At 70.8% G+C, this 222,904-nt stretch carries 218 protein-coding genes, 5 pseudogenes and 1 riboswitch (2 of these 224 running past the window's edge); of the genes and pseudogenes, 102 read left to right on the forward strand and 121 right to left on the reverse strand.

Going from position 1 to position 222,904, the window contains the following annotated elements; translation table 11 throughout:
- The 8 genes in view from ACTMTI_RS27895 to ACTMTI_RS27930 are tightly spaced (at most 12 nt apart) and all read right to left on the reverse strand, a layout consistent with a single transcriptional unit that may run on beyond the window.
- A protein-coding gene (locus ACTMTI_RS27895; RefSeq protein WP_441123502.1) for an SDR family oxidoreductase crosses the window boundary here: on the reverse strand, positions 1–198 show its 5' portion. 558 nt of this gene lie to the left of the window's left edge; only the first 198 of its 756 coding nucleotides appear in the window; the start codon lies at positions 196–198; its stop codon lies beyond the left edge, outside the window.
- Positions 195–1,016 (reverse strand): 5-dehydro-4-deoxy-D-glucuronate isomerase, encoded by an 822-nt coding sequence (gene kduI / locus ACTMTI_RS27900; RefSeq protein WP_441123503.1) that lies wholly within the window; start codon positions 1,014–1,016, stop codon positions 195–197. Before kduI ends, ACTMTI_RS27895 begins: the two co-directional genes overlap by 4 nt.
- Positions 1,013–2,074: a glycoside hydrolase family 88 protein gene (locus tag ACTMTI_RS27905; protein WP_441123504.1), complete on the reverse strand. Its 1,062-nt coding sequence runs from the start codon at positions 2,072–2,074 to the stop codon at positions 1,013–1,015. The genes kduI and ACTMTI_RS27905 overlap by 4 nt, the downstream gene beginning before the upstream one ends.
- On the reverse strand, positions 2,071–4,638 hold the full coding sequence (locus ACTMTI_RS27910) for a hypothetical protein (RefSeq protein WP_441123505.1): 2,568 nt from the start codon (positions 4,636–4,638) through the stop codon (positions 2,071–2,073). Before ACTMTI_RS27910 ends, ACTMTI_RS27905 begins: the two co-directional genes overlap by 4 nt.
- 12 nt (positions 4,639–4,650) lie before the next feature.
- Positions 4,651–5,505: a carbohydrate ABC transporter permease gene (locus ACTMTI_RS27915; protein WP_441123506.1), complete on the reverse strand. Its 855-nt coding sequence runs from the start codon at positions 5,503–5,505 to the stop codon at positions 4,651–4,653.
- The gene (locus ACTMTI_RS27920; protein ID WP_441123507.1) at positions 5,502–6,395 is read right to left on the reverse strand and encodes a carbohydrate ABC transporter permease; all 894 of its coding nucleotides are present in this window, start codon (positions 6,393–6,395) and stop codon (positions 5,502–5,504) included. Before ACTMTI_RS27920 ends, ACTMTI_RS27915 begins: the two co-directional genes overlap by 4 nt.
- Complete coding sequence (locus ACTMTI_RS27925) at positions 6,392–7,660, reverse strand: ABC transporter substrate-binding protein (RefSeq protein ID WP_441123508.1); 1,269 nt, start codon at positions 7,658–7,660, stop codon at positions 6,392–6,394. Before ACTMTI_RS27925 ends, ACTMTI_RS27920 begins: the two co-directional genes overlap by 4 nt.
- Before the next feature lie 7 nt (positions 7,661–7,667).
- The gene (locus ACTMTI_RS27930) at positions 7,668–8,459 is read right to left on the reverse strand and encodes an IclR family transcriptional regulator (RefSeq protein ID WP_441123509.1); all 792 of its coding nucleotides are present in this window, start codon (positions 8,457–8,459) and stop codon (positions 7,668–7,670) included.
- Between the two features lie 436 nt (positions 8,460–8,895).
- Here ACTMTI_RS27930 and ACTMTI_RS27935 point away from each other — a divergent pair, with 436 nt between their 5' ends.
- From ACTMTI_RS27935 to ACTMTI_RS27945, 3 genes are all read left to right on the forward strand, one after another.
- The gene (locus tag ACTMTI_RS27935) at positions 8,896–10,518 is read left to right on the forward strand and encodes an AbfB domain-containing protein (RefSeq protein ID WP_441123510.1); all 1,623 of its coding nucleotides are present in this window, start codon (positions 8,896–8,898) and stop codon (positions 10,516–10,518) included.
- A gap of 193 nt (positions 10,519–10,711) precedes the next feature.
- Complete coding sequence (locus tag ACTMTI_RS27940; protein ID WP_441123511.1) at positions 10,712–11,986, forward strand: MFS transporter; 1,275 nt, start codon at positions 10,712–10,714, stop codon at positions 11,984–11,986.
- A 511-nt stretch (positions 11,987–12,497) separates the two neighbouring features.
- Entirely contained in the window at positions 12,498–13,010 is a 513-nt protein-coding gene (locus ACTMTI_RS27945; protein ID WP_441123512.1) for a hypothetical protein, read from the forward strand.
- Between the two features lie 379 nt (positions 13,011–13,389).
- On the opposite strand, the gene ACTMTI_RS27950 is transcribed toward ACTMTI_RS27945, so the two are convergent.
- From ACTMTI_RS27950 to ACTMTI_RS27960, 3 genes are read right to left on the reverse strand one after another with little or no spacing between them, the layout of a single operon-like run.
- Positions 13,390–14,079, reverse strand: coding sequence for a winged helix-turn-helix transcriptional regulator (locus ACTMTI_RS27950; protein ID WP_441123513.1), 690 nt, complete (start codon positions 14,077–14,079; stop codon positions 13,390–13,392).
- Between the two features lie 9 nt (positions 14,080–14,088).
- The gene (locus tag ACTMTI_RS27955; protein ID WP_441123514.1) at positions 14,089–14,784 is read right to left on the reverse strand and encodes an alpha/beta fold hydrolase; all 696 of its coding nucleotides are present in this window, start codon (positions 14,782–14,784) and stop codon (positions 14,089–14,091) included.
- Positions 14,781–15,725 (reverse strand): LLM class flavin-dependent oxidoreductase, encoded by a 945-nt coding sequence (locus ACTMTI_RS27960; RefSeq protein WP_441123515.1) that lies wholly within the window; start codon positions 15,723–15,725, stop codon positions 14,781–14,783. The genes ACTMTI_RS27955 and ACTMTI_RS27960 overlap by 4 nt, the downstream gene beginning before the upstream one ends.
- A 544-nt stretch (positions 15,726–16,269) precedes the next feature.
- Here ACTMTI_RS27960 and ACTMTI_RS27965 point away from each other — a divergent pair.
- Positions 16,270–16,857, forward strand: coding sequence for a hypothetical protein (locus ACTMTI_RS27965; RefSeq protein WP_441123516.1), 588 nt, complete (start codon positions 16,270–16,272; stop codon positions 16,855–16,857).
- Between the two features lie 872 nt (positions 16,858–17,729).
- Here the strand turns inward: ACTMTI_RS27965 and ACTMTI_RS27970 are convergent.
- A complete protein-coding gene (locus tag ACTMTI_RS27970) occupies positions 17,730–18,389 on the reverse strand; it encodes a hypothetical protein (RefSeq protein ID WP_441123517.1) in 660 nt (219 codons plus the stop codon).
- 388 nt (positions 18,390–18,777) lie between these two features.
- Between ACTMTI_RS27970 and tuf the strand changes: the two genes are divergently transcribed.
- Entirely contained in the window at positions 18,778–19,944 is a 1,167-nt protein-coding gene (tuf, locus tag ACTMTI_RS27975; protein ID WP_441123518.1) for an elongation factor Tu, read from the forward strand.
- Positions 19,945–20,077: 133 nt separating this feature from the next.
- Here the strand turns inward: tuf and ACTMTI_RS27980 are convergent, their stop codons facing one another.
- From ACTMTI_RS27980 to ACTMTI_RS27990, 3 genes are all read right to left on the reverse strand, one after another.
- A complete protein-coding gene (locus tag ACTMTI_RS27980; RefSeq protein ID WP_441123519.1) occupies positions 20,078–21,223 on the reverse strand; it encodes an amidohydrolase family protein in 1,146 nt (381 codons plus the stop codon).
- A 108-nt stretch (positions 21,224–21,331) separates the two neighbouring features.
- Positions 21,332–24,682 (reverse strand): phosphodiester glycosidase family protein, encoded by a 3,351-nt coding sequence (locus ACTMTI_RS27985; RefSeq protein ID WP_441123520.1) that lies wholly within the window; start codon positions 24,680–24,682, stop codon positions 21,332–21,334.
- 126 nt (positions 24,683–24,808) lie between these two features.
- Positions 24,809–27,028, reverse strand: a complete 2,220-nt coding sequence (locus ACTMTI_RS27990; RefSeq protein ID WP_441123521.1) for a hypothetical protein — start codon at positions 27,026–27,028, stop codon at positions 24,809–24,811.
- 208 nt (positions 27,029–27,236) lie between these two features.
- Between ACTMTI_RS27990 and ACTMTI_RS27995 the strand changes: the two genes are divergently transcribed.
- On the forward strand, positions 27,237–27,902 hold the full coding sequence (locus ACTMTI_RS27995; RefSeq protein ID WP_441123522.1) for a hypothetical protein: 666 nt from the start codon (positions 27,237–27,239) through the stop codon (positions 27,900–27,902).
- Between the two features lie 63 nt (positions 27,903–27,965).
- Here ACTMTI_RS27995 and ACTMTI_RS28000 read toward each other — a convergent pair whose 3' ends face one another.
- A complete protein-coding gene (locus tag ACTMTI_RS28000) occupies positions 27,966–28,613 on the reverse strand; it encodes a Uma2 family endonuclease (RefSeq protein ID WP_441123523.1) in 648 nt (215 codons plus the stop codon).
- A 234-nt stretch (positions 28,614–28,847) separates the two neighbouring features.
- On the opposite strand from ACTMTI_RS28000, the gene ACTMTI_RS28005 reads away from it, so the two are divergent.
- The 3 genes from ACTMTI_RS28005 (at position 28,848) to ACTMTI_RS28015 (ending at position 31,659) form a co-directional block, all read left to right on the forward strand.
- Positions 28,848–29,570, forward strand: coding sequence for a VIT1/CCC1 transporter family protein (locus tag ACTMTI_RS28005; RefSeq protein WP_441123524.1), 723 nt, complete (start codon positions 28,848–28,850; stop codon positions 29,568–29,570).
- Between the two features lie 140 nt (positions 29,571–29,710).
- Positions 29,711–30,976, forward strand: a complete 1,266-nt coding sequence (locus ACTMTI_RS28010; protein ID WP_441123750.1) for a histidine kinase — start codon at positions 29,711–29,713, stop codon at positions 30,974–30,976.
- The gene (locus tag ACTMTI_RS28015) at positions 30,940–31,659 is read left to right on the forward strand and encodes a response regulator (RefSeq protein ID WP_441123525.1); all 720 of its coding nucleotides are present in this window, start codon (positions 30,940–30,942) and stop codon (positions 31,657–31,659) included. Before ACTMTI_RS28010 ends, ACTMTI_RS28015 begins: the two co-directional genes overlap by 37 nt.
- Positions 31,660–31,662: 3 nt before the next feature.
- Here the strand turns inward: ACTMTI_RS28015 and ACTMTI_RS28020 are convergent, their stop codons facing one another.
- Positions 31,663–32,268 carry a LysE family translocator gene (locus ACTMTI_RS28020; RefSeq protein WP_441123526.1) on the reverse strand — a complete coding sequence of 202 codons (606 nt, stop codon included), beginning with the start codon at positions 32,266–32,268 and terminating at the stop codon, positions 31,663–31,665.
- A 78-nt stretch (positions 32,269–32,346) separates the two neighbouring features.
- On the reverse strand, positions 32,347–32,700 hold the full coding sequence (locus tag ACTMTI_RS28025) for a GerW family sporulation protein (protein WP_441123527.1): 354 nt from the start codon (positions 32,698–32,700) through the stop codon (positions 32,347–32,349).
- A 335-nt stretch (positions 32,701–33,035) separates the two neighbouring features.
- On the opposite strand from ACTMTI_RS28025, the gene ACTMTI_RS28030 reads away from it, so the two are divergent.
- The 3 genes from ACTMTI_RS28030 (at position 33,036) to ACTMTI_RS28040 (ending at position 35,018) form a co-directional block, all read left to right on the forward strand.
- Positions 33,036–33,206, forward strand: coding sequence for a hypothetical protein (locus ACTMTI_RS28030; protein ID WP_441123528.1), 171 nt, complete (start codon positions 33,036–33,038; stop codon positions 33,204–33,206).
- A 213-nt stretch (positions 33,207–33,419) separates the two neighbouring features.
- Positions 33,420–34,370, forward strand: coding sequence for an NmrA/HSCARG family protein (locus ACTMTI_RS28035; RefSeq protein WP_441123529.1), 951 nt, complete (start codon positions 33,420–33,422; stop codon positions 34,368–34,370).
- Positions 34,371–34,550: 180 nt separating this feature from the next.
- A complete protein-coding gene (locus ACTMTI_RS28040) occupies positions 34,551–35,018 on the forward strand; it encodes a MarR family winged helix-turn-helix transcriptional regulator (RefSeq protein WP_441123530.1) in 468 nt (155 codons plus the stop codon).
- Positions 35,019–35,245: 227 nt separating this feature from the next.
- Here ACTMTI_RS28040 and ACTMTI_RS28045 read toward each other — a convergent pair whose 3' ends face one another.
- A complete protein-coding gene (locus tag ACTMTI_RS28045; protein WP_441123531.1) occupies positions 35,246–36,118 on the reverse strand; it encodes a helix-turn-helix domain-containing protein in 873 nt (290 codons plus the stop codon).
- A gap of 400 nt (positions 36,119–36,518) precedes the next feature.
- On the opposite strand from ACTMTI_RS28045, the gene ACTMTI_RS28050 reads away from it, so the two are divergent.
- Positions 36,519–37,133 (forward strand): dihydrofolate reductase family protein, encoded by a 615-nt coding sequence (locus tag ACTMTI_RS28050; RefSeq protein WP_441123532.1) that lies wholly within the window; start codon positions 36,519–36,521, stop codon positions 37,131–37,133.
- 690 nt (positions 37,134–37,823) lie between these two features.
- Positions 37,824–37,967, forward strand: a pseudogene (locus ACTMTI_RS28055) (LLM class flavin-dependent oxidoreductase); the annotation flags it as partial.
- A 234-nt stretch (positions 37,968–38,201) separates the two neighbouring features.
- Here ACTMTI_RS28055 and pgi read toward each other — a convergent pair.
- Both pgi and ACTMTI_RS28065 read right to left on the reverse strand, forming a co-directional pair.
- Positions 38,202–39,833 carry a glucose-6-phosphate isomerase gene (pgi, locus tag ACTMTI_RS28060; RefSeq protein ID WP_441123533.1) on the reverse strand — a complete coding sequence of 544 codons (1,632 nt, stop codon included), beginning with the start codon at positions 39,831–39,833 and terminating at the stop codon, positions 38,202–38,204.
- 123 nt (positions 39,834–39,956) lie between these two features.
- Positions 39,957–41,663: an IlvD/Edd family dehydratase gene (locus tag ACTMTI_RS28065; protein ID WP_441123534.1), complete on the reverse strand. Its 1,707-nt coding sequence runs from the start codon at positions 41,661–41,663 to the stop codon at positions 39,957–39,959.
- A 61-nt stretch (positions 41,664–41,724) separates the two neighbouring features.
- Here ACTMTI_RS28065 and ACTMTI_RS28070 point away from each other — a divergent pair, with 61 nt between their 5' ends.
- Positions 41,725–44,028, forward strand: a complete 2,304-nt coding sequence (locus ACTMTI_RS28070) for a phosphoketolase family protein (RefSeq protein WP_441123535.1) — start codon at positions 41,725–41,727, stop codon at positions 44,026–44,028.
- On the forward strand, positions 44,004–45,188 hold the full coding sequence (locus ACTMTI_RS28075; protein WP_441123536.1) for an acetate/propionate family kinase: 1,185 nt from the start codon (positions 44,004–44,006) through the stop codon (positions 45,186–45,188). Before ACTMTI_RS28070 ends, ACTMTI_RS28075 begins: the two co-directional genes overlap by 25 nt.
- A gap of 276 nt (positions 45,189–45,464) precedes the next feature.
- On the opposite strand, the gene ACTMTI_RS28080 is transcribed toward ACTMTI_RS28075, so the two are convergent.
- Together ACTMTI_RS28080 and ACTMTI_RS28085 are read right to left on the reverse strand one after the other, a co-directional pair.
- Positions 45,465–46,733, reverse strand: coding sequence for an amidohydrolase/deacetylase family metallohydrolase (locus ACTMTI_RS28080; RefSeq protein WP_441123537.1), 1,269 nt, complete (start codon positions 46,731–46,733; stop codon positions 45,465–45,467).
- Positions 46,734–46,760: 27 nt separating this feature from the next.
- The gene (locus tag ACTMTI_RS28085) at positions 46,761–48,089 is read right to left on the reverse strand and encodes a MarR family transcriptional regulator (protein WP_441123538.1); all 1,329 of its coding nucleotides are present in this window, start codon (positions 48,087–48,089) and stop codon (positions 46,761–46,763) included.
- A gap of 157 nt (positions 48,090–48,246) precedes the next feature.
- Here ACTMTI_RS28085 and ACTMTI_RS28090 point away from each other — a divergent pair, with 157 nt between their 5' ends.
- The 11 genes from ACTMTI_RS28090 to ACTMTI_RS28140 all read left to right on the forward strand — a co-directional run bounded on the left by ACTMTI_RS28090 (position 48,247) and on the right by ACTMTI_RS28140 (position 58,608).
- Positions 48,247–49,311, forward strand: a complete 1,065-nt coding sequence (locus ACTMTI_RS28090) for an ABC transporter substrate-binding protein (RefSeq protein WP_441123539.1) — start codon at positions 48,247–48,249, stop codon at positions 49,309–49,311.
- 15 nt (positions 49,312–49,326) lie between these two features.
- Complete coding sequence (locus ACTMTI_RS28095; RefSeq protein ID WP_441123540.1) at positions 49,327–50,844, forward strand: sugar ABC transporter ATP-binding protein; 1,518 nt, start codon at positions 49,327–49,329, stop codon at positions 50,842–50,844.
- Complete coding sequence (locus ACTMTI_RS28100; protein ID WP_441123541.1) at positions 50,837–51,781, forward strand: ABC transporter permease; 945 nt, start codon at positions 50,837–50,839, stop codon at positions 51,779–51,781. The genes ACTMTI_RS28095 and ACTMTI_RS28100 overlap by 8 nt, the downstream gene beginning before the upstream one ends.
- A complete protein-coding gene (locus ACTMTI_RS28105) occupies positions 51,781–52,710 on the forward strand; it encodes an ABC transporter permease (protein WP_441123542.1) in 930 nt (309 codons plus the stop codon). The genes ACTMTI_RS28100 and ACTMTI_RS28105 overlap by 1 nt, the downstream gene beginning before the upstream one ends.
- Positions 52,707–53,840, forward strand: coding sequence for a M20/M25/M40 family metallo-hydrolase (locus tag ACTMTI_RS28110; RefSeq protein WP_441123543.1), 1,134 nt, complete (start codon positions 52,707–52,709; stop codon positions 53,838–53,840). The genes ACTMTI_RS28105 and ACTMTI_RS28110 overlap by 4 nt, the downstream gene beginning before the upstream one ends.
- Entirely contained in the window at positions 53,831–54,559 is a 729-nt protein-coding gene (locus ACTMTI_RS28115) for an MBL fold metallo-hydrolase (RefSeq protein WP_441123544.1), read from the forward strand. Before ACTMTI_RS28110 ends, ACTMTI_RS28115 begins: the two co-directional genes overlap by 10 nt.
- Positions 54,556–55,797: an alanine racemase gene (locus ACTMTI_RS28120; RefSeq protein ID WP_441123545.1), complete on the forward strand. Its 1,242-nt coding sequence runs from the start codon at positions 54,556–54,558 to the stop codon at positions 55,795–55,797. The genes ACTMTI_RS28115 and ACTMTI_RS28120 overlap by 4 nt, the downstream gene beginning before the upstream one ends.
- A gap of 80 nt (positions 55,798–55,877) precedes the next feature.
- Positions 55,878–56,360, forward strand: a complete 483-nt coding sequence (locus ACTMTI_RS28125) for a cation:proton antiporter regulatory subunit (RefSeq protein WP_441123546.1) — start codon at positions 55,878–55,880, stop codon at positions 56,358–56,360.
- An 8-nt stretch (positions 56,361–56,368) separates the two neighbouring features.
- On the forward strand, positions 56,369–57,529 hold the full coding sequence (locus ACTMTI_RS28130) for a cation:proton antiporter (protein WP_441123547.1): 1,161 nt from the start codon (positions 56,369–56,371) through the stop codon (positions 57,527–57,529).
- Between the two features lie 17 nt (positions 57,530–57,546).
- Positions 57,547–58,155: a pentapeptide repeat-containing protein gene (locus tag ACTMTI_RS28135; RefSeq protein WP_441123548.1), complete on the forward strand. Its 609-nt coding sequence runs from the start codon at positions 57,547–57,549 to the stop codon at positions 58,153–58,155.
- Positions 58,156–58,170: 15 nt separating this feature from the next.
- Entirely contained in the window at positions 58,171–58,608 is a 438-nt protein-coding gene (locus tag ACTMTI_RS28140) for a hypothetical protein (protein ID WP_441123549.1), read from the forward strand.
- Positions 58,609–58,868: 260 nt separating this feature from the next.
- Here ACTMTI_RS28140 and ACTMTI_RS28145 read toward each other — a convergent pair whose 3' ends face one another.
- Positions 58,869–59,726 carry a helix-turn-helix domain-containing protein gene (locus ACTMTI_RS28145; RefSeq protein ID WP_441123550.1) on the reverse strand — a complete coding sequence of 286 codons (858 nt, stop codon included), beginning with the start codon at positions 59,724–59,726 and terminating at the stop codon, positions 58,869–58,871.
- A 137-nt stretch (positions 59,727–59,863) separates the two neighbouring features.
- Between ACTMTI_RS28145 and ACTMTI_RS28150 the strand changes: the two genes are divergently transcribed.
- On the forward strand, positions 59,864–60,850 hold the full coding sequence (locus ACTMTI_RS28150; protein ID WP_441123751.1) for an aldo/keto reductase: 987 nt from the start codon (positions 59,864–59,866) through the stop codon (positions 60,848–60,850).
- A gap of 57 nt (positions 60,851–60,907) precedes the next feature.
- Here ACTMTI_RS28150 and ACTMTI_RS28155 read toward each other — a convergent pair whose 3' ends face one another.
- Together ACTMTI_RS28155 and ACTMTI_RS28160 are read right to left on the reverse strand one after the other, a co-directional pair.
- The gene (locus ACTMTI_RS28155) at positions 60,908–61,501 is read right to left on the reverse strand and encodes a copper resistance CopC family protein (protein ID WP_441123551.1); all 594 of its coding nucleotides are present in this window, start codon (positions 61,499–61,501) and stop codon (positions 60,908–60,910) included.
- A 115-nt stretch (positions 61,502–61,616) separates the two neighbouring features.
- Positions 61,617–62,165: a hypothetical protein gene (locus ACTMTI_RS28160; RefSeq protein WP_441123552.1), complete on the reverse strand. Its 549-nt coding sequence runs from the start codon at positions 62,163–62,165 to the stop codon at positions 61,617–61,619.
- Between the two features lie 70 nt (positions 62,166–62,235).
- Between ACTMTI_RS28160 and ACTMTI_RS28165 the strand changes: the two genes are divergently transcribed.
- Positions 62,236–62,529, forward strand: a complete 294-nt coding sequence (locus ACTMTI_RS28165; RefSeq protein WP_441123553.1) for a hypothetical protein — start codon at positions 62,236–62,238, stop codon at positions 62,527–62,529.
- Here ACTMTI_RS28165 and ACTMTI_RS28170 read toward each other — a convergent pair.
- From ACTMTI_RS28170 to ACTMTI_RS28200, 7 genes are all read right to left on the reverse strand, one after another.
- Positions 62,519–63,553 carry a fatty acid desaturase family protein gene (locus ACTMTI_RS28170; protein ID WP_441123554.1) on the reverse strand — a complete coding sequence of 345 codons (1,035 nt, stop codon included), beginning with the start codon at positions 63,551–63,553 and terminating at the stop codon, positions 62,519–62,521. The two genes, ACTMTI_RS28165 and ACTMTI_RS28170, sit on opposite strands and share 11 nt — an antisense overlap.
- A 223-nt stretch (positions 63,554–63,776) precedes the next feature.
- Complete coding sequence (locus ACTMTI_RS28175) at positions 63,777–64,898, reverse strand: FAD-dependent monooxygenase (RefSeq protein WP_441123555.1); 1,122 nt, start codon at positions 64,896–64,898, stop codon at positions 63,777–63,779.
- Between the two features lie 24 nt (positions 64,899–64,922).
- Entirely contained in the window at positions 64,923–66,497 is a 1,575-nt protein-coding gene (locus ACTMTI_RS28180) for an MFS transporter (protein ID WP_441123556.1), read from the reverse strand.
- 79 nt (positions 66,498–66,576) lie between these two features.
- Complete coding sequence (locus ACTMTI_RS28185; protein WP_441123557.1) at positions 66,577–67,977, reverse strand: FAD-binding oxidoreductase; 1,401 nt, start codon at positions 67,975–67,977, stop codon at positions 66,577–66,579.
- A gap of 15 nt (positions 67,978–67,992) precedes the next feature.
- Positions 67,993–68,280, reverse strand: a complete 288-nt coding sequence (locus tag ACTMTI_RS28190; protein WP_441123558.1) for a hypothetical protein — start codon at positions 68,278–68,280, stop codon at positions 67,993–67,995.
- Between the two features lie 69 nt (positions 68,281–68,349).
- Positions 68,350–69,315 (reverse strand): hypothetical protein, encoded by a 966-nt coding sequence (locus ACTMTI_RS28195; RefSeq protein WP_441123559.1) that lies wholly within the window; start codon positions 69,313–69,315, stop codon positions 68,350–68,352.
- A 428-nt stretch (positions 69,316–69,743) separates the two neighbouring features.
- Entirely contained in the window at positions 69,744–70,274 is a 531-nt protein-coding gene (locus ACTMTI_RS28200; protein WP_441123560.1) for a DUF4142 domain-containing protein, read from the reverse strand.
- A gap of 352 nt (positions 70,275–70,626) precedes the next feature.
- Between ACTMTI_RS28200 and ACTMTI_RS28205 the strand changes: the two genes are divergently transcribed.
- The 5 genes from ACTMTI_RS28205 (at position 70,627) to ACTMTI_RS28225 (ending at position 75,334) form a co-directional block, all read left to right on the forward strand.
- Entirely contained in the window at positions 70,627–71,658 is a 1,032-nt protein-coding gene (locus ACTMTI_RS28205; protein ID WP_441123561.1) for a DUF4331 family protein, read from the forward strand.
- A 168-nt stretch (positions 71,659–71,826) separates the two neighbouring features.
- Positions 71,827–72,834, forward strand: a complete 1,008-nt coding sequence (locus ACTMTI_RS28210; protein ID WP_441123562.1) for an aldo/keto reductase — start codon at positions 71,827–71,829, stop codon at positions 72,832–72,834.
- Between the two features lie 73 nt (positions 72,835–72,907).
- Positions 72,908–73,645, forward strand: coding sequence for an SDR family oxidoreductase (locus ACTMTI_RS28215; RefSeq protein WP_441123563.1), 738 nt, complete (start codon positions 72,908–72,910; stop codon positions 73,643–73,645).
- A gap of 89 nt (positions 73,646–73,734) precedes the next feature.
- Positions 73,735–74,634, forward strand: coding sequence for an SDR family oxidoreductase (locus tag ACTMTI_RS28220; protein ID WP_441123564.1), 900 nt, complete (start codon positions 73,735–73,737; stop codon positions 74,632–74,634).
- A gap of 193 nt (positions 74,635–74,827) precedes the next feature.
- Positions 74,828–75,334, forward strand: coding sequence for an SRPBCC family protein (locus ACTMTI_RS28225; RefSeq protein ID WP_441123565.1), 507 nt, complete (start codon positions 74,828–74,830; stop codon positions 75,332–75,334).
- Here ACTMTI_RS28225 and ACTMTI_RS28230 read toward each other — a convergent pair.
- On the reverse strand, positions 75,331–78,102 hold the full coding sequence (locus tag ACTMTI_RS28230; RefSeq protein WP_441123566.1) for a helix-turn-helix transcriptional regulator: 2,772 nt from the start codon (positions 78,100–78,102) through the stop codon (positions 75,331–75,333). The two genes, ACTMTI_RS28225 and ACTMTI_RS28230, sit on opposite strands and share 4 nt — an antisense overlap.
- Positions 78,103–78,198: 96 nt before the next feature.
- Between ACTMTI_RS28230 and ACTMTI_RS28235 the strand changes: the two genes are divergently transcribed.
- A complete protein-coding gene (locus ACTMTI_RS28235) occupies positions 78,199–78,954 on the forward strand; it encodes a response regulator transcription factor (protein WP_441123567.1) in 756 nt (251 codons plus the stop codon).
- A 106-nt stretch (positions 78,955–79,060) separates the two neighbouring features.
- Here the strand turns inward: ACTMTI_RS28235 and fxlM are convergent, their stop codons facing one another.
- A complete protein-coding gene (gene fxlM, locus ACTMTI_RS28240; RefSeq protein ID WP_441123568.1) occupies positions 79,061–80,200 on the reverse strand; it encodes a methyltransferase, FxLD system in 1,140 nt (379 codons plus the stop codon).
- A gap of 138 nt (positions 80,201–80,338) precedes the next feature.
- On the opposite strand from fxlM, the gene ACTMTI_RS28245 reads away from it, so the two are divergent.
- On the forward strand, positions 80,339–80,626 hold the full coding sequence (locus ACTMTI_RS28245) for a HesB/IscA family protein (RefSeq protein ID WP_441123569.1): 288 nt from the start codon (positions 80,339–80,341) through the stop codon (positions 80,624–80,626).
- A 48-nt stretch (positions 80,627–80,674) separates the two neighbouring features.
- On the opposite strand, the gene ACTMTI_RS28250 is transcribed toward ACTMTI_RS28245, so the two are convergent.
- Positions 80,675–81,655 (reverse strand): acetylxylan esterase, encoded by a 981-nt coding sequence (locus ACTMTI_RS28250; protein WP_441123570.1) that lies wholly within the window; start codon positions 81,653–81,655, stop codon positions 80,675–80,677.
- Between the two features lie 120 nt (positions 81,656–81,775).
- On the opposite strand from ACTMTI_RS28250, the gene ACTMTI_RS28255 reads away from it, so the two are divergent.
- Entirely contained in the window at positions 81,776–82,051 is a 276-nt protein-coding gene (locus ACTMTI_RS28255; RefSeq protein ID WP_441123571.1) for a hypothetical protein, read from the forward strand.
- Between the two features lie 18 nt (positions 82,052–82,069).
- On the opposite strand, the gene ACTMTI_RS28260 is transcribed toward ACTMTI_RS28255, so the two are convergent.
- Complete coding sequence (locus ACTMTI_RS28260) at positions 82,070–86,116, reverse strand: hypothetical protein (protein ID WP_441123572.1); 4,047 nt, start codon at positions 86,114–86,116, stop codon at positions 82,070–82,072.
- Between the two features lie 96 nt (positions 86,117–86,212).
- On the opposite strand from ACTMTI_RS28260, the gene ACTMTI_RS28265 reads away from it, so the two are divergent.
- On the forward strand, positions 86,213–86,473 hold the full coding sequence (locus tag ACTMTI_RS28265) for a hypothetical protein (protein ID WP_441123573.1): 261 nt from the start codon (positions 86,213–86,215) through the stop codon (positions 86,471–86,473).
- On the opposite strand, the gene ACTMTI_RS28270 is transcribed toward ACTMTI_RS28265, so the two are convergent.
- Positions 86,446–86,643, reverse strand: a complete 198-nt coding sequence (locus ACTMTI_RS28270; protein ID WP_441123574.1) for a DUF1918 domain-containing protein — start codon at positions 86,641–86,643, stop codon at positions 86,446–86,448. The genes ACTMTI_RS28265 and ACTMTI_RS28270 overlap by 28 nt on opposite strands.
- Before the next feature lie 80 nt (positions 86,644–86,723).
- A complete protein-coding gene (locus ACTMTI_RS28275; protein ID WP_441123575.1) occupies positions 86,724–87,344 on the reverse strand; it encodes a nucleotidyltransferase domain-containing protein in 621 nt (206 codons plus the stop codon).
- 131 nt (positions 87,345–87,475) lie between these two features.
- Between ACTMTI_RS28275 and ACTMTI_RS28280 the strand changes: the two genes are divergently transcribed.
- From ACTMTI_RS28280 to ACTMTI_RS28290, 3 genes are all read left to right on the forward strand, one after another.
- Positions 87,476–88,021, forward strand: coding sequence for a GNAT family N-acetyltransferase (locus ACTMTI_RS28280; RefSeq protein WP_441123576.1), 546 nt, complete (start codon positions 87,476–87,478; stop codon positions 88,019–88,021).
- A 121-nt stretch (positions 88,022–88,142) separates the two neighbouring features.
- Complete coding sequence (locus tag ACTMTI_RS28285) at positions 88,143–88,904, forward strand: SDR family NAD(P)-dependent oxidoreductase (RefSeq protein WP_441123577.1); 762 nt, start codon at positions 88,143–88,145, stop codon at positions 88,902–88,904.
- A 58-nt stretch (positions 88,905–88,962) separates the two neighbouring features.
- Entirely contained in the window at positions 88,963–89,526 is a 564-nt protein-coding gene (locus tag ACTMTI_RS28290) for a DUF4142 domain-containing protein (RefSeq protein WP_441123578.1), read from the forward strand.
- A gap of 208 nt (positions 89,527–89,734) precedes the next feature.
- Here ACTMTI_RS28290 and ACTMTI_RS28295 read toward each other — a convergent pair.
- From ACTMTI_RS28295 to ACTMTI_RS28320, 6 genes and pseudogenes are all read right to left on the reverse strand, one after another.
- Positions 89,735–90,229 (reverse strand): annotated as a pseudogene (locus ACTMTI_RS28295) (FAD-dependent oxidoreductase); the annotation flags it as partial.
- 567 nt (positions 90,230–90,796) lie between these two features.
- On the reverse strand, positions 90,797–91,204 hold the full coding sequence (locus ACTMTI_RS28300) for a hypothetical protein (protein ID WP_441123579.1): 408 nt from the start codon (positions 91,202–91,204) through the stop codon (positions 90,797–90,799).
- The gene (locus ACTMTI_RS28305) at positions 91,197–91,619 is read right to left on the reverse strand and encodes a hypothetical protein (RefSeq protein WP_441123580.1); all 423 of its coding nucleotides are present in this window, start codon (positions 91,617–91,619) and stop codon (positions 91,197–91,199) included. Before ACTMTI_RS28305 ends, ACTMTI_RS28300 begins: the two co-directional genes overlap by 8 nt.
- Before the next feature lie 233 nt (positions 91,620–91,852).
- Entirely contained in the window at positions 91,853–92,311 is a 459-nt protein-coding gene (locus ACTMTI_RS28310; RefSeq protein ID WP_441123581.1) for a hypothetical protein, read from the reverse strand.
- 29 nt (positions 92,312–92,340) lie between these two features.
- Positions 92,341–92,673: a hypothetical protein gene (locus ACTMTI_RS28315; RefSeq protein WP_441123582.1), complete on the reverse strand. Its 333-nt coding sequence runs from the start codon at positions 92,671–92,673 to the stop codon at positions 92,341–92,343.
- Positions 92,670–93,110, reverse strand: a complete 441-nt coding sequence (locus ACTMTI_RS28320; RefSeq protein WP_441123583.1) for a YbaB/EbfC family nucleoid-associated protein — start codon at positions 93,108–93,110, stop codon at positions 92,670–92,672. Before ACTMTI_RS28320 ends, ACTMTI_RS28315 begins: the two co-directional genes overlap by 4 nt.
- Before the next feature lie 189 nt (positions 93,111–93,299).
- Between ACTMTI_RS28320 and ACTMTI_RS28325 the strand changes: the two genes are divergently transcribed.
- On the forward strand, positions 93,300–93,515 hold the full coding sequence (locus tag ACTMTI_RS28325; protein WP_441123584.1) for a helix-turn-helix domain-containing protein: 216 nt from the start codon (positions 93,300–93,302) through the stop codon (positions 93,513–93,515).
- On the opposite strand, the pseudogene ACTMTI_RS28330 reads toward ACTMTI_RS28325, so the two are convergent.
- A pseudogene (locus tag ACTMTI_RS28330) lies at positions 93,509–93,856 on the reverse strand (Tn3 family transposase); the annotation flags it as partial. The gene ACTMTI_RS28325 and the pseudogene ACTMTI_RS28330 sit on opposite strands and share 7 nt — an antisense overlap.
- Before the next feature lie 37 nt (positions 93,857–93,893).
- On the opposite strand from ACTMTI_RS28330, the pseudogene ACTMTI_RS28335 reads away from it, so the two are divergent.
- Positions 93,894–94,067, forward strand: a pseudogene (locus tag ACTMTI_RS28335) (DUF5131 family protein); the annotation flags it as partial.
- Positions 94,068–94,136: 69 nt separating this feature from the next.
- Here the strand turns inward: ACTMTI_RS28335 and ACTMTI_RS28340 are convergent.
- From ACTMTI_RS28340 to ACTMTI_RS28385, 10 genes are all read right to left on the reverse strand, one after another.
- On the reverse strand, positions 94,137–94,850 hold the full coding sequence (locus ACTMTI_RS28340; protein ID WP_441123753.1) for a hypothetical protein: 714 nt from the start codon (positions 94,848–94,850) through the stop codon (positions 94,137–94,139).
- A gap of 409 nt (positions 94,851–95,259) precedes the next feature.
- Positions 95,260–95,589, reverse strand: coding sequence for a gas vesicle protein K (locus ACTMTI_RS28345; RefSeq protein ID WP_441123585.1), 330 nt, complete (start codon positions 95,587–95,589; stop codon positions 95,260–95,262).
- Positions 95,582–95,809 (reverse strand): gas vesicle protein, encoded by a 228-nt coding sequence (locus ACTMTI_RS28350; protein WP_441123586.1) that lies wholly within the window; start codon positions 95,807–95,809, stop codon positions 95,582–95,584. The genes ACTMTI_RS28345 and ACTMTI_RS28350 overlap by 8 nt, the downstream gene beginning before the upstream one ends.
- Entirely contained in the window at positions 95,796–96,584 is a 789-nt protein-coding gene (locus ACTMTI_RS28355; RefSeq protein WP_441123587.1) for a GvpL/GvpF family gas vesicle protein, read from the reverse strand. Before ACTMTI_RS28355 ends, ACTMTI_RS28350 begins: the two co-directional genes overlap by 14 nt.
- Positions 96,577–96,954: a gas vesicle protein gene (locus tag ACTMTI_RS28360; protein ID WP_441123588.1), complete on the reverse strand. Its 378-nt coding sequence runs from the start codon at positions 96,952–96,954 to the stop codon at positions 96,577–96,579. Before ACTMTI_RS28360 ends, ACTMTI_RS28355 begins: the two co-directional genes overlap by 8 nt.
- A gap of 10 nt (positions 96,955–96,964) precedes the next feature.
- A complete protein-coding gene (gene gvpO / locus ACTMTI_RS28365; RefSeq protein ID WP_441123589.1) occupies positions 96,965–97,294 on the reverse strand; it encodes a gas vesicle protein GvpO in 330 nt (109 codons plus the stop codon).
- 4 nt (positions 97,295–97,298) lie between these two features.
- Positions 97,299–97,571, reverse strand: a complete 273-nt coding sequence (locus ACTMTI_RS28370) for a gas vesicle protein GvpG (protein ID WP_441123590.1) — start codon at positions 97,569–97,571, stop codon at positions 97,299–97,301.
- Positions 97,562–98,341 carry a GvpL/GvpF family gas vesicle protein gene (locus tag ACTMTI_RS28375; protein ID WP_441123591.1) on the reverse strand — a complete coding sequence of 260 codons (780 nt, stop codon included), beginning with the start codon at positions 98,339–98,341 and terminating at the stop codon, positions 97,562–97,564. Before ACTMTI_RS28375 ends, ACTMTI_RS28370 begins: the two co-directional genes overlap by 10 nt.
- A gap of 1 nt (position 98,342) precedes the next feature.
- On the reverse strand, positions 98,343–98,747 hold the full coding sequence (gene gvpJ, locus ACTMTI_RS28380) for a gas vesicle protein GvpJ (RefSeq protein WP_441123592.1): 405 nt from the start codon (positions 98,745–98,747) through the stop codon (positions 98,343–98,345).
- Positions 98,748–98,791: 44 nt separating this feature from the next.
- Entirely contained in the window at positions 98,792–99,310 is a 519-nt protein-coding gene (locus ACTMTI_RS28385) for a hypothetical protein (protein WP_441123593.1), read from the reverse strand.
- Between the two features lie 305 nt (positions 99,311–99,615).
- Between ACTMTI_RS28385 and ACTMTI_RS28390 the strand changes: the two genes are divergently transcribed.
- Positions 99,616–99,789, forward strand: coding sequence for a CsbD family protein (locus ACTMTI_RS28390; protein ID WP_441123594.1), 174 nt, complete (start codon positions 99,616–99,618; stop codon positions 99,787–99,789).
- Between the two features lie 85 nt (positions 99,790–99,874).
- Here ACTMTI_RS28390 and ACTMTI_RS28395 read toward each other — a convergent pair whose 3' ends face one another.
- From ACTMTI_RS28395 to ACTMTI_RS28430, 8 genes are read right to left on the reverse strand one after another with little or no spacing between them, the layout of a single operon-like run.
- On the reverse strand, positions 99,875–101,302 hold the full coding sequence (locus ACTMTI_RS28395; RefSeq protein ID WP_441123595.1) for an aldehyde dehydrogenase family protein: 1,428 nt from the start codon (positions 101,300–101,302) through the stop codon (positions 99,875–99,877).
- Complete coding sequence (locus ACTMTI_RS28400; protein WP_441123596.1) at positions 101,299–102,420, reverse strand: P1 family peptidase; 1,122 nt, start codon at positions 102,418–102,420, stop codon at positions 101,299–101,301. Before ACTMTI_RS28400 ends, ACTMTI_RS28395 begins: the two co-directional genes overlap by 4 nt.
- A complete protein-coding gene (locus ACTMTI_RS28405) occupies positions 102,420–103,592 on the reverse strand; it encodes a M20 family metallopeptidase (RefSeq protein WP_441123597.1) in 1,173 nt (390 codons plus the stop codon). The genes ACTMTI_RS28400 and ACTMTI_RS28405 overlap by 1 nt, the downstream gene beginning before the upstream one ends.
- Complete coding sequence (locus ACTMTI_RS28410) at positions 103,589–104,389, reverse strand: ATP-binding cassette domain-containing protein (RefSeq protein ID WP_441123598.1); 801 nt, start codon at positions 104,387–104,389, stop codon at positions 103,589–103,591. Before ACTMTI_RS28410 ends, ACTMTI_RS28405 begins: the two co-directional genes overlap by 4 nt.
- Positions 104,358–105,272, reverse strand: coding sequence for an ABC transporter ATP-binding protein (locus ACTMTI_RS28415; protein WP_441123599.1), 915 nt, complete (start codon positions 105,270–105,272; stop codon positions 104,358–104,360). Before ACTMTI_RS28415 ends, ACTMTI_RS28410 begins: the two co-directional genes overlap by 32 nt.
- Positions 105,259–106,092, reverse strand: coding sequence for an ABC transporter permease (locus ACTMTI_RS28420; protein ID WP_441123600.1), 834 nt, complete (start codon positions 106,090–106,092; stop codon positions 105,259–105,261). The genes ACTMTI_RS28415 and ACTMTI_RS28420 overlap by 14 nt, the downstream gene beginning before the upstream one ends.
- Positions 106,089–107,027: an ABC transporter permease gene (locus tag ACTMTI_RS28425; RefSeq protein WP_441123601.1), complete on the reverse strand. Its 939-nt coding sequence runs from the start codon at positions 107,025–107,027 to the stop codon at positions 106,089–106,091. The genes ACTMTI_RS28420 and ACTMTI_RS28425 overlap by 4 nt, the downstream gene beginning before the upstream one ends.
- On the reverse strand, positions 107,024–108,514 hold the full coding sequence (locus tag ACTMTI_RS28430; protein WP_441123602.1) for an ABC transporter substrate-binding protein: 1,491 nt from the start codon (positions 108,512–108,514) through the stop codon (positions 107,024–107,026). The genes ACTMTI_RS28425 and ACTMTI_RS28430 overlap by 4 nt, the downstream gene beginning before the upstream one ends.
- Before the next feature lie 88 nt (positions 108,515–108,602).
- Here ACTMTI_RS28430 and ACTMTI_RS28435 point away from each other — a divergent pair, with 88 nt between their 5' ends.
- The 5 genes from ACTMTI_RS28435 to ACTMTI_RS28455 all read left to right on the forward strand — a co-directional run bounded on the left by ACTMTI_RS28435 (position 108,603) and on the right by ACTMTI_RS28455 (position 115,232).
- Positions 108,603–109,355, forward strand: a complete 753-nt coding sequence (locus tag ACTMTI_RS28435) for a FadR/GntR family transcriptional regulator (RefSeq protein WP_441123603.1) — start codon at positions 108,603–108,605, stop codon at positions 109,353–109,355.
- A gap of 34 nt (positions 109,356–109,389) precedes the next feature.
- Positions 109,390–110,346: an adenylate/guanylate cyclase domain-containing protein gene (locus tag ACTMTI_RS28440; RefSeq protein ID WP_441123604.1), complete on the forward strand. Its 957-nt coding sequence runs from the start codon at positions 109,390–109,392 to the stop codon at positions 110,344–110,346.
- Between the two features lie 1,235 nt (positions 110,347–111,581).
- Positions 111,582–111,649: riboswitch (guanidine-III (ykkC-III) riboswitch) on the forward strand.
- 13 nt (positions 111,650–111,662) lie between these two features.
- Entirely contained in the window at positions 111,663–112,541 is an 879-nt protein-coding gene (locus tag ACTMTI_RS28445; RefSeq protein ID WP_441123605.1) for an MBL fold metallo-hydrolase, read from the forward strand.
- Positions 112,542–112,943: 402 nt separating this feature from the next.
- Positions 112,944–114,470 carry an acyl-CoA synthetase gene (locus ACTMTI_RS28450; protein ID WP_441123606.1) on the forward strand — a complete coding sequence of 509 codons (1,527 nt, stop codon included), beginning with the start codon at positions 112,944–112,946 and terminating at the stop codon, positions 114,468–114,470.
- A 120-nt stretch (positions 114,471–114,590) separates the two neighbouring features.
- On the forward strand, positions 114,591–115,232 hold the full coding sequence (locus ACTMTI_RS28455; protein WP_441123607.1) for a class I SAM-dependent methyltransferase: 642 nt from the start codon (positions 114,591–114,593) through the stop codon (positions 115,230–115,232).
- Here ACTMTI_RS28455 and ACTMTI_RS28460 read toward each other — a convergent pair.
- Both ACTMTI_RS28460 and ACTMTI_RS28465 read right to left on the reverse strand, forming a co-directional pair.
- Positions 115,225–116,100 carry an NUDIX hydrolase gene (locus tag ACTMTI_RS28460; RefSeq protein WP_441123608.1) on the reverse strand — a complete coding sequence of 292 codons (876 nt, stop codon included), beginning with the start codon at positions 116,098–116,100 and terminating at the stop codon, positions 115,225–115,227. The genes ACTMTI_RS28455 and ACTMTI_RS28460 overlap by 8 nt on opposite strands.
- Positions 116,101–116,166: 66 nt before the next feature.
- Positions 116,167–117,111, reverse strand: a complete 945-nt coding sequence (locus tag ACTMTI_RS28465; protein WP_441123752.1) for a LysR family transcriptional regulator — start codon at positions 117,109–117,111, stop codon at positions 116,167–116,169.
- 66 nt (positions 117,112–117,177) lie between these two features.
- On the opposite strand from ACTMTI_RS28465, the gene ACTMTI_RS28470 reads away from it, so the two are divergent.
- Positions 117,178–118,506: an MFS transporter gene (locus ACTMTI_RS28470; protein ID WP_441123609.1), complete on the forward strand. Its 1,329-nt coding sequence runs from the start codon at positions 117,178–117,180 to the stop codon at positions 118,504–118,506.
- On the opposite strand, the gene ACTMTI_RS28475 is transcribed toward ACTMTI_RS28470, so the two are convergent.
- The gene (locus ACTMTI_RS28475) at positions 118,454–118,855 is read right to left on the reverse strand and encodes a sensor histidine kinase (RefSeq protein WP_441123610.1); all 402 of its coding nucleotides are present in this window, start codon (positions 118,853–118,855) and stop codon (positions 118,454–118,456) included. The genes ACTMTI_RS28470 and ACTMTI_RS28475 overlap by 53 nt on opposite strands.
- Positions 118,856–119,397: 542 nt before the next feature.
- Here ACTMTI_RS28475 and ACTMTI_RS28480 point away from each other — a divergent pair.
- The 4 genes from ACTMTI_RS28480 (at position 119,398) to ACTMTI_RS28495 (ending at position 121,681) form a co-directional block, all read left to right on the forward strand.
- Positions 119,398–119,688, forward strand: coding sequence for a hypothetical protein (locus ACTMTI_RS28480; RefSeq protein WP_441123611.1), 291 nt, complete (start codon positions 119,398–119,400; stop codon positions 119,686–119,688).
- 8 nt (positions 119,689–119,696) lie between these two features.
- A complete protein-coding gene (locus tag ACTMTI_RS28485; protein WP_441123612.1) occupies positions 119,697–120,275 on the forward strand; it encodes a hypothetical protein in 579 nt (192 codons plus the stop codon).
- A gap of 67 nt (positions 120,276–120,342) precedes the next feature.
- Positions 120,343–120,729 carry a TetR-like C-terminal domain-containing protein gene (locus tag ACTMTI_RS28490; protein WP_441123613.1) on the forward strand — a complete coding sequence of 129 codons (387 nt, stop codon included), beginning with the start codon at positions 120,343–120,345 and terminating at the stop codon, positions 120,727–120,729.
- A gap of 169 nt (positions 120,730–120,898) precedes the next feature.
- Positions 120,899–121,681, forward strand: coding sequence for a DUF899 domain-containing protein (locus ACTMTI_RS28495; protein WP_441123614.1), 783 nt, complete (start codon positions 120,899–120,901; stop codon positions 121,679–121,681).
- A 113-nt stretch (positions 121,682–121,794) separates the two neighbouring features.
- Here ACTMTI_RS28495 and ACTMTI_RS28500 read toward each other — a convergent pair whose 3' ends face one another.
- From ACTMTI_RS28500 to ACTMTI_RS28515, 4 genes are read right to left on the reverse strand one after another with little or no spacing between them, the layout of a single operon-like run.
- The gene (locus tag ACTMTI_RS28500) at positions 121,795–122,580 is read right to left on the reverse strand and encodes a transglutaminase family protein (protein WP_441123615.1); all 786 of its coding nucleotides are present in this window, start codon (positions 122,578–122,580) and stop codon (positions 121,795–121,797) included.
- Positions 122,581–122,591: 11 nt separating this feature from the next.
- Positions 122,592–123,482, reverse strand: coding sequence for an alpha-E domain-containing protein (locus tag ACTMTI_RS28505; RefSeq protein WP_441123616.1), 891 nt, complete (start codon positions 123,480–123,482; stop codon positions 122,592–122,594).
- Between the two features lie 19 nt (positions 123,483–123,501).
- Complete coding sequence (locus ACTMTI_RS28510) at positions 123,502–125,034, reverse strand: circularly permuted type 2 ATP-grasp protein (RefSeq protein ID WP_441123617.1); 1,533 nt, start codon at positions 125,032–125,034, stop codon at positions 123,502–123,504.
- Between the two features lie 55 nt (positions 125,035–125,089).
- Positions 125,090–126,004: a MerR family transcriptional regulator gene (locus ACTMTI_RS28515; protein WP_441123618.1), complete on the reverse strand. Its 915-nt coding sequence runs from the start codon at positions 126,002–126,004 to the stop codon at positions 125,090–125,092.
- Positions 126,005–126,066: 62 nt separating this feature from the next.
- On the opposite strand from ACTMTI_RS28515, the gene ACTMTI_RS28520 reads away from it, so the two are divergent.
- Complete coding sequence (locus ACTMTI_RS28520; protein WP_441123619.1) at positions 126,067–126,819, forward strand: maleylpyruvate isomerase family mycothiol-dependent enzyme; 753 nt, start codon at positions 126,067–126,069, stop codon at positions 126,817–126,819.
- A 66-nt stretch (positions 126,820–126,885) separates the two neighbouring features.
- Here ACTMTI_RS28520 and ACTMTI_RS28525 read toward each other — a convergent pair whose 3' ends face one another.
- Both ACTMTI_RS28525 and ACTMTI_RS28530 read right to left on the reverse strand, forming a co-directional pair.
- A complete protein-coding gene (locus ACTMTI_RS28525; RefSeq protein WP_441123620.1) occupies positions 126,886–127,338 on the reverse strand; it encodes a sigma factor-like helix-turn-helix DNA-binding protein in 453 nt (150 codons plus the stop codon).
- The gene (locus ACTMTI_RS28530; protein WP_441123621.1) at positions 127,245–127,511 is read right to left on the reverse strand and encodes a hypothetical protein; all 267 of its coding nucleotides are present in this window, start codon (positions 127,509–127,511) and stop codon (positions 127,245–127,247) included. Before ACTMTI_RS28530 ends, ACTMTI_RS28525 begins: the two co-directional genes overlap by 94 nt.
- Positions 127,512–127,657: 146 nt before the next feature.
- Between ACTMTI_RS28530 and ACTMTI_RS28535 the strand changes: the two genes are divergently transcribed.
- Positions 127,658–128,365 carry a sulfotransferase family protein gene (locus tag ACTMTI_RS28535; protein WP_441123622.1) on the forward strand — a complete coding sequence of 236 codons (708 nt, stop codon included), beginning with the start codon at positions 127,658–127,660 and terminating at the stop codon, positions 128,363–128,365.
- Here the strand turns inward: ACTMTI_RS28535 and ACTMTI_RS28540 are convergent.
- From ACTMTI_RS28540 to ACTMTI_RS28555, 4 genes are read right to left on the reverse strand one after another with little or no spacing between them, the layout of a single operon-like run.
- The gene (locus ACTMTI_RS28540) at positions 128,350–128,994 is read right to left on the reverse strand and encodes a response regulator (RefSeq protein ID WP_441123623.1); all 645 of its coding nucleotides are present in this window, start codon (positions 128,992–128,994) and stop codon (positions 128,350–128,352) included. The two genes, ACTMTI_RS28535 and ACTMTI_RS28540, sit on opposite strands and share 16 nt — an antisense overlap.
- Complete coding sequence (locus ACTMTI_RS28545) at positions 128,985–130,187, reverse strand: sensor histidine kinase (RefSeq protein ID WP_441123624.1); 1,203 nt, start codon at positions 130,185–130,187, stop codon at positions 128,985–128,987. The genes ACTMTI_RS28540 and ACTMTI_RS28545 overlap by 10 nt, the downstream gene beginning before the upstream one ends.
- A 9-nt stretch (positions 130,188–130,196) precedes the next feature.
- Positions 130,197–131,018 carry an ABC transporter permease gene (locus ACTMTI_RS28550; RefSeq protein WP_441123625.1) on the reverse strand — a complete coding sequence of 274 codons (822 nt, stop codon included), beginning with the start codon at positions 131,016–131,018 and terminating at the stop codon, positions 130,197–130,199.
- Positions 131,015–131,929, reverse strand: a complete 915-nt coding sequence (locus ACTMTI_RS28555; RefSeq protein WP_441123626.1) for an ABC transporter ATP-binding protein — start codon at positions 131,927–131,929, stop codon at positions 131,015–131,017. Before ACTMTI_RS28555 ends, ACTMTI_RS28550 begins: the two co-directional genes overlap by 4 nt.
- A gap of 87 nt (positions 131,930–132,016) precedes the next feature.
- Between ACTMTI_RS28555 and ACTMTI_RS28560 the strand changes: the two genes are divergently transcribed.
- Positions 132,017–133,120: a DUF5685 family protein gene (locus tag ACTMTI_RS28560; RefSeq protein ID WP_441123627.1), complete on the forward strand. Its 1,104-nt coding sequence runs from the start codon at positions 132,017–132,019 to the stop codon at positions 133,118–133,120.
- Between the two features lie 4 nt (positions 133,121–133,124).
- Here the strand turns inward: ACTMTI_RS28560 and ACTMTI_RS28565 are convergent, their stop codons facing one another.
- The 4 genes from ACTMTI_RS28565 to ACTMTI_RS28580 all read right to left on the reverse strand — a co-directional run bounded on the left by ACTMTI_RS28565 (position 133,125) and on the right by ACTMTI_RS28580 (position 138,104).
- Entirely contained in the window at positions 133,125–133,436 is a 312-nt protein-coding gene (locus tag ACTMTI_RS28565; protein ID WP_441123628.1) for a YbaB/EbfC family nucleoid-associated protein, read from the reverse strand.
- Positions 133,437–133,449: 13 nt separating this feature from the next.
- A complete protein-coding gene (locus ACTMTI_RS28570; RefSeq protein WP_441123629.1) occupies positions 133,450–134,328 on the reverse strand; it encodes a hypothetical protein in 879 nt (292 codons plus the stop codon).
- Positions 134,328–134,675: a hypothetical protein gene (locus ACTMTI_RS28575; RefSeq protein WP_441123630.1), complete on the reverse strand. Its 348-nt coding sequence runs from the start codon at positions 134,673–134,675 to the stop codon at positions 134,328–134,330. Before ACTMTI_RS28575 ends, ACTMTI_RS28570 begins: the two co-directional genes overlap by 1 nt.
- A 561-nt stretch (positions 134,676–135,236) precedes the next feature.
- Positions 135,237–138,104, reverse strand: coding sequence for a response regulator (locus ACTMTI_RS28580; protein ID WP_441123631.1), 2,868 nt, complete (start codon positions 138,102–138,104; stop codon positions 135,237–135,239).
- A gap of 159 nt (positions 138,105–138,263) precedes the next feature.
- On the opposite strand from ACTMTI_RS28580, the gene ACTMTI_RS28585 reads away from it, so the two are divergent.
- The 7 genes from ACTMTI_RS28585 to ACTMTI_RS28615 all read left to right on the forward strand — a co-directional run bounded on the left by ACTMTI_RS28585 (position 138,264) and on the right by ACTMTI_RS28615 (position 143,474).
- Positions 138,264–138,950 carry a response regulator gene (locus ACTMTI_RS28585; RefSeq protein WP_441123632.1) on the forward strand — a complete coding sequence of 229 codons (687 nt, stop codon included), beginning with the start codon at positions 138,264–138,266 and terminating at the stop codon, positions 138,948–138,950.
- Positions 138,947–139,774, forward strand: a complete 828-nt coding sequence (locus ACTMTI_RS28590) for a glutamate ABC transporter substrate-binding protein (protein ID WP_441123633.1) — start codon at positions 138,947–138,949, stop codon at positions 139,772–139,774. Before ACTMTI_RS28585 ends, ACTMTI_RS28590 begins: the two co-directional genes overlap by 4 nt.
- A gap of 75 nt (positions 139,775–139,849) precedes the next feature.
- Positions 139,850–140,593: an amino acid ABC transporter ATP-binding protein gene (locus ACTMTI_RS28595; protein ID WP_441123634.1), complete on the forward strand. Its 744-nt coding sequence runs from the start codon at positions 139,850–139,852 to the stop codon at positions 140,591–140,593.
- Positions 140,594–140,603: 10 nt separating this feature from the next.
- Positions 140,604–141,434: a glutamate ABC transporter substrate-binding protein gene (locus tag ACTMTI_RS28600; protein WP_441123635.1), complete on the forward strand. Its 831-nt coding sequence runs from the start codon at positions 140,604–140,606 to the stop codon at positions 141,432–141,434.
- A 4-nt stretch (positions 141,435–141,438) separates the two neighbouring features.
- Positions 141,439–142,107, forward strand: coding sequence for an amino acid ABC transporter permease (locus ACTMTI_RS28605; protein WP_441123636.1), 669 nt, complete (start codon positions 141,439–141,441; stop codon positions 142,105–142,107).
- A complete protein-coding gene (locus ACTMTI_RS28610; RefSeq protein ID WP_441123637.1) occupies positions 142,104–142,910 on the forward strand; it encodes an amino acid ABC transporter permease in 807 nt (268 codons plus the stop codon). The genes ACTMTI_RS28605 and ACTMTI_RS28610 overlap by 4 nt, the downstream gene beginning before the upstream one ends.
- A gap of 27 nt (positions 142,911–142,937) precedes the next feature.
- Positions 142,938–143,474 (forward strand): amidase family protein, encoded by a 537-nt coding sequence (locus tag ACTMTI_RS28615; protein ID WP_441123638.1) that lies wholly within the window; start codon positions 142,938–142,940, stop codon positions 143,472–143,474.
- Positions 143,475–143,560: 86 nt separating this feature from the next.
- Here the strand turns inward: ACTMTI_RS28615 and ACTMTI_RS28620 are convergent, their stop codons facing one another.
- The 3 genes from ACTMTI_RS28620 to ACTMTI_RS28630 form a co-directional block, all read right to left on the reverse strand.
- Complete coding sequence (locus tag ACTMTI_RS28620; RefSeq protein WP_441123639.1) at positions 143,561–143,692, reverse strand: MFS transporter small subunit; 132 nt, start codon at positions 143,690–143,692, stop codon at positions 143,561–143,563.
- Positions 143,689–145,050, reverse strand: a complete 1,362-nt coding sequence (locus ACTMTI_RS28625; protein WP_441123640.1) for an L-lactate MFS transporter — start codon at positions 145,048–145,050, stop codon at positions 143,689–143,691. The genes ACTMTI_RS28620 and ACTMTI_RS28625 overlap by 4 nt, the downstream gene beginning before the upstream one ends.
- A 127-nt stretch (positions 145,051–145,177) precedes the next feature.
- Complete coding sequence (locus ACTMTI_RS28630) at positions 145,178–145,627, reverse strand: hypothetical protein (RefSeq protein ID WP_441123641.1); 450 nt, start codon at positions 145,625–145,627, stop codon at positions 145,178–145,180.
- A 68-nt stretch (positions 145,628–145,695) separates the two neighbouring features.
- On the opposite strand from ACTMTI_RS28630, the gene ACTMTI_RS28635 reads away from it, so the two are divergent.
- The gene (locus tag ACTMTI_RS28635) at positions 145,696–146,211 is read left to right on the forward strand and encodes an XdhC family protein (protein WP_441123642.1); all 516 of its coding nucleotides are present in this window, start codon (positions 145,696–145,698) and stop codon (positions 146,209–146,211) included.
- Positions 146,212–146,306: 95 nt separating this feature from the next.
- On the opposite strand, the gene ACTMTI_RS28640 is transcribed toward ACTMTI_RS28635, so the two are convergent.
- Positions 146,307–147,134, reverse strand: a complete 828-nt coding sequence (locus ACTMTI_RS28640; protein WP_441123643.1) for a PIG-L family deacetylase — start codon at positions 147,132–147,134, stop codon at positions 146,307–146,309.
- A gap of 11 nt (positions 147,135–147,145) precedes the next feature.
- On the reverse strand, positions 147,146–148,564 hold the full coding sequence (locus ACTMTI_RS28645; protein WP_441123644.1) for a tetratricopeptide repeat protein: 1,419 nt from the start codon (positions 148,562–148,564) through the stop codon (positions 147,146–147,148).
- A gap of 110 nt (positions 148,565–148,674) precedes the next feature.
- On the opposite strand from ACTMTI_RS28645, the gene ACTMTI_RS28650 reads away from it, so the two are divergent.
- On the forward strand, positions 148,675–149,493 hold the full coding sequence (locus ACTMTI_RS28650; protein WP_441123645.1) for a DUF1206 domain-containing protein: 819 nt from the start codon (positions 148,675–148,677) through the stop codon (positions 149,491–149,493).
- On the opposite strand, the gene ACTMTI_RS28655 is transcribed toward ACTMTI_RS28650, so the two are convergent.
- From ACTMTI_RS28655 to ACTMTI_RS28670, 4 genes are all read right to left on the reverse strand, one after another.
- Entirely contained in the window at positions 149,494–150,588 is a 1,095-nt protein-coding gene (locus tag ACTMTI_RS28655; RefSeq protein WP_441123646.1) for a glycerophosphodiester phosphodiesterase, read from the reverse strand.
- 100 nt (positions 150,589–150,688) lie between these two features.
- The gene (locus tag ACTMTI_RS28660) at positions 150,689–151,951 is read right to left on the reverse strand and encodes an NAD(P)/FAD-dependent oxidoreductase (RefSeq protein WP_441123647.1); all 1,263 of its coding nucleotides are present in this window, start codon (positions 151,949–151,951) and stop codon (positions 150,689–150,691) included.
- Positions 151,952–153,469 carry an amino acid ABC transporter permease/ATP-binding protein gene (locus ACTMTI_RS28665; RefSeq protein ID WP_441123648.1) on the reverse strand — a complete coding sequence of 506 codons (1,518 nt, stop codon included), beginning with the start codon at positions 153,467–153,469 and terminating at the stop codon, positions 151,952–151,954.
- A 17-nt stretch (positions 153,470–153,486) separates the two neighbouring features.
- Positions 153,487–154,413 (reverse strand): substrate-binding periplasmic protein, encoded by a 927-nt coding sequence (locus tag ACTMTI_RS28670; RefSeq protein WP_441123649.1) that lies wholly within the window; start codon positions 154,411–154,413, stop codon positions 153,487–153,489.
- 221 nt (positions 154,414–154,634) lie between these two features.
- Between ACTMTI_RS28670 and ACTMTI_RS28675 the strand changes: the two genes are divergently transcribed.
- On the forward strand, positions 154,635–155,816 hold the full coding sequence (locus ACTMTI_RS28675) for a CdaR family transcriptional regulator (RefSeq protein ID WP_441123650.1): 1,182 nt from the start codon (positions 154,635–154,637) through the stop codon (positions 155,814–155,816).
- A 12-nt stretch (positions 155,817–155,828) separates the two neighbouring features.
- On the opposite strand, the gene ACTMTI_RS28680 is transcribed toward ACTMTI_RS28675, so the two are convergent.
- The 3 genes from ACTMTI_RS28680 to ACTMTI_RS28690 form a co-directional block, all read right to left on the reverse strand.
- Positions 155,829–158,141, reverse strand: coding sequence for a glycoside hydrolase family 6 protein (locus ACTMTI_RS28680; protein WP_441123651.1), 2,313 nt, complete (start codon positions 158,139–158,141; stop codon positions 155,829–155,831).
- Positions 158,142–158,152: 11 nt separating this feature from the next.
- A complete protein-coding gene (locus ACTMTI_RS28685) occupies positions 158,153–158,503 on the reverse strand; it encodes an MBL fold metallo-hydrolase (RefSeq protein ID WP_441123652.1) in 351 nt (116 codons plus the stop codon).
- Positions 158,504–158,672: 169 nt separating this feature from the next.
- Positions 158,673–159,173 carry a PaaI family thioesterase gene (locus ACTMTI_RS28690; protein ID WP_441123653.1) on the reverse strand — a complete coding sequence of 167 codons (501 nt, stop codon included), beginning with the start codon at positions 159,171–159,173 and terminating at the stop codon, positions 158,673–158,675.
- Positions 159,174–159,277: 104 nt separating this feature from the next.
- On the opposite strand from ACTMTI_RS28690, the gene ACTMTI_RS28695 reads away from it, so the two are divergent.
- Complete coding sequence (locus ACTMTI_RS28695) at positions 159,278–159,745, forward strand: winged helix-turn-helix transcriptional regulator (RefSeq protein ID WP_441123654.1); 468 nt, start codon at positions 159,278–159,280, stop codon at positions 159,743–159,745.
- A gap of 119 nt (positions 159,746–159,864) precedes the next feature.
- Positions 159,865–160,017 (forward strand): hypothetical protein, encoded by a 153-nt coding sequence (locus ACTMTI_RS28700; RefSeq protein ID WP_441123655.1) that lies wholly within the window; start codon positions 159,865–159,867, stop codon positions 160,015–160,017.
- 379 nt (positions 160,018–160,396) lie between these two features.
- On the opposite strand, the gene ACTMTI_RS28705 is transcribed toward ACTMTI_RS28700, so the two are convergent.
- The 4 genes from ACTMTI_RS28705 to ACTMTI_RS28720 all read right to left on the reverse strand — a co-directional run bounded on the left by ACTMTI_RS28705 (position 160,397) and on the right by ACTMTI_RS28720 (position 163,068).
- A complete protein-coding gene (locus ACTMTI_RS28705; protein ID WP_441123656.1) occupies positions 160,397–160,753 on the reverse strand; it encodes a hypothetical protein in 357 nt (118 codons plus the stop codon).
- Positions 160,754–161,048: 295 nt separating this feature from the next.
- On the reverse strand, positions 161,049–161,966 hold the full coding sequence (locus ACTMTI_RS28710) for an alpha/beta hydrolase (RefSeq protein ID WP_441123657.1): 918 nt from the start codon (positions 161,964–161,966) through the stop codon (positions 161,049–161,051).
- A gap of 62 nt (positions 161,967–162,028) precedes the next feature.
- On the reverse strand, positions 162,029–162,208 hold the full coding sequence (locus ACTMTI_RS28715; RefSeq protein WP_441123658.1) for a hypothetical protein: 180 nt from the start codon (positions 162,206–162,208) through the stop codon (positions 162,029–162,031).
- A 68-nt stretch (positions 162,209–162,276) separates the two neighbouring features.
- Entirely contained in the window at positions 162,277–163,068 is a 792-nt protein-coding gene (locus tag ACTMTI_RS28720; RefSeq protein ID WP_441123659.1) for an SDR family NAD(P)-dependent oxidoreductase, read from the reverse strand.
- A gap of 371 nt (positions 163,069–163,439) precedes the next feature.
- Here ACTMTI_RS28720 and ACTMTI_RS28725 point away from each other — a divergent pair, with 371 nt between their 5' ends.
- Positions 163,440–164,006: a TetR/AcrR family transcriptional regulator gene (locus ACTMTI_RS28725; RefSeq protein WP_441123660.1), complete on the forward strand. Its 567-nt coding sequence runs from the start codon at positions 163,440–163,442 to the stop codon at positions 164,004–164,006.
- 113 nt (positions 164,007–164,119) lie between these two features.
- Here the strand turns inward: ACTMTI_RS28725 and ACTMTI_RS28730 are convergent, their stop codons facing one another.
- Positions 164,120–164,629 (reverse strand): winged helix-turn-helix transcriptional regulator, encoded by a 510-nt coding sequence (locus tag ACTMTI_RS28730; protein WP_441123661.1) that lies wholly within the window; start codon positions 164,627–164,629, stop codon positions 164,120–164,122.
- A gap of 97 nt (positions 164,630–164,726) precedes the next feature.
- On the opposite strand from ACTMTI_RS28730, the gene ACTMTI_RS28735 reads away from it, so the two are divergent.
- Entirely contained in the window at positions 164,727–165,740 is a 1,014-nt protein-coding gene (locus ACTMTI_RS28735; RefSeq protein ID WP_441123662.1) for an NADP-dependent oxidoreductase, read from the forward strand.
- A gap of 65 nt (positions 165,741–165,805) precedes the next feature.
- Here ACTMTI_RS28735 and ACTMTI_RS28740 read toward each other — a convergent pair whose 3' ends face one another.
- The 4 genes from ACTMTI_RS28740 to ACTMTI_RS28755 are packed head-to-tail and all read right to left on the reverse strand — an operon-like array spanning position 165,806 to position 169,622.
- A complete protein-coding gene (locus ACTMTI_RS28740; RefSeq protein WP_441123663.1) occupies positions 165,806–166,816 on the reverse strand; it encodes a LacI family DNA-binding transcriptional regulator in 1,011 nt (336 codons plus the stop codon).
- A gap of 31 nt (positions 166,817–166,847) precedes the next feature.
- Positions 166,848–167,660 (reverse strand): ATP-binding cassette domain-containing protein, encoded by an 813-nt coding sequence (locus ACTMTI_RS28745; protein ID WP_441123664.1) that lies wholly within the window; start codon positions 167,658–167,660, stop codon positions 166,848–166,850.
- Positions 167,657–168,619 (reverse strand): ABC transporter permease, encoded by a 963-nt coding sequence (locus tag ACTMTI_RS28750; RefSeq protein WP_441123665.1) that lies wholly within the window; start codon positions 168,617–168,619, stop codon positions 167,657–167,659. Before ACTMTI_RS28750 ends, ACTMTI_RS28745 begins: the two co-directional genes overlap by 4 nt.
- Before the next feature lie 10 nt (positions 168,620–168,629).
- Positions 168,630–169,622, reverse strand: a complete 993-nt coding sequence (locus ACTMTI_RS28755; RefSeq protein ID WP_441123666.1) for a sugar ABC transporter substrate-binding protein — start codon at positions 169,620–169,622, stop codon at positions 168,630–168,632.
- 148 nt (positions 169,623–169,770) lie between these two features.
- Here ACTMTI_RS28755 and ACTMTI_RS28760 point away from each other — a divergent pair, with 148 nt between their 5' ends.
- Positions 169,771–170,742, forward strand: a complete 972-nt coding sequence (locus tag ACTMTI_RS28760; RefSeq protein ID WP_441123667.1) for a carbohydrate kinase family protein — start codon at positions 169,771–169,773, stop codon at positions 170,740–170,742.
- A 172-nt stretch (positions 170,743–170,914) separates the two neighbouring features.
- Positions 170,915–173,494, forward strand: a complete 2,580-nt coding sequence (locus ACTMTI_RS28765) for a DUF7824 domain-containing protein (RefSeq protein WP_441123668.1) — start codon at positions 170,915–170,917, stop codon at positions 173,492–173,494.
- Between the two features lie 38 nt (positions 173,495–173,532).
- Here the strand turns inward: ACTMTI_RS28765 and ACTMTI_RS28770 are convergent, their stop codons facing one another.
- Genes ACTMTI_RS28770 through ACTMTI_RS28785 form a run of 4 tightly spaced genes read right to left on the reverse strand, consistent with a single transcriptional unit; the run spans position 173,533 to position 181,623 of the window.
- Positions 173,533–174,741 (reverse strand): TIGR02679 family protein, encoded by a 1,209-nt coding sequence (locus ACTMTI_RS28770; protein WP_441123669.1) that lies wholly within the window; start codon positions 174,739–174,741, stop codon positions 173,533–173,535.
- Positions 174,738–178,814, reverse strand: coding sequence for a TIGR02680 family protein (locus ACTMTI_RS28775; protein WP_441123670.1), 4,077 nt, complete (start codon positions 178,812–178,814; stop codon positions 174,738–174,740). Before ACTMTI_RS28775 ends, ACTMTI_RS28770 begins: the two co-directional genes overlap by 4 nt.
- A complete protein-coding gene (locus ACTMTI_RS28780; RefSeq protein ID WP_441123671.1) occupies positions 178,811–180,067 on the reverse strand; it encodes a TIGR02678 family protein in 1,257 nt (418 codons plus the stop codon). The genes ACTMTI_RS28775 and ACTMTI_RS28780 overlap by 4 nt, the downstream gene beginning before the upstream one ends.
- Positions 180,064–181,623, reverse strand: coding sequence for a TIGR02677 family protein (locus tag ACTMTI_RS28785; protein WP_441123672.1), 1,560 nt, complete (start codon positions 181,621–181,623; stop codon positions 180,064–180,066). Before ACTMTI_RS28785 ends, ACTMTI_RS28780 begins: the two co-directional genes overlap by 4 nt.
- Before the next feature lie 124 nt (positions 181,624–181,747).
- Between ACTMTI_RS28785 and ACTMTI_RS28790 the strand changes: the two genes are divergently transcribed.
- The 3 genes from ACTMTI_RS28790 to ACTMTI_RS28800 are packed head-to-tail and all read left to right on the forward strand — an operon-like array spanning position 181,748 to position 184,665.
- Complete coding sequence (locus tag ACTMTI_RS28790) at positions 181,748–182,167, forward strand: SRPBCC family protein (RefSeq protein ID WP_441123673.1); 420 nt, start codon at positions 181,748–181,750, stop codon at positions 182,165–182,167.
- A 43-nt stretch (positions 182,168–182,210) separates the two neighbouring features.
- Positions 182,211–183,218 (forward strand): LacI family DNA-binding transcriptional regulator, encoded by a 1,008-nt coding sequence (locus ACTMTI_RS28795; RefSeq protein ID WP_441123674.1) that lies wholly within the window; start codon positions 182,211–182,213, stop codon positions 183,216–183,218.
- 34 nt (positions 183,219–183,252) lie between these two features.
- On the forward strand, positions 183,253–184,665 hold the full coding sequence (locus ACTMTI_RS28800) for a glycoside hydrolase family 32 protein (RefSeq protein WP_441123675.1): 1,413 nt from the start codon (positions 183,253–183,255) through the stop codon (positions 184,663–184,665).
- On the opposite strand, the gene ACTMTI_RS28805 is transcribed toward ACTMTI_RS28800, so the two are convergent.
- From ACTMTI_RS28805 to ACTMTI_RS28815, 3 genes are read right to left on the reverse strand one after another with little or no spacing between them, the layout of a single operon-like run.
- Positions 184,655–185,569: a carbohydrate ABC transporter permease gene (locus ACTMTI_RS28805; RefSeq protein ID WP_441123676.1), complete on the reverse strand. Its 915-nt coding sequence runs from the start codon at positions 185,567–185,569 to the stop codon at positions 184,655–184,657. The genes ACTMTI_RS28800 and ACTMTI_RS28805 overlap by 11 nt on opposite strands.
- Positions 185,566–186,549, reverse strand: coding sequence for a carbohydrate ABC transporter permease (locus ACTMTI_RS28810; RefSeq protein ID WP_441123677.1), 984 nt, complete (start codon positions 186,547–186,549; stop codon positions 185,566–185,568). The genes ACTMTI_RS28805 and ACTMTI_RS28810 overlap by 4 nt, the downstream gene beginning before the upstream one ends.
- Before the next feature lie 13 nt (positions 186,550–186,562).
- Positions 186,563–187,885, reverse strand: a complete 1,323-nt coding sequence (locus tag ACTMTI_RS28815; protein WP_441123678.1) for an ABC transporter substrate-binding protein — start codon at positions 187,883–187,885, stop codon at positions 186,563–186,565.
- A 213-nt stretch (positions 187,886–188,098) separates the two neighbouring features.
- On the opposite strand from ACTMTI_RS28815, the gene ACTMTI_RS28820 reads away from it, so the two are divergent.
- From ACTMTI_RS28820 to ACTMTI_RS28830, 3 genes are all read left to right on the forward strand, one after another.
- Complete coding sequence (locus ACTMTI_RS28820) at positions 188,099–189,112, forward strand: LacI family DNA-binding transcriptional regulator (protein WP_441123679.1); 1,014 nt, start codon at positions 188,099–188,101, stop codon at positions 189,110–189,112.
- A gap of 84 nt (positions 189,113–189,196) precedes the next feature.
- Complete coding sequence (locus ACTMTI_RS28825; RefSeq protein ID WP_441123680.1) at positions 189,197–189,793, forward strand: AAA family ATPase; 597 nt, start codon at positions 189,197–189,199, stop codon at positions 189,791–189,793.
- Between the two features lie 48 nt (positions 189,794–189,841).
- Positions 189,842–191,071, forward strand: coding sequence for an ATP-binding protein (locus tag ACTMTI_RS28830; RefSeq protein ID WP_441123681.1), 1,230 nt, complete (start codon positions 189,842–189,844; stop codon positions 191,069–191,071).
- Positions 191,072–191,278: 207 nt separating this feature from the next.
- Here ACTMTI_RS28830 and ACTMTI_RS28835 read toward each other — a convergent pair whose 3' ends face one another.
- A complete protein-coding gene (locus ACTMTI_RS28835; protein WP_441123682.1) occupies positions 191,279–191,647 on the reverse strand; it encodes a hypothetical protein in 369 nt (122 codons plus the stop codon).
- A 127-nt stretch (positions 191,648–191,774) separates the two neighbouring features.
- Between ACTMTI_RS28835 and ACTMTI_RS28840 the strand changes: the two genes are divergently transcribed.
- Positions 191,775–193,184, forward strand: a complete 1,410-nt coding sequence (locus ACTMTI_RS28840; RefSeq protein WP_441123683.1) for an alpha/beta hydrolase — start codon at positions 191,775–191,777, stop codon at positions 193,182–193,184.
- A gap of 9 nt (positions 193,185–193,193) precedes the next feature.
- Here ACTMTI_RS28840 and ACTMTI_RS28845 read toward each other — a convergent pair whose 3' ends face one another.
- Complete coding sequence (locus ACTMTI_RS28845) at positions 193,194–193,688, reverse strand: DUF6328 family protein (RefSeq protein WP_441123684.1); 495 nt, start codon at positions 193,686–193,688, stop codon at positions 193,194–193,196.
- Positions 193,689–193,845: 157 nt separating this feature from the next.
- Here ACTMTI_RS28845 and ACTMTI_RS28850 point away from each other — a divergent pair, with 157 nt between their 5' ends.
- From ACTMTI_RS28850 to recD2, 3 genes are all read left to right on the forward strand, one after another.
- Entirely contained in the window at positions 193,846–194,991 is a 1,146-nt protein-coding gene (locus ACTMTI_RS28850) for an acetate/propionate family kinase (protein WP_441123685.1), read from the forward strand.
- On the forward strand, positions 194,988–196,247 hold the full coding sequence (locus ACTMTI_RS28855; RefSeq protein ID WP_441123686.1) for an erythromycin esterase family protein: 1,260 nt from the start codon (positions 194,988–194,990) through the stop codon (positions 196,245–196,247). The genes ACTMTI_RS28850 and ACTMTI_RS28855 overlap by 4 nt, the downstream gene beginning before the upstream one ends.
- 84 nt (positions 196,248–196,331) lie before the next feature.
- Positions 196,332–198,464, forward strand: a complete 2,133-nt coding sequence (gene recD2 / locus ACTMTI_RS28860) for an SF1B family DNA helicase RecD2 (RefSeq protein WP_441123687.1) — start codon at positions 196,332–196,334, stop codon at positions 198,462–198,464.
- A gap of 82 nt (positions 198,465–198,546) precedes the next feature.
- Here recD2 and ACTMTI_RS28865 read toward each other — a convergent pair whose 3' ends face one another.
- Positions 198,547–199,086 carry a ferritin-like domain-containing protein gene (locus tag ACTMTI_RS28865; RefSeq protein WP_441123688.1) on the reverse strand — a complete coding sequence of 180 codons (540 nt, stop codon included), beginning with the start codon at positions 199,084–199,086 and terminating at the stop codon, positions 198,547–198,549.
- Between the two features lie 195 nt (positions 199,087–199,281).
- Here ACTMTI_RS28865 and ACTMTI_RS28870 point away from each other — a divergent pair, with 195 nt between their 5' ends.
- A complete protein-coding gene (locus ACTMTI_RS28870; RefSeq protein ID WP_441123689.1) occupies positions 199,282–199,833 on the forward strand; it encodes an RNA 2'-phosphotransferase in 552 nt (183 codons plus the stop codon).
- Here the strand turns inward: ACTMTI_RS28870 and ACTMTI_RS28875 are convergent.
- Together ACTMTI_RS28875 and ACTMTI_RS28880 are read right to left on the reverse strand one after the other, a co-directional pair.
- Positions 199,812–200,399: an NADAR family protein gene (locus ACTMTI_RS28875; RefSeq protein WP_441123690.1), complete on the reverse strand. Its 588-nt coding sequence runs from the start codon at positions 200,397–200,399 to the stop codon at positions 199,812–199,814. The genes ACTMTI_RS28870 and ACTMTI_RS28875 overlap by 22 nt on opposite strands.
- 30 nt (positions 200,400–200,429) lie before the next feature.
- Positions 200,430–201,401, reverse strand: a complete 972-nt coding sequence (locus ACTMTI_RS28880; RefSeq protein ID WP_441123691.1) for a helix-turn-helix transcriptional regulator — start codon at positions 201,399–201,401, stop codon at positions 200,430–200,432.
- Between the two features lie 63 nt (positions 201,402–201,464).
- Between ACTMTI_RS28880 and ACTMTI_RS28885 the strand changes: the two genes are divergently transcribed.
- The 4 genes and pseudogenes from ACTMTI_RS28885 (at position 201,465) to ACTMTI_RS28900 (ending at position 204,421) form a co-directional block, all read left to right on the forward strand.
- Complete coding sequence (locus tag ACTMTI_RS28885) at positions 201,465–202,631, forward strand: epoxide hydrolase family protein (RefSeq protein ID WP_441123692.1); 1,167 nt, start codon at positions 201,465–201,467, stop codon at positions 202,629–202,631.
- A 394-nt stretch (positions 202,632–203,025) separates the two neighbouring features.
- Positions 203,026–203,229: pseudogene (locus ACTMTI_RS28890) on the forward strand (potassium transporter TrkG); the annotation flags it as partial.
- Positions 203,222–203,884 (forward strand): potassium channel family protein, encoded by a 663-nt coding sequence (locus tag ACTMTI_RS28895; protein WP_441123693.1) that lies wholly within the window; start codon positions 203,222–203,224, stop codon positions 203,882–203,884. The pseudogene ACTMTI_RS28890 and the gene ACTMTI_RS28895, both read left to right, overlap by 8 nt.
- Positions 203,885–203,971: 87 nt before the next feature.
- Positions 203,972–204,421 carry a CBS domain-containing protein gene (locus tag ACTMTI_RS28900; RefSeq protein ID WP_441123694.1) on the forward strand — a complete coding sequence of 150 codons (450 nt, stop codon included), beginning with the start codon at positions 203,972–203,974 and terminating at the stop codon, positions 204,419–204,421.
- A 4-nt stretch (positions 204,422–204,425) separates the two neighbouring features.
- Here ACTMTI_RS28900 and ACTMTI_RS28905 read toward each other — a convergent pair whose 3' ends face one another.
- Complete coding sequence (locus tag ACTMTI_RS28905) at positions 204,426–204,563, reverse strand: hypothetical protein (RefSeq protein ID WP_441123695.1); 138 nt, start codon at positions 204,561–204,563, stop codon at positions 204,426–204,428.
- Here ACTMTI_RS28905 and ACTMTI_RS28910 point away from each other — a divergent pair.
- Together ACTMTI_RS28910 and ACTMTI_RS28915 are read left to right on the forward strand one after the other, a co-directional pair.
- Positions 204,562–205,173, forward strand: coding sequence for a TetR/AcrR family transcriptional regulator (locus ACTMTI_RS28910; RefSeq protein ID WP_441123696.1), 612 nt, complete (start codon positions 204,562–204,564; stop codon positions 205,171–205,173). The two genes, ACTMTI_RS28905 and ACTMTI_RS28910, sit on opposite strands and share 2 nt — an antisense overlap.
- A 243-nt stretch (positions 205,174–205,416) precedes the next feature.
- Positions 205,417–206,835, forward strand: a complete 1,419-nt coding sequence (locus ACTMTI_RS28915; protein ID WP_441123697.1) for an MFS transporter — start codon at positions 205,417–205,419, stop codon at positions 206,833–206,835.
- 42 nt (positions 206,836–206,877) lie between these two features.
- Here the strand turns inward: ACTMTI_RS28915 and ACTMTI_RS28920 are convergent, their stop codons facing one another.
- Genes ACTMTI_RS28920 through ACTMTI_RS28940 form a run of 5 tightly spaced genes read right to left on the reverse strand, consistent with a single transcriptional unit; the run spans position 206,878 to position 211,822 of the window.
- On the reverse strand, positions 206,878–207,531 hold the full coding sequence (locus tag ACTMTI_RS28920) for an ABC transporter ATP-binding protein (protein ID WP_441123698.1): 654 nt from the start codon (positions 207,529–207,531) through the stop codon (positions 206,878–206,880).
- A complete protein-coding gene (locus ACTMTI_RS28925; protein ID WP_441123699.1) occupies positions 207,524–208,465 on the reverse strand; it encodes an ABC transporter ATP-binding protein in 942 nt (313 codons plus the stop codon). Before ACTMTI_RS28925 ends, ACTMTI_RS28920 begins: the two co-directional genes overlap by 8 nt.
- Complete coding sequence (locus tag ACTMTI_RS28930; RefSeq protein ID WP_441123700.1) at positions 208,462–209,304, reverse strand: ABC transporter permease; 843 nt, start codon at positions 209,302–209,304, stop codon at positions 208,462–208,464. The genes ACTMTI_RS28925 and ACTMTI_RS28930 overlap by 4 nt, the downstream gene beginning before the upstream one ends.
- Positions 209,304–210,281 carry an ABC transporter permease gene (locus tag ACTMTI_RS28935; protein ID WP_441123701.1) on the reverse strand — a complete coding sequence of 326 codons (978 nt, stop codon included), beginning with the start codon at positions 210,279–210,281 and terminating at the stop codon, positions 209,304–209,306. The genes ACTMTI_RS28930 and ACTMTI_RS28935 overlap by 1 nt, the downstream gene beginning before the upstream one ends.
- Positions 210,278–211,822 carry an ABC transporter substrate-binding protein gene (locus ACTMTI_RS28940; protein ID WP_441123702.1) on the reverse strand — a complete coding sequence of 515 codons (1,545 nt, stop codon included), beginning with the start codon at positions 211,820–211,822 and terminating at the stop codon, positions 210,278–210,280. The genes ACTMTI_RS28935 and ACTMTI_RS28940 overlap by 4 nt, the downstream gene beginning before the upstream one ends.
- A 95-nt stretch (positions 211,823–211,917) precedes the next feature.
- Here ACTMTI_RS28940 and ACTMTI_RS28945 point away from each other — a divergent pair, with 95 nt between their 5' ends.
- The 4 genes from ACTMTI_RS28945 to ACTMTI_RS28960 all read left to right on the forward strand — a co-directional run bounded on the left by ACTMTI_RS28945 (position 211,918) and on the right by ACTMTI_RS28960 (position 213,865).
- Positions 211,918–212,253 carry an ArsR/SmtB family transcription factor gene (locus ACTMTI_RS28945; protein WP_441123703.1) on the forward strand — a complete coding sequence of 112 codons (336 nt, stop codon included), beginning with the start codon at positions 211,918–211,920 and terminating at the stop codon, positions 212,251–212,253.
- A 7-nt stretch (positions 212,254–212,260) separates the two neighbouring features.
- The gene (locus tag ACTMTI_RS28950) at positions 212,261–212,755 is read left to right on the forward strand and encodes an N-acetyltransferase family protein (RefSeq protein ID WP_441123704.1); all 495 of its coding nucleotides are present in this window, start codon (positions 212,261–212,263) and stop codon (positions 212,753–212,755) included.
- A gap of 142 nt (positions 212,756–212,897) precedes the next feature.
- Positions 212,898–213,359 carry a hypothetical protein gene (locus tag ACTMTI_RS28955; RefSeq protein ID WP_441123705.1) on the forward strand — a complete coding sequence of 154 codons (462 nt, stop codon included), beginning with the start codon at positions 212,898–212,900 and terminating at the stop codon, positions 213,357–213,359.
- The gene (locus ACTMTI_RS28960) at positions 213,263–213,865 is read left to right on the forward strand and encodes an NAD(P)-dependent oxidoreductase (protein ID WP_441123706.1); all 603 of its coding nucleotides are present in this window, start codon (positions 213,263–213,265) and stop codon (positions 213,863–213,865) included. The genes ACTMTI_RS28955 and ACTMTI_RS28960 overlap by 97 nt, the downstream gene beginning before the upstream one ends.
- Here the strand turns inward: ACTMTI_RS28960 and ACTMTI_RS28965 are convergent.
- Entirely contained in the window at positions 213,855–214,613 is a 759-nt protein-coding gene (locus ACTMTI_RS28965; RefSeq protein ID WP_441123707.1) for a phytanoyl-CoA dioxygenase family protein, read from the reverse strand. The two genes, ACTMTI_RS28960 and ACTMTI_RS28965, sit on opposite strands and share 11 nt — an antisense overlap.
- A gap of 254 nt (positions 214,614–214,867) precedes the next feature.
- Here ACTMTI_RS28965 and ACTMTI_RS28970 point away from each other — a divergent pair, with 254 nt between their 5' ends.
- From ACTMTI_RS28970 to ACTMTI_RS29005, 8 genes are all read left to right on the forward strand, one after another.
- Positions 214,868–215,908 carry a LacI family DNA-binding transcriptional regulator gene (locus tag ACTMTI_RS28970; RefSeq protein ID WP_441123708.1) on the forward strand — a complete coding sequence of 347 codons (1,041 nt, stop codon included), beginning with the start codon at positions 214,868–214,870 and terminating at the stop codon, positions 215,906–215,908.
- Between the two features lie 304 nt (positions 215,909–216,212).
- Positions 216,213–217,493 (forward strand): SLC13 family permease, encoded by a 1,281-nt coding sequence (locus ACTMTI_RS28975; protein WP_441123709.1) that lies wholly within the window; start codon positions 216,213–216,215, stop codon positions 217,491–217,493.
- Between the two features lie 267 nt (positions 217,494–217,760).
- Complete coding sequence (locus tag ACTMTI_RS28980) at positions 217,761–218,234, forward strand: hypothetical protein (protein ID WP_441123710.1); 474 nt, start codon at positions 217,761–217,763, stop codon at positions 218,232–218,234.
- Between the two features lie 202 nt (positions 218,235–218,436).
- On the forward strand, positions 218,437–218,787 hold the full coding sequence (locus tag ACTMTI_RS28985) for a bifunctional 3-phenylpropionate/cinnamic acid dioxygenase ferredoxin subunit (RefSeq protein WP_441123711.1): 351 nt from the start codon (positions 218,437–218,439) through the stop codon (positions 218,785–218,787).
- Complete coding sequence (locus ACTMTI_RS28990; RefSeq protein ID WP_441123712.1) at positions 218,784–220,100, forward strand: NAD(P)/FAD-dependent oxidoreductase; 1,317 nt, start codon at positions 218,784–218,786, stop codon at positions 220,098–220,100. The genes ACTMTI_RS28985 and ACTMTI_RS28990 overlap by 4 nt, the downstream gene beginning before the upstream one ends.
- Positions 220,101–220,114: 14 nt before the next feature.
- A complete protein-coding gene (locus ACTMTI_RS28995) occupies positions 220,115–221,200 on the forward strand; it encodes an S-(hydroxymethyl)mycothiol dehydrogenase (RefSeq protein WP_441123713.1) in 1,086 nt (361 codons plus the stop codon).
- Positions 221,200–221,823, forward strand: coding sequence for an MBL fold metallo-hydrolase (locus tag ACTMTI_RS29000; RefSeq protein WP_441123714.1), 624 nt, complete (start codon positions 221,200–221,202; stop codon positions 221,821–221,823). Before ACTMTI_RS28995 ends, ACTMTI_RS29000 begins: the two co-directional genes overlap by 1 nt.
- Positions 221,824–221,852: 29 nt before the next feature.
- Positions 221,853–222,904, forward strand: the 5' portion of a protein-coding gene (locus tag ACTMTI_RS29005; protein WP_441123715.1) for an aromatic ring-hydroxylating oxygenase subunit alpha. 67 nt of this gene lie beyond the right edge of the window; the window shows 1,052 of its 1,119 coding nt (coding positions 1–1,052); its start codon is at positions 221,853–221,855; the stop codon falls past the right edge of the window.

Here is a 222,904-nt window from a genome sequence, read left to right on the forward strand (position 1 = left end):
AAGGTCACGAATCCACCGCCGAGCCGAGCGGCCATGAGCCTCGACCGCCGCCTGGGTCTCGTCGAGGTCGTCGCGGTGACCGTGGAGCACCAGGTCGGCTCCCGCCTCGGCCAGGCCGATCGCGATCGCCTGCCCGATGCCGGTGCGCGAGCCTGTGACGAGCGCCGTACGGCCGGTCAGGTCGAACAGCCGGTTCATCGCAGCTCCGTGATCGGGTACGGCTCGACGTCGGTGTAGTCGATGTTCTCCCCGCCCATGGCCCACACGAACGCGTAGGCGCCGGTCCCGAAGCCGCAGTGGATCGACCAAGGCGGCGAGATGACGGCCTGCCGGTCGGCGACGATGAGGTTGCGCGTCTGGTCGGGACGGCCCATCAGATGGACGACCCGATCGCTCGGCTCCAGGCCGAAGTACAGGTAGACCTCGGTGCGCCGGTCATGGAGGTGCGCGGGCATGGTGTTCCACATGCTGCCGGCGGCGAGCTCCGTGATGCCGAGGACGAGCTGGCAGCTCTGGATGCCATCGGCGTGGATGAACTTGTAGATGGTGCGCTCGTTGGAGCTGCGCTGCTCGCCGAGGCTGATCGGGGTGGCGTCGGCGAGGGTGCCCTTGCGCGTGGGGTGCGTAGCGTGCGCCGGGGTGGAGACGAGGTAGAAGGCGGCCCCGCCGTCGCCGGCGAAGGTGACCTCACGGCTGCCCTTGCCGACGTAGAGGACCTCCTTGGCGCCCAGCTCGTGGCCGGCGCCGTCGACGGTGACCGTGCCCGGATCCGTGCCGACGTTGACCACGCCGAGCTCACGGCGGGCGAGGAAGTAGTCGGCGCGCAGCGGGTCTGCGGTTTGGAGCGTCACGGGCGCGCCCGACGGGCGCACGCCGCCGATGACCATGCGGTCTTCGTGGCTGTAAACCATGCTGATGGCGCTGCCGAAGAGATCCTCGACGAGGAAGCGCGAGCGCAGCGCGTCGGTGTCGAATCCCGGGATCTGGGCCGGGTCGGTGGCGTGCCTGATGTTCACGTGGTCTCCCGGAGGGCTGCCGCGTAGGCCTGCAGGGCCAGGCCCTGGCCCCAGGGTTGAATCATGTCGTCGCGGATGACGGAGTAGCCGAACGGCAGCAGCTGCAGGATCGTCCCGGCGCTGGTCCGGGTGAGCATGCCGGCGTCGGTGACGTAGGCGTGGACACCGGCGAGTGCACGCCATCCGGAGCGGCGCAGCCGTACCGGCTCTATGCCGAGAGCGGCCGCGCGCAACATGGCGGCGGCGATGCCGGCGGTGGCGGAGGTCTCGAGGATGCCGCGGTTCTCCGGCTGCCCGTCGACCAGCACGTCCCATACTCCGTGCGCGGGCTGGTGGCCGGCCAGCGCGAGCAGCTGGCGGCGCAGCACCTCGCGGATCAGCTCGGACTGGGCTCCTCCGGCCTCGAGGTATTCGACCGATGCCAGCGCGGTCCAGGCGTTGGCCCGGCCCCAGAAGTTCCAGATCGTCCGGCCCTCGTGGGAACCGTGCGCGTAGAGCCCGGTTTCGGGGTGTTGGAGAATCTCGGCATGGGCGAGGATCTGCTCGCCCGCTTCCTCGATCAGCTCGGGCCGGTCGGCGTGCAGTCCGTAGTGGATGAGAAAGGTGCCGCACATGTAGACGGTGTCGGCCCAGACGCCGCCGGGCCAGTGCTCGATGGCGCCGCCGGGCGCGCGGGTCACGGCGTCGTCATTGCGGAGCCAGTCCAGCATGCGCTCGCACGCGTCGGCGTAGCGGCGTTCGCCGGTCGCCCCGTACAGGTCGGCGCAGACGGCGCCGGGCGCGAGGTTGTTGACGTGGCCGAGCTCGATGCCGTCGCGTAGATGGTCGTCGACGAACTCGGTGACGAACGGGTGCACGGGGGTCAGGCGCATCATGCCCTGCAGGACGACGCCCTCGCCCCAGAACCAGTGCGTGAGGTCCATGGCCACGGCCCGGTCGGCGATTCGCCCGGCGGTTTTGGCGAGGACCTCTGGGGTGAGATCCGCCAGGTCGGCGGGCCGCCGCGGCGGCTCGGTCCGGTTCGCCTGGCTGGTGTCCAGGCCGCGACCGTCGTTCATGCGCTGCGGCCCTTCTGCAGGTGGATCACGTGCGATCCGATGGACAGTGTTTCGTCGCCGGACTCGAGCAGGGTGTAGGGGTTGGCGAGCTGGGGCACCGGGGCGATCGTGCCGTCGGCGGTGAGGTCGGCCGGGCGTCCTCCCACGGTGAAGGGGCCGCTCCACGTCAGGTTCAGCTCGACCCCCTCGGGGGTGGTGAAGCCGACCCCATCGCGGGCGAAGCGGGGTTCGGTCAGGGACGCGACGAAGTCGGCGTGCCGTCCGACGGTGCACACCCAGGCTGTCCCCGGTCCACGGGGCCGGAGCTCCTGCCAGGCGTCGGGGCCGGTGGTCACGGGCTCCGCCCCGCCTTCCGTGGCGAGCGCGACGTAGCCGTCGCCCTTGCGTCCGACGGTCCACACGCCCGTCTGGGTCCACTCGTCGAACTCGGCGATGGGGAACCAGGCGTGCGTGTAGCCCATGACGTCGTCGCCCGGGATCCGGTACAGCGCCAGCACCGTGTCTTCGTGCTGGCGCGCCCTGGGCAGGATCCGGTTGCCCGCCCAAGCGTTGGGCCGGGCCGACGGTGAGGTGGAGGTGTTCGGCGCGTGCGTGACGAACACCTGGGTCTCCGGTCCCAGGGTGGCGCCCCAGATGTGTTCCTGGAGCCCGGGCAGGCCGGGGCGGTAGTCGTTGGCGCACGAGAGCATCACGTCCGGGGTCTTGAACACCGTCACATCCGACCCGTACGGCCTGCTGAGCAGGTCGTGGGCGAATCGGTACTCCCCGCGATAGCTCTGCCTGCCCCACCACCGCTCCGGCAGGTCGTTCGCGGCCTGGCGGATCACCTCGGGCATGCGGTAGCGGCGCGCGGTGGCGATCACCGTGGCCGGGAGGACGGCGTCGTTGAGCGCGCCGGTGCCGAAGCACAGCCACATGATCGGCGCGGTCTCCTCCAGCCTCGACGACCGCAGCGTCGAGACGTAGGAGCGGCCGTGCGCGCATCCGTGGATGCCGCGCCAGGAGTTCGCCGCCAGGCTGAACAGCACCCGGTCCGCGACCCCTGCCGCCAGCGCCCTGATCTCGTCGTCCTCGGCGAACTCCACCAGCGAGACCAGCGCGAGCAGGTCGATCGCGAGATAGGCGTTGGAGTCGAACTCGCTGAACCCGCCGGCGAGCTTGCGGCGCATCCACTCGGCCGCCATGTCGCGCCCGTGCGCGGCGTGCTGGGCGCCGGTCCAGCCGGTGCCCGAGAACGTCTCGTCGCTCAGCGCCGTGCCCCACAGCAGCTCCGCCGTGTGCCAGACGAGCTGGTGGTTCTCGGTGAAGTAGCACATCGCGTCCAGGCCGGGCTGGTCGATCCAGTACTTGAAGCCGAGCATCGCCTGCCGTACCCGCTCGCGCAGGCCGGGTTCCCAGGTGGAGGCCCGGTGCCAGAGATGCGCCAGCCCGATCGCCTCGAAGTCGGCGCAGTCGGCCCTGTTGCCGATCATCCATAGGGCGCGTTCGAGACCTGTGACGGCATAGGACGGGTCCTCGACGGCGCGTACCAGCTCGGCGGCCGAGGTTCCGTCCATGCCCCTGGCGTGGCGCAGGAATTCGGCTTTCCAGATGGCGGGATCGCCCTGCGGAGCCGAGCGGTACTCCGGGGGCAGGACGGCAACGGGAAACTCCCTGAACACCGGTGAATCGGCGAGGGAAACCCGCAGCACCGTCTCGCCGGTCGAGAGCATGGAGGCGTTCCCGATCTCGCCGTCGCCTTCGATCTTGTCGAGCTGCAGGGTCGCCCGTCCGCCTGTCAGCCGTACGAGACGCTCTTGATCCGCCCAGCGCACGCGGAGCGCGGCGCCGTCCGGGCCGGCGATCGGCACCGTGCCGTCGGTGGTGCCCCAGCGGGTCACGCCCACGGCGTCGAGGATGCGCTCGGCGACGGCGGCGGTGTCCTCGCGGGCGCCGCCACCGGGCACTGCGACGCGCACGGGCAACCCGCCCACGCGCAGTCGCAGCACCTGCCTGCACTCGCGGAAGGCCACCTGCCAGGAGGCGACGACCACCGTCGAGGTGCCGGAGGGCAGCCACACCTGCCGGGCGCGCTCGGCAGGCTCCATGTAGGTGAAGGTGTCGGACTCCTCCAGCAGCTCACCGTTGAGGAACAGCAGCGTCGGCCCGGTCGACGCCAGCCGGAGCGTCCGCCACTCGGCCTGGTCGACCTCCAGGACGGTGGCCGCGAGCGCGACTCGGTACTCCGGCGTGAAGCAGAACTCGCTCCAGTCCACCAGGCCGTCGGCGCCGGTGTGCACACGACGCCACTCCCCTGTGTGCCCCTGGTAGCCGATCGGGCCGCCTTCGACGATCGACCCGGTCACCGGGTCGCGCGGCAACGGCCGATGCCGGTAGAGCTCTTCCTTGAACGGGGTCACATCCGGGCCGTTGGTCAACCGCCACCGGCCGCGCTCTCCCCACGGGTCTCCGTCAGCCCTCAGGTATTTCCCGAGATCGTCCGCGGGCTCCCCCCACGCGGGGCTGATCAGCCAGTCCAGTACCGTGCCCCGGCCGTCGAGCGCGTGTACGGTCCGTTCTTCCATGTTCTCGACTCTCTACTTGAATCCGGTGTTGGCGATGCCGCGGACGATGTGGCGCTGGAGAATCAGGAAGATCACCACGACCGGGAGCATGCTGACGACCGACATCGCCAGGATGTAGTTGAACGGCACTGACAGCTGGCTGTTGAACTGGGCCAAGGCCACCGGCAGCGTGTACTTCGCCTGGTCCTGGCTGATGATCAGCGGCCACAGGAAGTCGTTCCACCGCCACATCACCGAGAAGATCGTGACCACCGCGAGGGCCGCGCCGCAGAGGGGCACCACGATCCGGGCGAAGATCCGGAACTCGCCCGCGCCGTCGATGCGGGCCGCCTCGATGAGGTCGTCGGGGATGCCCAGCATGTACTGGCGCAGCAGGAACACGCCGGTCGGTGTGGCCGCGGGCGGAATGATCAACCCCCACAGGGAGTTCACCAGTCCCAGCTGTGCGGCCATCTGGTAGACGGGGATGAAGATGAGCTGCAGCGGGATCATGATGGTGCCGAGCACAATGAGGAACAGCACGTCACGGCCGCGGAAGTTGTACTTCGCCAGTCCGTAGGCGCACATCGTGTTGACGACCACGGTCAGCAGCGTCGCGCCGACGGTCACGATCACGCTGTTCTGCAGGTAGAGGCCGAAGTCGAAGGAGCTGAGCGCCTCGGTGTAGTTGGTCGGCGCCAGCGATGACGGCAGCAGTGCAGGCGGGCGCTGCGCCAGTTCGCTCTGTGTCTTGAAGGACGAGAGGATCGCCCAGACCACGGGGGCGAGGACCAGGATGGTCAGCCCGATGAGGACCGCATAGGCAAGGACATGTCCCACGGACGGGACCCGGCCACCGCCGGTCGAGGTCCACTGACGCCGTCTCACGTCGCCTCCTTCCGCCTGCCGTACAGGAAGTTGAGCAGGGTCAGCGCGAACACCGTGACGAACAGCACCACGGACGCGGCCGCGGCCAGGCCGTATCGGATCGGGGACTGGAAGGCGTTCTCATAGATGTACTGGACCATCAGCGTGGTCGCGCCGATGGGCCCGCCGCCGGTGAGCGTCCAGATGTAGTCGAACGCCTGGAAACCGGCGATGAGGCTGAGGATCACCACCACCATCGTGGTCGGCCGCAGCAGCGGCAGCGTGATGCTCCTCAGTTGCTGCCAGTTCGTGGCGCCGTCCATCCTCGCGGCCTCGTAGTACGTCGGATCGATCCCCTGCAGTCCGGCCAGGATGATGAGGATGTAGAAGCCGATGTGCATCCACAGTCCCACGAAGATCACGACGATCATCGCCAGGCCGCCGTCGATCAGCCAGCCCGGTTGCCCCAGCCCGATCCGCCCGAGGACGGTGTTGAGCAGTCCGTTGCCCCGGTCGAAGATCCAGCTCCAGATCAGGCCCACCACGACCGGCGAGAGGACGACCGGCAGGAAGAACACCGTGCGGAAGACCGCCCGGCCCTTGATGCGCCGGTTGAGCAGCAGGGCCAGCGCCACCGACAGGACCGTCGTGAGCACCACGAAGCACGCGGCGAACACCGCGGTGGCGCGCGCGGCGTCCCAGAACGCCTCCGAGCTGAACAGCTCCTGGTAGTTCGCGCCGCCCACGTAGGTGAAATCGCGGCCGTTGCGGCTGTCGTAGAGGCTGATGTTGAAGTTGTTGATCGCCGGGTACACGACGAACAACCCGAAGATCAGCATGTTGGGCAGGACGAACAGGTACGGCGCGAGCCGCTGGTTCCACGGCTTGGCGCGGGTAGGGGTGGAGCTCACTTGGTGTCCTTGAGCGCCTTCTCCGCCGCGGCCTTGATCGCTTCGACGGCCTGCTCCGGCGACTCGCTCTTGGCGAGGACCTTGCCCAGCTCTCCGACGGCGGCCTTCGCCGTGGCGGCGAAGGCCGGGCTGTAGGCGGTGGCGAAGGCCTGCGGCGAGGTCTGGCTCACGTCGGCGAGGAACACCTTCATGTCGGCGTCACGCTGGGGGTAGTCGACGCCGGAGGAGATGAGATCCTTCCTGGTCGGCAGGAAGTTCGCCTCCTTGGCCAGGCGTTCCTGCGACTCCTTGGAGTTCATGTAGGCGATGAAGTCGGCCGCGGCCTGCTGGCGCTTGCTCTGCTTGAACGACACCATGAACTTCCCGCCGGGGAACCCGCCACATGTCTCCTGGCACGGGTTCGGCGCGGCGGCCCAGGTGAACTTCGCGTCCTTGGCGAATGCGCTGACCTGCCAGTTCCCGGTGAGGTACACCGGGGTCTGCTGGGCCAGGAAGATCTCGTTCGCGGCCTTGTACTTGGATCCGGCCTGCAGCCACAGGTCAGCGGGCATCACACCGGAGGCGTTGAGCTCGGCGAAACGCTTCACCGCCGCAGTGGCCTTCTGCGTGTCCAGCCCCACCGCGGTGCCGTCCGCGCTGAAGAACGTGGTGCCGAACTGGCTCAGCATGGTGGAGAACCGGTGCCCCGAGACGTCCATCGCGATCGCGTACTGGGTCTTGTTGGCCTTCTGCACCTTCTCGGCGGCTGCCACCATCTCATCCCATTTCCAGGGCTTGGTGACATCCGGCAGCGACACCCCGGCCTTCTTGAACTGGTCCACGTTGACCAGCGGGCCGTTCATCGTCAGGTCGCTCGGCACCGCCAGCAGCTCGCCGCCCGGTCCGTGGGTGTAGGCGTCCGCGCCGTCGATGAACTGGTCGTCCAGGGCCGCCTTCTGGAACTTGTTCAGGTCGAGCAGATCGCTGCGGAAGGGTGAGATGTCCGTCAGCCGCGCCACATCCGGCGCGTTCCCGCCGGACAACCGGGCCTGGAGTCGCTGCTCCAGGTTGTCGAAGGGAACGATCTGAAGGTCGACCTTCACGCCGGACTTCTTCTCGTAGTCGGCGATCAGAGTACGCGTCGCCTGCTCATCAGGGCCGTCGGTGAAGTAGAGGTACGTCAGCGCCTTGTCATCGACCTGTTCGCTCGCGCCTCCGCTCGTCGTGCCCGGCGCGCAGCCGGCGAGCGTCACTATGGCGATGCAAGAGGCCAGGATCCGTCGCATCTTTGGGCTACCTTCCCAGGTTCACGAAGTTGACAGGCCCGACGAACCCGAGCCGGCGGGAGATCGCGAGTGCCACTTCGGACACTCGATGAGGGACCACGTCTTTCTTTCCGAGCATCCGCTCACGCGGGCCCGCCACACTGATCGCGCAGATGGGCATGCCACGTTCGTCGCGGATCGCGGCGCCGAAGCACATCACGTCCGGCTCGTTCTCGCTGTTGTCGATCGAGTATCCGCGGGCGCGGGTCTCATCGAGCTCGGCACGCAGCCGCCCAGGGTCGGTGACCGTGGTCGGCGTCTGCGGGGTCAGGTCGAGCCGGTCGATGAGGGCGTCGACCTCGTCGATCGGCAGAGCCGCGAGATACGCCTTGCCGAGTGACGTGCTGTGCATCGGGCGGCGAACGCCGAGCAGCCGGCGGACCGCGATGGAGTGGTCGGTGACGTCCTCGTGGGCGACGTACACCATCTGCTCGCCATCGCGCACCGCCATCAGAGCGGCCTCCGACAGCTCCCGCGACAGGTCCCGCAGGTGCGCCTGGGCGGCGAGGTAGGGGTCGAAGTTGCTCAGGGCCGCCATGCCGAGGGTGACGGCACGCTGACCGAGCCTCACCTGTTCGGTCCCGTCCCAGTCCACGTAGCCCCGCTGGCGCAGCACCCCCAAGATCCGGTAGGTGGCGCTTCGCGACAGACTCAGCCGCTCCGCGATCTGCACCGCTGTGATCGACCGCTCCGAGGCGAGCAACTCCAGAATCGCGAAACCGCGCTCCAGAGTCCCAGCCAGACGGTCAAGCTCCGCCATAACACCCTCTCACGGCCCGATGAATGGGATGTGAAGCCGATAACTGGGATGGAAGCTACTGATATCGCCGCGAAGTGTCAATAGCTGGTAACGCAGGGATATAGTCCACCCCATCGCTCCGGTCCAGAGAAGCGTTGACGGATCTGGCCACCGTCCTCGCGTGGGGCATCGCTCGTGTGCATGGAGCGCGTCTTCACCGCCGAGCCGCCGCAGAGGTGTACTCAGCGGGTGTCGCTCTCCTCCACGATCTCGGACGCCCGCCCGGGGCCAAGGCCCGCAGGCGCATCGCCGCCGAGGCGACCACGTGACGACACAGGTGGCGATAGTCTGCGCCCTCGACACAAATGCCGTCCCGGAACGAAATCGCGAAAAGTGTTATGCGGGTTCCCGCGGTCCGTCTCCTAGGGGCGAGAGGTTGCCTCAGGAAAGGACTCACATGGTTCTCCAGACCAGCCGGCGGAGCCTGCTGAAGGCGGCAGCGGGCGCCGCCGCGCTGCCCGCGCTGCCGTCCGCGGCGTGGGCTTCGGCGTCGGCGGCGTTCAAGCACCCGGGGCTGCTGCACACCCAGGCCGACTTCGACCGGATCGCGGCCGGGGTGCGGGCGGGGGCGCAGCCGTACAAGGCGGGGTGGGAGAAGCTGGTCGCCAACGGGCGCTCGGCGAGCACGTGGAAGGCGCGCCCGCTGGCGACCGTGATCCGCGGCGGGGAGGGACAGAACTACCCCCAGCTCTACAACGACATCCACGCCGCCTACCAGAACGCGCTGCGCTGGAAGATCTCCGGGGAGAAGGCGCACGGCGACGCCGCCCGCGACATCCTGAACGCCTGGTCGGGCACGCTGAAGACGATCACCGGGAACGCCGACCGGTTCCTGGCGGCCGGCATCTACGGCTACCAGTTCGCCAACGCCGCCGAGCTCATGCGCGGCTATTCGGGTTTCAACGTCGAGCGGTTCCAGAAGATGCTGCTGACCGTCTTCTACCCGCTGAGCGACGACTTCCTGGTACGGCACAACGGCGCCTGCATCACCAACTACTGGGCCAACTGGGACCTGTGCAACATGGCCGCGATCATGGCGATCGGCCTCTTCTGCGACGATCAGGCCAAGTTCGACCGGGCCGTCGACTACTTCAAGAACGGCAAGGGCAACGGCTCCATCATGAACGCCGTCCCGTTCCTCCACCCGGGCGGGCTGGGCCAGTTCCAGGAGAGCGGGCGCGACCAGGGGCACACCATGATGGGTGTCGGCCTGCTCGGCACGATCGCCGAGATGGCCTGGAACCAGGGCCTGGACCTGTACGGCTACGCCGACAACCGGATCATGAAGGCGGCCGAGTACATCGCCAAGTACAACCTGGGCCAGGACGTGCCCTTCACCACGTACAAGTGGGGCACCGGCACGAATTGCGCCCCCCGGGAGCAGACCGTCGTGTCGAACATCGCACGCGGCCAGGACCGGCCGGTGTGGGAGCTCCTCTACAACCACTACGCCAACCGGCGGGGGCTGGCGGTGCCGTACACGAAGGCGTATGCCGAGCGGGTGCGGGCCGAGGGCGGCGGCGGCAACTACGGGCCGAACAGCGGGGGCTTCGACCAGTTGGGGTTCGGCACACTCTTGTTCACCCGCGCGTCCGCCGGCTCCGGGGGCGCCGGCGGCCCGCTGCCGACCGGGGTCACACGCGTGCTCCAGTCGGTCAACTTCCCTGCGGAAGGGGTCGCCGGCTCGGGCGCTCTCGGCGTCCTCGGTGAGGCGGCGCCGCTGCGGATCGTGCCCGGCCTGGCTGACGCCAAGGGCTATTCGTTCATGGATACGGACGGCCGCTACCTGCGGCACCAGGACTACCGCCTGAGGTTCGACGCCGACAACGGCACCACGCTGTTCGAGCGGGACGCGACGTTCCACGCCCGGGCCGGCGCGGCGAGCGGGACGGTACGGCTGGAGTCGCTGAACTACCCCGGCCGATTCATCCGCCACCGCCAACACCAGCTGTGGCTGGACAAGGCCCAGGACACCGCCGCCTTCCGCGCCGACAGCACCTTCAAGCCCGTCAGCACCTGATCGTGGCAGCGCCCCGGCGTGGCGGGGCGCTGCCACCCATCCGCGTGACGCACCGGTGCCATACCGCGGCTGACATCACGCTGCCGCCGCGGTGGCGCGCCACCTGACGCTCTCACCGTCCTCTCATCAGCCCCGGTGCACGATGGCCACCGGCACGGCACTCCCGACGCCGGGCTGAAGGAGGTCCCCCTCAATGGCACTGGCCCTCGTCGAACAGGCCCGCGGGCTCACCCGCGATCAACGTAACGCCTTCCTCGCCGCCTTCCTCGGCTGGACGATGGACGCCTTCGACTACTTCATCGTCGTCCTCGTCTATGCCGAGATCGGCAAGGAGTTCGGCGTATCCCTGACCCAGATGGCGTTCCTCACCACCGCGACGCTCGTGATGCGCCCGCTCGGTGCGTTCCTGTTCGGCCGCTGGGCCGACGTCTCCGGACGCAGACGGCCGCTCATGGTCGACGTCGCCTTCTACTCCGTGGTCGGCTTCGCCTGCGCCTTCGCCCCCAACTACGCCGTCCTGCTGGTCCTGCGGCTGCTGTACGGCATCGGCATGGGCGGCGAGTGGGGACTAGGCGCGGCCCTGGCGATGGAGAAGATGCCCGTCGGCAAGCGCGGCTTCTTCTCCGGCGTCCTCCAGCAGGGCTATGCCGTCGGCTACCTGCTCGCCGCCCTCGTCTACCTGGTCATCAACCCCATCTGGGGCTGGCGCGGCATGTTCGCCTTCAGCCTGCTGCCCGCCCTGGTGTCGCTCTTCATCCGCTCCCGCGTTCACGAGAGCGAAGCCTGGGAGCGGACCCACGAACGCCTCGCCCACACCCGCACCACCCTGCGCTCTGTCTTCCTCAATCCCCCGGTGCTGCGGCGCTTCCTCTACCTCGTCCTGCTCATGACCGCGTTCAACTGGATGAGTCACGGCACCCAGGACATCTACCCGACCTTCCTCAAGGACGGCAAGGGCTTCACCGGGACCGAAGCCATCGTCGTCGCCGTCATCTACAACATCGGCGCCATCCTCGGCGGCACCCTCCTCGGCGGGCTGTCGGAGCGGTTCGGCCGCCGGCGCACCATCATCGCCGCCGTCGTCGTCGGCCTGCCCATCGTCCCGCTGTTCGCCTTCGCGCCCAGCCTGGCCACCCTCGCCCTCGGCGCGTTCCTCATGCAGTTCATCGTCCAGGGCGCCTGGGGCGTCATCCCCGCACACCTGACCGAACTGAGCCCCGACGAGATCCGCGGCTTCTTCCCCGGCGTCACCTACCAGCTCGGCAACCTGCTGGCGGCCTTCAACCTGCCCATCCAGCAGACGCTGGCCCACTCCCACGGCTACCCGTTCGCCCTGGCGGTCACGGTGGCCCCGCTGCTCATCCTGGTCGCGGCCCTCACCGCGGTGGGCCACGAGGCCCGCGGCATCCCCTTCGGCGCCGGCCAGTCCACGACACCCGTCCCCGCCAGCCCGGCCTCCCCGGCTTGACGCCCCGGTCCAGGCGGGACCGCCGCTGCGCACCGGCCGGCACAGGACGGTGCGCGGGCGGGGATCGTCGAACGGGCTCGGGACACATCCGCCGAGCGATTCATGGTGGGCCGGCAGCCGCCGACCGGTGAGAACCTGCAGGGGCGGCGGCGCCGTACCCGTCGCTGTCGCCGTCTCCAAGGTCGAGCATGAGGGCCCGGCCGACTTGTTGCCACCCCCTCCAGCCAGCTGAGACGATCTTGCATTCTGCTCGGCTCTCACGGCGGGATGGCATGGCACTGGACAGTAGATCACCGCAGAGCACGGTGGCCGCGGTGAACGCGCTGACCACCCGGTGGGCGGCAACATGCGCAGGGGAATCGGTCGTGATGGCAGGAGCGGGCGCCTGGCCGCTGCTGGCGTATCTGGCGTCGGCTGCCGCCGGGCAGGGACGGGCCGAACTGCAGGAGGCCATCGGGATGGACGCCGCTACCGCACCACCTGGCTGCGCCCATTCACCGAAGGTGCCGGCTTGTTCGCCACCGGACCGTGGGCCGGACACGAGATCGCCGTGCTGCGCCGCCGCACCCGCGTGCTCGACCGAGTCCAGGTCGCTGACACCCCGATCGGCCCCCTGACCGCGCTTCGGGTCATGGGCACGGGTGGAATCGACGTCCACCTCGTCCTCGGCGACGACTCTGAGAAAGCCGGCGAGGTTCTCACCACAGGCATTGACGTCCTCGCCGGGCGCCACCACACCGTGCGGGCGGATGCCCTCCCTGCAGGAAACCCGGGCCCCGGAATCACCGTTCGCTTCGTCCGCGACCACGAGCCGGGTGACCGGCTGAATCTCACGGTGCCACGCTTCACCGTCACCTTCGCCCAAGACCTGTTGGACCTGCCCGACGTGTTCGGCCTGGCCACGGCGACCGACACCAGCGCGGGCACTTCCCCAGCATCAGCGCCGAGCCGCTCGCCATCACCCACGCCCGGCAGAACGCCATCGCCACCTTCCAGGCCAACGGCTTCGAAACCGCCGCAGTGACTGCCGGCGCTGTCGCCGTGAGCGGAGTGGCACCTCGACTCCCTTATCGTGCCAAGCGACTCGACGTCGACTTCACTCGTCCCCTTCGGGTTCTTCACCGTCGACCGCCGAAGCCACCTCATCCTGACTGCCGGTCGGGTCGCTGAGCCCGAAACCTACCATCTGCAAACCAGCGACAGCCGCTGAAGCCGGCAGCGGCGCAGCCTGCCGTAGTGGGCACACGCCACGCTGGTGCAGCGGTTGCGGCGCATGGCATCGCGCTATGCGGCTGGTTTCCCGGGCGAAGGGATGCCGTCCGGGATATGGCCCGAAGGAGCGCTTGTGAGCGCCTGCCCACGATGACCTGCGGGCGATCCGTCCAGAATCGCGCGTTGTCGTATCACGACGCGTGGTCTGGAGCCGCTGCCCGGGTTTGCGGAAGTGGCAGCCGGAACAGGTGGTGTAGGCGGCGCAGGGCCTGTTGGTCGCCGGAGGCGGAGGCGGCGCCGCTGCTGAGGGCTGCGGCGAGGGTCGATCTGCTCGCGGCAAGGTCGCGAAAGGCTTCCCTGCTGGTCGTGATGATCACGTCGGGGCGTTGGGCCGGGCCGTGCACGGTTTCGATCGTGCCGTCGTCGATGCGGGCGTGGAAGACTTCCTCCTCCACGCGGAACTCGTACAGTGCCCGCAGGCCGGCGGCGGCCTCGGCATCGAAGCACGCTTTCAGGCCGAGCACGGCCCAGCCGGGGTGGAAGGTCTCCTGCTCGCGGGGTTCGTCCATCGCCCATGTCAGCCCCCACCGGGCCAGGGCCAGCACCACCGGCTCGAGGTCCTCGCCCGCCGGGGTGAGGGCGTAGGCGGGGGTGCGGGCGGGCGGCGGGAGGGTGACCTTGGCCACCAGTCCTTCGCGTTCCAGGTGCTTCATCCGTGCGGCCAGCAGGCCGGTGCCCAGGCCGCGCAGGCTGTGCTGCAGGTCGCTGAAGCGTTTGGGGCCGGTCAGCAACTCGCGGATCAGCAGCAGCGTCCACCGCTCGCCGACGAGGTCGAGGGTGCGTGCGGTGGCGCAGTATTGGTTGTAGGTCCGCTGTTCCACTTCATCATTCTAATCCTTGAGCTTCTTGTTATTGAACTGGAAGGCGTGAGCGTCCAGGAGGAGCCGGGCCAGGGCCTGCGGGTGGGTGAGCATCACGTCGTGGGGGCCGTCCAGAGCGATGCTCCGGTACCCGATCGCCCCGGCGAAGCTGTCGAAGGGATAGCTCTGCGGTCGGCAGTGGATGGCTGTGCCGGGGATCCGGTCGACGGCTCCGCGCAGCCGGGTCGCCTCGGCGAAGGTGCGCAGTGGCTGTGGCCGCAGACGCGAGGCGAGCCAGCGAGCGTTGTCGGGGTCGGTGACGCCGAAGCTCGCCGGGGGCGGAGCGGGGATGTGACGGCTGTCCGCGCTCGCGCGGATCGCGTTGACGAAGGTGTCGGGCGCCAGGCTGAACATGCTGGCGCCGTCGCCGCCGGCCCAGCCGTCCACCAGGATGACGTGGTTCACCAGGTCAGGCCGCAGGTCGGTGGCCTGACGGACGACCAGGCCCGCGTAGCTGTGTCCGACCAGCACCACGTCCTCGTCGACCGTTGCCGCGGCGTCCAGGGCGGTGAGGACCTCATGGACGTGGGTGTCCAGGCCGGCGTCGCCTTCCAGGGTGAGGGCGGGCGTCATGGTGCGCACCCCAGCCTGGTGCAGGAGCGGAGTGAGGCGCTCCCAGGCCCAGGGACCGTGCCAGGCGCCGTGGACGAGGACGAAGATGGTCATGCTGTTCCTTCCGCGTGAAGTAGGGGCAGGACATCGCCGGCGAACTCCTCCAGAGCCGTGCGGTGGTCGTCGGCGGCCAAGCGGATCACCACGTGGCGGGCACCGGCCTCGGCGTAGGAGTTGAGCCAGTCTGCGGCCGCCCGGGCCGTACCGGCGAACATGGCCTGGATGGTCTCGACAGCCTCCAGCGGTGCGTTGTAGTAGCGCTCCACGCTCAAGCGCAGGCGCGTGCGTGCCCGCTCGGGATCCTCATCCAGGCACAGTGTCGCGTACAGGCCGGGGGTGACCGGCCGGGTCGCGCTCTGCTGGATGGCTGCCTGTTCGCGTGCGTAGATCCGCGCCGCAGGAGGATAGGGCAGCCAGCCGTCGGCCAGGCGCGCCACCCGCCGCAGCGCCGCTTCGCCTCCTCCCGCCAGCCATATCGGCGGGCCTGCCGGACAGGCCGGCGCAGGAGCCAGCGTCACGCCGTGGAAGTCGAAGTGCCGACCGGTGAAGGAAACCTCCTGGCCGCTCCACAGCAGCCGCATCACCTCGATCGATTCCTCCAGGCGGCTGATGCGGCGCCCGAATGCGACACCGACGGCGGTGAACTGGGCTTCGGTGTTGGCGTTGGGAAATCCGCCGCCCATGCCGACGATCAGCCGCCCGCCGGCGAGCCGGTCCAAGGTAGCGAGCTGGTGCGCCAGCAAGATCGGATGACGGAGCGCGGGCAGCAGCACAGCGGTGCCGAGCATGATCCGGCGGGTGGCGACGGCCACGGCCGACAGCAGGAGCAAGGGATCGGCGCGGGGCCTGGTGAGGGGGCTGTCCCCAGCCCACGCGGAGTCGAAACCCAGCGCTTCGGCACGCTGCGCCTGTTCGGTCAGCCGGCCCAGGTCGTGATCGCCGCGTACGGCCTGATCGCGCGTCGGCAACAGGTAGCCGATCTTCAGTGGGGCCATGAGATCCCCTCTCGTCGTTGTCCGGCTCTTGATCTTAAGCGCTTACTTCCTATTTTTGAAGTCTAAGATTCATTTTCCGGAAGAACAATGGAGAGGGAGTTCGTCATGGCACAGGCGCTGTACACCGCCCAGGTGCAGGTGACCGGGGGCCGGGCCGCAGCGTTCCTCCGGCCCCGCCGCCGCGGCCGCGCGGCTCCGTCCGGGTCCTTCGGGGTTGCGGGCGAACCCGCCATGCCCCAGGCGGGATTCGCCGCCCGCGCCGGACAGCCCCCACCTGCTCCGCTCGGTCTGACGATGCACTCGTTCGGCGCGGCGTTCGCGCCCGCGCTGCCGCCCCCGGCGCCCTGCGCCCGCACCCGGACGCGCGCCAGCCAGAGAGTTCATGGTCCTGCCCCGCGCAGGGCACATGATCGGGCTGGAGCGTCCGGACACGGTCAACCGGCGTTGTCCGTGCTGATCAGCCGCCGATTGAGTAGGGCCTACTCAGGTGTTCTGGGAGCCGTCGCCGAACGATGGGTGGAACCCATCAGGAAAGGTGAAGACGATGGCTCTTCGTCCCGCGCAGATGACCGCAGCGCAGAGAATGATCTCCGATCTGGTCGCCGGCATCCAACTCCAGGACTACATCAAGGCGAAGCTGGAGAGCGAGAAGGACGAGAAGGCTCGTGCGGTGCTCCTGAAGGAGCTGTCGGGCACGTTCGCCGAGGCGTCGCGGCTGATGTTGAGCCGCTACACCTACGTCCCCCTTCTCGTCGAGATCGCCACCGAGCACCCGGAGCACGTCCAGGCAGCCTACGAGCGGCTGATCTACGGAACCCGTGAAGGTTGGAACCTCCCCGAGCCCGCGCGCAAGTCCCTCCAGGATCTCGTGCAGGCCAAGGCAGCCGGTGACTTCCCGGCCTTCGTGAAGAACCACGCCGCGAGCGTCGCCGCCGAGGCCCTCAGCGTGAAGCTCGCCGCCGATGTTCACGGGGGCGTCACCGGCGGTTCCTCAGGCGAGTACGACTGGTACGTCGTGATCGTGGTCGACGCCATCTGGCTCGGCGAGCAGGTCGTGCACGTCGTCGAGGAGGCGATCCACTGGGTCGGAGGCGCCATCAGCACCATCGGCCACTGGCTCGGCATCGGCTAGTCAGGCGGCGACGGCGTGTGCGTGCACGGTCACCCCGGCCGCAGGCACCCGGGCCTGAGCATGCTGATCCCGAGCACGGTCACGCCGGTCGCCACCAGCACCTGGAACGTCGTAGACGCCGCCGAGTTGGCGGTGATAGCGCCGTTCGGACGTTCGCCGCGCCGGCCTCGATCGCGTGCGTGACCACTGGCGGCCCAGCAAATGCCCCGGCGCCCAGGTGAAGGTCACGTTGCCATTCGCATCGATGACGCCTCGACGATCTGTGCCGGGCCGGGGCCGGCACCGTGGCCCCGGCGTCGTTGGTCCACCGCTGAAAGGTCTGCCCCTGGCAGTCGACTTCTGTGATGCGGCGGAAGAACCAGTCCGGAACGACGGTGTCGACCGGAGTGAACGTCAGCGTCTGGCCAGTGTCGTTGTCGACGGCCACGCGCCGACGAGCTTCTTCCATTTTTCGCCGTCGTACTTCACTCCCTCGAAGATGAAGTCACGGTACGGGCGGATGTGGTCCACATCGTCAATGCCGGCCTGTCCCAGGGCCGTCTGGCCACTGCGGACGGTGGTGTGACCACCTTGTAGGGCCACGTGCCGGTGGCCGGGTCATTGGTGCCCTTGTCGCCTTTGACCTAATTGCCTTGCGGTGATCCGTTGTAGAACTTCCCGGCGGTCACGTTCGGCTTGCCAGCCGTGCAGTCTTCGCTGGCTTGGGCCGTGGTTGTCGTGAGGAGGCTGTAACGCAGAGAAGGAGAAGAAGAGCGGTCGTGGCCACGCCCGAACGGCGCTGTTGCATGACATTCCCGTCTTTCCTCGATACCGGACATCACGGATCGTCCGGACGAGTCCTTACACCCAACCGGTGCAGCGGTTGCGCGCTGCTACGCCGCATGCGCGGAAGACGAGGTTGGGGCGCGTGGGTCGCCGCGGGCGAGGTCTTCCAGCCCGGGTGGGAGGCCGTAGTAGGTCTGCAGGAGATCCAGCTCGTGGCGGATTCGCCGTCTCGGAGTCGCGGCAAGGGCTTCGACGCCCCGGTCAAGGCCCATCTGGGCTTCCTCGGGGGTGAGGAAGTCGGGGAAGTAGGGTCCCGACGGGGCAAGGGGGATCAGCACGTTTCGCGTCTGCGGGAGCAAGCCGATCTCGGCGAGGTTGTCGCGGACCTGCCGGCGCCAGGCGGCCATCGCCGTGCCCCCGCCTCGGGCTTGGAGGAGGTGCAGGCTCAGCACCATCTCCCACATCAGGTCAGGATGAGAGGCGATCCGAACACGGGCGAGATCCTCGGGAGTGAAAACGATCTTCAAGGTCCCCATGGCCATGGGGACAGGCTCACTCAGCCAGATAGCAGACGGATCAACACGACATTGCGCGCACCGGAGATCCCTCTGACCCCCGACGCCGCAGGCGCCATCCATGCGGCCGCCGGAGAACGCACCCTCGATGGCCACGTCGGGTCGGGGACGATCTTCGCCTCGTCGATCAGGTAGAACAGTGGTCAGGTAGTCCCAGCTCTTCGCGTCCACCAGGCGAGTACGGATCGTCATGGTCTCCCCCCTCCCTACCGCCCGGCGCACAAGGCCATCGCGAGCTTCACGCACGTCCTCCGCGGAGGTAATTACTTCTGGGCAAGGAGTGGGTTCGGTTCGAAGGGATGTAGTCGGCTTTCAGCGCGGCCCACTCGAAGCCAGCAGGCCCGTGAGGAGGGCTCCACGGACGGAATAATGCGTTGCGGTCTCGTGCTGACAGTCCCACTATGTTCCTCATGTTCCTGCACGCTCGCCTCGCGACGCCCGCCACCGCGGGCGCGTTCGAGCGTGTCTGCGACGGCCTGGAGCGCTGACCTCTTCCCGTAAGTCCTGAGGTGACCCGGCGGGGGGAGGTTGACCGGCCCTGACGGGTCACGAAATTCCAGGCATCGTAGGGAAGGGAACCATGGCCAAGCAGGCCTACGTACGGAACAAGCCGCATCTCAACATCGGCACGATGGGGCACGTCGACCACGGCAAGACCACGCTGACCGCCGCGATCACCAAGGTGCTGGCGGAGCGGGGGCAGGCCACGTACACGCCGTTCGAGCGGATCGACCGGACCCCGGAGGAGGCCTCCAGGGGCATCACGATCAACATCTCGCACGTCGAGTACGAGACCGCCACCAGGCACTACGCCCACGTGGACATGCCGGGCCACGCCGACTACGTGAAGAACATGATCACGGGAGCGGCGCAGCTCGACGGCGCGATCCTGGTCGTGTCCGCGCACGACGGGATCATGCCGCAGACCAGGGAGCACGTGCTGCTGGCCAAGCGGGTCGGGGTCGAGCACCTGGTGGTGGCCGTCAACAAGGCCGACGGCGCCGACCCGGAGCTGACCGACCTGGTCGAGCTGGAGCTGCAGGACCTGCTGACCGAGCACGGTTACCTCGGCGTCCCGATGGTGCGGGTGTCCGGGCTGCGGGCGCTGGAGGGCGACCCGGTCTGGACGGCGTCGGTGGAGGCGCTGCTCCAGGCGGTGGACGAGCACATCCCGGTGCCGGTGCGGTACGTCGACGCGCCGTTCCTGATGCCGGTCGAGAACGTGCTGACGGTCACCGGCCGCGGCACGGTCGTCACCGGCGCCATCGAGCGTGGCACGGTCCGCGTCGGCGACACGGTGGAGGCGATCGGGTACGGCGGCGGCTTGTCGGCCGTCGTGACCGGGGTCGAGACGTTCGGCAAGACGATGGAGCGGGGCGAGGCCGGGGACAACGCGGCCGTGCTCCTGCGCGGGGTGCGCCGCGAGCAGGTGCGGCGCGGCATGGTGCTGGCCGAGCCGGGCAGCCAGCGGGCCCGTACGTCGTTCACCGCCCGCGTCTACCTCCTCACGCCGGAGGAGGGCGGGCGGCGCAAGCCGGTCACGTCCGGGTACCGGCCGCAGTTCTACCTGCGGACCACCGATGTGCCCGGCGAGCTCGTCCTCGACGGGCCGGCGCGGCCGGGCGACACCGTCGAGGTGGCGGTGGAGCTGGGCAAGGCGGTGGCCGTCGAGCCGGGGCTCGGCTTCGCGATCCGCGAGGGCGGGCTGACGGTCGGCGCGGGCACGGTCCACACCGTGCCCGATTGATCCCCGGGCGGGTGTCGTCACTCCGTCAAATGCGGGACCCGGCAAATGCGGGACCCGGTCGCGGTGCGCATCGCGGCCGGGTCCCCGTCGCGGTGCGCATCGCGGCCGGGTCCCGGCTCGTCGTGGGATCCGGTCAGGGTCCCAGCCCGTAGACGCGGCGCGCGTTCTCGGCCCCGACCAGGGACGCCACCCGCATCGCCTGCGCGATCGACCACTCCCCCTCGGCCACGAACGCGCCCAGGACGGCCGTCATGGCCCGCCGCCACAGCAGCGCCCCGAGGTGGTGCAGTTCGGCCAGCCCCCAGGCGTCGGAGGAGAACAGGAGCTTCGCGAACGGCGCCACCTCCAGGCTCTCCGCGACCAGCGCCACGCTGCGCGCCCCCGTGAAGGTGATGCCGAGCCCGACGTCGAAGTACACGTTCGGGTACGCCTGCGCGAGGAACCCGGCATGCCGCTGGTACGGGTAGCAGTGCAGCAACAGCAGCGGCACCCCGGTCGGCTCGGCCAGCTCGATCAGCCCGCGCAGCAGCAGCGGATCCGCGCGGCGCAGGTCCAGGTCCGGATCGCCGAGACCGATGTGGAACTGCAGCGGCAGCCCCCGGTCCAGCCCCGTCCAGATGAGGTGCCGCAGCAGCACGGGATCCTCCAGCCGGCCGCCCGCCGCGAACCAGCGTCCGGCCGCCTCCGCGACCTCTTCGCCCGCGGGCCGCGCCGGGTCGAAGTCGAGGCCGTACCGGTAGGCGGCGATGCTCTTGAGCCCTCGCGCGCTACGGGTGCGCTCCCACAGCGCCTCCTCGAACCGCACCGCGAACGCGGCCGCCGCACACCCGCTCGCGGCCACCTGCTCGGCCACCGCCTCCAGCCGCACCACCTCGTCGGCGGGCACGCCGGTCGCCTCCGCCATGCCGGACGGGCCGAGGACCTCCTCGCCCCGGTAGCCGGTCTCGAGGAGGAAGTGCCGGATACCGCTGGCGGTCAGCAGCCGCCGGTTGACCTCGTCCACGCCGAGCCTGGCGCGCCTGGCCAGGTATGCCTCCGGCGTGCAGTACGGGTCGAGGCCGAGCACGGGGGCGCAGTGGCGCAGGATCGCATACCCGACCTGGGAGTCGAACTGGGTCATCCACTCGGGCACCGGCCGGTCGGACTCGGTGATCAGCTCCTCGAACGCCGTGCGGGACAGGTCGAGGGCCGTGACGCCGTGCACGTGGTGGTCGACCAGCGGCAGCTCCTCGATGGCCCGCGCCAGGCCGGTCGGGACGAGGTCGATCTCAAGGGACATCGGCGACCCTCCCAGCAGGTCGAAGCACCTGGCCAGGATACGCGAGCGGCTCGCGTGGATCTCGGCCGGGCGTCCGGGGCCACGCCGGGCGTGGCCCCGGACGGGCGGTCAGGCGGCCGCCCTGGCGGACAGCGCCACGCTCGCCTGGCGGATGACGCCGCTGACCGTGACGGCCACCGTCACCTGCCCCTCGCGCAGCGCCGTCAGGGTGCCCGTCGCCGGGTCGAAAGCGGCGACGTGCCACGGCTTGGCCGTCTGGCGGGTACCGACGTGCAGGTTGGGCGACCCGGACCAGCTCACCGAGACGGGATAGGCCGCGGGGACGGTCCGGTCGCCCTGCTTGACCACTGCCGTCACCTGGGCGGGCGTCCTCAGGGCGACCGTGGCGGGGGCGGTGAGCACGAGGTCGTCCACGTGCGGGCGCACCTGCGTGCCGATCCAGTCCGGCGCGTCGGCGAACCAGTTGCGCCTGACGTGCTCGGCCTCGGCCCGCGTCACCGGGTCCACGCCCCACAGCGACCAGCCGGTGAAGCCGCCGTCGTCGGCCGCGGTGGCGGGGTTCTTGCCGGAGTTGCCGTTGATGAAGTACGGCACCGCGTCCACGTGAGCGGCGTGGAAGGTCCCCACGTGCGCCCCGATGTACGCGGCCCCCTTGCCGGTGGTGCGCTGGAAGTCGGCCAGCCAGCCCTCCACGAGCGCCGCCTCCTTGCGGTCGCCGAGCTGGCTGCCCTTGCCGGGCGTCGGGTCGCGCGGCGGCACGTGGAACAGGACCGTGACCGAGCCGATCGACGCGTCCTTCGCGGCCTTGTCCAGTTCGGAGCGGAGCATCGCCACCTGGTCGTAGCCGCCGCCCCTGAGGTTCAGCCGCGAGGTGTCCAGGGTGATGAAGCGCGTCCCCTTGTGGTCGAAGGTCCGGTACGTGTCACCGAAGACGGCCCTGAAGTTGTCGATCTTGCCGCCCATGACCTCATGGTTACCGGGAATGTAGTGATATTTCAGCGTTCCGCCGAGTTCCTCGTCGAGGATCCGCTTGGCCAGTGCGAAGTCCTCGGCCGACGCCTCGTCCACCAGGTCGCCGTTGATGAGCAGGAAGTCGGGCTCGGCGGCTTTGATCTCCCGCAGCGTGCGGCGGGCGTTCTTGACGATGTCGCTGCCGGGGTCCCTGGCCACGAACTGCGCGTCGGACATGACGGCGAACCGCCACGGCATCCGCGCCACCTCGGGCTTGACCACCGGGTCGGCGATCTTCTGCGCCTGCGGGGCGGAGACCGCGGGCGGCACCTTGGCGACCAGCCCGTCGATGAGGATCTCGTTGGTGTACTTCGCGTCGGCCTTGGTCTCGGCCACGTAGAAGCGCCGCAGCTTGAGCGGGTAATTGACACCCGCGGGCACGGCGAACTCGACGAACTTCCAGCCGGTCCACGTCATGTACGGGCCGCGCAGGATCTGCGACTGCCCGAGCGCGTCGTAGAACTCCAGGCTCGGCCACTCGCCCTTGCCGGTGGAGTGGATCCACAGCCCGAAGGCCTGCGGCTGCCCGTCCACGACGATCTGCCGCGGCGGGCTGGCGTACGCGGCCCGGGTGGCGGTCGAGGTCGTGAAGTCGTACGACAGCTTGAGCCCGCCCCCGCTCTGCCCGGGCGCGGCCGACAGGGAGCCGGTGGCGCGGGCGGCGGCGAACGTCCACTTGGCCGCGTCCTCGAAGTCGGCGACCGGCTTCTCCTCGTACCCGACGGTCACGGGCACGGCGGTGCTGATCTTGCCGACCTTGGCGGTGATCAGCCCGGAGCCGGTGGCCTGCTTGGCCTTGACGGTGAAGTAGCCGTGCTCGGCCGCGGTCACCTCCAAGAGGTCGCGGTCGTAGTCGAGCGCGAGGTCGGCGGGCTCGATGGGCGCGGAGTTGCCGTTGCGGTCGTAGCCGACCACGCCGAACGTGGCGGTCCCACCCGCACCCGGCATGCCGAGCCGGTCGGCGGTGGTGCCGAGCCGCTGCAACGGCTGCAGCACCGTCAGGCCGATGGTGCCCTTGGCGCCGCCGCGCGAGGCGGTGATGGTGGTCTGTCCCGGTACGAGGGCGTGGAAGCGGCCGTCGCGGACGATGCCGTGGACGGCCGGGTTGGCCCGCCATGAGGGGGTTCCGGCGGCGGGGCCGTACGTCTCGTCGTATCCGGCGGCGGTCAGCCGCCTGGTGAGGCCGGGGAAGACGCGGTCGGGGCGGCCACCGGCGACCGGGCCGACGCCGGGCGCCTTGGCCGGGTCGCTCGCGGTCTCCAGCCAGAAGCCCTTGAGCTTGCCGCTACCCTCGGCCGCGTAGAGGGCCAGGCCGTTGGGGACGTGGCGCTCGCCGCCGTCTGAGGGGCTGTTCTCGACCTGCACGCCGGCGGCGCCGGGCTCGCGGGCGAGCATGGTGGAGGAGCCGCCGCCGTCGAGGTTGAGCGCGTTCGCGGCGCCGAGGCCGGCCATCATCGCGGCCAGCTCGTTGAGCGTGACGCCGCGGCTGTCGGCCTGGCGGCCGTCCACGGTGAGCAGGTACATCTTCCTGCCGTCGGCGGAGAACCCGACGGCGGTACGGGGGTGCGCGGCCGGGTCTGCCGAGTTCTGCGCGACGCCGTCCTTGACGAGCACCCAGTTGCCGCCCACGGCCGCTTTGACCGTGCCGCCCTCGGACGGCTTGGGCTGGTATTTCACGTCGACGCGGTCGCCCGGCTGCAACCCGGCCAGGGCGGCGGCACCGGCGTCGCGGCCGAGCAGGATGGTGGTCCCGGCGGGGATGGGCCCGGTGCCCGCGGAGGTGCGTACCTCGGAGACGACCCCGTTGACCAGGACGACCTCGGCGACGGACGCGGCGCCCTCGACGGCGCGGGCCCGGGTGTAGGAGCCCCACAGCGGCGTGAACAGCCCGACGCCGCCGCTCTGCACGATCTGGTTGAACTGGGTGAGCGTGATGGGCGAGCCGCCGGCCGGGGTGGCCGTGCCCTCGAAGTACATCTTCAGCACGCGGCCGACGCCGTCACCGGTGATCGCGACCGCGTTCTCGTGCCCGGCGACGGGCGACTGGATCAGGTTGCCGTCCTGGACGCCGATGCCCCGGGCGGCGCCGGAGTTGTTGATGTCGAAGAAGTCGCCGTTGACGGCCGCGACGGCGCGGGAGCGCTTGGCGGGCCCGGAGAGGGGCTCGGTCTTGGACACCTCGCCGGAGTAGACGTAGTCGGCCCGCACACCGCCGAGGTCGGCGGTGATGGCGTCCGCGCGCAGCCAGCCGAGCGCGTCGTAGGTGTCGAACGAGGTGAGCGAGATCCCCGGCGCCACGGGCCGGGTCGTCTTGGCCGTCTCCAGCCGCGGCTGCCCGGCGGCGGCCGGGGCCAGCAGGGTGGACGGCGGCGGATAGGAGGACGCCTCGAGGGCGTCCTCCGCGGGGGGCGGGGGGTCGGCCTGCGCGGGGGCGGCGGTCAGTGTCATGGGGGATAACACGAGCGCAGCGGCAGCAAGCATTCTGAGGGTCTGCACGACCGAACTCAATCGCTCGTGGATATAACTTTCAAGACTTGACGGTGAACTAAAAGATAATTTCAGTGCTGGAGGCGATCAGCGTCGTGGCATGATCAGCCGGGTGAGCGCCTCTGCGTACGGCGGGTCGTGCCAGTAGTCGGAGTGCCAGCGCGCCTCGGGCAGCGGCTCGCCGGGGCCGGGCCGCAGCGGGTCCCAGCAGAACCGGTCCACGGGATCGCCGCCATCGGGCCCGGCGGCGAGCGGGTCGACGCGCCCGAACACGGGCCCGCCGATGGGGTCGCTCAGCCGGTAGAGGTTGTACCAGGTCACGCTGTCACGTACGGCCGCCAGCCCGGCGGTGCCGAAGTAGGCGGGGAAGAAAGCCGCGTACAGGCGGCGCAGCGGCGAACCGTGGGTGAGCATCGTGACGCGCCGCCGCAGCTCGGGCCTGAGCTGCAGCACCAGCGCGGCGGCGATGACGCTCCCCTGGCTGTGCCCGGAGAGCACCACCTGGTCCCCGTCGGTCCTGGCCAGCCGGCCGACGCGGGCGACCAGTTCGGGGATGACGCGCTCGGTGTAGCAGGGCGGGGAGAGCGGGTGGATGGCGCGCGGCCAGAAGGTGGACACGTCCCAGAGGATGCCGATCGTCCTGCGCAGCCTGGAGTCGGTGTACGTACGGCGGCCGAGCAGCACCAGCCCGGCGATGACCACGATCAGGGCCCAGCTCCCGATGGAGGCGAGCAGCCCGGCGACCCCGCCGACCGGGGCGAACAGCCGGAACTGGTAGATCACCGTAACCGCGGCGAACCCGGCCACGCCGATGCCGGTGAGCACCCCCAACACGAGCCCGGCGCGGTCGGTGAGCGCGGCGAGCGCCCACTTGCCCGCCACGTCGGCGCAGTGACGCTCGCCGTAGTGCACCGCCAGCCGCGGCGCGAGCCGGTCGGCCTCGGCCCGGCGGATCAGGCAGAGGACGAGCGCGACGGCGAGGAACCCGGCCAGCAGGAGCGGCACCAGGGCCGCGGTCCACCAGACGGGATCATCGAGGAAGAGCTTGCGGCCGACCGGCTCGGGCTCGGCGGAAGTGCCCGGCACGCCGAAATACGTGGCGGTCCAGAACAGCACACCGAGCGCCAGCACGTTCGCCGCGCCCGCGGCGACCATCAGCACGAACCAGCCCGCCACCCCGCCCATCGCCCGCCGCTCACCGGCGCCGGGGCGGTCCATGCGGGCGAGCACGCAGGTGGCGACCAGGATGAACACGCCGAGCCCGAGCGTGACCGCGAACAGCAGCGTCCCGATCCCCACGCCCGGAAGCCGCCGCCGGGTCGCGCCCGGCCCCATCCCGGCCAGCGCGGACGCGATCGTGAGCAGGAACACCAGCGGCGCGACCACCCGCAAGGTCCGGCACGCGAACGTGAGCCACCCCGGCTCCCGCTCGCCCGAATGCGGATCCAGTCGCCTGGCGATCGACGGCAGCACCACCAGCACCGCGGCGGCCAGCTCGACGCCGGCGTTGGCGACGGTCAGGGCGAGCCCCCGCGGGGTGCCGGCGAACGGCGCGGACACGGTCAGCCCGATGGAGGCGATCGCGAAGCCGACGTGCACCACCCGCAGCCGCCACACCGGCGCACCGCCGTGCCACAGCCTTGGCCGCGCCAGCAGCGGGCCGGTACGCGGGGCGCCGCCGGGCGGGACGACGGTCCGCTCGTCGCGCTGCCAGGTGCGCCGCGCGATCCACCACAACAGGACGACCACCAGGAGCGGCACGATCGCGGTGACCGCCAGCCGCTTGGACGGCTCACTCCCCCACAGCACCCCGAGCCAGCGCACCCAGTCGGGGGCCGTGTCGTAGGTGCACGCCCGGCCCGCGGCCGTGCACTGCCAGCCGATGAGGTCGACGCTCGCCCGGGTGACGGCGCCGACGAGCGTGCCGGTGAGCAGCAGGGCGAACAGCCGCTGGGCCGCCTCCGTGACGTGCCGCAACCGGGTCCCGCCGGACGGCCTCGGCAGCATGAAGTAGGACAGATTGGCCAGCGAGAACGGCAGCAGGAGCAGCCACAGCGCGATCGTCCTGCCGCCGGAGGTGAGGCCGCCCCACGCGTACGCCTCGCGGCGACGGTGGCCGGGCTCGTCCGCGTCGTCGCACTCCGGCCGCCCGCCTGCCCACCAGCGCCGGTAGAACCCGGTCGTGCCGTCGCCGGCGACGCGGCGGGGGTGGGGATGGTTCAGCATGCCCTCGGGCGGCGTGCCGGAGACGCCGTGCACCCGAAGCTCGGTCACCCCTCCGCAGGTCTCGTCGAGGAATCCGTCCACGCCACCAGCATCCTGCGCCGGGCGGCGTCACGTACAGTAATGAGTCCATTACCTGCCTCGAATGCGCCCGCGTTTCCGGCTCCGGATCCTGGGAAGCAAAAGCCTGGACGCGGAGAACGTTCATGACGAAGGCCGTACATCTCTGGCGTTGACGCTCACGACGGCGCAGACTGGATAGACGGCGATGGCGTGGAGCAGTGGAGCATCCGTGGACAATCACCTTGATCACCTGCCGGTCCTGTCCCGGGGCAGGCATCGCAACCCGAAACGCGGCGCCTGTTTCATGGAACTGGCCTCCTACTTGGCCGGAGAGCGGTGGAGCGACCATCCGGCCTGCACGCATCCGCTGCTGGCCGCACTCGCCCGCCTGGTCAACGACAACACCAGCGACGAGAGCCGCGCCAAGCTCGTCGGGCTCGTACCCTCCATCATCGGCCTGACCAGCGACGACCTGCGCGTGGACGCGAACATCGCGCTGCGTTGCGCCACGACGGCGCTGCCGGTGGCCGCGGCCGAGCGCCAGCTCGCGCTCGCGGTGTCGGTGCTCGCCGCGGAGGAGATGCTGGCCCGGCTCGACGGGGCCCCGTCAGGACGGCTCAGCGAGGCCGGCCGCCAGGCGATGGCGGAAGTTCCGCACGCCGCCGAGCAGGCCCGGCGCTTCAGCCGCGCGGCCAGGATCACTCAGAAGGGCTTCCGCCGGTACGCGGCGCCGAACGCGGTGCAGCTGGCGGTGGTGGGCATTGTCCAGGCCTGCATCCCGGACCCGGACGCGCTGCTGCGCCGGCTGCTGGAAGAGGCGATCGCGGACTGCACCGCCCTGATCCGCGGCCCGCAGACCACCGAGCCCGTGACCCCGGCCCCGGTTCACGCCTGACCTGGCCCGCGTCCGCTGCGGCGCTCTTCACCCGCGCCGCAGCGCCTGCGGCGGCACATGCCGCTACGCTCCGAGCAGACCGGCGGGATCGAATGAGGTCGGAAACGGCTCGGTCAGCGTCAGGAGCTCTCCCGCCTTGGCGTGGGCGACCACCTCATAGCCATCCCGACCGAGCTGGAGCACCTCGACCCACGGAATGTCGGCCCCCTCGAGCTCGACCCTGATGAACACCTCGATGCCGGCCTTAGCGTATTTGGCCGGCTTGACCTCGTGGTCCCGCCAATGATTGCCCGATCCAGGGTTGACCACCTCTGCCACCGCCAGGACCTCCGACGCCGGGAAAACGACCATGCGTGACATGACCAGGTCGCGGGGCACTATGGCCACGTCGGGGATGAGGCCGTCCTCCCCCACTCGCACGTTGACCGTCTCCACCACCACGAGCTCCGACTCAGCCGCCTCAGCCGCCGCCTCGAGAATGGTCCGCAATCTCCCAGCGCACAGCGCATGCAGTCCCATTGGCACAGGGCTCACCAGGAAACTCCCGTCGATCAACTCGATGCGCTCCCCGGATTCGGGCAGCTTGAGCCAGTCATCGACGGTGTAACCGGTGACCCGGCCGAGAGGGAACAGGGCGGTACGCCTGGGCGGCGGATGTGCGGCCAGCCAACCTTCGCTCGGTAGAGCACCCATGTCGTCGCCACCTTCCATAAGCCGAGTCTCGCACGCCGTAGCCGTTCGTGGCCATACGCGTTTACGCGATCACACCGTGTGACGCAACGACATTACCCACGCTTGACCCGCCTCCCACTCCTTTCGTGAAGGCTCGGGCACGCTGCGTCACCGGAGGTGCCTTTTCACTGGTCAGGCTAGCCTTTCCTGCGTTGCGGATCTTGACGACATATGCCTACATTTTGGACAAGGCATTCGCACGGGAGGCATTACATGACCATCGAGCTCGACCGGCCGTACTCGCCCGAGCAGCACCACAGCCACCGGGATGTCACCGGCGGATGGTTGCGGCCGGCGGTGTTCGGCGCGATGGACGGGCTCGTGTCCAACTTCGCGTTGATCGCCGGTGTGGTCGGTGCGGCGGGCGCGGGGCGGGCCGCGGTGCTCGCCGGGTTCGCGGGGCTGGCCGCCGGGGCGTTCTCGATGGCGGCCGGTGAGTACACCTCGGTGAAGTCCCAGACCGAGCTGATGCGGGCGGAGATCGCGGTGGAGCGCCGGGAGCTGGCCCGCAACCCCGAGGGCGAGCAGGCGGAACTGGCCGCGCTCTACCGGTCGCGCGGCCTGGACGCCGACCTGGCGCGGCGGGTCGCCGAGGGCCTGTCGGCCGATCCCGAGCAGGCGCTGCGGGTGCATGTGCGCGAGGAGCTGGGGGTGGACCCGGACGACCTGCCGTCGCCGTACGTGGCCGCCGCGGCATCGTTCGGCGCGTTCGCGGCCGGGGCGCTGGTGCCGCTGGCGCCGTTCGTGTTCGGGGCGTCCGGGATGGTGCTGGCCGTGGTGCTGAGCGTGCTGGGGCTGTTCGGGTTCGGCGCGGTGGTGGCGGTGATGACCGCGCGGCCGTGGTGGCTCGGCGGCCTGCGGCAGCTCGCGCTGGGCGTGGGCGCCGCCACCGTGACGTTCGGGCTCGGCAGCCTGCTCGGTGTCACGGTGTCATAGGGCTGTACCAGCACGTGTCCCGTGCTGCGCGGTCCATCATCGGGCCGCCTCCGTCGGGGTGGGAGATCACCACTCTCGGGAGTAGGGCTGGCCCCACCGCCTTCTCCTCACCGGCAGGGCAAACTGCACATGTGATCCGAATGCCACCCGTGCCCGGCGGGCCGGTGCGAAAGGCCATCACCGGCCTGGCGGCGCACGCGCTCAACGCCATCACCGGCCTGGCCTCCCTTGCCCTGAACACCGTCACGGGCCTGGCCGCTCTGGCGCTGCTCGTCCTGCTGCTGGCGAGCCTCGCCCTCGTGCCGGTGGCCGGTCTCGGGCCGGCGTCGCTCGGCCGCGGGCTCCAGCTCGTCCACCGCCTGGCCGCCTTCCAGCGCCGCTGGGCGAGCCAGGTTCTCCGCCGAGACATCGTGACGGAGGGCGTCCGTGTCCATCCGCGCGAGACCGGCCACGGGTGGCGGCGGGCCGGCCTGGCGTCGGCGCTGCGCGACCCGGGCACGCGACGCGAACTGACCTGGCTGGCCGTGCACTGCGTCACGGGCCCGGCCCCCCTGGTGGCGGTGTGGGCAATGCTGACCGCTCTGGACTACGTCTTCTTCAGGCTGAACCCGGCGGAGCGGAGCATGCTCAACACGTTCGCCCTCAGCATGTCCATCGTGGCCATCGCGGTGGTCACCCTCATGGCCGTCTCCCTTTTCCGTACCGGCCAGGCACGGCTGGCGCGGCTGCTGCTGGACCCGGACCCCGCACCGGACGCGCGGATCCGGGAGCTGGCCGCGTCACGGGCCGCGGTGGTCGACGCGAGCGCGGCCGAGCTGCGCCGCATCGAGCGTGACCTGCACGACGGCGCGCAGGCCAAGCTGATCGCCATCCGCATGAACCTGGGCCTGGCCCGCGGCTGCCGCGACCCCGGCGAGATGCTGCAGATGATCGACGAGGCGCGGGAAGTCGCCGGCCAGGCTCTGACGGAGCTGCGTGACCTGGTGCGCGGCATCCACCCCCCGGTGCTGGCCGACCGCGGTCTGGCAGGCGCCATCGAGGCGGCCGCGCTGCTCTGCCCGACGCCGGTCGAGGTCGACATCGACCTGCCCGGCCGCCTGCAGCCGCCCGTCGAGTCCGCCGTGTACTTCGCCGCCGCCGAGGCGCTGACCAACGTGACCAAGCACAGCGGCGCCTCCCGCGCCTGGGTGCGGCTGCGGCACGCCGCCGGCGTGCTGCGCCTGACCGTAGGCGACGATGGGTGCGGCGGAGTCCAACGGGCCGGTGGCACCGGCGTGCGCGGCATCGAAAACCGCTTGTCCGCCTTCGACGGCTCGCTCACCGTGAGCAGCCCTCCTGGCGGCCCCACCGAACTGACCATGGAGGTCACGTGCGCGTTGTCATCGCCGAAGATCTCGCACTCCTGAGGGACGGGCTGGTACGCCTGCTGTCGGCGAACGGCTTCACCGTGGTGGAGGCGGTCGACAACGGCCCCATGCTGCTGCGGGCGCTGGTCCGGCACCGTCCGGACGTGTCCGTGGTCGACGTACGGCTGCCGCCCGGCTTCGCCGACGAGGGGCTGCGCGCCGCGCTGGAGGCACGCAGCCGGGTTCCGGGGCTGCCCGTGCTGATCCTGTCGCAGTACGTGGAGCAGCTGTACGCCAGGGAACTGCTCTCCGACCGCTCCGGCGGGGTGGGGTACCTGCTGAAGGACCGGGTGGGCGACGTCGACACGTTCGTCGACGCGGTACGCCGGGTCGCCGGAGGCGGCACCGCGATGGACCCCGAGGTGGTCACCCAGCTCCTGGCCCGCCGCAGCCGGGACGAGCCGCTGGCCGCGCTGACGCCCCGTGAGCGTGAGGTGCTCGCGCTCATGGCCGAGGGGATGTCCAACCTGGCCATCGCCGCCCGCTTCCAGGTCACCGACAAGGCGGTCGGCAAGCACACGAACAACATCTTCGCCAAGCTCGGCCTCCCTCCGTCCGACGACCACAACCGGCGCGTCATGGCGGTCCTGGCCTATCTGCAGGCCACGCCCGCCCCATCCCGTACGCGACCCGATCCGGACCGGCACGGCACGATTCGCGATCTTCTCGGCGGGGAGCGTTAGAGACTACGGGCGGCTGGTGGCGGCGAGCTTGACTCCGAGGCCGATCAGGGCGGCCCCGGTCAGACCGTCCACGGCCCTGCGCACCGCAGGCCTGGCGAAGACCTTGCGCAGCGTGCCGACGATGTTGGCCACCACCAGGAACCACACGACCGTCCCGGCCAGCGCGATCAGCGACAGCACGAGCGTGTCCGCCATCGAGGCGCCCGAGCTGACGAACTGCGGCACCAGGGCCACGAAGAAGAGCGCCGCCTTAGGGTTGAGCGCGTTCGTGAGCAATCCTTCGGCGAACGCCGCCCACGAGCTGCGCCGCCCGGGATCGGGCAGATCCAGCTCCAGCTCCTGGCCCCTGCGCAGGGCCGAGCGCAGCGCCTTGACCCCGAGGTACAGCAGGTAGGCCGCGCCGACCACCTTGACCACGGTGAACGCCATCGCCGAGGCGGCCAGCAGCGCCGCGACGCCGGTGGCCGCGGCCACCACCCAGGCGAACACGCCCACGGAGATCCCGAGCGCGGCGGCCATGCCGTGGCCGCGGCCGGAGACGGCGGAGCGGCGTACGACGACCGCGAAGTCGGGCCCGGGGGGACATGGCTCCGAGCAGCACGACGCCACCGAATGCCACGAACTGCGTCATAGAACTCATGGGTCCACCCTAAGAGCACCCGCCCGTGGCGGCATCAAGGCGAATGCTCAGCGCCCGCGGCGGCGCTTCTTGAAGATGGCGCGCAAGGTCAGCAGCAGCACGACGGCGACGACCTGGCCGCCGAGCACGATGCGGTTGACGTCGACGGCGGGCCGCCACTGGGCGTCGCCGTCCTTGAGCACGAACATCCCGGCGGGCGTGGCTGCTAACCCGAAGCCCACGCCGCTCCCGTTGCTCTCTTCGCCCTTCTCGTCCGTACCCTGGCCCTGGCCTCCGCCGCCCCCTTGGGTGACCCTGGCGACGGGGATGACGATCACGTCGCCGTGCTGGATCGGCTCGCCGAAGACCCGCTTGACGGTAGCGGCGTCCTTCAACCGCTCCACCATCTCCATGATGTCCATTTCCCCATCCTCACCCCGGATCGGCCGCCGCACCACCTCAGCGGGCGGTGCGGCTCGAACGGGGCGACAGGGTCAACTGCGGCGGGAAGGACGGCACCCGGGCGAGCGGGTGCGAGCGACGCCGACGCCGTAGCGCGCCTTGGGAGGTCTCCCCGGGTGTACGGGTCCTCGACGCCCTCCCCCGGGTTCCCCGAGGCCTACTTGCCGCGGACGCCGGCCCAGGTGGCAGTGCTCGAGCTCATCCGGGACGACGCCGACGACCTGAAATGGAGCTACATCTCCCCGCCCGTGATGCTCGAGCCCGGCGAGCGCACGGGTGCGCCGCCATCCCAGGGATGCGGCTCGAGCTGAGCGGCGCCATTCAGACCGTCCAGGCGGTGTCGGCCTATTCCTGGGCCCTGGGGCCGGCCGGAGGGGCACCCGTGGTCGCCGGGCGGGACGTGATCTCCGTCCACGATGGTGTGATCCCAAGCGTGCACGTCTTCATCAACGCCCCTCAGCAGTGAGGCGCGCCGCGATCGCATGACGCCGCGCCGTCCATGGCCGTTCGCCGCCGGCTCCTTTGCGGTTCAGCTCCCGGTCGGCCCGCGACCGGCTCCGCGGGGGAGCGGGCCGAGACTGCGCACCGTAGTTCAGCAAAAAAGTTGACGTGTCATCTAAGGCGCATTAAGGTCTAGTTGACACATCAACTTAAGGCTCTTTGGACAGGGGTAGTGGCTATGAGCGACCAAAAGATCATCGCGGTTACTGGAGCAACGGGTTCCCAGGGCGGGGGTGTCGCGCGGGCCATCCTCGCGGATCAGGATTCGGGCTTCGCGGTGCGCGCGCTCAGCAGGAACCCCGACTCGTCCGCCGCGAGGGACCTCGCGGCACTCGGGGCCGAGGTCGTCCAGGCGGACTTCTACGACGAGCCGAGCGTGCACAAGGCATTCGAAGGTGCCTACGGCGCCTTCCTGGTCACCAACTTCTGGGCACACGGTTCGGCGGAGAAGGAAACCGAGGAAGTCCAAGTTCTGGTGCGGGCGGCCAAGGCGACGGGGCTCCGTCATGTGGTCTGGTCGACGCTGGAGGACACTCGCGCGCTGCTGCCGCTGGACGACGACCGGATGCCTGTCCTCCAGGGCAAGTACAACGTGCCGCACTTCGACGTCAAGGGCGAGGCGAACGAGCTGTTCCGGCAGGCCGGGGTGCCGACGACCTTCCTGAACACCACCTTCTTCTTCCAGGGCTTCCTGCAAGGTCTCGGTCCTGCGCGCGGCGAGGACGGCGTGCTGACGCTGACCCTGCCGATGGAGGAGGGCAAGCTGCTCTCCGGAGTGGACGTCGAGGACATCGGCCGGACCGCTCTCGCCCTCTTCAAGGGCGGCGAGCGGTTCGTCGGCGAGACCATCGGTCTGGCCGGCGACCATCTGACCGGAGCGCAGTACGCGGCGAAGTTCGAGGCCGCGCTCGGCGAGGCGGTGCGCTTCCAGCCGGTGCCCTACGGCGTCTTCCGCACCCTCGACATTCCGGCCGCCGAGGAGCTCGGCAACATGTTCCAGTACTACGGTGACTTCGACCAGGAGTTCACCGGCGCCCGCGATCTGAACAGGCTGCGGGAGCTCAACCCGGCGCTGAAGAGCTTCGACGACTGGCTGGCCGACAACGTCTCGAAGATCAAGGCGAGCTGATCGGGTCTCTCAAGCGCCGCAGGTGCACAGGACTTGACGGGCCCTGCGGGCCGGCAGCTCAGCGGCAAGGCCGCCCTGGTGACCGGTGCGAGCCACGGACATCGGGGCGGGCCTCGCCCGCCGCACGGGTAAGACGCAAGCATGAGATGACGCGTCAACAAAACGTCTACACTGATACGCATGGCTGAGACAACGCCCTGGCTCACCGAGACCGAGCAGCATGCCTGGCGCAGTTTCGTCCGGCTCCACGACAAGCTCGTCAACCGGCTGGCTCGCGAGGTGCAAGCCGAGTCCGGCCTGTCCGTCGCCGACTACGGAGTGCTCGTGCACCTCACCGAGGTGCCCGATGGCCGGCTGCGTGTCCTGGAGCTTGCCAAGGCGCTGGAATGGGAAAAGAGCCGGATCTCTCACCACATCGGACGGATGGCCAAGCGCGGCCTGGTCGTCCGCGATGGATGCCCCAGCGACGGCCGTGCGGCGTTCATCGTCGTCACTCCCGCCGGCCGTGAGGCCATCGCGGCCGCGGCTCCCCGCCATGTCGAAGCAGTCCGCCGCCTGTTCATCAACCCTCTGACCCCGGCAGAACTGGCCATGCTCGCCCAGATCTCGAACCGAATCCTCGATGAGCTGGAGAAGGAATGCGAGTGAGCATGGCCCAGGGGCTGACAGAAGAGCCATGACCAGGCCCCCCTGAGGCGGCCGCCTCAGCGAGCTCGATGAAGGGCACGAATCCGGCGCTCAGCCCCATGTGCGCGGCAGTTCCGCGTCGTGGCCACGCGCTTGGACAAGCGCGACGTCATCCCAGACGTCGCGTCCATCAAGATCTGGCTCCGCGATCCCGTCCCGTGATCCACGAAACACGGCCTGACGACGAACTACCGGCGCAGGACACCACAGGCGTGGGTCTTGCCGGGTGTTTCGTGGCTGGTCCATGCGAGGTCGTCAACCGCCAGAAATGGCTCGCCGGCCACGGTCGCCGGGGTCACTCCGGTGAACGCCATGACGTCCCGATGCAGGTGGGACTGGTCGGCGTAGCCGGCGTCGGCCGCGACTCGGGCTGCGCCTTCACCCGCGACCAGGCGGTGGGCCGCATGGTCGAAGCGGACCAGCTTCACGGCGCGCTTGGGCGGCAGGCCGAGCTGCGCCCGGAACCGGGACCACAGGCGCTTACGGCTCCATCCGACCTCGGCCGCGAGTCCGTCGACCCGGGCCAGGCCACGGCTGCCGACGATCCGGTGCCAGGCCCAGGCCACCTCCGGGTCTACGGACGACCCCGCCTCATGCCGGCGGGCGAGCAGCGCGTCCGTCAACGCGAAGCGATCCTGCCACGACGAGACATCGCCCAGTTGCTCACGGATCCGTGACGCCTCCCGGCCCCACAGGTCCTCGAGGGCCACGACGGCGCCGTCGAGGTCGGCGGGGGAGACACCCAGAACCGCGCGTGCGATCACCGGGGACAGGCGCACCTGCACGCACTCGACGTTCTCACCTCGCGCCCAGACCGCGCCTCCGGACCCGAACCCGGGCCCGGCGACGACACTCCCCCGCTGCTGCCGCCCGGCGGCATCGTCCAGGACGGGCGAACCGGCGCCGAACTCCACAAGCAGCGTCACGGCCGGGTGCGGGACCATCCGGAGCGCGTCCAGGTCACGGACACGGAACCCGGCCATGGTGACACCGGCCACCCGGCTGGGCCGCTGCGGGCATGCGACGCCCCACACAGCCGCACCGTGCACGAACGTCCGCACCCTCCCATGCTAGCGAGCCGACGGAGGGGAACATTCGTCCAAGCCACCGGCGCGTACCGGCGGCGCGTCCTCGACCCGCTCGTGGGACCCGCTGGTTCCGCTGCTGACCGGATCCCATCGCGTCATCCGGATCGATCTGCTCGGGCACGGCCGGTCGGCCGAACCGGCCGACCGTAGCTGCGCGACCCCGGACCAGGGACGCCGGGTCGGCGCGGCACTGGCGGCTTGGAGTGCCTGTCCGCAATCCCTGTTCCCTGGCCCCACGGCGGCCAAGATCGGTCTCAGGTAAAACTCACGCACGGCGATGTCTCCGTAAGCGGCCCCGGCGATCCTGGGAGCATCCGGCACACGCCTCATGCATGAGCGATGAGTTCGGGCGGCCGATCGGGTCCACCCTGGCATGACTCGAATTATTGCTGACATCTCGGTATCCCTCGACGGCTTCGTCACCGGGCCCGGCTCCGGCCCGGACAATGGTCTGGGCACCGGTGGCGAGGCCCTGCACACCTGGGCGTTTTCCGACGACCCCGATGACCGCCGGGTCCTGCGGGAGGCGACCGCCCGCTCGGGCGCCGTCATCCTCGGCCGCCAGCTCTTCGACGTGGTCGACGGGCCGAACGGCTGGAACGACGAGACCGGCTACGGTGCCGGCGAAGTCGGCAAGCCCTCGTTCGTCGTCGTGACGAGCGCGCCGCCGGAGTCGGTGCGGCTCACCGGCCTCGACTGGACGTTCGTCACCACCGGTCTGCCCGACGCCGTCGCCGCCGCGCGCGAGCGCGCCGAGGCGGCGTCGTCGCACAGCGGCAAGGACCTCGACGTCGTCCTCATGGGCGGCGGCGCCACGATCGGCTCGGCGCTCGACGTCGGGCTGGTCGACACGCTGACGCTGCACCTCGCGCCTATCGTGCTGGGCGCCGGGACGCCACTGTTCACCGGCGGAGCGCCGCGCACGTTGGTGCAGCGGAGCGTGATCTCGACATCGACCGCGACACACCTGACCTACGACGTCCTCTGACGACGACGTCGTTGCGGAACTTCGCATCGAGCACAACGGCGCCCCGATGGGGCGCGGTTCTTCATGTGCTTCAGTTGACCACACGACCCCCGCTTCGACCGCCTGACCTTCGGCGGCGCGGTAGGACATCTGCTCGCGGGCGGCGGCTGCTCCCTGGCCAGGCTGGCCTGCCATCCAGGCCCGGCCGGCACCTCGATCGGCAGGGGTTCGCACTTCCAACTCGGCGCGCAGCTGCGGCACGAGCATCCTTTTCGGCCCGAAGGGTCATCGTCCGCATCGTCCTGCTGCCGGAACCCACTGCCGCGACACAACACTGCCCAGCTACCCCGCATCGCCAGTGCTCTCCAAGTCACTCACCGTGCAGAACACTGGCGATGTCTGCGGCGAAGACATATAGCGGCCCGCTCTCTCCCCAGCAAGCTGATCAAGCCCACCCTGCCACCGAGCACCCAGTCCTGCTTCGCGGACGAAGCAAGACGAGTCCACCAGTGCACCCGTGTAGCTCGGTACATACTGCGGAGCGGGACACGTCATTGGTTGACTAATCAACCAGATCAGAATGGAGAGGCATTGATGTGTCAACCACCCTCGCCCCGATCGAACCCTTCTCCGCCATCGGAATAGAAGTATCAAGCCCCCGCGTCAGGCGCACAGTTGATACGTCAACGATATGGGAGAGGATGGGGCACGATGCAGTTCGGGATCTTCACCGTCGGTGATGTCAACACCGATCCGGCCGCCTGCAGGACGCCGACCGAGCACGAGCGGATCAAGGCGATGGTCACCATCGCGCAGAAGGCGGAGGAGGCCGGCCTGGACGTCTTCGCGACCGGCGTGACGTGGCCTCCGACATTGCTCACGACATGGTGACCGCGTTTTCCGAGTCCGGCCCTGAGTGAAGTGCCGGCGGCGGTCACCGAAGCTGACGAAGCCATAGCGGTGACGCCCGTCTACAGCGCTCTGATGAGGCCCTGTGCGCCAGGGCCTCATCAGCTGCGACCTGATCCACTCCAAGCGGATGAGTTCCGGGCGACGACGAGGGCGGCCGCGGTGACCGACGGCAACGCGTCAGACCCGGCGGCCGCGCAGCTCGCGGTATCTGCGCACCAGTCGCTCCGTGGACGCGTCCGGGAGCGAGGCCGGCGGCTCGTCCGAGGTCAGCGCGGGGGCCAGGTCGAGCGCCATCTTCTTGCCCAGTTCCACGCCCCACTGGTCGAAGGAGTCGACTCCCCAGATGGTGCCCTCGACGAACACGATGTGCTCGTACAGCGCGACGAGCTGGCCGAGCGTGGACGGGGTCAGCTTGGGGGCGAGGATCGTGGAGGTGGGGCGGTTGCCGGGCATGACCTTGTGCGGCACGATCTCGGGCGCGGTGCCCTCGGCGGCGATCTCCTCGGCCGTCTTGCCGAACGCCAGCGCCGACGTCTGCGCGAGCAGGTTGGCGGTGAGCTGGTCGTGCATGCCCTCGCGGTCCTCGAAGGGCTCGGCGAAGCCGATGAAGTCGGCGGGGACGAGCCGGGTGCCCTGGTGGAGGAGCTGGTAGAAGGCGTGCTGGCCGTTGGTGCCGGGCTCGCCCCAGAAGATCTCGCCGGTGTTGACGGTGACCGGGGTGCCGTCGGCGCGTACGGACTTGCCGTTGGACTCCATCGTGAGCTGCTGCAGGTAGGCGGGGAAGCGGTGCAGCCGCTGGCTGTAGGGCAGGACGGCGCGGGTCTCGGCGTCGAAGAAGTCGGTATACCAGACCCCGAGCAGGGCCATCAGCACCGGCATGTTGGCGTTGAACGGAGCGGTGCGGAGGTGCTCGTCCATGGTGTGGAAGCCGGCGAGCATCTCGCGGAACCGCTCCGGCCCGATGGCGATCATCAGGGACAGCCCGATGGCGCCGTCGTAGGAGTAGCGGCCGCCGACCCAGTCCCAGAAGCCGAACATGTTGTCGGTGTCGATGCCGAACGCGGCGACCTTCTCGGCGTTGGTGGAGACGGCCACGAAGTGCTTGGACACCGCGTCGGCGCCCAGCGCCTCGACCAGCCAGCCGCGCGCGACCCTGGCGTTGGTGAGCGTCTCGAGCGTGGTGAAGGTCTTGGAGCTGACCACGAACAGCGTGGTCTCGGGGTCGAGATCGGCGAGGTTGCCGGCGATGTCGGCGGGGTCGATGTTGGAGACGAACCTGGCCGCGATGCCGGCGTCGGCGTAGTCGCGCAGCGCCTCGTAGGCCATGGCGGGGCCGAGGTCGGAGCCGCCGATGCCGATGTTGACGACGGTCTCGATGGGCCGCCCGGTGGCGCCCTTCCACTCCTTGGATCTGACCCGGTCGGCGAAGGCGCTCATCTTGCCGAGCACGGCGTGCACGTCGGCCACGACGTCCTGCCCGTCCACGACCAGCTCGGCGTCGGCGGGCAGGCGCAGCGCGACGTGCAGCACGGCCCGGTCCTCGCTGACGTTGATGTGCTCGCCGCCGAACATGGCGGCGATCCGCTCGCGCAGGCCCGCCCGCTCGGCCAGGGCCACGAGCAGGTCGATCGTCTCCTGGGTGGCGCGGTGCTTGGCGTAGTCGAGGTAGAGGTCGCCGGCGGTCACCGTCATGCGGTCGGCCCGGCCCGGGTCCTCCGCGAACAGCTCACGCAGCCGCCTGCCCGCCAGCTCCTCGTGGTGCTTGCCCAGGGCCGTCCACTCCTGGCTCTGGGTGATGTCGCCGTTCACGTGTCTTCCTCCTCGCGTCGCCAAACTCGCCTTGCCAAACCGCTCTAGCCGGTCACATCGTTCCGTAACCCTGTACCCGCCGGGGTTGATTCCGCGCACGGCGGAGCGGAGTCTTTAGGGACCTCAATGGGATTCGCGGCCGACCGCGTCACCGCTGGAGCCGATGAGAAAGTCGAGGTCGGCGCCACTGTCGGCCTGGGTGACGTGGTCGGCGTAGAGGCGTTCCCAGCCTCGTACGGGCCGGGCGTGGCCGTTCGTGACCGGCCGCCTGGCGGCCAGCTCCGCGTCGGGCACGTCCACGTCGAGCCGCCGGGCGGCCACGTCGAGCACGATCGGGTCGCCGGTGCGCACCTTCGCCAGCGGCCCCCCGGCCGCCGCCTCGGGCGCGGTGTGCAGCACGACCGTGCCGTACGCGGTGCCGCTCATGCGGGCGTCGCTGATGCGCACCATGTCGCGTACGCCCTTGGCCAGCAGCTTCGCCGGCAGCGGCAGGTTGCCGACCTCCGGCATGCCGGGATACCCCTTGGGCCCGCAGCCGCGCAGCACCAGCACCGACGTCTCGTCCACGTCCAGGTCGGGCGAGTCGAGCCGGGCGTACACGTCCTCGACGCTGTCGAAGACGACGGCCCGGCCGCGGTGGCGCAGCAGCTCGGGCGAGGCGGCCGCGGGCTTGATCACGGCGCCGCCCGGGGCGAGGTTGCCGCGCAGGACGGCGATGCCCGCGTCCGACAGCAGCGGGTCGGTGCGGCGCCTGATGACGCTCTCGTCCCAGATCTGCGCCCCGGCGAGGTGCTCGACGAGCGGCCGCCCGGTGACGGTGATCGCGGCCGGGTCGAGCAGGTCCTCGACCTCCTTCAGCACGGCGCCGAGCCCGCCGGCCCGGAACAGGTCGTCCATCAGGTGACGTCCGGCGGGCTGGAGGTCGACGAGCAGCGGCACGCCGGAGCCCGTGCGGTCGAAGTCGTCCAGGGTGAGGTCGACGCCGAGCCGCCCGGCGATGGCCAGCAGGTGGACGACGGCGTTGGTGGAGCCGCCGACGGCGGCGAGGGTGACGACGGCGTTGAGGAACGACCCCTTGGTCATGACGTGGCTCGGCCGGCGGCCCTGTTTGACGAGGTCCACGGCGAGGCGGCCGGTCTCGTGGGAGCGTTCGAGCAGGCGGCTGTCGGGTGCGGGGGTGCCGGCGGTGCCGGGCAGCGTCATGCCGAGCGCCTCGGCCATGAAGGCCATGGTGGAGGCGGTGCCCATCGTGTTGCAGTGGCCGCGGCTGCGGATCATCGACGATTCGGACTCCAGGAACGCCTCGCGGGAGAGCGTCCCGGCGCGTACCTCCTCGCTGAGCCGCCACACGTCGGTGCCGCAGCCGAGCGGGGCGCCGCGGAAGTGCCCGGTCAGCATGGGGCCGCCGGGCACCACCACGGCGGGCAGGTCCACGGAGGCGGCGGCCATCAGCAGCGACGGGATGGTCTTGTCGCAGCCGCCGAGCAGCACCACGCCGTCGATCGGGTTGGCGCGCAGCATCTCCTCGGTGGCCATGGCGGCCAGGTTGCGCCAGAGCATCGCCGTGGGGCGGACGTTCGTCTCGCCGAGCGAGACGACGGGCAGGTTGAGCGGCACGCCGCCGGCCTCCCAGACGCCGTGCATGACGCTCTGGGCCACCTCGTCCAGGTGGGAGTTGCAGGGGGTCAGGTCGGAGGCGGTGTTGGCGATGGCGATGTGCGGCCGCTCGCCCTCGAACGCCTCGCGTGGCAGCCCGCGCCGCATCCAGGCTCGATGGATGTAGGAGTTCCGGTCGTCTCCTGCGTACCAGCGTGAACTCCTGAACTCCATATTCGGACCTTATCGGGCGCATAGGGGATTCAGCACGTTCTGTGGAGGAAGCAGCAGGGACATGGAAGCCATCGACGCGTACTGGCGGGCCGCGAACTACCTGTCCGTCGGGCAGATCTACTTGCTGGACAACCCGCTGCTCACCGAGCCGCTGCGGCCGGAGCACATCAAGCCGCGCCTGCTCGGCCACTGGGGCACCACCCCGGGATTGAACTTCTGTTTCGCCCACCTCAACCGGGTGATCAACGAGCGGGATCAGGATCTGATCTACATCGCCGGCCCGGGTCACGGCGGCCCGGCGGCGGTGGCGCACGCCTGGCTGGAGGGGTCGTACTCGGAGCGCTACCCCGACATCTCCCAGGACGTCGAGGGCATGCGGCGGTTGTTCCGGCAGTTCTCCTTCCCCGGCGGGGTGCCCAGCCATGTCGCGCCGGAGACGCCCGGTTCGATCCACGAGGGCGGCGAGCTCGGCTATTCCCTTGCCCACGCGTACGGGGCCGCGTTCGACAACCCGGACCTGGTCGTGGCCTGCATCATCGGGGACGGCGAAGCCGAGACCGGGCCGCTGGCCGCGAGCTGGCACTCCAACAAGTTCCTCGACCCCGGCCGTGACGGCGTCGTGCTGCCGATCCTGCACCTCAACGGCTACAAAATCGCCAACCCTGCCGTGCTCGCCCGCATCCCCACCGAAGAGCTGGTCAAGCTCATGGAGGGGTACGGCTACCGCCCCCACCTCGTCGGCCCCGACCACGAGGAGATGGCGCGCAACCTGGACACCGCCTTCGAGGAGATCGCCGCCTACAAGAACGGCGACGCCGACCGGCTGCCGATGATCATCCTGCGGACGCCGAAAGGCTGGACCGGCCCGCGCGAGGTGGACGGCAAGCCGGTCGAGGGCACGTGGCGGGCGCACCAGGTGCCGCTGGCCAAGGTCCGCGAGAACTCGAGCCACCTGGCCATGCTCGAGGAGTGGATGCGCTCCTACCGGCCGGAGGAGTTGTTCGGCAGCGATGGGCGGCCGAAGCAGGACCTCCTGCGCACCGTGCCGCAGGGGACGCGCAGGATGAGCGCCAGCCCGCACGCCAACGGCGGCGAGCTGCTGGAGCCGTTGCGGCTGCCGGACTTCCGCAGGCACGCCGTGGAGGTCAAGTCGCCCGCCGCGCAGAGCACCGAGCCCACCCGGGTGCTCGGCGAGCTCCTGCGGGATGTGATCATGGCGAACCCGCGCACGTTCCGGCTGATGGGGCCGGACGAGACGGCCTCCAACCGGCTGCAGGCCGTGTTCGAGGCCACGGACCGGGCCTGGGACGCCGAGCTCCTGCCCACCGACGAGCACCTGGGCAGGGGCGGGCGGGTGATGGAGGTGCTCAGCGAGCACCTGTGCCAGGGCTGGCTGGAGGGCTATCTGCTGACCGGCCGGCACGGGCTGTTCAACTGCTACGAGGCGTTCATCCACATCATCGACGCCATGTTCAACCAGCACGCCAAATGGCTGGAATCATCGCAGAAGATCCCCTGGCGGCGGCCGGTCGCCTCGCTGAACTACCTGCTGTCCTCGCACGTGTGGCGGCAGGACCACAACGGCTTCAGCCACCAGGACCCGGGCTTCCTGGACGTGGTGATCAACAAGAAGGCCTCCGTGGTGCGGGTCTACCTGCCGCCGGACGCCAACACGCTGCTGTCGGTGGCGGACCACTGCCTGCGTTCGCGGGACTACGTCAACGTGATCGTGGCGGGCAAGCAGCCGGTGCTGGATCTGTTCACCATGGACGAGGCCATCGCCCACTGCACGCGCGGGCTGGGCATCCTGCCGTGGGCCTCCACCGACGAGGGCGCCGAGCCGGACGTGGTGCTGGCCTGCGCCGGTGACGTGCCCACCATGGAGACGCTGGCCGCCGCCGCCATGCTGCGCGAGCACCTGCCCGAGCTGAAGGTGCGGGTCGTCAACGTGGTGGACCTGATGCGGCTGCAGCCGCCGTCGGAGCATCCGCACGGCATGCCGGACGCCGAGTTCAACACGTTGTTCACGGTGGACCGGCCGGTCATCTTCGACTTCCACGGCTACCCGTCGCTCATCCACCAGCTCACCTACCGCCGCCGCGGGCACGACAACCTGCACGTGCGCGGCTACAAGGAGGAGGGCACCACCACGACGCCGTTCGACATGGCCATGCTCAACGACATCGACCGCTACCACCTGGTCATGGACGTCATCGACCGCGTCCCCGGCCTCGGCTCCAAGGCGGCGCACCTGCGGCAGCGGATGAGTGACGCGCGGCTGCACGCCCGCGCCCACACGCGCGAGCACGGCGAAGACCCTGCGGAAATAAGCTCGTGGACATGGCCGGCCACATCCTCGTCCTGAACACGGGTTCCTCGTCGATCAAATACGAGCTCGTGGACGTCCGGACCCAAGAGCGCCCGGCCCGGGGCCTGGTCGAACGCATCGGCGAGGAGAAGGGGCGGCTCACGCACCGGACCGGCGACGGGCCGCCGTACGAGCGGGAGCAGTCCTTCCCCGGGCACGGCGAGGGGCTGGACGCGGTCATGGAGGCGTTCGCCGCAGCGGGGCCCACCCTGGACCCCGTCGCGGTCGGGCACCGTGTCGTGCACGGCGGCACCCGGTTCACCGAGGCCGTGCTCGTCGACGACGGCGTGATCGCCGCCATCGAGGAGCTCGCCCCGCTCGCTCCCCTGCACAACCCGGTCAACCTCGCCGGCATCCGCGTCGCGCGCGCGGCGTTCCCGGAGGTGCCGCAGGTGGCCGTGTTCGACACCGCGTTCCAGCTGACGCTGCCGCCGGAGGCGTACACGTACGCGGTGCCCCGCGAGTGGCGCGAGCGGCTCGGCGTGCGGCGCTTCGGCTTCCACGGCACCTCCTGCGCGTACGTCTCCCGCCGTGCCGCCGCCTTCCTGGGCCGCGACCCGGCCGGGCTGAACCTGATCGTGCTGCACCTGGGCAACGGCGCCAGCGCCACCGCGATCTCCGGCGGCCGCAGCGTGGACACCTCCATGGGGATGACGCCTCTGGAAGGGCTGGTCATGGGCACCCGCTCGGGCGACGTGGACCCGGCGCTCGCCGGCTACCTCGCCCGGGTGGACGGCCTCGACGCCGGGCAGGTCGAGAGCGCGCTCAGCCACCACGGCGGCCTGCTCGCCCTGGCCGGGACCGGCGACATGCGGGAGGTACGCGGCCGCGACGACGACACGGCCAGGCTGGCGCTGGAGATCTACACCAGGCGCGTGCGCAAGTACGTCGGCGCCTACTACGCGCTGCTCGGCCGGGTCGACGCGATCGTGTTCACCGGCGGGGTGGGCGAGCACGACGCCGCCACCCGCGCCGCGTCCCTGGCCGGGCTCGACCGGCTCGGCATCGCCGTGGACCCGGCGCGCAACGAGGCGGGCCCGGCCGGCGAGCGGGCCGTGTCCCCTCCGGGGGCCGAGGTGTCCGTGCTGGTCATCCCCACGGACGAGGAGTGGGAGATCGCCCGCCAGGCCCTCGCGCTGATCTCCGGCGGGTCATGACCACGTGCCGGGCACGAGTGCCACCATCTTCCTCATGCTCGCGCCATGATCGCCGGCTGGCACCTTCGACCACGGCCACCATCACGAGCGCAGCTTCGTCCCGCTGGAACCCGGTGAGCGGCTGCTGCTCGGGCTCTGCTTCTGCGCGCACTGCGGCCGCGCCGCCGGGGCGGCCGGCGTGGACGCGGGCCGCCTGCGCGCCGACTACGGCATGTATCCGTGGCGGGTGCTGGCCAGGCCCGGCGGCCCTCGCCCGGGTTCCCGCGTAGCTCCCGGTCAAGGGGAGGACGGGGGGAACTGCTCGGCCAGCCCGTCGATGCCGACGAGCGGGGCTGACAGCAGCTCGCGGATCCGGCGCTCGCGCAGGCGCAACGCTTCGCGCTGCGCGTCGGTGAGCGGTATCCAGGGCTTCGGCCGCGGCGGCATCCGGGGCGGCAGCGGCCGCCCGGCGACGTAGGTGATCTCGTTGGCCAGCCGCCGGTCGGAGAAGCGGGATCGCCGGTGCGCGTCCACCAGCTCGAACTCGCCTTCCTCCAGTGCGAACACGGCGATGTCGGCGCGGGCGCCCACGGCGAGCGTGCCGGCTCCCCCGGGCAGGTTCAGCGCCCTGGCGGGGTTCACCGTGGCCGCCGCGATCACCTCCTCGAGGGGCATGCCGACGGCGAGCAGCTTCGTCATCGTGGTGGGCAGGTCGAACACGGGCCCGTACAGGCAGCGCGCGTGCAGGTCCGAGGAGATCGTGTACGGTGCCACGCCCGCCTTCAGCTGCGCTTCGAGCACGTCGAACGCGAAGCCGCCGGACCCGTGTCCGATGTCGAACAGGACGCCCGCCGCGTGCGCCTCGATCACGGCGGGGAGAATAGTGGTCCCGTCGCGCATGCCGGTGGCCAGGCCGCTGGCGCAGTGCGTGACGATGTCACCGGGGCGCAGCAGCCGGAGGACCTCGTCCACGGTGGGCGGGGCGACGCCGATGTGCACCATCACCGGGACGCCGCCCGTCTCGGCCACCGCGATCGCGCGGCGCAACGGCTCCAGCCCGTTCTCGCCCACCGTCTTGCGGTCCATGCGGACCTTCACGCCGTAGATCAGGTCGCGGTTGGTCGCGAGGGTCGCCGCGGCGAGGTCGACGTCGCAGTTGGCCAGTTCGCGATTCTCCCCGTCCGGTGCGGTCAGCCCGACCGCGGAGATGTTGAGCAGCGCCGCGACGCGCACCTGGGAGTCGCTGATCGCGGCGCGCAGGGACTCGATGGCGTACGCGCCGGCCGAGCCGGCGTCGATCCAGGTGGTGACTCCGGAGTACCAGGCGACGGAGTCGGGATCGATCCCCCAGTAGGTGGCTCCCGGATGCACGTGCGTGTGCAGGTCGACCAGGCCTGGTGTGATCAGCTTGCCGCCGGCGTCGATGACCTCGCGGGCGGCGTGCCGGGGCAGGCCGGGGGCGACCGCGGCGATCCGGCCGCCGCGCACCGCCACGTCGAACCGGCCGACGTGCCCGCCGCCGACGTCGATGACCTCGCCACCGGACAGCAGCAGATCGTAGGACATGATCCTCCTATGCGCGTAGGGGCGCGGTCAGGACGGCGAGGTCTCGCCCGTCAGGGCGCTGCCGATGCCGAGGCGGTAGAGCCGTGTCGGCCGGCCTTTGCGGTGCATCTGCTCGCTGCCTTCCTCGGTGACCAGGCCGGACTCGCTGAGCTTGCGGATCAGCCGGCGTCCGCTCGGGTCGGTGATGCCGAGTGAGGCGGCGAGATCGCTGGGTGAGATGAGCCGGCCTTCGAGGCTGCGTTCGAGGGCGGCCAGCCGGGACAGGGTCGCCGCGCTCAGGCCGGCGCGGCGGGCGAGCCCTTCGAGGTCGCCGCCGTGGTCGCGGTAGGTGAAGGCGAGCGGGGATTCGGGGTCACTCACCGGGCCGTTCATCGGGCCGATGATGACCCCGCTGTCCTCGACCAGGTAGGCGGAGGGCGTGCTCTCCTGTTCGGCCCGCGACGCCGCCCATTCGGCGAGCTGGACGCAGGTGCGGGCGGAGCCGCCCACGCCGAATCCGGCGGCCAGGCGGATGCCGAGCATCTCCTGGGCCTGGTCGAGGATCGGAAGGGAGACCCAGTTGTGGGTGACGTGCTCGAACAAGGCCTTGTGGGCGAAGACGACCACGCCGCGGCGGTCGCGGTTCTCGATCCAGGCCTCGCTGAACTCCGGTGTGTTGACCAGCAGGTTCATCAGCCCGATCCGGGCCCGGTCCAGGTCGGCCTGCGCGTCCTGGGTGACCGGGAGGAAGACGCCCGCGGCGAATCGTGACGCGCTGGCCTGCCGGGACTGGATGCGCAGCGCGAGCTCGTGCAGGTTCGCCCGGATCGTGGCCACGCCGGGGAGCGCGTTGAGCACGGGGACCGAGCCGGCCAGCCGCGCGGTGACCGCGGTGCGCAGGCTGATGGCGTAGGCGGCGCCGGTCCGCTCCTGGAAGCGGCGGTGGAAGTCCACGATCTCCTCGACGCTCTGCTCCGGGTTGTACGGCAGGCAGGCGACCTGCCCGCGGTCGAGTTCGAGCGCCTGGGTGACCTCGTCGACCGTCTCCGGGTCGAAGGTGTCGATGCTGACCGGGGTCGCCGGCCACCGGCGTGCCTGCGCCCGGAAGAACGCGATGGACAGGTCGAGGCCGGCGGATTTGGTGACCGTGACCGACAGGTCGGCCGGGAGCAGGTCGCGCGACTTGGCGAAGGGGACCTGCCCGAGCAGCAGCCCGTTCAGCTTCTCGCGGCCGACGAGCTCCTGGACGCGCGGGCGGATCTCGTCCTCGTGCTCGTAGAGGACCCACTCCAGCCGCACGCCGGAGAGGGTGCGGGCCGCCTCCTCGAAGACGGTGCGGTGACTCGTGTGGATGACGAGTCCGATCACGATCGCCATGATCCCCCTATATGACCCATGTTCGAAAGTAGTTCGCCCTTGACCAGGACACACCGTTTTAACGAACCGCACTGTTGACGCGGACTCCCCCACAGGAGCATTGTGATTCCCACCCTACTACGAACCATTTACGAACATAGACCGTTAAGGAGGAGCAATGGAAGGAATGACCCGGCGCGCGCTGATCGCCGCGGCGGTCGGCGCGCTGCTCGCCACGACAGCGTGCAACGTCGACTCCGGCGGCACCGTCGCGAGCACCGCCGCCGGCGCGACGGCCGCCGCCACGCCCAAGGCGCTCAAGGTCGGCTGGTCCACGATCTACCTGGCGCCGTCGTGGATGCAGCAGACGCTGAAGATGCTGGAAGAGGACGTCGCGAAGCTGAAGAGCGCAGGCAAGGTCGCCAGCTACGAGACCTTCAACGCCAATGGCGACACCTCCCAGCAGATCGCCCAGATCCAGGCGATGATCACCCAGAAGTACAATGTCATTCTCGTCGACGCCGGTTCCTCCACAGCGCTCAATCCGGTGATGGAGCAGGCCGTGGCGGCGGGCATCGTGGTGGCCAACTTCGACAGCCTGGTGACCAGCGACAAGGTCATCAGGGTCGGCACCGACCAGGTCGAGTGGGGCCGTATGACCGCCCAGTGGCTGGCCGACAAGCTCGGCGGCAAGGGCGAGATCATCGCGATGAACGGCCCGGCCGGCGTGTCGGTCAGCGAGGAGCGCTGGAAGGGGGCCGAGGAGGTGCTCAAGAAGTACCCGGACATCAAGATCGCGGCCAACGTGCACAGCGAGTACAACCTGGCCCCGGCGGCGCAGGCGTTCGCCTCGGCCTACTCCGCGAACCCGGACATCACCGGCGTCTTCTCCCAGGGCGGCGCGCTGTCCGCGGCGGCCCTGCAGACCCTGATCAAACAGGACAAGAAGCTCGTCCCGATCACCGGGGAGAACTACAACGGGTTCCTGAAGATGTGGGCCGAGAATCGGTCGAAGGGCTTCTCCTCACTGGCCACGGCACAGCCCAACTACCTGTCAGTGATCGCGCTCCAGGCGGCGGTGGCCAAGGCCGGCGGCGCGAGCGTGCCGGCGAACATCACGGTCCCCCTCCCCGAGATCACCGACAACAACCTCGACCAGTTCGTCAAGGCCGACCAGCCCGACGACTCGTACCCGATCCAGCCGCTCGCGCAGGCCGAGATCGACAAGCTCATCGGCAAGTAGCGGAGGAAACCGCTGATGACCCTGCTGAACGTCGAGCGGGTGTCGAAGTCCTTCGCCGGAGTCTCCGTCCTGCGCGAAGTCAGTTTCGACATACAGCCCGGAGAGGTGCTCGCCCTGGTGGGCGAGAACGGCGCCGGAAAGAGCACCGTCCTGTCCCTGATCACCGGCCTGCTCGCGCCCGATTCCGGGACGATCAGGTACGACGGCGAGCCGGTCCGCGCGTGGTCCCCGCACCGCGCCCGGGCCACCGGCATCGCCTCGGTGCATCAGGAGCTGAGCCTCAACCCGCACCAGAGCGTGGCGGAGAACGTGTTCCTCGGCGCCTGGCCCAGCCGCCACGGCCTGGTACGCCGGCGCGACCTGGTGGCCCGCGCCCGCCCGCTGCTGGAGCGCGTCGGTCTGGACGCCGACCCGCGTACGCCCGCCGGACGGCTGCCACTGGGCGCGCAGCAGCTGGTGGAACTGGCCAAGGCGCTGGCCGCGGACCCGCGCCTGCTGATCCTCGACGAGGCGACCTCCGCGCTCGACGACGACCAGGTACGCGCGGTCTTCAGGGTGGCCGGCGACCTGCGGGAGCGGGGCGGGGCGGTGGTGATCGTCAGTCACCGGATGGGCGAGCTGCTGGCCATCAGCGACCGGCTGACCGTGCTCAAGGACGGTGAGGTGATGGCCACCCGCACGCGCGAGGAGACCGGCCACGACGACCTCGTCCGGCTCATGGTCGGGCGAGAACTGTCGGACATGTTCCCGGCGAAGGCGGCGCCGCCGGGAGCCGACCCGGTGCTGCGCGTCACCGGGCTGTCCATCCCGGGCTCGTGCGCCGGCGTCGGCCTGGAGCTGACGCCCGGCCGGATCGTCGGGCTGGGCGGGCTGCAGGGCCAGGGGCAGCGCGAGGTGCTGCGCGCCCTGTTCGGCCTGCGCCCCCACAGCGGGCGGATCGAGATGGACGGGCGAACCTGCCGGCTCGCCTCACCCCGGGAGGCGATCCGCCGGGGCATCGGCTACGTGCCGGAAGACCGCAAGACCGAAGGACTCCACGTGATGCGCAGCGTCCGCGACAACCTCGCTCTGACCAGCCTGCGCGCACTCGCCCCGGCCCGCACGCTGACCACCGTCTCCCGGCAGCGCGAGAACGAGCTGGTCGGCGAGCTGATCCAGCGGATGCGGATCAAAGTCGCCACACCCGCCCAGGAGGCGCGCCGGCTCTCCGGCGGCAACCAGCAGAAGGTGGCCCTGGCCAAGTGGCTGCCGAACCGGCCACGCGTGCTGCTGCTCGCCGAGCCCACCCGCGGCATCGACGTCGGCACCAAGCGCGAGATCTACCACCTGCTGCGCGAGCTGGCCGCCGACGGCATGGCGGTGCTCGTCACCTCCGGCGACACCATGGAACTGGTCGGGCTGTGCGACGAGGTCCTCGTGATGTACGAGGGCGCGGTCGTGGATCGGCTGGCCGCGCCGGACCTGACCGAAGAACGCCTGGTCCACGCCTCGGTGGCGGGCCGGATCGCGACCGGGGAGGCCTCTCGTGCGTGACCGGCCGCTCCGGCGCGCCGCGCGGGGCCACCTCGACCTCCTCGGGCCGGCCGGCCTGCTGGTCGTGGTGCTCGCCGTCTACTGGCGGCTCGATCCGACGCTGCTCCAGCCGTCGACGATCACCATCCTGTCCGCGCAGTTCCTGCCGTTGATCATGGCCGCGATCGGCCAGACCATCGTCATGCTCACCGGCGGCATCGACCTGTCGCTGGGGGCCGTGCTCTCGCTCGGCATGGCGGTGTTCGTGGTCGTCCCCGCCGACGTCGTGACCGCCATGGCGATCGCGCTGGTGGTCACCGTGCTCGCCGGCGCGGCGAACGGGGCGCTGGTCGCCTACGCCGGGCTGCCGCCGATCATCGTCACGCTCGCCGCGTCCTTCCTGTGGGCCGGGGTGACGCTGATCGCGCTCCCCCAGCCCGGCGGGCACGTGCCGGAGGGGCTGGTGCGGGCCTACAACCTCGGCTGGTACGGCCTCGCGCTGCCCGCGATCGCCATCGGCGTGGCCCTGGCGGTCTGGAAACTGGTCAAGACGACCCGGTTCGGGCTGGCCCTCTACGCGGTCGGCGGCAACGAGCACGGGGCGTTCGCCAACGGCATCAACACCCGAAGGGTCAAGATCATCGCTTACGGTCTGGCCGGGCTCTTCACCGGGCTGGCCGGCATCGGCCTGGCGATCCAGACCGGCTCGGCAGACCCGACGATCGGCACCCCGTACACGTTGAACTCCATCGCCGTCGCGGTGCTCGGCGGGATCAGCTTCTTCGGCGGCGTCGGGCAGATGCGGGGCGCGCTGCTCGGCGCGCTCCTGCTCGGTCTGCTCTCCAACCTGCTGCTGTTCACCGGGATCTCGACCTTCTACCAGCTGATCCTGCAGGGTGTCGTGCTCGTCGTCGCGGTCGCGGTGAAGACGCTGGCGACCAGAGAGAGGGTGGCGTGATGGCCGCGCTGCGGGACAACCGGGCCGTGTGGGCGTTCGGCGTGCTCGTGGTGACCTGGCTGGCGGCGATCCTCTTCGCCGGCGGGTTCGACAGCGTCGGGAGCGTGCGCTACCTGGTCCAGACGGCGTCCTTCCTCGGCATCGTCGCCGTGGGGCAGACGCTCGTGGTGATGATGAGCGGGATCGACCTGTCGGTCTCGGCCGTGGTGGCCCTGTCGGCCGTCGTCTGCGCGCAGGTCGCCGCCGCGTCGGGCGGCACCGCCGCGATCCTCATCGCGCTGGCGGTCAGCGCGCTGGTCGGGCTGGTCAATGCCGCGGGCCTGATCTGGCTGCGCCTGCCGCCGATGGTGATGACGCTGGCGACCGCGACCGTGATCTCCGGCGCGCTGCTCATCTACACGGGCGGCTCGCCCCGCTCGGCCCGGATCCCGCTGCTGGACGCGCTGGCCAACGGCAGCGTGGCCGGGATCCCGCTGGCCACGATCCTGTGGCTGGCCATCGCAGCCGTCGCCGCCTGGTTGCTGCACCTGTCGCGGCTCGGGCGCTACGCCTTCGCGCTGGGCACCAGCGAGCCCGCCTCGCGGGCCTCGGGCGTGCCGGTGCCCGTCACCACGCTGGCGATGTACGCGGGCTGCGCGCTGCTGGCCGGAGTCGCCGGGCTGGTGCTGCTCGGATTCACCGGAACCAGCTCGCTGACCATGGGCAATCCGTACCAGTTGCTGTCGATCGCGTCGGTCGTCCTGGGCGGCACGTCCATCCTGGGCGGGCGCGGGCACCTGCTCGGCACGGTCGCCGGCGCGCTGCTGCTGACGCTGCTGACCGCGCTGCTGGTGGCGTGGAACCTCGGCGAGGGGCTGCGCCAGGTCGCCCTGGGGCTGCTCATCATCGGGCTGCTGCTGGTCTACGCCCGGGAACGGCGGACGACGTGAACGCCGAAGCCCTGCTGCGCGAGCTGGTCGGCACCCCCAGCGTCAACCCGCGCGACGGATCCGGTCCGGGCGAGGCGGCGCTGGCCGGAATCGTCCGGCGATGGCTCATTTACCACGGGATCACGGCCGAGACGCACGAGGTGCTGCCCGGCCGGCCCAACGTCGTGGCCGTGGTGCCCGGCCGTGACCCCCGCGCCATCCTGCTGGCCTCGCATCTGGACACCGTGGAGGTCGACGGCATGACCGTGGACCCGTACGCGGGCGAGGTGCACAACGGGCGGATGTACGGCCGGGGCGCCTGCGACGCGAAGGGCTCGCTCGCCGCCTTCATGCTCGCCGCGGCGGAGCTGGCCGCGGGCCCGGTCCCGCCGTACACCGTGGTGCTCGCCGGCGTCATCGACGAGGAGTACCGCTACCGGGGAGTGCTGGGCCTGCTCGACAGCCTGCCCGTGGCGGAGGTCGTCGGAGCGGTGGTCGGCGAGCCGACCGGCCTGGCGGCGGCCATCGCGCACAAAGGCGTGGTGCGCTACACGGTGCGCACGCTCGGCGAGGCAGGTCACACCTCCCGCCCGGAGGAGGCGGTCAACGCCGTCTCGCTGATGGCCCGCGTGCTCGGCCACCTCGACGCGACCCCGCCCGCGCTGCCCGCCCACCCGCTGCTCGGCCCGGCCACCAGGTGCGTCACGCGCATCCAGGGCGGCACCGGCCCGAACATCGTCCCCGGGCGCTGCGAGATCGACGTCGACCGGCGCACGCTGCCCGGGGAGGACCCGATGGCCGTGTGGCGGCACGACGGGGAGGAACTGGGCAGGCTGCTGCCCGGACGGATCGAGCTCGACCCTCCGTTCAACGTGGACTACGCGCTGGACACCCCGGCGGACAGCCCGATCGTCGCCGCGCTGTCCGGCGCGCTCGCCGCGCGCGGGCGCGATGCGGGCGTGTGCGGCATGCCGTTCTGCACGGACGCCAGCAAGCTCGCGCGGGCCGGCATCCCGGCCGTGGTGTTCGGGCCGGGATCCGTCCTCGACGCCCACTCGGCGGACGAGTCGGTGGCCCTGGCCGACGTGCGGTTCGCCGCCGAGGTCATCGCCGACCTGGCCCGGCGGGTCGAGGTGAGCGCGTGCGACTGACCGAGCACGTGGACCTGGTCGGCAGCGGCGCCGCCGGATTCGATCTCACCGACCCCCTGGACTGCCACGTCTACCTGGTACGGGGCACCCGGGCCTGCGCGCTGATCGACGCCGGCGCCGGGTACGGCGTCGAGGCGATCCTGCGCAACGTGGGCGCCGCCGTCCCGGCGTACCTGCTCCTGACCCACGGCCACGCCGACCATGCCGGCGGCGCCGCCGAGATGGCGCGCCGGGTGCCCGGGCTGCGCGTGCTCGCCGGCCCACCGGCCGACCGGTGGATAGCGACCGGCGACGAAGCGATGATCAGCCTCGACCGCGCCCGGGCGGGCGGCACGTACCCCGGCGTCTACACCTTCCCCGCCTGCCCGCAGGTGGCGCCGATCGCCGACGGCGCGCACATCGACCTGGGCGGGGTGACGCTGCGCGCGATCGCGACGCCCGGCCACGCCGACGGCCACACCTGCTACCTGCTGGAGGCGCGGGGGCACCGCGCCCTGTTCTCCGGCGACTGTGTCTTCACCGGCGGGCGGGTGTCGCTCCAAAACCTGCACGACTGCCGGGTGCCCGAGTACGCCGCCAGCCTGGCCCGCCTGGCCGGGTTCGAGGTGGACGCCCTCTTTCCCGGCCACCACGAGATCTCGCTGAACCGGGCCCGCCGGCACCTGACCACAGCGCGGGACGTCCTCGCCCGCGGGCTGCTACCAGAAAGTACGACATGACCCTCACCGTCCCGGCAGAGCAGATCGACTGGCGTACCAAGGGGATGTGGCGGCCCGGCCCGGCGATCTCCCTGGACGAGTTCGCCGCCGGCCGGCCCAGCCTGTTCGGCGGGGAGTTCACCTGGCCGCTCATGGTCGCCGGCCAGGCCGCCATCGCGCACAACATCGACACGCTGGCCCGCTTCTGCGCCCGGCACGGCCTGGAGTTCGCCCCCCACGGCAAGACCACCATGGCGCCCTCGCTCTTCGCCGCCCAGCTGCGCGCGGGAGCCACGGCGATCTCCGTGGCCACCGCCAACCAGGCGCTCGCGTGCCGCCGGATGGGGGTGCCGAGCGTGCTGCTCGCCAATGAGCTGCTCGATGTGGGCCCGCTGCGCTGGGCGGCCGAGCAGGTGGAGCAGGGCTTCGGCTTCCTGTGCTTCGCCGACTCGGTGGCCGGGGTGCGGGCGATGGCCGAGGCGGTCGCGTCCGTGCCGGGTGAGCGGCCCCTGCGGGTGCTCGCCGAGCTGGGCCATCCGGGCGGGCGCACCGGATGCCGCAGCGTCGCGGAGCTGACCGAGGTGGCGCGGGCGGTGACCGGAGCCTCCCGGCTGGAGCTCGCCGGTGTGGCCGCGTACGAGGGCGGGCTGCCCGACGTGGCGGCCGCCGGCCGCTACCTGGACGAGGTGCGGGCGGCCGTCCACGAGCTGGCGGCGCGGGGCCTGCTGGCCGAGGAGGTGATCGTCACCGCGGGCGGCAGCAAGTATTTCGACGCCGTCGCCGATCGGCTGGCCGGCTCCTGGTTGCCCGGCCACCGCCTGCGGACGATCCTCCGCAGCGGCGCGTACATCTCGCACGACGACGGCATCTACCGGGAGTGGACACCGTTCCGGCGGATCCCCGGGGAGGGCTCGCTAAAGGCGGCGCTCGAGGTGTGGGCGCAGGTGACCTCGACGCCGGAGGACGGTCTGGCCATCGTCGGCCTCGGCAAGCGCGAGGTGTCCTATGACGAGGGCCTGCCGCTGCCGCGACGGGTCCGCGCGCTGGACGGCACGCTGCGCCCGGCCGCCGGCCTGCGCGTCAGATCGGTCAACGACCACCACGCGTACGTCGAGGTGGAGGCGGGTGCCGAGGTCGCGCCGGGTGAGCTGATCTGTTTCGGCATCTCCCACCCGTGCACCGCGTTCGACAAATGGCAGGTGATTCCGGTGGTCGCGGACGACTACACGGTCGTGGACCTGATCCGCACCTACTTCTGAGCCCCCAGGATCGCCCGAGTCTCTGGGAATGACTCCGCTGTAGGGTTGTCCGGAAATCGGCGGATGGACAGGTGGGTCAGGTGGAGGTCGAGCAGACAGCGCTGCCGGGCATCGGATTGCGGCACGATTTCACCACCCGCGCCGGTCAGCGCGTGGGCGTGGTGTCCCACCGCACCGGGCGCCGGGACCTGGTGATCTACGACAAGGACGACCCCGACCGCGCCTGCCAGACGGTCAAGCTGAACGACGAGGAGGCCGACGCCCTCGCCGAGCTCCTCGGCGCCCCGCGCATCGTGCAGCGGCTCAACCAGCTGCATCAGCAGGTCGAGGGCCTGGTCAGCGTGCAGTTGCCGATCCCGGCCGGCTCCCCCTACGTGGACCGCCCCATGGGCGAGGCCCGGGTGCGCACCCGTACCAGCGCCTCCGTCGTCGCCGTCGTCCGCTCCGGGCAGGTGTACGCCAGCCCCGGCCCCGACTTCGTCTTCCGCGAAGGGGACGTCGTGGTCGTGGTGGGCAGCGAGGACAGCACCTCCGGGGTCGCCGGCATCCTGGCGGAAGGGTAGGACCGCGGGTGCACGAAACCGCGGTTCTCTTTCTCGAATTCGGTGCTGTTCTCCTCGGTCTCGGCGTGCTGGGCGCGCTGGCGTTGCGCGTCGGCATCTCCCCCATCCCGCTCTACCTGATCGCCGGCCTGGCGTTCGGGACCGGCGGGGTGCTGCCGCTGGCGACCAGCGAGGAGTTCATCTCCGTCGGCGCGGAGCTGGGCGTGGTGTTGCTGCTGCTGACGCTCGGCCTGGAGTACAACGCCGACGAGCTGGTGACGAGCCTGACCGGCAACGCCCGCGCGGGCCTCGTGGACATGGTGCTCAACGCCGCGCCCGGCGCGATCTGCGCGCTGCTGCTGGGCTGGGGGCCGGTCGCGGCCGTGGCCATGGCGGGCGTCACCTACGCCACCTCCTCCGGCATCACCGCCAAAGTGCTCTCCGACCTGGGGTGGATCGGCAACAGGGAGACGCCGACGGTGCTGTCGCTGCTGGTGTTCGAGGACCTGACGATGGCGATCTACCTGCCGGTCCTGACCACCATGCTGGCCGGGCTGAGCCTGGTGAGCGGGGCGATCTCGGTCGGCGTCGCGCTGGCCACTGTCAGCGTGGTGCTGGTCGTGGCACTGCGGTTCGGGCGCTTCATCGAGGCGTTCGTCTCCAGCCCAAACTCCGAGGTGCTGCTGCTCAAGGTGGTCGGGCTCGCGCTGCTGGTCGCCGGGCTGGCGCAGCAGCTGCAGGTGTCGGCGGCGGTGGGCGCGTTCCTGGTCGGGATCGCGCTGTCCGGCCAGCTCGCCGAGGACGCGCAGGCGCTGCTGGCGCCGCTGCGTGACCTGTTCGCGGCGGTGTTCTTCGTGTTCTTCGGCTTCCAGACCGATCCGGCGAAGATCCTGCCGGTGGCCGGCCTGGCCGCGCTGCTGGCGCTGGCGAGCATGGTGACCAAGCTCCTGACGGGCGTGTACGCGGCCAGGCGGGCCGGCATCGGCAAGGCCGGGCAGGCGCGGGCGGGCATCGCGCTGATCCCGCGCGGCGAGTTCAACATCGTGATCGCCGGGCTGGCGGTGGGCGCCGGCGCGCATCCCGACCTGGGGGCGCTGGCGGCGGCGTACGTCCTGATCCTGGCGGCGTTCGGCCCCCTCGCGGCCAAGCTCGTGCAACCTGTGATCACTGCCATCGCCAAGCGGGCCTGATCCGCTAGTTTGTTCGCATGGCCAACCGGAGACCCGCACACCCCATCGACAAGACGATCGGCGCCGCGGAGTGGGACACCCTGGAGCTCTCGGGCGCGAGCTACCGCCGGGTCCTGTTCCAGGACGTGGACATGACGGAGCTGGTCGACCACGGCTCGACGTTCGAGGAGTGCACGTTCGGCAACGTGCGCTTCAACGTCTCCGAGCACACCGACGCGCAGTTCCTCAACTGCTCGTTCATCCGGTGCTCGTTCTTCGACGCGACGTTCAAGGGCTGCAAGCTGACCGGGAGCGTGTTCGACTCGTGCACGTACGGGCTGCTGAAGGTCGAGGGCGGCGACTGGTCGTACGTCGCGCTGCCCGGCGCGGACCTGCGCGGCAGCTCCATCGACGGCGCCCGGCTACGCGAGGCCGACCTGAGCGGGGCCCGGCTGGAGGGCGCGGAGCTGCGGCGGGCGGACCTGTCGGGGGCGTGGCTGCGCGGCGCCGACCTCACCAAGTGCGACCTGCGCGGCAGCGATCTGAGCACGCTGGACCCGCACGAGGTCACGCTGAAGAACGCGATCATCGACCCGTTCCAGGCGACGGTCGTCGCCGCCGCTCTCGGCCTGGTCGTCCGCGAATGACTTGAGGGTGACGGAGTGGACGAACTGCTGGCTCTTCAACGGAGTGACACATCGCATGGCGTCTTAAGTGATCTAGGTAGCGGTTCACCGGACCTTCCCGTACTGTTGGCCAAATCTCAAACGATCTTCAAATCTGGGAGGTTCAGTATGATGAGAGCAGGCTTCAAGGCGTGGGCCGTGGCCTCGGGTGCCGCACTTCTGCTGGTTACTGGAGCAGGCAGCGCAAATGCGCAGACCACACAGACGGCGAACTGCTTCACGAAGGTGGACGGGGGCAGGACGATAACGGGAAACCCCTGGGTCAAGGTGAAGAACACCTGCGCCTGGGGCTACAACGTCAAGGCCTTCTGGAAGTACGGGCCCGACAGCACCTGCAAGCTGCTTTCGGAGGGGCAGACGAGGAGGTACGAGTCCACCCCTACCGCTGTTTATCAGAGCACGGAAATCTGCTGAAGTCGCGACGCGGGTAACGATGTGACGCTGCGGCTTCCACCAGAAGCATGTCGAGTGGGTGCCCGACCGACGAAGCTCAACCAGATCCCGGCGGAGGTTCTGCGCGACCGGTATAAGCCGGTATAAGCAGGTGCCACACTGCAAGTGAACATGAAATAGGTGAGGCGCTGAGAGCGATTCTCAGCGCCTCACCTCGCGAGCGACACGCCGAGCTGGAAGATCCCGCCCGAACCTCAAAGCCCCTTTTCAGGAGCAAGTAGCTAGGCCGTCACGGCACGCAGGGCGCCGGGGTGGCGGCCGGTGAGGCGGTCGAGCGCGGCGGCGGTGGCGGCGTCGGCCGGCAGGTGGACGAGCAGCCGCTGCTCGCCGCCGGCCAGGTCGAGCGCCTCGCGGGCCAGCCGCAGCTCGCCGGCCTCCGGATGCGCAAGCCGCTCCACGGGGGCGGGCCGCGGCGGCGCCGACGGCACCGTGAACCGCTCCGTGAAGGCCTCGCCCGCCGCGAACGTCAGCTCGGCGACCAGCTCGTCGGCGTAGGCGTCGCCGCCGCTGGACTCCAGCCGCAGGGCGGCGGCGTGCTCGTCGGCGACCCGGTCCCAGTCGGGGTAGGCGATCCTGGCCCGCAGGTCGGTGAACACGTATGCGATCACGTTGGGCGACTCGCCGTCCAGCAGCCCGATGGGGCCGAAGACCCGCTCGTAGCCGGTGGTGTGGGCGAGCACCTCGCCCAGCCGGTTGAGCACGGCGGCGGGCGCGGGCTCCAGTCGGTCGAGCACCGCGCGCACGGTCGGCCGCACCGTGCGGGCCGGCGCCTGGTCCGCCCCCGGGCACAGCGCGATGCCACCACTGATGATCTTGGCCAGGTGGCGCAGGTGGATGCGCTCCTCGGGCGTCATCCGCAGGGCGTCGGCGAGGGCCACGAGCACCTGCGTGGACGGGTTGCGGTCGCGGCCCTGCTCCAGCCTGGTCAGGTATTCGACGCTCACCCCGGCCACAGTGGCGAGCTCGGACCTGCGCAATCCCGGCGTGCGCCGCCGCGGCCCGTCCGGCAGCCCCACGTCGGCGGGCTTGACGGCCTCGCGGCGGGCGCGCAGGAACGCGCCCAGCTCGTTGTCGCTCACGACCCCGAGTCTACGGGGGCTGCCGCGCCCCTATCGTGGCCCTGCCGGGGCCAGTCTCCGCCCGGCCTTCCTCCGCCTCACCGGCGGCGGCAGATTGGGACCCATAAGGACATGAAACTTGTGAGGAGATCAACGTGATGCGTTACCGGCTACTCGGCCGTACCGGACTGCGAGTGTCGGAGCTGTTCCTGGGCGCGATGACCTTCGGCGCGGCCTCGCCGGAGGTGCGGCGGATGCTCGACGTGTACGCCGACGCCGGCGGCAACGTCGTGGACACGGCCTCGATGTACGGCGAGAGCGAAAGCGTCGTCGGCGAGCTGCTCCAGGGCCGCCGCGATCGTTTCGTGCTGGCCACCAAATACACCGGCTCCCGTGATCGCGGCGACCTCAACGCGGCCGGCAACCACCGCAAGAACCTCGTGCTGTCATTGGAGCAGAGCCTGCGGCGGCTGCGGACCGACTACATCGACCTCTTCTGGGTGCACGTCTGGGACCGGCACACGCCGATCGAGGAGACGATGCGGGCGCTTGACGACGTGGTGCGCGCCGGGAAGGTGTTGTATCTCGGCATATCCGATGCTCCGGCGTGGCTGGTCAGCCGGGCCAACACCCTTGCCGAGTGGCGCGGATGGACGGAGTTCGCCGGGCTGCAGGTGCCGTACAGCCTGCTCAAGCGGGACGTGGAGCGGGAGCTGCTGCCGATGGCGCAGGCGTACGGGATGAGCGTGGCGGCGTGGGGGACGCTCGAGCGCGGCATCCTGTCCGGCCGGTACAACGCCCCGGGGGCGGCGGCCTCCCGGGTGTCGCCCGACTCCCTCACCGACCGGGACCGGGCGGCGGCGCGGACGGTGGTCGAGGTCGCCGGCGAGCTGGGCGTCACGGCGGCGCAGGTGGCGCTGGCGTGGGCGATGGGGCGCGGCGTGCACCCGATCGTCGGGGCCAGCAGCGCCGAACAGCTCAAGGACAACCTGGGGGCGGCCGGAATCGCGCTGCCCGAGGAGGCGGTGCGGCGGCTGGAGTCGGCGGTGCCCTTCGAACTGGGCTTCCCCCGGGACTTCGTCGAGGAGGTGGACCGCAGCGCGGGCATCTACGGCGACGCCGTGGGATTGCTCGACGGCCGCTGACCCCGGCTCCCTTCCGCCGGCTGGGACGCGCCGCGTGCGCGGTCCTGCCGAAACCGCTCAAGTCCCTTCGGGGTTGCGGCGCGCGGACCTGATCAGGACGAACGCGCCCAGCGCGACGAGCCCCGCCAAGCCGCCCCAGATCCAGCCGGGTACGCCCGCCGCCGCGGCCGCCTCCCCGGCCGCCGCCGAAGGCGTACCCGCTGCCTGGGATCCCTCGGCACCCGCGGCGGGCGAACCCTCAGGGGAAGCCGGCGAGGAAGGCGACGGGGACGGTGATCCTTTCACGCGGAAGGGGATCTCGCCCTCGATGGGATGGCCGTCGGAGGAGACGACGCGCCAGGCGATCACGTACGCGCCCGGGGCGAGCGGCCCGGTGACGTCGGCGCGCACGAACGGCCCGTCGAGCCGCGGCTTGCCGAGGCCGACCCGCTTGCCCGCCGCATCGCTCAGCACGACGAACGGGAACTTGACGCCGGCGCTGTATTCGAGCTCGATCTCCTCGACCGCGGCCGCGGAGACCTCCGCGTTCTTGGCGGGCGAGCTGCGTTTGAGCGCGTCGTGGGCGTATGCGGGCGAGGCGGGAAGGAGCAGGAGGGCCGCGCAGGCGGCCAGGGCCGGCGCCGTCGCCCGGAGTCGCGGAAAGAATGTCATCGGTCGGTCATACCTCTTCGCGGTTCGCACGTTACGCTCCGTGCCAAGGTCGGCCCGTGCCTGTCCGCCAGGCAGGAGCGAGAGGTGCAGGCTTTGGGCCTTCAAGCCCGGGTCGTCACCGGAACAACCCGGGCGCGGGCGGCCCTCGCCTGCTGACCGCGCGCGAGACGGTCTTTCCCGCGTACGCGGGGACGTCGGGAGTGACCGGCCGCCACGACGGCAGCGGGAAGCCGGCCGGGGCGGTGACGAGCAGCCGGATGAGCGGCGGCCTGGTGGCGTACAGGCGGATCAGCAGCCACAGGGCGCGCTCGCCCCGGAGCAGCCACCATGCCGTCAGCGCCGCCACCGTGAGGTGCGCCAGCGCCATGCCGGGCGCCGGGTGCGCATGCGCGGGATCAGGTCCCGCGGCGGGAGCGAGCCGTTCGAACAGCTGGTGCAGCACCGTCTGGGCGCCCACGGTCGCGGCGAGCACGGCCGCGGGGCCGCGCTCGCGCCCGGCGATCAGGTATGCCGTCGCGAGCACCGCCAGCAGGCCCGCCAGGTAGCCCTCGAACGGCACGAGGCCGCCGCCGGCCAGCGCGTGCCCGCCCGCCGACACCGCACCGCACGCTGTCGCGAAGACGACGGCTCGCGACAGTCGCAGGGCTGGCGACGCGGAGGACACAGCCGCCATCTTTCCACACACTTCTCGCCGTCCGGGGGGGTTCGCGAGGCGCGGGCCGGGGCAGCGGACCGTGATGGACACCGCCTCCGTCGCTGGTCCGGACCTGGAACGGCTGGTCCGGCAGGAGTTATCGGACGCGGGGTTCGCGGTCGAGCCGTCGATGATGGCGGTGGACGGCGGGCTCGGCGTCTGGCACGATCCCACTCGCGGTGTGATCGTCACATGGGGCACGTCGGCCGAGCGGCTGGTGAAGTATGAGACGGTCCGTACGGCGGTCCGGCTCGCGCTGCTCACGGTACTGGCCCAGGCCGGCCATCAGGTCACGGACGGCTTCGACGGGCTGGAGCTGATCATCACGTCCTGACGCCGCCACGCAACGACCGGCCCACCTCGTGCAGGTGGCGCATGGCCTGCGCCCACGACTCGACCAGGCCGCACTGGACGTAGTCGACGTCGATCGACTCGCAGTACTCGCGGACGATCGGTTGCGCCTTGCGCAGGTTCGCCGAGGGCATGCTGGGGAACAGGTGGTGCTCGATCTGGTAGTTCAGGCCGCCGAGCGCGGTGTTGATCAGCCGCCCGCCGCGCACGTTCCTGGAGGTCAGGACCTGGCGGCGGAGGAAGTCCAGCTCGTCTTCGGCGGTGAGGACCGGCATGCCCTTGTGGTTGGGCGCGAACGTGCAGCCGAGGTAGATGCCGTAGCAGGCCTGGTGCACGGCGAGAAAGAGCAGCGCCTTGCCGGGCGGCAGGACCAGGAACACCGCGCCGGCGTACGTCAGGACGTGCGCGACCAGCAGGAGCCCTTCGGCCTTGCGTCCCTTGAGCGACTTTCGCCGCAGCGCCCGGAAGCTCGCCACCTTCAGGTTCAGCCCCTCCAGAGTGAGCAGGGGGAAGAACAGGAACGCCTGCCAGCGCCCGATGAGGCGCGGGAACCCGCGGGCGGTCTCGGCCTGGTTCACCGACCAGAGCAGCGCGTCGGGCGAGACGTCGGGGTCGTGGTCCTCATGGTTGGGGTTGGCGTGGTGGCGCGTGTGCTTGTCCATCCACCAGCCGTAGCTGAGCCCGACGGCCAGGTTGCCCACCAGCAGGCCGGCGATCCGCGACGTGCGCCGCGACCGGCTGATCTGCCCGTGCGCCAGGTCGTGGGCCAGCAGCGTCACCTGAGCGAAGGCCACGGCGAGCAGCACCGCCACGAGCACCTGCCACCAGGAGTCCCCGACTGCGGCGAACAGCGCCCAGCTTCCGGCGAACAGGCCCGCCACGAGGCCGATCCTGGCCGTGTAGTAGCCTGGCCGCTTGTCCAGCAGTCCCGCCTGGGCGATGCGGCGCGACAGCTTGGCGAAGTCGCTGCCCCGCTCTCCCGTTGCCGAGGCACGGGGGGTTTCCACCACAGTCACAATGTCTCCGATGCTGGTGAGTCGAACGCGAATACTCATCAGCATCGCTGTGGCGGAGTCTATGCGAACTCCCGCGGTCACCCATCATTGTGGTAGGGCTGGCCCTACCCCGAAGGGCGCCCCCGCCGCCTGGGCATCGGGCCGGCCACCGCACTCAGCGTGGCACTGGACGACCGCACCTCGCCGGGGAATGGCGGGCGGCGGGGGCGCCGGCTCAGGCGAGCGCCGGCGCGGCCGCCTCGCCGTAGACGTGCAGGTCCGGGCGGAAGGCGGCCAGATAGGCGGTCCGGTCGCGGAAGGTCGCGGCCAGGGCGTCGCCGTAGTCGATGAGCTGGCGGTGGGCCTCCCTGCGCGGCTCGTAGCGGGCCTGGAGCAGCAGGTCGAGCAGCTCGCCGTCGCCTCCGGCCGCGCAGATGACGTCGGCCAGGATCTCCGCGTCGCGCAACGTGTAGCTCATGCCCATGCCGGTCATCGGGTGGCAGGCGAACGCGGCCGAGCCGAGCAGGGCGGCGTTGCCCTTGTGGTAGGCGGACACGCGCAGCGAGGAGACCTTGATCCGCTGCCAGGTGGCGGGCTGGAGGGCGTTGAAGGCGTCCGAGCTCTCGGTGACGAACTTCTTGAGCTCGTCGATCAGCGCGGGGATGCCGTCCTCGAAGATCTCCTTGTCGTCCTCGGGGGGCAGGCCGACGAACACCCTGGCCTGGTCCCTGCTGATCGGGTAGAGGTAGGCGAGCCAGCCCTCGGAGCTGAAGTACAGCCGGTTGAGCTGCGCGACGCTGACGCTCAGCGGCACGGTGGCCACCCGCATCAGCAGCCGCTCGTACGGCATCGTCTGCTGGTCGATCCCGAGCGCCTGGCGCACGGCGGACTTGGTGCCGTCCGCGCCGATGACGACGTCGGCCCGCAGCCGGCGCCCGTCGGTGAGCGTCAGCTCCTCCACCCGGCCGTCGCCGACCTCGATGTCGTCGATTCCGGCGTCGAACCAGAACTCCACGCCCTGCATGGCGCAGCTGGCGTAGATCAGCTCGACCAGCTCCCGGTAGGGGCGGATGAGGAAGCCGCCGTCGGGGAAGCGGCAGTCCTTGATCGGTTCGCCGTCGTGGTAGTAGCGGACGAGGTCGCGTCTGAGGCCATGGCGTCCGGCGAGGTCCGCCAGCCCGTGCCGGGCCAGCACGCGCAGGCCCGGGGGCTTGAGGAAGTCGGCGCCCGCGCTGGGGACGGAGGGTCCCTGTTCGATGACGACGACGTGCCGGCCGCGGCGGCCCAGGAGCAAGGCGAGGAAGCAGCCGCCCAGCCCGGCGCCGACGATGGCTACGTCGCACGATGTGGTTGCCATGACGAGAGCCTTTCGGTGGTTGATCTAGTGCGTGTGCCCGCGGGTCCCGGCGAGCGGGCCGGAGTCGGCCGTCCGCGGCCGCGGGACGGGGTCCATGGGGGGCGTGCGGGTCTCGACAGGCAGCAACGCGTCGGCCTCCGCCGCGACCGTGGCCAGGGTCATCCGCAGCTCCAGCAGCATCCGGCGCGGCACCTTGATCATGACGTCGCCGGGGTCGGGCCGCAGCCTGGTGATCTTGGTGAGGGCGAGCGCGCCGATCAGCACCGAGATGGCCACGCACATCGCCAGCGCGCCGGCCAGGCCGGAGAAGGGGCCGGTCATGAACGGGTGGTCGATGACGACCGACACGACCGCGACGCCGACGGCCCCGCCGACCATGCGCGCCATGGTGGCCGCGCCGACGGCGGAGGCGTACTGGTGGGGGCGGGCGGCCAGGGTGGTGGCCACGGAGGTGCCCGGCGCCAGCGCGCCGACCCCGATCCCGACCACGACGCTGGCGACCAGGCCCCACACGGTGGGTCCGGCCTGGGTGAGCACGAGCACGCACGCGCCGCCGCAGAGCAGGGATCCCGCGTAGATCAGGCCGTACGCGCCGATCCGCTTGACGATCTTCCCGGCGAGGAAGCTGGTCACGACGACGGCCACCGAGGTGGGCGTCAGCCACATGGCCACCTCCAGCATGGGGTAGCCCAGGTGGAGCAGGTAGAGCGGCTGCACGGTCAGCAGCCCGTACGACAGCGCGCCGAAGCCCCAGGTGGCCAGCCAGCCCCAGACGAACTTGGGCCGCCGCCACAGCGCCAGGTCGATGGCGGGCAGACGGTGGTGCCTGGCCTGGGCGAGCGCGCCGCCCAGCAGGAGCAGCGCGGCCAGCGCCAGCCAGACCACGTCCATGCCCCAGGCCATGGCCTTGGAGATGGCCAGCACGATGACCGCGATGCCGGCGGCGAGCAGCCACGCGCCGAGCACGTCGGGCAGTCCCCTGGCGCCGGCGCGTTTACCCGGCGGAAGGCCGACGCAGGCGATCAGGAGGGCGACGCCGATCACGACGTCGGGGACGAACAGGGCCCGCCAGCCGACGGTGGCGGCCAGCCAGCCGCCGCCCGCCTGCATGAGCAGGCAGCCGAGCCCGGAGGCGGAGCTCCACAGTGCGATCGCGCCGCGCCGCTGCGATTCCGGCAGCTCGCCGAGCAGCAGCCCGAGGCTGGCCGGGATCATCGCGGCGGCTCCGGCGCCCTGGACGGCCCGCGCGGCCAGCACGTACGACCAGGAGTCCACGGTGACGGTGGCGATCCCGCCGAGCACGAACACCACCAGTCCGACGGCCAGCACCCGGCGGCGGCCGAACAGGTCGGCCCAGCGGCCGGCGGTGGCCAGCAGCGCCGCGATCGGGATGAACGCCGCGCTGGTCAGCCAGACGAGGTCGGGGAGCGGCATGCCGGCGCCCGCCGGGGTGTACCGCAGCACGCCGACGGCCAGGGTGGTGGCCGTGGTGTCGGCCATCACCGTCAACATGACACCCGCGCCGACCAGCCGCAGCATCACGCCGTGGCGGCGGCCGACAGCGGCCGTGCTCGTCCCCCGTGCTGGTGACGAACGCACGTGGTCACCTCCAAGCTATGAGTGGTCTCCGCCGGCCTGCACACTCCGGCGGTGCGGCCGGGGAGCGGATGAACGTGGGTCAGGCGCCGTAACGGCCGGGCGAGAGCAGGCCGTCCGGGTCGAGCGCGGTCTTCATGCGGTGCAGCATGCCGAGGCCGGCGGTGCTGGTCTCGGACCAGACGTCGGCGGCGGCGTGGTCGATGTCGGAGCGGTAGATGGCGCAGCCGTGCCCGCGCAGCACGCAGTTTCCGTCGTTGCGGAGCTGGTGCGCGCGGTAGGGAGCCTCGGGCGCGCCGCGCTCGAAGAAGATCTGGATGACGCCGTTGGCCATGTGCTTGCTGACGAGGTTCCACTCGACCATGAGGGCGGTGGTGTGCGCGTCCACGGCCGTCTGCAGGGCGGCCACGATCTTCTCGGTCTTTCGCGCGCTGGTCGGCATCAGCGGCATCAGCGCCAGGAAACCGACCTCGCCTTCGTCGATCTGGTCGCAGGAGGCCACCTGGAGCGCGTTGCGCACGCCGAGGCAGGTGGGAATGCCCTGGGCCATGAGCGCCCTGGGATACAGCGGGTCGTCGGGGCGTACCTCGGCGGCGTCGACGACGCGTACCGCTTCGGCGCCCTCGACCTCGACCAGCGCCTTGCGCAGCAGTTCCGCGGCGAGCTCCACGGCGGCGTCGCTGCCGAGCAGCGGGCCCAGGATGGTGAACAGGTCCGGGTCGACGCCGGTGGGCAGCAGCCAGTCGCCGTGGCTCGGAGTGAGCGCCAGCTCGCGCACGCGCAGCAGCCCGTCGGCGGGGTTGCCGCGGCGCAGGAACCCGGCGATCGCGTCGAGCGCGACGCCGGCCTGCTCGCGCGGCAGGCGGCCGTGGACGAGGCCGATGGTCTGCGGGCGCGGCACCAGCGCGACCGCCATGGCGGTGACGATGCCCAGGTTGTGCTGGACGAACGCGGCCGTCAGGTCGGGCCCGGCGACCCGGCCGTGGTAGTGGCCGGACGGGTCGAGCCCGCCGGTGGTGACCACGCTGCCGTCGGCCAGCACGGCCTCCAGCCCGGCCACGTCGTGGACGCGGGAGCGGACGCAGCCGTCGCCGCGGTCCAGGGCGTTGCCGACGACGGAGGTGTCGGCGCAGGAGCAGGTGACGTTCAGCATCCACGGGGTGTCGCGCAGCGCCGCGGCGAGCTGGGCCTGGGTCACGCCCGGCTCGATGACCGCGAATCCGGTCTCCAGGTCAAGTCTGCGGATGCGGTTCATGCCGCTGAGGTCGACGACGACGTTGTCGTCGGTGACCGGCATGGCCGAGCCCATCCCCCAGTTCCTGCCGGTGCTGATCGGGTAAAGGCGGTGTCCTGCCGTCATGGCGTGCCGGACGAGGGCGCGTACCTCGTCGAGGGTGCGTGGCTTCTCGGTTCCCGCAATGGAGCGCGGCTGGTGACCTCCGACGTCACCCGGCATCAGCTCCACTCGCGATAATCCCTGCATGGCTCTCCTCAAGGCTCAGGCGGTGTGCTGGAGCAGGTGGTCGATGGAGCCGATGGCCTGAGCGGACATCTCTCTGATGCCGAGCAGGCGCTGCTCGACATACACGTCGTCGGCCGCGGGGACGGTCTCGGGAAGCGCGGGGACGGTCTCGGGAAGCGCGGGGACGGTCTCGGGAAGGTCGAGCGTGCCGCGCGGCGGGGACTGCACGGGAACCTCGTGCAGGCCGTAGGGGTGACGGCGGGGGCGGACGGTGTCGGTGTCGTCGTGCCTGGCGCGGCCGGGCAGGTGCGGGGGGGTTCGCATGACGGGAGCTCTCCTACCGGATCTGTATGGGTTTTCCGGGCGACCGCTCGCCGTTGAGCGGCATCGTGGTCAGCGCGCGCCCTCCTCGTGGCCGGGGTGTCCGGCCCGCGGAATGACGGCCGTGGGGGTGACCCGCGGCGCGCCGTGATTGATGACGCTCGCGGCGATCCGGCGTTCCGCCAGACCCATGTGGGGGCGGCCGCCGCCGGTGAAGCTCGGCCGGGGGGCGGCCAAGCCACGGATCATGGAGCTGGCGTGCACCCATCGTCGTGATTCGGCCAGCACATCGCGTTGTGCGCGGCGCAGGTCGCGGTGCCGCGCGTACTGCTCACAGACGGCCCGGGCGAGCACCCGCGCCATGACCAGGTGCTCCTGGCAGGCCGCCGCCACCTTCGACTCCAGCCCGGCGACCTGGGCCAGGAGGAGCTGCAGGTGCGGCAGGCCCGAACTGCGCTCGAACCCGTCGAGCTCGGCCAGCCGCTCGGGCCAGCGCAGCCGCCGCTCGATCGCGGCGCACGTGGCGGCCACGACCTGCGCGGCGGGCCGGCCGTGGCGGCTCTGCCCGTCGAGCTGCCCGTCGAGCTGCCCGTCGAGCTGCCCGTCGAGCTGCCCGTCGAGCTGCCCGTCGAGCTGCACAGCCCGCTGGGCGGTCTGCTCGAAGTCGGACAGCCGGCGCAGGCCGCTCTGCAGCAGCCGGATGCGGTTGTGCAGGCAGGCGGCGCTCCAGCCGAGGACCAGCAGCCGGTCCTTGTCGGCCTCGCAGTGCCAGCCGACCAGGGCCACCTCGCGGGCCATGCGGTGGTAGAGGACCCAGGACTCCGGCTCGGCGGGCGGCGCGGGGGTGTCGATCCACACCTGCAGGCCGCCGGGGGGCAGCTCGCCGACGCCGACGTCCACGCCCTCGGGCGCGACCCGGGCGCAGATGCGCTGGACGACGCGTTGCTGTGCGGCGGTCTCCGGTGCCACGGGCACCGGGGCCTGCCAGACGGGCGGCACTCGCTCTGGGGCCACCTTCGCCCTTGGCTCGATGCTCATCTGAGGCCACCTCCTGACCCGTGGGCCGTGCTCGATCTACGTAAATTCACACTTAATAGTGCCGCCACGATCGTCGTAAGAGTGGGGTTTTCTGTCAACTGTCACTTAACAGATCCGGCATGGTTCCCTCGCCGCCGACCGGGCGAGCGCGTGAACCGGCGACTTCCCGCAGGTGAATCCCGCGTTACGCGGCGTACATGATCCGCAGTCCGCGCGGTTCCGCAAGCGTCCGCGATCGGACGAGGAGCAGCAGGTGCCGACGCCCGGAGCCGTGGTCGCGGCCCTGTCACCGGCCGCCGGACCGGCTCCGGGCGCCGGCGCGGCACAGGCGGGAGCCGGTTACGGACTGCTACCGGAGAACTCCCGCCGGTCGGCGGCTTACCCGATCGATAGTGATTCGTCACCAGACGGCCGCGAGCCCGAAAAGGTCATTCGCCGTGGGCCTCCTGCAGCGCGGACAGGTGCTCCTGCAGCTTGGGCTCCGCGGCCTTGGCCAGGGCCACCACTTCAGGGTTCGTCCCGTCGGAGATCTCCGTCTTGGTGGCGGACAGGGCGGCCGTGTGCGCCTTGGTCATCGATGCGAGGAACTCCCGGTCGAAGTCCTTGCCCTTGGCATCCTCCAACCGGTCGATCTCGGCGCGCTGCTCGGTGGAGGGCGAGGTGGGCAGCTGGATGCCGAGTTTGGAGGCCGTCTGGGTGACCTGGGCGTCCAGCTTGGTGTGGTCCTGGACGAGCATCTTGCCGATCCTCTTGACCCGCTGCCCGGTGCCCTTGTCCTGCGCCAGCCGCCCCGCCTGGACTTCGGCGAGGTTGCCCTCATGAATGGCCTTCATCCAGGCCTTGTCCGGCTCCGACGGCTGGGTTTCGGTCTTCGGCACCACGGCCGCGGTGTTCACCGGGGCGTTGGCGCATCCTGCGAGCGCGGCGACGGCCAGCAACATGGTCAGGCGAGTACGCATGGGCTTTCCTCTGACATGAAGACACTGATCCACTACAGAGAGTAGCCATTACGGGGGTGACAGCGCGGCATTCCGGCTGCTCAGGCGCGTCCCCACGTCGCCCGCTCGGCCGCCCAGGCACGATCCCACGCTCGGCCACGCCCGCGCTCGCGTCCTCACGGCGATGTCTGTAGGGCTATCCCTACAGCACCTGCGGGGCCTCCCAAGGGGCAACTCTGCGGCCTCCCTGACAGCGCCGGTGCGCACTTCTCGGAAGACTCGTGGTCATACCGCGCGACAGGCAGAAGGGCGGCACGGCCCCCCGACTTCACGTCCGTTCCGCATATGGCATCGCCCACAAGAGGGAAGAACTATGTCCCACCACCTGGACTCCCCCGTCGCCCGGCAGGACCCCCGCCTGGACATCACCGACCTGTACGTGTTCCGCGGTGAGCGGGGCACGGTCTTCGTCACCAACCACAGCCACTCGCTGGCGGGCGAGGACATCCCGCGCGGCTTGCACCCGGAGGGCAGGTACGAGTTCAAGATCGACGGCAACGGCGACGCCGTCGAGGACGTCACCTACCGCTTCACCTTTGGCGAGCCCGACAGTGAAGGCATGCAGGCCTACGAAGTGCGCCGCCTCGCCGGGCCCGAAGCCCGGGATCCCTTCGCCTCCGGGAGTGTCATCGCCCAGGGCGGCACCGGTCAAACGGTCGAGATCGGCGGCGGCAGCCGCGCGTGGGCCGGCAAGGCGGGCGACCCGTTCTGGATCGAGCCGGACGTCCTGCATGCCGTGGGAGCCGCGTTCGAGCACGGTACCAAGGTGGACCTGTCCGCCTGGAACCCCGCGGAGGCCAAGAATCTGTTCGCGGGTCACACGGTCTATTCCATCGTCCTGGAGCTCGGCGACGAGGAACTCGCCCCCGTCGCCGGCACGGACAACCGCATCGGCGTGTGGGGCCTGGCCTCCCTCGCCACCGATGCCGGTGGCTGGCGCCGCGTCAACCGCGCGGGCCTTCCTATGATCCACCCCTTGTTCACGCAGTTGGACGAGCACCTGGGCGACCACCTCAACGACGGCCACCCTTCCGAGGACCGGCAGGCCTACGGCAAGACCATCGCCGGCAAGGTCGCCGGCGTGATCCGTTCCTACGGCACCGCGGAGGACCCGGAGGCCTACGGCCGAACCGTCGCCGAGAGGTTCCTTCCCAACGTCCTGCCCTACACGGTGGGCACTCCCGCCTTCTTCGGCTTCGCCGCCTGGAATGGACGTTCGCTCGTCGACAACGCCCCTGACGCGATGTTCTCCTTCGCCGCCAACACCCCGATCGCCCTTGGCATCACGAAGGACTCCATCACCTTCAAGCCCCGTTCCACCTTCCCCTACGTCCCCGCCGCGTGACCACAGGCAGGACGACCTGCCCAGCTCAGACGGTGCCGCGGCCGGTGCCCGGCGCCTCAGGATCCGGAGCAGTCTCCTGAATCGGCGTTCGCCGACGGCTCCGGCCACGGCGCCCGGCGCGACCGCCGGCCCGAGGCCGCTCCAGCCACCCGCCCGAGGAGGGCCATCATGACCATGCCGTTACGCAACCTGGGCACGAACGGCCCCAAGGTGTCTGCCATCGGCCTCGGCGCCATGGGCATGTCCGACCTTTACGGCCCCGCCGACGAGGACGAGAGCATCGCCACGCTCCACGCCGCCATCGACGCAGGCATGAACCTCATCGACACCGCCGACTTCTACGGCTCCGGCGCCAACGAGATGCTCATCGCCCGGGCTCTGAAGGAACGCCACCGCGAAGACGTCGTCCTCAGTGTGAAGTTCGGCTCCCGCCGCACCCCGGACGGCGGCTTCCAGCCCGTGCCCTACGACGTGTCCCCCGCCGCCGTCAAAGACCGCCTCTCGTATTCCCTGCGCCGCCTGAGCACCGACTACATCGACATCTACCGCCCGGCCCGCCTCAAGCCGGACATCCCGGTTGAGGAGACCGTCGGCGCGCTCGCCGAGATGCAGCAGGCCGGCTTCATCAAGCACATCGGCCTGTCCGAGGTCAGCGCGGACACCATCCGCCGCGCCGCGGCGGTCGCGCCCATCAGCGATGTGCAGATCGAGTACTCGCTGCTGTCCCGCGGACCGGAGGCTGCGATCATCCCGACGCTGCGGGAACTCGGCATCGGCCTGACCGCCTACGGCGTGCTGTCGCGGGGACTGCTCAGCGGGCACTGGACCCCCTCACGGGAACTGAGCGACAACGACTTCCGGGCCCATAGCCCGCGCTTTCAGGGCGAGAACCTCCAGGCCAACCTCCGCCTGGTCGATGCCCTGGGACGCGTGGCCGGCCGGCTGGGCGCGACCACCGGCCAGGTCGCCATCGCCTGGGTGGCGGCGCAGGGCAGCGACATCGTCCCCCTCGTCGGTGCCCGCCGCCGGGAGCGTCTCATCGAATCCCTCGTCGCCGCGGACGTTCGCCTCGACGACGAGGCGCTGGCCGAGGTCGAAGCGGCCGTCCCCGCGGGATCCGCCGCCGGAGAGCGATACGCCGCCCCGCTCATGGCCACCCTCGACAGCGAACGCTGAACCCACCTGGTCGGCCCGATCGGGCCGAGCCGATCACCTGTCCCCTCTCGGCTGTACGAGAAAGGCATTTGTCATGACTGAATCGACCAATCGCGTGGCCCTGGTCACCGGCGGCTCCGGTGGGATCGGGCGCGCGGTCTGCGAGCACCTGACCCGGGACCGCATCGCGATCGGCGTGCACTACGCCGGGAACAAGGCCAAGGCCGAGGAGGTCGTCGCCGCGATCACCGCCGCGGGCGGACACGCGATCGCGGTGGGCGGCGACGTCGCCGACGAGCACGAGATGGCCGCCGCGTTCGACGCGGTCGAGCAGGAGTTCGGCGGCGTCGACGTGGTCGTCAACACCGCCGGCATCATGGTGCTCTCGCCGATCGCGACGCTGAACCTGGACGACCTCGACCGGATGCACCGCACCAACATCCGCGGCACTTTCGTGGTCTCCCAGCAGGCCGCCCGCCGGCTCCGCCGGGGCGGTGCGATCATCAACTTCTCCACCTCCCTGACACGCCTGCAGTTCCCGGCTTACGGCGCCTACGCGGCGAGCAAGGCCGCAGTCGAGGGTATGACCTTGATCCTCGCCCGGGAACTGCGCGGCAAGGACATCACCGTCAACGCGGTCGCCCCCGGCCCGACCGCCACCCCCCTGTTCCTCGAGGGCAAGGACCAGGCCGCGATAGACAACCTGGCCCACGCCGCTCCGCTGGAGCGCCTGGGCACCCCCGAGGACATCGCGGACGCCGTCGCCTTCCTCGCCGGCCCCGCACGCTGGATCAACGGCCAGGTCCTCTACGCCAACGGCGGCCTGGCCTGAACCTCCCCTCCCCACCGCGGCTCCCCCAGCCCGTGACGATCAATCGCAGCCCCCACGACCGCAGCAGACCACCGCGTTAGGAGAGTCCCATGAGCAACATCGTCCTGATCACCGGTGCCTCCAGCGGCTTCGGCGCCCTCACCGCCCGCGCCCTGGCCGACCAAGGCAACACCGTCTACGCAGGCATGCGGCAGACCACGACCCGCAATGCCCCCCAAGTCCAGGCCGCTGCCGCCTACAGCGAGGACCACGGCGTCGACCTGCGCCCCCTCGAACTCGACGTCAACAGCCAGGAATCCGTCAACGCCGCCATCAACCAGGTCATCGACGAACACGGCCGCATCGACGTCCTCATCCACAACGCCGGCCACATGGTCACCGGGCCCGCCGAGGCCTTCACCCCCGAGCAGCTCGCCGAGCTCTACGACGTGAACGTGCTCTCCACCCAACGGGTCAACCGCGCCGCCCTCCCGCACTTGCGCGCAGCGGGCAAGGGCCTGGTCATCTGGGTGTCCAGCTCCAGCGGCAAGGGCGGAACCCCGCCCTACCTCGCCCCCTACTTCGCCGCCAAAGCCGCCATGGATTCCCTGGCCGTCAGCTATGCGGCCGAGCTCGCCCGCTGGGGCGTGGAGACCTCCATCGTGGTCCCGGGATCCTTCACCAGCGGCACCAACCACTTCGCTCACTCCGGCCACCCCGCCGACCACTCGGTCGAGGCCGAGTACGAGACCAAGTACCCCGGCCTGATGGACCAGGTCGCCAAGAAGCTCGCCGAACTCGCCCCTCAGGACGCCGACGCCTCCATGGTCTCCGGCGAGATCGCCCGCATAGTCGCCCTCCCTGCCGGCCAGCGCCCCTACCGCGTCCACATCGACCCCGCCGGCGACGGCTCCGAGGAGGTCTCCAACCTCGCCGATCGCGTCCGCCACGACTTCCTCACCCGCGTCGGCCTCGCGGACCTCCTCACCGTCCGGTCGGCCGACCGCTGATGCGCGCCTGTGGGGCGCATCATCAGGTCAGGCTGACTCTGCAGCCGATTGCTCATCGCGGTGACGCCGGCCGCATCCCGCCGTACGCGAGCACCGCCTGGCGCCGGTCACCGCCACGAGTGGCAACACGAATGGGTGCCCGAACGTTCACGGGCCCCGGCATCGCAGCCCGAGCACGCGGGAAGGAGCCGTGATGTCCGATCCGACCGGCACCGATGAGCCGGACGACCATCACGTCCTGCGCTGGCCGACCGGTTTCTCTCCGGGATTCTCCGACCTGTGGGCGCGCAGCGGCATTGTCATCGACGCCCCGCCCGAGGCCGTCTTCAGGCTCCTGGTCGCCATCGGCCAGTGGGGTCGGGCCTTCCCGGGCATCCGGCGCGCACGCCTCTCCGAGACGGGACAGGGCCGCCTGGAGCCGGACAGCGAGTTCACCTTCGAGTTCGCCGGGCTTCGCCTCCGAGCGCGAGTGAGCGAGGCGGTCGGCGGCAGTCGCTTGGCGTGGTCAGGCCAGGGCATCGACATCAGTATCCACCATGAGTGGGTTCTCACCGCCGCCAGTGGTGGGACCCGCGTCCTGGTGGGCTTCTCGGCGCGTGGACCCGCAGCCATTGCGCTCCGGGAGTCGGACGCCGGAGCGGCGCAGGACGCGATCGACCGGTGGATCATCGACCTCAAGGAAGCGGCCGAACGGTCCTAGGGTTCCTCGGTGCCGATGGCGTCGCGGAGGGCCGCGCGCTTCGTGATCCCCAACTTCGGGAAAATCTTATAAAGGTGACCGCCTACCGTGCGGGGAGACAGGAACAGCCGCTCGGCGATCTGTTTGTTCGACATCCCGGCGGCCGCGAGCTGGGCTATCTGCTGTTCCTGAGGTGTCAGGGCCGCCACTCCCCCAGCGTTCGCCGGGGTCCTGGTGGCCAGTCCCGCAGCCCGCAGTTCCCGCTCCGTGCGCGCGGCCCAGGGCGCGGCACCGAGCTGCTGGAAAGCGGCGAGGGCCGTCTGCAGGTGAACTCTGGCCTCGGTCGCGGCTCGGGCTCGGCGCAGGCGTTCACCGTAGGCGAGGCGTATCCGCGCGACGTCGAACGGCCATTGATCGATGGTCGGCAGACTCAGCGCCTCTTCGAAGAGCTCGGGTGCCTGGTCGTCGCCGGCGATGAGGGCCGCCGACCCCGCTTCCAGGATGGCCAGCCGCGGCGAGAGCGCCGCGACGTTCGTCTCCCGCATCGCCCGCACGTGCAGCGCCGCCTCGGCCCGCCGGTCGGTGCGCACGGCGGCCTCCACGAGGTCCATGGCCACCCACAGGCTGTGCGGCACATGCGATGCCAGTGTGCCGGCCGGGCTGATCGCCGTGGCGTGCAGGTACGCCGCCTCGAAGTCGCCCTGGCCGAGGCTCGCCAGTACGAGGGCGTGACGCGCGTACACCTGCGCCGTGCCCACCCCTCGGGGGCCGGCCCAGCCGATCATCTGCTCGGCCAGAGCCCGGCTGGTCTCGAACCGGCCCTGGACAGCGGCCAGCAGGGCCTGGTGGTAGCGGAAGTACCAGCCGAAGAACCTGCCCCCGCGCTCCTCGCAGATGGCCAGTCCTTCGGCGGCGAGCTCGGCCGCCTCCTCCCACTCGCCTCGGTGAAAGTCGTCGACACACAGATCCATGAGGAAGACGAGTTGCCGTCTCGCCGGTCCGCCCTCGCGCCCTTGCAGGACCATCCGCCACAGGGGCTCGCGGACGTCCGCGAGGCGGTCGGCGTACATCGCGCACGCGGCGATGTTCTGCACGATGGACGGATCGGCCTCGTGGTGCACGTTTGCGAGCGCGGCATTCAGCCGGGGCAGCGCGGCCGCCCCCGTGCGGGCCGGATCGGCGAACATGTCGATGGTCAGCGCGAGCTCCGGGGGCGGCGCCAGGGAAAGCCGGGCGAGCGCCGCGTGGAGCGGCGCCCACAGCTCGGCGCGGCCACCGACGAAGCAGACGAGGGCGAGAGTCCAGAGCGCGTTGACGAGCTCCACGTCGCCGGCGTCGTCGCGGCGTGCGCTGCCTTCGATGGCGCCGACCAGCAAATGGTGGGCGGTGTCGACATGCCCGTCGCCGTCCAGCATCGCGAACGCCGCCGCCGACGCGTAATGCAGGGACGCGCTTGCCTGCCGGCCCGCCCGCCGCGTTTCGTCCAGCAGCTCCACGGCGCCCTTCACCTCGCCCATCGCCTCCGCGCCGATGAAGGCCGCCTCGGCCAGCCGGCGACTGCGTTCGGCCGGGTCGGGACTCAGGTCGCCAGCGCGGCTGAGCATGGACACCACTGCCTGGTAGTCGCCGCGCAGCAGCACGTGGCGTGCCGCTTCCTCCAGCAGGTCTGCCACCTGCTCGTCCGGCTCGACGGAGGCCTCGCCCAGGTGCCACGCCCTGCGCTCGAGCCCATCGGCGAAGGCCGCGGCCAGCGCCCGGTGCACCCGCCGGCGTTCGCTCGACGTCGACAGCTCCACCACGGCGGACCGGATGAGCGGGTGCCGGAACGTGACCCGGCGCGTGTCCTCGTCCACCCGGACCAGCTGATCGCGCTCGGCGGGGGCGAGGTCGTCAAGCCGGTAGCCGGTGCCGGCGGCCGCCTGCAGCGCCCGGAGCTCGCCGGTGCCTTCCAGGGCCACCGTGAGAAGGAGAGTCTTGGTCGCGGGCGGGAGCATCGCGACCCGCGACGCGAAGAGCCGCTGGAGGCGCTGTCCGAGCGGCAGCACCTGCGGCAGCGGCTCGGTGGCGGCGCGCTGCGAGCCGCTCAGCGCCCGGGGCAGCTCCAGCAGGGCGAGCGGGTTGCCCTGGGCCGTGTGCAGCACGCGGGCCTTCACCTGCGGATCGAGGCCGGGGAAACGAGCGGTCAGCAGCTGGGTGGCCGCCTCGTCGTCCAGGGCCTTCACCTCGTAGTCCGGGAGCCCGGAGCGATCGAAATAGCTAGTCTGGCCGGTTCGGAGCGCGGCGAGGAGCCCTGCTCTGCTTCCGATGAGCCGCCGTGCGACGAAGCTCAGCACGCCCGCGCTGGCCCGGTCGACCCAGGGCAGATCGTCGACGATCAGCAGAAGCGGGGCGCGTGCGGCCACTCGCCGGAGAAGGAGCGTCACGGCGTTGGACAGCAGGAGCCGATCCGGCGCGGGCCCGGCTCCGAAGCCCAGGGCCACCCGCAGCGCCTCCGCGTGGCCGGCGCCAAGCTGGTCGAAGTCGTCGAGCAACGGGAACAGCGCCTGGTTCAGCCCGGCGAAGCTGATCTCGGCCTCGAACTCCGCACCGGCTACCCGCAGGACCGTCATTCCCGACGTCCGCGCGGAAGCTGCCGCCGCGTCCAGCAGCGTCGTCTTTCCCACGCCGGGATCCCCGGACAACAGCAGCGCGCCCCCGGTCACCCCGACCTCGCTGGTGAAACGCCGCAAGAACGCCAGCTCCTGAAGCCGTCCGAGCAACGTTTCCGGGCAGAGATCGGACGGTGTCACCTGCGAAGTTTCTCCCAGCGGCGCCCGAGAGGACAAGTCAGCCGGGATGCGGCGTCCGAGTCAAACGACCGATGCCCCGGCATCGGCGGACTCGCGATGATGAAGATTGAGAACGCCGACGCGGGAGGAACGATGAGCGCCGCCATGACCGCCACCTTCACCGAAAGTGCGGCGGCCGACAATGCGATGGCCGCCGTCCCGCCGGCTCGCGTCGTCGTGGCCGACGACCACGCCCTGGTACGTGAGGGGCTGGTACGTATTCTCGAGCGCGGTGGATTCGCCGTGATGGGGGTGGCCGCGACGGCGGACGGCCTGCTCAGCCAAGCTCGTGCCTGCCGGCCCGATGTCGTGGTCACCGACATCCAGATGCCTCCCGGCAACGGCCGCGACGGCATGTGGGCCGCTCTGGAGCTCAGGCGGACGAATCCAGAGATCGCCGTCGTCGTCCTGTCGCAGCACCTCGCGGAGGACTTCGCGCTCGAGCTGGTGGAGGCCCGCGCATCGGGCGTGGGGTACATGCTCAAGGAGAAGATCGCCACCCCTGAGCTGTTTGTCGACGCGGTCCGTACGGTGGCTGCCGGCGGCTCGGTCCTCGACCCCGATGTCATCTCCCGTCTCGTGCGGCGCGGGCGCGCCGGCGGCCCCCTGGAAAAGCTGACGCCCAGGGAACGCGACGTTCTCGCCCTCATGGCCGAAGGCCGCTCCAACGCGGGCATCGCCGCGAGCCTGTTCATCACCGTCCCGGCCGTCGAGCGCCACGTCACGGGAATCTTCACCAAGCTGGGGCTGCATCAGGCCGACACAGATCAGCACCGTAGGGTGCTCGCGGTGCTCGCCTATCTGCGCGCATGACAGGCCGGTCATCTCGCCAGGACGCGACACTCTGGACCGGCTCGAGCACGACGTGGACGCCTGGGTGGCCACGGCCGGCGAGGACGGGATGCCGTACCTGTAGTCGCTAGCGGAAGCTCAGCACCAGGGTGGTGTGCCGTTTCCCGATGACGACGCCCTTGGCGTCGACCGGCCCCTGGTGCGCCTCCACCCGCAGGTCGCCCGCCTCCGGGCGGCCGGCCTGGTCCCACGCCTTGACGTGCGCGGCCAGCTCGGCCGCCAGCCTGGCGCCGCCGGCGCCGTGGCCGCGGGCCACCAGCGAGCCCTCCGCGGCGAGCACGGCGATGCTGCCGCCTTCGGCCAGCCCGGCGGTCATGGTAACGCCGCGGCCGCCCAGGTCCGCGGCCAGCACGCACCATCGCGGCTCGTGCAGTGCCAGCCACAGCGACAGGTTCATGGCGATCGCGGGCGCCGGCGTCGGTTCCTCCTCCTTGATGGTGATCTCGGTCGGTACGGCGTCGAGCGCCGCGGCCACGTCCCCGATGTCGCGCGGCTCGGGCAACCCCAGCATCAGCTCGGGATCGCGGCGCAGCACCGTGAGGACCTCGGGGCCGGCGGACGGCCCCCGCATCCGCATGAACCCGCACGGCGCCACCGACCGGCTGACCCAGTGGTCGCCGGCGCGCTCCATCGCCACGGACACCTGCACGCCGCGCAGGTCGAGCGGCGCCACCAGCCGCCCGTCCGGCGCGAGCTGCTCCAGCCAGGCCGGTGCCAGGTCCCAGACGCCCACCGTGGCGATCAGCCGGTCGTACGGGGCCGACGCGGGGTATCCCCCGGCGCCGTCCGCGCACACCACCTCCACCCGGGATTCGCCGGCGGCGGCCAGGTGCTGGCGGGCCCGGGCGATGAGGTCGTCGTCGATGTCGAGGCTCACCACGCGCCCCTCGGGTCCGGCGAGGTGGGCGAGCAGCGCCGCGTTGTAGCCGGTGCCCGTGCCGATCTCCAGCACCCGGTGCCCCGGCCGCACGCCGAGCTGGTCGAGCATGGTGGCCATGATCGCGGGCTGTGAGGACGAGCTGATCGGCAGGCCCTCGCCGTCGCGCTTGGTGACGATGGGCTCGTCGCGGTAGGCGTCCTCGGGGGCGACGCCCGGCACGAACAGGTGGCGCGGCACGGCGCGCAACGCGGCGGCCACGGGCTCGCTGACCTCCTGGCGCTTTCGCAGCTGCGCCACCAGGGCTTCCCTCTGCGTCGCGAACTCCATGGCCCCATTGTCCCCCGCGCGCCGTCCGTACGAGATCAGGCGGGAATTCTCGGTAAATAAAGTGCCGAGGAGGGTTGAGGGGTGAATCAGCGGGAAGGGCAGGCAACTCGTGACCGTCAACCGTGAGGAGGAGCCGTAGTGCTCACCCTGACACCCAACGCCGCCCAGGCGATTCGCGATCTCACCGCGGCAGCGCCGGAGCCCGCCCAGAGCGGGATCCGTATCTCGTCGCAGGGTGAGGGTGCGAATTCGCTCACTCTTACGCTGGCCACCGCCCCGGAGCCCGCCGATGCGGTCGTTGAGGCCGAGGGCGCGCGGGTCTACCTGGACCCGGTGGCCGCCACCGTATTGGAGGACAAGGCCCTAGACGCCGGAGCCGATGACCAGGGGAGCGTGTCGTTCCTGGTCACCGACCAGGCCGTATGACGTGAGCCCCCGCCGCGACCGGGCCCGGTCGCGGCGGGGGGCCCTCGCTCAGCTGCCGTCGAGCTGCTTGCGCAGGTAGCGCAGCTGTTCCTCGGACTGGAAGCCGCCGCCGCCCTCGTGGTTGTTCCAGGGCCACACGGTGATCTCCTTGGGTCCCTGCCAGTGGTTGTAGGCGGCGAACACCGTCGACGGCGGGCAGATGTCGTCCATCAGCGCGACCGAATACAGCGCGGGAACCCGGCCGCGGACCGCGAAGTTGACGCCGTCGAAATACGACAGCGTGCGGAACACCTGCTCGGCGCTGTCCCTGCGGGTGGCCAGGAAGCGGACCAGCTCCTGGTACGGGTCGCGCCCGGTGATCTCGACCGCTCGCCTGAAGTGGGTCAGGAACGGCACGTCGATGAGCGCCGCCTTGACCGACGGGTGCAGCGCGGCCGTGGCCTGGGCGATGCCGCCGCCCTGGCTGCCGCCGGAGACGACGATGCGGCTCGCGTCGACCGCCGGGTGCTCGATCACCGCGTCCACGGCCCGGACGGCGTCGGTGAAGACGCGCCGGTAGTAGTAGTCCTCCGGGTCGAGGATGCCGCGGGTCATCATGCCCGGCGCCTGCGGGTTGGCGCTGCCGTGCGGGTCGCCGGTGGCGCCCGGGGCGCCGGTGTTGGCGCCGCCGTGGCCGCGCGTCTCCATGACGAACACCGCGTACCCGGCCGCGGGCCACATCAGGTGATCCTTCGGGAACCCGCGCCCGCCGCTGTAGCCGATGTAGTGCACGACGCACGGCACCGGCCCCTCAACGCCGCGCGGCACCAGGAACCAGCCGTTGATCCGGTGCCCGCCCCAGCCCGCGAACGACGCGTCGTACACGTCCACCGTCGTGAACGGCAGGTCGTACGGGACGTACTCCGCCGCCAGGTCGAACTCCCTGGCCTCGGCCAGGGTGCGTGACCAGAAGTCGTCGAAGTCGGCGGGCTCGTCGCGGTCGGGGAGGTAGCTGCGGAGCTTTTCGAGCGGGAGGTCGAACAGTGGCACGGATTCTCCAAAGGTGAAGAGCGATGGTGATATTTCACCTCATGACAGCGGAAAGCGCTATCCCGACCCCGTCTCACACCAGAACCGCTTAAATCGCCGCGCATGGGTAGAGGTGATCATGTGAGCGAACACGTCATCGAGGTCCCCTACTCCCATCTCCATCCCGGCCTGGTCCTGGACGCCCCGGCGGACACCGACGACTTCCTCGTACTGTTCGGCGACGACTCGGAGTCTCGGGCGCGGCTGCTGCGCGACGACACGGGGCGCCCGGTGCTCAGGCTGGGCGGCTACATGACGGCCCGCGGGACGGTCATCGACGAGCGCGTGTGGACGGTACGGGAGGCCGCCCGGCACGGTGACCGCCTCCGGCTGCGTCTGGGCCGTTCGCTGCCCTGACGCTCGGGGCGGCCACGCTCAGGAGTGCGCCTGGGGGTTCGGGGAGGGGCGGCCGGCGGTGCAGGAGCCGGCTTTGGTGCCCGCGACCTTCCAGTCCGCCCCCGGGAACGGGCTCATGAAGCTCGTCAGCAGGTCTACCGCGTAGTCCGGCACCTGCCCGCCCGGATCCAGCAGCGAGACCATCTGCGGGCCGTCCGCGCCGCGCAGCGTGATGGAGTTCTTGCCGGTGCCCGCCGCGAAACCGGGCTTGGCGTCCACCGTCACGCAGGCCAGGCTCATGTCGCCCGCCTTGATCTCCTGCTTGGCCCCGATCCGCCGCATCCGCTGGTCGTAGCGGCGCAGCGCGAGCGAGGTGGCGGGCCCGAGCCGGACCGCTTCGCGGAAGACGTCGTCACCGATCTCCCTGCTCAGTTTGACCTCCAGGGAGATGTCGGGCCGCAGGTCCACGCCCTTGGCGGCGATGTCGAGGCGGCCGTAATTCCCCTCGAAGCCGGGCGCGACGTAGCCGAGCGCGGGCGGCGCCTTCAGCCCGAACGGGATCTTGCCCGGCCTGATGCGCAGCCATGACACGCGCTGAATGGACAGCCCGACGTCCTCGATCGAGCTCTGCCCGAGCCCGAAGCCTCCGCCGACGTGGTAGGTGAGGAATCCGGTGGTGTACGGGACCTCTTTGCCCACCCCGATGTTCTGCCGGGCGACCGGGTCCAGCTTCAGCCCGGCGTGCAGCGCGATGCGCCCTGTGGGAACCGGTCTGGAGACCAGGTCGAGCGACTGGTCGGGGTTCATCCGGATCGTGGTGTCGGCGGCCAGGTCCTTGACCGCGAACGACACGTCGCCGAGCTTGCCCTGCGGGTCCACCAGGCCGCCCTCCACGCCCAGATAGCCGTCGAGGGTGTTGGCGCCGCCCTCGGCCTTGTACGTGACCGCCGGCACGCTGAGCCCGGCGGCCGAGGCGTCGGCGTCCACCCCGAACCTGGCGGGCACGTCGGTGAACCGCAGCTCCCCCGTGCCCTTCCCGGCCAGGGTGACCTGGGCGACGAGGCGTTCGACGGCGGCGGAGTTCTGCACGCGGATGCGGGTCTGGGCGCCGTACGTGCCCTGGACGGACACTGCGGCGGGGACCGGGTTGATCGCCACGTGGCCGCGCAGCCCCGTGGTCTCGGCCCGCACGTCGAGCGCGCCGAGCGTGGCGGCCGGCTCGATGCGGTAGCCGGCCTGCACGGTGCCGCCCTGAACGCCGAACGGCCCGAGCGACATGCTGGTGATCTTCGATGGCAGGCCGGTCAGGGTGGCCCTGGCCTTGATGGGCACGGGTGACAGGACGCTGCTGGACAGGTACACGCCCAGGCTCCGCCGGCGGGGGCTGAACCCCGAGAACGCGAACGTCTTGCCCGCCAGGTCCACCGACACCTGGTCGGGCAGCCCCGTCACGTCCAGGTATCCCTGCAGGCCGAAGCACCCGCGGTCGGGCGTGCAGAAAGGTCCTTGGGCGCAGCCCGGCGTGCCGGCCGCGCAGCCGCCGTCCACCAGCGACACGCCGCCCGGCATGGCGGGCGCGGCCCGCATGTTGCTCAGGGCCGCGCTCTTGCCCAGCCAGGCGCGGGCGCGCACGTCCAGGCGGGAGCCGGAGTAGGTGAGCTTGCCGTCGGCGACGGAGACGGACAGCCGGCCCGGCACGGGGCCGAGGGTGCCGGCCAGCCCGAAGCGCAGGTCGCCCTGGGTGACGTCGGTGTCGACGGCGAGGGTCTGCTTGGCCGAGCGGAAGTCGGCGGCGAACCCCTGCGCCGCCGGGCTGAACTCGACCAGCGACAGCCCCTTGACCAGCACGCTGGCGTCCAGGTTGCCCGACGCCTGGTCGTAGTGCGCCGCCAGGTGCGGCCCGGTGGGTGCCTTGGCGCCGTCGTGGTTGGTGAAGGCCAGCGCGGCCGAGCCGACCGGGCCGGACAGGCCGCGGAAGCGGTAGGAGGCGGCGTTCCAAGAGGCGTCGAAGCGGGCCGGCACGCCGGTCACCTCCGCGGCGGCTCTGGCGTAGCGGTCGCCGATCTTTGCTCTGGCCAGCGCCGTGACCTTGGTGACCGGGGCGTCCGCGGTCCACTTGAGAGTCTGGGTCTTGGTGTCGGCGACCAGTTCGACGCGCTTGCGTACCCCTTCGATGGTCGCCCGCACGTCGTCGGATCCGCCTCCGGCGGTGGTTACGTGCGCTTTATTGGCATAAATCTGGATCTGCCGAATTTTGGAGGACGTGTCGACCTTGACGGTCGCCCGGTCGCCCAGTTCCCACGACGCCTTGAGGTCGTCCTGCACGCCGTCGATGGTCCCGTCGACCGTCGGTCCCGACTTGAGGTTCGTGTACGCCGCCCGCAGCTTGTCGATCACGCCGCTGGCCTGGTAGACGGCCTTCCTGGCGGCCGGGTCCAGCGTGACGTCCACGGTGGAGGGCGTGTTCGAGATCTCCAGCCGGGCCACGTGCGTGCCGTCGATGCTGGCCGCGCCCACGAACGAGCGCCCGCTGGAACCCACCTCCAGACGGGCGTGCGGCACGGCCCCGTACGTGACGTCGAACCCCGACAGCCCCGTCAGCAGCGCCGACACCCCGATCGCGGCGCCGTTCTTGATCATGGTGACGTGGCCGCCGCGCGGGCTGGAGACTGCGCCCTCGTTGCGCTGCAGCACCACCGCGAACCTGCCGATGGGCGAACTCGTCTTGTGCGTGACGCGGTGCTCGGCCAGGTCGTTGACCAGGCGTGCCTTGGCGGGCAGGTCGCTCAGCTCGGCCCGCAGCACGGTCTTGTCCGCGGCCCGGTCGAAGAAGAGCAGGGTGGCGGAGCCGGCGCGCGGGCGGCCCGAGCTGACCGTCAGGGTCTGCTTGCCGTTCGCGGCACTGTACTTGGCGGTGAGGGACGGGGGCACCTTCCGCAGGTCGGCGCTGGTCACCCTGGCCAGCCGGCCGTCGCGGTAGGTGTAGTGGTGCAGCCGGGCGCGGGCGATCGTGGACGGGCTGGTGAAGCGGATCTCGCCACCGGACAGCCGCACCTCGGCGCGGGTGGGCATGCGGTCGAGCACGGCCTGGGTGAACTGGCGTCCGGTCACGGCCACCGCGTCGAGCTTGGCGGGCGCGGAGGCGGTGACGTCGAAGGAGAGCGAGTCGAGCGCGGCGTTCACGGTGAGTTTCTCCGTGGCCGGCGACTGGCGCAGGCTCACCGCACTGCGTCCGGTCAGCCCCGCCACCATGGCCGCGGACGCCCCGGGGTCGGTGCGGTCGATCTCGGCCTTGACCTGCTTGCCCGTCAGGTCCACGGTGAAGATTCCCTGGTCGTAGGCCGACAGCGACGAGCCGCGCCGCAGGCCGTCGAACCCGACCGACACCTTGCCGTCGTACTCGGCCCAGACCTGCGCCTTGAGGTGCTCCCGGGACAGGCGCTTGACGCCGAAGCCGAGCCCGACCGTCCCGTCCGTGGGGCGGGCGGCGGGGACCAGGTCGGCCGCCAGGTCGGGGAGGCCGTCGCCGGTGACGTCGGCGGCCACGGGCACGCCGACGGGCTGCTGGATCGTGCAGGACACCGGCACGTCGGCGCTCTCGACGCAGAGCCGGTACGTCAGCCCGGGCAGGGCCTTGCCGAGCCCGTCGAACACCTTGACCACCGCGGCCAACGGCTTGATCAGCGACAGCGTCTCGGCCTGCGAGGTGTCCGGCAGGATCTTGCCCACGGCGGGGGCCTGCCGCCCCAGGCCCTGTTCCTCCTGGACGGCGGCGGCGTCGGCGGTGATCTCGTCGACGAGGCGGGGCCCTGCGGGGGTGGTCACCTCGGGCTCGTCCGGTCCCACCCGCTCATCACCGGCCGGCCGCACGGCGAGCGACGGCTGCGTGGGGACGGTGACGGCGGCGGCGGGCGGCTCTTCGACGGCCGGCACGGGCGGGACCTGTACGGCCGTCGCCGGCAGAGACCGGACCTGTACGGCCGTCGCGGGCACTGGCTGGGCCGGCGCGGCGGCGGGCGGCACGGCAACCAGAACGGTGCTTGCTATGGACGTCGAAGCGAGCACGCGCAGGAGGGTGCGCGGCATGAAAAGTTCTCCCCCGGACCGGTTTAATTCATACCTTCAGAAACATTGGTCACGAGACGACCACATTTCCTCACTGATAGTCAAACCGTGCCAAACGTGGGGCTCCAACCTCCGGGCGCCGGGGCGGTCAAGGGTGCAGGGGTGCAGGCCGCCCCACGCCGCCGGGACGCGGACGCGCTGCTGTTCAGGGGGCCACACCATCACGCGGCCGCCGACCCCGAGCGGGAACGCGTCGTCGCCAACGCCCGTGATCGGGACGGCCACGAGGTGGCGGCCGGGTCAGGGGGCAGCGCCGACGAGGCCCTGCGTGGCCTCGCCGGGCCGCCACGTCATCCGGACTCCTCCTCCGCCGGCTGAACCACCGCATCAGGACCGGGGAAGAGGAGCTGCTCGTGTCCGTCGTCGAAACGGACCAGGAAGGGGGGCGCCCCTTCCTGGCCCCGGACCTCGATGATCTCGCCCTTCCGGTCCCCCTGACCGACGACGTGACCGTGCACGAGCAGGATGTCACCGACGTGCGCTCGCATGATCGTTCCTCTCAGCTGGGCTACGGCAACCTAGAGGCTTCCTCCCCACATTGCACCAACCGAGTCCTCCCGGAAAGCGCTCAGACCGGCCCGGTGGAGCGCAGCCGAGCACGCCACGGATGCGTGCCGTGCTCCGTCCGCAGAGCCGCGTCCAGCCACCGCCGCTGGTCCTCCCCCAGCAGCGGCAGCACCTCGGCGAAGTCGGTGTCGTCCTTGGCACGCCGCCCCTTGGCCTTGTAGAGGAGCTGGACCTCGGGGGCGAGCCGGCGGAAGCCGCGTTCCTCCACGGTGAGCGTGCCGAGCGTGCGGCGGATGCGCGGGTCGCGCCGGTAGACCCAGTCGTCACCGTCGGCCTCGTCCAGCATCAGCTGGAAGCGCCACGGCCCGTCCGGGTGCTCGCGCACCCAGATGTCGTGCGCCTCCTCGGGAAGCACCTCCTCCGGCTCCCACGGCCGCAGTCCGCCCGGCACGCCCGCCACGTGGGGGTCCCAGCCGGACAGCAGCCGGCGCGCCGCGAGCTGGTCCCGGCGCAGCACCGAGAGGTCCACGTCCCCGTGCTCGCGGTACGCGCGGCCGACGGCCAGCTCGATCGCGTACCCGCCGCTCACCCACCACGGCACGGCCAACCCCCGGAACAGCTCGACGACCTCATCGAGCGGTGCGTGATCCCATGGCCCCCAGAGCGTTTCGATCCGCGTCATCCCGACATCATCCATGATCGGCGCTGCGGTGACGTCTGCTCGCATGCGTGCGGCCTGTCCCCGCGCCGCCCATCCCTACAGGGCCGGAAAACCTGTCGAATCCGCGCTCGCGCGCTGACTAGCGTCGTCCCGTGCTCATTCATCTGGAGACCGGCCGGCTGATCCTGCGCCGCTTCACCGAGTCCGACGCCGACGACCTCTTCGCCCTGCACAACGATCCGGACGTCATGCGCCACCTCAACGGCGGCAAGCCGACGCCGCGCGAGGTGATCGTCCAGGAGACGCTGCCCAGGTTCATGGCCTCGGGCTTCCTCGCCGCCATCGAGAAGTCAACGGGGACCTTCATCGGCTGGTTCCACCTGCGGGCGCCCCGGGGCAAGCCCGCCGACGAACCCGAGCTGGGCTACCGGCTCCACAAGGCGTCCTGGGGCAAGGGATATGCGACCGAGGGCTCCCTGGCGCTGATCGACATGGCGTTCGGCGAGCTCGGCGCCCGCCGGGTGTTCGCCCAGACGATGGCGGTGAACCTCGGGTCGCGGCGGGTCATGGAGAAGTGCGGGCTGAGGTTCACGCGGACGTTCTTCATGGACTGGGAGGACCCCCTCCCCGGCTCCGACCAGGGCGAGGTGGAGTACGAGCTGCCGCGGGCCGACTGGGAGGCCCGGCGCCGGACGTGAGCTCCCCGGTGAACCGCCGCCCCTGGAAGCCCCGAAGCGCGGCGTCCAGGTCGAGCTCGCCGGTCAGCGGGCGATCAGCCCACCTGGTGCACTGGTCGGACCAGTCGCTAGGGTGCCTCACATGGGATATGACGCGTTGTTCCGGCTTGATGGGCGGCGGGCCGTGGTGATCGGGGCCGGAAGCGGGATCGGCAGGGAGGCGGCGCTCGCCCTGGCCGCCCACGGCGCCTCCGTGGTGTGCGCCGACCGGGACCTGGCCGCGGCCGAGAAGACCGCCGACGCAAGCGGAGGGACCGCCCGGCTGCTCGACGTGCTGGACGCCGCGGCCGTGCACCGGGTCGCCGACGAGGAGCCGGCCGACGTGCTGGTGTTCACCGCGGCCACGAACGTACGCAAGCGGCTGCTCGACTACACCGGCGAGGAGTTCGACCGGGTGGTGGCGCTGAACCTGCGGGCCTCGTTCGACGTGGTGCGGGCGTTCGGGGCGGGGATGGTGGCGCGGGGACGGGGCTCGATCATCGGGTTCGCGTCGATCCGGGCCTCTGTCACCGAGCCGGGGCAGAGTGTCTACTCGGCCACGAAGGCCGGGCTGGTGCAGTTGCTGCGCACGGCCGCTGCCGAGTTCGGCCCGCACGGGGTGCGGGTGAACGCGATCGCGCCGGGCGTCGTGGAGACGCCGCTGACCCGGCAGATCAAGGATAATCCGGACTGGTACGCCGCGTACGCCACCAAGAGCGCGCTCGGCCGGTGGGCGACGGCCGACGAGATGGCCGGGGCGGTGGTCTACCTGGCCGGGGACGCCGCGAGCTTCGTGACCGGCTCCGTGTTGTACGTGGACGGCGGCTGGACCGCCGTGGACGGCCGTTTCGACCCGCCCAATTGAGGTGAATATCCCCGCCTTTATCGGGCAGCAGGCACGGGTCCCAGGAAAGGAGGGACTCATGAGAACAGCACGGAAATTAGCACCCGCAGGAGTCGCGGCCGTGCTGGCGTTGACCATCGCCCCCGCGGCGCAGGCCCAGGAGCCGGCGACGACCTCGTCGAGCGCCGCCACGCCCGCCCAGAGTGGCTGGGCGCTGCACGCCTCCGCCCAGGACAGGGCGTACTTAAGACAGGCCCACAGGGGCAACCTCGCTGAGATAGCGGCCGGCCGGGCCGCGCTGCGCGAGTCGCGCGACAGGGGTGTCCGCGAGATCGCCTGGCGGTTGATCCGCGACCACCGGCGGCTGGACGCGCGACTGCGCGACGTAGCGGACCGGCTCGACGTGCGGCTTCCGAGCGCGCCGAGCTGGGATCAGCGGGACGCCCTGCGCGACGTGGTCGCCAGGTCGGGACACCGCTTCGACCGGGCGTGGCTGCGGCTGCAGGCCGATTCCCACTACCGGTCGCTCCGGCTCGGCCAGGTGGAGTTGCGCCGGGGCCATTCCGGGTGGGTGAAGGACCTGGCGCGTGACAGCGCCCCGGTGGTCCGGCACCACCTGCACATGATCCGCGCCGAGCAGTAACGGCGCATCCCCCGCGGCCGTGGCCCACACCACACTGGCGGGTCACGGCCGCTACAGGTCCGACGAGACCATACCTCACCTTCGCGTTGTGCGAGGGCAGCAAGGTTTTCGCCATGCCCCGCGCGAATACGCGGCTACGCCGGACGAATTCGTCCATGGCCTGGTAGGCGGCGAACGCCCGGGTGTGATCGCCGCCGGCCGCGGCCAGTTGCCCGGCGAGCACGTACGCCGACACCACAGCGAGGCTCGTGCTGGCGCCGATCGCTGGGCCGGGTGACAGCCCGGCGTCGCCGACCAGCGCCACCCGGCCGCGTGACCACGCGTCCAGCCGGATCTGGGTGATGGAGTCGAAGTAAAAGGACGGGGTTCGGTCCAGCTCTGCAAGCCAGCGCGGAACCTGGCCGTTGAGGTTCGCGAAGTGTTCACGGAGCAGGGTCTTCTGCCGGTCGGCGTCGCGATGGTGGTAGTCGAGCGAGCGCTCGGTGCGGAACAGGAACAGCACGCGGGCGTCGTCCAGATGCGCAGCGGTATAGACCGTAGCGGTGCGGCCCACGTCGAAGTAGGCGATCATGGCGCCGTCGCGGGCCAGATTGCGGGGCACCGAGACGACTGCCAGGTAAGCGCCGACCCAGTGGGTGAACTGCGACTCAGGGCCGAACGCCAGGCGCCGGACGTTGGAGTGCAGCCCGTCGGCGCCGACCACCAGGTCAAACCGGCGCGATTCGCCCTGCTCGAAAGCGACCTCACCGTCTTCGGAGATGGAGGCGATGCAGAGCCGTCGACACCGCCGTCGCCGTACCGGCCGGCACCACGTCGCGCTACTTCCGCACCCGCGACGCGCTGCTCAACGGGGTCATCGAGCGGATCACCCACCGGCTCGGCGAACGCGTGGACGCCTACACCGTCCGCCCGATCTCGCCCGCCGATCTGGAGCCGGCTAATCCGCACCCCCATACGGGCTCTCCTGGCCCACCACCAAACGCCGATGGCGACATAGTCCGCTTTGGGGTGCCCGCACGAACCCGATATTCCAGTCGGGCACCCACGTTTGCACCGAGATCACTGCAGGGGTTCAGACGCCGTCCTCGTCCACGACGGCGGAAGACGCGTCCTGGGGGCAGCACCGCCGCTTGCAGCGGCCGCATCGATGCCTAATCTGGCGCCGTGAAAGCGCCTACCCGACGATATCCAAAACCTGGGTCGACACCGGCTTCAAGAACAGACCGCTGTTACCCGACCGCTTGAATACCTGAGGTCAGCGCGGCAGGACTCAACCGTCGGCCTCGAAGCGTCGCAGGAGGGCGTCGATCGACGGCGCGACCGTCACCCAGACGCCGTCAAGCGTCAGGTACACGACCGTCGGGGCACCGGCGACCCGGTAGTCGAGCGCGAAGGGCATGTCGGGGCCGAGGTCGCCGATGAGGAGCGACGTCTTCGGGTCGAGGTCGCCGGGCGGCCGTGCGGGATCGGGTGAGCCCAGGTACAGCGCGTCGGTGTTCGTGAGCCAGAGGTCGTTCTCGAACTCCATCTCCGCTACGCCGTAGCAGCGCGGCTGCACGGGTTTCTCACCGAAAACCGCCAGCAGGACGGCCGGATCGGGCGGCGCCCATCGGCCTTCGTGAATGGCCCGGCGAAGCGCCGCCGGAAGAGGAAGCCCGTTGATCGCGATGTCACTCATTGTGCGGCAGGACCCTTCGGTTGGTAGCCTTTCGAATTTGATCCATGATCGGCCCGCGAAGGTGCTCGGGCGTCTCGACACCCGGGAACGACTCATTTCTGCCGCTGACGGATCGGGACAGCCAGGACATGCCGATTGATCCGTCGTCTCGCAGTATCGCGGTGAAGCCAACCAGGTCTGTCGGAGGAGGCCTGTCGGCCTCGATGCCCAAATCCAACTTCGGCCTTCCGGTCACATCGTTGAATCTGTTCTCGACGTACACATGCCCCTGTCTCCGTTGCACCGTATTTTTCGGGATCTCGTCGCGGCCAAATCTGAAACTGCCTATGCTCGGATGGGCGAGGAGGGCGCCGGTTTGTGGATGGTACACCCCGGAAAATGCCGAGCCTGGCCGCCAGTCGTCGAGGCTGTTCATCCTGGTGGTCCGGAAATTGGTCAGAGCGTTGCTGGCCCGTTTGCCGGCGAGAAGGTAGGTATCCGGGGCGCGGTAGGGCCCGAACCTGGAGACGCGCGGGGCTGCGTTCCGCGCGCCCGCCGCCGCGCTGCCGGCGCCTCCCGACCTTCGGAACATACGACCGGCGAGCCGGCCGAAGAGCCCACCGACCGAGCCGGCCGCCCGGCCACCTCGTGCCATCACCGCCGCTCTCGCTAGCCGAGCAGCGGGCGAGCGGCCGTGGTGGTCAGCATGTTGAGCAGCCTCGCGGTGAGCTCCTTGTAGACCGGGATCTTGAGGAGGGATCCGCCCAGCGTCGCACCCGCAGTCGCGATCGCCGCGAGTATCGCGGTGGCGAGCGCGATGAGTTGCACCAGAACGCTGATCTTCAGCGCCAGCACGAGGGCGGCCGAGATGAACAGTCCTGCGCCGACGGCCAGCATTCCGCTCGTCGCATCCGACAGCACCGGGTGCGGCGCGTCATCCTGTTCCCACGCGGCCCGGAACGCGTTGACAGCCTCGCCCGCGTTGTCATTCCACACCTGGGCGGCCGAGCCACCCGCCAGCTCGCCGACCCCGTCCAGCAGCGCCTCGAATCCCGCGAACAACGTACCCGCGTTGCCGAGTTTGACCTCGTCCGCCTCCGTCCACCAGTACCCGGCGTTCTCGAGCAACGAATCCGCCCACCCCGGCAATTGCAGACTCACGACGTCGGCCCCGGATCGATGTTCATCATGCTGGCCTGCTCGGCCGCCGTGATGTTCGCGTCCATCTGGAGCACGCCACTCCCCCGGCTCTGCAGCCCCTCCATCACCGATGCCAACGTGTCGTCCGCGGCCTCACGGATCGCCTGGAACGAACTGCCGATGAGTTGACTGATCAGGTCGTTGCCCACCATGGGCTCCAGTTGTTGCAGCGCGTTTCCCAGGGCCTGCCAGTGCTCGTGGAGTTGCTCCACCGCGGCCTGCAAACCTCTGTCGGCGGACTGCAGGCTCGGCGAATGTCTATCCAGCACGGGTTCGGGGCCGGAGGTCATGCTCGTCTTTCGAATCGCAGCACGATGTCGTTGACAGCCTGAGAGAACCTCTCCAGCTGGCGTACCGATTCGTATTGAAGCGTCAGCAGAGTGGATGACAGTTCATCGGCCTCCGGGGGAGCGCCGGCCTGCTGCACGATGTTCGCCCGGAGGTCATCAACGGCGGCGTTGACCGCCGTTACGATTTCCGCGCACATTTCCTCCGCGCTCAGCCTCATCAGACGCGGATCGACCGACAACGACTTGAGCCCCCCACCGGCGACCACCGTGGCCTGTACGCGACCTCTGGCCGCGCTGCCCTCGCCCTGCAGCGGCGACGCCTGCTCGTCGGCGGTGTGAAAAGGGTCGCCGGGAGACTGAGCTGCGGCCAGCGCGCGCCTGGCCTGCTCGATCACGTGGTCAAGCCCCTCCGCGCCGAGCTCTCGATTTCCCGCCATGCCCACCCGGCTCCTGTCCTCTGGCATCAAAGCGAACCGAAATTGTACTTATAGGAGGCCTCATATCAGGGAACTAAAATGACATTTCCCCCAAAACCAGGAGAACTATTGGTTAAGCAGAATTAACAGGTTGAATGCGTAGAGTCTCTGGGTCGTGACGGACAGCGCTCGGTGCGGTACGACCGGGGTATGCGATACGGGCAAAGGGGCGGGTACACGCCCGCGGAGCAGGAGCGGTGGGAGCGTGTACGGCTGCAGGCGGCCGAGTGGTTCGAGGCCGGCGAGTCGGCCAAGACGGTCGCGCTGCGTTTACGGGTGCACGAGCGGTCGATGACGCGCTGGCGCAAGGCCTGGCGGAAGGGTGATGGCGCGGGAGTGGTCCTCCTCGATGACAGAAGGTCGTAGGCGCGGACCTGGTCGGTGATGAGCGACCCGGCGACGCGGAGCATGTCCGGCCAGTGGGTGGCGATCCTCTTGAGGTTGACCTTGTTGCGGGCGATGTCCTCCAGCGGCCCGTACCCGGTGGCCGGCTCCTCACCGTCGGGCAGGTCGGCCCGCCAGAACCGCTGGTCCTGAGACTTGTTTCTGCTGTTCAGAGAGCTGAAAGCGGGGACGTTTGTTGAGCGACAGGTGTCGCGCATCGGGCGACCTGCGCCACTGTGGATGGAGATCAACGGAGAACAGCCCATCACGTTCAGGGATCGCAACGTGCGTGATGGCGACCTGCCGCCCCGCCTGGCGCTCATCGGAGACCCGGTCGACGAGCAGGGCCACCGGATCGAGATGGCGCCCTCCGTGGTCAGGTTCCTCTCGCTGGAGCCGTTGCTGGGCCCCTTGCCGTCACTGGACCTGTCGGGGATCGACTGGGTCATCGTCGGCGGGGAGAGCGGTCCGCGGCACCGGCCGCTGGATCTGGCCTGGGTGAGGGACATCCGGGACCGCTGTGCCGATCTGCAGATTGCCCTCTTCAAGCTTCTCTGCACTAACGCTGGGCCTGCGCGAGTGGCTTCGATCCGCTTGCCATTTCTAGATCGCGACGGGCAGTGTTTCGATCCAGCAGTCAGCGACATGGGGTTCAAGCACGGCTTTCGCCTCCTCGGCGTCCTCGTGGGTCAGGAACACTCCAGAGCCGGAGATGTCAGGCCCGTCGCGGAGCTCGACGCGGGTCATGACGACGTAGACGTTGCGATATCTTTCCCGGCGGACTTGCCGGTGATCTTCACTGCTGCGGAGGGCTTCGACCAGGTCGGCGGCCGAGGCGATGGTGAAGCCCGCGTCAACGCCGTGCAGCGGCGTGGTCGGCCAGCGCGTATCACCGGCGAAGACGTTGGTGAAGAAGCTCCGGCGCGTGGGGGCGAGGACGTCTTCGTGCCAGCCGACCGCCATGCTGATGATGTAGTCGGTCTCTCCCTGGCTTTCCACCAGGAAGACTCGATCGCTGGTGCTGAAGTCGACGCCGGGATGAGTGGCCTTGATGCGTTCGGCTTCGTCGTCGGGCGCAGGTCTGATCAGCAAGCCGTGGTAGGTGTCCCGGATCTTCATGACCTCTGCCGGCTTGAAGAGCACCTCGATGGTGGTCTTCGGGAGGTCGTCGGCCTCGTCCGGGCTTCCGAGGCTGCGGAACAGCAGTTGGCCGTGGCTCGCGGTGTAGGCCCACAGTACGAAGCTGCGCTCGCTGCGGAAGATCTCCTTGCCCGGCGAAAGCTGCTGGTCCGTGTTGAACCAGGCCTTGTTCGTCATGCGGATCAGGGTCGCGCCTCAAAGGATCAGCGGTCAACCGGCTGCAGGCCCGGACGACCAGTCTCGGAGGTGGTGGGCCGCCTGCAATCTGTGCCGGAGCGAGGCCTCGCTGGCGCGTGGGACCGTTCGCTGCCTCAGCTGCGGGGATGGCGGCGAAGGTCGCCGCATGGACCGGACATCACTGCTGATCAGCGCCTGCCCGGTTGAGTTGTCGGGTGAGCTGCTGGTTGACGTGCTGCGCGGCTTCGAGCTCGATCGCCAGCTCCTTGAGCTGGCGCCGCAGGTCACTGTTGCTCTGTTCGAGGTCGACGCCGGTCAGCGTGAGCAGCCGCGTCCTGGGCTCCGCGGTGCGGCCCGACCCGGCCGAGGGCCACGGCAGCGCAAGCCGTCCACCGAGCCGACCGGGCGATCAGGAGCGGGGAAGGAGAGGACCGAGGGGCCCCAGGTCGATGTTGAGGTCCTCCGGAGCCAGCTCGAACCGCTCGCACAGCTCCGTCATGGCCTCTTCCAGGCGCATCAACGTCAGGCCCAGCACCTCCACCTGCTCTTCCGACAGATCTTCCTGTTCCATCCGGCGGATGGCCTGGCGCTCCACGAGCTGGCGGATGAGCTCGACGAGCGTCAGGACGAGGCGGGACAGGTCCCGCTCCACCGCCTCGCGGTCCGCCTCGATGCGCAGCCGCCTCGACGGCCGGCTTTCCGCGGAGCGGACCGTCTGCGGGCCTTGGATCCTATTCACTGTGTGCACCCACGATCGTGTCGGATTCCCGTACGGACATGATCAGCGCACGCACGGAGATGCGGACGAGATCGATGTCCGCGATCGAGAGCACGAGGTCGCCGTGGACGACCACCCCGCCCGCGAGCAGCCGGTCCAGAAGGTCCACGAGCGCCACCCGCTCGGACGGCAGGCGGCCCTCGCGCGCCAGCACGCCGCCACGCGGCTCAGGGTGCGTCACTTCGCGCCTCTCTCTCCAGCGGCTCGACGGGCGTCGTGAAGGAGTAGGGCGCCCACGGGCCGGTCAGCTCGACGTCGATCCCCTCCTCGCGCAAACCCTCGACGACCTGCCCGAACTCCTGGGCGCGGGCCTCGTCGACCAGGTACGCGCCGTTGAGGAGCATCCACTCCTCGCGACCCGACAGCTGCGGGTCCTGGGCGCCGTGGCGACGGCTCGCCACGGAGACGGAGCAGAGCACGTCGTGGATCCGCTCGCCCCGCGCGGCCGCCCGCTGCCACGCCTCCTCACGGGTGCGCAGGCCGGCTTGACGCTTCTTGAGGTACGCCCTTCCCGGGCTGTCCTGCGCGGCCGGTTCTTCGGCCGGGGCCGCCGCGGTCGGGGCGGCGTACACCTTCACCCCCCACTCCTGGCGGCCGGCAATGTGGGACAGCACCTCCACGAAGTCGTCATGCCGCTGTTCCAGGAGGTCCCGGATCTGCCCTTCGTCGTGGTAGACCGTGACCAGCCGCACCGGAGCGGTCGGCGCCTTCGCGGCCACCGCCTCCACCACCCGGTGGTGAGCGCGGGCGGTCTCGCCGAGCCAGTCCAGGTCTTCCAGCGACTGCCGGAGCGGCTCCTCGCCGAACTCCGCCAAGGGAACGGCGCTCACGTACGCCGCGAGACCGGCATGGGAGATCGCCCGCACGGGCCCGCCCGCGACCCCCGTCAAACCCTCCACCGGCGCGGAGTCCCGCTCCAGCGCGACCGCGTAGAGGTACGTGCCCACGTCATCCATCGGGCTCCTCCACTTCGCGCGACCGCCTCCTGCTGCTCTCCGCGTCTTCCGGCAGCGCCTGTCGCGATCCCTCCGCGATGGCGAGCCGCTCGCGGAGCCTGCGATTCTCGTCCAGCAGCTCCCGGTTCTTCCCGGTGAGCCAGGGGTCCTGCTCCCACCAGTCGATGCCCATCTCCCTTGCCGTGTCGACGGACGCGACGATCAGCCGTAGCTTGATGGTCAGCAATTCGATGTCCAGGAGGTTCACGCGGATGTCGCCCGCGATCACGACCCCCCTGTCGAGGACCCGTTCCAGAATGTCGCCGAGGTTCGTCGGCTCCCTCTGCGCGGGGGAATAGGGCCGGCCCACCATGGGGCTCGATTCGGTCATGTCTCGTGCCTCACGCGTTGTCGCTCCTACCGCGCCTGTAGCGCCGCTTCCTCTGGTAAGAGGTCAGATTTCCCTCCATGTCCAGCTCGGCCTCGTAGAGCGCCAGGATGTCGCCGGATGAGGGAATACGGCGATCCTCCAGCACCTCTACGTCGACCACCCAGCCGCCCTCGACCGGCTGCACCCGCGTGGCGCCTTCCACTTCCTTGGCGGTCAAGTCGGTGATGTGCCGTATTCCGGCCGCTCCCGCGGTCGCCGCCGACAGGGTGCCGGAAGGGCGCCTTCTGGTTTCGACGTCGCTCTGCTTCTTGTCCTCCGGGGCACCGCGCCTGGCAGGCACGCGATCAACCCCTCTCCTGGCCGTCAGCCGCCGCACCGGTGCCGGCAGGACCGGATCGGCCGGTCATCCGCTGGAAGATCAGCTCCGTCTCGCGGGCCGCGTCCTCCTCCGATATCGCACCGTCGGCTTTGAGCCGCTCGAGCTCCTCCAGCCGGCGCCTGATCACGACCGGGTCGCGCAGCTCCCGCTCGACCTGTTCCTGGATCAGCTCTCCCAGCCGGATCACGCCCTTGACGGGAAGGAGCGGCCAGCCGAAGAAAAGGCTGATCAGCCCCACGCGGCACCACCCGCCCCGGACGCCACGAAGTCGTACGCCGCCATCGGCCCCAGCAGGCGGAACTCCACCCGTCCCGCCCACCGCTCGGCGAAGTCCGCCACGACCTGCTCGAGCTCGGCCTGCCGGTCCATCTCCACGAGGAGCGCCAGGTGGACGGCGTCCTGCTCGTGGGACGGCTCTCGCACGGCGGCAAGCGCGCTCACCGCATCGACGGCCTCCAGCAGCGCGCGGGTGTCGGACTCGCGCTTGGCCGCGATCGCGTTGCCGACCAGCTCCCCGAGCCGGATCCGCAGGTCGCGGGCCGCTTCCTCCCCTAGAGTGCGAATCTCGTCGCGCAGTCGCGCGGCCTCGGGGATCTCCTCCATCACCTCTCGCAGCACTGCCTGCTCGACGTAACGGCCCTTGACGACGTACTGGGCCCGTCCGTCCATCTCCTTCAGTGCGGCGAGGAACTCGTCGTGATGAGCTGCCAGCAGCTCGTCGACGACCGCGTCCGCGCTCGCCAGGACGGCGCCGAAGCGGAGGGGCAGCACGGGGACCGCGGCCGCCGTGCCGTCCAGCAGTCCCTGGTGCCTGACGAGGTCGTCGGGCGTGCCGAGCGGGCGATCAAGGGGGATCTCGCTCACCAGAGCGGCGATCTCACCGTGTCGTATGACCTTGACCTCGCCCGGCTCGTCGCCCACGCCGCCGGCGTCCTCGGCCACCTCGACGTCCTCGGGGACCAGGCCGTAGACGTACAGTCCGACGCCTGCTTCAGGGGCTTCACCCATGTCAGCGCTCCTCTCCCTCGGGCCGCGGTGCTTGCTGTCGTTCGTCCTTGCGCTTGCCGGTGAGGTCGCCTAGTTTCTCTCCGGCCGCGTCCAGCACGCCTTGTGCGACGCCCTTGCTCCTGTCGCCGATCGCCCCCTGCTTGGCGCCGTGCACCATCTCGGGCAGCCCTGGATCCTTCGACTCGCGCAGGTCCAGCCGGTTCACGGCCTCGGCGAAGCGCAGGTAGGTGTCCACGCCGGCGACGACGACGCGCGCGTCGATGGTCAGAATCTCGATGCCGACGAGTGAGACCCTGACGTACGCATCGATGACCAGCCCCTTGTCCAGGATCGTATCGATGACATCCGCCAGGCCCGATGGAGACGGACCTCCGGCCATTCCTCCCGTTGCGGGTTGGACAGTCATATGTCTTCCTCTTCCTCCTGCTTTCTCGGCGGCTAGACGTGTCGTCAGGCCGGCCGGGCCGCCGGCTTGCGGCGCACCGGTCGCGAGGGCGGCTCCTCCGCGCGAACCGGCCGCGCCGGACGCTCCTCGGCCCGTTCCTCTCGGTGGGCGGTCTGGTGGTCCTCCGCGACCTGGCCGTCGCGGATCTGGCCGCGCCGGCCGTCCGCCGCCATCTCGCCGAGGTGCAGCATGGTCTCGGTCATGACGTGTCGCGCGAAGTGCTTGAGCCGCAGGCGTGCCCGCCTGCCCGGTGCCCGCCATATGGTGCCCACGCGCCCGACAAGGCTCTGCGGGTGGAACACGAGTACGAGCATGACGCGGGTCAGATCGGGCGCGAGCTCGTGAAACGTCACGGCGCCGTCGACGCGGACCTTGCCGCCCGCGGACCGCCAGATGATCCGGCCGGGCACTTGCTCCACGGTCTCGACCTGATGCATCAAGCCCGAAAAGTCCGCGAACTGCGTCCACTCGTCGTAGACGACGCGCACAGGTGCCCCGATGTCGATCGATTCGACGATGTCCATGATCAGTCCTCCTGGCTCTCCCACCTCGCCTCGACCGCCCGCCTTGAGTGGGGTGCCGTGCGAGGAGAAGTGGTCGCACTACCCCCCAAAATGTCCAAAGAACACATAAACGACAAAAAGGGCGGACCAAATCCTCTGCGACCACCTCGCGCCGGTGGACGTGCGCCTTACGGCGTGCGGGCGGCGGGGTCCGCCACGGCGTAGGCACCCGGTGAAGGAGAAGCGCGTAATCCCCGGTTGTCCGGGCAGTGGGAATTCGTCGATTCCCGGATCTCGGACAATGCTCCGCAAGGGGGGAGGCCGATATGGCTCGGAAGGACAAGGCCAAGGGGAAGGCCGAAGAGATCAGAGGCATGGCCAAGGAGCGTGCCGGTGACGTCACCGATGACGAGTCTCTGCAGGCCAGAGGAAAGACAGAGAAGTCCAAGGCCAATCTCAAGCAGGCCAAGGAGAAGGTGAAGGACGCCTTCAAGAAATAGCGGTCCGGCAACGGCGGAAGCCCTTCGGGAGAGGGCTTCCGCCGTTGTCTGCCTGCGGCGCCAGACGACTCAGGACTTATCTCGTCTAGGGACGGATGATCGCCATTCTGGTGACCGTCAGCTCCTCGATCGCGAAGCGCGGCCCTTCGCGGCCGATGCCGGAGTCCTTGACGCCGCCGTACGGCATGTTGTCCGCCCGGAACCCGGGCACGTCGTTGACCACCACTCCCCCGGCCTCGATCCGCTCGATCGCGGCGAAGGCCGTGGCCAGCGACCGGGTGAAGATCGCCGCGTGCAGGCCGTACCGGGAGGTGTTCACCGCGGCGAACGCTGCCTCCAGGTCGGGCACCGGCCGCACGCACACGACCGGACCGAAGATCTCCTCGTCCCAGGCGGCGGCCCCGTCGGGGACGCCGGCGAGCACGGTCGGCGCGATGGCCCTGCCGTCGCGGTGCCCGCCCGTGACGGGCTCGGCCCCGGAGGCGGCGATCCATTCCAGTACGCGGTCCGTGGCGGCCTCGTCGATGAGCGGGGCCACGCGGGTGCCGGGCAGGCGGGGGTCGCCGACGGCGACGTTCTTGACGCGGCCGGCCAGCAGGGACAGGAACTCCTCGCGTACCGGCTCCTCGACCACGACCCGCTGGACGGAGATGCAGGCCTGCCCGGAGGCGTAATAGCCGCCGCGCACGACCGCGTCCGCGGCGGCCTCCAGGTCGGCGTCGGCCGCCACGATGAGCGCCGCGTTCGAGCCGAGCTCCAGCAGCACCTTGGTGGGGGCGGCGCCCCGGGCGATGGCGTGCCCGGCGGCGGCCGAGCCGGTGAACGACACCGCGCCGATCCGCCGGTCCTCCACCAGCGTCCGGCCGACCTCGACGTCCCCGGTGACGAGCTGTACGGCGGCCGGAGGCAGGGCGTTCGCGGAGCGCAGGAGGTGCACCAGCCAGAGCGTCGCCAGCGGGGTGGCGGGGGCGGGCTTGACGATCACCGGGCAGCCGGCGGCCACGGCGGGCGCGATCTTGTGGGCGGCGAGCAGGAGCGGGTAGTTGAAGCCGGTGATGCCGACGACGACGCCGATGGGGCGGCGCGTCCAGAACCCGATCAGGCCCTCTCCCGACGGCAGCAGGTCGAGCGGCACGGTCTCGCCGTGCAGCCGGGCGACCTCCTCGGCCGCCGTGACGAGGGTGAGCAGCGTCCTGGCCACCTCCACCTGGCAGTCCACCAAGGGTTTACCGGTTTCCATGACGAGCAGGCGCTCGAATTCCGCGCGGTTGGCGGCGAGGGCGTCGTGGGTCTTCATGAGGACGGCGCGGCGGGCGTGCGAGGGCAGCGCGGCCATGGCGGGGGCCACGGCGAGCGCCTCGTCGATCGCCTGCCTGGCGTGCGCGGGGGTGCCCAGCGGGGCCGCGGCGACGCGGGAGCCGTCGTAGGGGAAGATCACGTCCGTCGTCTGCCCGGTTTCCACCCAGCCGTCCCCGATGGGCAGGCCGGCCGGCCATGCGGTGCCGATGGTCATGAATCTCCTACTGTGGCGCTCGGGAACACGTCGAGGTACGCGGGTGCGTCCTCACGGCCGGTGGCGGCGAGGACGGCGTGCGCGACGGCGCGGCTGAACACGTCGGCGGCGGCCGCCAGCACGTCCTGGAACCCGTCCTGGGCGGGGGCGGGGCCGGCGCAGGTGGCCAGGGCGAAGATGGTGTCGCCGTCGGTCATGGTGTGGGCCGGTCTGATCGCCCTGGCCAGGCCGTCGTGGGCGACCCCGGCCAGCTTGCCGCACTGGGCCTTGGTGAGGGTGCGGTCGGTGGCCACCACGCCGATGGTGGTGTTGAAGGAGGGCGCCTTCCGCGGTTTCCAGGCGCCGGTCTCTTCGGCTGCCGGGGGGCGGAGGTGATCGAACTCGCCCGGGAGGCCGTACCTGGCGCCGGCCAGGGTGCCGTCAGCGGGGTCGAGGACGGAGCCGACGGGGTTAACGACGGCGAGTGCGGCCACGGTGGTGCCGTCGGCGAGGACGACGCTGGCCGTTCCCACGCCTCCGGCCAGGCCGCCCGCCATGGCCCCGGTCCCGGCTCCGACCGACCCGCTCGCCGTCGGCGGCGCCGTCCCGCAGGAGGCTTCACCACCGTCCGGCGTCGCGGTCCTTTGGGGAGGCGGGCCTGGCAGGGCGCCGTTGGGCGGAGACCCGGCCGCCGAAGCTGCGGGGGGCGGCGAGGGGAGGGTGGCGGCGTCGTAGGCCGCTCTGCCCAGTGCCGCGTCGGGAACGGCGCGGAAGGTGCCGCCGCGGCCCAGGTCGAAGATGACGGCCGCGGGCACGATCGGCACCACGCCACCCGCCACCGGATAACCGATGCCCGCAGCGGCCAGGCGTTCCATCACCCCGCAGGCCGCCGCCAGCCCGTAGGCGCTGCCGCCCGTCAGCACCACGGCGTGCACGCGTTCCACCAGGTTGCGCGGGTCGAGCAGCTCGGTCTCGCGCGTCCCGGGGGCGGCGCCGCGCACGTCCACGCCCGCCACCGCACCCTCAGCCGGAGGCAGGACGACGGTGGTGCCGGTGCGATGGCCGCCGCCGACCCGGTGCGCGTGCCCGACGCGCAGCCCCGCCACGTCCACCAGCGAGTTCGTCGGCCCGGGACGCATCAGAAGTCACCGTTGAGGAACCGGCGGGCGGCCTCGGCGAACACCCGGGTGCAGCGGACGATCTCCGCGACCTCGACGTACTCGTCCGACTGGTGCGCGATCCACTTACCGCCCGGCCCGTACACCACGGAGGGGATCCCGCCCCAGTGCGTCAGCACGGTGCCGTCGGTCGAGCCGGGCACCCCGCCGTAGACGGGTTCCTCGCCCGTGACCGTGCGGTGGGCGGCGGCCAGCGCGGCCACCACCGGATCCGACACGGGCACGTCCACCGGCGGCCGGTCCACCAGCACCGACACCTCGGCGGCGATCCCGTCGCAGGCGGCCAGAGCGGCCACGCGGTCGGCCACGTCCTTGTGCTCCACCCCGGGGATCGTCCGCACGTCCACGAACACCGAGGCGACCGCGGGGATGACGTTGACCTGCTCCTCGGAGCCGGCGCGCAGCACGGTCGGCGTGACGTACACCTCGCCGAGGTGCTCGTGCGCCGGGTGCCGCCCCTGCAGCTCCGCCTGCAGCGACCGCAGGCCCACCAGCAGCGAGCCCACGGCAGGCAGGGGGTTGCGGCCGTGCTGCGGCATCGCCCCGTGGGCCATCTTGCCCGTGAGGTCCACCCGCAGCCGCAGCGCGCCCTTGGCGACCGCGCAGATCTCACCCGCCTCCGGCTCGGCCACGATCGCGCCGTCCACGTCGGCCGCCAGCCCTTCGGAGACGAAGTGGTGCGCGCCGATCATGAGACCTTCCTCGTCGGCGAGCGCGCACACCTTGATCCGCCCGGGAAACGGGCCGGCGAGTTGCAGCGCGCGGGTGGCGAAGAGGGTGGCGGCGAGGCCGGACTTCATGTCGGCGCTGCCCCGCCCGTACAGCCTGCCGCCGCGGATCTCCGCACCGAACGGATCCACGGTCCAGGTGGACAGGTCGCCCTCGGTGACGACGTCCGTGTGCCCCTCGAACATCAGCGTCGGCCCGTCACCGCCGCCGCCCTCGACGACGGCCACCACGTTCGGGCGGTCGGGCGCCGCCTCGTACACGGCGGGCTCCCAGCCCCACTCGCGCATCTTGGCGGCCACCAGCTCGGCGGCGGCGCGCTCGCGCCGCCCCGGGTCGTTGGTGCTGGGGATGCGTACCAGCGCCTGCGTGAACTCGACCACTCCATCGGCATCGACGTCGATCAAAGCAATCCCTCCAGAGTCGGTACGGCCTGCAGCAACGTACGCGTGTAGGGGTGGGCGGGCGCGGCCCAGACCTCGTCCACGGGGCCGGTCTCGACGATCTCGCCCGCGCTCATGACCGCGACCGTCTCGCACACGTGCCGTACCACGGACAGGTCGTGCGAGACGAACACGAGCGTGAGCCCGAGCTCGTCGACGAGGTCGGCCAGCAGGTTGAGTATCTGCCCGCGTACGGAGACGTCCAGGGCGCTGACCGGCTCGTCGGCGACCAGCACCTTCGGCCGGGGCGCGAGCGCGCGGGCGATGGCGATGCGCTGCCGTTGCCCGCCGGAGAACTGGTGCGGGTACCGGTCGGCGGCCGCGGCGGGCAGCCCGACCCCCTCCAGCAGTTCCGCGACCCGGTCGCCGGCCGGGAGGCCGAGGGCGACGAGGGGCTCGGCGACGAGGTCGCGCACGCGCATGCGGGGGTCGAGCGAGCTCATCGGGTCCTGGAAGACGATCTGGAGGTTCTCCCGCAGGAAGCGCAGCCTGCGCTCCGGCAGGCCGGTGATCTCCTGGCCGTCGAAGGTGATGGAGCCGCTGGTGGGCTGGTCAAGGGCGCAGAGCAGGCGCAGCAGGGTGGACTTGCCGGAGCCGGACTCGCCGACGATGCCGTACCGCTCGCCCCGGCCCACCGTGAGTGACACGTCGCGCAGCGCGTGGACGGCGGCGCCCGGCTTGGTGAGCGACGTGCGGGGGCGGTGGTAGACGCGGGTGAGGTTGCGGGCGTCAATCAGCGGGGTGCCAGCATGCGTGGGCATGTCCGTCTCCTGTCAACGCCGGTGCCGTCTCGCATTCGAGGGTGGTGTGCGGGCAGCGGTTGCTGAACACGCAACCGTCCGGGAACCGCCCGGCCGGTGGCACGCTGCCCTTGATGGTGGGCAGCCGGGTGCCGCGCGGGGTGAGCTTGGACGCGGCCAGCAGGCCCTCGGTGTAGCGGTGGCGGGGCCTGGTGAAGACCTCGCGGATGGGGCCGCTCTCGACGACGCGGCCGCCGTACATGACCAGGACCCGCTCGCAGACGGAGGCCACGACGGCGAGGTCGTGGGTGATGAACAGCAGCGCGGGCGCGACCTCGGCGATCAGGTCGAGCATCTGCTTCTGCACGGTGACGTCGAGCGCGGTGGTGGGCTCGTCGCAGATGAGCAGGCCGGGCTCGTTGGCCAGGGCGATGGCGAGCATGACGCGCTGCCGCTGCCCGCCGGAGAGCTGGTGGGGGTACGCCCGCGCGATCTGCCCGGGGTCGGGCAGGCGGACCCGGCCGAGGAGGTCGACCGCCCGCTCGCGGGCCTCCTGGCGGCCGCGGCCGTGCAGGGTCATGACCTCGGCGACCTGGGCGCCGATCCGCATGAGCGGGTTGAGGGCGGTCATCGGCTCCTGGAAGACCATCGACACCTCGCGCCCGCGCAGCCGCTTCAGCCGCGATTCCGGGACGCCGACCAGGTCGTGCTCGCCCAGCCTGGCCCGGCCCGCGGCGGTGACGCCTTCGGGGAGCAGCCCCATGAGCGACAGCGCGGTCAGCGACTTGCCGGAGCCGGACTCGCCGATCAGCCCGACCCGCTCCCCCGGCCCGATGGCGAACGACACGTCGCGTACGAGCTCGACGGCGTCCGCCCGCACGCTGAGGCCCTCAACCGTCAGCACGGATCCTCCTGAGCTTGGGGTCGAGGAAGTCGCGCAGGCCGTCGCCCAGGAGGTTGAAGCCGAGCACGGCCAGCGCGATCGCCAGGCCCGGCCAGAGCGCCAGGCGCGGAGTGGAGAACAGCAGTTCCTGCGACTCCTGCAGCATCCGCCCCCACGACGGGGTCGGCGGGCGGGTGCCGAAGCCGAGGAACGACAGCGCCGCCTCGGCCAGGATCGCGATCGCGAACGACACCGACGCCTGCACGATCAGCACGGAGCCGATGTTCGGCAGCACGTGGCGTACGGCGATCGCGGTGCGGCGCCGCCCGGCGGCCCTGGCGGCGAGGATGTAGTCGGTGACCATGACCTGGAGCGTGGCGGCGCGGGCGACGCGGGCGAACGCGGGCACCGTGGCCACCCCGATCGCGATCATCGCGGTGAGCGTCCCGGCGCCGTAGACCGCGCCGAGCATGACGGCCAGCAGCAGCGCGGGGAAGGCGAACACCAGGTCGTTGACCCGCATGATCAGCTCCGACAGCCAGCCGCGCGGCGTCATCCCGGCGATCAGGCCGAGCGGCGTGCCGATGACGGCGGCGATGCCGACGGCCACGATGCCCACGTAGAGGGTGGTGCGGGCGCCGACCATGAGCTGGCTGAAGGTGTCGCGGCCGAACTTGTCGGCGCCCAGGAGGTAGCCGCCGCCCGGCTCGCGCAGCTTGCGCGCGGCGTCCACGAGCGTCGGGTCGTGCGGCGTCCAGAAGAACGACACCAGCGCGGTCAGCACCACGAGCCCGACGAGCGTGCCGCCGACCAGCAGCCCGGCGTTCAGCCGCCCTCTCATCGCAGCCTCGGGTCGAGCAGGTGGTAGGTCACGTCCACCACGAAGTTGATCAGCAGTACGGCCCCCACCAGCACCATCACCACGCCTTGGACGAGCAGCAGGTCGCGCCCGGCCACGCCGTTGAGCAGCAGGTCGCCGAGCCCCGGGATGACGAAGACCCGCTCGACCACGACCGCGCCGATGAGCAGCGTGGCCAGCTGCAGCCCGAGCACGGTGACGACCGGGATGGAGGCGTTGCGCAGCCCGTGCCGCCACAGCGCGCCGGTGCTGCCGCGGCCCTTGGCGCGGGCGGTGCGCAGGTAGTCCTCGCGCATCACGTCGAGCACGGCGCTGCGGACGTAGCGGGTGAGGACCGCGCCCTGGACCAGGCCGAGCGACAGCCACGGAAGCAGCAGGCTGCGCAGCCACTCTGCGGGGTCCTCGGCGATGGGCACGTAGCCGCCCGACGGCAGCGCCTGGGCCTGCACCGCGAACACGAACACCAGCAGGATGCCGGCCAGGAACGCGGGGATGGCGATGCCGACCTGGCTGATCGCGCTGATGACCGCTCCCAGGGGGTTGCGGTGGTGCACGGCGGCGAACGTGCCGAGCGGCACCGCGATGACCAGGGCCAGGACCATGCCGCCGAGCACGAGCACGGCCGTGACACCGAGCCGGTCGCTGATCTGGGGGCCGATGGGCGAGCTGGTCACGTAGGAGGTGCCGAAGTCGCCCTGCACCAGCCCGCCGAACCAGTCGAGGAACTGCGCGGCGGGCGCCCGGTCGGTGCCGAACTGCTCGCGCAGCGCGGCCACCGCCTCCGGGGTGGCGTTGACGCCGAGCGCGATCTCGGCCGGGTCGCCGGGCAGCAGCGCCATGAACGCGAACACCACCACGCCGGCCACGGCGGTGCTCGCGAGCAGCACCGCCAGCCGCTTGAGCAGGTAGAGCGTCACTGCTTGGCGAGTCCGGTGAAGTCGAAGGCCTCCGCGATGGCGTTCTTCGGCAGCCCGGTGACGCCCTTCTTCGCCACGATCAGGTTCGGGAACAGGAACAGCCAGTCGGCCGCGGCGTCGTCGGACAGCAGCTTGGCGGCCTTCTTCAGGTCGTCGGTCTGCTGCTGCTCGGTGCCCTCGTCGGCGGCGGCGAGGAGCTTGCCGAACTCGGGGTTGTCGTAGCGGAAGTAGTACGACTTATCGGCGAATATGCCCATATCCCGGGGTTCGACGTGGTTGATGATGGACAGGTCGTAGTCGCCCTGCTTGAACACCACGTCCAGCCAGCGGGCCGGGAACTCCAGGGGCTCGATCTCGGCGTTGATGCCCACCTGGGCCAGCTGCGACTTGACGACCTGGGCGCTGTTGACCGCGTACGGCAGGTTGGGGATGCGCATCTTGACGTTGAGCGTCTTGCCGCCGAGCAGTTCCTTGGCCTTGGCGGGGTCGTACGGGTAGTCGCCGGTGCGGTCCTCGTACCACGGGTCGGTGGGCGGCACCATCGAGCCGATCAGCTGGCCGCGCCCGGCCCAGGCGGTGTCCAGCAGCGCCTTGTGGTCGATGGCGTAGCGGACGGCCTGGCGGGCCTTCTTGTCGTTGAACGGGGCGCGCGAGTTGTTCATCGACAGCACGACCTCGCCGTTCGTGGTGCCCTCGATCGTCTCGAAGCGGTTGGGGTCGGCGAACTGCTGCAGCGACTCGGGCGCCTGGACGCTGGAGATGACATCGATGCCGCTGGTCAGCAGCGCGTTGTTCATCGCCGTGGCGTCCTTGAAGTATTTCAGCGTGATGGACGACAGCGCCGGCTTCGTCCCCCAGTAGGAGGGGTTGGCGTTGAGCTGGATGGAGTCGCCGCGCCGCCACGAGCCGAGCACGTACGGGCCGGTGCCGACGGGCTTGTTGGCGAGGTCGGCGACGCCGGTGCGGCTGAACATCGCGCCGAGCCTGGTGGCCATCGAGTAGAGGAAGCCGTTGCTGGGCCGCTTGAGCGTGACGACGGCGGTGGAGTCGTCCTTCTTCTCCACCTTGTCGACGACGTCGAACTGGGCCTTGATCTTGAGCTTCCAGTCCGTCTTGACCCGGTCGAGCGAGAACACCACGTCATCGGCCGTGAACGGCGCGCCGCTGCTGAACTTGACGTTCTTGCGCAGCGTGAAGGTGTAGGTCTTGCGGTCGGCCGAGACGTCCCACTTCTCGGCCAGCAGCGGCACGATCTTGCCGTCCTGGTCGAGCTTGACCAGGCCCTCGTAGACGTTGACGAGCAGCGCCTGGGGGATGGCGGCGCCCTCGGTGGCGGTGAAGTCGAGGTTCGCCGGCTCGGCCACGAACCCTACGGACAGCGACTGGCTCTTGGGGGCGGTGGCGTCGGCACCGCCGTCGCCGCCACCGCAGGCGGCCGTGCTCAGCAGGAGACCGCCCACGGCGATCCAGATCCCGATGCGCCTCATGTCTTGCAGCCTCCTGGCTAGTGCACTGGTCGGACCAGTAGGCTATGCACATTGCCAGTGAGCCGTGGCTCAGGTCAAGGGGGCGTCCATGGGTGGTCCGCGGTTCGAGCCGGTACGCGCCATACGCGCGTACGAGCGGGTCGTGGAGCAGGTGGAGGGGGCCATCGAGAGCGGCGCGCTGTGCCCGGGGCAGCGGCTCCCGAGCGAGCGCGAGCTCATGACGCAGTTCTCCGTCAGCCGGTCCACCGTGCGCGAGGCGCTGCGGGTGCTGCAGGCACGCGGCCTGGTGCAGTCGCGGCCCGGCGATCCGAACGGCGCCGAGGTGCTGCCGTTCTCCCCTGCCGTGCTGCACAAGTCGATGAGCACGCTGGCCCGCGTGGCAGAGCTGTCGCTGGGCGAGCTGGTGCAGTTTCGGATGGTGCTGGACGCGGCGGCGATCCTGCTGGCCGCGCGGCTGCGCACCGACGAGCAGCTCGCCGAGATGGCCGCGGCCGTGGACCGGATGAAGGGCGCGGTCGAGGCGGGCGGGGACGCCTTCGGCGCGGCCGATGTCGCGTTCCATGACGCGGTGGCGCGGGCGAGCGGGAACAAGCTGATCCAGATCTGCACCGACGTGGTCCGCTCGATCGTGGTCGACCTGATCGCCGACAAGATCGCCTCAGCGCCCGACCGGGAGGGGCTGATGCGCCGCAGCATCGGCCATCACGAGGAGGTCCTGGCGGCGGTGCGGGCCGGCGACGGCCCGCTGGCCGCCAGACGGTCGCGCGAGTCGATGTACGACTACTATGCCGACTACGTCAAGGCCGAGGAGCGGGCCGCGCTGAAGGCCCTCCTCGAGTGACGTGATTTGCCCCACAGAGTGTTATGTTGCCCGCGTGGATGGGGATGGGCTGGCAGAAGCCTTCCTGCGCGAGCCGCGCCGCTACACCAGCCACCAGGTCGCCGAGATGGCGGGGGTGCCGGTCTACCGCGCGCGCCGCTTCTGGCGTGCCCTGGGGTTCGCGAACGTGGCCGACGACGCGGTCGAGTTCACCGACTCCGACGTCGAGGCCCTCAAGACGCTGCTCGGCATGGTCAGCTCCGGCATCTACGACGAGGAGCACGTGCTGCTCATGGCCCGCTCGCTCGGCGGTGCCACGGCCCGCCTCGCCGAGTCGCAGGCCGAGCTGGGCGTGGAGGCGCTCGACCAGGCGGGCGTGCCGCTGGCGGAGCGGCCCCGCGCCTGGCGCAGGCGGGCCGAGCGGGTGGTGCCCGGCCTGGAGCGGCTGCTGGTCTACGCCTGGCGGCGCCAGCTAGCCGCCGCCGCCGGCCGCATCGCCGAGCAGGACATGAGCTCGGTACGGCTGGCCGTCGGGTTCGCCGACCTGGTCGCGTTCACCCGGTTGAGCAGGCAGATCACGGCCGCCGAGCTGGCCCGGCTGATCGACAGGTTCGAGGGGCGCTCGGCCGACATCGTGACCTCCACCGGCGGGCGGGTGGTCAAGACGCTGGGCGACTCGGTGCTGTTCGTGGCCGACAAGGCGCACGTGGCGGCGGAGATCGCGCTGCGCCTGGTGGAGACGCACGCGCGCGGCAAGGACATGCCCGATCTTCGCGTGGGGCTGGCCTCCGGGCCGGTGATCTGGCGCATGGGCGACGTGTTCGGCACCACGGTCAACCTGGCGAGCCGGCTCACCGCGCTGTCGCTGCCCGGCACGATCCTGGCCGATCCGGAGATGGCCGAGGAGCTGGAGGGCGACCGGGCGTTCCGGCTGCGGCCCGTCAACCGGCTGACGGTACGGGGGCTGGGCGAGCTGGCGCCGTTCACCGTCATGCGGGCCGAGGCGACCTGAGGCGCCCGCGTTTTCCTTCCAGGTTCGGTCGTCACAACCCGAGGATGGACATCCTCGCCCTATCTCCTTGGACTCAATCATCTAGACGCGAACGAACCAATTCGCCGATCTTGTGGGTTGACATACGCACACGCGAGGCCAGTATCGCCACGGTGCGCACGTGCGCGGACTGCGGGGCGAAGTGTCAGCAGGGCCCGACCGTCCGTGGCCAGCGGCCGTTCTGTTCCGCCTGAGATCGGTCCCCAGGCATCACCATATGAGTGCTATTAGCCTCACGATTATGTGTATCGTGCCCGAAAATATCGCGAACACAAGGAACATGGTCCATCCATCTGATCTTCTCCTGCCCCCCGTTGTGGCGAGCAGGACTACGAAGAACACGAGCCAAACGACACTCCAGAAGAGCGGAGAACCCCAGAACGAAGAGGACTCCTGTGACTCGGCCTGTGGTGAACTGGCGCCCTTTTGGTTCCCAAGTGCTGCGGGCGCATCAGCGGAGGGTTCGGACGGAATGGATGTTTGAGTTGCCTGGGCCGTGCCGGCAGGAGACGCGGAGGCCGCTGCCCCTGGGGTGGGAGTAGCGCCAGCATGCGGAGTCGCATTTCCGCCAGAGGCGACTTCCCGGTCGTGCTGGTAAGCGGCCATGGTGACGATCAAAGCTGCGATGCTCACGAACAAGGCAATGATGGTGGAAACGTGGGCAAGGACCGTTAACCGAGACCGCTTGGCCCCATCCGCCATGTCGCCTCGCTACCGTATGCGCCCGAAACCCCATGACCCGTATGAGAAAGAGACAGTATATGGCCCAGCATGAGACGTAGGGAAGAAAGAGTGCCCTGGCGATATCGAGCGTCGGCACAGATCTGCGGGGTGGGTATCTATTGGAACATCCGGACGAAGAATACCGGTAGCGAACGTTCCGTTCCGGCTTTGCTTCATGATCCCTAGACCTATCTTCTGACTGAGCGAGCAATTGCCTCGATCAATGATCATGAGCAATCCGGGTACTGTTCGGAGCGGATGTCGGTCGGGTTGTGGCCGTTCGGCGACCCAGCGGGATACCCCATCCCGCTGCAGCGCGGACGAGGGTCGATCGGCTTGCGCCGCATTCCACCGACAGCTCTGCGATGCTTCTTCGTCGGCCAAGACACTCACGCTCGAACCAGTCGCGAGAGGCACCCAGAAACGATCCACGGCGGCGGAGAGTAGCTGATCGCTGTCGTGGTACCGTCGCCGTGGAAGCCTGTAAGTGCTTGCCCCGGACGAGATGTGCGCCGTACCCGGCCTGCTAAGACGACGCACTCGCAGGAGGCGTCATGGATGCAGGCATACCCTTGATCGATTTCACTGGGGTGACTCCACAGCCTTGTGCGCTGGATGTCCGGTGGATTCACGGCTCACCGTCGGCCAAGCACAACACCGATCCGGACATCCAGGTCCACGCGTACGACGAGCACACGTTCATCTTGCGGCAGAACATGGCGATCAACTACGAGGCGCCGTTCTTGTTCCTGCTGTTCGGGAACGCACGGGCGGTGTTGATCGACACCGGCGCCACGGCATCCGCCGAGTTCTTCCCCTTGCGCCGGGTGGTCGACGAGCTCGTCGCCGGCTGGCTCGCCCGCCACCCCCGGGAGGACTACCACCTGCTGGTGCTGCACACTCACCCGCATGGCGACCACATCGCAGGCGACGATCAGTTCACCGACCGCCCCGATACCACGGTGGTCGGCGCGGACCTGGTCACCGCCTGGGAGTACTTCGGGTTCAGCAAGAATCCCGACGCCGTGGCGCAGGTCGACCTGGGAGGCCGTGTGCTGGAGTGCCTGGCCACCCCGGGCCACCACGAGGCGGCGGTGACGTTCTACGACCGGTGGACCGGGTTCCTGCTCACTGGTGACACGGTCTATCCGGGCCGTCTCTACATCCAGGACTGGTCGGCCTTCGCCCAGACCGTCGACCGCCTGATCGACTTCTCCGACCGCCGACCGGTCACCCACGTGCTCGGCTGCCACATCGAGATGACCAGGCAGCCAGGCGTGGACTACCCGGTCCGCACCACCTACCAGCCCGACGAGCCCCCACTGCAGATGACCACCGGGCACCTGCACGAGATCCGTGCGGCGATCAAGGAGATCGGCGACCGGCCCAGCCGGCGTGCCTGCCCCCTCTTCATCCTCTGGCCAAACCCATGAGCCCCGGGCCTCCGTCGTGTTCGGCTCGGCCTTCGTCGACATCCGCGATCCGCGCGGGCCAGACGGCCCCCTACGGGTACGAGCTCAACCTCACTGTCCTGACCCCGACCGGCAGAGCACTCGGCGTGTGCGCCCACGGCTTCATCGGCGCCGCACACACGCTGCCGCGGGCTGCGCCGTCTGGACGGAGGGCCCGTTCCCGATGGCGATGAGCCAGTTCTCGGTTCCCAAGGGCAAGCGGGTCACGATCAACGGGAAGGCGGGCTTCAGGGGCGATTCCACCAGCCGGCCGGTCCGCTGGTCGGTCGGTGGGAGCGTACGCGAAGTAGCGCCCGGGAACGCCCGCGCACGGCGCGGTGTGCCGGGTTAGGATCATCGATCATGATCCGGCGCACGTGAGGGGTGTCCCCTTTGTCCACTCGTCAGCATGCCATCGGTGACCTGCTGCGCCGCTCGGCCGCCCGCCATCCCGGCAAGACCGCCATCGTGTACGGAGACCTGCGGCAGAGCTACGCCGACCTCGACCGCACGGTGAACCGGGTGGCCAACGCGCTGGCCGCGCGCGGTGTCGGCAAGGGTGACCGGTTCGCCGTCTTCAGTCACAACAACCACGCGTTCGTGGTGGCGTACTTCGCGCTGGCCCGGCTGGGGGCGATCTCCGTGCCGATCAACTTCATGCTGAAGGCCGGCGAGGTCGCGTACATCCTGGAGCACTCGGGCGCGACCGGGATTCTGGTGGAGGAGGCCCTGGTCCCAGTGGCCGGGGCGGCGGTCACGGACGAGGTCGCCGTCCGCGGCGTGATCGGGGCGGCGGACGGATGGGAGCCCTTCGACGAGTGGGCCGCCTGCGACGACCCCTCCGAGCCGCGCGTGGAGATCGGCGACGACGACCCGATCCAGCTCATGTACACCAGCGGCACCGAGTCCCGCCCCAAGGGGGCCACGCTCTCCAGCCGGAGCCTGATCGCCCAGTACGTCACCTGCGTGGTGGACGGCCAGATGAGCCACGACGACGTCGAGGTGCACGCGCTGCCCCTCTATCACTGCGCCCAGCTGCACTGCTTTCTCACGCCCGGCATCTATCTGGGCGCCTCCAACATCGTCCTGCCCGGCGCCGACCCCGGCACGATCCTGGCCACGATCGAGGCGGAGCGCGCCACCAAGTTCTTCTGCCCGCCCACGGTCTGGATCGGGCTGCTGCGCCACCCCGACTTCGACCGGCGCGACCTGTCGTCGCTGCGCAAGGGCTACTACGGCGCCTCGATCATGCCCGTCGAGGTGCTGAAGGAGATCGCCGCGCGGCTGCCGGGCGTGCGCCTGTTCAACTTCTACGGCCAGACCGAGATGGCCCCGGTAGCCACCATCCTCGGCCCGGACGAGCAGCTCACCAGGCTCGGCTCGGCCGGGAGGCCCGCGCTCAACGTCGAGACCAGGATCGTCGACGACCAGGACCGGCCGGTGGCGCCCGGCGTGGTCGGCGAGATCGTGCACCGCAGCCCGCACGCCATGCTCGGCTACTGGAACGACCCCGACAAGACCGCCGAGGCGTTCCGCGGCGGCTGGTTCCACAGCGGCGACCTGGGCGTCATGGACGCCGACGGCTACCTGTCGGTGGTGGACAGGAAGAAGGACATGATCAAGTCGGGCGGCGAGAACGTGGCCGGCCGGGAGGTCGAAGAGGCGATCTACCAGCATCCGGCGGTGGCCGAGGCGGCCGTGTTCGGCGTGCCGGACGAGAGGTGGATCGAGGCGGTGACGGCCGCCGTGGTGCTGCGCGACGGCGTCGCCCTGACCGCCGAGGAGCTGATCTCCTTCCTGCGGGAGCGGCTGGCGTCGTTCAAGACGCCCAAGCGGGTGGTGTTCGTGGACTCTCTGCCGAAGAACGCCTCCGGCAAGGTGCTCAAGCGGGAGCTGCGCGACGCGTTCTGACGCGCGTGTGCGGTGATCGCGCGTCGTCCCTGCCGTTAGCGGGCATCCCCTTCCGGCAACGACTTCACCTCAAACCCCGGGGACGTCCCCCGCCCCGACCCGAGAGAGGCCGCTGACCGCATGCCGAGCTTTCCAGAGATCATGCACCGTACGTTCTTCCGGACGCTGTCCCTGCTCTCCCCCAAGGGGCAGGCGACGATCCTGCGCCGCTACTTCGACTGGTGGCACCGTACCCCCGACCCGTGGAAGCTCGCGACCGACAGCTACGAGCAGCAGAAATACCTGTCCACGCTGCAGCACCTGCCGCCCCGGCCGTACCGGCGGATCATCGAGGTCGGGTGCGCCGAGGGCGTGTTCACCCACACGCTCGCGGCGGCGTACCCCGACGCCGAGATCACCGGGCTCGACGTCTCCGAGCGCGCGCTGGCGCGGGCGCGCGAGCGGGTGAAGGGCAACGAGCGGGTGCGCTTCATCCAGGCCGACATCGTCACCCACCGCCCTGAGCAGCGCTTCGACCTCGTGTTCTGCTCGGAAACCCTCTACTACCTGGGCCGCCACGAACGGCTGCGCCGGGCCTCGGCGCGGCTCGGCGACCTGCTGGATCCGGGCGGCGTGCTGGTGGCGGTCCATCCGTGGCCGGAGGCCACCCGGCTGCACCGGTTCCTGGACGCGCACGCGTCGCTGTCCCGTCTCGGCGAGCAGGTCTACACGGCCAGTCCGCGGCCCTTCGCCGTCACGATCTACGGTGCGAAACCTACCTAAGGCCCCACTCCCGGAGTGAGAACGGCAGGCCGCCCCGGATGTCCGCGATGGCCGCCGCCGCGTATTCGATCATGTCGGGGGGCAGGTCGTCCATGGGCCACCAGGCGAGCTCCGAGCACTTGTGGGGTTCGGTGTTGCGCGGTTCGCCGGTCCACTTCCCGGCGGTGAAGAAGAGGCCGAGCCGTTCGGGGGCGTGGTGCATGACGTGCGCGAGCGTCAGGTCGGCCGCGCTGATCGCGACCCCGAGCTCTTCGGCCGCCTCCCTGATGGCGGCGCCGGTCGCCGCCTCGCCCGCCTCCAGATGGCCGGCGGGCAGGTGCCAGAGACCGTCGCCGTAACCGGTGCCCGCCCGCCGGCCGAGGAGGACGGCGCCGTCACGCACGAGCAGGACGTGCACGGCGACGATGGCGCGGAAGCGGTCCCGCCGGGGCGGGCTCGGGACGGCAGGGTGAGCGCGTCGCACCTGGCCTGCGGGAGCAGCGGCCGTGGGAGCGGCGGCCGGGTCCGGGACCAATGCCGGGTCCGGGACGGATGCCGGGTCCGGGCGGCGGTCGAGGGCCTGGGCCCATTTGACGGCCACGGCGGCCACTTGGATCAGCTCGGCCCGCAACCGGTCGCGATCGGTCTCGGCGAACGCCTCCAGCACCTCCTCGGCCAGGATGTGCCGCCAGGTCAGCGCTCCGCTCCGAGCCACCGTGTCCGTCTCGTGCCTGGCCAGATCCGAGTCGGCCGCCGTACCGTCGCCGCCGGTGCCGTCAGGCAGCACCTGCATGCCCCACCTCGCGTCCTGGGCCGCCCGCTCGGCCGCCACGTCCGCCAGCACCTTCGCCAGCGAGCCCGGCAGGCCCGCGTCGCCGTCGGGTGTCATGATCCCCCTAGTCCCGTTCTTCGCGTGATCGGCAAGAGACGTCGTGGGCCCAGTGTGGCGTAGCGCTCAGGGAGCGGCGGGGCGGAAGCCGGGGCCGAGGTCGGTGATTCCCGAGCACACGTGGTCCAGGAACGCCCGCACCACCGGAGTCAGCCGCTCCCCCGCCGTCCAGCTCACCCCGATCGTCCGGAACACCGGCGGCGACAGCGGGATCTCCACGACACCCGAGCCGGAGCCAGGTCCGGGTTCGGAGCGGGGCAGGATCGCCACGCCCAGCCCCGCCGCCACCAGCCCGCGCACGGTCTCCGACTCCTGCCCTTCGAACGCGATCCGCGGCTCGAACGCCGCCGCCGCGCACAGGTCGTCGGTGATCTGGCGCAGGCCGTACCCGTGCTCCAGCGTCACGAGTTCCTCCCCCGCCAGCTCGCGCGCCCGCACCCGCGCGCGGGTCGCGAACCGGTGGGACAGCGGCACGGACAGCACCAGCTCCTGGTCGGCGAGCGGCCGGCTGGCCAGCTCCGGATCGTCCAGCGGCATGGGCGCGGCGAACACCAGGTCGATCTCTCCCTCGTGCAACGCCCGCAGCATGTCCTGCCGCGACCCCTGCGCCAGGCTGAATCGGACGCCGGGGTTGCGCTCGCGGAAGCCGCGGATGAGCGACGGGACGAGCGTGCGGCCGAGCAGGTGCAGGAAGCCGAGGACGACGCGGCCGGTGCCCGGGTCGATCTCCTCCCGCACCGCGCGGGCGGCGCCGGACACGGTGCTCAGCGCGCGGGCGGAGGCGGCGGCCAGGGTGCGTCCCGCCCTGGTCAGGCGGATGCCGCGGCCGGACGGCAGCACGAGCGGGGCGCCGACCAGATCGGACAGGGCGGCGAGGCGGCGGCTGGCCGTCGGCTGGGGCACGCCGAGCAGTTCGGCCGCGCGCGTCACGTGGCCGGTCTCGCCGACGGCCGCCAGCAGGGCCAGGGCGGGAGCGAGCCGGGCGGCCAGCTGTTCATCGGATTCATCCATCACGGTATGAATTATCGCTGATTTGAGTATTAGACGTATTTATTAGCCTTGCTTAGCTTTGACGGCATGGTGGTCATCGAAGCCCCGGCCGGAACCGGCACCCGGCGGGTCAGCGCGGCCGTCGCAGCGGCCGGTCTGTCGTCGTTCGCGTTGTTGTACGCCCCGCAGGCCGTGCTGCCGCAGCTGGCCGCCTCCTTCCGGCTGGATCCCGGCACCGCGTCGCTGGCGATCGGCGTGGCCACGACCGCGCTCGCGGTGGCGGTGCTGCCGGTGGCGGCGCTGGCCGAGGTCGTGGGACGGCGGCGGGTGATCGTCTGGTCGGTGGTGGTGTCCGCGATGATCGGGCTGCTGCTGCCGCTGGCGTCGTCCTTTCCGCTGCTGCTGGTCATGCGCGCGATCCAGGGGGTGGCGGTCGCGGGGTTCGCGGGGGTGGCGGCGGCGTACCTGGCCGATGAGCTCGGCACGAGCCGGCTGGCCGCCGCGGTGGGCGCGATGATCGCGGGTAACTCGGTCGGCGGGATGCTCGGGCGGCTCGGCACCGGGTTCGCCGCCGGTCCGTTCGGCTGGCACGGCGCACTGCTCCTCATCGGCGGCGTGGCGCTCGCCTGCGCGCTGTTCGCGGCCCGCACCCTTCCCGGTATGCCCGTGCGCGGTCCCCGCGGGGATGCGGCAGCGCGCCCCCGGGCCGCACGCACGGTCCTGGACGGTTCGGCAGGTGATCAGAGGCCGCAAACCGATCTGACCCGGCTCGGGCGCCGCGGCCCAACGGCGCGGACGCGACGAACGCGGCTCGGCGTTGGCGTGCTCGCGCCATGCGCGGCCGCGGCGCTGGCCATGGGGGCGTTCGTGGCGCTCTACAACGCCGCGGGGTTCCGCCTGGCCGCGCCGCCCCTCGGCCTGACCCCCGCGGCCGCCTCCCTGGTCTTCCTCTGCTACGCCATGGGCACCGCCTCCTCGGCCGCCGTCGGCCGCCTGACGGCCCGCCTGGGGCGCACGGCCGCCCTGGTCACGGCCCTGATCGTCACGGTGGCGGGCGCCGCGCTCACCCTCGACCCCTCGCTGCCCGCCATCGCGCTCGGCTTCGCCGTGCTGACCGCGGGCTTCTTCGCGACCCACGCGATCGCCAGCGCCTGGGTGACCGCACAGGCGCCACCCGAGGCCCGCGGCCGGGCCGCGGGCCTGTACACCCTCTGCTACTACCTCGGCAGCGGAGCGGGCGGCACGCTGGGCAGCGTCGTGTACGGCCACGCCGGCTGGACCTGGCTGATCGCCCTGGCGTCGGCCTGGCTGCTGCTGGCGGCGCTCGCCGTCCTGCTGGCCCGCGGCCCGGCCGGCCGGGGATTCACCGCCGCACCACCCCGGTCACGGTCGTGCCCTCGCCGGGGATCCCCCTGACCGTGAGGCTGCCGCCGATCTCGGCGAAAGCCGCCCGCATCCCGGCGATGCCCCGCCCTGCCTCCCCACCGGCGAAACCTCTGCCGTTGTCGCTGACCGTCATGCGCAGGCCGCTCCTGCCGGCGGTCACGGCAATCGACGCGGTGCCGGCGCCGCTGTGGAGCTCGACGTTCGCCAGGGCCTCGCGCAGCACGGCCAGCACTCCCCGCGCGATGGGCGACGGCACGTCAGCGGCGGGTAGCGCCCATATTTCGACGGCGATGCCGGTACGCTCCGACCACCGCGCCAGGTAGCTCTCCAGCTCCTCCGCCAGCGTCTTGGCCGCCTCAATCCTCCTGGTGCCGGTCATCGGTGACACCTCTTTCCCTCGATGCGTCTCCCCGCTCGGACGGGACTGAGGCAAGCATGCGGTCGGCGCTGTTGAGGAAATGTTGAGCCCGTGTTGAGGCGCGAAAGAGTGAACTCTCCTGCCACAGCTCGTAGGCCTGACGCTGGACGTAGACCGCGCTCCCCCACTCGGTCAGCAGCTGCCGGAGCGCGATGTCGAGCGCTGCTCAAGGCGGACAAACTCTTCACTGTGGGAATCATGTGATGACAAGTATCGCCGTCTTCACCGACATATGAGCCGGTTCCGCTCATCGACCGCAGCAGCGAGCGCCCCCGCTGTCCCGCATGAGCACATGGACGGGATCTATACCTCTAAAGTGGACAGCCGTGGACGAGCTGAAATCTTGATCGTCTACTCGTCGGCTCATCCTTTCTGTGACCGCCTCCAGGCGCTTGAGGGCTTCACGAAAGAGCTCCGGGTCGCGATCCAGGTCGGCGGGGATCATGACGGGAGGCATGCGAATTGCCATCACTTTCCGTACTCATGACGTAACAACGAGCGCCATGCCGTCTCCCCGACATGACGCCCTCATCAGGATGTTCACCGCCCGCCCCCAGCTCGCCGTGGAGATCCTGCGCGACCTCATGGGCGTGGAACTGCCCGACACCCCGCTGATCCAACTGGAGAAGGGCACCTTCAACACCCGCCCCTCCGACGACATCGAGGCGACCTGGTCTTCAGCCTGGGGCCACCGCAAACGCCCGCGCACGGCGTCATCGTTGAGATCCAGCAGGACAAATCCAAGGAGCCCCGGCAGCTCGCCCGCTACGCCGCCGCGCTGTGGCTGCTGGTGAGCTGCGATGTGACGGTCCTGGTCATCTGCCCCGACCGCAAGGTGGCGGCCCACTATGCGCAGCCGATCGACTCCGGGCTGACCGGCTACCGGCTACAGGCCCGGGTGCTGGGACCGGACGGCATCCCGGCCATCACCGACCCCCAGGAGGCCGCTGACCACCTGGGGCTCGCGGCCATGTCGGTCATGGTCCACGGCCGCGACCGCAAGATCATCGAGGCATTCGCCGCAGCGCTGAACGAAACCCGCGACGAACACGCTCCGAAGTATCATGAATACGCCTACAGCATGTCCTCGCCCGAGATCCGGCGCCTCATGGAGGAGATCATGACGTCCACAGACTGGCCGGTCTACAGTCCCTTCGCCCGCGAACACTTCAGCCGCGGCAAAGCAGAAGGCCAGGCGGAAGGCAAGGCGGAAGAAGCTGCCAGATCGGTGCTGCTCGTTCTGGCCGCCCGCGGCTTCAACCTCCCCGACGCCACCCGCGCCCGGATCACCACCTGCACGGACCTCGCTCAACTCGAAACCTGGCTCACCCGCGCCGCCATCGCCCAGACCCTCCAGGAGCTGTTCGACGAGCCGGGCTGACCTCGGTGTGATCGCGGTGGGCAGCGCCGAAGGCGAGCTGGTGACTGCCCGAGATGCCTGATACTGGGTGCCCACGTGGCAGGCGGCCGAAGCCGGGCCCACGCAGATTTTCGAGACGGCCGCAGCCGACGGCTACCTGCGCTTCGCCCAGACCGAGCCCGGGCTGTTCCGCGCGGCGTTCTCCGTCCCCGGCACCATGGCCGAAGCCAAGGTCGGCACCTCCGCAGGAACCGGCGGGCTGACGCCCTGCCAACTGCTCGGCGCGGCCTTGGACGATCTCGTCGCATGCGGCCGCATGCCCACTGATCGACGCCCAGGTATGGAGTTCCTCGTGCGGTCGGCCGTGCACGGTCTGGCCGTACCCCTCATCGACGGCCCCTTGCGCGGTCTGCAGACCGCCCAGACCGACGAGGCCACCCGACTCCTGATCGACATGATCGAAAGAGGCCTGTGATGATGATTCCACCTGGCCTATCGTGACTGCGTGCGGCACCCGCCATTCCCTACCGCCGCGTCCTCGCGGCTGCCCCGGGGCGATGAGTTCCGGCCGGGTCGCGGGTCTGCTCTGGTGACAGTCGTAGGACGTACGACGCTGCCCGGCACGAGACACCACGGAGGACACAATGACGACCACGCCGAGTGACCCGACCACCGCGCTGCCCGGCCGCCCGCCCATCGTCGACCTGGACACCTGGCAGGCCGCGCGTGACGAGCTTCTCGTCCGCGAGAAGGCCCACACCCGCGAGGGCGACGCCCTCGCCGCGGCCCGCCGCCGGCTGCCGATGGTGGAGCTCGACGGGACGGTCGAGGTCGTCGGACCCGACGGCCCGGTCCCGTTCCTGGACCTGTTCCAGGGTCGCGACGAGCTCGTGGTCTACAAGCACATGTGGTACGACGGCGCGCCGCACCAGGGGCAGTGCGAGGGCTGCACCAACATGGCCTGGCACCTGAAGGACGCCGTCTACCTCAACGCCCGCGGCGTCTCGTTCGCCATCCTGACCACGGGCCGATGGGACGAGGTGGCCTCCTACGTCGAGTTCATGGGCTACACCCAGCCCTGGTACTCGGTGCGCGACGTGGACGCGCCGGTCGGCGGCAGCATGGCTTGCATCACCTGCTTCCTGCGCGACGGCGACCGGGTGTTCCTCACCTACTCCACGACGGGTCGTGGCAACGAGCCGGCCAACGGGTCCTTCAGCCTGCTCGACATGACGCCCTACGGCCGCGGCGAGGCGTGGGAGGACAAGCCCGAGGGCTGGCCCGAGGGGAGCCACCCGTGCTGGTACTGGCGCTCGGACGCGGACGGGACCGCCACCTGGGGCCCGACCAGCCGCCCCGTGCCACAGTGGACCCGCCCCGGAGCGACCTCCGTGGAGACCCTCGGCCGGCACGGCGACCACCACTGACGCGCCTTCGTCGACGGCGTCGGCAAAGGTTGGGGTGCCGGGCGGAACCTCCGGACGATGCGAAGGTCCGCCCGCGCGCTCGGTCGGTGGGCGGTGGCGGCCAGGCGTCCCCTTCAGCCCGCCAGCCGGGTGACGGTCACCGTGATCTCCTGGCGGCTCCCCGGCGGCCCCTGGTAGATGCCCTTGAGCGGCGGCACGTCCGAATAGTCCCGGCCGCGGGCCACGACCACGTGCGCCTCGCCCACGTACGTCCGGTTCGTGGGGTCGAGCGGCAGCCACTCCCCCGCCCAATACTCCACCCACGCGTGGCTCTGCCCGGCGACGGCCTCGCCGATCTCGGCGTCCGGCCGCGGGTGCAGGTAGCCGGAGACGTAGCGGGCCGGCAGCCCGGCAGCCCGCAGCAGCCCCGCCGTCACGTGCGCCATGTCCTGGCAGACGCCCTGCCCCAGATCCCATGCCTCCTGCCCGGAGGTCTGCACGCCGGTCGAGCCCGGCATGTACACCACCCGCGCGGACACCAGCTCGCAGATGGCCGCGGCCGTCTCGTGGGGGTCGCGGCCGACCGCCTGAGCCCTGGCCAGGTCCTCCAGGCCGGCGTCCACGGCGGTCATCGGGGTACGGCTGAGCAGCTCGCCCAGCGACGGATCCGGATCCATGAGGGTCAGCCGGGGCTTGCGCGGCCCGGACGTCTCCACCTTGCTGACCGCCTCGACGGTCAGCGACGTGTGGCGCTCGCTCACGTCGAACGCCGACACCGTGGTCCCCCAGTAGTCCTCGTAGGTGTAGACCGGCACGGCGGGGGTCACCGTGACGCGGTGGGTCAGCACGTTGTGCGCGGGCGTCATCCGCAGTTCGTTGTAGGAGGAGTGCGCCTCGCCGTCGTACTCCACGTGCGTCATGTGGGAGACCTTCACGCGCCAACCCATGCCATCGCCTCTCTGCGCTGGAAGAACCGCTTGGTGATCGCCTCACCGGCGGCCGCGGACGCCTCCTGGAGGGTGCCGAGCAGCTCGGGTACCCGGTCGTTCAGCTTGTCCAGGTCGGTGTACTCGAGCCCGGTGCGCACCCGCCCGATGGCGGCCAGCGCCGAGTCGGCCACGCCGGCCCTGGTCGTGTCGGGGGTCAGCGCCCGCAGGCACTTCTCCGCGGTCAGCAGCGAGTAGACCACCGAACGCGGGAAGAGCCGGTCGAGCAGCAGGAACTCCAGCACCTCGCCGTCCCTGGCGCCGTGCGTCCTGGTGAACGACTCGTCGGCGCCGCTGGCCTGCAGCAGCAGCCGCCAGTCGCTGGTCAGGTGCACCGCCAGCAGCCGGGTGGTCATGTCCACGCGTTCCAGGCTGCGGCCGAGCACGATGAAGCGCCAGCAGTCGTCCCTGCTCATGGTGGCGTCGGCGAGGCCGAAGAAGAGCGCGGCCCGCTCCCGGACGAACGCCAGGTACGCGTGCGGCGTCATCGACTCCAGCTTGGACAGGTGGTGCCAGGTGACGTTGAGGCACTCCCACACCTCGCTGGACAGCACCTCGCGCACGCCGCGCGCGCTGTCCCTGGCCGACCTGACGGAGGCGGCGATGGAGGCGGGCTCGTCCAGGTCGTAAGCCAGGCGCCGGAGCACGGCCGGGGCACTGACGGTGGCGGCCGGGCTCAAACCGAGCACGTCGTAGATGGAGCGGCCGGTGTCGGGCTCGTCGAGCATGCGGTGCACGGACACGTCGAGGAGCCGGGCGGTGTCGTCGGCGCGCTCGACGTAGCGGCCGATCCAGTAAAGCGTCTCGGCGATGCGGCTGAGCAGCGGGCGTGTCATGGCGTCTCCTCCCAGGTGATCATTGCTCGCCTTCCCAGGCCGCGTTCCGGCTCGGGCTCCACTGCGCGGCCGCGGGGGCCGCGACGGCGGCCGGGGCGACGGGGCCGGGGACCGGCGGGCCGGGCTCGCCGAGCACCCAGGTGTCCTTGGAGCCGCCGCCCCTGCTGGAGTTGACCACCAGCTCACCTTCCGGCAGCGCGACGCGGGTCAGCCCGCCGGGCAGCAGCCACACGTCGGAGCCGTCGTTGACGGCGAACGGCCGCAGGTCGATGTGGCGCGGCACCGGCCGGTCGCCGATCAGAGTGGGCGAGGTGGACAGCAGCACCGGCCGCTGGGCGATCCACCCGCGCGGATCGTCCCGTACGGCCTGCCGCACCGCCGCCAGCTGCGTGGGCGTGGCGACGGGGCCGATGACGATGCCCTTGCCGCCCGCGCCGTCCACCGGTTTGAGCACCAGCTCGGCCGCCGTGTCCAGCACCCGCTCGCGCACGCCGGGGTCGTCGAGCCGGTAGGTCTCCACGTTGGGCAGCAGCGGCGTCTCACCCAGGTAGTAGGCGATCAAGTCGGGCACGTACGTGTAGACGAGCTTGTCGTCGGCGACCCCGTTGCCCAGGCCGTTGGCGATCGTGACGTTGCCGGCGCGGGCGGCGTTCACCACGCCGGGGCAGCCGAGCACGGAGTCGCCGCGGAAGTGCAGCGGGTCGAGATAGTCGTCGTCGACGCGGCGGTAGACGACGTGGACGGGGCGGCGGCCGTACGTGGTGACCATGTGGAGGCGGTTGTTCTCGCAGATCAGGTCGCGGCCCTCGACCAGTTCCACGCCCATGAGGCGGGCCAGCAGCGCGTGCTCGAAATAGGCGGCGTTGTAGACGCCGGGCGTGAGCAGGACCACGGTGGGGTCGGCGACGCCCGCGGGCGCGGCCCCGCGCAGGGCGGCCAGGAGCCTGGCGGGATACTCCTCGACCGGGCGCACGAACTGCTCGGAGAACAGCGAGGGCAGCGTGCGCGTCATCGCCAGCCGGTTCTCCAGCACGTAGCTGACCCCGCTGGGGGTGCGGACGTTGTCCTCCAGCACGTGCAGGACGCCCTTCTCGTCGCGGATCAGGTCCGTGCCGCCGACGTGCACGCGCACGCCGTTGGGCGGGCGCCAGCCGTGGGCGACCCGATGGTAGTGGGGGCTGGAGTGCAGGAGCCGCCAGGGGACGACGCCGTCGTGGAAGACCTGGCGCCTGCCGTACACGTCGTCGAGGAAGGCCTCCAGGGCGCGGATCCGCTGCCGCACGCCGCGCGTCACGAGGTCCCATTCGGCGGCGTCGATGACCCGCGGGATCAGGTCGAGCGGGAAGGGCCGCTCGACGCCCGCGTAGTCGAACGTGACCCCGCGATCGGTGAACATCCTGGCGAGCTGGTCGGCCCTGTTGCGCAGCTCGTGCGCCCCGAGGGGCTGGAGTGCGGCGAACAGCGTCTGGTACTGGGGCCGGGGCACACCCGGCCGCTCGAACATCTCATCCCACGCTCCGGCCATGACATATGTATCAAAGATGTCCGCCATGACCGGAATTTAGGAAATGTATGTTTCGTCCGATCGCTGCGCATGTTACATGGCGTCACGTCGCGACAGATCGTTCGAGTGAGTCGATCAGCCACAGGTGGTTCGTGCCGAGATTGGCCGCCCCGCCGCTGACCTCGGTCACCAGCCGCCAGTAGCGGCGCATCCACGGCTGGCGGTCGGCCGCCGCGTCGGCCAGCAGCCGGCGCCGGAACTCCAGGGTGTCGCCGCTGCCGCGCACCGAGGCGTGCGCCGCCACGAAACGGTCCAGCTCCGGCCCTGGACGAGGCGCCCGGCCCGCCAGGACCCTGGGCTCGGCCAGCGCGCACGCCTCGCCGACCCCGGACATCAGCTCCTCCTCGTCGGAGATCAGCTCCACGTTGACCCGCGCCCGCTCCAGCAGGCGGCGCGTCAGCGACCGGTCGCCGGCCAGGGCGACCAACTCTGCGTACGCCACCACCTGCGCCGGAGTCGGGTCGAGGGGCGGCTCGGGCACGGCCAAGGTCACGAACCCGGTGAACATCGCCTCCGAGATCGGGGCCAGCATCGCGCGCCGCCAGAAGTCGATCACCACGTCGCGGGCGGCGACCCCGTCCTCCACGGCGGCCAGCAGCTCCAGCCGGGCGGCACGGTCGGCCGGGCCGGCCTCCTCGATCGCCCGCAGCGAGGCCCGCCGCCAGGCCAGGCCAGCGAGCCGGACGTCCAGCGCGGCCCGCTCGGCGGCGACGACCTCGGCCACGGAGCGCTCACCCGCCAGCACCAGCCTGACGGACGCCAGCCCGAGCCCGAGCGCGCGCAGCCGCCTGACCAGCGCGAGCCGCTCCACCGCCGACCCGTCGAACCTGCGGTGCCCGCCGGTGCTGCGCACCGACTCAACGATCCCCTCGTCGCAGTAGAACCGGATCGTCCGGACCGGCACGCCGGTCAGCCTGGCCAGGTCGCCGATCCCGAGCGTCTCCTCGCGCAAAGGCACTTGAACCTCCACTGGACTGGAGTTCCTACGGTATCGGCGTAACCGAGGAAGGAGTGATCGTCATGCTCGACACCGCACGACTCATGAAGGGGCTGCGGGAGCAGACCGGAGGGTTCGCCCGCGCGGTCACCGGCGGGGACCCGGACGCCCGGGTGCCGACCTGTCCGGAATGGCCGCTGCGTACCCTGGTCGGGCACATCGGCCAGGCCCACCGGTATGCGGCCGACGTCGTCCGCAAGGGCGAGCCCCCGTCCGTCCCCGACCCCTGGCAGGCCGATCCCGGCACTCCGGGCGAGTGGGCGGGGTGGCTGCACGAGGGCGCCGAGGACCTGATCGGCGCGATCCAGGAGACCGGCGCCGGCACCGAACTGTGGACGTTCCTGGGCCCGCGGCCCGCGTCGTTCTGGCTGCGCCGGATGCTGGCCGACACGTGCGTCCACCACTACGACGCCGCGATCACGACGGGCGCCGCGTTCGAGATCGCCGGCGATCTCGCCGCCGACGTGATCACCGAAGGCCTGGAGATGCTGGTCGCGCCGGGCGCGGAGACGCTCAAGCCGGAGCTGGCCGAGCTGCGCGGCCAGGGCGAGCGGATCGGGATCCGGCCCGGCTCGACGGACGGCTGGGTGCTCATCAGGACGCCCGGGGGGATCCGGTGGGAGCGCGGGCCGGTCGAGGCCGACGTGGTGGTGTCGGGGGCGGTGGCGGACCTCATGCTGGTGTGCGCCCGCCGCCTCCCCCTCGACGACGACCGGGTGGAGATCACGGGGGACCGCGCACTGCTGGAGCACTGGCTGGCTCGCATGGTGTTCTGAGCGGATCTCCGCTCTACGCCCAGCTGATCCGCTCTTCCAGCAGCGCCTGCTGGGCCGGGTTGGCGGTCAGCGCCAGGGCGCGCTCGTCCGCCCGCCCGGCCTCCTGCCTGCGGCCCAGGTCGCGCAGCAGCTCGGCGCGGGTGGCGTGGAAGACCGGATAGCGGTCGAGGCGTCGCCGAGGTCCTTCAGCCCGGCCGCCTCGGGCTCGCCCGGCATGAGCCCGGCCAGCAGCGAGGCCAGCCACTCGGCGTCGTCGACGAGGTCGCGCGCCTCGGCGCGCTTGGCGCGGGTGATGCGCTGGGCCACCGTGCTCTCCTGTGTCAGGAACGCCGCCGCGATCTGCGCGGTCGTCAGCCCGCACACCACGCGCAGGGTGAGTGCGATCTGCGCCTGGCGGGGCAGCGCCGGATGGCAGCAGGTGAAGATCAGCCGCAGCCGGTCGTCCCGCTCGGCGGCGGAGAAGTCGCCGAGCAGCGACACCAGCGAGGCCGCCAGCCGGCCCGCGTGCTCGCGCACCACCTGGGCCAGCTCGGCGTGCGTGAGTTGCCACTGGGGACCTTGCCCGCGGGGTCGGCGAACCACTGCTCCACCTGCCGGACGACCCGCGCCCGCTCCTCGTCGGTCACGGCCGCCGGCTCCTTGGCGTATTCCTCGGTGTCCACGAACATCAGCACGTACTTCACGTTGCCCATCTCCTTTTCCTCTTTATGGGGAGGCGAACGGCGCCGTGCGCCATTCGACAACGTGCTCAAAGTTTCGACACCTCGTCCCCCCCTCACAGGGGAGGCGGTTGCCGGGTAGATTCAACAGCGGAAGAATTACCGTCCAGAGGAGCGACATGCTGACTGTGATCGGTGCGGGCTTACCGCGTACCGGGACCAGCTCGATGAAGGCCGCACTGGAACGGCTCGGATTCGGGCCGTGCCATCACATGTTCACCATCATGACCGATCCGAACCTCGTCGACAGGTGGCTGCCCGTGGCCGGCGAGGGCCCGGTGGACTGGGAGGAGGTGTTCGAGGGGTTCCGGTCCGCCGTGGACTGGCCGGCCTCGCACTTCTGGCGCGAGCAGGCGGAGGCGTACCCCGACGCCAAGGTCGTCCTGACGGTACGCGACCCGCGCTCCTGGTACGTGAGCATGCAGGCGCTCGTCGCCAACGGCCCGAGGGGAGAGATGCCGGAGAACATACCCGAGGCGGCGGCCGCGGTGCTCCAGCGGATGCAAAGGCTCGGCCCGGTGCTCGAACACATCACGCGCTCCTTCTTCGGCCGGACCTTCGAGGAGGGCCTGCCGGATGAGGACAAGGCCGTGGCGGCGTTCGAGCGACACGTGGCCACGGTCAAGGACGGCCTCCCGCCGGAGCGGCTGCTGGTGTTCGACGTCCGGGAAGGGTGGGAGCCGTTGTGCCGGTTCCTGGACGTACCGGTACCGGACGGGGAGCCGTTCCCGCATCTCAACGACGCGAAGTCGATGCAGCAGATGCTGGGCAAGCTGATGACCACCGGCACCATGGACTCGCCCTTCCCCGATCAGCCTTCCAAGTAGCGCAGGATCGCCAGCGCACGGCGGCTGTAGCCGGGGTCGCGGGGCAGGTCGAGCTTGTCCATGATGGCGTTGACGTGCTTCTCGACCGTGCTGAGCGACACGTGGAGCCGCTCGGCGATGGCCGCGTTCACCAGGCCCTGGGCGAGGTGCCGCAGCACCTCGCCCTCACGCGGGCTGAGCCTGCTCAGCGGGTCGGCGCGGGTGGTGCGGGCCAGGAGCTGGCGCACCACCTCCGGGTCCAGCGCCGTGCCGCCCGCGGCCACGCGTTCGAGCGAGTCGAGGAACTCGGCCACCTCGGACACCCGGTCCTTCAGCAGGTAGCCGAGCCCGTCGGTGGACCCGGCCAGCAGCCTGGCCGCGTAGTGCTGCTCGACGTACTGCGACAGGACCAGCACGCCGACCTCCGGGCGGCGTTCGCGCAGCTCCAGCGCCGCCCGCAGCCCTTCGTCCTTGTGCGTGGGCGGCATGCGTACATCGATCACGGCCACGTCGCACGGGTGCCGCTCGACGGCGTCGAGCAGCCCGGGCGCGTCTCCGACGGCGGCCGTGACCTCGTGCCCCGCCTCGTCGAGCAGCCGGGTCAGCCCCTCGCGCAGGAGGACGGAGTCGTCGGCGAGGATCACTCGCACGGCGGTGCCTTCGGCAGCGTGGCGGCGATCCTGGTGGGGCCGCCGGGCGGGCTGTCCACGATGAACTCCCCGTCCAGCGCCAGCACCCTCCGGGCCAGCCCGGACAGGCCGCCGCCCGACGGGTCGGCGCCGCCCTTGCCGTCGTCTGAGATCGCCACGCTCACCGTCCGCTCGTCCTCGCTCAGCACGACCAGGATGTCATGGGCGCCGGCGTGTTTGACCGCGTTGGTGATGGCCTCGCGGGCCGCGAAGTAGAGTGCGGTCTCGATTTCGGAGACGGGCCGCTCGGCCAGCGCGTAATGCACGGTCACCGGCACGCCGGCGCGCTCGGCGACCCCGGTGAGCGCAGCGTGCAGCCCCAGCTCGTCCAGGGCTGTCGGGTAGATGCGCCAGGCCACGCTACGCAGCTCGTCGAGGAGTTGCCGGGACTCGCCGTAGGCCTGGGCGACGAGCTCGGCGGTGCGGGCGTGGTCGCGGCTGTGGCGGGCGCGGCCGAGCAGCATGGCCAGGGCCACGCCGCGCTGCTGTACGCCGTCGTGCAGGTCGCGTTCGATCCTGCGGCGCTCGTCGTCCACGGCTTTGACGATGCCGGAGCGGGTCGCGGTCAGCTCGGCGATGCGCCTGCGCAGCCGTTCGTCGTGGTCCGGGCCGAGGAAGTGGGCGGCGAGCCGCCGTTCGAGGGAACCGACGGCCAGGACGAGCAGGGCGCTCAGCGCCAGCAGCACGGCGCTGCTGGTCAGGCCGAGCACGCCGCTGCTGGTGACCAGCTTCACGCCGGGCAGGTCGAGGGGGACCGCCTCGGCCTCGCCCCAGGCCAGGTCCCACAAGCCGCCGAACAGCAGCAGCCCACTGAGGAACAGACCGGCGGCGCAGGCGTACCCGCCGAGGACGCCCAGCGCGGCGCGGGCGGCGATGAACGCGTAGCCGCCGCTCTCGCCGGTGGTGCCGTGGCCGAGCCACCGGGCGAGCCTGGCCCGCTCCAGGGTCGTGAGGACGGCGAGCCCGCGGGCCGCGGCGGGCCGCGTGGCGGGCAGCAGGGACGCGGGCCCCGCCACGCACAGGAACGCCAGCTCGACGGCGCCGAGCGCCATGCCCAGAAGCACCCCGGCCAGCACGCGGACGACCCGGTGACCGTGCTCCGACATGGACGCGAGGCCGGGCCCGGTCGCCGGGCCCGCCGGGTTGGCTGACACGGGCCGAGTCTAGGCGTCGCGGCGGCGCAGCACCGTGTGCCCCGCGGCCACCGCGATCGCCGTCCAGGCCAGCAGCCACGCCAGCCCCTCCATCGCGGGGTAAGGGATCGGCCCGCCCGTCATGTTGTCGGTGCTGCCCATGAAGGCCAGTCCGGCGAACAGCGGCATCCGCAGCGACGCGTCCACCGCCACCTGGCCACCGGTCATGAGCAGCATCAGCGGCAAGCCCATGAGCAGCATGAACACCACGGTCAGCGTGCCGGCGGCGCTGCGCATGGCGGCGCCCACGCCCAACGTCATGACCGCCACGAGCGCGAAGAACACCCCCACGGCGAGCAGGTCCCCCACGACCTCGCCGACCGGGAGCACGACCAGCCCGCCGAACACGTCGAGTGACAGCAGCAGGTAGACGGCCGCCGTCGCCGCGGCGCCCGACAGCACCCCCGCCACGGCCATCACCGGCGCCACCACCAGCGCCTTCGCCGCCAGCACGACACCGCGCACGGGCACGGCCTGCAGCGTGACGCGGATGCCGCCGGTGGCGTACTCGGCGGTGATCGCCAGCATCGCCAGCGCCACCAGTGCGAACTGGGCGAACGACGTCGCCGACACCACCGGTTCACTCGCCACGACGGGCGCGGCCGCACCGCCCTCCCGCACTGCGGCGCCGGTCGCGCCGCTTTCACGCAGGGCGTCCGTGGCCGCCGCGCCGCCCAGCATGACGGCGCTCAGCACCATGAGCACCAGCGCGCCGGCCAGGCACCACCACGTGGACCGTACCGACCACAGCTTGCCCCATTCGGCTCCCACCGCCTGCCACAACGTGCTCATGCCCCCGCCCTCCGCGCGCCGTACTCCATGCTCTGCTCCGTCAGCTCCTGGTACGCCTGCTCCAGCGACGCCTCCCTGGTACGCAGCTCGTGCAGCCTGATCCCCGCCTCGTGCGCCAGGTCGCCCACCCGTTCGACGGGCGCGCCGGTGGCGACGAGCTCGTTCTCGGCGGGCCGCGCCACGTCGATCCCGGCGGCGCGCAGCGTGGCCGCCAGCTCCCTGGCGTGCGGCGTGCGCACGACCACGGCCGTCAGCGAGCTGCCCGCGATGACCTCCGCCAGCGGGGCGTCCCTGATGAGCCGCCCCTTGCCGATCACCACCAGATGGTCGGCGGTCTGCTGCATCTCGCTCATCAGATGGCTGGAGACGAACACCGTGCGGCCCTCGCCGGCCAGCTCCCGCATGAGCCCTCGTATCCATCGCACGCCGTCGGGGTCGAGGCCGTTGACGGGCTCGTCGAACATCAGCACCTCGGGTTCGCCCAGCAGCGCCGCCGCGATCCCGAGCCGCTGGCTCATGCCGAGCGACAGCGTCCCGGCCCGCTTGCGCGCCGCCCCTGCCATCCCGACGGTCTCCAGCACCTCGGCCACGCGCCGCCGCGGGATGCCGTTGCCGGTGGCCAGCGCGGCCAGGTGCGCGTACCCGCTGCGTCCCGGATGCAGCGCCCGCGCGTCGAGCAGCGCGCCGACCGTGCGGAGCGGGTTCTTGAGCTTGTGGTACGGCATTCCGCCGATCAGCGCCGTGCCCGAGGTGGGCCGGTCGAGGCCCAGCACCAGCCGCATCGTCGTCGACTTGCCGGCGCCGTTCGGTCCCAGGAAGCCGGTCACCGCGCCGGGCCGCACCTCCAGCGACAGGTCGTCGACGGCCGTCCGGCCGCCGTAGCGCTTGGTCAAACCCTTGAGACTGATCACGCCGCCCCACGCTAGGCAGCCGCCGCCGTGGCCGCCATGGGGGCGGACCGCCGACCTCGATGGCGGAAAACCGTAACGAAGGGGGACGTGAGACCCTTAGGCGTCTCGTTCCTGCCCCTTTTGCGAGGTTGCGTGTTCGGCATCATCCGCCCGTGCTCGGAGCATGGGTGCCCGTCGCTCATGGAGGCGTGGCGGGCACACCTGTGCGGTCTGTGTCTCACGTTGCGGGACCACCAGGGGCACGCCGCCCGGCTGTCCACCAACTACGACACCCTGGTCATCTCGGTGCTGACGGCGGCGCAGCTCCCGTCCGCCGCGCCACAACGCGTGGCGGGGCCGTGCGCGTTGCGCGGGTTCCGCCGGGCCGAGGTGGTGGACGCGCGGGCGCAGGGGGCGCGGCTGGCGGCCGCGGTCTCGCTGGTGCTGGCCGCGGGCAAGTTACGCGACCACGTGGCGGACGGGGACACCGCTCCCGGGACCGCAACGGCCCGCCGCCTGTTGGCGGCCCGCTGGGAGGCGGGCGGGGCGCGGCTCGCGGCCGGGGTCGGCTTCGACACCGCCGTGCTGGTCTCGACCGTGGAACGCCAGCTCGGCCTGGAGCACCGCGCCGCCACCCACGCGACCGGCTCCGGCGCCGCCGGCGGCGTGCGCGTACTGGAGTTGACGGCGCCCGCGGAGGACGCGGTCGCGGCGGCGTTCGCGCACACGGCGGTGCTCGCCGGGCGGCCGGGCAACGCCGCCGCGCTGGCCGAGGCGGGCAGGTTCTTCGGCAGGATCGCCCATCTGCTGGATGCCGTCGAGGACCGGGCTGAGGACGAGGCGCGGGGCGCGTTCAATCCGCTGACGGCCACGGGCACCTCGCCGGAGGAGGCGCGGCGGTTGTGCGAGGACGCCGCGCACGGCCTCGCACTGGCGCTGCGGGAGGTCGAGTTCGACGCGCGGCACCTGGTCGAGGCGCTGCTCGGCACCGAGGTACGCCGGGCGGTGCGGCGCACGTTCCACTCCCCCGCTGCTTCCTACGAACGGCCCGGGTGGATCCGCAAGTCGGCGGCCGGCGTGGCGACGTTCGTGACCTGCGGGATGTGGCGGCCCAGGTGGAGCAAGAAGGCCGGGACCCCGTGCGACGACCGCTGCTATTGCCGCTTCCTGGAATGCGGACAGGGTTGCAGCGGCTGCGACTGCTCCTGCTGAGACCTCAGCGTTCGAAGAGGGTCTTGGCGAGCTCGAAGGACTGGCTTGCCACGTCCTCCTCGGCCCGCCTGAACGCCTCCAGCAGGGCCTCGGACAGGGCCTGCGAGCCCATCCGCAGGGCGCGGGGATCGATGTGCAGCGCGGCCAGCGAGCCGGTGGGCGTGAGCTCGACGGCGACCTGCCCGCCGGCGCTCTCCCCGCGCCCCCTGGTCTCCTCCAGCCGGCGGCTCATCTCCTCGAAGCCCGCCGTCTGTGCCACCATCTCGGCGATGGCGCGGTCGAGTTCCGGGTCTCCGGTAGGCGGTGGTGTCGTCATGGCTGCTCCTCGCTCAACGCTTGAAGATGAACGCCCTGGGCGCATGCGCCAGCGCCGAGCGCAGGGCGCCGTCGTCGGTCAGGTCTCCGCTGGCGACCAGGGGGTAGATGGTGGCCGCCGACAGGGTGCGGCGGAAGAACTTGCCCGACGGGCCCCCGCCCAGCAGCGTCTCGGTGACCTTCGTGGCGGGGAAGAACTTCCGCACGTCGCTCAGGGCCTTGATGCCGCCGTTGTAGGCCATTTCGGCGGCGAAGTGCTTGCCGGCGTACTCCCAGAGGTTGCCCATCGGCTGGCCGGTCGCCGCGGAGCTGGCCGCGTGCACGCCGGTCTTGAGTGCGGTCCACACGACAGAGTCGGCCAGCGCGTCCAGCCCCTCGCGCATCAGGTAGGTGCCCACCCGGCGCTTGCCGATCCGGTACTCCAGGATCATCCTGGTGATCTTCTGGAAGATCGTGCGTTGCAGCTGCGCCCTGGCCACCAGCCAGTTGAAGGCGCGTTGGGCCGCCCACCTGGCCGCCGGGTAGATGTGGCCGAAAAACAGCGTGAACGCCAGGGCGGCGAGCTGGGTGCCGATGATCCACAGCTGTTCCCGGTGCTTCTCCACGGCGTCGGCGTACTCGTCGCAGCCGGCGGCCAGCTCCAGCAGCTCCTCCTGGAGCGCGGCGTATCGGGGAGCCAGCTCCTCGGGCCAGACGTCCGCGAAGCGCTCCACGGCGCGGCTGTCGTTGGCCTTGCGCGCCGCGGCCACGGCGGTCTCGGTCTGGTGCGCGATGGTGCCGATCGCGGTGGCGAAATTGCGCAGCGCCACGGCGCGGGCCCGGAGGTTGGACACGTCGGCTTGGGGGACGTGCACGTTGGCGAACCAGGCGCACGCCTGGAAGGGGTCGAACATCAGGCGCCCTCCCTCCGCGGCGGCGCCTTCGGGATCGGCGCATCGGGTGTGTCGGGGATCACGGGCAGCGTCTTGATGATCTCTTGCTCCACGAAGTCCCACAGCTTGTCGAAGTCACGCAGGCCGGCCGCCCAGGTGAAGTTCTTGTCGGCGATGCGGCGCATCGCGTCGACCAGGGAGTCGTAGCCGTCGCTGTACCACTCGGCGAACGCGCGGCCCTCTTCGTCGCCACCGACCAGGCCGGACGTGCTGGACAGCGACGTGGACGTCTTCTGCAGCGCCACCACGTCGTCGCCGGTCTTGTCGAAGCGCCGGGCCAGCTCACGGATCGACGTCCAGTCGATCATGACGCGATCACCGCCGGACGGGGGCGTCTGCCTGCCCGGGTCCGGGCGGTCGTGCGGCGCCTGCGTCGAAGGCGTCGGCGTGGGGCTCGCGCTGTCCGAAGGGCTCGGCGTCGGCGTCCCCGAAGGGCTCGGGGTGTCGGACGGGCTGGGGGTCGGCGTCGGAGTTGGCGTCCCGGGAGGCGTAGGCGTCGGGGTCGGGGTCGGAGTCCCGGGAGGCGTAGGCGTCGGGGTCGGGGTCGGGGTCCCGGGAGGCGTCGGCGTCGGGGTCGGAGTCCCGGAAGGCGGAGGCGTAGGCGTCGGGGTCGGAGTCCCGGAAGGCGGAGGCGTAGGCGTCGGAGTCCCGGAAGGCGGAGGGGTCGGGGTCGCCGTGGTGGAGGGCGTCGGAGTGGGCGTGCCCGTGGGACTCGGGCCGGCGGTGGGTGTCGTGCTCGGCGCGGCCGTCTGGCCGGGCTCACCGGACGAATCAGCCATTAACCCCTCCACAGGCTACAAAAGAAGACAAAAAGTTGTTCGGAGACCATAGCACCATCAAATTTCCCCGACATTAACCCGCCCGTTCAATCACGTGTGCGGCGCGTTCATCCAGTGCGGGGTTTCGCGCAGTCCCTCGTCCAGCTCGTCCAGTTGCTCCTCCGCGACGGCACCCGTACGGGCCAGGTCCTCGACGCGCTGGCACAGCGCGGCCTCGCGGGCGGCGCCGACGGTCGCGCAGCTGCCCTTGAGCCGGTGCGCGAGCGCCGCCACCTCCGCCAGGTCGCCGGCCCGCGCCGCTTGCCGCAGGTCCTCGAACGTGCGCCGGACGGTCTGCAGGTACGCCTGCGCGACATCCCCGAGTGCCTCCGGCGACAGGCCCGCCAGCTCGGGCGGGAGACCGGAGGACGCGGCCCATTCCGGGATGCGGGCGAGCACGCGCGCCCAGTCCACCGGCTTGGCCAAATGATCGTCCATGCCGGCGGACAGGCACCGGATCCGGTCGTCCGGCATCGCCGCCGCGGTCATCGCGATGATCGGGGTGTGCGCATCCTCGCGGCTCCTGATCTCCATGGTCGCCGCCAGGCCGTCGAGCACGGGCAACTGGCAGTCCATGAACACCAGGTCGTAGCCCCCGGCCAGCACGGCGCGCACGGCCTGCTCGCCGTCGTCGACCGTCTCGACCTCGTGCCCGGCCTGGCGCAGGACCAGCGTCGCCACCTGGCGGCTGACCTCGTCGTCCTCGGCCACGAGGATCCGCGCTCCCCCGGCCTGGGCCGCGGCGTCCGCCGTGCCGTCGCGCTGCTCGCCGGGACATTCGGCGGTGCCCAGGGCGTTCTCCACGGCGGCGAGCAGGCGGCGGCGGCTGAGCGGCCGCGTGATCGACTGCACGGCCCGCTCCCCCGCGGCGCCCGGCCAGGCGAACCGCGCCCGCCCCGGGGTGACGACCACGACGACGCTGGTGGCCTGGAGCATCGGGTCGGCGAGGATCGCGTGGGCGAGCGACACCGGCGTCGCACCGGCATCGGCGTCCTCGGGATCGGCCAGGTCGAGGGCGACGACGGCCAGCTCGTACGGGCTGTCGTCCGCGGCGGCCGCGCGCAGCATGGTGAGCGCGGCCGCCGGGTCCCTGGTGTCCTCCACGGCGAGCCCGGCGTCCGCCAGGAAGCGGCGGGCCAGCGCGCGGTCTTCGGGACGCGGGTCGGCGACGAGCGCACGCCGTCCCTCCAGCGCCGCGGCCTCCGGCTCCGACCAGGCCAGGACGTCCACGGGCAGCCGCACCCAGAACCGGCTGCCCACGCCCTCCACGCTGTCCAGCCCGATCTCGCCGCCCATGAGCTCGGTGAGCTGCCTGCTGATGGCCAGGCCCAGGCCGCTCCCGCCGGTCCTGCGCGTGATCGGCGAGTCGACCTGGCGGAAGACGCCGAACACCCGCTCCAGGTCACCGGAGCCGACGCCGACCCCGGTGTCGACGACGGCGAACCTGAGGAGCGCCTGCGAGGCGCCCGGCTCTCCCTCGTCGAGGGAGACGTGCAGGTCGACGCCGCCCTGGACGGTGAACTTCAGAGCGTTGCCCACCAGGTTCGCCAGAATCTGCCGCAGCCGCGCCGGATCGCCCGTCACCTGCCGCGGAACGTCCTCGTCGAGCCGCAGCGTGAGCCACAGGCCCTGGGCGTAGGCGAGCGGCGCGAGCGGCGCGACCACCTCGTCGCAGAGCCGCGGCAGGTCGAACGGCGCCGCCTCGACCTGGAGATGGCCCGCCTCGATCCTGGACAGGTCGAGGAAGTCGTCGAGCAGGCGCAGCACGTTCTGGGCCGACTCCTGGGCCGTGGTGGCGTAGTGGCGCTGCTCGTCGTCCAGCCGGGTGCCGATGAGGAGCGAGTTCATGCCGAGCACGCCGTTGATCGGGGTGCGGATCTCGTGGCTGATCTTGGCCAGGAACTCGGATTTCGCGCTGGACGCGCTGACCGCCTCGTCCCTGGCGGCGGCCAGCTCGGCGGCGTACCTGGCCAGCGTGGCCTGGGCGCGGCGGCGGCCGCGGGTGGTGTGGATCTGTATCCCCAGGCCGATGAGGATGAGCAGGGCGAGCAGGGCCGCGACGGTCATCACGTTGCCCCGCAGCCGCTCGGCGGAGGCCAGCGCGTCGGCGGCGGACACCTCGGCGGTCACCGTCCAGCCGATGCCGGGAATGGGCTCGGACGCCGACAGCACCGTACCGTCGATGCCGCGGAACTGGCCGTTCCAGGTGCGCCCGGCGAGCGCCGCGTCCACCCGCGGGTCCTCGCGCAGCGACGTGAGGGCGTACAGCTCACTGCCGGGGTCGGCGACGAGCACGCCGGCCCGGTCGGTGATCAGCAGCCGGATGTTCTGGGCGTCGGCGGCCTCCCGGGCGAACTTCTGGATGGCGTCCAGGCTGTAGACCACGGCGAGGATGCCGAGCATGCGCTTGCCGTCGGCGCTCAGGATCGGGGCGGCCACGGCGACGGCCCTGGACATGGACAGGCCGACCATCGGGGGTGTGTACGCCTGCGAGATGTGCGCCTGCCGCCGGTCCTTCACGGCGCGGAACCAGTCGGTGCCGCTGATGTCCTGCGGCAGCACGCTCGGCGGCTCGGCGCCCAGCGTGCCGCCCTCCGGCGAGATCATGATCAGGCCGCTGACGCCGTCGTCGCGCATTCGCTTCAGTTCGCCGAGGTAGCCGCGCATGGTGGCGGCGGTGACGTCCTTGACCGCGTCCCGTACCCGGGGCTGCTGGGCGAACGCGGTGACGAGCTGCTTGAGCGAGCTCATCTGCTGCTCCACCACGACCCGGCTGACCGTCGCGGTCGTCCTGACACGGTCGTCGACCTCGTCACGCACCGCCTGCTCCGACAGGGAGATGCTGGAGGAGGTCAGCAGCGCCAAGGGGAGCAGGCCGAGCAGCGTCCACATGGCCGTCACCGCGAACAACCATCTCACCGGCGTCCGTCCTTCCCCCTGTGGTTCGCCGAACAGAGTAGGAGGAAACGGGCAAGCGCGGAGGATCGCCATGAGCACAATGCGCAAAAGTTGACCAATTTTAACAAAAGACGCCTAAGCTGCCCTGAATCTCTTATCAGCCGAGCGAGGAGCGTGTCGGTGCCTGAGTCAAGGGACATCACCGTTCTCATCGTGGATGACGACCCGGTCGTGACGGCGGCGCTGCACGCTCAGGTGAACCGGGTGCTCGGGTTCAGAGTGGTGGGGATCGCACATACGGGGCACGCGGCGCTGGCCGCCGCGGGACGGTTCGCACCACGGCTGATCCTGCTCGATCTCCACCTGCCCGATCTGCCGGGGCTGGAGGTGGCGCACCGGCTGCGACGGCCCGACCAGCCGCCCGCCGACGTGATCGTGATCTCCGGCCGCAAGGAGTCGGCGACGGTACGCGCGGCCATGCAGCGCGGCGCGCTGTACTACCTGGTCAAGCCGACCAGGACCGGGATCCTGGAGCAGACGCTGCTGCGCTACGCCGCCACCGCCGAGCAACTGGAGGCGGGCGGCCGGTTCACCGAGCAGCAGGAGATCGACCGGATCTTCCGCCTGCTCCACCTCGACCAGTCGACCCGGCCGAAGAGCATCTCCGCCGCGACCGAGCAGGCGGTGCTGGACGCGCTGACCGACGTCGAGGAGGACGTCTCGGCGCACGAGCTGGCCGGGATGATCGGCGTCAGCCGCGCCACCGCCCGCCGCTACCTGGAACACCTCGCCGACCGCGGGCTGGTCGAGGCCCGGCCCAAGTACGGGCCCACCGGGCGGCCGCAGCACCGGTACCGGGCGCGGTGAGCGCGCTCAGGGCGCTGCTCGCCGTGCTGGTCTGCCTGCTGCCGGCGGGCTGCGGCGCCGCGGACCCGTTCCCCGAGGGCTCGACCATGGCGCGCATCAGGGATCGCGGCGTGCTCATCGTGGGCATCAAGTTCGACCAGCCGATGTTCGGCTACAAGGACCCGGGCACCGGGCGGATCACCGGCTTCGACGCGGAGATGGCCCGGTTGGTGGCCAAGGACCTCACCGGCAGCGAGCGCAACATCCGCTTCGTCGAGACCGTCTCGCGCGAGCGCGAGAACTTTCTCGCCCAGCAGGTCGTGGACCTGGTCATCGCCACCTACTCCATCACTCCGGCGCGCGCCCAGCGGGTCAACTTCACCGATCCCTACTACTACGCCGGCCAGGACCTGCTGGTCAGGGCCAGTGACACGCGCGTCGACGACGTGTCGGACCTCGACGGCAAGACCGTGTGCACGGCGACCGGCTCGACGTCGGTCGACCGGCTGCGGGAGAAGGCCCCGGGCGCCAAGCTGGAGGTCGTGGACGGTTACAGCATCTGCGTGCCCGCGCTGGTGTCCGGGCGCGTGGACGCGATCAGCACCGACGACACCATCCTGCTCGGCCTGCAGGCCGAGCAGCCGGACACGCTGCGGCTGGTCGGCGAGCCGTTCGGGCGCGAGCCGTACGGGATGGGGGTCCGCAAGCAGGACCCGGCCTTCCGCGACTACCTCAACGGCCTGATCGCCCGCTGGCTGGCCGACGGGCAGTGGGACCGGGCCTACCGGGACACCATCGGCGTGTCCGGAGCGACTTCGGACAGTTCCAAGCCCCCCAATCGCTGAGCAGAACGCGCACAAGCCTTTCACCGGAACATGCGGCTCCTACGGTTGCGCCAACCGAATCAAGGAGCGTGACGCATGACACAGCCGGACCTGATCGTCCTGGACCAGGTCAACAAGCGCTTTGGCGAGCACCACGTGCTCAGGGACGTGAACCTGACCGTCGGGCAGGGCGAGGTCGTCGTGATCATCGGCCCGTCCGGCGCCGGCAAGTCGACCCTCTGCCGCGCGATCAACCGGCTGGAGACCATCGACTCCGGCACGATCAGCGTGGACGGCACGCCGTTGCCGGCCGAGGGGCGCGCACTGGCCCGGCTGCGCGCCGAGGTCGGCATGGTCTTCCAGTCGTTCAACCTCTTCGCGCACAAGACCGTCCTGGACAACGTCGTCCTCGGGCAGGTCCACGTGCTGAAGAGGCCGAAGGACGAGGCCGTGCGCAAGGCCCGCGACCTGCTCGACCGGGTCGGCATCGGCGGCCAGGCGGCCAAGCTCCCGGCTCAGCTGTCGGGCGGGCAGCAGCAGCGGGTGGCGATCGCCCGCGCGCTGGCCATGGACCCGAAGGTGATGCTGTTCGACGAGCCCACCTCGGCGCTCGACCCGGAGATGGTCAACGAGGTCCTCGAGGTGATGACCGCGCTGGCCAAGGACGGCATGACCATGGTGGTCGTCACCCACGAGATGGGCTTCGCCCGGCGGGCGGCCGACCGGGTCGTGTTCATGGCCGACGGCGAGGTCGTCGAGCAGGACACCCCCGACGGATTCTTCGGCTCGCCGAGCAGCGAGCGCGCTCAGTCCTTCCTTGCCAAGATCCTCACTCACTAAGGAGCCCCCCATGTTTGGCAGATCCCTTTACGCGACGTTCGCCGTGCTCGCGCTGGCCGCGACCGCCTGCGGCGGCGGCCAGGAGAGCTATGCCTCCATTGTGGACAAGGCCAAGAACGACAAGAAGCTGGTCATCGGGGTGAAGGCGGACCAGCCGGGGCTCGGGCTGCGCACGCCCGACGGCTCCTTCGCCGGTTTCGACGTCGAGGTCGCGAAATATGTGGCCAAGGAGCTGGGCGTCGACGCCGCCAACATCACTTTCAAGGAGACCGTGTCGGCCAACCGGGAGGCGTTCATCGAGCAGGGCCAGGTGGACATGGTGGTGGCCACGTACTCGATCACCGACGCCCGCAAGCAGAAGGTGTCCTTCGCCGGGCCGTACTTCGTGGCCGGGCAGGACCTGCTGGTCCGGGCGGACGACGCGGCGCTGACCGGGCCCGAGGCGCTGAACGGGAAGAAGCTCTGCTCGGTCGCCGGCTCGACCTCGGCGCAGAAGGTCAAGACGGAATACGCCAAGGAGGCGCAGTTGCAGGAGGAGCGCACGTACTCGGCGTGCGTGGACCGCGTCCTCGGCGGCCAGCTCGACGCCATGACCACGGACAACGTCATCCTCGCCGGCTACGGTGCGCAGCACGCCGGCAAGCTCAAGATCGTCGGCAAGCCGTTCAGCACCGAGAAGTACGGCATCGGGCTGAAGAAGGACGACACGGCGGGCCGCAAGGCGGTCAACGACGCGCTGCAGAAGATGTTCTCCGACGGCAGCTGGACGAAGGCGCTGCAGTCCAGCGTCGGCGCCTCCGGTTTCGCCCTGCCGCAGGCCCCGCAGCTGGAGCGGTACTGATCCCATGGAAGCGTTGCTGATCGAAGGCGACACCATATTCGCCGCCTTCTGGATGACGGTGCGGCTGACGGCGGTCAGCGCGCTCGGCTCCCTGCTGCTGGGGACGCTGCTGACCGCCATGAGAGTCGCCCCGCTGGCCTCCCTGCGGGCCGCCGCGAGCTGTTACGTGTCGGTGGCCCGCAACACGCCCCTCACGCTGGTGCTGCTGTTCACCGGCCTCGGCGTCGGCGCGAACCTGGGCGTGGAGCTGTCGGACGACATCGCGACCAACAACTTCTGGCTCGCCGTGATCGGGCTGACCGCCTACACCTCGGCGTTCGTCTGCGAGGCGCTGCGGTCCGGGCTCAACACGGTGCCGGTCGGGCAGGCGGAGGCGGCCCGCTCGCTGGGGCTCGGCTTCGTCAAGACGCTGGCGCTGATCACGCTGCCGCAGGCGTTCCGCGCCGTCGTGGCGCCGCTGGGCAGCATCCTGATCGCGCTGACCAAGAACACCACGATCGCGCTGGTGGTGGGCGTGAGCGAGGCGTCCGTGCGGATGCGCGAGATGATCGAGACGTACGGGGACCAGGTGATCGAGATCTTCCTCGGCTTCGCGGCCGGGTTCGTGCTGCTGTGCCTGCCGATGGGGCTGTTGTTCGGCTGGCTGTCGCGCCGGATGGCGGTGGCGCGATGACCTACGCCAACCTGTACGAGGTGCCCGGACCGCGCGGGATCCGCCGTAACCGGGTGCTGGGGGCGGCCGTGGCGGCCTGCCTGCTGGCGGTGGCGTATGTGGTGTACGTCCAGTTCGACGAGAAGGAGCAGTGGACGGCGGCCAAGTGGACGCCGTTGCTGCGGGGCGACGTCTGGGCCACGTTCATCCTGCCCGGGCTGGCCGGGACGCTGTCCGCGGCCGTGGTGGGAGTGGTGCTCGCGGGCCTGTTCGGGCTGGTGTTCGCCACCGCCAGGATGTCCGACCACCGGTGGATCCGGGTGCCGGCGGCCATGGTGGTGGAGTTCTTCAGGTCCGTGCCGCTGCTGCTGCTGATCTTCTTCGCCTTCTTCGGGTCGTTCGCCGTCCTGGGGATGAACATCTCGGCGTTCACCGCGGTCGTCTTCGGGCTCACGCTCTACAACGGGTCGGTGATCGCGGAGATCGTCCGCGCCGGGGTGCTCAGCCTGCCGAAGGGGCAGAGCGAGGCGGCGTACGCGATGGGCATGCGCAAGGGCCAGGTCATGCGCCTGGTGCTGCTGCCGCAGGGGCTGCGGACGATGATGCCCGCCCTGGTCAGTCAGTTCGTGGTGCTGCTGAAGGACTCGGCGCTCGGCCTCATCGTCGGCTACGACGAGCTGGTGGACCGCGGCCTGAACGGCATCGCGGCCAACTTCTCCAACGTCATCCCGGCGGCCATCCTCATCGCGGGCATCTTCATCCTGATCAACACGTCGCTGGACCGGCTGGCCCACCGGCTGGGCGCGGGGCGCCGTCCCCGATGATGGAGCGATATTGACGGAAGGGATCCCATGTCGCCCTCCCCCGGCCGTACCGTCGCCGCCCTCGCCCAGGACCTCCGCCAGGGGCGGAGCACGTCCGCCGAACTGACCGGGCGGGCGCTCGACGCCATCGCCGCGGCGCGGCGGGCGGACGAGGAACTGGCCGGCGGCGCGGATCGGGGTCCGTTGCAGCGCGTGCCGGTCGCGGTGAAGGACGTCATCCCGGTCGCCGGGCTGCCGCTGACAATGGGGTCGCGGCATTTCGCCGGGTACGTCCCGGAGGCCGACGCCGGGTGCGTGACGCTGCTGCGCCGCGGCCGTGGCGGCGTGCTGGCGGGGGACGCGGGCGGCTGCCTGCTCGCCTACCGCTGCCTGACCTCCCCGGACGGCCACGCGGGCACCGGTCTGGACGCCGGCCCTGTCCGGGTCGCCTGGCTCGATCCCGCGGGGCTGCTCTCCGGCGACCCGCGCGTGGTGAGCGCCGTGCGGGCGGCGACCGTCACGACGTGCCGGCGCTGCCGGCCGTGCCGATCACCGCGCCGCCGATCGATCAGCGCGAGACCGTGATCGACGGCGTGCCGGCCGCCGTCCGGGCCGCGCCCCGGACGGCGGCCGGCGCCGGGTCGTCGTCCGCGCCCGTGGTCCCGTGATGGTCAACCGGCGAACAGCTGGGTGAGCTTGAGGAGCAGCCCGTAGACGCCGTACGCGAAGGGCACCCCGACCCAGGCCCAGGCCAGCACCATGAGGCCGGTACGCCGGGCCGTCGCGTCATCGGAGGCCGTCATCTCGCCTGTCCCCTCTCCGCCACCGGCACCTTCGCGGGCCGCTCGTGATACCTGTCGTGCACCGGCCGGATCAGCTCATTGGCGACGAAACCCACCGCCAGCAGCCCGATCATGATGGCGAGCGAGGCGGTGTAGAGTTCGGGCCCCGACCGCCCGGCCGCCTTCTGCGCGTCGGCGACCGCGTTGACGATCAGCGGGCCCAGCACGCCCGCGGTGGACCAGGCCGTGAGCAGGCGGCCGTGGATCGCCCCGACCTGGTAGGTGCCGAACAGATCCTTCAAGTACGCCGGGACCGTCGCGAAGCCGCCGCCGTAGAAGGACAGGATGCCCAGCGCGCACACGATGAACAGCGGCTTGGACGAGTCGCCGGCCAGCGCGATCGCGAGATACAGCAGCGCGCCCACGCCCAGGTAGACGCGGTACATGTTCTTGCGCCCGATCACGTCCGACGTGGACGACCAGACGAACCGTCCCGTCATGTTCGCCAGCGACAGCAGCGCGACGAACCCGGCCGCCGCACCCGTCGCGACGGCGGCCGGCGTACCGGCGAAGTAGTCCCTGATCATCGGTGCGGCCTTCTCCAGGATGCCGATGCCGGCGGTGACGTTGCAGCACAGCACCACCCACAGGCAGTAGAACTGCGGCGTGCGGATGGCGTTGCGGGCCGAGACGTCGGCCGTGGTGATCAGCGCCCGCGTCGCGACCGCGGGCGGCTTCCACCCCTTGGGAGACCAGCCGTGCGGCGGGACGCGCACCAGCAGTACGCCCATGGACATGAAGACCGCGTAGACCACGCCGTGCACGAGGAACGTCGTGGCGATCCCGGTCGTGCTCGCACCGAAGGAGTCGAGCAGCTGCGCCGACCACGGCGAGGCGATGAGCGCTCCCCCGCCGAATCCCATGATCGCGATGCCGGTGGCCATGCCAGGGCGGTCCGGGAACCACTTGATCAACGTGGAGACCGGCGAGATGTAGCCGATGCCGAGCCCGATCCCGCCCACGACCCCGTAGCCGAGGACGACCAGCCAGTACTGCCGCGTGGCCACGCCCAGCGCCGACAGCAGGAAGCCGGAGGAGAAGCAGGCCATGGACACGAACATCGCCCACCGGGGGCCGTTACGCTCGACGAGCGTGCCGCCGAAGGCCGCCGACAGGCCGAGCATGACGATGCCGAGCTGGAAGGGCAGGGCGCTCTGCGTGCCGGAGAGCTGGAGCGCGGACTCGAGCGGAGGCTTGAACACGCTCCACGCGTACGCCTGCCCGATCGCCAGGTGCACGGAGAGCGCGGCGGGCGGCACCAGCCAGCGGCTCCAGGTGGGGTCCGCCACGGTGCGGGAACGACTCAGGAAACCAGCCACGCCTCATCGGGTATCACATACGGTATGCAGTATTTTGAATCCTGCCGATCTTTACGGTGAACGGTCAAATCTTGTCGGCGAACGGCCTTCCCGTCTCCTGGGTCCTGTCGTCGCGGGGCTCCCGCCCTCACGTCCCGATGACGATCCCGATGACCATCGCGATGAGGAACGGGGCTCCCAGCGCGGCCGTCCAGATGATCGCCTTCCTGGAGCGGATCACGAGGGCGGTGAGGAAGGCGATGAGGGCCAGTCCGAACGGGAAACCGCTGAGCAGCAGGATTCCTCTCCATGTGCCCCGCGCCCCCGTGGGCAGCGCCCGATCCCCCTCGGCGCTCAACACGGCCGGGAAGACCTCGCCAACCTCCACGTCCGGGATGGTGTCGATGACGATCGGCTTCTTCGACCGGTCGCCGAACACGAAGTGTGCCCTGCAGTCGTACACCGTGTACCTGCTCCGCCCTGACCTTCTATAGGAGCGCTCGCAGGACAGGACGGTCGCGGTGCCGGTCGTACCCGTGGGGCCGAGCGCCGGCCGCAGCTCCGGCACGGTGACGTCGCCCACTCTGGAGCCCGGCACTTGAAAGCCGGCTGTATCCGGCTGGTTGATCGGGGCGGAAACGCATCGCGCCATGTCAGACTGCGGATATGACCCACATCCACGACCACGACCCGGCATGTGAGGTGGCCCACGGCGATGCTCCCGCCGATGAGACCGGACGGACGCTGGTCGCCGTCTTCGCCTCACCGGTGGCCGGCTGCCTGCTGAGGCTCGGCGCCGAGCTCGGCTTCCGCCCGATCCTCCTTGAGCCCGATCCCGCGCGCCGCCTCGCCGGATTCACCGCTGTGACCCAGCTCGGTGACTACGTCGACGCCACGGCCGATGTGGTGCTCACCGACCATCATCGCGAGGAGATCGGGCCCATTCTTCGCGACCTGCTCAAGTCCTCCGCCCGGTGGATCGGCATCATGGGCAGCCCCCGCCACACCGCACCACACGTGCGGGCGCTGACCGACCTCGGCGTGCCGCTGGACGAGATCGCGCGGGTGCGCCGGCCCATCGGGCTCAACATCGGCTCGCGCACCCCTCCCGAGATCGCCGTCGCCACCCTGGCCGGCCTGATCGCCGACCGCAACGGCCGCCCCGGCGGCTTCGCCTTCTGAGCGGTCGTGCGCACCGGCGTGACGCGAGAGCCATCCGCTGGTCACGAGTCAAGCGCGGAGGCGCACTGCCCAGGGCGGCGCCTGACGCGGCGGAGTCAGGCGTCGCGCAGACCGGCGAACAGGTCCTCCTCACGGTCGGGGGCGTCCACCTTGCACAGCACCCGCTCGAACGCCTCGTGCGAGAAGGCCTGCTGCTGCGCCTCCTCGGGCATGCGGAACAGGAAGATGTTCTCACCCTGGCTCTCGTGTGCCTGGAGCGCCTTGAGCTTGCGCTCGACGTACGGCGACACGTCGACGATGCCGCTGACCCGCTCGTCGGGAGTGCCGAAGTCGTCCGAGGGCGTGAAGTCGCCGAGGTCGATCCCGTGCTCGCGCATCGTCTCGAACATCTGCTTGATGGCGGCCCTGGGGATGGCCGTGTAGTAGAACTTGTCGGGGATGCCGGTCGACTCCACTGCCGCGACCGTGATGCGGTGGGCCTGGACGTGGTCCGGATGGCCGTAGCCGCCTCCGCCGGTCTCGTCGTAGGTCACCACGACCTGCGGGCGGTAGTGCTCCATCAGTGCGGCCAGCCGGGCGGCGGCCGTCTCGACGGGCACGTTGGCGAACGCGTCGGGGTGGGCGTTGGCGTCCCAGCCCTCCATGCCGGAGTCGCGGTAGCCGAGCAGCTCCAGGTGGTCGAGGCCCAGGTGGGCGACCGACTCGCGGAGCTCGGCCAAGCGGCGCTCGGCCACGGCCGCGGCGTCATGCCCGGCCTCGCCCGGTTTGACGCCGCCCTGGTCGTCGCCCTGCTCGCCGTTGGTGCAGGTGACCAGGACGGTGCGGATGCCTTCCTCGGTGTAGCGGGCGAGGATGCCGCCCGTGCTCAGGCATTCGTCGTCGGGGTGGGCGTGTACGACCATCAGGGTGAGTTGCCGATCCATGGGGTGAAACACTACTGCCGGTCGGCGACATACGCGTTTCGCACCAGGTCGTCCGCGCGCAACCGGGCCGCCGCCGCGGCTGCGCGCTCGCCCAGCGCCTCTGCCTGCGCGGCCTGCTTGAGCCAGTTGTACGGACTGCACGGCCGCACGTTGACGCGTTCGCTCACCAGCACCCGCGCCACATCCCGCGCCCCCGCCCGCAGCGCCGCCTCCAGCAGCGTCTTCTGTACGGCGTCCCGCTGCGCGTGGCTGCCGCCGAACTCGTTGATGCGGTGCCGGATCGGATACAGCAGGTCCACCACCGACCGATAGTCCGCTCGGCCGAATGCCACGATGGCCCGGCACACCGGCAGGCCCACCCTCAGCGTCATGTCGCGGTTGGTGACCCCGGGGCGGGGCTCCAGGACGTACGCCTCCCGCGCGGCGACCAGCTTCTCCGCCTCGCCGATCCGGCCCGCGCCCACGTACGACATGACCGCGTGCATGTCGTTGAACGCGTAGAACGGCTCGGCCACCCGCATCGGCCACGCGTCGGCCAGCGCGCGCCAGCGTTCGCCGAGCTCCGGCGGGCCGGAGCCGTCCAGGTGGAGCCGCCACAGGAGGGCGGCGGCGTCGAGGAGTTCCAGGCACGACTGCCCGCCGGCCAGCACCGAGTCGTAGATCGCCAGCGCGCGCGGCACGTCCCCGGCCTCCAGCGCGTACAGGCAGTAGTGCCACCAGCTGTGGACGTTGAAGAACGTGCCGGTGGACCAGTCGGGCACCCGCGCGTCGAGGTAGCGCAGGCCGTCGCCGAACCTGCCCTGCATCTCGTACGTGTGCACCACCGCGTGGATGCCCCACACGTCGCGCGGGTTCAGCTCGACCGCCCGCAGGCCGACCTCCTCCGACCTGTCGTAGTGGCCGGCCTCCTCCAGGCCGAAGGCGTACATGCCGAGCACATGCCCGAAATGCGGGTCCTCCTCCCGCCAGGCGTTCAGCGCCCCGCCGATCCTGTCGCGCAGTGAGCGGGCGTCGCCGGTGAAGAAGTCGATCTGGTGCCCGGCGGCCAGCGCCAGCGCGTCGCGCGGATGCGCCACGGCGATCTCGCCGAGCAGCCTTCCGCAGGTCAGGAAGTCGCCGTCGAGCAGGGCCTGGACGGCTGCCAGGTGCGCGCGCTCGCGCGGCAGCAGCGACGACTCGTCGATCCGGCCGCGGAAGGCGCCGAACCGCACCCGCGCCGCGCGCGCGTCCTCCGCCTCGGTGGTCAGCAGCCCCAGGTACGCCATCAGGACGTTGCCCATCGGGAAGTCCGGCGACTCGGCCAGCGCCGCGTTCGCCTCGGCGTCGACCTCCACCCGCAGGTGCAGCAGCTCGTCGATCGCCCGGTCGTAGTGCCGTGCCGCGGCGGCGCCCGCCCCGGTCATCGCCAGGCCGTGCTGGTCATGGGTCACCGGTCCACTGTAACCACCGGTCCGCCGGGGGAGCCGGATGCCGCGGCCGAGGCCTAGAAGGCCGTTTCCTGGGCACTGCGTGGGTTCTCCGGCGACCTCTTGGAGGAGCGGTGAACACAGCGGAACAGACGGGACACGAGATGAAGGGCGCGGCGCGGCGGGCGGCCCGCAGCCGGGCGGTGGAGGTGGTCACCCGCGTGGGCCTGGCCTGCCGCGGGGTCCTGTACGCGCTGATCGGCGTGGTGGCGGTGCAGATCGGGCTCGGCGACGGGTCCCAGGAGGCCGACAAGGCGGGGGCCATCGCCACGGTCGCCGGGCTGCCGTTCGGCGCCGTCCTCTTATGGATCATGACGGCCGGGTTCGCGGCGCTGGCGCTGTGGCAGGCGTCGGAGGCGCTGTTCGGCGGCGGGAAGGCGATCGACAGGGTGGAGGCGGTCGCGCGGGTGGCCGTGTACGTCCTCGTCGTCGTCACCCTGCTCAGCATGCTGACGTCGGGGAAGGCCGCGTCCGACGACGAGAAGTCGCGGGACCTGACAGGCGTGCTGCTCGGCCTGCCGGGCGGGCGGCTGCTCGTGGGCGCGATCGGGCTCGGCCTGGTCGCGCTCGGCGTCTACTGGGTACGCCAGGGCGTCACCAAGGGGTTCAGGAAGGAGCTCGATCGCGGCCGCATGTCCGCGCGCGCCCGTTCCGTGATGGACCGGCTCGGGACCGGCGGGTACGCCGCCAGAGGAGCGATCGCCGCGCTGGCCGGGGTCTTCGTCGGCCAGGCGGCGATCACGTTCGACCCGGACAAGGCGGGCGGCATCGACGCGACGCTCAGGCAGTTCGCCGACACCCCCGCCGGGCCCTGGCTGCTGGTGGTGGTGGCGCTGGGGCTGCTGCTGTTCGCCGCCTACTGCTTCGGCGAGTCCCGCTGGCGCCGCACCTGACTACAGGGAACGCTTGGCCACCACGGCCCGGCCCATGGCCGGGTCGTCGCAGAAGGCGCCGTCGATGCCCAGCTCGACGAGCCTGGACAGCCAGCCCATCACGTCGCCCGTCGCCCGGGCGTACACCGGGCTGGCCGGGTTGCCCCTCCGGTAGTCGGCCGGGAGCTGGGAGTTCTCGTTGCGCACGGTCCAGATGTGCACGTCGAGCCCCTTGCGGTGGGCGTCGTCGACCAGAGTCGTGGGCGGCAGGGTCTTGCCCGAGGCGTCCACCGGGACCACGCGCCGCGTGTCCACGCCGATGCCGTCGGCGTAGCTCGCCACCTCGCGCAGCCCGTCCGGCTTGATCATGTCGTCGTAGGTGCGGGGGTCGGCGGCGGCCACCCAGTCGTACGGCGCGCCGGTGGCCGTGATCAGCTGGATCAGCGGCAGCCGCGTCTTGCCGCTCAGCTCCCGCAGGTTCGCCGTCTCGAAGGACTGGATGTACGCCTTGCGCACCCGGTGCCGGTTGAGCACCTCGAGCAGCGGCTCCTCCAGCGACAGGCCGATGGAGTCGAAGTACGTCGGGTGCTTGGTCTCGGGGTAGACGCCGACGCCGTGCTTGAGCGCGAGCTGCACGACCTCCTCGAAGGTCGGGATCTCCGCAAGGCCGTCGAACGCCGTGTTGTCCGGCCGCAGGTCGGGCACGCGCTCCTTGGCCCGCAGCGTCTTCAGCTCGGCCAGCGTGAAGTCCTCGGTGAACCAGCCGGTGACCGGCCGGCCGTCCACGGGCTTGGTGGTGCGCCGGTCGGCGAACTCGGGGCGCGCGGCCACGTCGGTCGTGCCGGAGATCTCGTTCTCGTGCCTGGCCACCAGCACGTGGTCCTTGGTGGAGACGAGGTCGGGCTCGATGTAGTCGGCGCCCATGGCGATGGCCGCCTCGTACGACAGGAGGGTGTGCTCGGGGCGGTGGGCGCTGGCGCCCCGGTGCCCGATCACGATGGGAGCGTGGCCGCGGCGGTCCGCGGCGGCGGGTGGTGTCTGGGTCAGCACGATGGCGACCGTACCGCCGGTGAGAACTCCGGCCAGCACGCCCGCGACTAACCTGCGCATCGTCATGCGCGCACCGTAGACCCGAGAGGTGGACCGCGAGTTACGGCCGAGCACACAGTGAAAGGCGTCCAGAAGTGCCCCTTTTTTACCATTCGACGCCAAAAGATCACCGGTTGAACTGGAAAGGCGCGAGCACCGCGGGGCGGTGGCCGTTCAGGACGAAGCCGGCCAGGGCGCGGCCCGTGGCGGGGCCCAGCGTGACGCCCAGCATGCCGTGCCCCGTGGTGAGGAAGACGTTGTCGTGCCCGGGGAGCCGGTCGACGATGGGCAGGCCGTCCGGCAGAAGGGGCCGGCCGCCCACCCACGGGTCGCGGATCAGCCTGGGCAGGTCGTCCTGGTCGTCGAACCAGCGGCCGAGGTAGTTCCGGCTGCCGCGGGCGATGGCGACGATGCGCTGCCAGTTCAGGCGGCGGTTGTCGCCGCTGAGCTCCATGGTCCCCGCGAGCCGCGTCGTGCCGCCGATGTCGGAGGCCACGATCCGGTGGTCACCGAAGTAGAGGGAGTGCTGCGGCGGCGACTTCAGTTCGACCGTGAAGCTGTACCCCTTGCCCGCCTGCATGGTGAGGCGGAGCCCGAGAAGCCGCAGCAACCGGGGCGACCACATGCCGGCGGCGATGACCACAGAGCGGCAGGCGATCTCGCCGGTGCTGGTGCGGACGGCCGCGACCCGGCCGCCGGTGGTGCGGAAGCCGGTCACCTCGATGTGCTCGTGGATCCGGCCGCCGGCCTTGCGCACCACGTCGCCGAGCGACTCCACGAGCCGCCGCGGGTCCAGCACGCCCTCGCCGCGGACCAGGTACGCGGCCCGTACGCCGGGTGACAGGGCGGGGTCGAGCTTGTGCGCGTCGTCTCCCACGACGACGTCGTCGGGCATGTCGTAATGTCCGGCCGCCATCACCTGCTGGACCTGGAGGTGGTGCCGGGCCGCCGATTCGGACAGGAAGGCGTGCACGAGTCCGGGGCGCTGGAGGGTGGTGTCCACGCCCGCGTCCGCGAGCTCGTCGAACAGGTCGAACGTGGGCCGGTTGAGCTCGGCCAGGGCCGCGTACCCGCGCCGGAACGTGCTCTCGCCGCTGTTGCGCCAGAATCGCCACAGCCAGGTCAGGAATCCGGGGTCCGCCGAGGGCCGGATGTAGAGGGGGGAATCCGGGCGGCCCAGGGACCGCAGGCCGTACCTGGCCACTCCGGGAGCCGGCACGGGTGTGGAGTGGCTGAGGCAGACCCAGCCGGCGTTGCCCCATGAGGCCCCGGAGGCGAGACTGGAGCGTTCGGCCACCACCACCGGCACGCCGGCGGCGGTCAGGTAGTGCGCCGCGCACAGCCCGACGACGCCGCCGCCCACGATGAGCACGGGAAGGTCGGTCGTCACTCACGCCTCCGCGGTGATCGCGAGGTGGCCGGCCAGGAAGGTTCGCGTGCGGGCCTCGCGGGGGCTGGACAGCAGGTCGACGGGCAGTCCTTCCTCCACGATGCGGCCACCGTCGACGAAGACCACCCAGTCGGCGACGTCACGAGCGAACGTCAGCTCGTGGGTCACCAGGATCATCGTCATCCCGTCCTCGGCGAGCTCCCGCATCACGCGCAGCACCTCGCCCGTCGACTCCGGATCCAGGGACGAGGTGGGCTCGTCGAACAGCAGGACCGAGGGCTGCAGCGCCAGAGCGCGGGCGATGGCCACGCGCTGCTGCTCCCCGCCGGACATCTGCTCGGGATTGGCCGTGCCCCGGTGGGCCAGCCCCACCCGGCGCAGCAGCCGGACCGCCCTCTCCAGGGCGATTTGCTCGGGTATGCCCGCCCGCAGCTGGGCGAGCATCACGTTCTCCACCGCAGTGAGGTGCGGGAAGAGGTTGAATCGCTGGAACACCATGCCGACCGACCGGCGCAGCTGCGCCAGATCGCGGCTCGCCACGTTCACACCCGAGAAGATCGGGACCCCGTTCACCTCGATGAGCCCGCGATCGGGCCGTTCGAGAAGGTTGATGCAGCGCAGCAGCGTGGTCTTGCCGCCGCCGCTCTGCCCGATGATGCTGACGATCTTTCCGCGGCCGACCTCCAGGCTCACCTCGTCGAGCACCTGGCGCCCGTCGAACGACTTGCGGAGCCGCTCGATCCGGACGACGGTTCCCGGCTGCGAGACATCGCCCGCCGTACCGGATGATGTCGTCGCGTCGATCTGGCCGTCGGCCGTGAGCAGGGCCGCGGCGTTGCGGAGCCGCCGGCGCCGCCGCGGGGACAGCGGCGTTCCCGCGCGGATACGGCGCTCGAACCACAGCAGCCCCTGCGACAGCGGGTAGCACAGCAGGAAGTAGATCCCGGCGATGACCAGGTACACCTCCAGCGCCCGGAACGTCGCCGAGGTGATCAGCCGGGCCTCCGACATCAGTTCGGCGGCCGAGATCGTGACCAGGAGGGAGGTGGACTTGAGCAGGTCGACGAGCATGGTGTTGGTGCCGGGCAGGGCCAGCCGCAACGCCTGGGGAAAGATCACCCAGGAGAAGGTGCTGACCCGGCTCAGCCCGAGCGCCTCAGCGGCCTCCTGCTGCCCCTGGTGGACGCCGGAGATGGCCGACCTGAAGGTCTCCGAGAGGTAGGCGGCATAGAAGATCACCAGGCTGAGCGCCCCCGCCGAGAAGACGTCCAGCCTTATGCCGATGGAGCCCAGGCCGAAGTACGTCACGAAGATGATGGCGAGCAGCGGGATGTTCTTGAAGACCTCCGTGTACGCGGCCGCGGGCCAGCGGAGCGACCGCAGGCCGCTCAACCGCATGAGCGCCAGCAGCAGGCCGAGCACGGCCGCACCCGCGAAACCGGCGACGGTGTACTCCACGGTCTTCAACAACCCGCCGAACAGCTCGCCGGCATAATCCGGCCAGGGCACCTGGAACATGGTGATCTCCGTAACGCTCAGACGGACGGCGGGGTCCACTCGGCCGGGCGGTCGACGCCCTGGCGGGTCTTGGCCATGGTCGGCGCCGGCTTCAGGAACTGGCCGGGGTCGGCGCCGTACTTCTGCACCAGCTTGGTCATCTCGCCACTGGCGTACATCTTGCGGATCTCTTCGGAGAAGGCCTTCTCCAGAGCGGTGGCCTGCTTCGGGAGGTAGAAGGCGGTCATGTACGGGCGGAAGTAGTCGTAGGCCGGATGCGCCTTGACCTCCTCATCGGTGGGAGGCGTGAGGTACTGCGTCGCGATCTTCAGTTCCGGGCGGGCCTGCTGCGCGGCGAGGATGATCAGCGGGTCGAGGAACCCGACGTCGATGCGGGAGGCGCCCAGATCGTCCAGGACTCCGTTGCCGTCCGGGTAGGCGTGCAGCTTGGCGCCGGGCACCTCCTGGATGGACTTGACCCAGACATATCCCTCGACCGTGCCGAGATCGAGCCCGTTGAGGTCGTTGACGGTCTGGTACGTCTTGCCGGACTGCACCGCCATGGCCGGCGGCGAGTAGTACGGCGGATCCGTGAAGAGGCCGGACTTCTCGCGCTCGGCGGTCCAGGCGATGCCGCCCACGGTCATGTCGTACCGCCGCGACTGGACCCCGGCGAGCATGCCGGCGAAGTCCGTCACCTCGACCTTGACCTTGAGCTTCAGCCGTTGCGCGATCGCGTTGACGATGTCGGCGTCGAGGCCGCTCATGCCGTCGCCTTGTTTGTCGGTGTAGGGGGCGTACGGCTGGATCGCGACGGTCAGCACACCGGGCTCGATGGTGCCGAAGGTGTTGTCCTGGGCCGCGGCCGACGGCTCAGAGGAGGAGCAGGCTGTAGCCAGAGATATCGCGACAAGCCCGGCAACCAGGCCCGCCAGACGCGGACGAGGTACTCGAGAGGTCCACATGGGGCTTCACCTTCACGGGGGGAGGGGCATGAGGTTGTAGATCACCGGCGCCGCTTCGATCGCGCTCTGGTCGACTGGTCGGCGACTCCCGACTGATGGGTGAACACTAGGTGGCCATCGGGCCTGCGTCATTGGTTGATTAATACGAATCCTGATGAGATTCCACGAATGTCGTCATATGATCCGTACATCCACCTCCGGATCCACGCTGGGGGACGTCGATGCTGACGCCGCTGATCGCCCAAGAGATCGCCCGAGAAACAAGCTCGATCATCGGATTTAACGTGCTTATTACCGACAAGGAGGGCATCGTCATCGGGAGCGGGGACACCGCTCGGCTGGGCACCTTTCACGAGGCGTCGGTGGAGGTCATGCGCACCCTGCGTTCGGCGAGCCACGGCGCGGCGGCCGCTCACCTGCTCATCGGCGTGCAGCCGGGCATCACGCTGCCGATCCTGCTGAACGGCGAATCCGTCGGGACCGTCGGCATCACCGGTGATCCGGAGCAGGTCGAACGCTTCGGCAGGGTGGTGCGGAATCAGACGGAGATCCTTTTACGGGAATCCTTGCTCCAGCGATCGCTGCTGCTTCGAGAGAGCGCGATCGAGGACGTGCTGCGCGACCTCGCCCATTACGATCCCGAGATCACCGAACCCGACCTGATCGCGTTCAAGGCCCACGAACTGGGTTACGACCTCCGGCTCAGCCGTTCCGTCGTCGTCATGGACATCGACGCCCCCAAGGAGACCCGTTCGCCGTCAGAGCCCGGCACCCTCCGTACGGCCATTCTCCGGGTGCTCCGCCGTACGTTCCCTGATACGCGGGATCTCGTCGGCAGCATCGCCCCGGGGCGATTCGTCGTCCTGCACCACCTCGCCCTGCCGAACGGCGAAGCCCCGCTCGCCGGCCTCCTCGACACGTGCCGGAGCGTGGCCGACGACCTGGTGCGGTTCCACGGTGTCGCCTGCCGGATCGGGGTGGGCGGTATCGCGGATTCGGTAGCGCAGCTCCATGATTCCTACAGAGATGCGACGAACGCCCTCTATCTGATGAATCGCCTGGACCGTACTGAACGCGTCACCCACATCGCGGACGTGCGCGTCCATGACCTGCTCACCACGGTGGCGCACGGGGCGCGCGCCAGATTCGCCCAGGCGATCCTGGGCCCGCTGCGCGAGCAGCCCAACTGGGAGGTCACCAGGAGGACCATCACCGCCTGGTGCGAGACCGGCTTCAACCTCGTCCAGGCCTCCAGCGTGCTGCACATCCACCGCAACACCCTCGTCTACCGGCTCAACAGGATCGAATCCGTGCTGGGCCCGAGCTTCCGGGACGCACGGACCTGCCTCAGCGTCTACCTCGCCTGCCTCATCGACGAGCTCGAGGACTCCACGCCGGACTGACCGTTCGCCCGGTCACGAGGCCGTCAGCGGCGGAACCGCGTTCCGCGCCCTCTCGAGGGCCTGGTCGGGCCACCACTGACCGGCGGCCGGGGTGACGACGCCGTACGCCGGGTCCGCCGGTCCCGAGGTGCCACGGGTGCACCGGCCGTTGGAGAACCCAGGGCTGTTGAGCCACAGCAACGCGTCGGCCAGCGGGCTCCCGGTGTCGGCGGTCGGCCGGGCCCCCGCACCCCTGCCGGGTGGATTGCACCATTCGTCCGGCACGGGGAAGCGCCCGGCCGGCGGCTGCCACTCGCCCCTCCCGTTCCGGCTCGTGTCGACGACGAAGTGCGGCAGGCCGGGCGCGTCGTCCGGCACGGCGGCCAGCGCCGGATCCTCGCACGAGGCCGTCCGCGCCGCCGCCCGCAGGTAGACGCACTTGGACAGCTTCGAGGCGTACGCGAGCGACTGATCGGCCGGGCGGTAGCCGACCATGTTGACGTAGAAACCGTCGGCGTGGACCGCCCCCGCGCCGACCAGCCGGTCGGCCATCTGCGTGAACGCGGGCCACCCCGCCAGCCCGCCGTCGAGATAGACCGCCGTGCGGGCCAGGCCGGTCAGGCTCCGCACGGCGTAGGAGAGATCGCCGTACCGCTGGGCGGCGGCGGCCTGCCCGCCTTGCGGGCACTCCGGGCTGCCGGGCATCCGCGCCAGGCCGCTGGGCTCCAGGGCGACGACCGCCGGCCGGTTCCCGATGCCCTCGGCCACCGCGTCGATCCACGCCCGGTAGTTCCCGGCGTCCGGGGCGCCGCCGTTCCAGCAGTCACGTCCCGGGATGTTGTTGGTGACGAACACCGGAACGGTACGCTGCCGCTCCGCCCGGGCGACCGCCTCACCCACCGTACGGGAGACGTCGGCGGGCGAGCCGCCGGCCAGCCACATGGCCTGGGGAACCTCCGACAGGGCCAGCACCAGGGCGGCGTCGGCCGTCCTGCCCTGCGCCGACCAGGTCCGCGCCTGCCGCGCCGCTTCGGTGTCCGGCTGCACGTAGAACCGCACGCCGCCGGCACGTAGCGGGTTCTCGCCGGGGAGCTTGCGCCACCGCTTGCCGGCGTCCGCCACGACGGCGGAGATCCCGGGGCCCGCACGGAGCAGGTCATGAACGGGCAGGCCGGGAAGCAGCGGGTTGCCGTGGACGGCCTCCTGGGAGGTGAGGACGGTGCCCGTGGTCACCAGGGCGAGCGCCGCCAGAGCCGCGCCACCCCACACCCGCCGCCGGGACGTGACCCGCCGGCGCCGCCGGCCCTTACCCGCCCCGGTGCCGCCGCCCCTGGTGGCGCTGCCCGGCCCGGTGGCGGCGCCCAGCCCGGTGACGCCGCCCGGCCCAGTAGCGGTGCCCGGCCCGGTGACGGCGCCCGGCCGGGTGACGCCGCCCGCCCCAGTGGCGGTGCCCGGCCCGGTAGCGCTCCCCGCCCCGGTAGCGCTGCCCGCCGCGGTGACGCTGCCCGGTAGGCGTGTCGTCGTGCCCGCGGCGAGCGCGTCGACGAGTTCCGCGGCCGTCGGGCGCGCCGCCGGGTCCTTGCTCAGCGCCCGCGCCACCAGCTCGCCGAGGACGCCGTCCAACGCGGGCAGCACGGGGGCGTCGTGGACCACCCGGTAGAGCACCTCATGACCCGTCCCCGAGCCGAACGCAGGCCGTCCGCCGGCCGCGAAGACCACGACACCACCCCACGCGAAGACGTCGGAGGCCGGCGAGAGCGGCAGCCCGCGCGCCTGCTCCGGAGACATGTACGCCGGCGTGCCCATCCCGGTGACGGACAGCGTGGTGGAGTCGGCGGCGAAGGCGAGGCCGAAGTCGATGACCTTCGGGCCCACGGGGGACAGCAGCACGTTCGACGGTTTGAGGTCCCGGTGGACGACGCCGGCCGCGTGGATGGCGCGCAGCGCGACCGCCGTGCTCGTGGCGAGCCCTTCGAGCTCCGACCCCGACATCGGGCCCCACTCCTTGACCGCGCGGTACAGCGTCGGTCCCGGCACGTATTCGGTGACGACGTACGCGGTGTCGCCGTCCAGATCGGCCTCCAGCACGGGTGCCGTGGAGAAGCGGGCCACCCGCCGCGTCGTCGCGACCTCGCGGCGGAACCGCCGGCGGAACTCCGGGTCGCCGGCGAGGTGCCGATGGATGACCTTGATCGCGACCAGTCTCCGGGAACGGCTCTCCGCGAGGTAGACGACGCCCATCCCGCCCGCGCCGAGCCGGCGGATGATGCGATGGCCGCCGATCCGCTCGGGATCGCCGCCGGGTCTCCCGTCCACCGCGTCGCCGTGCTTGGTGCCGTGTGCCATCGCCCGCCCAACTAGAAAGACGCCGGGGTCCTCCTGAGACCTGAACGCAACAGGACTCGTCCAGACAGTCGACAGGAGGTACGGCTGCGGCGGCACCGGGGTTCAGGCACCCGATGATCGCCGTGGCCGTGCGTGACATGGACCTCCATGACGTCCCGGCCGATCTTTTCCACCCAGGCGAGCACCTCGCGCGTGGTGTCCGTGGTGAAGGGCGGGTCGACGAGGACGGCGTCATGCTCGCCGTAGATCAGGGTCGTCGAGATGGGAGCCCCACACCACCGGGGTCCCTGTCGGGAAGGCTCAGGGCGCCGCTGCCCGGCGAAATCGCGGGAGTTACGCACCTCGTACCGCAATGCGGTCATGCTTCAGCGGCCGGTCACGTCTTCCCCGGGCGCCCAGGCATGGCTGCGACACACACCAGCCCCACAATCGACGAGTCACCAAGGGGCAGCGGGCCGCCGGCGAGCGGAATATCGACGCACTCCCTGTTGTCCCGGCTGCCCCCACAGACCGAGGGCCCCGCCTGCGGAGTCACACCTGAGGGGCGGGCACCGGGAAGAGCATGCAGCTGCTGGTGGCGTGGGCGAGCAGTCGGTCCGTCGCGTCGACCAACTGCGCCTGGGCGAGAGCGGTTCGACGACCGCTGTTGACAATCGTGCCGATGGCGCGCACCGGGCCCGTGTCCACGGTGATCCGCCGCAGGAACTTCACGGACAGATCGAGCGAGGTGTACGCCATGCCCTGCGGGAGGATGGACTGGACGGCGCAGCCCGCCGCCGAGTCGAGCAGGGTGGCGAAGATGCCGCCGTGCACGCTGCCGATCGGGTTGTAGTGCTCCTCGCCCGGCGTCAGCGAGAAGACCGCCCTGCCGGGCTCCACCTCGTCCAGGGCGAAGTCGACGGTGTGGTTGATCGGCGGCCTCGGCAGCCGCCCCGCCTGCATCTCGCGCAGGAAGTCGATGCCGGCCATGCGCCCGGCGGCCTCCGCCAAGATCGCGGGGTCGTCCCAGTGATACGTACGCGTTCGCCCCACGGTCCAGCGCCCTTCCCTCTGACTGTCAGCTGACTTTTTCAAGTGAAGCTAGGCGTTTGTTCACCTGACTGTCAATGGCGAAGCCAGGTCCCTACGATGGCGGGATGGAGTGGCTTGAGGCCAGCACGGAGAACTGCCCCGTCCAGCGCACGCTCGCCCTGATCGGGGAGAAATGGACGCTGCTGATCCTGCGTGACGCCGTCAACGGCGTCCGCCGCTTCGACGACTTCCACCGCCACATCGGCCTGTCGGAGGCCGTCCTCAGCGACCGCCTCCGGAAGCTGACCTCGGCCGGCATCCTGAAGACCGTCCCCTACCAGGAGCCCGGCAGCCGCTCCCGCAACGAATACCGCCTGACCCGCAAGGGCTGGGACCTATGGCCCGTTCTGATGGCGCTGAGCCAGTGGGGCGAGGCATACACCCTCGGCTCCGAGGGTCCTGTGCTGGACGTCCGCCACACCGAGTGCGACGCCCCGGTCCGCGTCGTCGTCGAGTGCTCCGCGGAGCACTCCATCCTCACTCCCCGTGAAGTCACCGCCCGGCTGGGAACAGGCGCCCGCCTCCGGTCGTGAGCCATCGACCTCGCGGTCGCGGGCCAGACAGCGGTGAGACATCAGCCGAGTGCTGTGTAGTCCGCCGCCGTTGCCCCTCAGCGCACGATCGACTTCGGCGCGCCGCCGAACCGAACTCGATGGGCGCTCCGGTCGCAGGGTTCAGCGCCTTCGCCTTCCCCGCCGTCGCCGGCACTGGTCGCACCGACGAGCAGTTCTACGGTGAGCGGCAGACCTGTGCCTCCTTGAACGCAGTGACGATCTCGTCGGCGGTCACGATGGCGTGGGCGTAGGTCGGGGCCGTTCAGGTCGTGGGCCCGTGCAGCATTTCCCGGGTCACGCGACGACCGCTCCGCGCACCAAGGTCACGTGGTACCCCAGCTCCATGGCGAGGCGTTGGGGAAGGGCTCGCCGCACCCTTCACCATGAACGAAGTGATGGGTGAAGGGTGCGGCCTTCGCACGGGAACGCGAGGACAGGAGCACGGCCGCCAGGCGGGATACCGAAACCCGCCCAACCTGACCTCCCCGTTTCGCTTGGGAATGGCTGACTCTGGGCGGTGTCGGCAGCCCAGGTCGCCGCAGGCGTACGCGGATCCCGAGCTGTCGGACCCGTTGACCACGGATCAGATGATCACCGGCCTCCCGCGTGTACGCCCCTTTCCGCCGGGCCTCACCTGGTCCCCGAGACGTGACCCCGGGGTGAGCGGACGACTGTGGCACCAGGCTCGAATGTGCCCTGCCCCGAGCTGAGCCCGTCCAGCAGGAGGTCCCCGAGCTCGGAGAACGCGTCGCCGGCGGTCAGGCCGGTCCTCTCCAGGAGGACCCCCGACTGGACCGCATCGATGGTGACCGCTACGACCTGGGCGGCGAAGTGCCCGTTGAGCGCGCGGAGAACGCCGGTCTGCACCACCTCCTCGATCAGTTCGTGGACCCGGCGCGCCGCTGCGGCGGAGTTCTTGCGGTAGATCTGCGCCGTCGGCTCGTAACCGACCATGTCGTCGTAGAAGGCGTGGGAATGCCGGCGCATGGCCGTACCGACGCCGGTGAGGTAGACCCGGATCCGCTGCCTGGGGTCGGGCTCGGCCTGGACAGCCTGTTCGATCTCGGCTGTCGCATCCCGGAAGAAGGCGCGGGTGACGGCCAGCGCCAGTTGTTCCTTCGTGGAGGCGAACGTACGGGCTGCCGGTGGCCGCCCGTTCGTCCATGCTGCGCGCGGCGCGCTCGCTCAGCGCTCCCTGCGCGCCACCGCAGGCCATGTCGGCGTCCGTCCACCGTCCTGATCCGGCAGGCGCGCGGATCTTGCACCTGCCGAGCCGGACCGGTCAGATCTTCGTCTTCTCCCGGACCCACGCGCCGATCTGTGCGATGGCGGCGTCAACCTCCGGAACCCGGCCGGCACCATAGACGTACGAGTGCTGGCCTCCCGGGACCACAACGGTCGCCGTGTCGATTCCGGCGTCCTTGACGCGGGCCGCGAACTCCTCGTCCTCGCCGGCGAGGACCTCGTACGTTCCCCAGGAGACGAGGGTCGGGGGCAGACCACTCAGGTCCGCCCGGTTCAGATTGATCCTGGCGTCCGTGAACTCGATGCCCGTGCCGCCGATCCAGGACTCCCGGAAGAACTCCAGCAGATCCTTGCTGAGTATCTTGTCCGTCCCGGCGTTGGTCGCCATGGTCTCGTTGGCGATCTCGAGGTCGCACCAGGGGGAAATCGACACGATGGCGCCGGGCAGCGGCTGCTTCTTGTCGCGGAGGCGAAGTGCCAGGGCGACAGCGATGAACCCGCCGATCGAGTGGCCGATCGTGATGATGTTTCCCGGCTCATACCCTTCGGACAGCAGCCAGTTGAAGGCCGCCTCCGCGTCGTCCACCTGAGCCGGGTACTTGTGTTCCGGTGCTCGCCGGAAGTCCAGGACCAGTACGGGGGCCCCTGCGGCCTTGGCGATATGGCCTGCGAGCTTTCGGTCGACGAATGCCGACGAAAGAACGGAGCCCCCGGCGTGACCGTGCAGGAGGACGTAGTCGGTGTTGGAGTTGACGGGTTCGCACCAGATTCCCAGAACACCACCCGCGTCCACCTCCCGATAGGTGACGCCTTCCGGCTCCCGGGCCGTGAGATGGACGCTCTCCACCCGGGTGCGCGTCGCATCCAACTCGGACTCGGGAATCACCAGTCCGGCCATGAAGTCTGCGAATTCGATCGCTTCCGGGCTCAGTTCAACGGCAATGTGATCAGACACGTGGCACCTCCGTGGGGCCATTTGGGCATACCGGCCCGCCAGGACCGGTATAGCCGGGGATGTCAGGCGGTGTGGGTGGGGTAGTCGGTGTAGCCGGCCGCGCCGCCGCCGTAGAAGGTGGCGGGGTCGGGGGTGTTCAGGGGTGCGCCGGTGCGTACGCGCTCGACCCTCCGCAAGCTGTGGCCGAACACCTTGGTTCTCAACCGGGCCGGCACCGACATCACCACTCGCACGAAGGGCATCGAAGACGGCCTGGCCGACATCGTCACCGTCGGCGTGGTGGCACTCGCCACCGGAGTCGGAGCGGCGGTCAGCCGCGGTAGCGATCGGCCGGGACGCGCTGTGACAGGTTCGGGACGAGCGTCTGGCGCGCCTTCTCGAACGACTCCCAGTCGCTGATCTCCGGCAGTGACGGGATGGTGACGGGCTCCCCGGCGTCGAGGCCGGCGAGCGCCGCGTCGACGGCGTCGTCCGCGCTCATGATCCACTCGTCGGGAAACGCCGCGAGGTCGAGGCCGGAGCCGTCCCAGAATTCCGTGCGGACAGCGCCCGGCAGCACGGCCTGCACCGTGACGGGGCTCTCGGCGAGTTCCTGCTGCAGGGCCTGGGTGAACGTCAGCACGTAGCTCTTGGTGCCGCTGTAGACGGCGCTGACGGGCAGGATGTTGAGAGCCAGGGCAGAGGAGATGTTCACCACGGTGCCGCGCCCGCGGGCCGTCAAGCCCGGCAGGACCGCGGTGGTCAGCCTGGTCAGCGAGGTCACGTTCAGGTTGATCAGCGCTTCGGAGGCCGCAGCGTCGGAGGTTGCCAGCGGGGTGAACAGCGACCCGCCAGCGTTGTTGATCAGTACCTCGATGCTCTCGTCGGTCCGCAGACGCTCCTCGACCACGGCGATCTGCGCCGCATCGGTGAGGTCGGCGGGGACGACGTCCACCGCGCGGCCCGTGCGGCCGCGGATGTCCGACGCCAGCGTTTCCAGCCGCGCAGTGTTCCGGGCCACCAGGATCAGGTCGTAGCCCCGGTCGGCAAGCCGCTGCGCGTAGGCGGTCCCCAGGCCGGCGGACGCGCCGGTGACGACGGCGCTCTTGTTCTGCGTGGTCATGGGGTGGATCTCATTTCTGGTCTGGCGGATGAGTGGGGGGCCAAAACGTCGGCCCCGATTTAGATTACGATAGACATCTAAAGCCGTCCAGTCAACGGCCCCCCGATGCCGTCAGCCACCGCCCGCGGTCGGAGACTGCTCGACGTGCACGCGGGGCCATAGCACCGGCGGCGCGGGCACGGCAGCCCCTCGGCTTGCCGCGCATAGGATCAGGCGCCCAGAGACGGGGCCCACTTGTCCGGATGCGGGCCCACAAGGCCCGCGTCTTGCGACAGCGGAAGGAGCCGCACGGAGACAGGGCGCTACGGCCGGCCGCCCGGCACTTCGCATATGATAGATGCGCTTTACTATCTAACGTGGGCAGGTGACTGATGAGTCGCGTTTCGCAAGCACAAGCGATCGAGAACCGCAGGCGCGCGGTCGCCGCGGCCTCCCAGCTCTTCCGGGAGCACGGCGTGAACGGCATCAGCATCGCCGATCTGATGAAGTCCATCGGGCTGACCACGGGCGGCTTCTACAAGCAGTTCCCCTCCAAGGAGGCCCTGATAGCCGAGGCGGCTCAAGCCGCTTTCGGGGACCTCGACCTACTCCTGGCGTCGTTCGACACCGACCACGGCGATCACGACACCGCGCGCGGCGCCCTCGTCGACTTCTACCTGTCGGCCGAGCATCGCGACCAGCCCGGCACCGGTTGCCCCACCGCGGGATTCGCAGGGGACATGGCTCGCGAGGCCACAGCCGGGGAGGTGCGCGAAACGTACGCGGCCGGAGTCGAGGAATTCGCCGCGTGGCTGTCCACCGACGCCGACGACGGCCTTCCCATGGTGGCCACTCTGGTCGGCGCGATCCTGCTTGCCCGGGCCACGGCGGGCACAGAGCTGTCGGAGAAGATCCTGGAGTCGACCCACAAAGCCCTGACCGCACCGCAGGGGCCTTGACTCGGAATCCCGGACCCGGGCTATGCGGCTGGGGCCCAACGCCACGTAGTCAACGGAGTGAGCACGCCCGGGCAGACTGAGCCCACCACGACTCCTGGCGCAACCGCGTCAGCTCACTTGGCGGGCCTCATACGAAATGCAGGGCCGGGAACGCTCTCGATGCCTTCCGCCTGCACGGCGTGGCCTCGTTCGCAGCGGATCTGGGCTTCGACGTGCGCGCCGCATCCGCGGTGTCGCGCCAGTACGGCCGGGCCCTCCGGGTCGGCGCGGTAACGGTCACCCCACTGCAGGAGCCCCATCACGGCCGGGACCAGATCCATGCCCTGGGGCGTGATCACGTACTTCGGCCGGCTCCGCGAGCCAGGCTCTTTATAGGTCTCAGTGGCCAGGATCCCTTCCTCCACGAGCATGCGGAGCCGCGCCGCGAGGAGGTTGCGAGGACAGCCGAGGACGCGTTCGAAGTCGCTGAAGCGGGACGAGCCGTACCAGACCTCGCGCAAAATCAGGATCGTCCACTTCTCCCCCACGATCTCAAGGGTCCGCGCGATCGAGCAGTTCGACGTGTCCCGGTCGAGGCGGGGGTCCATGCCGGTGTCCTGAAGAGCTTCGGTCCACGCATCCATGGAGTGATTCTATCGGACTCTGAGTTTACTTTCTTATACTCAGCCAGTAGCGTCGTGACCAGCACATCGACCAGATCACGCACAAAGGGCGGCCGACATGAAGGCATTCGTCGTCGAGAAGTACGGCAAGGACGGCGCACGCGCCGCACAGGTACCCGAGCCCACCGTCGGGGACCGCGACGTCCTGGTCAGAGTGAGCGCCGCGAGTATCAACCCGCTGGACAAATTGGTCCGCAACGGGGAGTTGAAGCAGGTCCTGAAGTACAAGCGTCCGTTCGTGCTCGGCCACGACGTGGCCGGCGTCGTGACGCGCGTCGGCTCCGCCGTACGCGGCTTCGAAGTCGGCGACGAGGTCTACGCCCGTCCGCGTGACCTGCGGGCAGGAAGCTTCGCGGAGTTCATCGCGATCGACATGGACGATGTCGCGCCCAAGCCGGCCTCCCTCACCCTCGAAGAGGCAGCCGCAGTGCCGCTGGTGGCTCTGGCCGCCTGGCAGATTCTTGTCGAGCGTGCCCAGGTGAAGCCGGGTCAGAAGGTGCTCATCCACGGCGGTGCCGGTGGCCTCGGCTCGACGGTCATCCAGCTCGCCAAGCACCTCGGCGCCACGGTGGCGACGACCACGGACACCGACACCGAGAAACTGGTCAGGAGCCTCGGCGCCGACGTCGTCGTCGACTACACCAAGGAAGACTTCTCGAAGGTACTGTCCGGCTACGACCTGGTGCTGGACTCCCTGGGCGGAGCGAACCTCGAGAAGTCGCTGACCGTGCTGAAGCCCGGCGGCCTGGCCATCAGTGTCGTCGGCCCGCCGGACGCCGGCTTCGCCAAGCAGGTCGGCGCCCCCTCCTTCCTGGGCCTGGTCATGCACACGCTCAGTCGCAAGATCCGCAAGCAGGCGAAGGCGCTGGGCGTGCGCTACGAGTTCTTCTTCATGCAGGCCAACGGATCCCAGCTGCGCAAGCTCGGTGCCCTTTACGACAGCGGGAAGCTCCGCCCGGTCATCGACAGCACCTTCCCGTTCGACCGGACGCTCGAGGCGATGGCGCACGTCGAGCAGGGCCGCACCAAGGCCGGCAAGGTCGTGGTCTCGATGGTGCCCGAGAGCGACTGAGAAGGCCTTGGCCGCGGGTCTCGTGCCCATGATGGACGCGGAGCTGACCAACGGCACCTCTCGCGCTACCCGGGCACGGGTATTTCACCCGACCCCCGGACGATCAGCCGGGTCGGGACGAGGAATCTGCGGGCCTTGGAACGATCCCCGTTCAATCGCGCCAGCACCAGTTCCGCCGCCGCGGCCCCTATCCCCGCCGGGTCCTGGGCCACGACCGTCAACGGCGGATCCAGGCATTCGGCCAGGGGCAGATCGTCGAAGCCGACGAGGGCCACGTCCCTGCGCCGGGCCCGCGACAGCGCCATCACCGCTCCCATCGACGCGAAGTTGTTGGCCGCGAACACCGCCGTGGGCGGGTCGGCAAGCATCAGCAGGCGCATCGTGGCGGCGGCCGCGGCCTCCATGTCGTGGCCGGTTTCCACCAGACAGCGGTCGAACGACAGGCCCGCGCCCTCCAAGGCGTCTCGGTAGCCCTGGAAGCGTTCGCGGCGGGTGTAGAGGGTGGGGGGAACGTCGCCGATGAAGCCGATCCTGCGATGGCCGTGGGCGATCAGGTGGGCGACCCCGGTGCGGGCGCCCTCGCGGTTCGCGCTGACCACACAGTCGGCCGTCAGGCCGACGGCCGGGCGGTCGAGGAAGACGATCGGCAACCCGGCCACGCGTTCGGTACGCAGGTGGCGGTGGTCGCTGGCCGCCGAGGGCACCACCAAGAGAGCGCTCACCCGGCGGGCCAGGAACGTAGCGATCAGCGACTGCTCCAGGTCGGCCGTCTCGCTGGAGGAGCCGATGATGACGGTGAGGCCGCGGGCGCGGACGGTGCTCTCGATGCCGCCCGCGACCGTGCCGAAGAACGGGTTGCCCATCTCGGGGATGACCAGGCCGATCGCGGCGTCCCGCGCGCCGACCCGCATGTTGCGGGCCATCAGGTTGGGCTGGTAGCCCAGCTTTCTGACGGCCGCCATGACCCGCTCGCGAGTTTCCTCGGCGACCGGGCCCTCGTCGTTGAGCACCCGCGAGACGGTCTTCGCCGTGACCCCGACCTCACGGGCCACATCAGTCATCGTCGGACGCCGCATTTCGCCCATGCTAATGGCTCACGATCATCTGTCAGGACAGGCCGATGGCCTCCGCCGCTCCTTGATCGGCCACCACCGCCTTGCCCTCCGAGACCGTGAGCGCGCCGGTCATGATGGCCACGACCTCGGCCATGCTGTGGTCGCCGGGAGCGATCTCGGCGACCCTGCGGCCAAGGCGCTGGACGTGGATGCGGTCGGCGATCTCGAACACATGCGGCATGTTGTGGCTGATCAGCACGACCGGCGTGCCGTTGTCGCGGACCCGTTTGATCATGTCGAGGACCTGGCCGGACTCCTTGACCCCGAGCGCGGCGGTGGGCTCGTCCATGACCACGACGTGCGTGGCCCACGCGACCGCCCTGGCCACGGCCACGCCCTGGCGCTGCCCGCCGGACAGCGACTCGACGGGCTGGGTGAGCGAGCGCAGCCCGATCTTGAGCGCGGCCATGTGCTTGGCCGACTCCTCGCGCATGTGCTTCTTGTCCAGCATCCTGAAGACCGTGCCGAGCACGCCGGGCTTGCGGACCTCGCGGCCGAGGAACATGTTCGTCGCGATGTCGAGCGAGGCCGCCACCGCGAGGTCCTGGTAGACGGTCTCGATGCCGTGCTTGCGCGCGTCGATCGGGGAGCGGAGGCGCACCGGCTCGCCGTCGATCAGGATCTCGCCGGAGTCCGGCTGCAGCGCGCCGGTCAGCGCCTTGATCAGGCTCGTCTTGCCGGCGCCGTTGTCGCCGATGACCGCGAGCACCTCGCCGGGCATCAGGTCGAAATCGGCGCCGTCGAGAGCGGTCACGTGGCCGTACCGCTTGACCAGGCCGCGGGCCTGGAGCACGGGGGTGGTCATCGGGTCCTCCTCCGGGAGAGCTGGTCCACGGTGACCGCGAGGATCACGAGGATGCCGGTGATGAGGGTCTGGTAGATCGACGGTACGCCCATCAACTGCAGGCCGTTGCGGAACACTCCCACGATGAGCGCGCCCACCAGCGTGCCGATCACCAGTCCGCGGCCGCCGAACAGGCTCGTGCCGCCGAGCACGACCGCGGTGATGCTGTCGAGGTTGTCGGTCTGGCCGGCCTGCGGGTCGCCGACGCCGGTACGGGAGACGAGAAGCAGGGCGGCGATCCCGTACACGAACCCGGCCAGCGTGTAGACGCCGATCGTCAGCCGCCGCGTCCTGATGCCGGTCAGCCGCGCCACCTCGGGGCTGTTGCCGAGCGCGTACACGTGCCGGCCCCACGCCGTGGAGCCCAGCAGGTACGCGAACAGCAGGAACAGCAGGATCGTCAGCAGTGAGCCGTACGTGACGTTCGTCTGCCCGATCTGGAACGTCTGCCCCAGGAACGTCAGCAGCGGCGGCAGGTCCGTGATCGTCTGCTCGTTGGAGTAGATGTGGGTGAGGGCGAAGGCCACGTTCAGCATGCCCAGCGTCACGATGAACGGCGGCAGCGAGATCCGGGTGACCAGCAACCCGTTGACGAGGCCGAATCCGGCGCACACCGCGAGCCCGGCGGCCACGGCGAGCAGCGGCGGCAGGCCGCTTTCCACGGCCAGCTTGGTCATCACGATCCCGCCGAACGCCATGATCGCGCCGTTGGCCAGGTCGATGCCCGCGGTGAGGATGATCAGGGTCTGCCCGATGGCGAGCGTGCCGACCACCATCACCTGCTGGATGATCAGGGAGAAGTTGGATCCGGTGAAGAACTGCTCGCTGTTCAGCCCGAAGAACACGCAGGCCAGCAGGAGCGCGCCCAGCGGACCGGCGACGGGTGTGCTGATCAGTCGGCGCGACAGAGTCGCTTCCATGACGGCCATGTCAGCCCCAGCAGTTCGCCAGGCCGAAAGCGGTGTCCTTGGCGTCGACGCCGGAGACGGACTTGTCGGTGATCAGGGTGACGCCCGTGTCGGTGTAGCCGGAGGCCTTCTTGCCGGTCTTGGCGAAGTCGGCCACCGCCTTGACGCCGTCCTCGGCCATCTTGAGCGGGTACTGCTGGCTGGTGGCGGCGATCTGACCGGACTGGACGGCCTTGACGCCGGTGCAGCCGCCGTCCACGGAGACGATCAGCACGTCCTTCTCCTTGCCGTCGGCCTTCAGCGCGGTGTACGCGCCCAGCGCGGCGGGCTCGTTGATGGTGTAGACGACGTTGATGTCGGGGGCCTTCTGCAGGCAGTTCTCCATGGCGGTCTGGCCCTTGGCCTGGTCGCCGCGGGTGTCCTGGGAGCAGACGATGGACGGGTCGCCCTCCTGGATGCCGAATCCCTTGAGGAAGCCGTCGTGCCTGAGCTGGCCGACCGAGATGCCGGGCGCCAGGTCGAGGGTGGCGATCTTGGCTGGCTTGCCGGCCATGGCGGCCTTGGCGTACTGGCCGATCAGCTCGCCCGCCTTGAGGTTGTCGGTGGCGAACAGCGCGTCGGTGGCGTCCTGCGGGTCGGTGGGGGTGTCGAGGGCGATGACGAGCACGCCGGCGTCGCGGGCCTTCTTGATCGCCGGAACGATGGCCTTGGTGTCGCTCGGCGTGATGAGGATGCCCTTCACGCCGCCGGCGACCATGTTCTCGATGGCAGTGATCTGAGAGGCGTTGTCACCGTCGAACTTGCCTGCGGCGCTCATCAGCTCCATGCCGTTGGCCTGGGCGGCCTTCTGCGCGCCTTCCTTCATCTTGACGAAGAACGGGTTCGTCTCGGTCTTGGTGATGAGGCCGACTTTGGGGGTGGCGGAGGAGTTCTGGCTGCCGCTCGCCGTGCCGCCGCCGCAACCGGTGGCGAGGAGCGCGGTGACCAGGAGGCCGGCCGAGAGCTTTGCATTCATGGGCGGTTCCTATCAGGGATGATTCAGTGTCATCGTTGACATATGTCAACGTTGACATCCGCTGTGCTGCGATGATGGACTCCGATTCGAGAAACGTCAATGCCCTCACGCTGTAACAAATCAGCAACGTGCCAGAAAGGTTGACCCGATGATCGCTGTCCTGGGCGAGTGCGTCGCCGACGGCTTCACCGAACGGCGTCCCACCGGCGCCCCTCCGGACGGCGACGCGTTGACACAGCGGGGTGGCGCGGCGGCCGGGCTGGCGTTGCGGGTGCTGCCCGGCGGCGGGCCGGCCAACACCGCCGTGGCGTTGTCGCGTCTCGGCACCCCCACGCGTTTCCTCGGCCGGATCTCGGGCGACGTGTTCGGCGAGCTGTTCCGCGAGCACCTGACGTCCTCCGGCGTGGACCTGTCGGCATCGATCGAGGCCCGGCAGCCGAGCACGCTGGCGGTCGCCGCCCTGGACGCCACCGGCCAGGCCGCGTACACCTTCTACGCCGACGGCACCGCCGACTGGCAGTGGGCGCCGGACGAACTGGACCTCTCCCGCCTGGGCCCGGCCTCCTGCCTGCACACCGGCTCCCTCGCCCTGGTCAGGGAGCCGGGCCGGGCGGCGATCGAGGAGTTCGTACGGGCGGCCGCCGCGCACGTCACGATCTCGATCGACCCGAACGTCCGCCCCACCCTCGCCGCCAAGGACGACTACCAGGTCGCCCGCTGGTGCGCGGGGGCCGACATCCTCAAGCTCAGCGCCGACGACCTCGAATTCCTGCTCCCCGGCGTGCCGATGGAACAGGCCTGCGACACCTGGCACGCCGCCGGCGCCCGCCTCATCGTGATCACGAGGGGCGGGGACGGCGCGCTGGTGTCGCTGGACGGCGAGCGCGCCACCGTACGGGCGCCGAAGGTGGACGTCGTGGACACGGTCGGCGCGGGTGACTCCTTCACCGCCGGGCTGCTGCACAGCCTCGACGCGAAAGGGCTGCTCGGCGGCCGCCTGGACGGTCTCGACCTGGGGGCGGCCGCCGAGGCGGCGGAGTTCGCGGCGCGGGTGGCGGCGCTGACGTGCTCGGTCGCGGGCGCGAACCCGCCGTGGGCCGATCAGCTCGCACAGCAGTGATCGGCTGACCGGACAGCGGAGGCGTTCGGCCCCGATCCCCGGCTCGTCCAAGATTGTCGGGGCGGCCGACTAGGGTCCCGGCCATGTCTGACGCTCCTGACCCTCTCCCCGTCCCCTCTGCCGCGCCGATGAGGACACCGGCCGGCCGGTCCGCACTCCGGGGGTGGTCCGCATGACCGCCTGGGACCGCGTGGTCCAGCGCATCAAGGCCGGCGACACCGGCGGCACGATCGCGCTCATCGCCGACCTCGATCCCGCTGACCGCAAAGCGGTCGCCGCGGCGCTGCCCGCCTACCTGGCGGAGCGCAATCGGCAGACGAACGGGTGGTGGGAGTGCAGGCAGGAGCTCGGCCCGCTGCTCTTGGCCGGGGCGGCCTGCATCAGCGGCCCGGCCGCCGTGACGAGCTGGCTGTTCAGGCGGGAGTTCGCCTGGCAGACGCCCGTTCCCCGCCAGCCGGAGCGCATTCTCGAGCTCATGCGCACCCGTCCCGAAGCCTGGCGGTCGCAGGTGGCCCAGCGGATGGCCGGGCGGATGCGGCTGCCCGAGGTGCAGCACTGGGCGATCGTCGCGGAGCTCGTACGGGAGAGCGGGATGGAGCCGCCGGACGGCGGCGCTTTCATGGTCGGCTGGCTGCGCTCGATCCGGGGAGAGCGGGTGGCCCGCGTCGCGGCCGACCCGCTGTTCCCGTGCCTGGCGCCGCGCATCTTCGACACCGACGGCCTGGACGAAGACCTCACGCACTCGCTGACCGAGACGATCGCCGGCCTGATCGACCACGGAGCACTCGACCGGGCGGCGGTCATCGGCGGGGCCGTCGGGCGGCTCCTGCGCGACGGCCCGTCGGCCATTCCCGCGCTCGCCGCGCTGCTCGATCGGCTCTCGCTCGACCTGGACGAGGCCGGCCGGCACGCGAAGGACTTCGTCCGGCTGCTTCCGGTCGCGCCCGTTTCCGTTGCCGAGATGGCGCTGGCCCGGCTCCGCAGCCTCCACGAGGCGGGGCTGCTGACCTGCGACCTCTTCGGGGAGGCGGCGGAAGCCCTGGCGTTCCGGCCGGAGAAGAAGCTCCTGCGCGCGACGCTCTCCTGGGTCGGCGACGCCGTACGGCAGAGCCCGGACCGGGCGGACGCGGGCCTGCGGGCCCTGTCCATGATCTTCGCTCAGGACGCGCTGCCGATCCAGGCCGGTGCCGCGCGGCTGGCGGTCAAGCTGGCCAGGCACGCAGGCGAGCCGGGGCGTACGGCGATCACCGCGGCGGCGGCGGGACTGCCGGCCGAGCTGCGCGAGCTGATCGCCGCGGCCTACGGCGAGGTGGCCGTGGACGCGGCCGAGCCGCCACCGGTCCTGGTCGCCGTCACGGTGGCCGACCCGGCGCCGCCCATCGCCTCCCCTGCCGAGCTGGCCTTCGAGATCGCCTCCATCGCCTGGTCGGTCCCGCCCGAGCAGTTCGAGCGCATCCTGGCGGGACTGGTCGAGTGGGCACACCGGGAGCCGGACGTCCTCCGCGAGGAGCTGGAGCCGTGGTCGCGGCCGTTCGATCCGGGGGCGTTCGGCTACCACTCCTACGGCACCCCGCCAACCAGCGTCGGGCTGCTGCGGCAGGCCGCCCTCGCGTTCGCCTCCCCCGACGACAGCCGTACGCTGACCAAGCTCTTCGCCGGACTGCGGCACCAAAGAAGCAACGAGGCGGCGCCTGACCGCATGTACATGGCGCGGGCACGTGAGGTCATCGCGCTGTTCGAGGACGGGGAGCCAGGTCCCGTCCTGCTGGCCACTCCCACGGCGGGCACCGGGCACCTCGATCCTGACGTGCTGCTCGACCGTTTCGAGCGGCTGGAAGCGGCCCGGGTGCGGCCGTTGCCCGCGGACTTCCAGCAGGCGCTGTTACGGCTGCCCCGCTCCGTCAGCCCGGAGGCCGTGGCGCGGGCGGGCAGGCTGAGCTCGGAGGACGGCCGGGCGCTCGCGGCCTGGCTGCGTGGCGGCGGGCTGCCCGATCTCGCCTCGACCTGCGAGATCGTCACCTACCGGAGCGGGTGGCCCGAGCACTGGGCGTGTTTTCCGCGAGCCGAGCTCAGCGCGCCGGGCATGGAGCTGCCGGAGCTGATCCGCGACCTCTGCGTGAAGGACGAGAAGGAGTCGAGTTTCTCGTTCTTCCTCGACTGGTGGCCCTTCGTCATGCCGTCCCACCGCGAGATCGTCGCGGCCTTGCTCCTGGACGGGCTGCCGGTTTTCCTGGAAGACCGCAACGGCGGCCAGGTCGCCGCGCTGGCCCGGCTGGCCCACGGGGACGGGCCGGTGGGGGCGGCGACGGCGTACGCCCTGACGTGCGGCATGGGACACCGGGACCCCGCCGAGCGCGCCGGCGCCACGGACGCCCTGCTCACGCTGGCCGCGCGAGGGCAGGCGCCCACCGCCGAGCTGGGCGAGGCGATCATCGAGCTGGTATGCGGCGAGGTGGTCAAGCTCAACCGGGTGACCGCCGCGCTGGAAGACGTGGTGCAGGGCGGTGGGCATGCCGCGGCCTGGGCGGTGATCGCCGCCGCGTTGCGCGGGCTGCTTCCCGGGCCTGGTCAGCGGCCTCGCGCGGGGGTGGCGGAGCTGCTGGCGGTCGGGGCCAAGGCGGCGGCCGCCGCGAGGGCTCAGGCCGAGTTGCCGGAGCTGGCCGTGGTGGCGGCGCGGAAGGGTTCGAGCCGTCTGGTCCAGGAGGCCCGCCGCCTCCAGCGGATCCTCGGCGACGGGGGCGGGATCGCCTGACGCCCCGGTCCCCTCCGTGGGCGTTCCCCGCGCTCCGGTCAGGTCACGTCGTCCAGCAGGCGTTCCGCGACCAGCTCCTCCGGGATCGCGATCCCGTGCGATCGCATGGCCGGGGCCAGGCCGGGATCCCACGGCGCGTCCGTCACCCGTCCGGGAGACAACGCGCCGGTCCGCGCGGCTCCCGGCTCCTCATCGGGGGGATCCGCCTGTCCGGCGCCGGTGGGCGGCCGCTGCGCGAGAGCGCGCAGGTAGTCGGCGGTGGACAGGCGCCACGGCCGGGCGCCCGTCTTGGCCATGGTGTAGGCGGCGATGCGCAGCCCTTCTCCGTCGAAGTCGCCGTGGTAGTGCAACCGGGTCCCGGGCAGCGAGCGCAGGAGGCGGATGGCGGCGCTGTTCGGCCAGCCGGAGGTGCACACCAGGGGCGGGCAGGCCGTGCCGAAGCGTTGCTGGGCGAGCGCCAGCACGGTCGGGTTCTCCACCACCCACACATCCCGCTCCCCCAGCTCCAAGGGGTGCACAAGCTGCGCCAGCGTGATCACGCTGGCCTGGCCGTCCCAGGTCCGCAGGACCCGGGACAGGGCAGAGGTCCCCGCGGGCCGTAATCCGGCGACGAGCACCGTCGTGGACAGGGCGTCGCAGGCCACGCCCGCCCGCTCCCACAAGGCTCGCCGGGCCTCGGCGCCCTCGGGCGCGGGCACGTCGTAGAGCACCGACAGGGCCTTCACCACCAGCGAGGACAGCCGCGTGCCGTCGTCCAGCGCGTGCGGGTCACCGGTGACGTCGGCCGCCACCGCCGCCAGCGGCCGTCCCGCCGCGGGCAGCGCGGCGAGCACGGCGAGGGCCTGTTCGAGCAGGTCGCGACCGGCGCGGACGGCGGACAGCGCGAGCAGCGCGGGCTCGGCGACGACCACCGGGTGCGCGGCGAACCAGTCGAGCAGCGCCTCGCGCTCCAGCCGCCGCTCGTCTCGCCTGCGCCTGCGGTCGTCGAGCGGGCCGATGATCTGCTCGGTGACGGTACGCACGTCGAGGCCGCCGCCCAGCACGCCTTGCAGCCGGGCGACGTCGATGGTGACCGACGGGCCGGGGTAGCGGTCGAGGCCGAGCAGGTCGGCGACGGCCGCCTGCTCCCCCGGGTCCAGGCCGGTCACCCGGACCCGGCTGACTTGGTGGCCGGAGGAGAGCCGTTCGTGCAGCGCTCGCCACACCGGCCGCAGCGCCGCCACCCGTAACCGCTCCGGAACCGTCATTCGGCCGGGACCGTTCGGTAGCCGTTCCAGACGAAGCGGGCCGTCGTCACCGCGTCGTCCCCGTCGCCCGTGATGAGCTGATGGATCGCGATCCCGTCCAGCTCCCGGTATTCGCACCACTCGTGATCGGATGTGAGCACCAGATCCAGCCCCAGATCCACCAGCAGATCGAACACCTGCCCCCGATTCGTCTTGTCCACCCCCACGAACACCTCGTCCAGCAGGATGAACCGCGGGCACCCGGGATCGGTCTGGTAGTGCGCGGCCACGGCGGCGAACAGCGGCAGGTGCAGCGCGATCGCCTTCTCCCCGCCCGACAGCGCCCCGTGCAGCTTCCTGGTGAGGTCCTGCCACCCCTGCCCGTCTCCGCGGTCGAGCTTGACCACGAACCGGTGCCAGGCCGTGTAGTCGAGCACCTTCATGAGCTGGTCCTCCCAGCTCGCCGAGGAGTTGTCGGCCCGGGCCTCCTCCACCCGGTCCCTGAAGAAGACGTAGAGGGCTTCCCTGTCGGCCTCGTTGAGCCCGGCCGGGTCGCGCAGCAGCAGATCGCGGGCGGCCCGCGTACCGGCCGACTGGGTGGGATCGACCTGCCACACCAGCCGCACCGCCACCCGGGAGGCGGTGCGGACGCGTTCGAGGCGCTGGTTCATGCCCTCCACCAGCGCGGTCGCCTGCCTGATCCGGTCGGCCAGGTGCCGCCGCGTGTCACCGGCCAGCGTCCGGTCGAACAGATCCCGCTCCGCCTCCGTGATGTCCGAACGCCGGTCGTCGCGCTCCTTGCGCAGCGCCTTGCTCAGCGCCGCCGCCCCGGCCCGGACGCCGTTGACGGTGGCGGTCAGCACCTGGACGTCCTCGTCGGGCGCCAGCTCCAGGTCGGCCCGGTCGGCAAGGATCTCCCTGGCGTGGTGGAAGGCGTCCTGCAGCCGTGCCTCGGCCTCCCTGACGTTCTTCCGCTCGTACGGCACCGCCGCGAGCTGCTCGGCGACGGCCCTGGCCGCCTCCAGCACGGCACGTACGCCCGCGTCAGGGGCCAGCTCGATCGTCGCCCGCGCGTCCGCCGGCAGGTGCCCGGCCGCCAGCCGCCGGAACCGTGAGGACACCGCGTCGCGTGCCCGTCCGGCCTCGGCGTGCTTCTCCTCGGCCGTGCCAAGTTCGCCCTTGAGCCGGCCGAGCCGGGCGTTGAGCCGGGCGAGGTCGTCGTTGACCGACTTGATGAGGCGGCGGCAGGCCTGGTAGGCGGCCTGGGTTTGCTGGAGCTGTTCGAGTACGCGCAGGTGCTCGACGCCGACCGTGGATTCGATGGCGGCCAGCTTCTCCGCCAGCACGACGGCGGCTGCCGCGGCCTCCTCGGCGCGTTCGACGGCCTTGACCGCGAGGTCCTGGTATTCGCGGGCGGTCTCGGCGGCGTGCTCGGCGCGTTCGCGGGCGGCTCGGGCGTCACCGCGGCGGTCGTTCCAGACGGTGCCGGCCGTCTCGGCGGCGCGCAGCGCCTCCTCCAGGTTGTCGAGCGCGGGCAGCGCGGTGGGCAGGGCGTGGCTCGCGGCCAGCTCGGTGAGCCGCCGCAGCGACCTGCCGACGTCCTTCTCGCGCTCGTGGAGCCGCTGCTCGTACGCCCGCAGCTGGTCCTCCAGCAGCGCCACCTTCCGCACCGCGCCGTCGAGGTCCGCGACCGCCTTGGCGTAGGGCTTCCTGTCGGGCCTGCGCCGCAGCTCGGCCTCAAGCGTGTCGCGGTCGCCGGCGATCATGGCGAGCTGGTGGTCGCATTCGGCGATCCGGCCCGCCAGCTCGCTGAGCTGGTCGTCGAGCTCGGCGATGCGGCGCCGCCTGGCCCGCTCGCGGGCGGTGGCGCCGATGTAGGACGGCTCGGGCTTGACCCAGCGGCCCGCCGCGGGGCCGAGCCGCCAGGTGCCGTCCGCGCCGACGACGGCGGCGTGGGCGACGCCGATCGCGGTGGGCGCGAACGCGATCCCGGCCAGCACGGCGTCGGCCGGCGCCGGGGAGTCCGCCTCCGTGAACAGCACGTGGGCCAGGCTGTAGCCGGGCGCGGGCCTGGAGAGTGCGGCCACGGCGAAGGCGTCATGCTCGCCGGGGTCGAAGCCGCCGTCGGGCAGCAGCCACAGGTCGAGCAGGCCCGCCGCCTCCAGCGCGGCCTCCACCCCCGCCTGGGTGACGGGGTCGACGCCGGGCCTGAACGCCACCGCCCGCCACAGCGGCACGCCCGGGCGGCCTTCCCTGGCGGCGGTACGGGTGTGCGGGGCGGGCGGTTCCAGCACGGCCTGATCGTTGAGCCGCTCGCGCTCCGCGGCCAGCTCGGCGCGTTCGGCCAGGAGTCGTTCGCGGACGGTCGTCAGGTGCTGCTCCCCGGCCGCCAGCCGGACGGCCGCGGTCGTACGGGCGGTGCCGACCAGCTCGTCGGCCTGCTCGAACCGCTCCGCGAGGCCGGCCAGCTCATCCGGGTCGAGCCGGAGCTGGGCGCAGCCGGCCGCCCACTCGGCGAGGGCGGCGGCCAGATCGCGGGCGCGGTCGTCGCGGAGGCGTTCGGCCTGGTCGTGGACGGTCTGGGCGGCGGCGAGGTCGTCGCGGACGCGGTCGCGGTCCTGCTCGGCGGCGGTGCGCCGGTTGATCGCCTCGGCGTGTGCCAGGGCTCCGGCCCTGACCTCCCTGATCTGCGCGGCGCGGCTGGTCACGGCGGCCCGCAGCAGCTCCCGCGCCTGCCGCACCCCCTCCTCGCTGTCGCCGACACGCCCGCCGTCCTGACCGACGTCGCCCGCGTCCTTCCTGGCCACGCCGGCGAGCGCGGGCGGGTGTTCGCTCTCCTCGTGGACCCCGAGCAGCCCGGCCCGTTCGGCCGCCTGGCGGGCCTCCGTTCTGGCGCGGTCGGCGAGCGCGGCGGCCGCGCGGGCGGCGGTCTGGGCGCGGCCCGACAGTTCCTGCTTGACGGCGGCCGAACGCGCCGCCGCCCCCGCCTGGTCGCGCAGCCGCGCCGCCGACTCGTGGGCGGCCTGCGCCTCCGTACGGAGCCGGTGCAGGTCGCTGCCCGCCTTGTAGGCCTCGCTCTCCTTGAGCCCGTCGATCTGGGCGGCCAGGGCCAGCTCCTGCGCCTCCTCCTCCGACAGCCGTACGGTGGCGGCGTTCAGCTCGTCCTCGGCGTCCTTGAGCGCTTCCCGCTTGGCCTTCGCCTCGGCGGCGAGGGAGTCCATGGCGTAGCCGGCGGAGGTCACGGCGGCGGCCGCGGCCCGCAGGACGCGCTGGGCGTAGCCGCGCTGCCTGGTCGCGAGCCGGTCGGCCTCCTCCACGTCGCGGTCGAGCAGGCGCAGCTCCTCACGCTGCCGGTCGAGCCGCTCGAACCCTTCGGCGATCTCATGGATCTCGCCCTCACCGAGCGGCGGCAGGGCGCTGGACAGCAGCTCGGACAGCAGGCCGGGGTCGAGGCGTTCGGAGAGCTTGGGGGTGCGGAGCTGCCGCAGGGCGGTGAGCAGCGAGTCGTAGCGCTGCTCGTTGAGCCCTCGGTAGAGCGTCTGGCGGACGACGGTCCGGTAGGCGTCGGCGGATTCGTACGCTTTGCCGGACGTGCCGAGCTCCTCGACGAGCTGGGCCTTCGTCAGAGGCTGACCGCTCTCGCCGGTGAGCCGGATGCCGTCCGCGGTGTCGATGCGGGCTTCCGCCGTGAAATAGGTGGCGGTGACGTTCTTGGTGTGGATGGTGGCCTGGAGGCGGGCACCGCAGGTGAACCAGCGCCCGTCCGAGTGCTGGAACTCCAGCCACACGTAGCCGACCCGGGTGGTGCCGGTGGCGCCGTCGCCCATGAGGTTCCAGTGCATGGTCCGCTCGGTGCCGCCGAACGTGGACAGCCTGCTGGGTTTGAGGCTGGCGTCGAGCACGTACGGCAGCAGCAGCTCCAGCACCTTGGACTTGCCGCTGCCGTTGGGACCGCGCAGCAGCAGCCTGCCCCGGTGGAACTCGAACACCTCGTCGTAGTAGCGCCACACGTTGAGGATCCCGGCGCGTACGGGCGTCCAGCGTGCCTCTCCCCCGTTCGCGGGCCGCGCGGGGCTGAGCTCGGTGACTGTCATGCGTCCTCCTCCACGAGATCCGTGCTGCGATCGACCCGGTAGCGGGCCGCGGCGGGCAGGGCGGCGACCCGGTCACCGCCGCGGTGGGCCAGCCCGAACTGCGTGAGCACCTCCAGCGCGTCGGCGGCCAGCCGGGGCCCGCCGCCGTCCGACTGGTACGCCTTGGCCCATTGCGGGAAGCGGCGCAGCAGCTCGCCGGCCTCGGCGTCGAGCCGGGCGGCGGTCACGGGACCGGCGGAGACCAGCAGGTCGAGCAGGAGCAGGGCGGCCACCTTGGCGTGGCTGCCGTCGTCGGGGAACTTGGTGTCCGTGGCGGTGGCGTCGGTGTCGATGAGCAGGAAGCCCTCCGCGCGTTCCTCGAGCACGAAACCGGCCTCCTCGGCGGCGCGGCGGATGATCTGGCGCCCGGTGAGCGAGGCCGCGTAGGCGGACTGGGCGGGGGTGAGCTCGTCGCGGTAGACGACGGGCTCGTCGAGCAGGCGGCGGATGAGCGAGTGCCGGGCCCACAGGTTGCGCTGGGTCTCGGTCGGCTCGTCCGCGCCGTAGCGGGTCTCCACGGCGAGCGCCCCGAGGAGGGCGGGACCGACGCCGCCGTGAGCTCCCAGGACGTGAGCGCCGGCGCCCTCCTCGCCCATCGCCGTGGCGGCGGCGACCCGGGATGGAGGGACGGGGGCGGCCAGGAGCCTGATCACCCGCGTCGTGTCGACGCGATAGAGCACCTTGGCGTCCTCGTCCACGAGGTAGGAGTCCGTCGCCCCGTCCATCGCCGTGACGGCGCCGTAGTGCTCCAGCAGCTTGAGCGCGTCCACGAACGCGGCCCGCTCGTCGGCCCTGACCGGGTCGAACGCGGGCACCTCCGCCTCCACCGCGGCCGCCTGGACGACGCGCTGGGCCAGCATCCCGATCGTGGTGACCGGCGAGGTGAGCAGCTCGGCCGCGCACAGGCACAGCAGGGTGTAGCGGCGGCGGTCGAACGGCGCCCGCGTCGTGCGGCGGCGCCGGGCCGGCCGGGTGGGGCTCGCCTCGGACCTGACCTTGACCAGGCGGGCGTAGCCCTGGCGCGGCTCCACGACCAGCCGCCATCCGCAGAAGTAGTCGAACCACTGGATCAGCGGCTGCCGCCGTTTCCTGATCAGGTCGAAGGCGGCGGGGTCGTCGTGCAGGGACACCAGTGGCCGGCCGAGCAGGGTCTTGATCGCCCGCGCGATCTCCTCCTTCTCGGCCCTGACGAGCTGGTTCGCGAGCGTGCTCACGCGCCCACCACCCCGCGCCCGCCTCTGGCAGCGGCCTTGTCACGCCCGAGCGAGCGGATGTCGATGAGGTAGTCGGGCCCTCGGAACCACCCCTCCGGCGTGCGCAGCACCGCCACCGCCCCATCGTCGGGAGTGCGGAGCACGATCTCGACGCGGCCGTCCGAGGTGACGGCGCGCCGGAACCCGGTCGAGTCGGGCCGTTCGGCCAGGGCGCGCCCGAGCAGGTCGAGCAGCCGCCCGAACGTGTCGTGGTCGAGCTCTCCGAGCTGTGACAGCCGCATCGCCCCGGTCGTGGCCAGCGCCGACCAGGCGGCCTCCAGCTCCGCGCGTTCCTTCTCGGCGCGCGCCCGGCGTTCGGCCCGCAGCGCCACCACGTCGCGTACTTTCCCGGTGCGTCCCATCCGCTCGGTACGCCCGCGCGAGCGCAGCAGCGCCGACACCTCGACCGGCTCGGCCTCCGCCCACGGCACCCCGGCCGGGATGAGCTCGGCGTCGGCGTGCCCGAGATGGGCGTGCCGGGCCGGGCCGAGCCCGAAGGCGACGTCCCACAGCCGGTGCGCGTCGTCCTCGCCGGCCGCGGTGGCGAACCAGCGGGCCAGCGTACGGAAATCGGCCGCAGCGCTGGAGGAGCGGCGGCGTGAGTCGGTGATCCGGTCGAGCACCTGCAGCAACGACACGATGGCCCGCCGCGCGACGTCGTGGAGCTGCCGCACCCGCGGCACGCCGGCGTCCTCCGGAGCGAACCACAGCCGCAGCCCGTCCCACCGGGCCGCCCTGGCCGTCAGCCACGGCGTGGCGTGATCGACGCCGGGCACCTTCGGCAGGTCGGCGCCGTCGAGCGCCCGCGCGTGCAGCACGCTGACCCCGTGCCCGGCCACCGCGCGCAGCGCGGCCGCGATCGTGTCGCCCCGCTGCTCCAGATTGGTCACGAACTCCTGCAGGTAGGCCACGGTGGCGGCCTTGACCTCGTGAAAGGTGGTGAGATCGGTCCCTTCGACGCGCAGCAGCCGCTGCAGCTCGCCGTTGAACTGCTTGGTGTTGTTACGCAGCCCGTCGAGGTGTCCTTCCAGCTCCTGCAGGCCGGTGAAGATCCGCCGGTTGCGGCCGGGGTCGGGGTCGCGCAGCAGCTCCTCCAGCTCGCCCAGCCGGTCGGCGATCGCGTCGAGCACGGCGGTCTGCAGCGCCCCGGCGGAGGCCAGCATCGCCATCGCGTGCTGCACCCCGGCGAAGGCCGCCTCGCCTCGCTTGGTCAGCGAGTATTGGAGGTTCTTCCGCTCGTACTCCTCGGCGGTGGCGAAGCTCCCGGCATGGTTGAAGATCACATCGAGCAGCCCCCAGCCGACGAGCTGCTTGAGCGAGCCGGCCAGGTCCTGCTCGCCGACCGGCGCGTACCAGCCGATCACGCGCAGCCGCTCGCGCACCTCGTCGACGGTCAGCGCGGTCTCCAGCCGCTCGTTGGCCTCGCCGAAGGCGTAGAGCACGGCGGTGTGCAGGTCCGCTCCCCCCGTGGTGGTGAACCGGAACATTTCCGGCGGCACCCGTGGCAGCTCCGCCATCGCGTCTCCCCTCCCCCACACGATTACCGACCTTCGCCACCGTAGCGGGGAAGCCCGGCGCGACGGCCGCGGTTTGCGAGCAGATCACACGGGTACGGCGGGCCCATTGGAAGGGGGAGCTGAGATGGCGGAGTTCGAGGCGACGCGCGGGATGCCGGCCGACAGCACGGTCGTGTACGGAGTCGCGTCCGATGTCGCGGTCATGGACCGATGGCTGCCGCAGGGGCTGCACGTCAGCGGCAGCGGGCCGGGCACCGTCGAGGCGGACGGCGAGCTGGTGCCCGGCGAGGGGGCGCACGAAGGACTGTTCCGCGCGTCCGAGGAGCAGTTGCGGGTCGAGTGGGGCGGGCGCGACCATCCCGACTACGCCGGGTGGCTGCAGGTGGCCGACTCGGCCGGCGGCACCAGCGAGGTGACCGTGCACATCTCCCTCCTCGACGAGCCCGATTCGGGGGCGCGCGCCGAGGAGGTGCGCGAGCTGCTCGACCGGTCCCTGGACCGGCTGGCCGACGAGGTGGACCGCCGCGTGCACGACAGCGGCTGAGCGTTGCCGTCAAACGTTTGACGTGAGAGTATGCGGTGCCGTGGTGACACTCAAGGATGTGGCCGCGCGCGCCGGCGTTTCGGTGTCCACCGTCTCGCTCGTGCTGAACGGCAGGGACGCGCGGCGGGTGAAGCCGGCCATCGGGGAGCGCGTCAGGCAGGCCGCCGACGAGCTCGGATACGCGCCCAATCTGCTGGCGCGCAGCCTCCGCACGCGGCACACCAAGACCATCGGCCTGCTGTCGGACATGGTGGCCACCACCCCGTTCGCCGGGCGGATGCTCAAGGGAGCGCAGGAGGCGGCCTGGCAGGCGGGATACGTGCTGCTCCTGATCGACACCGGCGGGATGGCGGACCTGGAACACAGCGCGATCCAGGCGCTGGCCCAGCGGAACGTCGACGCTCTGATCTACGCCTGCATGTATCACCGCGAGATCGACGTACCGGAGATTCCCGACGGGCTGCCGCTCGTGGTGCTCGACGGGCGTCCCCTGGCCGGCACGGCCGACTGGGTGATCCCGGACGAGCGCGGCGGCGCGCGAGCCGCGGTCGAGCACCTGCTCGCGGCCGGTCACCGGCGGATCGGATTCTGTACCTCGGGTGAGGACGTGCCGGCGGCGCGCGAGCGGCTCGAGACGTTCACCGAAACGCTCGGCGCGGATTTCGATCCGTCGCTGGTGGCCCGCGGCGAGTCCGGTGACGTGCACGGCGGGGTACGCGCCGCGGGCGAGCTGCTCGGCCGGCGGGACCGGCCGACGGCGCTGTTCTGCTTCAACGACCGGATGGCGATGGGCGCCTACCGCGCCGCCCGCACGGCCGGGCTGAGCGTACCCGGCGACGTGTCGATCGTCGGGTTCGATGATCAGGAACACCTCGCCGACGCCCTCGATCCCGGGCTGACCACGGTCGCGCTGCCGCATTACGAGATGGGGGTCTGGGCCGCGCGCCGGGCCCTCGCCCGGGCGGGGTCCGGCGCGCCCGGCGGCGAGCACGCGCTGATGCCCTGCCCGCTCGTGGTGCGCGACTCGGTGACCGCCCCCCGCTCCTCATGACCCCTTTGATGCCGACGCTCGCAGGAGGATCCCCTTGCGCCCTACCTATCGCGAGCCATACCGGCCGCAGGTGCACTACACGCCCGCCCGGAACTGGATGAACGACCCCAACGGCCTGGTCTGGCACGACGGCGAATACCACCTCTTCTACCAGTACAACCCCGAGGGCGCCGGGTGGGGCAACATGTCGTGGGGCCATGCCGTCAGCCCTGACCTGCTGCATTGGGAGGAGCTCGGCACGGCCATCCCGGCCACCGCGGACGAGCAGGTGTTCTCCGGCAGCATCGTGGTGGACGAGCACGACACGGCGGGCTTCGGCAAGGCGGCCGCGGTCGCCGTCTACACCGCGTGGTATCCGAAGAGCGGTCTCCAGGCCCAGGCCCTGGCCTACAGCACCGATCGCGGCCGGACCTGGACCCGGTACGCGGGCAACCCGGTCCTCGACATCGGCTCGACCGAGTTCCGCGACCCGAAGGTCTTCTGGTACGCCGAAGGCGGCTACTGGATCATGGTGGTCGCGCTGGCGGAGGAGCGGAAGATCGCCCTTTACCGATCCGGCGATCTGAAGGCGTGGAGGCGGCTCAGCGAGTTCGGCCCCGCCGGGGCGACGGGCGGCGTGTGGGAGGTGCCCGACCTGTTCGAGCTCCCCGTGGAGGGAGGCGGGTCCAAGTGGGTGATGGTGGTCAGCCTCAACCCCGGTGGCCCCGCGGGCGGCTCCGGCGTGCAGTATTTCGCCGGCGACTTCGACGGCATCACGTTCACCCCGGATGACACGTCCACCGCCTGGGCCGATCACGGCCGCGACTTCTACGCCGCCGTCTCCTGGAACGGCGCACCCGACGGCCGGCGTTACTGGATCGGCTGGATGGGCAACTGGGACGACGCCGCCTCGATCCGCACCCATCCCTGGCGCGGCGCCATGACCCTCCCCCGCGAGCTCTCGCTGGTCGCCGACGGCGACCGCGTCCGGCTGGCGCAGCGCCCGGTCGCGGCGCTCGGCGGGCTGCGCACCGGCACGCCCGTCTCGCTCGGGGACCGGGAGGTGAGCGGCACGACCGCACTGCCCGGCCCGGCGCACGACGGCGCTTTCGAGATCACCGCCGAGTTCGAGCCCGGCACCGCGCGCCGCTTCGGGCTGCAGGCCGGCGACGTCGTGTTCGGCTACGACGCGCGAGCCGGTGAGCTGTTCGCCGAGCGGGGTCCCCGCGAGGCGGCCGCGGGATGGCACGGCGGGCCGGCGCCGGTCGAGGGCGGCGGGGTGAGGTTCACCGCCTACCTCGACGCCTCCTCCGTCGAGCTCTTCGGCGACGGCGGCCGGACGGTCGTCACCGACCTCGTCTTCCCCGCGGGGCAGGGGCTCGCCGTGTTCGCCGAGGGCGGGACGGCTCTGCTGCGTTCGCTCGTGGTCCAGCCGCTCGGCTCGATCTGGGAACCCCTCAGCCCTTGACGGACCCGGCCGTGAGGCCGCGGACGAAGAAGCGCTGCAGTGCCAGGAAGAAGAAGATCGGCACGACCATCGAGATGAAGCCGCCCGCGGTGACCAGTTGCCAGCCCTGGCCCTGCTGGCCGATGAGCGCCTGGACCGCGACGGTGATCGGCTGGTTCTCGCCCGGCCCGATGAAGACGAGCGCGACGAGCAGGTCGTTCCAGACCCAGAGGAACTGGAAGATCGCGAACGACGCCAGCGCCGGCACCGACATCGGCATGATGAGCCGCCAGAACATCGTGAAGTGGCTGGCGCCGTCGATCCTGGCCGATTCGAGCACCGCCTTCGGCAGCGTCGCCATGTAGTTGCGCAGGATGTAGATCGCCAGCGACATGCCGAACCCGATGTGCGCCAGCCAGGCCGCCGGGAACGTCCCGGTGAGGCGGAAGTCCCCGTACAGCTGCAGGATCGGGACGAGGGCCACGTAGTTCGGCACCACGAGCAGGCTGACGATCACGATGAAGAGGGTGTTGCGCCCGGGGAAGGTCATGAACGCGAACGCGTACGCGGCGAACGAGGCGATGAGCAGCGGGATGAACGTCGCCGGCAGGGCGATGGCGAGGCTGTTCACGAACGCCTGGTCGAGGTTGGCCTGGGCGATGACCTCGCCGTAGGCCTGGGTGGTGAGGCGGGCCACCGCCGCCGGGTCGGCGAAGATCGTCCACCAGCCGAGGGAGTTGGCGTCGTCCTTGGTGCGGAACGAGGTGATCAGCAGGCCCAGCGTCGGGATGATCCACAGGGTGCAGACGAACAGCACCGTCAGCTTGGCCACCGGGGTGGCCTCTCCCTGGCGGCGGGTCACGCCCGGCGCGGCCGCCGCCTTCGGGGCCGCGGGCGGGCTCACGGTGGGGGTGGTGACGCTCATCGCCCTGCCTCCTCGGTACGGAAGTGACGCACCTGGTAGATCATGATCGGCACGATGGCGATCATCAGCATGACGACGATGGCGGCCGCCTTGCCGTTCTCGTAGTTCGTGAAGAGTTCGTTGAAGAACTGCACACCGATGACGTTGGTGTCGAAATCACCATTTGTCATGACATAGACGATGTCGAAGAGCTTCATCACGCCGATCGTCACCGTGACGAAGACCGTGATGACGGTCCCCCAGATCTGCGGGACGATGACCTTGAAGAAGATCTGCCGCTCGTTCGCCCCGTCGATCCTGGCCGCCTCCAGCGTGTCGGCGGGCACTCCTTTGATGGCGGCCGAGAGCAGCACCATGGAGAAGCCGACCTGCGCCCACAGCAGCATCACCATGAGCTCGAGGCTGTTGAACTTGAAGTCGGTGATCTGCAGCCAGTTGACCGGGTCGAAGCCCAGGCCCGTCACGATGGCGTTCTGCACGCCGATCTGCGGCTCGCCGGGCGGATTCGTGGCGTACACGAACCGCCAGATGGTCCCGGCGCCGACCGCCGAGATGGCCATGGGCATGAAGACCGCCGTCTTGGCCAGCTTCTCCGCCCGCGGCCTGAGGCGGTCGACCAGCACCGCGATCCCGAGACCGAGCCCGATCGTCACCGCGGGCACGATGACGATCCACAGCAGCGTGTTGACCAGGGTGGACCGGAACCCGGCCGATCCCAGGAGCGAGGTGTAGTTGGCGAGGCCGACGTAGGCGGTGCTGTCGGCGTTGGCGAAGCTGAAGTTGATCGTCTGGATCGCCGGATAGATCAGGTAGAGGCTGATCGCCAGGAAGGCCGGGCCGATGTAGACGTACGGCTTGAGGCGGCTCTCCCACTTGCCGGGCAGCAGCTCCACCAGCCGGTTGAGCACCCAGAACAGGATCAGGGCGCCACCGACTCCCGCGACGACGGCCAGGACGGCGTTGATCGTCTTGATCAGCATGGCGCTGCCCCCGTCAGTTGCTCGGCCAGCTGTCGTCGATCGCCTTGAGTGACTGGCCGAGGTTCTGCTGGCCGCTGATCCACGAGGTCATGCCCTTCCAGAAAGTCCCGGAGCCGACGGCTCCCGGCATCGCGTCCGAGCCGTCGAAGGCGAGCGCGGTCGACGTGTACGCGATCTGCGCGATGTCCCGTACCGTCTTCGTCGGGTAGTTGCTGACGTCGAAGTCCTTGTGGGGCGACATCCACACGCCGCCCTTGGCCCCGGCCGCGCCGAAGTCCTTGGTGCTCATGTACTGCAGGATCTTCTTGGCCGCCTCGTTGTCCTTGCTGAACAGGCCGGCCAGGTCGCCGCCGCCCTCGACGGGGTTGTCGCCGCCCGCGGTGGCGGGCGGGAAGCCGAAGACGCCCACGCGGTTGTCGATGTCGGCCAGCACGTCGTCGGGGAATCCGCCCTTGGCCGCGACGAAGTTGCCCATCTTGTACATGAAGCAGCCCGGCGGGTTGCGGAACATCGGGTTGCCGGCCGTGCCGAAGTTGTTGCTCGCGATGGACTTGCGCCCGCCCACGACGTTGCCGTCGGTGAAGGCGATCTTCTCGAAGGTGCCGGCCGCCTGGCGGACCAGCGGGGAGTCGAACTTGATCTTGTGCTGGGTCCAGTCGTCGTACTGGGTGGTGCCGCCGTACTTCAGCACCAGCTCCTCCAGCCAGTCGGTCGCCGGCCAGCCGGTCGCGGGCCCGGACTCGATGCCCAGGCACCAGGGGGTCTTGCCCTCAGACCGGATCTTGTCGCTCAGCGCGAGCAGCTCGGGGATGGACTTCGGCGCCGTGTACCCGGCGGACTCGAAGGCCTGCTTGGGATAGAAGACCAGGCTCTTGACGTTCATGCTGACCATGAGCCCGTAGAGCTTGCCGTCCTGGCTGCCGGCGTCCAGCGTCCCGTTCGCCATGCTGTTCTTCAGCGCGGGCATGTCCAGGACGTCGTCGAGGGGGGCGAGCCTGCCCTTCGCCGCGAGGTCCTTCATGATCCCGGGCTGCGGGAACAGCGCGATGTCGGGCAGGTTGTTGCCCTGGACCCGGGTGACGATGAGCTGGCTGAAGTTGTCCGAGGGCGACCACTTGATCGTGATGCCCTGCTCCTTCGCGTACGGCTCCAGCGACACCTTCACCGCGTTGAGAAGGTCCCCGGTCATGCCTGTCATGATCTCGACGGTTTTGCCGGTGTTCCCGTTTCCCGCTCCCCCGGCCTGCGCCGAGCCCCCATCGTTCAGACAGCCGCCGGCAAGCAGCACGACCGCGGTGATCGGGATGAAGGTGGTGGTGACTCTCGTCCGTCGCATCAGTGAACTCCCTTGAAGTGACGCGTGGGCCCGCCGGCGCACCCACGCCGTTCCCCGAGGGGGCTTGACAGCGGGAAGCCTCCTCGGGGTGAAATTGACGCGTGTCAAACATAGGTATGATTGCCGGAAAGGCTGAACCGGCTAGCCGGTAACATTTACGTAACATGTGGTAATCGATGGTTCCTGGCCCCCGACCCTCAGGACACTTCACGCATGGTCACCAGAGCTGACGTCGCTCGCCTCGCCGGTGTCTCGACCGGCACCGTCTCGCACGTGCTCACCGGGGCGCGGTCGATCCGCCCGGAGACCCGCCGCAAGGTGCTCGAGGCCATGGAGCAGCTCGGCTACACCCCCAACGCCATGGCCAGCGCGCTGGCCGGCGGCCGCAGCCGGATCATCGCGATCGTCTTCCCGTCCCAGCCGCGCACGATCGTCGGCTCGGACCTGGAATACGTCCTGGCCGCCGCCGACGCCGCCCGCAAGCGCGGCTTCCACGTCGTCCTGTGGACCTCGGGCCCGGACGACATGGACGAGCTGCGCCAGCTCGTCCGGGCGGGCCTCGTCCAGGGGTTCCTGCTGATGCAGGTGACCATGTCGGACGAGCGGGTGAGATTCCTCAGATCGGCCGGCATCCCCGTCGGCCTGATCGGCCGCACCCGCACACCCGGCCACGTCCCCTACGCGGACGCGGACTTCAAGCAGATCGCCCGCCTGGTGGCCGACCACCTCGCGGGGCTCGGGCACCGCACGATCGGCATGCTCAACGCCCCGTACGAGCGCGGCACGCACGGGATCGGCGCGGCGGTCCGCTTCGCCGACGCCCTCCGGCGCACCTGCGCGGAGCTGCGGCTCGACTGCACGATCGTGGCCAGCCAGCACACCGTACGAGCAGGCCGCGCCGCACTCCGCGAGCTTTTGGACACCGCGCCGGAGACGACGGCCATCATCTCCTACAACTGGGAGGCCACGTTGGGCGCCATGCACGAAGCCCGCGCCCTCGGCCGCCCGATCCCGGAACGCCTGTCACTCGTCCTGTGCTCCAATGGCGAGCCGGAGTCGACCGACCCGGAGCTGACCACCGCGACCCCGCCCGCCACGGAGATCGCCACCGCCGCCGTCGAGGCCCTCATCGACCACCTGGCCGCCCCGGACGCCGAACCGGCCCAGCGCCTGGTGCCGAGCGTCCTCGTCGAACGCCACAGCACCGCCCCCGCCTGCCGCCCGTGACCGGATGGGCGCGCCGGGACGAGGAATCCGGCGCCCGGTCATCAGCCCGTCGCCAAGCTCGCGGTGAACGGATACGGTCGTACGGTGTTCACCGGTTCACCGGACACGGTCCTCATCGTGATCCGCGGCAATTCGGGTTCGGGCAAGTCCACTGTGGCGCGGGCCGTACGCGAGACGTACGGCCGTCGTGGCATGGCTCTGATCAGCCAGGATGTGGTACGTCGCGACATCCTGCGCGAGCTGGACAAGCCGGGCGGCGTGAACATCGGGCTCCTCGACGTGATGTGCCGCCACGCTCTGGACGCGGGCTACCACGTGGTCCTGGAAGGCATCCTCACCCGGAGCCGGTACGGGGAGCTGCTGCAGGCGCTGTGCCGTGACCATCGCGGCCGGACCTCCTGTTACTACCTGGACGTTTCGTGGGAGGAGACGCTTCGCCGGCATGACACGCGACCGCAGCGCTCCCAGTTCGGCCCGGAGGAGATGCGGCAGTGGTACGTGCGGGAGGACGTGCTGCCGCACGGACGCGAGAAGGTCATCGACGAGACCAGCACCGTTGACGAGATCGTGCGGCTGATCCTGCGCGATGCGCGCCTCATGCCCGGCGATCGGCAGAACGCCCACGATCTTTGCGGCAGAACGCCCACAGACCCTCCGGCAGGGGGCGTTCACCTGCGGTAACTTGGCCACGTGACGGAACGGTCCCTGTTCCCGCGACACGCTGAGGCGATGACGCTCCAAGCGCTCGCGGACACCCGGGTCGTCGTGGTGAACGGCGCCCGGCAGGTCGGGAAGAGCACCCTGGCGAGCTCGATCGCCAACCAGGCGGAGGGCGTCCTCCAGCTCTGCCTGGACGACCCGGCCGTGCTGGCCGCCGCGGAGGAGGATCCCGCCGGCTTCGTCAAGCACGACGGTCTTCTGATGATCGATGAAGTCCAGCGCGCCCCCCAGCTGCTCCTGCCGATCACCAACGAAGCCGGCCGGCATCCGCGTGCGGGCCGATTCCTCCTCACCGGCTCCGCGCGGCTGCTCGGCCTACGCGATCTCCCGGACGCGCTCCCCGGCCGGACGGAATCCATCGAGTTGTGGCCGCTGTCCCAAGGAGAGATCGACAACGCTCCGGACGGGTTCGTGGGCCACGTCTTCACACATGGCGCCGACACCACCATCCGCCCCTGCCCGCTCCGCAAGTACGACTACGTGGACAGGGCGCTACGCGGCGGCTACCCGGAGGCGGTCCGGCGAGCCCCCGGACGCGGGCGCAACAGATTCTTCGACTCCTGCATCACCGACCTGATCACCCGCGACGTGCGCCAGATCTCCGGCATCGGACGCCCGGCCGAGATGCGCAGGCTCCTCAGCGTCGTCGCGGCCCGGATGGCGGGGCTGGCCGTGGTCCAATCGATGGCCGGCGACGTGAGCCTGCCCAGAACGACCCTCTCCCGCTACCTGGACCTCCTGGAGCTGGTCTTCGTCATCAAGCGCGTCCCGGCCTGGTCCTCCGGCCTCACCCGCCGCGCCGTCTCCACGCCCAAACTGATCGTCACGGACAGCGGGCTCGGCGGCCGCCTCATCGGCATGTCACCCGAACGCGCCAGGGATCTCACGGCTCCCGTCGGCCCGCTGCTCGAGAATTTCGCGATCGGCGAGATCGCGCGCCAGCTCACCTGGGCCGGCGAGCCCGTCCGGCTGTTCCACTACCGCGACCGCGACCAGGTCGAGGTGGACGTCGTCTTGGAGCACGCGTCCGGGGAGGTGATCGGCATAGAGGTCAAGGCCGGGGAAACCGTCCGCGGTGACGACTTCCGGGGCCTGCGTCTCTTGGCCGCCCGGCTCGGGGCAAGATTCCGCGCGGGATTCGTCCTCTATACCGGCGAGCAGCCCCTCCCCTTCGGCGACAAGCTCAAGGCCCTGCCGATGGCGGCCCTGTGGATGCTCGATGCCACAACGGGCTCGTGACCACCTACCTGTTCTCCGCCCGCCAGGCCCGCCACCTCGTCGACACCGCATACCGACCCTGAGATCGTCCAGGCCGCGCAGGCCGAGGCGATCGGGAGACCGGCCCCGCTACCGTCGTCGTCATCGCCCCCCGGCGGTAGCGGCGTGGCCGGCCGGGGACCGTTCACCATCACCAGATCCCCTGGCGCGAGGACCATGCTTTGGGTCTCAGGCGTCCTCACGGAACGGGCTTTCGAGGCGGAAGAAGTTGCTCTGCGCGCCGTCCTTCTTGTGCTCCTGGTAGATGAAGTTCAGCTGCCGCTCGTCGAACGTCCTGAGCCATTCTTCCCAGGAGATCTCCTCCAGTTCGGCCCCGCCGTAGCCCGGGAAATCGAATCTGAGCACACCCGGCCGCCCCTCGTGCTCGGTGCCCGGCACCTTGGACGGGCGCGCTCCGCGTTCCTCGGCCCACTGGCGGATGACGTCGTGGTTGGTGGTGATGAGACTGCGCCCCGGCCGGTCCTCGTGCTCTCCCGGCGAGGTGATCTCCTGCTCGTATTTGTGCTCGCCCTGAACGGGCCGGTACTTCTGCGACATGAGACCTTGCCCCCTGTCCCGTCGTACGCGTTTCCCCACCTGCTACCCGCACTATCGCACTTCTTGCAAATGATCTATTCCAGCACAATTAAAGGGGCTCGCAAGGATTTACCCTCAGCTTTTGTTCATGACACATTCAACAAAAATCATTTCGTCCGTCATCGCCGGCTTGATCGCCATGACGGGGCTCTCCGGCACGGCGAAGGCCGCCGCACCCGACCGGCTCGGCGACTACTACGGTCAGCGGCTCGGCTGGTCGGCGTGCGGCAACGGGTTCGAGTGCGCGAAATTAAAGGTGCCACTCGACTATTCGAAACCGGGCGGCAAGCGGATTAAGATCGCCATGATCCGGCTTCCGGCGACCGGTAAGAAGATCGGGTCCGTCGTGCTGAATTTCGGCGGGCCGGGCGTGTCCGGTGTTGACGCGCTGAGCGCGAACAAGGCGATGATGTCGGCGGCCATCCGGGAGCGCTTCGACGTCGTCAGCTTCGATCCGCGCGGCGTGGGCCGCTCCTCCCCCGTGCGCTGCCTGGGGACGCTCGGGCTCGACGCCTACTTCGCCGCCGACCCGACCCCCGACACTCGCGCCGAGGTCAAGCAGGCCAAGCTGTGGGCCAAGACGTTCGCCAAGGCCTGCGAGACCAACTCGGGCAAGCAGTTGCTCCGGCACGTCGGCACGGGCGAGGCGGCGCGGGACATGGACGTGATGCGGTCCGCGCTCGGCGAGGCGCGGCTGACGTACTTCGGCTGGTCGTACGGCACGTACCTCGGCGCCAGGTACGCCGACCTGTTCCCGAAGAGGATCCGCGCCATGGTGCTGGACGGCGCCGAGAACCCGGACCAGACCGGCGCCGAGTTCGCCCAGTCGCAGGCCAACGGCTTCCGCGTGGCGATCGAGTCGTTCCTGCGCGACTGCTTCAAGGCCGCGGACTGCCCGTTCGAGAAGCGTACGGTCGGCGCGGCGCTGAAGAGGCTGGAGGCGCTGTTCAAGCGGGCCGACCGGGCGCCGCTGCGCAACACCTACGACGGGAGGCAGGTCAGTGAGGCCGTGGTGCGTACCGGGGTGATGGCCGCGCTGTACTCCCAGGGCAGCTGGCCGATCCTGCGGAAGGCGCTGGCCTCGGCGTTCAAGGGCGACGGCACGCTCATGCTGGGCCTCGCCGACGGCTACCACGGCCGGCGGCCTGACGGCTCCTACAGCAACGCCATCGAGGCACTCGCGGCGATCAACTGCGTCGACCATCCCGAGTCGGCCTGCCCGTACTGGCCGGTCAAGGGGACCCGCTTCACCAAGAAGGTGCGGGCCGAGGGGTCGCCGCCGATCGTGGTGGTGGGCACGACGCGCGATCCCGCGACGCCGTACGCGCTGGCCAGGCAGCTGGCCGCGCAGTTGTCGAAGGGTGTGCTGCTCACCAACGACGCCGATGGGCACACCGCGTACAGTGGCGGCTCGTCCTGCGTCGAGCGGCAGATCGACCGTTATCTGATCACGGCCGTCGCGCCCCGCCCCCGCGCCTGCGCCGGTGCGAAGGCCTGACCCCCGCGGTCAGTCCTCCTCCGGCGACGACGGGACCGAGGGAGGTCGCTCGGGGCCGTTCGAGCGGGCGAGCGCCGCCTGGCCGAACCACGTCCACAGCGCCAGCGCGGCCAGCAGTCCCGCGGTGACCCAGGCCAGTACGGTGCCGAACAGGTAGTCGATCACGAGCATGGTCGCCGTCGTGATCGACACCGCCAGAGCGAGCGCGCCGACGATGCCGTAGAAGTTGGAGCGGCGTACCAGCGTCTCCTTGCGGCCCTGCCTGAACAGCACGCGGTGCTGCGCGGTCGGCGCGATGTAGCAGATCGACGCCACGGCGGCGCTGACCAGCGCCACGTAGAAGAGCCACCGGTCCGCCAGCCCCAGCCGGGTGAACCCGGGCGAGAACGGCACGGTCAGCAGGAACGCGAACAGCACCTGCACGCCGGTCACCGCCACCCGCGCACCCTGTAAGAGCTCGACGAAGTTGCGATCCGCCCGTTCCTCGTCCGACTCCCGCCTCACGCCGCCTCCTCACACGTCCACGCTCTCCTTCCTCCCTGGAACGGCCTGAAACGCGAAGGCGGGCGTGATGGGGACCGCCACGCCACCCGGCGCGATCTCCGAGCGCGGCAAAGCCAAATGTCCGTTTTGTGGGAGCGGGGGCGGGTAGCCGAGCCGCATGAGCCGGGCGATCGACGAGCAGGTGACCGAGTCGGCAGCGATACTCACCGTCAACGCCGGCTCCTCGAGCCTCCGCCTCGACCTCGTCGAGGGCGGCAGCGTGCTGGACAGCGCGCATGCCGAGCGCGCGGTCGATCCGGGGGCGGCCCGGGAGGAAGTGGCGGCGTTCCTGGGCGGGCATTTCGACCGGGACATCAGGGCGGTGGCGCACCGGCTGGTGCACGGCGGCGAGATCGTGCGCGGCCCGGTGGTGGCCGACGACGAGACCCTGGCGGCGCTGCGCGGCGTGACGAGCCTGGCGCCGCTGCACCTGCCGCCGGCGCTGGCGCTGGTGGAGGCGGCCCGCGCGGAGCTGCCGGCCGTGCCGCACGTGCTCTGCCCGGACACCGCTTTCCACGCCGCGATGCCGCCCGAGGCGGCGACGTACGCCCTGCCGCGCGAATGGCGCCAGCGGTACGGCCTGCGCCGCTACGGCTTCCACGGCCTGTCCTACGCCTGGGCGGCCGACCGGGTGGCCGAGCTGCTCGGCCGGCCGCTCGCCGAGCTGGAGTTGGTGCTGGCGCACCTGGGCGGCGGCTGCTCGGTGTGCGCGGTGTCGGGCGGGCGCAGCGTGGACACGTCGATGGGGTTCACACCGCTGGACGGCGTGCCGATGAGCAAACGCTCGGGCAGCGTGGATCCGGGGATGCTGGTCTGGCTGCTGGCCGAGGGCCACCTGAGCACGGCGGAGCTGGGCGAGGGCCTGGAGCGGCATTCGGGGCTGCTGGGCCTGTCGGGCGGCCGCTCCGGGGACACGCGCGAGCTGGTCGCCGCCGAGCGGGACGGCGACGAGGCGGCCGCGCTGGCGCTGAGCGTGTTCAGCCACCGGGTGAGCCGCGAGATCGCCGCCGCCGCCACGTCGCTGGAGCGGATCGACGCGCTGGTGTTCACGGGGGAGATCGGCTGGGACCAGCCGGAGGTGCGCGAGGCCATCTGCCGCCGCCTCGGCCTGCTCGGCATCGAGCCGCCCGTCCACGGCAACCGCCACGACGACGGCCCGATCAGCGCGTACGGCGCCGCCGTACCGGTCCTGGTGGTCCAGGTACGAGAGGAGCTCCAGCTCGCCCGGGAGTGCCTGTGGACGCTGGCGGAGGAGGAAGGATGACGAACTTCGACGAAATACGCCGCGCCGCGCTCCCGCTGAGCGGCCCCGCCGACCTGGACCCGCTGATCGACCGGATCGGCGAGGCCAGATTCGTGCTGATCGGCGAGGCCAGCCACGGCACGCACGACTTCTACGCCTGGCGGGCCGAGCTGACCCGCCGCCTGATCGCCGAAAAGGGGTTCGGCTTCGTCGGAGTGGAGGGCGACTGGCCGGACTGCGAGCGGGTGAATCAAGCCGTCACGAGCGACGTGGACCCGTTCGAGGCCCTGTACGGCTTCGCCCGCTGGCCCACGTTCATGTGGGCCAACGAGGAGGTCGTGGACTTCTGCCGCTGGCTGCGGCGCTGGAACGCCGGCCGGCCGGCGGGCGAGCGGTGCGGCTTCCACGGCCTGGACGTCTACAGCCTGTGGGACTCGCTGCGCGCCGTACGCCACTACGCCGCCACGAACCTGCCCGACCGGCTGGAGACGGTGATGGACGCGCTCTACTGCTTCGAGGCCTATGGGCACGACCCGCAGCAGTACGGCCTGGCCACCCGGCTCGTCCCCGACACGTGCGAGGACGAGGTCGTGAACCTGCTCGCCACCGTGATCGGGGCGGCGCCGGCCGATCTGGGCGTGCGGCAGAACGCCGAGGTGGTGGCCGGGGCGGAACGCTACTACCGGGCCATGGTGCGCGGCGGCCCCGAGTCGTGGAACGTCAGGGACGTGCACATGGCCGACACCCTCGACCGGCTGGCCGAGCACCACCAGGCCAAGGGCGTGGTGTGGGCGCACAACACGCACGTGGGCGACGCCCGCGCCACCGACATGGCGGCCGCGGGCATGACGAATCTGGGCGAGCTGGCCCGGGAGCGGCACGGCCGGGACGTGGCGCTGGTGGGGTTCGGCAGCCACCGGGGGTCGGTGGTGGCCGCGGACCGGTGGGGCGCGCAGCACCACGTCATGCCGGTGCCGCCGGCGCGCCCGGCGTCGCTGGAGGCGCTGCTGCACGAGGCGCTCTCGGTGCCGCGGGCGCTGTTCGTGGTGCCCGGCGGTTCCAGGGCCGAATGGTACGACTCCCCCATGGGGCACCGGGCCATCGGCGTCGTGTACCACGCGGAGCGGGAGCGCTGGGGCAACTACGTGCCCACGGTGGTGGGGCGCCGCTACGACGCGTTCATCTGGCTCGACGAGACGAAGGCCCTGCATCCGCTGCACGCCGAGCCGTGGGGCGACGCCGCACCCTCCCCACCCACAGCAACCACTGTGACGTAGTCCCCGCGAGATTACGCGACCAGCGGCGGCGGCGGCGGTGGCTCTGTGAGCCGATTGTCGGTGGCGGGTGGTTTGATCTAAGTCGTGGAGGCGTCGGTCGAGCAGCTCGTCTACGTCCGGGAGGACGAATACACCGTCGCGCGCATGAGCGCCGACGGCGTGCCCGACTTCGTGGCCACCGGGCGGGCGCTGGGCGGGGTGCAGCCGGGCGAGACGCTGCGGCTGTTCGGCGACTGGAGCCGGCATCCCCGCTACGGCCGGCGGTTCGCGGCCACCGGGTGCGAGCGGGTGACGCCGTCGTCGGTGCGGGCGATCCGCATCTACCTGGGGTCGGGGCTGATCAGGGGGATCGGGCCGCGGCTGGCGTACGCGATCGTCGACCACTTCGGCGAGGCCACGCTCAAGGTGATCGACACCGAGCCGGAGCGGCTCACGGAGGTCGTCAACATCGGGCCGCTGCGTCAGGCGCAGATCGTCGAGGCGTGGCGGGAGCAGAAGGCGATCGCCGCGTTGATGGTGACGCTGCAGGGGCTCGGGATCAGCCCGCTGCTGGCTGCCAAGATCTACCAGGCGTTCGGGCAGGACGCCGACGAGGTCCTGGCCACCGACCCCTACCGGCTGATCGGGCGGGTCAGGGGCATCGCGTTCCGCATCGCCGACCGGATCGCCCTGCAGGCCGGGGTGGCCGAGCGCAGCCCGCAGCGGGTCAAGGCGGCGCTGCTGGACCGGCTGGAGGCGGCGGCCACCCGTGACGGGCACTGCTTCCTGCCGGTGTCCACGCTGATCAGGGAGACGGCCGAGCTGATCGAGCAGGATCAGGAGCTCGTCCGGCCGATGCTGGACGCGCTCATCGCCGACCACCGGCTGGTCGTCGAGACCTCTCCTCACCAGCCGGGCCAGATGGTGGCCTACGCCAAGCACCTGCACGGCCGCGAGGTGGCGCTGGCCGCCCAGCTGGCCCGGCTCGCGCAGGCCCGTTCGACGCTGCCGCTGCGGGCCTTCCGCGAGGATCCCGGGCTGCACGACGACCAGCGGGCGGCCGTCACCATGGCGCTGACCAGCACCGTCTCGGTCATCACGGGCGGTCCGGGGTGCGGCAAGAGCCACACGGTCAAGGCCATCGCGACCACCGTCAGAGCCGCGGGCGGCACGGTGACGCTCACCGCGCCCACGGGCAAGGCGGCCAAGCGCCTGTCCGAGCTGACCGGGCTGCCCGCGATGACCGTGCACCGGATGCTCGCCCAGCAGCCCGACCCCGATCCGGACACGTTGTTCCACGAGACGCCGGCGCAGGCCGATCTGATCGTGGTGGACGAGGCGTCCATGCTCGACCTGCACCTGGCGACCCGGCTCGCGGCGGCCGTGCCGACGGGCAGCCACCTGCTGCTCATCGGCGACAGCGACCAGCTTCCGAGCATCGGGCCCGGCGACATCCTGGCCGACCTGCTGCGCGTACCGGAGATCCCGCGCGTGCAGCTCACGCACGTCTTCCGCCAGTCGGACGGCAGCGGCATCATCGACGCGGCCTACCGCATCCGCGCGGGGCGGATGCCGGTGACGCCGGGGAGGGGCGGGTTCTGGTTCGAGGAGCTCGACGATCCCGAGCAGGTCGCGCGGCGGGTCGCCCATCTGGCCATGGTGGCGATCCCGCGCAAGCAGCACGTCGAGCCGGATCAGGTCCAGGTGCTGTGCCCGATGCGCAAGGGCGAGACGGGCGCGACCGCGCTCGGGCGGCTGATCCAGGACCAGCTCAACCCGGCCGCCGACGACAAGCCCGAGCACTGGTCGGGGGCGACGGTGTTCCGGGTGGGCGACCGTGTCATGCCGATCCGCAACAACTACGACAAAGGGGTCTTCAACGGGGAGACCGGCACGGTCACGGCGGTCGTGCCGGAGGAGCGTACGATCTCGATCCGCACCGACGACGGGCAGACCGTCCAGTACGGCTTCGACGAGCTCGACGACCTGACCCACGCCTATGCGATCAGTGTGCACCGGTCGCAGGGCAGCGAATACCCGTTCGTGGTCGCGCCGATCGTCGCCGAGAGCGGCGGGATCATGCTGCGGCGCAAGCTCCTCTACACGCTGGTGACCCGGGCCAAGGCGTGGGTGGTGCTGGTGGGGCAACGGGAGGCGCTGGAGATGGCGGTGCACCGGGTGGGTCATCCCAGGAACACGGGGCTGGCCCGGCGCCTGTCCCTGAGCCTGGAGTCCTGATCCCCCGCCGGCCCCGGCCCCGAGCTCCGGTGGACGCCGGTCTCGAAAGGCGCCGGCCGAGCGGCATGCCCGGCGCCGTGCTCTACGGTCCGAGCAGGTCGGCGAGGTCGTCGGCGTGCTTCTCCTCTTCCTTCAGGATCGACTCCATGAGCCGCCGCGTGGCCGGGTCCCCCTCCCCGAGCCAGCGGATGATCTCCCGGTAGGTGGCGATCACGATGCGCTCGGCCTCGAGGTTCGCCTCCAGCAGGGCGCGCAGGTCCCGATCCTCGGGAACCTGGTAGTCGATGTGCGAGCGCCGGATGAGCTGGGCCGGGTCGAAGTCCGGATCCCCGCCGAGCCGGCTCACCCGCTCGGCCACCCGCAGCGCGTGCTGGAGCTCCTCCTTGGCGTGCTCGGTGAACTCATCGGACACCTGCGCCCGGTCGATGCCCTTGGCTGAGATGGCGTGCCTGGTGTACCTGAGCCAGCACGCCACCTCGGTCGCGATCACGTCGTTGAGCACGTCGATGACCTTTTGCGGATCGCGCCCGAACGTCTCGGTGACCGGCCCCTCGTCCATCTTCTGCCGGACCTGCTCGCGGATCCTGGTCACATCCAGCACGAAGTCGTCGGTCTGCGTCATGTATGTCACGTTCCTTCCCCCGGCGGGGTGTTGCCCCTGGTCAAAGGTAACTTTCAGTGGCGTTGGCGACGGGCTGCGACACCCGGGGCGTGGCGCCGCTGGGCGCGTGGTTCGCCGGCGGCGCAGGCGCGGCTGTCCGCCGAGGTCACGCGGGCGCCGAAATCGGGTTGGCGGGAGCAGGCGGGGAGCGGGAGCATGGCGGTGATGGACGAGCGGCGCATGATACGCATTTCCAAATATCTGGCCAGGCACCTGCGGCACGATCCGCGGCGCATCGGCATCACGCTCGACGCCAACGGCTGGGTGTCCGTGGACGTGCTGCTCCGGGCCGCCGCCGAGCACGGGTTCCCGATCACGGCCGCGGAGCTGTGGCAGGTGGTCGAGTCCAACGACAAGCGGCGGTACGCGATCGAGGACGGCCGGATCCGGGCCAGTCAGGGGCATTCGGTGCCGGTGGATCTCGACCTGCCTGCCGTCGAGCCGCCCGAGGTGCTCTATCACGGCACCGTGGCGCGCTTCGTCGGAGCGATCAGGAAAGAAGGGCTGCGGGCCATGAACCGCCATCATGTGCACCTGTCGCCCGACTGGGAGACGGCGACCCGGGTGGGGGCGCGGCGGGGTGTGCCCGTGGTGCTCGTGGTGGCGGCGGAGGCCATGCACGCGGATGGATACCTGTTCCGGCGCAGCGCCAACGGGGTCTGGCTGGCCGATCACGTGCCTCCGGGCTATCTGCGGTTCCCGTCCTGACTGCGCAGGGCGTCACGGGCGGCCATCAGAGCGAAGCCGAGCAGGTTGAGGCCCTGCCACGTGGCCGGTGAGGTGGCGCGCTCGTCGGCGGCGGTCAGCCCGATGCCCCACACCCGGTCGTGCGGGCTGGCCTCCACGAGGACCCGGTTCGCGGTGCCGGCAAGGAACTCCCGGAGTTCGGCGTGCTGGCCGAACTTGGCGACGCTCCCGCGCACCACGATGCCGAACCGCCGCTCCTCCCACGTCGCCTCGTCGAAGCCGCGCACGGTCCGCCCGAGCGCCTTGGCCTCACGGGGATGGCCGACCGCGAGGATCTTGGCCGCGCTCTCCTCGTCCCCGAACAACCAGGCCTTGTGCGCCATCATGTAGTGCTCGGCCGAGGCGAACTCGTGCCCGTCCTCGGTGAAGGTGACCGGCCACCACTGGCTGAGACAGCCGGGGCCGGCGCCGCCGCCGCGGGCGGGCTGGTGGCCCCAGAAGTACAGATATTTCAGGGTGCGCCCCGCCTGTTCAGCGGCGATCGCCTCGTCCACGCTCATGGGCAGGATTGCTGGTTCGTCGGGCATGCTCCAACGGTGCCACAAACCGGCGTGGCATCACGCCGGTTGCTCGGCGTCGCCGGCCCGGCGCAGGCGGTCGGAGAGCGAGCGCAGCACCGGCACCAGCTCGGGGGGGTCGAGCACCTCGAAGTCGAAGCCCTTGACCGCGACGTAGACGGCGAGCTCGTCGAGCGAGTTGGACCCGGTGACGTACAGGCACCTGTCCGCGTCCACCGCCTCCAGCCGCCCCGCCCCCGGTGAGGTGCGGGGCGCCACGGCCTCCAGGGGCGCGTGGAACAGGATGCGGGCCCGGTAGCGGTACGGCGCGGAGGTGATGGCACGCGACACGTACGCGGCCACGTCCTCCTGAGGCGGCGTACGCGGCGCGAACCGGGCCCCCGGCGGCCCGAGCGGCCCCTGGATCCGGTCCACCCGGAACGTCCGCCAGTCCTGTGCGCCGAGGTCCCAGGCCAGCAGATACCAGCGACGCGGCGTGTGCACCAGCCGGTGCGGTTCCACCTCGCGTTCGGCGACGCTGTCGCGCTGCGGGTAGCGCAGCCGTACCCGGCGCTGGTCGCGGCAGGCGGCGGCGATGGCGGTGAGCAGGTCGGCGTTCACCGCCGGGGCCGCCGCACCGGCCAGCGGCACCATGGCCGCTTGGAAGGCGCTTACCCGGTGCCGCAGCCGCGACGGCAGGATCTGCTGCAGCTTGGCCAGCGCCCGCAGCGAGCTTTCCTCCAGCCCGGCGACGTTGCCGGTGGCGGCCGTACGCAGGCTGATGGCCACCGCGACGGCTTCCTCGTCGTCGAGCAGCAGCGGCGGCAGCGCGGCGCCCACGCCGAGGCGGTAGCCGCCGGCCACGCCGGGCGTGGCGTCCACCGGGTAGCCGAGCTCGCGCAGCCGGTCGACGTCGCGCCGCACGGTACGCAGCCCGACCTCGAGCCGCTCGGCGAGCTCGGCGCCGGTCCAGTCGGCGCGCGACTGGAGCAACGACAGCAGGCGGAGCAGCCGAGCCGAGGTCTCCAACATAACGCCAATTGTGCTGCTCATTGGTGCCGGAAGCTGTCACCGATTCTTCCTATCGTCGAAGACATGACGAACAGCGACATCACGCCCCAGGTCACGCCGTATCGCATCGAGATTCCGCAGGCCGACCTCGACGACCTGCGCGAGCGGCTCCGGCGTACGCGCTGGGCCCCCGACCTGCCCGGCACCGGCTGGGAGCGCGGCGTCCCCACCGGCTACCTGCGCCCGCTGGCCGAATACTGGGCCGACGGCTTCGACTGGCGCGCGCAGGAGGCGGCGCTGAACGCGTACCCGCAGTTCACCACCACCATCGACGGCGCGAACCTGCACTTCCTGCACGTCCGTTCAGCCGAGCCGGACGCCACGCCGCTCATGCTGATCCACGGCTGGCCCGGCTCGGTCGTCGAGTTCGCCGACCTCATCGGCCCGCTCACCGACCCCGTCGCGCACGGCGGCGCCGCGGAAGACGCCTTCCACCTGGTGATCCCGTCGCTGCCTGGGTACGGCTTCTCCGGCCCGCTGCCGGACACGGGCTGGACCGACGGCCGCACCGCCGCCGCGCTCGCCGAGCTGATGGCCAGACTCGGCTACGAGGGGTACGGCGTCCAGGGCGGCGACGTCGGCGCCTTCATCGCGCCGCTGGTGGGCCGGGCCGCACCGGACAACGTCATCGGCGTGCACGTCAACGCCCTGCTCACGTTCCCGACCGGTGACCCCGCGGTGATGAACTCGCTCAGCGAGGCCGAACGCGGGCGGCTGGCCGGGATGCGGGAGTGGCAGGAGAAACTGGGCGCGTATATGCAGCTGCACGGCACCCGCCCGCAGACCATCGCGGCCTCGCTGCACGACTCCCCCGCCGGGCAGTTGGCCTGGATCGTGGAGAAGTTCAAGGACTGGACGGACCCGGCGGCCAAGCTGCCCGAGGACGCCGTGGACCGGGACCGGATCCTCACCGACGTGAGCATCTACTGGTTCACCGGAACGGCGGGGTCGTCGGCGCACACGTACTACGAGCGGTTCAACGACTTCAGCGCGTGGGCGCCGAAGGAGCGCGGGATTGTGCCGACGGCGGCGGCGGTGTTCCCGACGGACTTCTCGATCCGGCCGCTGGCCGAGCAGGTCCACAACATCGTGCGGTGGTCGGAGTTCGGCCATGGTGGCCACTTCCCCGCCCTGGAGACCCCTGACGTGATGGTCTCCGAGCTGCGGGAGTTCTTCGGCTCGCGCGCCTGACCGCCACCCGGCCCCGGCCCCGCGCGCGTGCGGCCTCCGGCCCTCCGAACCCGTGGCAGACCTGTGGCAGACCGTGGCCGACGCGTCGGCGGGCGTGAGTTCGGGGGCGTTCACAGGGGCTGTTACGGTAGTTCGCGATACGCCGGGGAAGTCTTGTGGGCCAGGGCTTCCGGCGGAAGCTTCTCGGGGGGCGTTCACGATGCGTGACGTGGTCGGCGGAGGTCGGTAAATGCCCGCGGCACCGCCGTTCTTAGCGAGATTCCGGCATCCAGCCCAGGTCGTGGTGGCGGGGTTCGGCCTGGCCATCGGGATCGGCACCACTTTGCTCTCGCTGCCCATCGCGACCACGAGCGGCGAGTCGGCCGGCTGGGTGGCCGCCGTCTTCACCGCGGCCGTGCTGTTCGAGGCGATTTCGGCGTTCGGCACCGCTGGACTGTCGACCGGCATCACCGCGAGCATGGGAACAGCCGGGCACTTGCTGCTGGCGGTGCTGATGTTCGTCGGCAGGATCGGACCGCTCACCCTAGGCTCCGCGCTGGCGCTCAACAGCCGCAGCCGCCACTACGAACTACCCGAGGAGCGAGTCATCGTTGGCTGACTACAAAGGCGACCCGGTCATCGTGATCGGCCTTGGCCGGTTCGGCTCGTCGCTGGCCATGGAGCTCACCCGGCGCGGCACCGAGGTCCTGGCCATCGACCACCGGCCGAAGATCACCCAGGCTCTGGCGGGGCACATCACCCAGATCGCGACCGCGGACGCCACCGACATCGAGGCCCTGCGCCAGCTCGGCGTGCCCGACTTCTACCAGGCGGTGGTGGCCATCGGCAGCGACATCGAGGCCAGCATCCTGACCACGTCGCTGCTGGTGGAGCTGGAGGTCGAGGACATCTGGGCGAAGGCGATCAGCACCCAGCACGGCCGCATCCTGAGCCGCATCGGCGCCCACCACGTCGTCTTCCCCGAACACGACATGGGCGAGCGGGTCGCGCACCTGGTCAGCGGCCGGATGCTGGACTACATGCAGGTCGACGAGAACTTCGCGCTGGCCAAGACCAAACCGCCGAAGGAGTACGTCGGCGTGCCCCTGGGCCGGTCGAATCTGCGCCGCAAGTTCGGCGTCACCATCGTGGCGGTCAAGTCCCCTGGCGAGGACTTCACCTACGCCACGGCCGAGACCGAGCTCACCTACGGCGACATCATCCTGGTCTCCGGCCGTACGGAGCAGGTCGAACGCTTCGCTGAGCTGCCCTGAGCCGCCCGGCCGTGCTGGGCGGAGAAAGGCCGCGTCGTCGCGAAGCGGTGGCGCGGCGGCTTCTTGGCTAGGCTGAGGAGTGGAGGCATGATGCGCGCACGTGATCTCGCCGTCGAGTTCCCGACGGTCACGCTGGACACCCCGGCGCTGGAGGCGGCCAGGCTGCTGGCCGAGCAGGACCTGCCGGGTCTCATCCTGGCCGACGAGGATGGGCGGCCCCTCAGCATCCTGCCCGGCACCCAGGTGCTGCGCCTGGCCGTCCCGCACTACTGCCAGGACGACCCGGCGCTGGCGCGGGTGGTCGACGAGGCCCATGCCGACCTGTTCCTGCGCAAGCTGGGCGGCAAGACGGTCCGCGAGTGCCTGCCGGCGCAGCCTCGGGAGCTGCCGATGGCCGACCTGAAGGCGACCGTGCTGGAGCTGGCAGCGCTGATGGCGCGCACCCGCAGCCCGCTGGTCGCCGTCGTGGGCGACGACGGCCGGCTGGTGGGGGCGGTCACGCTGCAGGGGCTGCTGGACCACGTACTGGAGCTGTGACCGGTCAGGTCGCGCGGGCGAGCAGCCGCCAGTGCGCGGCGCGCTGCCCGGCGAGCCGCAGGGACGCCACGACCTGACGCCGCCTGCGACGCGAGCGTGTTCTTCGCGATCGGGTGCGGGCCACGTCATAGGGTGGTCGCATGGTCAAGACCGCGGCCCGACAGCCCGTGCCCGCCCGGCGCGCCGATGCCGAGCGCAACATCGCCGCGATCCTCGAGGCCGGCACCCGGCTGCTGAGCTCCGACCCGGGCGCCAGCGTGGCCGACATCGCCAAGGCCGCCGGGGTCGGCAGGGTCACGCTGTACGGGCACTTCCCCTCGCGGGAGGCGCTGGTCGACGCCGTGTTCAACCACGCGGTCGGCCTGGCGGACGCGGTGCTGGAGGACCCGTCGATCGACACGGCGCCGGCGCCGGAGGCCATGGCGGGGCTGCTGCGGTCGTCGTGGGAGGTCCTCGATCGGCATGGCCGCCTGTTCGTGGCCGCCGACCGGGTCATGGCCACCGAGCGGATCAGGGAACACCACGAAGCGCCGTTGCGCAGGGTCGAGCGGCTGATCGCGCGGGGGCAGCGGGACGGCGACTTCCGTACCGACCTGCCGCTGTCCTGGCTGGTGACGACGTTCTTCTCGATCATTCACAGCGCCGCGCAGGAGCGGCAGGCGGGGCGGCTCGCGCCTGAGGACGTCGAGCGGGTGCTGATCACGACGATGCTCTCCCTCCTCGCCCGCGGCGAAAACCCCAAGCCCGCGTAAACGGCCCAGGCCCCGTAACCGCCGCGCGATCGATCGCCGGTCGCGCGGCACATTTCGTCGGCGCCGCCCGCCGGGTCTTTCCGTCGGCGCGACCGCTCGCGTGGCGCGTCGCTCATTCCCCTGTGCCGTCGTGTGATCCCGCAGGTCGCGTGGGCTGTCGCAGTGCCACGACCTCGACACCCTACCGGTGTATGGTTCTCTGTGCTTAACTTGAACAACGATGTTCAAGTTAAGGAGCTACTGATGCGCATCGATGCGACCCCCGCCAAGGCGCGGCCGGGTGGGTGGAGTGTGCTGGTGCTGCTCTGCCTGGCGCAGTTCATGCTGATCGTCGACATCACGGTGGTGCAGGTGGCGCTGCCGACGATCGGTACGGAGCTGGCCCTCGGCCGTGAGGCGCTGACCTGGGTGGTGACCACGTACACGCTGTGCTTCGGCGGCCTGATGGTGCTCGGCGGGCGGCTCGCCGACGCGCTCGGGGCCCGCCGGACGCTGGTCGCCGGGCTGGGCCTGTTCACGGCGGCCTCGCTGATGTGCGGGCTGGCCGGGACCGGCGGCCTGCTGATCGCGGGCCGGGCGGTCCAGGGCGTGGGGGCGGCGCTGCTCTCCCCCGCGGCGCTGGCCGTCATCACCACCACCTTCCACGGCGAGCGGCGCGGGCGCGCGCTCGGCGTGTGGGCCGCCATCGGCGGTACGGGGGCGGCGCTGGGCGTGCTGCTCGGCGGCATCCTCACCGAGGGGCCGGGATGGACCTGGGTGTTCTTCGTCAACGTGCCGATCGGCCTGCTCATCCTCGCCGCCCTGCCCGCCGTCGTGCCGCCCGCGCCCGGTCGCGGGGAGCGGGTGGACGTGCCCGGCGCCCTGGTCGTCACGGCGGCGACAGCGCTGCTGATCTATGGGCTGGTGACCGCGGGCGACGCCGGATGGTCTGCGGCGGGCACCCTGCTGCCGCTGGCCGGCGCGGCGCTGCTGTATGTGGTGTTCGTGCTGGTCGAGAAGTCGGTACGGGCGCCGCTCATGCGCGCGGAGACCCTCGCCCGGCGTCCGGTGATCTCGGGGACGTTCGTCATGCTGCTGGCCACCGGACTGATGCTGGGGCTGTTCTTCCTCAGCTCGCTCTACCTGCAGCACGTGCTCAAGTTCGGCGCCCTGGAGACCGGGTTGATCTTCCTGCCCGTGGCGATCGCCATCACGATCGGCGCGCAGCTCGGCGGCCATCTCATCGGCAAGCTCGGCGGGCGTCCCGTGGCAGTGGGGTCGTTCGTGGTGACGGCGGCGGGGGCGGCGCTGATGACGCGCATCTCGCCCGACGCCAGCGCCTACACCACGCTGCTGCCCGGCTTCGCGCTGGCCGCGCTGGGCATCGGGCCGGCGTTCGTGACGGCCACCACCACGACCATGGCGAACATCCCGCCCGGCGAGAACGGTGTCGCGTCCGGCGTCATCAACACCTTCCACGAGCTGGGCGGGTCGATCGGCGTGGCGGTGGTCTCCACCGTCGCCGCGGCGAGCCTGGCGCCCGGCGCGACCGGCATCGGGGGCTTCGTCTCCGGGCTCACGCTGTGCGCCGCCGTGGCGGCGGTCGCGGCCCTCGTCTCGATCGGGCTGGTGCCGCCGGGCAAGCCGGCCGGCGCGTTCGTCGGCCATGGCCATGGCCACTGAGATCGCTTCCAGAGCCGGACGAGCGGCCACCGGGTGCCCCGCTCACGCCCATGTGGGTCTCGCGTTCGGGTCCCAGGCCCGCACGTTGCCGCCGGACCAGCGTTCCAGCAGCTCGGTGTCGTGGCTGATGGCGAGCACCCCGGCCCCGGCCTCCTCCCGGTAGGCCTCGATCCTGCCGACGAGCAGGGCCTGCGTGGAGGCGTCCAGCATCGTGGTCATCTCGTCGCAGATCAGGTAGCGCGGTTGAAGCGCCAGCGCCCTGGCCACGCAGGCCCGCTGGAGCTGCCCGTCGGACACCTCGTGCGGCCGCCGCCCGTACAGCTCGGGTGTCAGCCCCAGCTCCTCGGCGAGCCGGTGCGCCCGCGCCAGGGGCCGGCGCGCGGCTCGCAGCGGCTCGGTGATCACCTCCAGGAGGGTGAAGCGGGGGTCGACGGCGAGCCGGGGCTGCTGGAAGATCAGGCCGATCGAGGTACGTTGCGGCGCCCGGTGCCGCCGGCCGCGCACGACCTGGCCGTCCAGGCTGACCGTGCCCGCGGACGGGCGCAGCAGCAGGGCCAGCACGCGGGCCAGCGTGGACTTGCCGCACCCGCTGGGGCCCGCCAGTCCGAGGACCTCACCGGGGCGCACACCCAGCGTCACCTCCTCGAACACCCGGCGGCGGCCGAAGGAGACGGTGATTCCGGCGGCCTCAAGCATGGTGGCAGGCCACCCCGCTCATGATCGGCTGTTCGGCGCACTCGGACGTCGCCCGTGGGCAGCGCGGCTGGAAGGCGCAGCCGTCCGGGAGGCGGGTGAGCTCCGGCGGCTGTCCCGGGATCGGTACGAACCGGCGGGACGGCAGGGCATCCAGGAGTCCCTTCGCGTACGGGTGCCGGGGCCCGGCGAAGAACGAGCGGGCTTCGGCCAGCTCGACGACGCGGCCGGCGTACATGACGGCGATGTCGTCGGCCACCTGCTCGGCGGCGCGCAGGTCGTGCGTGATGACCAGGACCGCGCGGCCCTCGTCGCACAGGCGGCGCAGCTCGGCCATGGTGGCGTCCACGAGCGGCCGGTCCAGGCCGGTGGTGGGCTCGTCGGCGAGGATCAGCGGCGGGTCGCCGGCGAGGGCGAGGGCGTTGGCCACGCGCTGCGCCATGCCGCCGGACAGCTGGTGGGGGTAGCGGTCCAGGTCCCGCGGCCGCAGTCCGGCCCGCTCGGCGAGCTCATCCGGGGTCTCGGTACGGCCGAGCTCGCGCAACGTCTCGGCGAGCTGTGACCGGGCGGTGCGTACGGGGGTGAGGTGAGCGGCCGGGCTTTGCGGGATCAGGCCGATCAGCCGTCCGCGCACCTTTCTGGCCAGCACCCTCTCCGGCGCCGCCACCAGGTCGAGCGAGCCGCCATCACCCGAGTCGCCGGCCGCGCCCCCCGACGCGTTGGCCCGCAGGTCGAGCCAGGCGTGACCGGTGACGGTGGCGTTGGCGGGCAGCAGGCCGAGCAGGGCGTGGGCCATCACGGACTTGCCGCAGCCGGACTCGCCGACCAGTGCCAGGCAGCGGCCCGCGAGCAGCTCGAAGCGGACGTCGGTGACCGCGTGCACGACCGCGCCGGGCAGCCGGAAACCTACCGACAGCCCGTCCACGCGTAGTTTCACAGGACCAGCTCCGATCTCCAGCGCGGGTTCGCGCGGTCGCGTACGTACTGGGCGAGCGCCGACACCGCCAGCGTGGGCACCAGGATCAGCAGCCCCGGGAAGAGGCTGGACCACCAGTCGCCCGCCAGCAGGGACCGCTGCCCGTCGTTGATCATGTTGCCCAGCGAGGCCAGGTGCGGGGGCAGCCCCAGCCCCAGGAAGCTGAGCGCGGTCTCGTGCCAGATCGCGTGCGGGATCATCAGCACGGTCGACAGCAGCAACTGCGGCGCCAGGTTGGGCAGGAAGTGCCGGACCACGATCCGGAGCCGGCCCGACCCGCCGGAGATCGCGGCGTCCACGAACGGCCGGCCGCGCAGTGACAGCACCTCGGAGCGGACGATTCTGGCCGCGGTCGTCCAGTGGGTGACCGCCACGGACACGATCACCGCGGCCGGGCTGGGCGCGGACAGCGCCACGATGAAGATGCCGAACAGCAGGTGCGGGAGCGAGTTGAAGCCGTCGACGACCCGCATGAGCACCCGGTCGGCGAGCCCGCCGGCCGCGCCCGCGACGAGCCCGACGAGCCCGCCGATCGTGACGCCGGCCACCGCCGCCACCAGCCCGACGAGGAGCGAGACGCGCAGCCCGTAGATGGAGCGGACGAGGACGTCCCGGCCGACCTCGTCGGTGCCGAACGGATGGCCCGGGGACGGGGGCAGGCCGGCCGCGCGCAGGTTCACGAGCTGCTGGTCGAGCCGTACGATCAGCGGCACCAGCACCACGACCAGGACCAGCACGGCGAGCGTGCCCAGCGCGAAGCGATGACGACGTGCCGGCCGACCCGGCTGCGCGGGAGTCATCAGCTCACCCCGAGAACGCGTACGCGCGGATCGGCCACGGTGTAGGCCAGGTCGGCCAGCAGGTTCCCGGCCACGACCGCGAGCGTGGCCAGCAGGGTGAGCGCGGCCAGCAGCGGGAAGTCCACCGCCAGCGCCGCCTTGATCGTGGTCCCGGCCACCCCGGGCCAGGAGAACACCGCCTCCACCAGGATCGCCCCCGTCACCAGCTCCGGCACCCGAGCTCCCATGATCGTGATGAACGGCAGCAGCGCCGAGCGCAGCGCGTGCCGCAGCAGCACCGTGCGCTCGCGCAGGCCGCGCGCCCGCGCGCCGGTCACGAAGTCCTCTCGCAGTACGCCGATGACCGACTCCCGCACGAACAGCAGCAGCCACGACGACTGCGAGAACGCCAGCACCGCCACCGGCAGCACCATGTGCCGCAGCAAGTCGGGCAGGGTCACCGTGGCCGAGGCGGCGTCGGTGAGCCCGCCCGCCGGCAGCCAGCCCAGCGTCACGGAGAACACCCAGATCGCCAGCAGCCCGACCCAGAACACCGGGGCCGCCTCGTTGGTGTACGCGGTACCGGTGACCAGCCGGTCCAGCCACGAGTCACGCCGCCAGGCGGCCAGCGTGCCCACCGTCAGCCCGGCCGCCAGCATCACGGCCAGCGCGCACCCCACGACCAGCAGCGTCCAGCCGAGTCGTTCGCCGATCACCTGCGCGACCGGCAGGTGCATCGACCGGGACTCGCCCAGGTCACCGGTGAGCAGGTTGCCGAGCCAGGTCGCGTACTGCTCCATGAGCGGCCGGTCCAGCCCCCAGTTCGCGCTGATCTCGGCCATGATCTGCGGGCTGGTGACCATCGCCCGCTCGCCGAGGTACTGCCGTACGGGGTCGAACGGGGACGCCTTGGCCAGCGCGAACATCCCGAACGTCACCGCCAGCAGCAGCGGCACGGCGAACGCCAGCCGCCACGCGACGATCCGTGCCCAGGTCACGAGGCGGGCTTCCAGCTCGCGACCGTGCCGAGCAGTCCGCCGGTGGCGTGCTCGTGCGGCTCGACGCCGACGGTGACGCCGCTCCATCGGCCGCGTACGACGTAGGTGTGCTCGAGGTAGACCAGGTAGAGCCAGACGGCGTCGTCCTTGATGCGCCGCTGCACCTCGTCGTAGACCTTCTTGCGGGCGGCCGGATCGGCCGTGCGGCGCCCCTCCTCCAGCAGCCGGTCCACTTCGGGGTTGTCGTAGCGCCCCGGGTTGAAGTAGCCCTGGCCGGAGTAGGAGGAGTGGAACAGCTCGTAGTTCAGGTAATCGGGGTCGAACGGACTCCCCCAGCCCATGATCAGCGCGTCTTCGGACATCCGCTGGTCGATGGCGTCCCAGTCGAGCCCGGCCAGGCGCACGTCGATGCCGACCTGCTTCGCGTCCGAGGCCACGGCCAGCGCCAGCTCCTTGCGCAGCGAGTCGCCCGCCGGGTACATCAGCGTGAACCGGGCCGCCCTCCCGTCCTTGACCCTGATGCCGTCCACGCCCGCCTTCCAGCCGGCCTCCTCCAGCGTCGCCACGGCCTTGGCCCGATCGGGCGTGGCGGAGCCGGTCACGGCCGGGTTGTGCCAGGCGGTGCCGGGCGCGATCGGCCCGAACGCGGGGCTGCCCGAGCCGGCCAGGATGGCCGAGACCATCGCGGAGCGGTCCATGGCCAGGTCGAGCGCCTTGCGGACGACCAGGTCGCCGGTGACGGGCCGGCCCAGCGGGAACATGACGCCCCGGTAGTCGGCGCTCGGCGTCTCGTGGACGGCGATCCCCGGCTGGTTCCTGAACCGGGCGACGGCCTTGGGCGGCAGCTCGGTGGCGGTGAACTCCCCCGCCGCCATCCTGGTCGCCCGCGCGTTGTCGTCGGCGGTGTACGCGAGCACCAGGCTCTTGATCGCGGGCACCTCGCCCCAGTAGCGCTCGTTGGCCTTGAGCGTGATCTTGTCGCCTTTGGTCCACGACGTGAACGCGTACGGGCCGGTCCCGACGGGCTTCCCGGTGGCGAGGTCCGATCCCGAGGGGATGATGCCGAGCGTGGCGCGCTGCAGGATGGGCGCGTACGGGTGCTTGAGGCGGAAGACGACCGTACGCGGGCCGGGCGCCTCCACCTTGTCGATGGCGGCGAAGTCGCCCCTGATCGGCGAGTTGTTGGCGGGCTTGAGCACCTGCTCGTACGTGTAGGCGACGTCGGCGCTGGTCAACTGCCTGCCGTCATGGAAGGTGACGCCCTGCCGGAGCGTGAACCGCACTTCCTTGCCGTCGACGCGGGGCAGCGACTCGGCCAGCGCGGGCTGCAGCCGGAGGTCGGGGGTGCGCCGGACCAGCCCGTCGAACAGCAGCGAGCCCCCGTCCGGCGCGTACCCGAGCACCGGGTTGAGCGTGTCGGGCTCCGAGCTCAGCCCCAGCACGGCCGTGTCCTGCTCGGGCGCCGCCGCGGGCGGCGAGGGAGCCGAGCACGCACCGACCGCCAGGACGAACGCCCCGAACAGTACGAATCTCCACCTCATGCAGGCGACCTTAAAGCGAAGATCACGCTATTGCAAGCTAATCGCAATAAGGTGCCCTTGCGGTGGGCGATTTCATCTACTATCGTCGATTATCGATGAATGCAGATGTCGAACCCCTGGACAGGGCCGCCGCCGAGGAATACGCGAGCTGGTTTCGGGCGCTGGCCGACGCCACCCGCATCCAGATCGTGTCGCTGCTGGCCAGGAAGCGGGCCCCGATGAGCGTGGGCGAGATCGTCGCCGCCTCCGGCGTGGGCCAGTCCACCGTCTCCCACCACCTGAAGATCCTCGCCGAGGTGCGATTCGTGCTGGTCGAGCGGCGGGGCACGGCGAGCCTCTACCGGATCAACGACGCCTGCGTGCGCTGCTTCCCGTCCGCTGCCGACGTGGTGATGGGCAACCCCGCGCCCGTCACCCCGACCTGCGAATGAGGAGACCATGACACCGGATCCGGTCATCCGGCCGATGCGCGACGCCGACGCGGACGAGGTGCTGGCGATCTACCAGGCCGGGCTCGACACGGAGCAGGCCAGCTTCGAGACCACCGCGCCGAACTGGGCGGACTTCACCGCGAGCAAACTGCCGCACCTGCGGTTCGTCGCGGCCGACGCCGAGACGGGGCGGATCCTCGGCTGGGTCGCGGCCTCGGCGGTGTCCGCCCGGCCCGTCTACGCCGGGGTCGTCGAGCACAGCGTCTACGTCCACCCCGGCTGCCAGGCGCACGGGATCGGGCGAGCGCTGCTGGCAGCGTTCATCGCCGCCGCCGAGAAGGCCGGAGTGTGGACCATCCAGTCCGGCGTGTTCCCCGAGAACGCCGCCAGCCTGGCACTGCACCGGGCGCTCGGTTTCCGCGCGGTCGGCGTACGGGAGCGCATCGGCCGCCACCACGGGACCTGGCGCGACGTCCTCCTCATCGAACGCCGCAGCCCTTGACCGGGCACCTCGACGGGCTGGGCCGGCGGGGCGAACAGCGCACCACGGGTACACCACGGAGCCGGCCCACTGCGCGCTCCGTAACGGCGGCGCGCCACTGACCGGTCAGAGGGCGTTTCCGGCGATCGGTAAGATCCGGACGGTGATCGCGATTTTCGTCTTCAACCCTCCCTCGCAGGTCGGCCGCTTCTTCACCCCTGAGCTGATGGCCGAGCTGCGACAGCACGTCGAGATCGACCCGGACCTCGTCCTGACCGGCTACGAGGGTCCGGAGGCGGCGCGGGCGGAGATCCTCATCACCGGCTGGGGCGCTCCCCCGCTGGACGCGCGCGCCCTGGAGGCGGCGCCCAACCTCCGGTACGTCGTTCACACCGCCGGCACGGTCAAGTGGATCGCCGGCCCCGAGGTGTACGCGCGCGGGATCCAGGTCAGCTCCCAGGCCGCGGCCAACGCCGTCCCCGTGGCCGAATACACGCTCGCCATGATCCTGCTGGCCAACAAGCAGGTGTGGCAGCTGTCCCGGGACTACACCGCGAGCCGGCGCGCGCCGATCACGACACGATCTGGTCGGCGGGCGGCAACGCGGGCCGCACGGTCGGCGTGATCGGCGCCTCCGCCGTCGGGCGCAAGCTCCTGGAGCTGCTGCGCCCCTTCGACCTGCACGCCCTCCTGTACGACCCCACCCTCGCCACCGCCGACGGGCTGGACGCCGAGCTGGTGGAGCTGCCCGAGCTGATGGCCCGCAGCGACGTGGTCACCATCCACGCTCCCGAGCTGCCCGAGACCCGGCACCTGGTCGGCGCGAGGGAGATCGCCCTGATGCGGCCCGGCGCCACCCTGATCAACACGGCGCGGGCCTCCCTCGTGGACCAGGACGCGCTCACCAAGGCGGTGGCGCGCGGTCACATCCACGCCGTGCTGGACGTGGCCGAGCCGGACGACGAGCTGTTCGGCCTGCCCGGCGTGCTGCTCACCCCGCACGTGGCCGGCTCGGTCGGCACCGAGCTGCACCGGCTGGCCGCGGGCGCGGTGGCCGAGGTGGCCAATATCGTGGCAGGCCGTCCCCTGAGGTACGCGGTGGATCCGGCGGCCCAGCACCTCAAGGCCTGAGTCCGCGCGCGTCACCGTCCGTGGGGTCGAACCCCCGCAGCATCATTCCTTGCCCGCGCGAGCGGTGCACGTCGCCGGCGGGCCGGTCCTCGGGGTCGCGGAACTGGATGAGCAGCGTCGTACGCGCCTCGTCCGCGCGGTTGATCCCGGACCCGTGCACGGTGAGATAGGTGAAGAACAGCACGTCCCCCGCCTCGGCCGGGACGGGGACGGCGGCATCCAGCGGCCACTCTGACAGCGGCAGGTGCCAGCCGCCCTCCTCGATGTGCGGCAGCGGCCCGTTCCTGTGGCTGCCGGGCACCACCCGTACGCAGCCCTTGTCCTCGGGCGCGTCGTCGAAGTGGAAGATGGCCGCGCCGACGGTGTGCCTGGTGTGCGGGAAGTGGGCGGCGTCCTGGTGCATGGGGAACGGCGAGCCCTTCTCCGCCGGCTTGACGAAGATCTTGGTGTGGTGGAGCTGGACGTTCTCCGAACCCATCAGCGCCGCCGCCACGTCGGTGAAGCGCGGATCGACCATGAGCCGCGCGAACGCGGCCGAGTAGAACTGCGCGTCGTGGCAGTGCCGCAGCTCGGTCGGGCCGCCGGCCAGCTCGCGGGCGCTGCCCCAGGTCGGGTCCGCCGGCCGCAGGCGCGCCAGCACCGCATGGCATTCGTCCCGGTACGCCCGCGACTCGGCCTTGGTGAGCAGCCCTTTGACCAGCACGTAGCCGTTCTCCTCATAGAACCGCACCATCGATGGATCTGTCATGCCCCGCCCTCCTGCACCGTTTGTGAGGATTCTTGCCCAGCGATGTACGGAGCACTACGAGTGTCGACGGCACGGTGGCGGCCGAGCACAACGGCTCCGCGCCGTCCCTCTGACCAGGCCTTACCCTTAAGAGCACGTCGCCTCGTGAACGCGGGCCTCATCGGTCACGCAGAGTGAATCTTTTCACAAAGAGTCGCGTATCATGCGCTATGATCATGCCGCTCTTCGGGGACGCTCACCAGACACGAGGGACGATGTCGAGCATCAAAGAGGTCGCCCAGCTCGCCGGTGTCTCCGTCGGCACCGTGAGCAACGTGCTCAACCGCCCTGAGATGGTGGCGCCCGAGACGCGGCGGCGCGTCCAGGAGGCGATCGCGCAGCTCGGCTACGTCCGCAACGGCGTGGCCCGGCAGTTGCGGGCCGGACGCAGCCGGACCATCGGAGTGGTCGCGCTCGACCTGGCCAACCCGTTCTTCATCGACGTGCTGCACGGTGTCGAGACCGCGGCGCAGAGCGTCAACCTCACCGTGATGGTGTTCAACAGCAGCAAGGACGCCGAGCGCGAGGACAGGCTGCTGGAGATGCTGGAGGAGCAGCGTCCCCTGGGCGTCCTGATCACCCCGGTCAACGACGGTGAGCAGCAGGAACGGCTGGACCGGCTCATCTCACGCGGCATCCCGGTGGTGCTGTTCGACAATTCGTCCCGGCAGCACAGTGACGGGTGCGCCGTCTCGGTGGACGACGTGCTCGGCGGGCGCCTGGCCGGCTGGCACCTGCGTGAGCGGGGGCACCGCCACATCGCCTTCGCCGGCGGTCCGTTCACCGTGCGCCAGGTGGAGGACCGGCGTGACGGCCTGGCCGGCGTGCTCACCCCGGACGATCGGCTGACCGTCATCCCCTTGCCCGACCTCAACGTCGCCACCGGACGCATGGCGGGCGCGCACCTCGCCGAGCTTCCCGCCGGCGAGCGGCCCACCGCGGTCTTCTGCGGCAACGATCTGGTCGCGCTCGGCGTGCTGCAGGAGCTGACCCAGCGTGGTCTGCGGGTCCCGGCCGACATGGCGATCCTCGGCTACGACGACATCGACTTCGCCGCCGCGGCCGCGGTGCCGCTGTCGTCGATCCGGCAGCCGCGCGAGCAGCTCGGCAGGACCGCTGCGCTGATGCTGCTGGAGGAGGCCGACGAGGCCGCCGGGCACCGGCATCGCCACGTCATCTTCCAGCCCGAGCTGGTGGAGCGCACCTCCACCGCGCAACTGCGACCCGCGCGGAAAGCCGAGCAGGCGGCCACCTGACGGCGGGGTCGCGCCGACCGGCGGGAGCACGCCCTACCTGGAGGGCTGACCACGGCCGATCGGGGCCGCGAACGCGCCGGCAGCGGCCATCCCCTGGTGCCAGCTCGTTCTGGCTTGACGGCTCTTGATACGTTGTCTACAGGTGAGCCGGGAAGTCTGGTCGGCATGTCCTTATCCCGTTGCGAAAGAAGGATGTGCCCATGCCTGCCGGCTACCTCATGATCGGCCTCGGCTCTCCCGTGATCGGTGACGGGCGGCCGCTCAGGGCGGTGACCTCGCCCGGATCTGCCGGGATGCTCGCGCCGTGAGCGCACTGGCCTGGGCGAGCGTCGCGGTGTTCCTGGCCGCGTACACGCTGATCGCCAGCGAGAAGATCCACCGGGTCGCGGCCGCGCTCGGCGGTGCGGGGATCATGCTGCTGATCCACGCCACCGGCGCGGAGGCGGCGTTCTTCTCCGAGGACGCCGGGATCGACTGGAACGTCATCTTCCTGCTGCTCGGCATGATGGTCATCGTCGGCGTGCTGAAGGAGACGGGCGTCTTCGAATACCTGGCCATCTGGGCCGCCAAGCGCGCCCGCGGCCGGCCGTTCCGGCTGATGGTGCTGCTGGTGGTGATCACCGCGCTCGCCTCGGCGCTGCTGGACAACGTGACCACGGTGCTGCTGATCGCGCCGGTGACGTTCCTGGTGTGCGAGCGGCTCGCCGTCAATGCCGCGCCCTTCCTGATCGCCGAGGCGATGGCGTCCAACATCGGCGGCGCGGCCACCCTGGTCGGCGACCCGCCGAACATCATCATCGCCAGCCGGGGCGGGCTGAGCTTCAACGACTTCCTCATCCACATGGCGCCGATGATCGTCGTGCTGATGGCGGTGTTCATCGGGTTGTGCTGGCTGATGTTCGGGCGTTCGTTCCGCTACGACCCGGAGCGGGCCGAGGAGGTCATGGCGCTGGACGAGCGGGAGGCGATCGCCGACCGGCGCCTGCTGTGGCAGTCGCTGGCCGTGCTGGCCCTGGTGATGGCCGCGTTCGTGCTGCACCCGGTGCTGCACTACGAGCCGTCGATCGTGGCGCTGCTGGGCGCGGGCGTGCTGGTGGCGGTGACCAAGATCCGCACCGAGCAGGCCATCGCCGAGGTGGAGTGGCCGACGCTGGTGTTCTTCGCCGGGCTGTTCGTCATGGTCGGGGCCCTGGTCGAGACCGGCGTCATCGGCGCGCTGTCCGAAACGGCCGTGGCGGCGACCGCCGGGCAGCCGGAGCTCACCACGATGGGGCTGCTCGGCGCCTCGGCCGTGCTGTCGGCCATCGTGGACAACATTCCCTACGTCGCCACGATGAGCCCGATCGTCGAGCAGCTCGTCCAGGCGGGCGGGGACCAGGTGCTGTGGTGGGCGCTGGCCTTCGGCGCCGACCTCGGCGGCAACGCCACCGCGGTCGGCGCCGCGGCCAACGTGGTCGTGCTGGGCATCGCCGCCCGCAACGGCACCCCGATCAGCTTCTGGCAGTTCACCAAGTACGGCCTGGTCGTCACGGTGGTGACCGTCGTCCTGGTGGCGCCGTACCTGTGGCTGCGTTACCTCGTCTGAGAATCCTCGAGGTCACTTCTCATAAAGCCGCCATAAGGGGGCGAGTTTCGCCGGTCGCCATTGTGTGACGAATCCGTCATTCCCTTTCTCGCAGGCGTGTTCGCAGGTCAGACCGTACTTCTCAGAGGTTCTTCATGTTCCTCTCAGGCCACGTCAACGCCTCACTCACCCCACGCCAAGAAGAGCGTCATAGCTTTCCGGTGGTCGGCGGATTTCGGCGGGACATCGGGGTTCCGCCGAGCCGCTCGAAGATCGGAAGTGTTCGTCATGCGCTTCGCAAAGCCGCTCACCGTGGGAGTCCTCGGCACCGCCCTTCTTGTCGTTCCTTTCGCTGGGAGCTCTTTCGCAGCCACCGATCCTGACGCCCCGGCGCAGACCCACTACATGCCGCAGCCGGAACAGGTGGGACAGGACCTCTACGCCAACAAGGTTTCCATCGGCACTTTGGGCCTCGGCTACGCCACCAGGGAGGTCGTGCCGGGCGAGAAGTACAAGATCGAGGTGTACGCGCCGAACGTCAAGGACGACGCCGTCGCCACGTTGCACGCACCGCGTGGGAAGGTCTACAAGCTCCGCTTGGTCAAGGGCAAGGGCACCAAGTTCCTCGTCCTCCCGCGTGACGTCAAGCCCGGGCGCTACAAGTTCAAGGTGGTCGTCGCCGGCAAGACGACCATCGTCGAGTATGTCGTGGTGCAGCGGCACGACGACGACCACGCCAGATACGACCGCGCGAGCTGGTGACGCGCCTTCGATGATGGCCGGTCCCGCACTGGGGCCGGCCTTTCGTCGTGGGCCCTCCGGCGCCTCCGCCCGACCGGGACCCGGACAACCAGAAACGGTGTACCAAGTCCCCGCAAACCGGTCTTGACATCCGCATTCCGCACCCTCAGTCTGTTGCGTATAGCGCTAGATGTTTCTCTTTGTGAAACCGGGGTGTGACACGATGATCCCAGCGTGCCCTCTCGCGTCACTGCCGCGAGGCGAGGCCCTCCGCCTCGACGTCGATCCTCCCATCGCGGTCTTCCACACCGACGACGGCGACATCTTCGCGATCGACGACACCTGCACCCACCAGGATGCCTCGCTGGCGGACGGATGGCTGGAGGGCTGCGAGGTCGAATGCCCGCTGCACGCCTCGCGCTTCGACCTGCGCACCGGAAAGGTGGACGCCCCGCCCGCCAAGCGCCCGGTTCGCACGCATCAGGTCGTCGTGACGGACGACGTCATCTACGTCGTGCCGTCGGACGCGCCACCCAACCTGCCGCCGGGTGTCACCTTGAAGGGGCAGGCGTGAACACGGTCTGCGTGGTCGGCGCCTCGCTCGCCGGCCTGCTGACGGCCCGCGCCCTGCGCAACCAGGGCTTCGAGGGACGGCTCGTCGTCATCGGGGAGGAGCGGCACCGGCCCTACGACCGCCCTCCGCTGTCCAAGGAGTTCCTCAAGGGCGCGATCGGCGAGGCCGAGCTGGCTCTTGAGGGTGATGGCGAGGACCCCGGCATCGAATGGCGGCTCGGCGTGGCCGCGACGGGCCTGGACGCGGCCTCCCGCCGGATCACGCTGAGCGACGGCGGCTCGCTGGTCGCGGACGGCATCGTGATCGCCACCGGCGCGGCCGCGCGCCGGCTCCCGGGCACCGAGGGGCTGGGCGGCGTGCACACGCTGCGCACCCTCGACGACGCCCGCGCCCTGCGCGCCGAGCTGCGGACCGGCAGGAGGCTGGTGGTGATCGGCGGCGGTTTCATCGGCGCCGAGGTCGCCGCCACGGCCCGCGAGCTCGGCCTGGGCGTCACCCTGCTGGAGTCGGGACCGGCGCCGCTGGCCGGCGTCGTCGGCCTCACGATGGCGCGGGCCATCGCCGCCCTGCACGAGCAGCGCGGCGTCCGGCTGATCAGCGGCGCCAGGGTGACCGAGGTGACGAGCACGGAGCGGGACGGCGGCGGGCGAGCAGCGGACGGCACCCACCGGACCGACGGCGGGCGAGCAGCGGACGGCACACACCGCGCCGACGACGCACGGCCGGCGGACGGCACACACCGCGCCGACGGCGCACGGCCGGCGGACGGCACACACCGCGCCGACGGCGTGCGGCTGGCGGACGGCACGCACCTGCCCGCCGACGTCGTGGTGGTCGGCATCGGAGCGGTGCCCAACATCGCGTGGTTGCGGGGCAGCGGCGTCGAGCTGGGCGACGGCGTGCTCTGCGACGAGGGCGGCGGCACCTCGGTCCCGGGGATCGTCGCCGTCGGCGACTGCGCGGCCTGGTGGGACCCGTCACAGGGCCGCCACCACCGGATCGAGCACTGGACCGGCGCGCGCCAGCGGGCCGCCGTCGCGGCGGCGACGCTGCTGTCCGGCGGCACCGCCCGCCCGGAGCCCGCCCGCCCGGCCTACTTCTGGTCCGACCAGTTCGACGTGAAGATCCAGTTCATCGGGCGCGCCGGCGAGGCGGACACGGTGACCGTGGACGAGGGCGACCCGGCAGCAGGCAGCTTCCTCGCCGTCTACCGGCAGGCAGATCGCCCGGTGGCGGTGCTGGGCGTCAACCAGGTCCGGCTCTTCAGCCGTTGGCGCCGCCGTTTGGAGACCGCACCGGCGCAGACCGGCTAGCACAGGAGAGAAACATGGTTCATGAAGTGCGCGGCATCGTCGCGACGGGCAAGGGCAAGCCGGTCAGTCTGGAGACGATCCTCGTGCCGGATCCGGGTCCCGGCGAGGCGCTGGTGAACGTGCAGGCGTGCGGCGTCTGCCACACCGACCTGCACTACCGCGAAGGCGGCATCAGCGACGACTTCCCGTTCCTGCTCGGCCACGAGGCCTCCGGTGTCGTCGAGGCCGTCGGCGCCGGCGTCACCGACGTCGCGCCCGGCGACTTCGTCATCCTCAACTGGCGCGCCGTGTGCGGGTCCTGCCGTTCCTGTCTCAGGGGCCGCCCGCAGTACTGCTTCAACACCCACAACGCCACCCAGAAGATGACGCTGGCGGACGGCACGCCGCTCAGCCCCGCCCTGGGCATCGGCGCGTTCGCCGACAAGACGCTGGTGGCCGCGGGCCAGTGCACCAAGGTCGACTCGGCCGCCTCCCCGGCCGTCGCCGGTCTCCTCGGGTGCGGCGTGATGGCCGGCCTCGGCGCGGCCGTGAACACCGGCGGGGTCGGCCTCGGCGACTCGGTCGCGGTCATCGGCTGCGGCGGTGTCGGCAACGCGGCGATCGCCGGGTCCCGGCTGGCCGGCGCCACCACGATCATCGCCGTCGACGTGGACGACCGGAAGCTCGACTGGGCCCGCGGCTTCGGCGCGACGCACACCGTCAACGCCAAGGAGAGCGACCCCGTCGAGCGGATCAGGGAACTCACCGGCGGTTTCGGCGCGGACGTGGTGATCGACGCGGTCGGCCGGCCGGAGACGTTCAAGCAGGCGTTCTACGCCCGCGACCTGGCCGGGACCGCGGTGCTCGTGGGCGTCCCCACGCCCGAGATGACGCTCGGCCTGCCGCTGCTCGACGTCTTCGGCCGCGGCGGCGCGCTCAAGTCGAGCTGGTACGGCGACTGCCTGCCGAGCCGCGACTTCCCCATGCTGATCTCCCTCTACCTGCAGGGCCGCCTCGACCTCGACGCGTTCGTCACCGAGACCATCGGCCTGGGCGCCGTCGAGGACGCCTTCGCCAAGATGCATCACGGCGAGGTGCTGCGCTCCGTGGTGGTGCTGTGATGCGGATCGAGCGCGTGGTCACCTCCGGCACCTTCAGCCTGGACGGCGGCACATGGGACGTCGACAACAACGTCTGGCTGCTGGGCGACGACGACCAGGTCCTCGTCGTCGACGCGGCCCATGACGCCGGGGCGATCGAGCGGGCCGTGGGCGGGCGCAGGGTCACCGCGATCGTGTGCACGCACGCCCACAACGACCACGTCGACGCCGCGCCCGAGCTGGCCGCGCGCACCGGGGCGCCGGTGCTGCTGCACCCGGACGACGAGGTGCTGTGGAAGCTCGCGCACCTTTCCGCGTCGCCGGACCGGCCGCTGGCGAACGGGCAGATCCTGCGGATCGGCGACTGCGCCGTGCACGTCCTGCACACCCCGGGGCACGCCCCGGGAGCGGTGTGCCTGTACGTGCCCGAGCTCGGCGCGCTGTTCTCCGGCGACACCCTCTTCCAGGGCGGCCCGGGAGCCACGGGCCGGTCGTACAGCGACTTCTCCACGATCATCTCGTCCATCGGGCAGACGCTGCTCACGCTCCCCGCCGAGACGGTGGTGCACACCGGGCACGGCGCCGACACCACCATCGGGGCCGAGGCTCCGCAGCTTGAGGACTGGATCCGCCGCGGATACTGACCCCGGCCCGTACCCAGAGGAGTACTCCCGTGACCACCGCAACGACCTCCAGCGTGATCCCCACCCTGCCGGGCCGCTACTACACCGATCCGGAGATCTTCGCGCTGGAGCAGCGGAACATCTTCGAGGCGATGTGGTTCTGCGCGGTGCGCTCGTCCGATCTGCCCAAGCCTGGGGCGTTCAAGACGGTGCAGGTCGGCACCGAGAACCTGATCATCACCCGGGCGCGTGACGGGTCGGTCCGCGCCTTCTACAACGTCTGCCGGCACCGCGGCGCGACCCTGTGCTCGGAGGAGTCCGGCGAGGTCAAGCGAGCCTTCCAGTGCTCTTACCACGCGTGGACGTACGACCTGGACGGCAAGCTGATCGCGGCGCCGAACCTGACCAAGATGGCCGACCTGGACCGGGTGCGGTACGGGCTGGTCAAGGTGCACGTGCGGGAGTGGCTCGGCTATGTGTGGGTCTGCCTGGCCGACGACCCGCCGTCGTTCGAGCAGGACGTGCACGGCGCGGTGGCCGAGCGGCTGGGCGCGCTGGAGCTGATCGACAACTACGACGTGCCGAGCCTGGAGGTCGGCCGGCGGATCGTCTACGACGTCAAGGCCAACTGGAAGCTCATCGTCGAGAACTTCATGGAGTGCTACCACTGCGCCACGATCCACCCCGAGCTGACCGAGGTGCTGCCGGAGTTCGCCGACGGCTACGCCGCCCAGTATTTCGTCGGCCACGGCGCGGAGTTCGGCGAGCAGATCGAGGGCTTCACCGTGGACGGCTCCGAGGGGCTCGACCGCATCCCGACGGTGAGCGAGGAACAGGACCGGCGCTACTACGCGATCACCGTAAAGCCGCAGGTCTTCATCAACCTGGTTCCCGACCACGTTATCCTGCACCGTATGTTCCCCCTCGCCGTCGACCGCACGGTGGTCGAGTGCGACTGGCTCTACCTCCCCGAGGTCGTGGCCAGCGGCAAGGATCTGGACAAGTCGGTCGAGCTTTTCCACCGGGTCAACGAGCAGGACTTCGACGCCTGCGAGCGCTGCCAGCCCGCGATGAGCTCGCGCACGTACGCCCAGGGCGGCGT

It is taken from the genome of Nonomuraea sp. H19 (assembly GCF_052068215.1).
In the GTDB taxonomy this organism is placed as follows: domain Bacteria; phylum Actinomycetota; class Actinomycetes; order Streptosporangiales; family Streptosporangiaceae; genus Nonomuraea.

Bases quoted from the DNA above. Each gene is read 5' to 3' on its own strand.
- ACTMTI_RS28615 (WP_441123638.1), top strand. From the start codon at position 142,938: ATGTCGCCCTCCCCCGGCCGTACCGTCGCCGCCCTCGCCCAGGACCTC.
- ACTMTI_RS28785 (WP_441123672.1), bottom strand. From the start codon at position 181,623: ATGGCGGAGCTGCCACGGGTGCCGCCGGAAATGTTCCGGTTCACCACC.
- ACTMTI_RS28980 (WP_441123710.1), top strand. From the start codon at position 217,761: ATGCGCTTCGCAAAGCCGCTCACCGTGGGAGTCCTCGGCACCGCCCTT.
- ACTMTI_RS28500 (WP_441123615.1), bottom strand. From the start codon at position 122,580: ATGACGCACGTGGAGTACGACGGCGAGGCGCACTCCTCCTACAACGAA.
- ACTMTI_RS28565 (WP_441123628.1), bottom strand. From the start codon at position 133,436: ATGACGACACCACCGCCTACCGGAGACCCGGAACTCGACCGCGCCATC.
- ACTMTI_RS28900 (WP_441123694.1), top strand. From the start codon at position 203,972: ATGATGCGCGCACGTGATCTCGCCGTCGAGTTCCCGACGGTCACGCTG.
- ACTMTI_RS28400 (WP_441123596.1), bottom strand. From the start codon at position 102,420: ATGCGTCCCGGGCCGACGAACTCGCTGGTGGACGTGGCGGGGCTGCGC.
- ACTMTI_RS28640 (WP_441123643.1), bottom strand. From the start codon at position 147,134: ATGGATCGGCAACTCACCCTGATGGTCGTACACGCCCACCCCGACGAC.
- ACTMTI_RS28970 (WP_441123708.1), top strand. From the start codon at position 214,868: ATGTCGAGCATCAAAGAGGTCGCCCAGCTCGCCGGTGTCTCCGTCGGC.
- ACTMTI_RS28375 (WP_441123591.1), bottom strand. From the start codon at position 98,341: ATGGGTGAAGCCCCTGAAGCAGGCGTCGGACTGTACGTCTACGGCCTG.
- ACTMTI_RS28210 (WP_441123562.1), top strand. From the start codon at position 71,827: ATGACCATGCCGTTACGCAACCTGGGCACGAACGGCCCCAAGGTGTCT.
- ACTMTI_RS28855 (WP_441123686.1), top strand. From the start codon at position 194,988: ATGACGAACTTCGACGAAATACGCCGCGCCGCGCTCCCGCTGAGCGGC.
- ACTMTI_RS28225 (WP_441123565.1), top strand. From the start codon at position 74,828: ATGTCCGATCCGACCGGCACCGATGAGCCGGACGACCATCACGTCCTG.
- ACTMTI_RS28750 (WP_441123665.1), bottom strand. From the start codon at position 168,619: ATGGAAGCGACTCTGTCGCGCCGACTGATCAGCACACCCGTCGCCGGT.
- ACTMTI_RS28050 (WP_441123532.1), top strand. From the start codon at position 36,519: ATGACTCGAATTATTGCTGACATCTCGGTATCCCTCGACGGCTTCGTC.
- ACTMTI_RS28205 (WP_441123561.1), top strand. From the start codon at position 70,627: ATGTCCCACCACCTGGACTCCCCCGTCGCCCGGCAGGACCCCCGCCTG.
- ACTMTI_RS27925 (WP_441123508.1), bottom strand. From the start codon at position 7,660: ATGCGACGGATCCTGGCCTCTTGCATCGCCATAGTGACGCTCGCCGGC.
- ACTMTI_RS27960 (WP_441123515.1), bottom strand. From the start codon at position 15,725: ATGGCCCCACTGAAGATCGGCTACCTGTTGCCGACGCGCGATCAGGCC.
- ACTMTI_RS28740 (WP_441123663.1), bottom strand. From the start codon at position 166,816: ATGCGGCGTCCGACGATGACTGATGTGGCCCGTGAGGTCGGGGTCACG.
- ACTMTI_RS28025 (WP_441123527.1), bottom strand. From the start codon at position 32,700: ATGGACATCATGGAGATGGTGGAGCGGTTGAAGGACGCCGCTACCGTC.
- ACTMTI_RS28805 (WP_441123676.1), bottom strand. From the start codon at position 185,569: ATGAGCGTCACCACCCCCACCGTGAGCCCGCCCGCGGCCCCGAAGGCG.
- ACTMTI_RS28260 (WP_441123572.1), bottom strand. From the start codon at position 86,116: ATGCCGCGCACCCTCCTGCGCGTGCTCGCTTCGACGTCCATAGCAAGC.
- ACTMTI_RS28655 (WP_441123646.1), bottom strand. From the start codon at position 150,588: ATGACGATGCGCAGGTTAGTCGCGGGCGTGCTGGCCGGAGTTCTCACC.
- ACTMTI_RS28535 (WP_441123622.1), top strand. From the start codon at position 127,658: ATGCTGACTGTGATCGGTGCGGGCTTACCGCGTACCGGGACCAGCTCG.
- ACTMTI_RS28430 (WP_441123602.1), bottom strand. From the start codon at position 108,514: ATGAGGCGCATCGGGATCTGGATCGCCGTGGGCGGTCTCCTGCTGAGC.
- ACTMTI_RS28460 (WP_441123608.1), bottom strand. From the start codon at position 116,100: ATGACACCCGACGGCGACGCGGGCCTGCCGGGCTCGCTGGCGAAGGTG.
- ACTMTI_RS28305 (WP_441123580.1), bottom strand. From the start codon at position 91,619: ATGAACAGCCTCGACGACTGGCGGCCAGGCTCGGCATTTTCCGGGGTG.
- ACTMTI_RS28010 (WP_441123750.1), top strand. From the start codon at position 29,711: ATGCCACCCGTGCCCGGCGGGCCGGTGCGAAAGGCCATCACCGGCCTG.
- ACTMTI_RS28095 (WP_441123540.1), top strand. From the start codon at position 49,327: ATGACCCTGCTGAACGTCGAGCGGGTGTCGAAGTCCTTCGCCGGAGTC.
- ACTMTI_RS28830 (WP_441123681.1), top strand. From the start codon at position 189,842: ATGACGCTCCAAGCGCTCGCGGACACCCGGGTCGTCGTGGTGAACGGC.
- ACTMTI_RS28775 (WP_441123670.1), bottom strand. From the start codon at position 178,814: ATGACAGTCACCGAGCTCAGCCCCGCGCGGCCCGCGAACGGGGGAGAG.
- ACTMTI_RS28135 (WP_441123548.1), top strand. From the start codon at position 57,547: ATGGCCAACCGGAGACCCGCACACCCCATCGACAAGACGATCGGCGCC.
- ACTMTI_RS28395 (WP_441123595.1), bottom strand. From the start codon at position 101,302: ATGACCATCGGCACCGCATGGCCGGCCGGCCTGCCCATCGGGGACGGC.
- ACTMTI_RS28290 (WP_441123578.1), top strand. From the start codon at position 88,963: ATGAGAACAGCACGGAAATTAGCACCCGCAGGAGTCGCGGCCGTGCTG.
- ACTMTI_RS28470 (WP_441123609.1), top strand. From the start codon at position 117,178: ATGGTGGTCATCGAAGCCCCGGCCGGAACCGGCACCCGGCGGGTCAGC.
- ACTMTI_RS28985 (WP_441123711.1), top strand. From the start codon at position 218,437: ATGATCCCAGCGTGCCCTCTCGCGTCACTGCCGCGAGGCGAGGCCCTC.
- ACTMTI_RS28080 (WP_441123537.1), bottom strand. From the start codon at position 46,733: ATGTCCTACGATCTGCTGCTGTCCGGTGGCGAGGTCATCGACGTCGGC.
- ACTMTI_RS28605 (WP_441123636.1), top strand. From the start codon at position 141,439: ATGGAAGCGTTGCTGATCGAAGGCGACACCATATTCGCCGCCTTCTGG.
- ACTMTI_RS28670 (WP_441123649.1), bottom strand. From the start codon at position 154,413: ATGTGGACCTCTCGAGTACCTCGTCCGCGTCTGGCGGGCCTGGTTGCC.
- ACTMTI_RS28760 (WP_441123667.1), top strand. From the start codon at position 169,771: ATGATCGCTGTCCTGGGCGAGTGCGTCGCCGACGGCTTCACCGAACGG.
- ACTMTI_RS28455 (WP_441123607.1), top strand. From the start codon at position 114,591: ATGCCGAGCTTTCCAGAGATCATGCACCGTACGTTCTTCCGGACGCTG.
- ACTMTI_RS28815 (WP_441123678.1), bottom strand. From the start codon at position 187,885: ATGCGACGGACGAGAGTCACCACCACCTTCATCCCGATCACCGCGGTC.
- ACTMTI_RS28320 (WP_441123583.1), bottom strand. From the start codon at position 93,110: ATGGCGGGAAATCGAGAGCTCGGCGCGGAGGGGCTTGACCACGTGATC.
- ACTMTI_RS28355 (WP_441123587.1), bottom strand. From the start codon at position 96,584: ATGGATGACGTGGGCACGTACCTCTACGCGGTCGCGCTGGAGCGGGAC.
- ACTMTI_RS28550 (WP_441123625.1), bottom strand. From the start codon at position 131,018: ATGAGCACGTTGTGGCAGGCGGTGGGAGCCGAATGGGGCAAGCTGTGG.
- ACTMTI_RS28930 (WP_441123700.1), bottom strand. From the start codon at position 209,304: ATGACTCCCGCGCAGCCGGGTCGGCCGGCACGTCGTCATCGCTTCGCG.
- ACTMTI_RS27910 (WP_441123505.1), bottom strand. From the start codon at position 4,638: ATGGAAGAACGGACCGTACACGCGCTCGACGGCCGGGGCACGGTACTG.
- ACTMTI_RS28940 (WP_441123702.1), bottom strand. From the start codon at position 211,822: ATGAGGTGGAGATTCGTACTGTTCGGGGCGTTCGTCCTGGCGGTCGGT.
- ACTMTI_RS28570 (WP_441123629.1), bottom strand. From the start codon at position 134,328: ATGTTCGACCCCTTCCAGGCGTGCGCCTGGTTCGCCAACGTGCACGTC.
- ACTMTI_RS28870 (WP_441123689.1), top strand. From the start codon at position 199,282: ATGGCGGTGATGGACGAGCGGCGCATGATACGCATTTCCAAATATCTG.
- ACTMTI_RS28360 (WP_441123588.1), bottom strand. From the start codon at position 96,954: ATGACCGAATCGAGCCCCATGGTGGGCCGGCCCTATTCCCCCGCGCAG.
- fxlM (WP_441123568.1), bottom strand. From the start codon at position 80,200: ATGGAGTTCGCGACGCAGAGGGAAGCCCTGGTGGCGCAGCTGCGAAAG.
- ACTMTI_RS28105 (WP_441123542.1), top strand. From the start codon at position 51,781: ATGGCCGCGCTGCGGGACAACCGGGCCGTGTGGGCGTTCGGCGTGCTC.
- ACTMTI_RS28035 (WP_441123529.1), top strand. From the start codon at position 33,420: ATGAGCGACCAAAAGATCATCGCGGTTACTGGAGCAACGGGTTCCCAG.
- ACTMTI_RS28005 (WP_441123524.1), top strand. From the start codon at position 28,848: ATGACCATCGAGCTCGACCGGCCGTACTCGCCCGAGCAGCACCACAGC.
- ACTMTI_RS28875 (WP_441123690.1), bottom strand. From the start codon at position 200,399: ATGCCCGACGAACCAGCAATCCTGCCCATGAGCGTGGACGAGGCGATC.
- ACTMTI_RS28665 (WP_441123648.1), bottom strand. From the start codon at position 153,469: ATGTTCCAGGTGCCCTGGCCGGATTATGCCGGCGAGCTGTTCGGCGGG.
- ACTMTI_RS28730 (WP_441123661.1), bottom strand. From the start codon at position 164,629: ATGGATGCGTGGACCGAAGCTCTTCAGGACACCGGCATGGACCCCCGC.
- ACTMTI_RS28000 (WP_441123523.1), bottom strand. From the start codon at position 28,613: ATGGAAGGTGGCGACGACATGGGTGCTCTACCGAGCGAAGGTTGGCTG.
- ACTMTI_RS28090 (WP_441123539.1), top strand. From the start codon at position 48,247: ATGGAAGGAATGACCCGGCGCGCGCTGATCGCCGCGGCGGTCGGCGCG.
- ACTMTI_RS27905 (WP_441123504.1), bottom strand. From the start codon at position 2,074: ATGAACGACGGTCGCGGCCTGGACACCAGCCAGGCGAACCGGACCGAG.
- ACTMTI_RS28835 (WP_441123682.1), bottom strand. From the start codon at position 191,647: ATGTCGCAGAAGTACCGGCCCGTTCAGGGCGAGCACAAATACGAGCAG.
- ACTMTI_RS28065 (WP_441123534.1), bottom strand. From the start codon at position 41,663: ATGGAGTTCAGGAGTTCACGCTGGTACGCAGGAGACGACCGGAACTCC.
- ACTMTI_RS28695 (WP_441123654.1), top strand. From the start codon at position 159,278: ATGGAGTGGCTTGAGGCCAGCACGGAGAACTGCCCCGTCCAGCGCACG.
- ACTMTI_RS28220 (WP_441123564.1), top strand. From the start codon at position 73,735: ATGAGCAACATCGTCCTGATCACCGGTGCCTCCAGCGGCTTCGGCGCC.
- ACTMTI_RS28315 (WP_441123582.1), bottom strand. From the start codon at position 92,673: ATGACCTCCGGCCCCGAACCCGTGCTGGATAGACATTCGCCGAGCCTG.
- ACTMTI_RS28200 (WP_441123560.1), bottom strand. From the start codon at position 70,274: ATGCGTACTCGCCTGACCATGTTGCTGGCCGTCGCCGCGCTCGCAGGA.
- ACTMTI_RS28235 (WP_441123567.1), top strand. From the start codon at position 78,199: ATGATGAAGATTGAGAACGCCGACGCGGGAGGAACGATGAGCGCCGCC.
- ACTMTI_RS28755 (WP_441123666.1), bottom strand. From the start codon at position 169,622: ATGAATGCAAAGCTCTCGGCCGGCCTCCTGGTCACCGCGCTCCTCGCC.
- ACTMTI_RS28340 (WP_441123753.1), bottom strand. From the start codon at position 94,850: ATGACGAACAAGGCCTGGTTCAACACGGACCAGCAGCTTTCGCCGGGC.
- ACTMTI_RS28040 (WP_441123530.1), top strand. From the start codon at position 34,551: ATGGCTGAGACAACGCCCTGGCTCACCGAGACCGAGCAGCATGCCTGG.
- tuf (WP_441123518.1), top strand. From the start codon at position 18,778: ATGGCCAAGCAGGCCTACGTACGGAACAAGCCGCATCTCAACATCGGC.
- ACTMTI_RS28150 (WP_441123751.1), top strand. From the start codon at position 59,864: ATGCGTTACCGGCTACTCGGCCGTACCGGACTGCGAGTGTCGGAGCTG.
- ACTMTI_RS27965 (WP_441123516.1), top strand. From the start codon at position 16,270: ATGGCTCTTCGTCCCGCGCAGATGACCGCAGCGCAGAGAATGATCTCC.
- ACTMTI_RS28880 (WP_441123691.1), bottom strand. From the start codon at position 201,401: ATGTTGGAGACCTCGGCTCGGCTGCTCCGCCTGCTGTCGTTGCTCCAG.
- ACTMTI_RS28865 (WP_441123688.1), bottom strand. From the start codon at position 199,086: ATGACGCAGACCGACGACTTCGTGCTGGATGTGACCAGGATCCGCGAG.
- ACTMTI_RS28070 (WP_441123535.1), top strand. From the start codon at position 41,725: ATGGAAGCCATCGACGCGTACTGGCGGGCCGCGAACTACCTGTCCGTC.
- ACTMTI_RS28495 (WP_441123614.1), top strand. From the start codon at position 120,899: ATGACGACCACGCCGAGTGACCCGACCACCGCGCTGCCCGGCCGCCCG.
- ACTMTI_RS28030 (WP_441123528.1), top strand. From the start codon at position 33,036: ATGCGGCTCGAGCTGAGCGGCGCCATTCAGACCGTCCAGGCGGTGTCG.
- ACTMTI_RS28700 (WP_441123655.1), top strand. From the start codon at position 159,865: ATGGGCGCTCCGGTCGCAGGGTTCAGCGCCTTCGCCTTCCCCGCCGTC.
- ACTMTI_RS28720 (WP_441123659.1), bottom strand. From the start codon at position 163,068: ATGACCACGCAGAACAAGAGCGCCGTCGTCACCGGCGCGTCCGCCGGC.
- ACTMTI_RS28075 (WP_441123536.1), top strand. From the start codon at position 44,004: ATGGCCGGCCACATCCTCGTCCTGAACACGGGTTCCTCGTCGATCAAA.
- ACTMTI_RS28270 (WP_441123574.1), bottom strand. From the start codon at position 86,643: ATGCGAGCGCACGTCGGTGACATCCTGCTCGTGCACGGTCACGTCGTC.
- ACTMTI_RS28685 (WP_441123652.1), bottom strand. From the start codon at position 158,503: ATGACCGCATTGCGGTACGAGGTGCGTAACTCCCGCGATTTCGCCGGG.
- ACTMTI_RS28745 (WP_441123664.1), bottom strand. From the start codon at position 167,660: ATGACCACCCCCGTGCTCCAGGCCCGCGGCCTGGTCAAGCGGTACGGC.
- ACTMTI_RS28275 (WP_441123575.1), bottom strand. From the start codon at position 87,344: ATGACGCGGATCGAAACGCTCTGGGGGCCATGGGATCACGCACCGCTC.
- ACTMTI_RS28680 (WP_441123651.1), bottom strand. From the start codon at position 158,141: ATGGCACACGGCACCAAGCACGGCGACGCGGTGGACGGGAGACCCGGC.
- ACTMTI_RS28530 (WP_441123621.1), bottom strand. From the start codon at position 127,511: ATGGGCAACGTGAAGTACGTGCTGATGTTCGTGGACACCGAGGAATAC.
- ACTMTI_RS28390 (WP_441123594.1), top strand. From the start codon at position 99,616: ATGGCTCGGAAGGACAAGGCCAAGGGGAAGGCCGAAGAGATCAGAGGC.
- ACTMTI_RS28910 (WP_441123696.1), top strand. From the start codon at position 204,562: ATGGTCAAGACCGCGGCCCGACAGCCCGTGCCCGCCCGGCGCGCCGAT.
- ACTMTI_RS28120 (WP_441123545.1), top strand. From the start codon at position 54,556: ATGACCCTCACCGTCCCGGCAGAGCAGATCGACTGGCGTACCAAGGGG.
- ACTMTI_RS28480 (WP_441123611.1), top strand. From the start codon at position 119,398: ATGCCGTCTCCCCGACATGACGCCCTCATCAGGATGTTCACCGCCCGC.
- ACTMTI_RS28965 (WP_441123707.1), bottom strand. From the start codon at position 214,613: ATGACAGATCCATCGATGGTGCGGTTCTATGAGGAGAACGGCTACGTG.
- ACTMTI_RS28410 (WP_441123598.1), bottom strand. From the start codon at position 104,389: ATGCCCACGCATGCTGGCACCCCGCTGATTGACGCCCGCAACCTCACC.
- ACTMTI_RS28505 (WP_441123616.1), bottom strand. From the start codon at position 123,482: ATGACACGCCCGCTGCTCAGCCGCATCGCCGAGACGCTTTACTGGATC.
- ACTMTI_RS28420 (WP_441123600.1), bottom strand. From the start codon at position 106,092: ATGAGAGGGCGGCTGAACGCCGGGCTGCTGGTCGGCGGCACGCTCGTC.
- ACTMTI_RS28950 (WP_441123704.1), top strand. From the start codon at position 212,261: ATGACACCGGATCCGGTCATCCGGCCGATGCGCGACGCCGACGCGGAC.
- ACTMTI_RS28595 (WP_441123634.1), top strand. From the start codon at position 139,850: ATGACACAGCCGGACCTGATCGTCCTGGACCAGGTCAACAAGCGCTTT.
- ACTMTI_RS27940 (WP_441123511.1), top strand. From the start codon at position 10,712: ATGGCACTGGCCCTCGTCGAACAGGCCCGCGGGCTCACCCGCGATCAA.
- ACTMTI_RS28765 (WP_441123668.1), top strand. From the start codon at position 170,915: ATGACCGCCTGGGACCGCGTGGTCCAGCGCATCAAGGCCGGCGACACC.
- ACTMTI_RS28190 (WP_441123558.1), bottom strand. From the start codon at position 68,280: ATGCGAACCCCCCCGCACCTGCCCGGCCGCGCCAGGCACGACGACACC.
- ACTMTI_RS27935 (WP_441123510.1), top strand. From the start codon at position 8,896: ATGGTTCTCCAGACCAGCCGGCGGAGCCTGCTGAAGGCGGCAGCGGGC.
- ACTMTI_RS28510 (WP_441123617.1), bottom strand. From the start codon at position 125,034: ATGGCGGACATCTTTGATACATATGTCATGGCCGGAGCGTGGGATGAG.
- ACTMTI_RS28920 (WP_441123698.1), bottom strand. From the start codon at position 207,531: ATGCTTGAGGCCGCCGGAATCACCGTCTCCTTCGGCCGCCGCCGGGTG.
- ACTMTI_RS28520 (WP_441123619.1), top strand. From the start codon at position 126,067: ATGCTCGACACCGCACGACTCATGAAGGGGCTGCGGGAGCAGACCGGA.
- ACTMTI_RS28725 (WP_441123660.1), top strand. From the start codon at position 163,440: ATGAGTCGCGTTTCGCAAGCACAAGCGATCGAGAACCGCAGGCGCGCG.
- ACTMTI_RS28215 (WP_441123563.1), top strand. From the start codon at position 72,908: ATGACTGAATCGACCAATCGCGTGGCCCTGGTCACCGGCGGCTCCGGT.
- ACTMTI_RS29000 (WP_441123714.1), top strand. From the start codon at position 221,200: ATGCGGATCGAGCGCGTGGTCACCTCCGGCACCTTCAGCCTGGACGGC.
- ACTMTI_RS27955 (WP_441123514.1), bottom strand. From the start codon at position 14,784: ATGACCATCTTCGTCCTCGTCCACGGCGCCTGGCACGGTCCCTGGGCC.
- ACTMTI_RS28705 (WP_441123656.1), bottom strand. From the start codon at position 160,753: ATGCGCCGGCATTCCCACGCCTTCTACGACGACATGGTCGGTTACGAG.
- ACTMTI_RS27985 (WP_441123520.1), bottom strand. From the start codon at position 24,682: ATGACACTGACCGCCGCCCCCGCGCAGGCCGACCCCCCGCCCCCCGCG.
- ACTMTI_RS28995 (WP_441123713.1), top strand. From the start codon at position 220,115: ATGGTTCATGAAGTGCGCGGCATCGTCGCGACGGGCAAGGGCAAGCCG.
- ACTMTI_RS28850 (WP_441123685.1), top strand. From the start codon at position 193,846: ATGAGCCGGGCGATCGACGAGCAGGTGACCGAGTCGGCAGCGATACTC.
- ACTMTI_RS28820 (WP_441123679.1), top strand. From the start codon at position 188,099: ATGGTCACCAGAGCTGACGTCGCTCGCCTCGCCGGTGTCTCGACCGGC.
- ACTMTI_RS28445 (WP_441123605.1), top strand. From the start codon at position 111,663: ATGGATGCAGGCATACCCTTGATCGATTTCACTGGGGTGACTCCACAG.
- ACTMTI_RS27980 (WP_441123519.1), bottom strand. From the start codon at position 21,223: ATGTCCCTTGAGATCGACCTCGTCCCGACCGGCCTGGCGCGGGCCATC.
- ACTMTI_RS28810 (WP_441123677.1), bottom strand. From the start codon at position 186,549: ATGCTGATCAAGACGATCAACGCCGTCCTGGCCGTCGTCGCGGGAGTC.
- ACTMTI_RS28465 (WP_441123752.1), bottom strand. From the start codon at position 117,111: ATGGATGAATCCGATGAACAGCTGGCCGCCCGGCTCGCTCCCGCCCTG.
- ACTMTI_RS28915 (WP_441123697.1), top strand. From the start codon at position 205,417: ATGCGCATCGATGCGACCCCCGCCAAGGCGCGGCCGGGTGGGTGGAGT.
- ACTMTI_RS28195 (WP_441123559.1), bottom strand. From the start codon at position 69,315: ATGAGCATCGAGCCAAGGGCGAAGGTGGCCCCAGAGCGAGTGCCGCCC.
- ACTMTI_RS28770 (WP_441123669.1), bottom strand. From the start codon at position 174,741: ATGACGGTTCCGGAGCGGTTACGGGTGGCGGCGCTGCGGCCGGTGTGG.
- ACTMTI_RS28885 (WP_441123692.1), top strand. From the start codon at position 201,465: ATGACGAACAGCGACATCACGCCCCAGGTCACGCCGTATCGCATCGAG.
- ACTMTI_RS28325 (WP_441123584.1), top strand. From the start codon at position 93,300: ATGCGATACGGGCAAAGGGGCGGGTACACGCCCGCGGAGCAGGAGCGG.
- ACTMTI_RS28575 (WP_441123630.1), bottom strand. From the start codon at position 134,675: ATGATCGACTGGACGTCGATCCGTGAGCTGGCCCGGCGCTTCGACAAG.
- ACTMTI_RS28635 (WP_441123642.1), top strand. From the start codon at position 145,696: ATGACCCACATCCACGACCACGACCCGGCATGTGAGGTGGCCCACGGC.
- ACTMTI_RS28675 (WP_441123650.1), top strand. From the start codon at position 154,635: ATGCTGACGCCGCTGATCGCCCAAGAGATCGCCCGAGAAACAAGCTCG.
- ACTMTI_RS28435 (WP_441123603.1), top strand. From the start codon at position 108,603: ATGGGTGGTCCGCGGTTCGAGCCGGTACGCGCCATACGCGCGTACGAG.
- ACTMTI_RS28610 (WP_441123637.1), top strand. From the start codon at position 142,104: ATGACCTACGCCAACCTGTACGAGGTGCCCGGACCGCGCGGGATCCGC.
- ACTMTI_RS27930 (WP_441123509.1), bottom strand. From the start codon at position 8,459: ATGGCGGAGCTTGACCGTCTGGCTGGGACTCTGGAGCGCGGTTTCGCG.
- ACTMTI_RS28185 (WP_441123557.1), bottom strand. From the start codon at position 67,977: ATGCAGGGATTATCGCGAGTGGAGCTGATGCCGGGTGACGTCGGAGGT.
- ACTMTI_RS28600 (WP_441123635.1), top strand. From the start codon at position 140,604: ATGTTTGGCAGATCCCTTTACGCGACGTTCGCCGTGCTCGCGCTGGCC.
- ACTMTI_RS28475 (WP_441123610.1), bottom strand. From the start codon at position 118,855: ATGACCGGCACCAGGAGGATTGAGGCGGCCAAGACGCTGGCGGAGGAG.
- ACTMTI_RS28620 (WP_441123639.1), bottom strand. From the start codon at position 143,692: ATGACGGCCTCCGATGACGCGACGGCCCGGCGTACCGGCCTCATGGTG.
- ACTMTI_RS28155 (WP_441123551.1), bottom strand. From the start codon at position 61,501: ATGACATTCTTTCCGCGACTCCGGGCGACGGCGCCGGCCCTGGCCGCC.
- ACTMTI_RS28945 (WP_441123703.1), top strand. From the start codon at position 211,918: ATGAATGCAGATGTCGAACCCCTGGACAGGGCCGCCGCCGAGGAATAC.
- ACTMTI_RS28385 (WP_441123593.1), bottom strand. From the start codon at position 99,310: ATGGACATCGTCGAATCGATCGACATCGGGGCACCTGTGCGCGTCGTC.
- ACTMTI_RS28790 (WP_441123673.1), top strand. From the start codon at position 181,748: ATGGCGGAGTTCGAGGCGACGCGCGGGATGCCGGCCGACAGCACGGTC.
- ACTMTI_RS28085 (WP_441123538.1), bottom strand. From the start codon at position 48,089: ATGGCGATCGTGATCGGACTCGTCATCCACACGAGTCACCGCACCGTC.
- ACTMTI_RS28175 (WP_441123555.1), bottom strand. From the start codon at position 64,898: ATGGCAACCACATCGTGCGACGTAGCCATCGTCGGCGCCGGGCTGGGC.
- ACTMTI_RS27970 (WP_441123517.1), bottom strand. From the start codon at position 18,389: ATGACGATCCGTACTCGCCTGGTGGACGCGAAGAGCTGGGACTACCTG.
- gvpJ (WP_441123592.1), bottom strand. From the start codon at position 98,747: ATGACTGTCCAACCCGCAACGGGAGGAATGGCCGGAGGTCCGTCTCCA.
- ACTMTI_RS28715 (WP_441123658.1), bottom strand. From the start codon at position 162,208: ATGCCCTTCGTGCGAGTGGTGATGTCGGTGCCGGCCCGGTTGAGAACC.
- ACTMTI_RS28300 (WP_441123579.1), bottom strand. From the start codon at position 91,204: ATGAGTGACATCGCGATCAACGGGCTTCCTCTTCCGGCGGCGCTTCGC.
- ACTMTI_RS28735 (WP_441123662.1), top strand. From the start codon at position 164,727: ATGAAGGCATTCGTCGTCGAGAAGTACGGCAAGGACGGCGCACGCGCC.
- ACTMTI_RS28285 (WP_441123577.1), top strand. From the start codon at position 88,143: ATGGGATATGACGCGTTGTTCCGGCTTGATGGGCGGCGGGCCGTGGTG.
- ACTMTI_RS28840 (WP_441123683.1), top strand. From the start codon at position 191,775: ATGACACATTCAACAAAAATCATTTCGTCCGTCATCGCCGGCTTGATC.
- ACTMTI_RS28905 (WP_441123695.1), bottom strand. From the start codon at position 204,563: ATGCGACCACCCTATGACGTGGCCCGCACCCGATCGCGAAGAACACGC.